This window comes from Hydrogenophaga sp. GW823-FHT04C09 (assembly GCF_058796355.1).
Genome location: NZ_JBXAIO010000004.1, coordinates 31,508 through 254,851 on the forward strand (window position 1 = coordinate 31,508; position 223,344 = coordinate 254,851).

General features: G+C 68.8%; 205 protein-coding genes, 1 other RNA gene and 2 pseudogenes (1 of these 208 running past the window's edge). 132 read left to right on the forward strand and 76 right to left on the reverse strand.

Annotated features, from left to right (window positions below; genetic code table 11):
* Nucleotides 1-193: 193 nt before the first annotated feature.
* Nucleotides 194-1,699, reverse strand: coding sequence for an AMP nucleosidase (locus AC1Q9M_RS12455; protein WP_382154071.1), 1,506 nt, complete (start codon nt 1,697-1,699; stop codon nt 194-196).
* 61 nt (nt 1,700-1,760) lie between these two features.
* Here AC1Q9M_RS12455 and AC1Q9M_RS12460 point away from each other — a divergent pair, with 61 nt between their 5' ends.
* Nucleotides 1,761-3,041 carry an MgtC/SapB family protein gene (locus AC1Q9M_RS12460; protein ID WP_382321974.1) on the forward strand — a complete coding sequence of 427 codons (1,281 nt, stop codon included), beginning with the start codon at nt 1,761-1,763 and terminating at the stop codon, nt 3,039-3,041.
* A gap of 6 nt (nt 3,042-3,047) precedes the next feature.
* Here the strand turns inward: AC1Q9M_RS12460 and gorA are convergent, their stop codons facing one another.
* Together gorA and AC1Q9M_RS12470 are read right to left on the reverse strand one after the other, a co-directional pair.
* A complete protein-coding gene (gene gorA, locus AC1Q9M_RS12465) occupies nt 3,048-4,448 on the reverse strand; it encodes a glutathione-disulfide reductase (RefSeq protein WP_382321972.1) in 1,401 nt (466 codons plus the stop codon).
* Nucleotides 4,445-5,350 (reverse strand): LysR family transcriptional regulator, encoded by a 906-nt coding sequence (locus tag AC1Q9M_RS12470; RefSeq protein WP_382321970.1) that lies wholly within the window; start codon nt 5,348-5,350, stop codon nt 4,445-4,447. The genes gorA and AC1Q9M_RS12470 overlap by 4 nt, the downstream gene beginning before the upstream one ends.
* Before the next feature lie 103 nt (nt 5,351-5,453).
* On the opposite strand from AC1Q9M_RS12470, the gene AC1Q9M_RS12475 reads away from it, so the two are divergent.
* The gene (locus AC1Q9M_RS12475; protein ID WP_382321968.1) at nt 5,454-6,077 is read left to right on the forward strand and encodes a glutathione S-transferase family protein; all 624 of its coding nucleotides are present in this window, start codon (nt 5,454-5,456) and stop codon (nt 6,075-6,077) included.
* Nucleotides 6,074-6,961, forward strand: coding sequence for a pyridoxamine 5'-phosphate oxidase family protein (locus tag AC1Q9M_RS12480; RefSeq protein ID WP_382321966.1), 888 nt, complete (start codon nt 6,074-6,076; stop codon nt 6,959-6,961). The genes AC1Q9M_RS12475 and AC1Q9M_RS12480 overlap by 4 nt, the downstream gene beginning before the upstream one ends.
* Here AC1Q9M_RS12480 and AC1Q9M_RS12485 read toward each other — a convergent pair.
* Nucleotides 6,955-7,806, reverse strand: coding sequence for a 3-hydroxybutyryl-CoA dehydrogenase (locus AC1Q9M_RS12485; RefSeq protein WP_382328200.1), 852 nt, complete (start codon nt 7,804-7,806; stop codon nt 6,955-6,957). The two genes, AC1Q9M_RS12480 and AC1Q9M_RS12485, sit on opposite strands and share 7 nt — an antisense overlap.
* Before the next feature lie 155 nt (nt 7,807-7,961).
* Here AC1Q9M_RS12485 and AC1Q9M_RS12490 point away from each other — a divergent pair, with 155 nt between their 5' ends.
* A complete protein-coding gene (locus tag AC1Q9M_RS12490) occupies nt 7,962-9,680 on the forward strand; it encodes a GMC family oxidoreductase (RefSeq protein ID WP_382321964.1) in 1,719 nt (572 codons plus the stop codon).
* Between the two features lie 133 nt (nt 9,681-9,813).
* Nucleotides 9,814-10,113 (forward strand): antibiotic biosynthesis monooxygenase family protein, encoded by a 300-nt coding sequence (locus tag AC1Q9M_RS12495; protein WP_382321962.1) that lies wholly within the window; start codon nt 9,814-9,816, stop codon nt 10,111-10,113.
* A 49-nt stretch (nt 10,114-10,162) separates the two neighbouring features.
* On the opposite strand, the gene rocF is transcribed toward AC1Q9M_RS12495, so the two are convergent.
* Nucleotides 10,163-11,080: an arginase gene (rocF, locus tag AC1Q9M_RS12500; RefSeq protein WP_382154090.1), complete on the reverse strand. Its 918-nt coding sequence runs from the start codon at nt 11,078-11,080 to the stop codon at nt 10,163-10,165.
* A 502-nt stretch (nt 11,081-11,582) separates the two neighbouring features.
* Nucleotides 11,583-11,738: a hypothetical protein gene (locus AC1Q9M_RS12505; protein ID WP_492434068.1), complete on the reverse strand. Its 156-nt coding sequence runs from the start codon at nt 11,736-11,738 to the stop codon at nt 11,583-11,585.
* 41 nt (nt 11,739-11,779) lie between these two features.
* Between AC1Q9M_RS12505 and AC1Q9M_RS12510 the strand changes: the two genes are divergently transcribed.
* The 4 genes from AC1Q9M_RS12510 (at nt 11,780) to AC1Q9M_RS12525 (ending at nt 17,372) form a co-directional block, all read left to right on the forward strand.
* Entirely contained in the window at nt 11,780-12,859 is a 1,080-nt protein-coding gene (locus AC1Q9M_RS12510; protein WP_492434070.1) for a right-handed parallel beta-helix repeat-containing protein, read from the forward strand.
* 86 nt (nt 12,860-12,945) lie between these two features.
* Complete coding sequence (locus tag AC1Q9M_RS12515; protein ID WP_492434072.1) at nt 12,946-14,544, forward strand: right-handed parallel beta-helix repeat-containing protein; 1,599 nt, start codon at nt 12,946-12,948, stop codon at nt 14,542-14,544.
* A 325-nt stretch (nt 14,545-14,869) separates the two neighbouring features.
* Complete coding sequence (locus tag AC1Q9M_RS12520) at nt 14,870-16,189, forward strand: right-handed parallel beta-helix repeat-containing protein (protein ID WP_492434074.1); 1,320 nt, start codon at nt 14,870-14,872, stop codon at nt 16,187-16,189.
* Nucleotides 16,190-16,286: 97 nt separating this feature from the next.
* Nucleotides 16,287-17,372, forward strand: a complete 1,086-nt coding sequence (locus AC1Q9M_RS12525) for a DUF6352 family protein (RefSeq protein WP_382321957.1) — start codon at nt 16,287-16,289, stop codon at nt 17,370-17,372.
* A 24-nt stretch (nt 17,373-17,396) separates the two neighbouring features.
* Here AC1Q9M_RS12525 and icmF read toward each other — a convergent pair whose 3' ends face one another.
* The 5 genes from icmF to AC1Q9M_RS12550 all read right to left on the reverse strand — a co-directional run bounded on the left by icmF (nt 17,397) and on the right by AC1Q9M_RS12550 (nt 25,533).
* The gene (icmF, locus tag AC1Q9M_RS12530) at nt 17,397-20,690 is read right to left on the reverse strand and encodes a fused isobutyryl-CoA mutase/GTPase IcmF (protein WP_444687438.1); all 3,294 of its coding nucleotides are present in this window, start codon (nt 20,688-20,690) and stop codon (nt 17,397-17,399) included.
* A 34-nt stretch (nt 20,691-20,724) separates the two neighbouring features.
* A complete protein-coding gene (locus tag AC1Q9M_RS12535) occupies nt 20,725-21,615 on the reverse strand; it encodes a PPK2 family polyphosphate kinase (protein ID WP_382321953.1) in 891 nt (296 codons plus the stop codon).
* 140 nt (nt 21,616-21,755) lie between these two features.
* Nucleotides 21,756-23,720, reverse strand: a complete 1,965-nt coding sequence (locus AC1Q9M_RS12540) for a TRAP transporter large permease (RefSeq protein ID WP_492434077.1) — start codon at nt 23,718-23,720, stop codon at nt 21,756-21,758.
* Nucleotides 23,717-24,337, reverse strand: a complete 621-nt coding sequence (locus AC1Q9M_RS12545; RefSeq protein ID WP_382321951.1) for a TRAP transporter small permease subunit — start codon at nt 24,335-24,337, stop codon at nt 23,717-23,719. Before AC1Q9M_RS12545 ends, AC1Q9M_RS12540 begins: the two co-directional genes overlap by 4 nt.
* An 86-nt stretch (nt 24,338-24,423) precedes the next feature.
* The gene (locus AC1Q9M_RS12550; protein ID WP_492434079.1) at nt 24,424-25,533 is read right to left on the reverse strand and encodes a TRAP transporter substrate-binding protein; all 1,110 of its coding nucleotides are present in this window, start codon (nt 25,531-25,533) and stop codon (nt 24,424-24,426) included.
* A gap of 226 nt (nt 25,534-25,759) precedes the next feature.
* Here AC1Q9M_RS12550 and AC1Q9M_RS12555 point away from each other — a divergent pair.
* The 3 genes and pseudogenes from AC1Q9M_RS12555 to cqsA all read left to right on the forward strand — a co-directional run.
* Nucleotides 25,760-26,440 (forward strand): annotated as a pseudogene (locus AC1Q9M_RS12555) (MBL fold metallo-hydrolase); the annotation flags it as partial.
* A gap of 24 nt (nt 26,441-26,464) precedes the next feature.
* Entirely contained in the window at nt 26,465-26,884 is a 420-nt protein-coding gene (locus AC1Q9M_RS12560; protein ID WP_492434453.1) for a rhodanese-like domain-containing protein, read from the forward strand.
* 163 nt (nt 26,885-27,047) lie between these two features.
* Nucleotides 27,048-28,310, forward strand: coding sequence for an alpha-hydroxyketone-type quorum-sensing autoinducer synthase (cqsA, locus tag AC1Q9M_RS12565; RefSeq protein WP_291111070.1), 1,263 nt, complete (start codon nt 27,048-27,050; stop codon nt 28,308-28,310).
* A gap of 12 nt (nt 28,311-28,322) precedes the next feature.
* Here cqsA and AC1Q9M_RS12570 read toward each other — a convergent pair whose 3' ends face one another.
* Complete coding sequence (locus tag AC1Q9M_RS12570) at nt 28,323-29,309, reverse strand: response regulator (RefSeq protein ID WP_291111072.1); 987 nt, start codon at nt 29,307-29,309, stop codon at nt 28,323-28,325.
* A gap of 5 nt (nt 29,310-29,314) precedes the next feature.
* Nucleotides 29,315-30,547: a sensor histidine kinase gene (locus AC1Q9M_RS12575; RefSeq protein WP_382154119.1), complete on the reverse strand. Its 1,233-nt coding sequence runs from the start codon at nt 30,545-30,547 to the stop codon at nt 29,315-29,317.
* A 183-nt stretch (nt 30,548-30,730) separates the two neighbouring features.
* Here AC1Q9M_RS12575 and AC1Q9M_RS12580 point away from each other — a divergent pair, with 183 nt between their 5' ends.
* A complete protein-coding gene (locus AC1Q9M_RS12580) occupies nt 30,731-31,399 on the forward strand; it encodes a helix-turn-helix transcriptional regulator (RefSeq protein WP_291111076.1) in 669 nt (222 codons plus the stop codon).
* Nucleotides 31,400-31,466: 67 nt separating this feature from the next.
* Nucleotides 31,467-32,237 carry a type III pantothenate kinase gene (locus AC1Q9M_RS12585; RefSeq protein ID WP_382154122.1) on the forward strand — a complete coding sequence of 257 codons (771 nt, stop codon included), beginning with the start codon at nt 31,467-31,469 and terminating at the stop codon, nt 32,235-32,237.
* Between the two features lies 1 nt (nt 32,238).
* On the opposite strand, the gene AC1Q9M_RS12590 is transcribed toward AC1Q9M_RS12585, so the two are convergent.
* Nucleotides 32,239-33,672 carry a wax ester/triacylglycerol synthase family O-acyltransferase gene (locus AC1Q9M_RS12590; protein WP_382325735.1) on the reverse strand — a complete coding sequence of 478 codons (1,434 nt, stop codon included), beginning with the start codon at nt 33,670-33,672 and terminating at the stop codon, nt 32,239-32,241.
* A 304-nt stretch (nt 33,673-33,976) separates the two neighbouring features.
* Between AC1Q9M_RS12590 and AC1Q9M_RS12595 the strand changes: the two genes are divergently transcribed.
* Entirely contained in the window at nt 33,977-34,231 is a 255-nt protein-coding gene (locus tag AC1Q9M_RS12595; protein ID WP_382154125.1) for an acyl-CoA-binding protein, read from the forward strand.
* Nucleotides 34,232-34,331: 100 nt separating this feature from the next.
* Here the strand turns inward: AC1Q9M_RS12595 and AC1Q9M_RS12600 are convergent, their stop codons facing one another.
* From AC1Q9M_RS12600 to AC1Q9M_RS12610, 3 genes are read right to left on the reverse strand one after another with little or no spacing between them, the layout of a single operon-like run.
* Nucleotides 34,332-34,667 (reverse strand): polyhydroxyalkanoic acid system family protein, encoded by a 336-nt coding sequence (locus AC1Q9M_RS12600; protein ID WP_382154128.1) that lies wholly within the window; start codon nt 34,665-34,667, stop codon nt 34,332-34,334.
* Nucleotides 34,668-34,703: 36 nt separating this feature from the next.
* A complete protein-coding gene (locus tag AC1Q9M_RS12605) occupies nt 34,704-35,792 on the reverse strand; it encodes an aminopeptidase (RefSeq protein ID WP_382321945.1) in 1,089 nt (362 codons plus the stop codon).
* The gene (locus AC1Q9M_RS12610; RefSeq protein WP_444687433.1) at nt 35,792-37,858 is read right to left on the reverse strand and encodes a molybdopterin-containing oxidoreductase family protein; all 2,067 of its coding nucleotides are present in this window, start codon (nt 37,856-37,858) and stop codon (nt 35,792-35,794) included. Before AC1Q9M_RS12610 ends, AC1Q9M_RS12605 begins: the two co-directional genes overlap by 1 nt.
* Before the next feature lie 197 nt (nt 37,859-38,055).
* On the opposite strand from AC1Q9M_RS12610, the gene AC1Q9M_RS12615 reads away from it, so the two are divergent.
* The 3 genes from AC1Q9M_RS12615 (at nt 38,056) to AC1Q9M_RS12625 (ending at nt 41,628) form a co-directional block, all read left to right on the forward strand.
* The gene (locus AC1Q9M_RS12615) at nt 38,056-39,192 is read left to right on the forward strand and encodes an ABC transporter substrate-binding protein (RefSeq protein ID WP_492434085.1); all 1,137 of its coding nucleotides are present in this window, start codon (nt 38,056-38,058) and stop codon (nt 39,190-39,192) included.
* A 121-nt stretch (nt 39,193-39,313) separates the two neighbouring features.
* Complete coding sequence (locus tag AC1Q9M_RS12620; protein WP_382321943.1) at nt 39,314-40,531, forward strand: M20 aminoacylase family protein; 1,218 nt, start codon at nt 39,314-39,316, stop codon at nt 40,529-40,531.
* A complete protein-coding gene (locus AC1Q9M_RS12625) occupies nt 40,528-41,628 on the forward strand; it encodes a M14 family metallopeptidase (RefSeq protein ID WP_492434087.1) in 1,101 nt (366 codons plus the stop codon). Before AC1Q9M_RS12620 ends, AC1Q9M_RS12625 begins: the two co-directional genes overlap by 4 nt.
* On the opposite strand, the gene AC1Q9M_RS12630 is transcribed toward AC1Q9M_RS12625, so the two are convergent.
* The 4 genes from AC1Q9M_RS12630 to AC1Q9M_RS12645 all read right to left on the reverse strand — a co-directional run bounded on the left by AC1Q9M_RS12630 (nt 41,629) and on the right by AC1Q9M_RS12645 (nt 44,992).
* On the reverse strand, nt 41,629-42,402 hold the full coding sequence (locus AC1Q9M_RS12630) for a tetratricopeptide repeat protein (protein WP_492434089.1): 774 nt from the start codon (nt 42,400-42,402) through the stop codon (nt 41,629-41,631). It abuts the gene before it with no gap.
* Between the two features lie 22 nt (nt 42,403-42,424).
* Nucleotides 42,425-43,084, reverse strand: a complete 660-nt coding sequence (locus AC1Q9M_RS12635) for a TetR/AcrR family transcriptional regulator (protein ID WP_291111097.1) — start codon at nt 43,082-43,084, stop codon at nt 42,425-42,427.
* 12 nt (nt 43,085-43,096) lie between these two features.
* Nucleotides 43,097-44,344 (reverse strand): patatin-like phospholipase family protein, encoded by a 1,248-nt coding sequence (locus tag AC1Q9M_RS12640; RefSeq protein ID WP_444687430.1) that lies wholly within the window; start codon nt 44,342-44,344, stop codon nt 43,097-43,099.
* A 120-nt stretch (nt 44,345-44,464) separates the two neighbouring features.
* Nucleotides 44,465-44,992, reverse strand: a complete 528-nt coding sequence (locus tag AC1Q9M_RS12645; protein ID WP_382154151.1) for a phasin family protein — start codon at nt 44,990-44,992, stop codon at nt 44,465-44,467.
* 213 nt (nt 44,993-45,205) lie between these two features.
* Between AC1Q9M_RS12645 and AC1Q9M_RS12650 the strand changes: the two genes are divergently transcribed.
* The 9 genes from AC1Q9M_RS12650 (at nt 45,206) to AC1Q9M_RS12690 (ending at nt 56,876) form a co-directional block, all read left to right on the forward strand.
* Nucleotides 45,206-47,191 (forward strand): SDR family oxidoreductase, encoded by a 1,986-nt coding sequence (locus AC1Q9M_RS12650; RefSeq protein WP_444687429.1) that lies wholly within the window; start codon nt 45,206-45,208, stop codon nt 47,189-47,191.
* Nucleotides 47,192-47,345: 154 nt separating this feature from the next.
* A complete protein-coding gene (gene argB / locus AC1Q9M_RS12655) occupies nt 47,346-48,245 on the forward strand; it encodes an acetylglutamate kinase (protein WP_382321935.1) in 900 nt (299 codons plus the stop codon).
* Nucleotides 48,246-48,361: 116 nt separating this feature from the next.
* On the forward strand, nt 48,362-49,057 hold the full coding sequence (gene slmA, locus AC1Q9M_RS12660) for a nucleoid occlusion factor SlmA (RefSeq protein WP_382321933.1): 696 nt from the start codon (nt 48,362-48,364) through the stop codon (nt 49,055-49,057).
* 154 nt (nt 49,058-49,211) lie between these two features.
* Complete coding sequence (locus tag AC1Q9M_RS12665; protein WP_444687428.1) at nt 49,212-49,919, forward strand: TetR/AcrR family transcriptional regulator; 708 nt, start codon at nt 49,212-49,214, stop codon at nt 49,917-49,919.
* A 40-nt stretch (nt 49,920-49,959) separates the two neighbouring features.
* Entirely contained in the window at nt 49,960-51,756 is a 1,797-nt protein-coding gene (locus AC1Q9M_RS12670; RefSeq protein WP_492434092.1) for an acyl-CoA dehydrogenase C-terminal domain-containing protein, read from the forward strand.
* A gap of 38 nt (nt 51,757-51,794) precedes the next feature.
* Nucleotides 51,795-52,232, forward strand: coding sequence for a DUF2147 domain-containing protein (locus tag AC1Q9M_RS12675; RefSeq protein ID WP_492434094.1), 438 nt, complete (start codon nt 51,795-51,797; stop codon nt 52,230-52,232).
* 34 nt (nt 52,233-52,266) lie between these two features.
* Nucleotides 52,267-54,666: a 3-hydroxyacyl-CoA dehydrogenase/enoyl-CoA hydratase family protein gene (locus tag AC1Q9M_RS12680; protein WP_492434096.1), complete on the forward strand. Its 2,400-nt coding sequence runs from the start codon at nt 52,267-52,269 to the stop codon at nt 54,664-54,666.
* A gap of 9 nt (nt 54,667-54,675) precedes the next feature.
* On the forward strand, nt 54,676-55,884 hold the full coding sequence (locus AC1Q9M_RS12685; protein WP_382321929.1) for an acetyl-CoA C-acyltransferase: 1,209 nt from the start codon (nt 54,676-54,678) through the stop codon (nt 55,882-55,884).
* Nucleotides 55,885-56,054: 170 nt separating this feature from the next.
* Entirely contained in the window at nt 56,055-56,876 is an 822-nt protein-coding gene (locus AC1Q9M_RS12690; RefSeq protein ID WP_492434098.1) for an acyl-CoA thioesterase, read from the forward strand.
* Between the two features lie 7 nt (nt 56,877-56,883).
* On the opposite strand, the gene AC1Q9M_RS12695 is transcribed toward AC1Q9M_RS12690, so the two are convergent.
* On the reverse strand, nt 56,884-59,157 hold the full coding sequence (locus tag AC1Q9M_RS12695) for a patatin-like phospholipase family protein (protein WP_492434100.1): 2,274 nt from the start codon (nt 59,155-59,157) through the stop codon (nt 56,884-56,886).
* A gap of 189 nt (nt 59,158-59,346) precedes the next feature.
* On the opposite strand from AC1Q9M_RS12695, the gene AC1Q9M_RS12700 reads away from it, so the two are divergent.
* Nucleotides 59,347-60,111: an enoyl-CoA hydratase gene (locus AC1Q9M_RS12700; protein WP_492434102.1), complete on the forward strand. Its 765-nt coding sequence runs from the start codon at nt 59,347-59,349 to the stop codon at nt 60,109-60,111.
* A gap of 61 nt (nt 60,112-60,172) precedes the next feature.
* Here the strand turns inward: AC1Q9M_RS12700 and AC1Q9M_RS12705 are convergent, their stop codons facing one another.
* Nucleotides 60,173-61,924: a tannase/feruloyl esterase family alpha/beta hydrolase gene (locus tag AC1Q9M_RS12705; protein WP_382154182.1), complete on the reverse strand. Its 1,752-nt coding sequence runs from the start codon at nt 61,922-61,924 to the stop codon at nt 60,173-60,175.
* Nucleotides 61,925-62,087: 163 nt separating this feature from the next.
* Between AC1Q9M_RS12705 and AC1Q9M_RS12710 the strand changes: the two genes are divergently transcribed.
* The gene (locus AC1Q9M_RS12710) at nt 62,088-62,690 is read left to right on the forward strand and encodes a MarR family winged helix-turn-helix transcriptional regulator (protein WP_492434104.1); all 603 of its coding nucleotides are present in this window, start codon (nt 62,088-62,090) and stop codon (nt 62,688-62,690) included.
* 22 nt (nt 62,691-62,712) lie between these two features.
* Here the strand turns inward: AC1Q9M_RS12710 and AC1Q9M_RS12715 are convergent, their stop codons facing one another.
* Nucleotides 62,713-63,087, reverse strand: a complete 375-nt coding sequence (locus AC1Q9M_RS12715) for a VOC family protein (protein ID WP_382154187.1) — start codon at nt 63,085-63,087, stop codon at nt 62,713-62,715.
* Nucleotides 63,088-63,187: 100 nt separating this feature from the next.
* On the opposite strand from AC1Q9M_RS12715, the gene AC1Q9M_RS12720 reads away from it, so the two are divergent.
* Both AC1Q9M_RS12720 and AC1Q9M_RS12725 read left to right on the forward strand, forming a co-directional pair.
* On the forward strand, nt 63,188-64,474 hold the full coding sequence (locus AC1Q9M_RS12720; RefSeq protein WP_492434455.1) for a putative DNA modification/repair radical SAM protein: 1,287 nt from the start codon (nt 63,188-63,190) through the stop codon (nt 64,472-64,474).
* A 7-nt stretch (nt 64,475-64,481) separates the two neighbouring features.
* Nucleotides 64,482-66,020 (forward strand): UdgX family uracil-DNA binding protein, encoded by a 1,539-nt coding sequence (locus AC1Q9M_RS12725; protein WP_492434106.1) that lies wholly within the window; start codon nt 64,482-64,484, stop codon nt 66,018-66,020.
* On the opposite strand, the gene AC1Q9M_RS12730 is transcribed toward AC1Q9M_RS12725, so the two are convergent.
* Genes AC1Q9M_RS12730 through AC1Q9M_RS12750 form a run of 5 tightly spaced genes read right to left on the reverse strand, consistent with a single transcriptional unit; the run spans nt 65,921 to nt 71,315 of the window.
* The gene (locus AC1Q9M_RS12730) at nt 65,921-67,486 is read right to left on the reverse strand and encodes a bifunctional 3-(3-hydroxy-phenyl)propionate/3-hydroxycinnamic acid hydroxylase (protein ID WP_492434108.1); all 1,566 of its coding nucleotides are present in this window, start codon (nt 67,484-67,486) and stop codon (nt 65,921-65,923) included. The genes AC1Q9M_RS12725 and AC1Q9M_RS12730 overlap by 100 nt on opposite strands.
* A gap of 2 nt (nt 67,487-67,488) precedes the next feature.
* Nucleotides 67,489-68,355, reverse strand: a complete 867-nt coding sequence (locus AC1Q9M_RS12735; protein ID WP_492434110.1) for a fumarylacetoacetate hydrolase family protein — start codon at nt 68,353-68,355, stop codon at nt 67,489-67,491.
* A gap of 31 nt (nt 68,356-68,386) precedes the next feature.
* Complete coding sequence (locus tag AC1Q9M_RS12740) at nt 68,387-69,292, reverse strand: VOC family protein (RefSeq protein ID WP_492434112.1); 906 nt, start codon at nt 69,290-69,292, stop codon at nt 68,387-68,389.
* Complete coding sequence (locus AC1Q9M_RS12745; RefSeq protein WP_382328219.1) at nt 69,289-70,338, reverse strand: amidohydrolase family protein; 1,050 nt, start codon at nt 70,336-70,338, stop codon at nt 69,289-69,291. The genes AC1Q9M_RS12740 and AC1Q9M_RS12745 overlap by 4 nt, the downstream gene beginning before the upstream one ends.
* Before the next feature lie 5 nt (nt 70,339-70,343).
* Nucleotides 70,344-71,315: a Bug family tripartite tricarboxylate transporter substrate binding protein gene (locus AC1Q9M_RS12750; RefSeq protein WP_492434114.1), complete on the reverse strand. Its 972-nt coding sequence runs from the start codon at nt 71,313-71,315 to the stop codon at nt 70,344-70,346.
* Nucleotides 71,316-71,436: 121 nt separating this feature from the next.
* Between AC1Q9M_RS12750 and AC1Q9M_RS12755 the strand changes: the two genes are divergently transcribed.
* Entirely contained in the window at nt 71,437-72,363 is a 927-nt protein-coding gene (locus AC1Q9M_RS12755; protein ID WP_492434116.1) for a LysR family transcriptional regulator, read from the forward strand.
* Here AC1Q9M_RS12755 and AC1Q9M_RS12760 read toward each other — a convergent pair.
* From AC1Q9M_RS12760 to AC1Q9M_RS12790, 7 genes are all read right to left on the reverse strand, one after another.
* On the reverse strand, nt 72,360-73,133 hold the full coding sequence (locus AC1Q9M_RS12760; RefSeq protein WP_492434118.1) for an enoyl-CoA hydratase-related protein: 774 nt from the start codon (nt 73,131-73,133) through the stop codon (nt 72,360-72,362). The genes AC1Q9M_RS12755 and AC1Q9M_RS12760 overlap by 4 nt on opposite strands.
* Nucleotides 73,130-73,939 (reverse strand): crotonase/enoyl-CoA hydratase family protein, encoded by an 810-nt coding sequence (locus tag AC1Q9M_RS12765; protein ID WP_492434120.1) that lies wholly within the window; start codon nt 73,937-73,939, stop codon nt 73,130-73,132. Before AC1Q9M_RS12765 ends, AC1Q9M_RS12760 begins: the two co-directional genes overlap by 4 nt.
* Nucleotides 73,936-75,150, reverse strand: a complete 1,215-nt coding sequence (gene pcaF / locus AC1Q9M_RS12770) for a 3-oxoadipyl-CoA thiolase (protein ID WP_444687414.1) — start codon at nt 75,148-75,150, stop codon at nt 73,936-73,938. Before pcaF ends, AC1Q9M_RS12765 begins: the two co-directional genes overlap by 4 nt.
* Nucleotides 75,151-75,152: 2 nt before the next feature.
* Complete coding sequence (locus AC1Q9M_RS12775) at nt 75,153-75,995, reverse strand: amidohydrolase family protein (RefSeq protein ID WP_444687413.1); 843 nt, start codon at nt 75,993-75,995, stop codon at nt 75,153-75,155.
* 22 nt (nt 75,996-76,017) lie between these two features.
* Nucleotides 76,018-77,682 (reverse strand): (2,3-dihydroxybenzoyl)adenylate synthase, encoded by a 1,665-nt coding sequence (locus AC1Q9M_RS12780; protein WP_492434123.1) that lies wholly within the window; start codon nt 77,680-77,682, stop codon nt 76,018-76,020.
* A gap of 23 nt (nt 77,683-77,705) precedes the next feature.
* Nucleotides 77,706-78,479 (reverse strand): SDR family NAD(P)-dependent oxidoreductase, encoded by a 774-nt coding sequence (locus tag AC1Q9M_RS12785; protein WP_382321911.1) that lies wholly within the window; start codon nt 78,477-78,479, stop codon nt 77,706-77,708.
* 82 nt (nt 78,480-78,561) lie between these two features.
* Nucleotides 78,562-79,536 (reverse strand): Bug family tripartite tricarboxylate transporter substrate binding protein, encoded by a 975-nt coding sequence (locus AC1Q9M_RS12790; RefSeq protein ID WP_492434125.1) that lies wholly within the window; start codon nt 79,534-79,536, stop codon nt 78,562-78,564.
* Between the two features lie 141 nt (nt 79,537-79,677).
* Here AC1Q9M_RS12790 and AC1Q9M_RS12795 point away from each other — a divergent pair, with 141 nt between their 5' ends.
* Nucleotides 79,678-80,571: a LysR family transcriptional regulator gene (locus AC1Q9M_RS12795; RefSeq protein WP_382154232.1), complete on the forward strand. Its 894-nt coding sequence runs from the start codon at nt 79,678-79,680 to the stop codon at nt 80,569-80,571.
* A 1-nt stretch (nt 80,572) separates the two neighbouring features.
* On the opposite strand, the gene AC1Q9M_RS12800 is transcribed toward AC1Q9M_RS12795, so the two are convergent.
* From AC1Q9M_RS12800 to AC1Q9M_RS12810, 3 genes are read right to left on the reverse strand one after another with little or no spacing between them, the layout of a single operon-like run.
* Nucleotides 80,573-80,995, reverse strand: a complete 423-nt coding sequence (locus AC1Q9M_RS12800) for a GlcG/HbpS family heme-binding protein (protein WP_382154235.1) — start codon at nt 80,993-80,995, stop codon at nt 80,573-80,575.
* Nucleotides 80,996-81,047: 52 nt separating this feature from the next.
* Entirely contained in the window at nt 81,048-82,034 is a 987-nt protein-coding gene (locus AC1Q9M_RS12805; protein ID WP_382321907.1) for a Bug family tripartite tricarboxylate transporter substrate binding protein, read from the reverse strand.
* A 40-nt stretch (nt 82,035-82,074) separates the two neighbouring features.
* On the reverse strand, nt 82,075-83,859 hold the full coding sequence (locus AC1Q9M_RS12810) for a thiamine pyrophosphate-binding protein (RefSeq protein WP_492434128.1): 1,785 nt from the start codon (nt 83,857-83,859) through the stop codon (nt 82,075-82,077).
* 95 nt (nt 83,860-83,954) lie between these two features.
* Between AC1Q9M_RS12810 and AC1Q9M_RS12815 the strand changes: the two genes are divergently transcribed.
* The gene (locus AC1Q9M_RS12815) at nt 83,955-84,845 is read left to right on the forward strand and encodes an AraC family transcriptional regulator (protein ID WP_382321905.1); all 891 of its coding nucleotides are present in this window, start codon (nt 83,955-83,957) and stop codon (nt 84,843-84,845) included.
* Nucleotides 84,846-84,864: 19 nt separating this feature from the next.
* On the opposite strand, the gene AC1Q9M_RS12820 is transcribed toward AC1Q9M_RS12815, so the two are convergent.
* From AC1Q9M_RS12820 to AC1Q9M_RS12830, 3 genes are all read right to left on the reverse strand, one after another.
* On the reverse strand, nt 84,865-85,824 hold the full coding sequence (locus AC1Q9M_RS12820) for a M14 family metallopeptidase (protein WP_444687408.1): 960 nt from the start codon (nt 85,822-85,824) through the stop codon (nt 84,865-84,867).
* Between the two features lie 8 nt (nt 85,825-85,832).
* Entirely contained in the window at nt 85,833-86,813 is a 981-nt protein-coding gene (locus tag AC1Q9M_RS12825) for a Bug family tripartite tricarboxylate transporter substrate binding protein (RefSeq protein ID WP_382321903.1), read from the reverse strand.
* A gap of 89 nt (nt 86,814-86,902) precedes the next feature.
* Nucleotides 86,903-87,796 carry a LysR family transcriptional regulator gene (locus tag AC1Q9M_RS12830; protein WP_492434131.1) on the reverse strand — a complete coding sequence of 298 codons (894 nt, stop codon included), beginning with the start codon at nt 87,794-87,796 and terminating at the stop codon, nt 86,903-86,905.
* Between the two features lie 169 nt (nt 87,797-87,965).
* Here AC1Q9M_RS12830 and AC1Q9M_RS12835 point away from each other — a divergent pair, with 169 nt between their 5' ends.
* The 3 genes from AC1Q9M_RS12835 (at nt 87,966) to AC1Q9M_RS12845 (ending at nt 90,790) form a co-directional block, all read left to right on the forward strand.
* Nucleotides 87,966-89,192, forward strand: coding sequence for an ABC transporter substrate-binding protein (locus tag AC1Q9M_RS12835; RefSeq protein WP_382321899.1), 1,227 nt, complete (start codon nt 87,966-87,968; stop codon nt 89,190-89,192).
* Between the two features lie 112 nt (nt 89,193-89,304).
* A complete protein-coding gene (locus tag AC1Q9M_RS12840; RefSeq protein WP_492434133.1) occupies nt 89,305-90,093 on the forward strand; it encodes an ABC transporter ATP-binding protein in 789 nt (262 codons plus the stop codon).
* On the forward strand, nt 90,086-90,790 hold the full coding sequence (locus tag AC1Q9M_RS12845; protein ID WP_492434135.1) for an ABC transporter ATP-binding protein: 705 nt from the start codon (nt 90,086-90,088) through the stop codon (nt 90,788-90,790). Before AC1Q9M_RS12840 ends, AC1Q9M_RS12845 begins: the two co-directional genes overlap by 8 nt.
* On the opposite strand, the gene AC1Q9M_RS12850 is transcribed toward AC1Q9M_RS12845, so the two are convergent.
* Nucleotides 90,787-91,623: a helix-turn-helix transcriptional regulator gene (locus AC1Q9M_RS12850; protein ID WP_492434137.1), complete on the reverse strand. Its 837-nt coding sequence runs from the start codon at nt 91,621-91,623 to the stop codon at nt 90,787-90,789. The genes AC1Q9M_RS12845 and AC1Q9M_RS12850 overlap by 4 nt on opposite strands.
* Before the next feature lie 35 nt (nt 91,624-91,658).
* Between AC1Q9M_RS12850 and AC1Q9M_RS12855 the strand changes: the two genes are divergently transcribed.
* The 7 genes from AC1Q9M_RS12855 (at nt 91,659) to AC1Q9M_RS12885 (ending at nt 97,991) form a co-directional block, all read left to right on the forward strand.
* Nucleotides 91,659-92,552 carry a branched-chain amino acid ABC transporter permease gene (locus AC1Q9M_RS12855; RefSeq protein ID WP_382321896.1) on the forward strand — a complete coding sequence of 298 codons (894 nt, stop codon included), beginning with the start codon at nt 91,659-91,661 and terminating at the stop codon, nt 92,550-92,552.
* Nucleotides 92,549-93,505: a branched-chain amino acid ABC transporter permease gene (locus AC1Q9M_RS12860; RefSeq protein ID WP_382321895.1), complete on the forward strand. Its 957-nt coding sequence runs from the start codon at nt 92,549-92,551 to the stop codon at nt 93,503-93,505. Before AC1Q9M_RS12855 ends, AC1Q9M_RS12860 begins: the two co-directional genes overlap by 4 nt.
* A 48-nt stretch (nt 93,506-93,553) precedes the next feature.
* Nucleotides 93,554-94,384, forward strand: a complete 831-nt coding sequence (locus AC1Q9M_RS12865; protein WP_382328231.1) for a phosphoenolpyruvate hydrolase family protein — start codon at nt 93,554-93,556, stop codon at nt 94,382-94,384.
* Nucleotides 94,385-94,410: 26 nt separating this feature from the next.
* Nucleotides 94,411-94,854 (forward strand): SRPBCC family protein, encoded by a 444-nt coding sequence (locus AC1Q9M_RS12870; protein ID WP_382154270.1) that lies wholly within the window; start codon nt 94,411-94,413, stop codon nt 94,852-94,854.
* On the forward strand, nt 94,851-96,068 hold the full coding sequence (locus AC1Q9M_RS12875; protein WP_382321894.1) for a Tm-1-like ATP-binding domain-containing protein: 1,218 nt from the start codon (nt 94,851-94,853) through the stop codon (nt 96,066-96,068). Before AC1Q9M_RS12870 ends, AC1Q9M_RS12875 begins: the two co-directional genes overlap by 4 nt.
* 9 nt (nt 96,069-96,077) lie before the next feature.
* Nucleotides 96,078-97,295 (forward strand): tetratricopeptide repeat protein, encoded by a 1,218-nt coding sequence (locus AC1Q9M_RS12880; protein WP_492434141.1) that lies wholly within the window; start codon nt 96,078-96,080, stop codon nt 97,293-97,295.
* Nucleotides 97,296-97,388: 93 nt separating this feature from the next.
* Nucleotides 97,389-97,991, forward strand: a complete 603-nt coding sequence (locus AC1Q9M_RS12885) for a 2-hydroxychromene-2-carboxylate isomerase (RefSeq protein ID WP_492434143.1) — start codon at nt 97,389-97,391, stop codon at nt 97,989-97,991.
* 67 nt (nt 97,992-98,058) lie between these two features.
* On the opposite strand, the gene AC1Q9M_RS12890 is transcribed toward AC1Q9M_RS12885, so the two are convergent.
* Together AC1Q9M_RS12890 and AC1Q9M_RS12895 are read right to left on the reverse strand one after the other, a co-directional pair.
* Entirely contained in the window at nt 98,059-99,294 is a 1,236-nt protein-coding gene (locus AC1Q9M_RS12890; RefSeq protein ID WP_492434145.1) for a CaiB/BaiF CoA transferase family protein, read from the reverse strand.
* Between the two features lie 89 nt (nt 99,295-99,383).
* The gene (locus tag AC1Q9M_RS12895; protein WP_444687398.1) at nt 99,384-100,334 is read right to left on the reverse strand and encodes a LysR substrate-binding domain-containing protein; all 951 of its coding nucleotides are present in this window, start codon (nt 100,332-100,334) and stop codon (nt 99,384-99,386) included.
* A gap of 107 nt (nt 100,335-100,441) precedes the next feature.
* Between AC1Q9M_RS12895 and AC1Q9M_RS12900 the strand changes: the two genes are divergently transcribed.
* Genes AC1Q9M_RS12900 through AC1Q9M_RS12910 form a run of 3 tightly spaced genes read left to right on the forward strand, consistent with a single transcriptional unit; the run spans nt 100,442 to nt 103,446 of the window.
* Nucleotides 100,442-101,158: a glutathione S-transferase N-terminal domain-containing protein gene (locus AC1Q9M_RS12900; RefSeq protein WP_382328236.1), complete on the forward strand. Its 717-nt coding sequence runs from the start codon at nt 100,442-100,444 to the stop codon at nt 101,156-101,158.
* On the forward strand, nt 101,155-102,432 hold the full coding sequence (locus tag AC1Q9M_RS12905; protein WP_382321888.1) for a CaiB/BaiF CoA transferase family protein: 1,278 nt from the start codon (nt 101,155-101,157) through the stop codon (nt 102,430-102,432). The genes AC1Q9M_RS12900 and AC1Q9M_RS12905 overlap by 4 nt, the downstream gene beginning before the upstream one ends.
* Nucleotides 102,433-102,477: 45 nt before the next feature.
* On the forward strand, nt 102,478-103,446 hold the full coding sequence (locus AC1Q9M_RS12910) for a tripartite tricarboxylate transporter substrate-binding protein (protein ID WP_382154293.1): 969 nt from the start codon (nt 102,478-102,480) through the stop codon (nt 103,444-103,446).
* Nucleotides 103,447-103,456: 10 nt separating this feature from the next.
* Here AC1Q9M_RS12910 and AC1Q9M_RS12915 read toward each other — a convergent pair whose 3' ends face one another.
* Complete coding sequence (locus AC1Q9M_RS12915) at nt 103,457-103,738, reverse strand: cupin domain-containing protein (RefSeq protein ID WP_382154296.1); 282 nt, start codon at nt 103,736-103,738, stop codon at nt 103,457-103,459.
* Between the two features lie 79 nt (nt 103,739-103,817).
* Between AC1Q9M_RS12915 and AC1Q9M_RS12920 the strand changes: the two genes are divergently transcribed.
* The 6 genes from AC1Q9M_RS12920 (at nt 103,818) to AC1Q9M_RS12945 (ending at nt 107,512) form a co-directional block, all read left to right on the forward strand.
* Nucleotides 103,818-104,183: a YciI family protein gene (locus AC1Q9M_RS12920; protein ID WP_291111210.1), complete on the forward strand. Its 366-nt coding sequence runs from the start codon at nt 103,818-103,820 to the stop codon at nt 104,181-104,183.
* Between the two features lie 108 nt (nt 104,184-104,291).
* A complete protein-coding gene (locus tag AC1Q9M_RS12925) occupies nt 104,292-104,774 on the forward strand; it encodes a VOC family protein (RefSeq protein WP_382154299.1) in 483 nt (160 codons plus the stop codon).
* Between the two features lie 22 nt (nt 104,775-104,796).
* Nucleotides 104,797-105,228 carry a YciI family protein gene (locus AC1Q9M_RS12930; RefSeq protein ID WP_492434149.1) on the forward strand — a complete coding sequence of 144 codons (432 nt, stop codon included), beginning with the start codon at nt 104,797-104,799 and terminating at the stop codon, nt 105,226-105,228.
* A gap of 12 nt (nt 105,229-105,240) precedes the next feature.
* Entirely contained in the window at nt 105,241-105,780 is a 540-nt protein-coding gene (locus tag AC1Q9M_RS12935) for an SRPBCC family protein (protein ID WP_382321887.1), read from the forward strand.
* 37 nt (nt 105,781-105,817) lie between these two features.
* Nucleotides 105,818-106,228 carry a VOC family protein gene (locus tag AC1Q9M_RS12940; RefSeq protein ID WP_382154305.1) on the forward strand — a complete coding sequence of 137 codons (411 nt, stop codon included), beginning with the start codon at nt 105,818-105,820 and terminating at the stop codon, nt 106,226-106,228.
* Nucleotides 106,229-106,237: 9 nt separating this feature from the next.
* Entirely contained in the window at nt 106,238-107,512 is a 1,275-nt protein-coding gene (locus AC1Q9M_RS12945; RefSeq protein WP_492434152.1) for an RNA polymerase sigma factor, read from the forward strand.
* Here AC1Q9M_RS12945 and AC1Q9M_RS12950 read toward each other — a convergent pair.
* Entirely contained in the window at nt 107,509-108,429 is a 921-nt protein-coding gene (locus tag AC1Q9M_RS12950; RefSeq protein WP_382154311.1) for a LysR substrate-binding domain-containing protein, read from the reverse strand. The two genes, AC1Q9M_RS12945 and AC1Q9M_RS12950, sit on opposite strands and share 4 nt — an antisense overlap.
* A gap of 88 nt (nt 108,430-108,517) precedes the next feature.
* Here AC1Q9M_RS12950 and AC1Q9M_RS12955 point away from each other — a divergent pair, with 88 nt between their 5' ends.
* The 8 genes from AC1Q9M_RS12955 (at nt 108,518) to AC1Q9M_RS12990 (ending at nt 114,774) form a co-directional block, all read left to right on the forward strand.
* On the forward strand, nt 108,518-109,726 hold the full coding sequence (locus AC1Q9M_RS12955; RefSeq protein WP_382321885.1) for a CaiB/BaiF CoA transferase family protein: 1,209 nt from the start codon (nt 108,518-108,520) through the stop codon (nt 109,724-109,726).
* Between the two features lie 21 nt (nt 109,727-109,747).
* On the forward strand, nt 109,748-110,743 hold the full coding sequence (locus AC1Q9M_RS12960) for an acrylyl-CoA reductase family protein (protein WP_492434155.1): 996 nt from the start codon (nt 109,748-109,750) through the stop codon (nt 110,741-110,743).
* Between the two features lie 26 nt (nt 110,744-110,769).
* Nucleotides 110,770-111,744, forward strand: a complete 975-nt coding sequence (locus AC1Q9M_RS12965) for a Bug family tripartite tricarboxylate transporter substrate binding protein (RefSeq protein WP_492434157.1) — start codon at nt 110,770-110,772, stop codon at nt 111,742-111,744.
* The gene (locus AC1Q9M_RS12970) at nt 111,737-112,183 is read left to right on the forward strand and encodes a MaoC family dehydratase (protein WP_382154323.1); all 447 of its coding nucleotides are present in this window, start codon (nt 111,737-111,739) and stop codon (nt 112,181-112,183) included. The genes AC1Q9M_RS12965 and AC1Q9M_RS12970 overlap by 8 nt, the downstream gene beginning before the upstream one ends.
* Nucleotides 112,184-112,285: 102 nt before the next feature.
* Nucleotides 112,286-113,512, forward strand: a complete 1,227-nt coding sequence (locus AC1Q9M_RS12975) for a flavin-containing monooxygenase (protein WP_382321883.1) — start codon at nt 112,286-112,288, stop codon at nt 113,510-113,512.
* Nucleotides 113,505-113,984, forward strand: a complete 480-nt coding sequence (locus tag AC1Q9M_RS12980) for a hypothetical protein (protein WP_382321882.1) — start codon at nt 113,505-113,507, stop codon at nt 113,982-113,984. Before AC1Q9M_RS12975 ends, AC1Q9M_RS12980 begins: the two co-directional genes overlap by 8 nt.
* A 14-nt stretch (nt 113,985-113,998) precedes the next feature.
* A complete protein-coding gene (locus tag AC1Q9M_RS12985; RefSeq protein ID WP_444687392.1) occupies nt 113,999-114,388 on the forward strand; it encodes a nuclear transport factor 2 family protein in 390 nt (129 codons plus the stop codon).
* Entirely contained in the window at nt 114,385-114,774 is a 390-nt protein-coding gene (locus AC1Q9M_RS12990) for a YciI family protein (protein ID WP_291111225.1), read from the forward strand. The genes AC1Q9M_RS12985 and AC1Q9M_RS12990 overlap by 4 nt, the downstream gene beginning before the upstream one ends.
* Here AC1Q9M_RS12990 and AC1Q9M_RS12995 read toward each other — a convergent pair.
* Nucleotides 114,771-115,751 carry a Bug family tripartite tricarboxylate transporter substrate binding protein gene (locus AC1Q9M_RS12995; RefSeq protein ID WP_382321881.1) on the reverse strand — a complete coding sequence of 327 codons (981 nt, stop codon included), beginning with the start codon at nt 115,749-115,751 and terminating at the stop codon, nt 114,771-114,773. The genes AC1Q9M_RS12990 and AC1Q9M_RS12995 overlap by 4 nt on opposite strands.
* Before the next feature lie 108 nt (nt 115,752-115,859).
* Here AC1Q9M_RS12995 and AC1Q9M_RS13000 point away from each other — a divergent pair, with 108 nt between their 5' ends.
* Nucleotides 115,860-116,333, forward strand: a complete 474-nt coding sequence (locus tag AC1Q9M_RS13000) for a MarR family winged helix-turn-helix transcriptional regulator (protein ID WP_382321880.1) — start codon at nt 115,860-115,862, stop codon at nt 116,331-116,333.
* Here the strand turns inward: AC1Q9M_RS13000 and AC1Q9M_RS13005 are convergent.
* Nucleotides 116,330-117,265 (reverse strand): LysR family transcriptional regulator, encoded by a 936-nt coding sequence (locus AC1Q9M_RS13005; protein ID WP_382321879.1) that lies wholly within the window; start codon nt 117,263-117,265, stop codon nt 116,330-116,332. The genes AC1Q9M_RS13000 and AC1Q9M_RS13005 overlap by 4 nt on opposite strands.
* 99 nt (nt 117,266-117,364) lie before the next feature.
* Between AC1Q9M_RS13005 and AC1Q9M_RS13010 the strand changes: the two genes are divergently transcribed.
* The 11 genes from AC1Q9M_RS13010 to AC1Q9M_RS13060 all read left to right on the forward strand — a co-directional run bounded on the left by AC1Q9M_RS13010 (nt 117,365) and on the right by AC1Q9M_RS13060 (nt 128,873).
* Nucleotides 117,365-118,150, forward strand: a complete 786-nt coding sequence (locus AC1Q9M_RS13010) for a dioxygenase family protein (protein WP_382321878.1) — start codon at nt 117,365-117,367, stop codon at nt 118,148-118,150.
* Complete coding sequence (gene ypfH / locus AC1Q9M_RS13015; protein WP_382321877.1) at nt 118,147-118,776, forward strand: esterase; 630 nt, start codon at nt 118,147-118,149, stop codon at nt 118,774-118,776. Before AC1Q9M_RS13010 ends, ypfH begins: the two co-directional genes overlap by 4 nt.
* A 25-nt stretch (nt 118,777-118,801) precedes the next feature.
* Nucleotides 118,802-119,962 (forward strand): glycosyltransferase, encoded by a 1,161-nt coding sequence (locus tag AC1Q9M_RS13020; protein WP_444687389.1) that lies wholly within the window; start codon nt 118,802-118,804, stop codon nt 119,960-119,962.
* A gap of 66 nt (nt 119,963-120,028) precedes the next feature.
* Nucleotides 120,029-120,715, forward strand: coding sequence for a TetR/AcrR family transcriptional regulator (locus AC1Q9M_RS13025; RefSeq protein WP_444687503.1), 687 nt, complete (start codon nt 120,029-120,031; stop codon nt 120,713-120,715).
* On the forward strand, nt 120,712-121,608 hold the full coding sequence (locus AC1Q9M_RS13030) for an SDR family oxidoreductase (RefSeq protein WP_444687388.1): 897 nt from the start codon (nt 120,712-120,714) through the stop codon (nt 121,606-121,608). Before AC1Q9M_RS13025 ends, AC1Q9M_RS13030 begins: the two co-directional genes overlap by 4 nt.
* A gap of 82 nt (nt 121,609-121,690) precedes the next feature.
* On the forward strand, nt 121,691-123,298 hold the full coding sequence (locus tag AC1Q9M_RS13035; protein ID WP_444687387.1) for an acyl-CoA carboxylase subunit beta: 1,608 nt from the start codon (nt 121,691-121,693) through the stop codon (nt 123,296-123,298).
* Between the two features lie 41 nt (nt 123,299-123,339).
* Nucleotides 123,340-124,512, forward strand: coding sequence for an acyl-CoA dehydrogenase family protein (locus AC1Q9M_RS13040; protein WP_444687386.1), 1,173 nt, complete (start codon nt 123,340-123,342; stop codon nt 124,510-124,512).
* Nucleotides 124,509-125,309 (forward strand): enoyl-CoA hydratase/isomerase family protein, encoded by an 801-nt coding sequence (locus AC1Q9M_RS13045; protein ID WP_382154397.1) that lies wholly within the window; start codon nt 124,509-124,511, stop codon nt 125,307-125,309. Before AC1Q9M_RS13040 ends, AC1Q9M_RS13045 begins: the two co-directional genes overlap by 4 nt.
* A complete protein-coding gene (locus tag AC1Q9M_RS13050) occupies nt 125,306-127,225 on the forward strand; it encodes an acetyl/propionyl/methylcrotonyl-CoA carboxylase subunit alpha (protein WP_492434164.1) in 1,920 nt (639 codons plus the stop codon). The genes AC1Q9M_RS13045 and AC1Q9M_RS13050 overlap by 4 nt, the downstream gene beginning before the upstream one ends.
* Nucleotides 127,222-128,382, forward strand: a complete 1,161-nt coding sequence (locus AC1Q9M_RS13055) for an acyl-CoA dehydrogenase family protein (protein WP_492434166.1) — start codon at nt 127,222-127,224, stop codon at nt 128,380-128,382. The genes AC1Q9M_RS13050 and AC1Q9M_RS13055 overlap by 4 nt, the downstream gene beginning before the upstream one ends.
* Nucleotides 128,379-128,873, forward strand: a complete 495-nt coding sequence (locus tag AC1Q9M_RS13060; protein WP_382154405.1) for a thioesterase family protein — start codon at nt 128,379-128,381, stop codon at nt 128,871-128,873. The genes AC1Q9M_RS13055 and AC1Q9M_RS13060 overlap by 4 nt, the downstream gene beginning before the upstream one ends.
* Nucleotides 128,874-128,893: 20 nt before the next feature.
* Here AC1Q9M_RS13060 and AC1Q9M_RS13065 read toward each other — a convergent pair whose 3' ends face one another.
* The gene (locus AC1Q9M_RS13065) at nt 128,894-129,628 is read right to left on the reverse strand and encodes a hypothetical protein (RefSeq protein ID WP_444687383.1); all 735 of its coding nucleotides are present in this window, start codon (nt 129,626-129,628) and stop codon (nt 128,894-128,896) included.
* Nucleotides 129,629-129,918: 290 nt separating this feature from the next.
* On the opposite strand from AC1Q9M_RS13065, the gene AC1Q9M_RS13070 reads away from it, so the two are divergent.
* Genes AC1Q9M_RS13070 through AC1Q9M_RS13085 form a run of 4 tightly spaced genes read left to right on the forward strand, consistent with a single transcriptional unit; the run spans nt 129,919 to nt 138,837 of the window.
* Nucleotides 129,919-131,157, forward strand: a complete 1,239-nt coding sequence (locus AC1Q9M_RS13070) for an efflux RND transporter periplasmic adaptor subunit (RefSeq protein WP_492434169.1) — start codon at nt 129,919-129,921, stop codon at nt 131,155-131,157.
* A 15-nt stretch (nt 131,158-131,172) separates the two neighbouring features.
* Nucleotides 131,173-134,301 (forward strand): efflux RND transporter permease subunit, encoded by a 3,129-nt coding sequence (locus AC1Q9M_RS13075; RefSeq protein ID WP_492434171.1) that lies wholly within the window; start codon nt 131,173-131,175, stop codon nt 134,299-134,301.
* Complete coding sequence (locus AC1Q9M_RS13080; RefSeq protein WP_492434173.1) at nt 134,298-137,429, forward strand: efflux RND transporter permease subunit; 3,132 nt, start codon at nt 134,298-134,300, stop codon at nt 137,427-137,429. The genes AC1Q9M_RS13075 and AC1Q9M_RS13080 overlap by 4 nt, the downstream gene beginning before the upstream one ends.
* 4 nt (nt 137,430-137,433) lie before the next feature.
* Nucleotides 137,434-138,837: an efflux transporter outer membrane subunit gene (locus AC1Q9M_RS13085; RefSeq protein ID WP_492434175.1), complete on the forward strand. Its 1,404-nt coding sequence runs from the start codon at nt 137,434-137,436 to the stop codon at nt 138,835-138,837.
* Between the two features lie 5 nt (nt 138,838-138,842).
* Here AC1Q9M_RS13085 and AC1Q9M_RS13090 read toward each other — a convergent pair whose 3' ends face one another.
* Nucleotides 138,843-139,097, reverse strand: a complete 255-nt coding sequence (locus AC1Q9M_RS13090) for a hypothetical protein (protein WP_492434177.1) — start codon at nt 139,095-139,097, stop codon at nt 138,843-138,845.
* Between the two features lie 47 nt (nt 139,098-139,144).
* Between AC1Q9M_RS13090 and AC1Q9M_RS13095 the strand changes: the two are divergent.
* Nucleotides 139,145-139,231: pseudogene (locus AC1Q9M_RS13095) on the forward strand (EscU/YscU/HrcU family type III secretion system export apparatus switch protein); the annotation flags it as partial.
* A gap of 32 nt (nt 139,232-139,263) precedes the next feature.
* Nucleotides 139,264-139,545 (forward strand): EscU/YscU/HrcU family type III secretion system export apparatus switch protein, encoded by a 282-nt coding sequence (locus AC1Q9M_RS13100; RefSeq protein ID WP_492434179.1) that lies wholly within the window; start codon nt 139,264-139,266, stop codon nt 139,543-139,545.
* A gap of 16 nt (nt 139,546-139,561) precedes the next feature.
* Here the strand turns inward: AC1Q9M_RS13100 and AC1Q9M_RS13105 are convergent, their stop codons facing one another.
* The 8 genes from AC1Q9M_RS13105 to AC1Q9M_RS13140 all read right to left on the reverse strand — a co-directional run bounded on the left by AC1Q9M_RS13105 (nt 139,562) and on the right by AC1Q9M_RS13140 (nt 147,933).
* Nucleotides 139,562-139,975, reverse strand: coding sequence for a DUF2784 domain-containing protein (locus AC1Q9M_RS13105; protein ID WP_492434181.1), 414 nt, complete (start codon nt 139,973-139,975; stop codon nt 139,562-139,564).
* 108 nt (nt 139,976-140,083) lie between these two features.
* A complete protein-coding gene (locus AC1Q9M_RS13110; protein WP_382154448.1) occupies nt 140,084-141,250 on the reverse strand; it encodes an ABC transporter substrate-binding protein in 1,167 nt (388 codons plus the stop codon).
* Nucleotides 141,251-141,294: 44 nt separating this feature from the next.
* Complete coding sequence (locus AC1Q9M_RS13115; protein WP_382321835.1) at nt 141,295-142,461, reverse strand: ABC transporter substrate-binding protein; 1,167 nt, start codon at nt 142,459-142,461, stop codon at nt 141,295-141,297.
* A gap of 38 nt (nt 142,462-142,499) precedes the next feature.
* Complete coding sequence (locus AC1Q9M_RS13120; RefSeq protein ID WP_382321832.1) at nt 142,500-144,356, reverse strand: AMP-dependent synthetase/ligase; 1,857 nt, start codon at nt 144,354-144,356, stop codon at nt 142,500-142,502.
* A 3-nt stretch (nt 144,357-144,359) separates the two neighbouring features.
* Entirely contained in the window at nt 144,360-145,148 is a 789-nt protein-coding gene (locus AC1Q9M_RS13125; protein WP_297401548.1) for an ABC transporter ATP-binding protein, read from the reverse strand.
* Nucleotides 145,145-145,972 (reverse strand): ABC transporter ATP-binding protein, encoded by an 828-nt coding sequence (locus AC1Q9M_RS13130; RefSeq protein WP_382321829.1) that lies wholly within the window; start codon nt 145,970-145,972, stop codon nt 145,145-145,147. Before AC1Q9M_RS13130 ends, AC1Q9M_RS13125 begins: the two co-directional genes overlap by 4 nt.
* Nucleotides 145,969-147,045 carry a branched-chain amino acid ABC transporter permease gene (locus tag AC1Q9M_RS13135; protein WP_444687364.1) on the reverse strand — a complete coding sequence of 359 codons (1,077 nt, stop codon included), beginning with the start codon at nt 147,043-147,045 and terminating at the stop codon, nt 145,969-145,971. Before AC1Q9M_RS13135 ends, AC1Q9M_RS13130 begins: the two co-directional genes overlap by 4 nt.
* Before the next feature lie 12 nt (nt 147,046-147,057).
* Entirely contained in the window at nt 147,058-147,933 is an 876-nt protein-coding gene (locus AC1Q9M_RS13140; protein ID WP_291117951.1) for a branched-chain amino acid ABC transporter permease, read from the reverse strand.
* A 299-nt stretch (nt 147,934-148,232) separates the two neighbouring features.
* On the opposite strand from AC1Q9M_RS13140, the gene AC1Q9M_RS13145 reads away from it, so the two are divergent.
* The 4 genes from AC1Q9M_RS13145 (at nt 148,233) to AC1Q9M_RS13160 (ending at nt 151,910) form a co-directional block, all read left to right on the forward strand.
* Nucleotides 148,233-149,717 carry an acyclic terpene utilization AtuA family protein gene (locus AC1Q9M_RS13145; RefSeq protein WP_492434185.1) on the forward strand — a complete coding sequence of 495 codons (1,485 nt, stop codon included), beginning with the start codon at nt 148,233-148,235 and terminating at the stop codon, nt 149,715-149,717.
* Nucleotides 149,714-150,088, forward strand: coding sequence for an AtuA-related protein (locus AC1Q9M_RS13150; RefSeq protein WP_382154466.1), 375 nt, complete (start codon nt 149,714-149,716; stop codon nt 150,086-150,088). The genes AC1Q9M_RS13145 and AC1Q9M_RS13150 overlap by 4 nt, the downstream gene beginning before the upstream one ends.
* The gene (locus AC1Q9M_RS13155; protein WP_444687361.1) at nt 150,085-150,876 is read left to right on the forward strand and encodes a crotonase/enoyl-CoA hydratase family protein; all 792 of its coding nucleotides are present in this window, start codon (nt 150,085-150,087) and stop codon (nt 150,874-150,876) included. The genes AC1Q9M_RS13150 and AC1Q9M_RS13155 overlap by 4 nt, the downstream gene beginning before the upstream one ends.
* A 71-nt stretch (nt 150,877-150,947) precedes the next feature.
* Nucleotides 150,948-151,910 (forward strand): alpha/beta hydrolase fold domain-containing protein, encoded by a 963-nt coding sequence (locus tag AC1Q9M_RS13160; protein ID WP_382328254.1) that lies wholly within the window; start codon nt 150,948-150,950, stop codon nt 151,908-151,910.
* 29 nt (nt 151,911-151,939) lie between these two features.
* Here the strand turns inward: AC1Q9M_RS13160 and AC1Q9M_RS13165 are convergent, their stop codons facing one another.
* The gene (locus AC1Q9M_RS13165; RefSeq protein WP_444687360.1) at nt 151,940-152,791 is read right to left on the reverse strand and encodes a helix-turn-helix domain-containing protein; all 852 of its coding nucleotides are present in this window, start codon (nt 152,789-152,791) and stop codon (nt 151,940-151,942) included.
* A gap of 219 nt (nt 152,792-153,010) precedes the next feature.
* Here AC1Q9M_RS13165 and AC1Q9M_RS13170 point away from each other — a divergent pair, with 219 nt between their 5' ends.
* The gene (locus AC1Q9M_RS13170; RefSeq protein WP_444691547.1) at nt 153,011-154,804 is read left to right on the forward strand and encodes a tannase/feruloyl esterase family alpha/beta hydrolase; all 1,794 of its coding nucleotides are present in this window, start codon (nt 153,011-153,013) and stop codon (nt 154,802-154,804) included.
* A gap of 29 nt (nt 154,805-154,833) precedes the next feature.
* A complete protein-coding gene (locus AC1Q9M_RS13175) occupies nt 154,834-155,835 on the forward strand; it encodes a Bug family tripartite tricarboxylate transporter substrate binding protein (RefSeq protein ID WP_492434189.1) in 1,002 nt (333 codons plus the stop codon).
* Nucleotides 155,836-155,845: 10 nt separating this feature from the next.
* On the opposite strand, the gene AC1Q9M_RS13180 is transcribed toward AC1Q9M_RS13175, so the two are convergent.
* Complete coding sequence (locus AC1Q9M_RS13180) at nt 155,846-156,355, reverse strand: pyridoxamine 5'-phosphate oxidase family protein (protein ID WP_382321814.1); 510 nt, start codon at nt 156,353-156,355, stop codon at nt 155,846-155,848.
* 129 nt (nt 156,356-156,484) lie between these two features.
* On the opposite strand from AC1Q9M_RS13180, the gene AC1Q9M_RS13185 reads away from it, so the two are divergent.
* A complete protein-coding gene (locus AC1Q9M_RS13185; protein ID WP_492434192.1) occupies nt 156,485-157,225 on the forward strand; it encodes a type 1 glutamine amidotransferase in 741 nt (246 codons plus the stop codon).
* 7 nt (nt 157,226-157,232) lie between these two features.
* Here the strand turns inward: AC1Q9M_RS13185 and AC1Q9M_RS13190 are convergent, their stop codons facing one another.
* A complete protein-coding gene (locus AC1Q9M_RS13190) occupies nt 157,233-157,673 on the reverse strand; it encodes an acyl-CoA thioesterase (protein ID WP_382154480.1) in 441 nt (146 codons plus the stop codon).
* Between the two features lie 37 nt (nt 157,674-157,710).
* Between AC1Q9M_RS13190 and AC1Q9M_RS13195 the strand changes: the two genes are divergently transcribed.
* The 11 genes from AC1Q9M_RS13195 (at nt 157,711) to htpX (ending at nt 169,236) form a co-directional block, all read left to right on the forward strand.
* The gene (locus AC1Q9M_RS13195) at nt 157,711-159,558 is read left to right on the forward strand and encodes an ABCB family ABC transporter ATP-binding protein/permease (protein WP_382321805.1); all 1,848 of its coding nucleotides are present in this window, start codon (nt 157,711-157,713) and stop codon (nt 159,556-159,558) included.
* 68 nt (nt 159,559-159,626) lie between these two features.
* Nucleotides 159,627-160,544: a LysR substrate-binding domain-containing protein gene (locus AC1Q9M_RS13200; protein ID WP_291117924.1), complete on the forward strand. Its 918-nt coding sequence runs from the start codon at nt 159,627-159,629 to the stop codon at nt 160,542-160,544.
* Nucleotides 160,545-160,823: 279 nt separating this feature from the next.
* Nucleotides 160,824-161,723 (forward strand): transporter substrate-binding domain-containing protein, encoded by a 900-nt coding sequence (locus AC1Q9M_RS13205; RefSeq protein WP_382154483.1) that lies wholly within the window; start codon nt 160,824-160,826, stop codon nt 161,721-161,723.
* Between the two features lie 114 nt (nt 161,724-161,837).
* Nucleotides 161,838-162,593 carry an amino acid ABC transporter permease gene (locus AC1Q9M_RS13210; RefSeq protein ID WP_382154486.1) on the forward strand — a complete coding sequence of 252 codons (756 nt, stop codon included), beginning with the start codon at nt 161,838-161,840 and terminating at the stop codon, nt 162,591-162,593.
* 1 nt (nt 162,594) lies between these two features.
* Nucleotides 162,595-163,266, forward strand: coding sequence for an amino acid ABC transporter permease (locus AC1Q9M_RS13215; protein ID WP_444687356.1), 672 nt, complete (start codon nt 162,595-162,597; stop codon nt 163,264-163,266).
* A 24-nt stretch (nt 163,267-163,290) separates the two neighbouring features.
* Entirely contained in the window at nt 163,291-164,028 is a 738-nt protein-coding gene (locus tag AC1Q9M_RS13220; protein ID WP_291117914.1) for an amino acid ABC transporter ATP-binding protein, read from the forward strand.
* Between the two features lie 171 nt (nt 164,029-164,199).
* Entirely contained in the window at nt 164,200-165,036 is an 837-nt protein-coding gene (locus AC1Q9M_RS13225) for an amino acid ABC transporter substrate-binding protein (protein WP_492434195.1), read from the forward strand.
* Between the two features lie 30 nt (nt 165,037-165,066).
* On the forward strand, nt 165,067-166,116 hold the full coding sequence (gene pyrC / locus AC1Q9M_RS13230) for a dihydroorotase (RefSeq protein WP_382321799.1): 1,050 nt from the start codon (nt 165,067-165,069) through the stop codon (nt 166,114-166,116).
* Nucleotides 166,117-166,121: 5 nt separating this feature from the next.
* Nucleotides 166,122-166,877: a DUF3025 domain-containing protein gene (locus AC1Q9M_RS13235; RefSeq protein ID WP_492434197.1), complete on the forward strand. Its 756-nt coding sequence runs from the start codon at nt 166,122-166,124 to the stop codon at nt 166,875-166,877.
* Nucleotides 166,874-168,259 (forward strand): glutamine synthetase family protein, encoded by a 1,386-nt coding sequence (locus AC1Q9M_RS13240; RefSeq protein ID WP_492434199.1) that lies wholly within the window; start codon nt 166,874-166,876, stop codon nt 168,257-168,259. The genes AC1Q9M_RS13235 and AC1Q9M_RS13240 overlap by 4 nt, the downstream gene beginning before the upstream one ends.
* Nucleotides 168,260-168,357: 98 nt before the next feature.
* Nucleotides 168,358-169,236 carry a protease HtpX gene (gene htpX, locus AC1Q9M_RS13245; RefSeq protein WP_492434201.1) on the forward strand — a complete coding sequence of 293 codons (879 nt, stop codon included), beginning with the start codon at nt 168,358-168,360 and terminating at the stop codon, nt 169,234-169,236.
* 57 nt (nt 169,237-169,293) lie between these two features.
* Here htpX and AC1Q9M_RS13250 read toward each other — a convergent pair whose 3' ends face one another.
* Both AC1Q9M_RS13250 and AC1Q9M_RS13255 read right to left on the reverse strand, forming a co-directional pair.
* Nucleotides 169,294-169,977: a glycine zipper 2TM domain-containing protein gene (locus AC1Q9M_RS13250; protein WP_492434203.1), complete on the reverse strand. Its 684-nt coding sequence runs from the start codon at nt 169,975-169,977 to the stop codon at nt 169,294-169,296.
* Nucleotides 169,978-170,060: 83 nt separating this feature from the next.
* Entirely contained in the window at nt 170,061-171,155 is a 1,095-nt protein-coding gene (locus tag AC1Q9M_RS13255; protein ID WP_382321788.1) for a GlxA family transcriptional regulator, read from the reverse strand.
* Nucleotides 171,156-171,253: 98 nt separating this feature from the next.
* Between AC1Q9M_RS13255 and AC1Q9M_RS13260 the strand changes: the two genes are divergently transcribed.
* The gene (locus AC1Q9M_RS13260; protein WP_444687351.1) at nt 171,254-172,600 is read left to right on the forward strand and encodes an amidohydrolase; all 1,347 of its coding nucleotides are present in this window, start codon (nt 171,254-171,256) and stop codon (nt 172,598-172,600) included.
* On the opposite strand, the gene AC1Q9M_RS13265 is transcribed toward AC1Q9M_RS13260, so the two are convergent.
* Nucleotides 172,587-174,437: an NAD(P)/FAD-dependent oxidoreductase gene (locus AC1Q9M_RS13265; protein WP_492434206.1), complete on the reverse strand. Its 1,851-nt coding sequence runs from the start codon at nt 174,435-174,437 to the stop codon at nt 172,587-172,589. The genes AC1Q9M_RS13260 and AC1Q9M_RS13265 overlap by 14 nt on opposite strands.
* A 113-nt stretch (nt 174,438-174,550) precedes the next feature.
* On the opposite strand from AC1Q9M_RS13265, the gene AC1Q9M_RS13270 reads away from it, so the two are divergent.
* The 3 genes from AC1Q9M_RS13270 to rnpB all read left to right on the forward strand — a co-directional run bounded on the left by AC1Q9M_RS13270 (nt 174,551) and on the right by rnpB (nt 176,899).
* Entirely contained in the window at nt 174,551-175,141 is a 591-nt protein-coding gene (locus tag AC1Q9M_RS13270; protein WP_492434208.1) for a DUF2239 family protein, read from the forward strand.
* Nucleotides 175,142-175,173: 32 nt separating this feature from the next.
* The gene (locus AC1Q9M_RS13275) at nt 175,174-176,529 is read left to right on the forward strand and encodes an MATE family efflux transporter (RefSeq protein ID WP_382321780.1); all 1,356 of its coding nucleotides are present in this window, start codon (nt 175,174-175,176) and stop codon (nt 176,527-176,529) included.
* Between the two features lie 20 nt (nt 176,530-176,549).
* An RNA gene (gene rnpB, locus AC1Q9M_RS13280) (RNase P RNA component class A) lies at nt 176,550-176,899 on the forward strand.
* Here the strand turns inward: rnpB and AC1Q9M_RS13285 are convergent.
* Nucleotides 176,894-177,931, reverse strand: coding sequence for a LysR family transcriptional regulator (locus AC1Q9M_RS13285; protein WP_492434211.1), 1,038 nt, complete (start codon nt 177,929-177,931; stop codon nt 176,894-176,896). The genes rnpB and AC1Q9M_RS13285 overlap by 6 nt on opposite strands.
* Before the next feature lie 116 nt (nt 177,932-178,047).
* Here AC1Q9M_RS13285 and AC1Q9M_RS13290 point away from each other — a divergent pair, with 116 nt between their 5' ends.
* A complete protein-coding gene (locus AC1Q9M_RS13290; RefSeq protein ID WP_382321774.1) occupies nt 178,048-179,100 on the forward strand; it encodes an aromatic ring-hydroxylating dioxygenase subunit alpha in 1,053 nt (350 codons plus the stop codon).
* 39 nt (nt 179,101-179,139) lie between these two features.
* Nucleotides 179,140-180,276 (forward strand): ABC transporter substrate-binding protein, encoded by a 1,137-nt coding sequence (locus AC1Q9M_RS13295; RefSeq protein WP_382321771.1) that lies wholly within the window; start codon nt 179,140-179,142, stop codon nt 180,274-180,276.
* A 12-nt stretch (nt 180,277-180,288) separates the two neighbouring features.
* Here the strand turns inward: AC1Q9M_RS13295 and AC1Q9M_RS13300 are convergent, their stop codons facing one another.
* A complete protein-coding gene (locus AC1Q9M_RS13300; protein WP_444687346.1) occupies nt 180,289-180,702 on the reverse strand; it encodes a low affinity iron permease family protein in 414 nt (137 codons plus the stop codon).
* Nucleotides 180,703-180,719: 17 nt separating this feature from the next.
* Nucleotides 180,720-182,441, reverse strand: a complete 1,722-nt coding sequence (locus tag AC1Q9M_RS13305) for an MBL fold metallo-hydrolase (RefSeq protein WP_492434214.1) — start codon at nt 182,439-182,441, stop codon at nt 180,720-180,722.
* Between the two features lie 70 nt (nt 182,442-182,511).
* Here AC1Q9M_RS13305 and dapF point away from each other — a divergent pair, with 70 nt between their 5' ends.
* The 26 genes from dapF (at nt 182,512) to AC1Q9M_RS13435 (ending at nt 211,925) form a co-directional block, all read left to right on the forward strand.
* Nucleotides 182,512-183,387 carry a diaminopimelate epimerase gene (dapF, locus tag AC1Q9M_RS13310; protein ID WP_492434216.1) on the forward strand — a complete coding sequence of 292 codons (876 nt, stop codon included), beginning with the start codon at nt 182,512-182,514 and terminating at the stop codon, nt 183,385-183,387.
* Nucleotides 183,388-183,411: 24 nt separating this feature from the next.
* The gene (locus AC1Q9M_RS13315) at nt 183,412-184,098 is read left to right on the forward strand and encodes a DUF484 family protein (RefSeq protein ID WP_492434218.1); all 687 of its coding nucleotides are present in this window, start codon (nt 183,412-183,414) and stop codon (nt 184,096-184,098) included.
* Between the two features lie 11 nt (nt 184,099-184,109).
* Nucleotides 184,110-185,138, forward strand: a complete 1,029-nt coding sequence (locus AC1Q9M_RS13320) for a tyrosine recombinase XerC (protein ID WP_492434220.1) — start codon at nt 184,110-184,112, stop codon at nt 185,136-185,138.
* A gap of 94 nt (nt 185,139-185,232) precedes the next feature.
* Nucleotides 185,233-185,679: a DsrE family protein gene (locus tag AC1Q9M_RS13325; RefSeq protein WP_492434222.1), complete on the forward strand. Its 447-nt coding sequence runs from the start codon at nt 185,233-185,235 to the stop codon at nt 185,677-185,679.
* A 358-nt stretch (nt 185,680-186,037) separates the two neighbouring features.
* Nucleotides 186,038-187,129, forward strand: coding sequence for a CobW family GTP-binding protein (locus AC1Q9M_RS13330; protein WP_492434224.1), 1,092 nt, complete (start codon nt 186,038-186,040; stop codon nt 187,127-187,129).
* A 314-nt stretch (nt 187,130-187,443) separates the two neighbouring features.
* Nucleotides 187,444-188,604 (forward strand): RNA polymerase-binding protein DksA, encoded by a 1,161-nt coding sequence (gene dksA, locus AC1Q9M_RS13335; protein ID WP_444687339.1) that lies wholly within the window; start codon nt 187,444-187,446, stop codon nt 188,602-188,604.
* A gap of 56 nt (nt 188,605-188,660) precedes the next feature.
* On the forward strand, nt 188,661-190,547 hold the full coding sequence (locus AC1Q9M_RS13340; RefSeq protein ID WP_444687338.1) for an STAS domain-containing protein: 1,887 nt from the start codon (nt 188,661-188,663) through the stop codon (nt 190,545-190,547).
* Nucleotides 190,548-190,640: 93 nt separating this feature from the next.
* Entirely contained in the window at nt 190,641-191,186 is a 546-nt protein-coding gene (gene hslV / locus AC1Q9M_RS13345; RefSeq protein ID WP_291118076.1) for an ATP-dependent protease subunit HslV, read from the forward strand.
* Nucleotides 191,186-192,520 carry an ATP-dependent protease ATPase subunit HslU gene (gene hslU / locus AC1Q9M_RS13350; RefSeq protein ID WP_444687337.1) on the forward strand — a complete coding sequence of 445 codons (1,335 nt, stop codon included), beginning with the start codon at nt 191,186-191,188 and terminating at the stop codon, nt 192,518-192,520. The genes hslV and hslU overlap by 1 nt, the downstream gene beginning before the upstream one ends.
* A gap of 326 nt (nt 192,521-192,846) precedes the next feature.
* A complete protein-coding gene (gene mraZ, locus AC1Q9M_RS13355; protein WP_291118081.1) occupies nt 192,847-193,263 on the forward strand; it encodes a division/cell wall cluster transcriptional repressor MraZ in 417 nt (138 codons plus the stop codon).
* Nucleotides 193,264-193,268: 5 nt separating this feature from the next.
* The gene (gene rsmH / locus AC1Q9M_RS13360; RefSeq protein WP_382154556.1) at nt 193,269-194,195 is read left to right on the forward strand and encodes a 16S rRNA (cytosine(1402)-N(4))-methyltransferase RsmH; all 927 of its coding nucleotides are present in this window, start codon (nt 193,269-193,271) and stop codon (nt 194,193-194,195) included.
* The gene (ftsL, locus tag AC1Q9M_RS13365; protein ID WP_291118087.1) at nt 194,192-194,497 is read left to right on the forward strand and encodes a cell division protein FtsL; all 306 of its coding nucleotides are present in this window, start codon (nt 194,192-194,194) and stop codon (nt 194,495-194,497) included. The genes rsmH and ftsL overlap by 4 nt, the downstream gene beginning before the upstream one ends.
* A gap of 2 nt (nt 194,498-194,499) precedes the next feature.
* Nucleotides 194,500-196,233: a peptidoglycan D,D-transpeptidase FtsI family protein gene (locus AC1Q9M_RS13370; protein ID WP_382154559.1), complete on the forward strand. Its 1,734-nt coding sequence runs from the start codon at nt 194,500-194,502 to the stop codon at nt 196,231-196,233.
* Complete coding sequence (locus AC1Q9M_RS13375; protein ID WP_492434228.1) at nt 196,233-197,777, forward strand: UDP-N-acetylmuramoyl-L-alanyl-D-glutamate--2,6-diaminopimelate ligase; 1,545 nt, start codon at nt 196,233-196,235, stop codon at nt 197,775-197,777. The genes AC1Q9M_RS13370 and AC1Q9M_RS13375 overlap by 1 nt, the downstream gene beginning before the upstream one ends.
* On the forward strand, nt 197,774-199,192 hold the full coding sequence (locus tag AC1Q9M_RS13380) for a UDP-N-acetylmuramoyl-tripeptide--D-alanyl-D-alanine ligase (RefSeq protein WP_382321743.1): 1,419 nt from the start codon (nt 197,774-197,776) through the stop codon (nt 199,190-199,192). Before AC1Q9M_RS13375 ends, AC1Q9M_RS13380 begins: the two co-directional genes overlap by 4 nt.
* A complete protein-coding gene (gene mraY / locus AC1Q9M_RS13385) occupies nt 199,182-200,360 on the forward strand; it encodes a phospho-N-acetylmuramoyl-pentapeptide-transferase (RefSeq protein WP_382154568.1) in 1,179 nt (392 codons plus the stop codon). The genes AC1Q9M_RS13380 and mraY overlap by 11 nt, the downstream gene beginning before the upstream one ends.
* Nucleotides 200,357-202,156, forward strand: coding sequence for a UDP-N-acetylmuramoyl-L-alanine--D-glutamate ligase (gene murD, locus AC1Q9M_RS13390; protein ID WP_492434231.1), 1,800 nt, complete (start codon nt 200,357-200,359; stop codon nt 202,154-202,156). Before mraY ends, murD begins: the two co-directional genes overlap by 4 nt.
* Nucleotides 202,157-202,221: 65 nt before the next feature.
* Nucleotides 202,222-203,487 carry a putative lipid II flippase FtsW gene (gene ftsW / locus AC1Q9M_RS13395; RefSeq protein ID WP_382325722.1) on the forward strand — a complete coding sequence of 422 codons (1,266 nt, stop codon included), beginning with the start codon at nt 202,222-202,224 and terminating at the stop codon, nt 203,485-203,487.
* Entirely contained in the window at nt 203,484-204,560 is a 1,077-nt protein-coding gene (gene murG / locus AC1Q9M_RS13400; RefSeq protein ID WP_444687334.1) for an undecaprenyldiphospho-muramoylpentapeptide beta-N-acetylglucosaminyltransferase, read from the forward strand. The genes ftsW and murG overlap by 4 nt, the downstream gene beginning before the upstream one ends.
* The gene (murC, locus tag AC1Q9M_RS13405; protein WP_444687333.1) at nt 204,557-205,966 is read left to right on the forward strand and encodes a UDP-N-acetylmuramate--L-alanine ligase; all 1,410 of its coding nucleotides are present in this window, start codon (nt 204,557-204,559) and stop codon (nt 205,964-205,966) included. Before murG ends, murC begins: the two co-directional genes overlap by 4 nt.
* Nucleotides 205,963-206,928 (forward strand): D-alanine--D-alanine ligase, encoded by a 966-nt coding sequence (locus AC1Q9M_RS13410; protein ID WP_444687332.1) that lies wholly within the window; start codon nt 205,963-205,965, stop codon nt 206,926-206,928. The genes murC and AC1Q9M_RS13410 overlap by 4 nt, the downstream gene beginning before the upstream one ends.
* Nucleotides 206,929-206,944: 16 nt before the next feature.
* Nucleotides 206,945-207,739: a cell division protein FtsQ/DivIB gene (locus AC1Q9M_RS13415; RefSeq protein WP_382321732.1), complete on the forward strand. Its 795-nt coding sequence runs from the start codon at nt 206,945-206,947 to the stop codon at nt 207,737-207,739.
* Between the two features lie 13 nt (nt 207,740-207,752).
* Nucleotides 207,753-208,982, forward strand: coding sequence for a cell division protein FtsA (ftsA, locus tag AC1Q9M_RS13420; protein ID WP_291118114.1), 1,230 nt, complete (start codon nt 207,753-207,755; stop codon nt 208,980-208,982).
* A 201-nt stretch (nt 208,983-209,183) separates the two neighbouring features.
* The gene (ftsZ, locus tag AC1Q9M_RS13425; RefSeq protein ID WP_444687330.1) at nt 209,184-210,392 is read left to right on the forward strand and encodes a cell division protein FtsZ; all 1,209 of its coding nucleotides are present in this window, start codon (nt 209,184-209,186) and stop codon (nt 210,390-210,392) included.
* Between the two features lie 411 nt (nt 210,393-210,803).
* The gene (gene lpxC, locus AC1Q9M_RS13430) at nt 210,804-211,727 is read left to right on the forward strand and encodes a UDP-3-O-acyl-N-acetylglucosamine deacetylase (protein ID WP_382321729.1); all 924 of its coding nucleotides are present in this window, start codon (nt 210,804-210,806) and stop codon (nt 211,725-211,727) included.
* Nucleotides 211,728-211,748: 21 nt separating this feature from the next.
* Nucleotides 211,749-211,925, forward strand: a complete 177-nt coding sequence (locus tag AC1Q9M_RS13435; RefSeq protein ID WP_291119276.1) for a hypothetical protein — start codon at nt 211,749-211,751, stop codon at nt 211,923-211,925.
* A gap of 16 nt (nt 211,926-211,941) precedes the next feature.
* On the opposite strand, the gene AC1Q9M_RS13440 is transcribed toward AC1Q9M_RS13435, so the two are convergent.
* The 8 genes from AC1Q9M_RS13440 to AC1Q9M_RS13475 form a co-directional block, all read right to left on the reverse strand.
* On the reverse strand, nt 211,942-213,513 hold the full coding sequence (locus AC1Q9M_RS13440) for a PAS domain-containing protein (protein WP_444687329.1): 1,572 nt from the start codon (nt 213,511-213,513) through the stop codon (nt 211,942-211,944).
* A 5-nt stretch (nt 213,514-213,518) separates the two neighbouring features.
* Complete coding sequence (ruvC, locus tag AC1Q9M_RS13445) at nt 213,519-214,067, reverse strand: crossover junction endodeoxyribonuclease RuvC (protein ID WP_291119282.1); 549 nt, start codon at nt 214,065-214,067, stop codon at nt 213,519-213,521.
* An 11-nt stretch (nt 214,068-214,078) separates the two neighbouring features.
* Complete coding sequence (locus AC1Q9M_RS13450) at nt 214,079-215,071, reverse strand: phosphatidate cytidylyltransferase (RefSeq protein ID WP_492434237.1); 993 nt, start codon at nt 215,069-215,071, stop codon at nt 214,079-214,081.
* A 90-nt stretch (nt 215,072-215,161) separates the two neighbouring features.
* Nucleotides 215,162-215,779, reverse strand: coding sequence for a lysophospholipid acyltransferase family protein (locus AC1Q9M_RS13455; protein WP_382321718.1), 618 nt, complete (start codon nt 215,777-215,779; stop codon nt 215,162-215,164).
* Nucleotides 215,776-216,522 (reverse strand): monofunctional biosynthetic peptidoglycan transglycosylase, encoded by a 747-nt coding sequence (gene mtgA, locus AC1Q9M_RS13460; protein WP_492434239.1) that lies wholly within the window; start codon nt 216,520-216,522, stop codon nt 215,776-215,778. The genes AC1Q9M_RS13455 and mtgA overlap by 4 nt, the downstream gene beginning before the upstream one ends.
* Before the next feature lie 276 nt (nt 216,523-216,798).
* The gene (locus AC1Q9M_RS13465; RefSeq protein ID WP_492434241.1) at nt 216,799-217,668 is read right to left on the reverse strand and encodes an energy transducer TonB; all 870 of its coding nucleotides are present in this window, start codon (nt 217,666-217,668) and stop codon (nt 216,799-216,801) included.
* A gap of 34 nt (nt 217,669-217,702) precedes the next feature.
* Nucleotides 217,703-219,778 (reverse strand): ribonuclease catalytic domain-containing protein, encoded by a 2,076-nt coding sequence (locus AC1Q9M_RS13470; RefSeq protein WP_492434243.1) that lies wholly within the window; start codon nt 219,776-219,778, stop codon nt 217,703-217,705.
* A gap of 24 nt (nt 219,779-219,802) precedes the next feature.
* On the reverse strand, nt 219,803-220,414 hold the full coding sequence (locus AC1Q9M_RS13475) for a YqiA/YcfP family alpha/beta fold hydrolase (RefSeq protein WP_492434245.1): 612 nt from the start codon (nt 220,412-220,414) through the stop codon (nt 219,803-219,805).
* A 25-nt stretch (nt 220,415-220,439) separates the two neighbouring features.
* Between AC1Q9M_RS13475 and rodA the strand changes: the two genes are divergently transcribed.
* From rodA to AC1Q9M_RS13490, 3 genes are all read left to right on the forward strand, one after another.
* The gene (rodA, locus tag AC1Q9M_RS13480; protein WP_444687326.1) at nt 220,440-221,597 is read left to right on the forward strand and encodes a rod shape-determining protein RodA; all 1,158 of its coding nucleotides are present in this window, start codon (nt 220,440-220,442) and stop codon (nt 221,595-221,597) included.
* Between the two features lie 60 nt (nt 221,598-221,657).
* Nucleotides 221,658-223,118, forward strand: coding sequence for a metalloprotease TldD (tldD, locus tag AC1Q9M_RS13485; RefSeq protein ID WP_291119303.1), 1,461 nt, complete (start codon nt 221,658-221,660; stop codon nt 223,116-223,118).
* Nucleotides 223,119-223,335: 217 nt separating this feature from the next.
* Nucleotides 223,336-223,344: the 5' end (the start) of a 3-deoxy-7-phosphoheptulonate synthase gene (locus tag AC1Q9M_RS13490; RefSeq protein ID WP_492434248.1), read on the forward strand. Its footprint extends 1,125 nt past the window's final position; only the first 9 of its 1,134 coding nucleotides appear in the window; the start codon lies at nt 223,336-223,338; the stop codon falls past the right edge of the window.

Genomic DNA, 223,344 nt, shown 5'->3' on the forward strand with positions numbered 1-223,344 from the left:
AGGATGTCGATGGCGCGGATGCCGATGCGCAGGTGCTGGTCCACGCGCTCGCGGTAGAAGTGGTTGGCCATGCCGGGATTCGCCGGACCTGATGCGGGTCGTGCGCTTCACGCTGGAGCGGTTGGGCAGCACCGACCGCAAGGAAACCGTGGAGCTGGTGCGCGCCGGCCGGGGCTGAGGCCGGCGCCCCGGCTCACTGGAACGCGACTTCCGCGAAGCTGCGCAGCTTGCGGCTGTGCAGCTGGTCCGTGCCGCCGGCGCGCAGGATGTCGATGGCGCGGATGCCGATGCGCAGGTGCTGGTCCACGCGCTCGCGGTAGAAGTGGTTGGCCATGCCGGGCAGCTTGATCTCGCCGTGCAGCGGCTTGTCGCTCACGCACAGCAGGGTGCCGTAGGGCACGCGGAAGCGGAAGCCATTGGCCGCGATGGTGGCGCTCTCCATGTCCAGCGCCACCGCGCGCGACTGCGAGAAGCGGCGTTGCGGCATGTTGTCGGGCAGCAGCTCCCAGTTGCGGTTGTCGGTGCTGGCCACGGTGCCGGTGCGCATGATGCGCTTGAGCTCGGCCGGCGGCACGCCGGTCACGTCGGCCACGGCGGCTTCGAGCGCGAGCTGGATCTCCGCCAGCGCGGGGATCGGCACCCACAGCGGGAGCTCTTCGTCCAGCACGTGGTCTTCGCGCACGTAGGCGTGGGCCAGCACGTAGTCGCCCAGCTGCTGGCTGGTGCGCAGGCCGGCGCAGTGGCCGAGCATGAGCCAGGCATGCGGGCGCAGCACGGCGATGTGGTCGGTGATGGTCTTGGCGTTGGCCGGGCCCACGCCGATGTTGACCATGGTGATGCCGCTGCGGTCTTCGCGCAGCAGGTGGTAGCCCGGCATCTGCGGCAGGCGCGGCGGTGCGCTGCCGAGTTCGTCGCCGTTCTCGGCGGCCAGGCCGGTGCGGCGCATCACCACGTTGCCCGGTTCGACGAAGGCCACGTACTCGCTGTCGGGGTCGGCCATCTCGGCGCGGCCGAGCTTGATGAACTCGTCGATGTAGAACTGGTAGTTGGTGAACATCACGAAGTTCTGGAACCACTCGGGCGCGGTGCCGGTGTAGTGGCGCAGGCGCTGCAGCGAATAGTCCACCCGGGGCGCGGTGAACAGCGAGAGCGGGTGCGCCTCGCCTGCGCGGGGCTCGTGCGTGCCGTTGGCGATGCCGTCGTCCATGGCGGTGAGGTCGGGCAGGTCGAACACGTCGCGCATGAGCGCGCGGCGCATCACGTCCATGCTGCCTTCCACGTGGTCGTGTTCGGCGAACGAGAAGTGGATGGGGATGGGCTGCGTGCTGGTACCCACCTCCAGCTCACCGCCGTGGTTGGCCAGCAGCAGGCGGAACTGCTCCAGGTAGTAGTCGCTGTACAGGTCGGGCCGGGTCAGGGTGGTTTCGTAGCGCCCGGGGCCGGCCACGAAGCCATAGCTCAGGCGGCTCAGCGGCTGGCCGATGGTGCTGTCCTGGCGCAGCACGCTGTGGGTGTGCAAGCGCACGTAGGGGTAACACGCCCGCACATGGGTCTGCGTGAAATCGCCGCCGGCGACGAAATCGCGCATGGCCTGGCGCAGGAATTCCACGTTGTCCTGGTAGATGCGCTGCACCTGGGCCAGCGCCTCGGCCGGGTCCTTGAAAACGAGCGGTGCGGTGTAGGCAGGTGTTTTTTGCATGCGCTATTGTGGCGCGCCGTTGCTTGGCACCGCAGGACGGCCGAAACTGGAGGAAAACCGCATGTTGCCCATCACCCTGCCCGAATGGACCACCGCCGCCGCCCCGCTGGCGGCCGCGCTGGGCTGCGGGTTGCTGATCGGTGTCGAGCGCGAGCGCCGCAAGGGCGAGGGCCCGGCGCGGGCCTTTGCCGGCCTGCGCACTTTCGCGCTGGTGTGTGTGAGCGGCGCGCTGGCCGCGCTCCTGGGGCACACGGGTCTGGTGCTGATCGGCGCGGCGTTCGTGGCGGCGCTGGGTGTGGTGGCCTATGCGCGCGACCGGTCCGAGGACCCGGGTGCGACCACCGAAGTGGCGCTGCTGCTGACCTACCTGATCGGCGTGGTGTGCGTCTGGCAACTGCCGCTGGCGGCCGCCATGGCCGCCGGGCTGACGGCGCTGCTGGCCGCGCGCGAGCGGCTGCACCATTTCGTGACCGAGTGGCTGCGCCCGGCGGAGATTCGCGACGGCATCGTGCTGGCCGCGCTGGTGCTCGTGGCGCTGCCGCTGATGCCGAACCGGCCCTTGTGGGGGCCGGTGCTCAATCCGGCCACCATCGTGCAGTTGTTGGCGCTGCTGCTGGCGGTCCAGTCGCTGGCCCACCTGTGCCGGAGGCTGCTGCAGGCGCGGCAGGCGGTGGCGTTCTCGGCCTTCGCCTCCGGCTTTGTCTCCAGCACGGCGACCATCGCCACGCTGGGCATGGGCGTGCGCCAGCAGGGCGGCGAGGCCCGTCTGATGGCCGGTGGGGGCTTGTTGTCGTGTGTGCCCACCTTGCTGCAGATGTTGCTGGTGGCGGTGGCGGTCCGCCCGACCTGGCTCCCGGGTTTGTGGTTGCCGGCGTTGGCGGGCGCGCTGCTGGCCGCCTTGTGGGGCGGGTGGCTGGTGCGCGGGGCGCCCATGGAAATGGGCGGCGCGATGGGGTCGTCGCCGCACACCGAGGGCCTGGGAGGGCCGCAGGGCGATCGGATGTTCAGCCTTTGGGGCGCCATGGCCATTGCGGCCTTGCTCGCGGGCATCCAGGTCCTGGTGCATGCGCTGGACCTCTGGCTGGGCGAGGCCGGCGTGTTGGCCGGGACCTTGCTCGCCTCGCTCGTCGACCTGCACTCGGCGCTGGCGGCGGTCTTCGCGTCCGGCGGGCCGCCTGCGGAGGGCGTGCCGTGGGCGGTGATGCTGGCACTGGGCGTGCACGCCCTGAGCAAGAGCGTCACCGCCGTCCTGAGCGGCGGGGCTCGCTACGCGGCGTGGCTGGTGCCCGGGTTGCTGGCGCACACCGCCGTGTGCATGGCCTTGCTGGCCGTGCTTCGCTGAGCCTGTTCAGGCCTTGACGGGTTCGCGCATGGTCACGAACTCTTCCGCCGCCGTCGGGTGAATGCCGATGGTGCTGTCGAACACCGCCTTGGTGGCGCCGGCCTTGAGCGCCACCGCAAAACCCTGCACGATCTCGCCCGCTTCGGCGCCCACCATGTGCAGGCCCACCACGCGGTCGCTTTTCGTGTCCACCACCAGCTTCATGAGCGTGCGCTCGCTGCTGCCCGAGAGCGTGTGCTTGAGCGCCTTGAACTCGCTGCGAAAGATGGTCACGTCGCCATGCCGCTTGCGCGCGTCCGCCTCGCTCAGGCCCACGGTGCCGATGCTGGGGTGGGTGAAGACGGCGGTGGGAACGAAGTCGTAGGCCATGCTGCGCGGCGGCTTGCCCGCGGCGGGGCCGAAGAGCTGGTCCACCACCACCATGGCCTCGCCCAGCGCCACGGGGGTGAGCTGGAGGCGGCTGGTGACGTCGCCCACGGCGAAGATGGAGGGCACGTTGGTGCGGTACTGCTCGTCGACGATGACCTCGCCGCCCTTGCCCTGGGCCACGCCCACCGCGTCCAGGCCCAGGCCCCCTACCGTGGGCACGCGGCCGGTGGCGTACAGCACGGCATCGGCCATCACCTCGCCGCCGCCCTGGAGCTTCACCTGCAGGCCGTCGGGGGTCTTCACGATGGCGGCCACGTCCGCGCCCAGCCGCAGGTCCACGCCCGACTTGATCATCTCGTTGGCCACGAAGTGGCGGATCTCGTCGTCGAAGCCGCGCAGGATCTGCTCGCCCCGGTAGAGCTGGGTCACCTTCGCGCCCAGGCCGTTGAAGATGGAGGCGAACTCGCTGGCGATGTAGCCACCGCCCACGATCAGCAGGCGCTGGGGAAAGGGCTCGAGGTCGAAGATGGCGTTGGAGTCGATGACGTGCTCGCGGCCTTCGATGTCGGGCACGCTGGGTTTGCCGCCCGTGGCGATGAGGATGTGCTTCGCCGTCACGCGTTTTTCGCCGGCCTCGCCATGGAGCTTGAGCACCACGGCCTGTGGGCCGTCGATGCGCGCGAAGGCATCGAACACGGTCACGCCCGAGCCGGTCAGCAGGTTGCCGTAGATGCCGTTGAGGCGGCTGATCTCTTTGGCGCGGTTGGCCTTGAGCGTGGCCCAGTTGAAACGGGGCTTGTCCAGCTCCCAGCCGAAGCCGTGCGATTCCTCGAAGGCTTCGGCATAGTGCGCCGCGTAGCTGTAGAGCTTCTTGGGGATGCAGCCCACGTTCACGCAGGTGCCGCCCAGGCCGTCGGTGCCCAGCATTTCGGCCAGCGCCACGCGCGCGCCGCGCTGCGCGGCCATGCGGGCGGCGCGCACGCCGCCGCTGCCGCCGCCGATCACGAAGAGGTCAAAGTCGAAAGAGGAAGTGCTCATGGTGGGGGGTGTCCGGGCTCGAAGCCTTTGAGTTCCTGTCGGATGAAATCGATGAAAGCCCGCGTGCGCGTGGGCAACAGGCGGGCATGGGGGTAGACGACGTGGATCGGGCGCGGCGCGTCCGCGAAGTCGTCCAGCACGGTTTCCAGCGCGCCGGATTGCAGCAAGGGCGCCACCTGGTAGGAGAGGAACTGGCCGAAACCCGCGCCGTCCGCGCAGGCCTGCACCGCCGGGGCAATGTGATTGAACTCCAGGTTGCCACCGACGGTGAGTTTGAAGGTCTTGCTGCCTTCCTGGAAACGCCCCCAATGGGGTGCGTAGCCCACCAGGCGCACGCAGTTGGCCTTGAGCAGGTCGTTGGGGTGCTGCGGGCGGCCGTGTTCCCGCAGGAAAGCGGGGCTGGCCACGATCACGCGGCGGATCTCGCCCAGCGGCAGGGCGACCAGGCTGGAGTCTTCCAGGTGCGCGATGCGGATGCCGACGTCGACCCCTTCTTCCAGCAGGTTCACCACCCGGTCCATCAGCATCACGCGGCAATGCACCTGAGGGTGGCGCCGCACGAAACGCGTGACGACGGGGGCCACGTGCATCTGGCCGAACAGCACCGGGGCGGTGATGGTGAGCTGGCCGGTGGGTTCGGTGGCATCGTCCTTCAGCGCGGCCTCGGCGTCGTCCACCGCCGCCAGGAGCTGGCGGCAGCTCTCAAGGTGGCGCCGGCCTTCTTCGGTGAGCGAGATGCGGCGCGTGGTGCGGTTGAACAGGCGCACCCCCAGCTCGGCCTCGTAGGCCGCGAGCGAGCGCACCACGGCCGGCAGCGAGGCGCCCAGCGCCCAGGCCGCCGCGGTGAGGCTGCCGGCGTCGGCGATCTGCACGAAGGTGACCATGGCGCGGAACTTGTCCATGCGCCATTAAACCGATTTGTGGAGCAGTCTTGTGCGTGCAGGGGTATTTGTGAATGCGCTTGCAAGAAAGAAGATGGCGCCTTTCCTCTTTCAGGAGCGATCCATGGCACCTTCCATCCAGCTGCACCGAAGCGCCATCTCCGGCCACTGCCACCGCGTCGAGTTGTTTCTCTCGCTGCTCGGCTTGCCGTTCGAGACGGTCGAGATCGACCTGCCGCAGAAGCAGCAGAAGTCCGCCGCCTTCCTGGCGCTGAACCCCCTGGGTCAGGTGCCGGTGCTGCGCGACGGCGACCTCATCCTGAGCGACTCGAACGCCATCCTGGTGTACCTCGAAGCCCGTTACGCGCCGGGCCAGTGGCTGCCGCGCGATCCGGTGGGCGCGGCCCGCGTGCAGCGCTGGCTCTCGTTGGCCGCCGGCCCGCTGGCGTCCGGACCGGCCGCCGCGCGCGTGGTGCAGCTCTTCGGGCTGCCCACCGACCCGGCGGAGGCGATCGCTCGTGCGCAAGCCCTGTTCGAGTTCATGGAAGGCGCACTGGGGCGCACGCCGTTTCTGGTCGGCGAGCGCGCCACGCTGGCCGACCTGGCGCACTACGCCTACGTGGCCCGGGCGCCCGAAGGCCTGGTGTCGCTGCAGCCGTATCCGGCCATCCGCGCCTGGCTGGCGCGCATCGAGGCCCTGCCGGGCTTCGTGCCGATGGTGACCTCGCCAGTGGGGTTGGCGGCATGAGCGCCGCCTTTCACACCGGTGAACAGGCGATGCAGGCGCGCGCCGGTGTGCAGGCGCAGATGGCGCAGATCGGCCCGCGCGTGTTGCGCGATCACATGCCCGACCAGCACCGCGAGTTCTTCGGCCTGTTGCCCTTCGTGCTGGTGGGCAGCGTAGACCCGTCGGGCCAGCCCTGGGCCAGCGTGCTCGCGGGCGCGCCGGGCTTCATGCAATCGCCCGACCCCACGCACCTGCACATCGGTGCGCGGCCCCTGCCGCACGACCCGCTGAACACCACGCTGCGCGATGGCGCTGCCCTGGGTCTGCTCGGCATTCAACCGCACACGCGCCGGCGCAACCGCATGAACGGCACGGCGCGGCTGCAGGACGGCGGTGTCACGGTCGAGGTCGGTCAGAGCTTTGGCAATTGCCCGAAGTACATCCAGGCGCGGGAGCCGGTGTGGGTACCCGGCGCACCTGCGGGGCAGATCGCTTTCGAAGGCCCGGGCCTGGACGAGGCGTCGCGCGGGCTGATCCGCGCCGCCGACACCTTCTTCATCGCCACCGCCCACCCCCAGGCGTCTGCGGGCGGCGAGCGCAGCCATGGGGTCGACGTGTCGCACCGGGGCGGCCCGCCGGGGTTCGTGAACGTGGCCGGCGAGGTGCTGACCGTGCCCGACTACCTGGGCAACCACTTCTTCAACACGCTGGGCAACATCGCCCTGCACCCGGCGGCGGGCCTGCTGTTCGTGGACTTCGAGCGGGGCGACCTGCTGTATCTCGCGGTGCAGGCGAAGGTGGTGTGGGACGGCAGCCTGCGCCTGCTGCGCATGCAGGTGACCCACGCGCGGCGGGTGCAGGGGGCCTTGCCGCTGCGCTGGGCGGCCCCCGGCGACGCTCAGTAGGTGTAGACGCCGCGCCCGGTCTTGCGGCCCAGGTAGCCGGCGGCCACCATTTCCTTGAGCAGCGGGGCGGGGCGGTACTTGCCGTCGTTGAACTCGGCCATGTAGACGTTCATCACGGCCAGGCACACGTCCAGGCCGATCATGTCGGCCAGGGCCAGCGGGCCGATGGGCTGGTTGGTGCCCAGCTTCATGCCGGCGTCGATGTCCTCCGCCGTGGCGATGCCTTCGGCCAGCACGAAGAAGGCCTCGTTGATCATGGGCACGAGGATGCGGTTGACCACGAAGCCGGGCGCGTTCTTCACCGTGATGGGCGACTTGCCCAGGGCCTCGGCCAGCGCCTTCACCGCGTCGTGCGTGGCGTCGCTGGTTTGCAGGCCGCGGATGATCTCCACCAGCGCCATCATGGGCACCGGGTTGAAGAAGTGCATGCCGATGAAGCGGTCGGGCCGCTGGGTGGCGGCGGCCAGCTTGGTGATGCTGATCGAGCTGGTGTTGGTGGCCACGATCACCTCGGGCGCGAGCAGGCCGTCGAGCTGCTGCAGGATCTTGACCTTCAGGCCTTCGTTCTCGGTGGCGGCCTCGATCACGAGCTGCGCGCCCTTGAGGTCTTCGTAGTTCGTCGAACCCTTGATCAGGGCGAGCGCCTGGTCCTTGTCGGCAGCGGTGATCTTCTCTTTCTTGATCAGCCGGTCCAGGCTGCCAGCCACCGTGGCCAGGCCCTTGTCGACCGCGGCCTGCGCGATGTCGACCATGACCACGCGGATGCCGCGCGTGGCGCAGGCCTGTGCGATGCCGTTGCCCATGGTGCCCGAGCCGATGATGCCGACCGTGTTGATGCTGTTCATGAAGACGCTGCTCCTGTTCAAAAATCCGTGAAAACCCGGCGTCGCCGGCGTGTCTTTCCTAGGCGGTGCTGCCTAACCGGGCGCGAGGCCCTGTGCTACCTTGGCCTTTGATTGTCGCGCACGCCTTGCATGGCGCTGACCACCACGGAGACACCATGTTCGACTACATCATCGTTGGCGGCGGATCGGCCGGCTGCGTGCTGGCCTCCCGCCTCAGCGAAGACCCCGGCACCCGGGTGGCCCTGCTGGAGGCCGGCCCGCCCGACAGCAGCGTGCTCATCCACTGCCCGGCGGGCCTGGCGCTGCTGGCGAAGAACGGCCAGGCCAACTGGGGCCTGCAGACCGTGCCCCAGCCCGGTCTGAACGGCCGGCGTGGTTACCAGCCGCGCGGCAAGGTGCTGGGAGGCTCGAGCTCGGTCAACGCCATGATCTACGCGCGCGGCCACGCCAGCGACTACGACGGCTGGGCCGCGCTGGGCAACCCGGGCTGGTCGTTCCAGGAGGTCCTGCCGTACTTCAAGCGCGCCGAGCACAACGAGCGCGGTGCCGACGCCTGGCACGGCCAGGGTGGGCCGCTCAATGTGATGGATCTGCGCAGCCCCAATGCCTTTCTGCCCGCTTTCGTCGAAGCCGGCGCGCAGGCGGGCTATCCGCTCAACACCGACTTCAACGGCCCCGAGCAGGAGGGCATCGGCGCCTACCAGGTCACGCACAAGAACGGCGAGCGTCACAGCGCGGCCAAGGCCTACCTCACGCCGCACCTGGCGCGGCCCAACCTGCAGGTGATCACGAACGCGCTCACCACCCGCGTGGTGACCGACACCGAAGACGGTGGCACGGTGCGCGCGGCGGGCGTGGAGTACCGGGGCAACGGCGGGCGCGGTCCGCTGCAGATCCTGCGGCTCAAGGACGGCGGCGAGGTGGTGCTGAGCTCGGGCGCCTTCGGCTCGCCGCAGTTGCTCATGCTCTCGGGCATCGGCCCGGCCGCGCATTTGCGCGAACACGGCATCACCCCGGTGCACGACCTACCGGGCGTGGGCCAGAACCTGCACGACCACGTGGACGTGGTGATGGTGGTCAACGCGCCGAAGGTCAAGGACCTGTTCGGCCTCTCGCTCACCGGCGTGGCGCGCGCGGTGCGCGGCATCTTCGAATGGCGGCGCCAGCGCAGCGGCATGCTGACCACCAACTTCGCCGAAGCGGGCGGCTTCATCAAGAGCGCGCCCGAAGAGCCCATTCCCGACCTGCAGCTGCACTTCGTGGTCGGCAAGCTGGTGGACCATGGCCGCAAGACGGTGTTCGGCCACGGTTACTCGTGCCACGTGTGCCTGCTGCGCCCCAAGAGCCGCGGCAGCCTGCGCCTGGCCAGCGCCGACCCGCAGGCCGCGCCGCTGATCGACCCCGCCTTTCTGCAGGACAGCGACGACACCGCGCGCCTGGTGCGGGGCTTCAAGCGCATGCGCGCGCTGCTGCAGCAACCCGCACTCACGCGCCATGGTGGCACCGAGTCGGCCTCGTCGGCCCAGGCGCAGAGCGACACGCAGATCGAACAATTCATCCGCGGTCATGCCGACACCATCTACCACCCCGTGGGCACCTGCCGCATGGGGCCGGATGGCGCGCCGGGGGGCTTGGACGTGGTGGATGCGCGCCTGCGCGTGCACGGCGTGGCGGGCCTGCGCGTGGTGGACGCGTCGGTGATGCCCAGCGTGGTGGGGGGCAACACCAATGCCCCGGTGATCATGATGGCGGAGAAGGCGGTCGATATGATGAGAGCCGATCGTCCCCCCCGCGCCGCGCCTGACGGCGCGTCACCCCCCGAAAGGGCAACCGCAGTGGCCCGGCAAAGCCGGTTCCACGCGGTTCCCGGTTAACCTTGCTTCTCCGATCCACCACTCTCCTCCGGCGCGCACGCACGTCATCCAGGATGCCGCGGAACTGGCTTTGCCAGGCCGCAGGCATCGCCCCCTGGGGGGTGACGCGAGGCGGCGCGGGGGACTCCACAAGATGATTCTCGAGCACGCCGACATCCGCATCGACCCCCTGAAGAGCGCAGCCTTTGAAGAGGCCATTCTTCGTGGGGTGAGCACCGTCATCGCCCATTCGAAGGGCTTCAAGGGCTACCAGGTCCAGCGCAGCATCGAGACCCCCGGGCGCTACCTGTTGCTGATCCAGTGGGAGACGCTGGAAGACCACACCGTGGCCTTCCGGGGCTCCGATGCCTTCCCGCAGTGGCGCGCCATCGTCGGGCCGTTTTTCGCCCAGCCTCCGGTCGTCGAGCACTTCGAAGTGGTTGGCAAGAGCTGATGGCTGCTTGCCCTCGCGGGCAGCCTTTGGTTGTAATTGAGTTACAACTTTAGTTTTTGCGCATCAGGGTGGACTTGCCGAACAGGCTTTCGATCAGGTCCACCGCCAGCTCGGCGGTGCGGTTGCGCACATCGAGCGCGGGGTTGAGCTCCATCACGTCGAGCGAGCACAGCCGGCCGGTGTCCGCGATCATCTCCATGCACAGCTGCGCCTCGCGGTAGGTCGGGCCGCCGAGCACGGTGGTGCCCACGCCGGGCGCGATCTCCGGGTCGAGAAAGTCCACGTCGAAGCTCACGTGCAGGTGGGTCTGCTCGTCCACGCCCATCAGCGCCTGCTCCATGGTGTGGCGCATGCCCATCTCGTCGATGTAGCGCATGTCGAACACCTCCAGGCCGGCTTGGTGCACCAGGCGCTTCTCGCCCGCGTCCACGCTGCGGATGCCGATCTGCCGCACCACGCCGGCGTCGATGGCCGGCGTGGTGCCGCCGATGCCCGTGAGTTCGGGCGGGCCCATGCCGCAGAGCAGCGCCACCGGCATGCCGTGGATGTTGCCGCTGGGCGTGAGCGCGGCGGTGTTGAAGTCGGCGTGGGCGTCGAGCCAGAGCACGCGCAACTTCTTGCGCGCCTCGCGGCAGTGGCGCGCCACCGCGCTGATCGAGCCCAGGCCCAGACAGTGGTCACCGCCGAGCACGATGGGCAGGCGGCCCAGCGCAAGTTCGGCGTGCACGGCCTCATGAAGGCTCTGGTTCCAGGCCACCACTTCACCCAGGTGGCGGTAGCCGTCGGTGGGCGGCAACCAGGGATTGGCCGGACCGCCGAGGTTGCCGCGGTCGGCGACGCTCAGGCCCTGGCCTTCGAGCACCGTGGCCAGGCCCGCGACGCGCAAGGCCTCGGGGCCCATGGAGGCACCGCGGGCACCGGCGCCGATGTCGGTCGGCACCCCGATGAGGCTGAGGTTTTTTTGCATGGCGGTATTGTGAGTCGGTGAATCCCGAGTGTGACGGCCTTCGGGCTGGTTTCAAAACGTATGGCGTGTTACCAGCCACCGGTCGGCGGGCGGACATTGCACACACGCCCTCCACCGGGCACCTCTTTTCGGGCGGGGAATTTTGTTACCAACCCACACCTTTCGTGCCGGACTCCAAGCCGTTGGGAAGCTGATACTCCGTTCGCGCTGAGCGGGTCTCCGCCCATCGTGGTGATTTATCTCACGTTCCTGGCCTGTCCGACACTGCAGCGCAGTGTGACCTGGAACCCTTTCCCGATCGCCCCTGCCGCCGCCCTCGTGTGAGCGTCAAGGTGTTTTTGTGCCGCCGATATGAACCCGACTCCGATTCCGACCCCGACGCCCTGGATGGAGGGCCCTTCGACCCGCAGGTCGCTGCCCTTGCTGGCCGCGCTGTTCGCGGCCACGCTCACCGCCTGCGGTGGTGGGGGCGGCGGAGGGGCGGCCACGGGTGGTGGCACGGTCAACGAACCGGTGGCCGGGGCACCAGCGCCGAGCCCGGCTCCTTCGCCAGCACCTCGCCCTTCGCCAGCGCCAAGCCCTGCTCCTGCTCCTGCTCCTGCGCCAGCTCCTGCGCCAGCTCCTGCGCCAGCTCCAGCCCCCGCACCGGCACCGGCACCGGCCCCCTCGGCCACCGCCTGCGATGCCGCCACCGGCCGCGTGTTGCAGGTCGGACCGGGCAAGGCCTACGCCATGCCCAGCGCCGCGGCGGCTGCGGCGCAGTCGGGTGACGTGATCAAGATCACCGCCGGCGACTACCGGGGCGACGTCGCTTCCTGGACCGTCAACAACCTGACCATCTGCGGCGTGGGTGGCAAGGCCCGCCTGTTCGCCAACGGCAACAACGCCCGTGGCAAGGGCCTGTGGGTGGTCACCGGCTCGAACATCACCATCGACAGCGTCGAGTTCCGCGACACCACGGTGCCCGATCAGAACGGTGCCGGCATCCGCGCCGAACACGGGGGCGACCTGCGCATCATCAACAGCGGCTTCTACGACAACCAGAACGGCATCCTGGCCAACGCGGGTTCGTCGACCATCACCATCGAAGGCTCCGAGTTCGCGCGCAACGGCCTGGGCGATGGCTACACGCACAACATCTACGTCAACCAGATCAACCGGCTGACGGTGAGCCGCAGCTACTTCCATGAAGCCAAGGTGGGCCACAACCTCAAGAGCCGGGCCCGGGAGACGGTGATCGAGAACAGCTACTTCATGGACGGCCCCACGGGCACGTCGAGCTACCTCGCCGACTTCCCGAACGGCGGCCGCGTCTACCTGCGCGGCAACCTGTTCCACAAGGGGCCGCAGGCGAGCAACCCGAATGCCATTTCCTACGGTGCGGAGGGCCTGTCGAACCCGACCAACACCTTCGAGGCCGTGCACAACACCGTGGCCATCACCCGCTCGGGCGGCGCCTTCCTGGCCATCGCCAGCGGCACCTCGTCGGTCACGCTCGCGGCCAACCTGTTTGCCGGCACGGGCAGTCCGTCGCTGATCACGGGCGGCTACGCCGCCGGCAACGCGGCGCAGTCGAACAACGTGACCTCCGTGGCCAGCAACATCCCGGGCGCCAGCAGCATCGCCAGCCCGAACTTCTGGCCCAACGCGGCGCTGCAGGCCCTGATCGGCCTGTCGGTGGTGCCGGACTCGAATTACACGCGCGATGCGCCCACGCCCTATGCCTCGCGGGCGATCTCGGGCAGCCGCAAGGCGGGCGCACTGCAGTCATCCCCATAAACCGCCGGACCGCCAGGCAGGAGGGCACGGAAGACCCGTGTTCAGGAGGCGGCCGTTCTTTCTTCAGCTCTCAGGTGATTCTTCCCATGTCCCAACTCGATTCCCTCTCCCGTCCGGCTTCGCACGCCGGTGTGTTGGCCGCCTGTGCGGTCATGTTCTCGATGGTGGCCGCCACAGCCCCGGCCCAGGCTCAGACGGCCTCCGCGACCTGGACCAAGGTCGCCAACGAAGGCAAGATTTTCTGGTTCTCCGGCACGAAGAACGTGCGTTATGGCACCGGCACCCGCTGGGCCTACAAGACGGTCCGCACGGCCGGCATGTGCACCGCCAGCTATTTCGGCAGCGATCCCGCCAAGGGCGCGACCAAGACTTGTGAAGTGATGGCCGCTGCCGCGCCAGCCCCGGCGCCTGCACCCGCGCCGGCTCCCGCCCCGGCGCCTTCACCCGCACCAGCCCCCGCTCCTGCGCCGGCCCCTGCTCCCGCACCGGCACCCGCGCCAGCCCCTGCGCCGGCTCCCGCGCCTGCACCGGCGCCAGCCCCTGCTCCCGCACCCGCGCCGGCACCCGCTCCCTCGGGCACGGCCTGCGACACGGCCACCGGCCGCGTGCTGCAGGTGGGCCCGGGCAAGACCTACAGCGTGCCGAGCGCCGCCGCCGCCGTGGCGCAGGCCGGTGACGTGATCAAGATCACCGCCGGCGACTACCGCGGTGACGCGGCGACCTGGAAGGCCAGCAACCTCACCATCTGCGGCGTGGGCGGCAAGGCCCGCCTGTTCGCCGATGGGAAAAACGTGCAGGGCAAGGGCCTGTGGGTGGTCTCCAGCCCCAACATCACGATCGACAACATCGAGTTCCGCAACGCCACCGTGCCCGACCAGAACGGCGCCGGCATCCGCGTGGAACCCGGCGTCAACCTGACGGTGCGCAACAGCGGCTTCTTCGACAACGAGAACGGCATCCTGGCCGCGGCCGGCGCGACCACGATCACGATCGACCGCTCCGAGTTCGGCCGCAACGGCCGGGGCGATGGCTACACGCACAACATCTACGTGAACCAGATCAACCGCATCGCGGTGACCTCCAGCTACTTCCACGAAGCCAAGATCGGCCACAACTTCAAGAGCCGGGCGAAGGAGTCGGTGATCGAGAACAGCTACTTCATGGACGGCGCCACCGGCACGTCGAGCTACCTGGCCGACTTCCCCAACGGCGGCAAGGTGGTGCTGAAGGGCAACATGTTCCACAAGGGCCCGAACGCGGACAACCCCAACGCCATCTCCTACGGCGCCGAGGGCCTGTCCAACCCGAGCAACACCTTCGAGGCCGTGCACAACACGGTGGTCATCACCCGCTCGGGCGGCGCCTTCCTGGCTATCGCCAACGGCACCAGCTCGGTCAAGCTCACGGCCAACCTGTTCGCCGGCACGGGCAGCCCCGCACTGATCACCGGCGGGTACGCCGCCGGCAGCGCGGTGCAGTCGAACAACGTGACCTCGGTGGCCAGCAACATCCCGGGCGCGTCCAACGTCGCCACCCCGAACTTCTGGCCCAACGCGACGCTGCAGTCCCTGATTGCCCTGTCCGTGGTGCCCGACGCCAGCTACACCCGCGACGCGCCCGCGCCCTACGTACTGCGCGCGATCTCGGGCAGCCGCAAGGCCGGCGCGCTGCAGTCCGCGCCCTGAGCCCGGTCCGCGCACCGCTTCCCAGGCCCGCCTCGCGCGGGCCTTTTTCATGCATCAAAGCGTATGAGCTGTTACGGCCGAAGCCGCGCCCAGCGGGGCTGCGGGGCAGGGCGGCGAATCTCGGTTACATAAAAACACGTTCTGTGGCAGGCGATCCGGTGCCAGCGGCCACACTGGCGACCATTTCCCGGTCCTGGCGCGGGGCAGGGCGCTGAGCGGCGATACTCCACCCCGCACCCTTGTCTTCGATGGATCCGGACCCCTTCATCAGAACGCGGACGATTGGCCTGCCTGGCCGGTGTCTGTTTTTCTTCCGTTGCCTATCTTGAACATCCAACCCACTCCGCACCTGAGCGCCCCTGCTCGCCGCCTGTCCTCTTCCCTCGTTGTTCCCGGCTTCGCGCTGTTGCTGGCCGCCACCTTGAGCGCCTGTGGTGGCGGTGGTGGCGGAGGGGGCGGCGGCGGTAGTGGCGACAGCCCGTCGGGCGGTGGTGGCGGAGGGGGCGGCAGCGCCACGCCATCGCCGGCGCCCCCCGTGTCGGCCGGCGCGTCTTGCGACACCGCACCGGGCCGCGTGCTTCAGGTGGGCCCTGGCAAGACCTACGCCATGCCCAGCGCGGCGGCCGCGGTGGCGCAGGCCGGCGATGTGATCAAGATCGCGGGCGGCGACTACCGGGGCGACGTCGCTTCCTGGACCGCCAACAACCTCACCATCTGCGGCGTGGGCAGCCGCGCGCGCCTGTTCGCCAACGGCAACAACGCCCGGGGCAAGGGCCTGTGGGTGGTGTCGGGCGCGAACATCACCATCGACAACATCGAGTTCCGCGACACCACGGTGCCCGACCAGAACGGCGCCGGCATCCGCGCCGAGCACACGGGCGACCTGCGCATCCTCAACAGCGGCTTCTACGACAACCAGAACGGCATCCTCGCCAACGCCGGTTCGGCCACCATCACCATTGAAAGTTCGGAGTTCGCGCGCAACGGCCTGGGCGATGGCTACACGCACAACATCTACGTCAACCAGATCGACCGGCTGACGGTGAACTCCAGCTATTTCCACGAGGCCAAGGTCGGCCACAACCTCAAGAGCCGGGCGCGCGAGTCCATCATCCAGAACAGCTACTTCATGGACGGGCCCAGCGGCAATTCCAGCTACCTGGCCGATTTCCCCAACGGCGGCCGCGTGGTCCTGAAGGGCAACTTGTTCCAGAAGGGCCCGAACGCGCAGAACAACAACGCGATCGCCTATGGCATGGAGGGCCTGTCGAACCCCAACACCTCGCTGGAGATGGTGCACAACACCGTCGCCATCACCCGTTCGGGCGGCGCCTACCTGTCCGTGGCCGGCGGCGCCTCGGTCGCGCTCACGGCCAACCTGTTCGTGGGGACCGGCAACCAGTCCTTGTTCGCCAGCAGCTTCTCCAACTTGACGCAGTCGAACAACGTGAACTCGGTGGCCACCAACATCCCGGGCGCAAGCAACATCAGCAGCCCCAACTTCTGGCCGAATGCCACGCTGCAGGCTCTGATCGGCCTGGCGGGCGTGCCGGATGCGACCTACACGCGCGATGCGCCCGCGCCCTACGCCTCGCGGGCGATCACGGGCAGCCGCAAAGCCGGCGCCTTGCAGGCCGCACCCTGAACCCGCGGCGCCCCGGCGCCGCCGCAGGTGAACGACAATGCGTTCACCCCTCGACTCCCAACCCGCCACGCGCCCCCGCGCGCAGCGGGTTTTCTTCATGTCCGACGCCTCTTCACTCCCCATCTGGTCGTCCTGCGGCCACGAACTGCTCAACCGCGATGCGCGCGGCTGGCTGAGCCCCACCGACGGCTACTGGCGGCTCTGGCTCCAGCGCCCGGAACTCGCGCTGGTTGAGGAATCCTGTGCAGCCGAGCGCGCGCTGCACGCTGCCTTGATGGCCGCGCCCACGCGCGCCGTGACGGCAGCCGAGCTGGACGCCTTCGAGGACGACGACGCGCGCGCCAACCACCGCCTGTTCCTGGACTTCCGGGACGCGGTGATCGCCGCCGGCTCGCTCGAAGCCGCCTACGCCGGCTTCTTCCAGGCCGGCGCCATCCAGATCCCGCCGCTGTTCCTGGACCTGGTGGTGCAGGCCCTGGTGTGCCGCCTGCTGGAGGACGAGCCCGACGCCTGGGCCTGGCGCGCGGCCGAGATGCTGTTTCGCCGCCAGCGCGTGAGCGTGCAGGACGGCCGCGTGCTCAGCGGCGACAGCGAGGTGCTGGACCTGCTCAATGAAACCGGTGGCCTGGGCGAGCTGGGGCGCCTGCTGGTGCAGGGCGGCGCGGCCCTGCCGGCCACGCAGATCGAGGTGCTGGGCGACGACAACGCGCCGCGTTACCTGCGCAGCCGGGAGGGGGCTGGGCGCTTCAACTTCGTGCTCGACCTCACGCACGAAATCCAGAACGAATTGCCGCATGGGCTCACGCTCACCATGGCACGCTCCCGCTCGGGTCTGAAGGCGCTGGCCTCGGTGCTGGAGAAGTGGGTGCGCCATTTCCACGGCGTGGCCGTGAAGATCCAGCCCGAGTCACGGGTGGAAGACCCGTCCTGGCGCTGGCATGTGGGGCTGGATGTGGCCTCGACCGCGCTGCTCAACGACCTCTACCTGGGCAACGAGGTGGACCCCGAGCGCCAGCGCCGGCTGATCAGCCTGTTCCGGCTGAGCTTCGCCGACCCGCAGGACATGCGTGCCGACGTGCGCGGCAAGCCGGTCTACCTGGGCCTGGCCATGGGGCCCGATGGCCTGCTCAAGCTCAAGCCGCAGAACCTGCTGCTCAACCTGCCGCTGGCGAACCCGATGTGAACCTGGGGCCGCGAGGCCCGAGGCTCACATGTTGCGGCGGTACTGCCCACCCACCTCGAACAGCGCGCTGGTAATCTGGCCGAGCGAGCACACGCGAACCGCGTCCATCAGCACCTCGAACACGTTGCCGTTCTCGATCACGGCCTGGCGCAGGCGCTGCAGCATGGCGGGCGACTCGTGGGCATGGCGCGCGTGGAAGTCGGCCAGGCGCTTGAGCTGGTTCTGCTTCTCGTCGTCGGTCGAGCGCGCGAGCTCCAGCGTCTCGGGCGTGAGGTCGCCGTGCGGGTTGCGGAAGGTGTTCACGCCCACGATCGGGTACTCGCCGGTGTGCTTGAGCATCTCGTAGTGCATGGACTCGTCCTGGATCTTGCCGCGCTGGTAGCCGGTCTCCATCGCGCCCAGCACGCCGCCGCGTTCGGCGATCTTCTCGAACTCCTGCAGCACGGCCTCTTCCACCAGCTCGGTGAGCTCGTCGATGATGAAGGCGCCCTGGTTGGGGTTTTCGTTCTTGGCCAGGCCCCACTCGCGGTTGATGATGAGCTGGATCGCCATCGCGCGGCGCACCGAGTCTTCGGTGGGGGTGGTGATGGCCTCGTCGAAGGCGTTGGTGTGCAGGCTGTTGCAGTTGTCGTAGATCGCGATCAGCGCCTGCAGCGTGGTGCGGATGTCGTTGAACTGGATCTCCTGCGCGTGCAGGGAGCGGCCGCTGGTCTGCACGTGGTACTTCAGCTTCTGGCTGCGCTCGTTCGCGCCGTAGCGGTCGCGCATCGAGGTGGCCCAGATGCGGCGCGCCACGCGGCCGAGCACGGTGTACTCCGGGTCCATGCCGTTGCTGAAGAAGAAGCTCAGGTTGGGCGCGAAGTCGTCGATGTGCATGCCGCGCGCCAGGTAGGCCTCCACGAAGGTGAAGCCGTTGGAGAGCGTGAAGGCGAGCTGGCTGATGGGGTTGGCGCCGGCCTCGGCGATGTGGTACCCGCTGATGGACACCGAGTAGAAGTTGCGCACGTCGTGGTGCACGAAGTACTCGGCGATGTCGCCCATCACCTTGAGCGAGAACTCGGTCGAGAAGATGCAGGTGTTCTGGCCCTGGTCTTCTTTCAGGATGTCGGCCTGCACCGTGCCGCGCACGTTGGCCAGCACCCATTCACGGATCTTGGCGGCCTCGGTGGCGGTGGGCTGGCGCCCGTTCTCGGTTTCGAACTTCTCCAGGTTCTGGTCGATTGCGGTGTTCATGAACATCGCCAGGATGCTGGGCGCCGGGCCGTTGATGGTCATGGAGACCGAGGTGGCCGGGTGGCAGAGGTCGAAGCCGCCGTAGAGCACCTTCATGTCCTCGAGCGTGGCGATGCTCACGCCGGAGTTGCCCACCTTGCCGTAGATGTCGGGGCGCGGGTCGGGGTCGTTGCCGTAGAGCGTGACCGAGTCGAAGGCGGTGGACAGGCGCTTGGCGGCCATGCCTTCGGAGAGCAGCTTGAAGCGGCGGTTGGTGCGGAAGGCGTCGCCTTCGCCGGCGAACATGCGCGTGGGGTCCTCGCCCTCGCGCTTGAAGGCGAAGGTGCCGGCGGTGTAGGGGAAGCTGCCGGGCACGTTGTCCAACATCAGCCACTTCAGGATCTCGCCGTGGTCCTCGTACTTGGGCAGCGCGACCTTGCGGATGGTGGTGCCCGACAGGCTCTTGGTGGTGAGCGCGGTGCGGATCTCCTTGTCGCGGATCTTCACCACGTACTCATCGCCCGCGTAGGCCTTCTGCATGTCGGGCCACTGGGCGAGCAGCTTGCGCGCGGCCGGATCCTGGTCGAGTTCGCGCAATTGAGCGAGGTCGATCACCGCCTCGGCGGCGCGCGCGCGTTCGGGCTTGTCCTTGCGCAGCATGGCCGCGCTGGCGTTGAGCTGCTGGATCTCGCGCGCCAGGCGCGACTGCTCGATCGCCTTCTTCTTGTAGCCGCGCACCGTGTCGCTGATTTCGGCCAGGTAACGCGTGCGCGCGGGCGGCACGATGGGCGTCTGGTTGGTGCTGTGTCGCACCTTCACGGGGGGCAGCCGGCCCTCCTGCAACGGAAGGCCGAGGTCGCCCAGACGGACTTTCAGGGCCTGGTACAGCGCGGTCACCCCGTCGTCGTTGAAGCGCGCGGCCATGGTGCCGAACACCGGCATCTGGTCGGGCGGCGTGCTCCAGGCTTCCTGGTTGCGTTGCACCTGCTTGGCCACGTCGCGCAGGGCATCGAGCGCACCCTTGCGGTCGAACTTGTTGATGGCCACGAAGGCGGCGAAGTCCAGCATGTCGATTTTCTCGAGCTGGCTGGCCGCGCCGAACTCGGGCGTCATCACGTACATGGGCAGGTCCACGTGCGGCACGATGGCCGCGTCGCCCTGGCCGATGCCGGAGGTCTCGACCACGATCAGGTCGAAGCCCGCGCACTTGCAGGCCGCGATCACGTCGGGCAGGGCGGCGCTGATCTCGCTGCCGAAGTCGCGCGTGGCCAGCGAGCGCATGTAGACGCGCGGGCCCTGGCCCCAGGGGTTGATGGCGTTCATGCGGATGCGGTCGCCCAGCAGCGCGCCGCCGCTCTTGCGGCGCGAGGGGTCGATGGAGATCACGGCCACGCGCAGGCGGTCGTCCTGGTCCAGCCGCAGGCGGCGGATGAGTTCGTCGGTCAGCGAGGACTTGCCCGCGCCGCCCGTGCCGGTGATGCCGAGCACCGGCACCTTCCTGGTCTGGGCCTGCTCGCGCAGGGCGGAGACGATGGCCGCGTCCGCGCTGCCGTTCTCCAGCACCGTGATGAGCTGGGCCAGCACGCGCCAGTTCATCTCGCCCTGGCCCTCGATGGCTGCCAGCGCCTTGGGCGCGTAGGGGCTGAGGTCGCGGTCGCAGCGCATCACCATCTCGCCGATCATCCCGGCCAGGCCCATCTTCTGGCCGTCTTCGGGGCTGTAGATGCGCGTCACACCGTAGTCCTGCAGCTCGCGGATCTCGGCCGGCACGATCACGCCGCCGCCGCCGCCGAACACCTGGATGTGCTCGCCGCCCCGGCTCTTGAGCAGGTCCACCATGTACTTGAAGTACTCCACATGGCCGCCCTGGTAGGAGCTGATGGCGATGCCTTGCGCGTCTTCCTGCAGCGCGGCGGTGACCACCTCGTCCACCGAGCGGTTGTGGCCCAGGTGGATCACCTCGGCGCCCATGCCCTGCAGGATGCGCCGCATGATGTTGATGGCGGCGTCGTGCCCGTCGAACAGGCTGGCGGCGGTGACGAAACGCACCTTGTGCGTGGGGCGGTAGTTGGCCAGTGCCTGGTACTCGGCGGCGAGGTTGCTCATGGTGTCTCTCTCTGGGGGCGGATGGCGGAAAGCCTCATTCGATGCGCAGGCCGGCCAAGGCGGGCTTGGGCGGCGGGTAACGCAGGTCGAGGGCCTTGAGGGTGTCGCGCACGATGGTCGCGATCATCAGGTTGCGGTGGGTCTTGGAGTTGGCGGGGACCACGTTCCAGGGTGCCCAGGGGGTGCTGGTGCGGGCCAGCAGCGCCTCGTAGGCGCGCTGGTAGTCGGCCCACTGCTTGCGCACGTCGATGTCGCCTTCGCTGAACTTCCAGTGTTTGGTCGGGTCGTCCACGCGCTCCTGCAGGCGTTGGCGCTGCTCGTCGCTGCCGATGTGCAACATGAACTTCAGGATCACGGTGCCAGTCTCGGCGAGCAGGCGCTCGAAGTGATTGATCTGCGCGTAGCGCTGAGCGGTCTGGGCGGGCGTGATCCAGCGGTTGACCACGGGCACCAGCACGTCTTCGTAGTGGCTGCGGTTGAAGACCATGGTCTCGCCGGCGCCGGGCACCTGCTGGTGGATGCGCCAGAGGTAGTCGTGGTCGCGCTCGACCTCGGTCGGGGCTTTCCAGCCCACGGTGTGCACGCCCAGCGGGCTGGTGCGTGCGAACACGCCTCGCACGGTGCCGTCCTTGCCGGCGGTGTCGGTGCCCTGCAGCACCACGAGCAGCTTGAAGCGGCGGTCGGCGTAGAACAGGTCCTGCAAGCCGTCGAGTTCTTCGGCGATGGCCTGCACGCTGGCTTGGTCGGCCGCCTTGTCGCCGCTGGAAAAGGGCTTGGCGTCCGGCTTGAGCTTCTTGAGAGAGACCTTGGTGGCCGGCGCGCCCTCGGCCACAGGCTCGATCTGCCAGCCGCGCCACGCGCCGTTCTTGCCCGCACGCAGGGCCGCACGCGGAAAGGGCAGGGAGGCGTCGTTCGGGCGGGGCATGCGGTCTCCAGCTAGGGGGGCTCGGACACGATTCTTCGCGCATCCGGTCAATTGACGTTTACGTAAACGTAATATAACCCGTTTCCCCCAAAAAAGAAGGGGCGCCGAAGCGCCCCCTGGGGTGGATCGAACCCGTCAGATCATTTGTAGAGCAGCTGCGGCAGCCACAGGCCGATGCCGGGGAACATGTACAGCAGCACGATGGCCAGGATCTGGATGCCCATGAACGGCAGCATGCCCAGGAAGATCTGGTTCAGCGTGACGTGCGGCGGGGCCACGCCCTTCAGGTAGAAGGCGGCCATGGCCACCGGCGGGCTGAGGAAGGCGGTCTGCAGGTTCAGCGCCACCAGCAGGCCGAAGAACAGCGGGTCCACGTCGAAATGGGCCAGCAGGGGAATGAAGATCGGCATGAAGATCACGATGATCTCGGTCCATTCCAGCGGCCAGCCCAGCAGGAAGATGATGATCTGGGTCATCACCAGGAACTCGATCTTGGTGAGTTCCATGCTGAGCACCCACTGCTCCACCAGCGCCTGCCCGCCCAACAGCGCGAACGCCGCGGAGAAGATCGCCGAGCCCACGAACAGCCAGCACACCATGGCCGAGGTCTTGGCGGTCAGGTAGACCGATTCCTTGAGCACGGCCATGTTGAGCCGCCGGTAGGCGGCTGCCAGCAGCATGCCGCCCAGCGCCCCCATGGCCGCCGCCTCCGTCGGCGTCGCCAGGCCCAGCACGATCGAACCCAGCACGCTCAGGATCAGCAGCACCAGCGGGAAGAACGAGGCCAGCAGCATCTTGAAGATTTCAAGCCGGGCGAAGCTGAGGAACAGGTAGAACAGGGTGACGAGCGCGCCCATGACCGCAAACACCACCCACCACCAGGTGGGGGCGGGCTGGGTCGTTGCGATTTCTTCGTCCACCTCGACCCCTTCGACCGCTGCTTGCGCCGCAGCGGCGGGTTCGGCCGCGGCGGCGTCGGCACCGGGAGGGGGTTGCAGGGCGCCAGCGGCCTCGGGCACATCGGGGTCCGCCGGAGGTTCGGCCAGACCGCCCGATTCGGATGGCGGTTCGGCCAGGCCCCCTTCGGCCGGGGGCTCGGCCAGGCCACCGCCTTCGGAGGCGCTGGAGCGGCTGGCGCCGATTTCCTCGATCTCGTACACCGCCTCGGCTCTCACCGTGGTAACCGCCTGGTAGCTCGGGATCATCACCGCAGCGAAGATCAGCGCGGGCAGCGCGGCCATGCCGATCTGCTTGAGCAGGTGCGACAGGGGCACATCGGCATTGCGCCGGCCCTTGAGCAAGCCCAGCAACGCGTGGGCGGTCGGGTCGGTGGTCAGGCGCTGGGTCAACGTGGGCAGGTGGACCTGGCGCTCTTCGGCGCTCAGCGGCGGTGCCCATTGCGGCTTGAGCTTGGCCACGATGATCACGTACACGATGTACAGGGAAGCCAGCATCAGCCCGGGGAAAAACGCGCCAGCGTACAACTGGACCACAGACACGCCGGCCGTGGCACCGTAGACGATCAGCAGCACCGAAGGCGGGATCAGGATGCCCAGGCAGCCCCCCGCCGTGATGGCGCCAGCCGCCAGCGGCACGCTGTAGCCGGCGCGCAGCATGGCCGGCAAGGCCAGCAGGCCCATCAGCGTCACCACCGCGCCGACGATGCCGGTGGCCGTGGCGAAGATGGTGCAGGTCACCAGCGTGGCCACTGCCAGCGCGCCGGGCAGCCGGGCCATGGCCAGGTGCATGCTCTTGAAGAGCGACTCGATCAGGTTCGCGCGCTCCACGAGGTAGCCCATGAAGACGAACAGCGGGATGGCGATGAGCACATCGTTGGCCATGGTCTTGTAGGCCGATTGCACCATCAGGTCCAGCGTGTGCGTGACGTCCCTGTCGTAGGCCAGCCAGGTGAACAGCATGCCCATGCCCATGAGCGTGAACGCGGTGGGAAAGCCCAGCATGATCGCCACGACCACCAGCGAGAGCATCAGCAGGCCCAGGTGACCCTGGGTGATGGTTTCGGCGCGCAGCAGCACCACGGCCGCCAGGACCACGATGAGGGCCATGAAGCTGAGGCCGAACCAGAGTTCCTTGCGCAACTTCATTGTTTTTTCTCCTGGGCGACGACCACGGCGTCGAGTGCGGCGATGTCTTCGTCTTTCACGTTGACCATTTCCTTGAGTTTTTCGACGTCAACTTCCTGCACGTCGTCTTCACGCGCCGGCCAGGCGCCGGTCTGGATGCATTGGACGCAGCGCACGATCTCCACCAGGCCCTGCAGCAGCAGCGTGATGCCCGCCAGCGGAATCACATACTTGAAGGGGTACAGCGGCAGGGGGTCGGCCGAGAAGGTCTGTTCGCGGATCGCGAGCGATTCGCCGGCGTAGATCCAGCCGGCCCAGGTCAGCGCGACGATGCCGGGCAGGAAGAACACGATGTAGAGCACCAGGTCCACGGTGGCCTGGGTTCGCGGCTGAAAGAAACCATAGAGCACGTCCCCCCGGACGTGCCCGTTCTTGGACAGGGTGTAGGCGCCGGCCGTCATGAACATGGTGCCGTACAACATGATCTGGGCGTCGAGCACCCAGGCGTGGGGTTCGTTCAGCACATAGCGCGAAAACACCTCCCAGCTGATCAGCAGCGTCAGCAGGAGGGCGCACCAGGCAAAGACCTTGCCGATCAGCGTGGACAGCCGATCGATGGTCCACAAGATGGATTGCATCGTGATTCCTCAGCCGGCGCGGTGAAACGGGCAAAAAAAGAGGGGCATCGCGCCGGCGCCATGCCCCTCGTTCCCCTGTGCCGGGATCAGCTCTTCTTGGCGAAGTAGTGGTTGAAGGCCATCTTGAAGTCGACCGTGTAGTCGTTCTGCCATTGGCCGGCGCGCTGCGCGAAGGCCTTCTGCGAGTCGAGCACCTTCTTGAACAAGGGGTTCTCGGCCGCCTTCTTGGCAATGGTCTTGTCCCACGAAGCCAGCTGCGCGCGCAGGATCGGATCGGGCGTCTTGTAGAACTTCACGCCACCCTTCTTCAGCGCTTCATAGTCCTGCGAGTTGCGGTCGATGGCCTTCCAGCTCATGTCGGCGCTGGAGGCTTCCGACGCGTACTCGATGATGGACTTGAGTTCGGCAGGCAGGGCGTTGAGCTTGGTCTTGTTGAACAGGATCTCGAACTGCTCGCCGGACTGGTGGAAGCTCTGCAGCATGCAGTTCTTGGCCACGTCGGGGAAGCCCAGCACGCGGTCGCTGGAGGCGTTGTTGAATTCGGCCGCGTCGATCAGGCCGCGGTCCAGCGCCGGCACGATCTCGCCGCCGGGCAGCGGGTTGACGGCGGTGCCCATGTCGGTGAACACGTCCACCGCCAGGCCCACGGTGCGGAACTTCAGGCCCTTCATGTCCGTGACCTTGGACACCGGCTTCTTGAACCAGCCCAGCGGCTGGGTGGGCATGGGGCCGGACAGGTAAGAGACCACGTCGAGGTTCAGGCTCTTGTAGATTTCTTCCATCAGGGCCTTGCCGCCGCCGTACTTGTGCCAAGCCAGCACCATGTTGGCGTCCATGCCGTAGCCGGGGCCGGAACCCCACAGGGCCAGGGCGGAGTTCTTGCCGTACCAGTAGGCCACCACGCCGTGGCCGCCGTCCAGCGTGCCCTTGGCGACCGCGTCCAGCAACTGGAAGGCCGGCACCACCGAACCTGCCGGCAGCACTTCGATCTTCAGGCGGTTGCCGGCCATGTCATTGACCTTCTTGGCAAAGTCGCCGGCGTATTCGTGGAAGATGTCCTTGGCCGGCCAGGTGCTCTGGAAGCGCAGCGTGGTGGTCTGCGCGGTGGCAATCATCGGCACGGACATGGCGCCGGCCGCGACGGCGGCGCCTTTGAGCATGCCTCGGCGCGAAGTGACGGTCTTCTTGTCAGTCATCTGTTGTCTCCAGTCGGGTTGATGAGCCGCCGATGATGCGCCCAAGGTGCCACCGCGGAGCGCAGGGTTTTCACCGACCAGTGAATAGCGCACGGCCGCAAGCCCTTGTTTTTGGGTACTTGGGCACCAAAAAAGAGCGTGAAAATATCTTCATCCGATATTGAAAATCCATGACGCCCAGCCTCGGGCATGATGGTCGGCTCCCGAGTTCCACTTGTGCTTTCAGATGAAACCGATCCAGCTGTTCGACCCCGCCTCCAGCACCTACACCTACGTGCTGTTCGACCAACTCAGCCGCGACGCGCTGCTCATCGATCCGGTGGACGAGCAGATCGAGCGCGATCTCGCGACCCTGCGGGAGTACGGCTTGAAACTGGTCTGGACCGTGGAGACCCACGCCCACGCCGACCACATCACCAGCGCGGGCCGGCTGGCCGAGCTGGCTGGCGCCAAGACCGCCGCGCCCCTGGGGTGTGGCATCGGCACCGCGGGCGTGCAGCTCCAGGATGGCGACACCCTGAAGTTCGGTGGGGAGGTGCTCAAGGCCCTGCACACCCCGGGCCACACCGCCGGCAGCATGAGCTTTCTCTGGCGCAACCACGTGTTCACCGGCGACACCCTGCTGATCAATGGGTGCGGCCGCACCGATTTCCAGTCGGGCAGTGCCGAGGCCCTGTACCGCAGCCTGACCCAGGTGCTGTTCGCGCTGCCGGACGACACCATCGTCTGGCCCGGCCACGACTACCAGGGCCGTTCGTGTTCCAGCATCGGCCGCGAGAAAACCACCAACACGCGGGTGGCGGGCAAGACCGAGGCCGAGTTCGTGGCCCTGATGAACTCGCTGAACCTGCCGCGCCCCCGGCGCATCGACGAGGCCGTGCCGGCCAACCTCACGTCCGGCCTGCGCCACGACGCCGACGGCGCGCTGCAGATGCAGCCCCTGCCGCCCTCGGGCACCCACCAGGGCACCTACGCCGGTGACGTATCGCCCGAACTGGCCTGGCGCTGGGTCCAGAGCGGCGAGGCGGTGATGGTGGACGTGCGCACCGACGCGGAGCGGGAGTGGGTGGGCTTTGTGCCAGGCGCGGTGCCCGTCGCCTGGAAACAGTGGCCCGGCATGGCGCTGAACCCGACCTTCGATCAGCAGGTGCGGGACGCGGCCGGCGGCAAGAAGCTGGTGCTGCTGTGCCGCAGCGGCGTGCGCTCCATTGCCGCCGCCAAGCGGGCCACCGAGCTCGGGCTGGAGGCCTACAACATCCTCGAAGGCTTCGAAGGCGACCCCGATGCCGACGCCCACCGGGGGCGCAAAGGGGGGTGGCGGTTCCGCGAATTGCCCTGGCGCCAGAACTGAGCCAGCCATTCAAGGGTTGTTACGCCGCGTAACCGCCTGTCGGCAGAACGAGCCGAAACTTGAGAAGAAAGCCTCATAACCCCTGTCAAACCTGACAGGGGTCGTGTGATTTTTCACGGATTTCTTTTTTTAATGGGGTTTTCTATCCGCTAAGGGGAATCCCATGGAAACGCTGGAACGCGCTCAAGACGCCGTTTACAAGAACCCACCGCTGGCCGCCACCCTGGTTCAGCGGATGGAACGTGATTTCAAACCCCGCTGGGAAGGCAACTGGGGCGGCAAGTTCGTGCTGCACGGTTCTTCGCCCGGCCCCAATGCGGTGCGCCTGGACGGCAACGACTACCTGAGCGTGACGGGCCACCCGAGCATCGTCGCGGCCCAGGTCGAGGCCATCACCAAGTCCAGCGAGTTCGTGGTGCAGTCGGGTGTGTTCCTCCTCCAGCAGCACCCCACGCGCGCGCTCGAAATGGCCCTGGCGGGCTGGGTCGGCAAGGAAGACGCCTTCGTCTGCCAGTCCGGCTACTCGGCCAACGTCGGCCTGTTGCAGTCCATCGCCGACGCCAACACCCCGGTGTACCTGGACACCCAGGCGCACGCTTCCTTGTGGGAAGGGGCCCATGCCGCGCGCGCGCCGGCTTTTGCCTTCCGCCACAACGACGCCGCCCACCTGGACAAGATCATGGCCAAGAACGGCCCGGGCGTGGTGGTGGTGGACTCGGTCTACAGCACCACCGGTTCCGTGTGCCCGCTGGAAGCCATGATCGAGGTGGTGGAAAAGCACGGCAGCATGATCCTGGTCGACGAGTCGCATTCCCTGGGCACGCACGGCCCGGGCGGCGCGGGTTTGTGCGCCGAACTCGGTCTGACGGACCGCGTGCACTTCATTTCCGCCAGCCTGGCCAAGTCGGTCGCGGGGCGCGCCGGCTTCTTCACCGCACCGGCCAGCATGCGTTACTACATCCTGAGCTCGAGCTTCCCCAACATCTTCAGCTCCTGCCTGCTGCCCCATGAGATCGCCGGCCTGCGGGCCACGGTCGAGGTGCTGCAGAAGGCCGACGACGAGCGGGCCCGCCTCAAGGCCATCACCCGCCGAGTGCGCGACACCCTGGGCGGCCTGGGCTACTGGATCCACCAGGGCACCGAGCAGATCATTTCGCTGGAAGCCGGCACCGAGCCGGACACCATGCGCCTGCGCGACGAGCTGGAAAAGCGCGGCGTGTTCGGCGCCATCTTCTGCGCCCCAGCCACCAGCAGCAAGCGCGCCCTGGTGCGACTCACGCTCAACGCGGCGCTGACCGAGGCCGAACTCGATCACCTGGAGGCGGTGGCGCGCGAGATCGCGCCGATCGTCAAACCCTGGGATTGGCCTTGTGCCCGGCGCGCCCGCGTGCAGGCCGGCGCCCAGGAGGAGGCCCTGGCGGCATAGGGTTGACAGGCCCTAAGTGTCGTGAACCTCGCGCCCGCCCTGGGCTTCCAGAAAGTGCCGGTAGGCATAGATGGGCTGGGGCAGGTCGGCGCGGTCCAGGCTGAACAGGGCGCCGGAGAGCACGCCGTCGTCCCCGACCGGGAAGGCCTGCGCGGTCCGCACCGGGCCCCGCAGGCCCATTTGCTGGTGCAGTTCCACGGCAGCCAGCCGTTGCCCGGCCTGCACGGCGCGCACGGCATCGAAGCCCAGCCCGGCCGAGCCCGCGAGCTCGGCCAGATCGGGCAGGCTGGCCGTGGGTTCGAGCTGCAGCCAGTGGCAGTTGCCCATGGAGTCCAGGCCGACCAGGCCGAAGGGCTCGCCGAGCACCACGTACTCCACCCAGTGCTGCTCGGTGTACGCGCGCAGCGCCTGCGCCACCGACGGGATCTGCAGCATGGACTGCTGCGCCGGCCGCAGGGCGGCGCGCCACAGGGTGTTGAGCCGGGGGTGCGGCGTCTGGGACAGCTTGCGCAGCACACCGAGCAGGTGGCGCGTGATGTCCGTGGTCTGTTTGGGCACGAACTGGTCGATCAGGCCGTTGTTGAAGGCCTGGATGGCGATCTGCTCGTCCGCCTGGCCCGTCAACAGCACGCGCGAGCCTGGCCAGTCGAGCAGGGTGTTGAGCACCCGCAGGCCGTCGGTGCCGGGCATGGCGTAGTCCACCACGCAGATCTGGGCCAACTCGTAGCGCGAGGCGCTCACGGCCCAGTACCGCAACACCTGCGGCAGCAGCGGCTGGCCCTGCCGCCAGCGCTCGATCATCTGCAGCTGGGCCATGGCGTCGGCCTCCCAGCGAGCGGGCTCGTTCTGCATGCGGGCGGCGAAGCCCGAGGGGCGTGAATAGAGCTCGACCTGCCAGTGCGAGGGGATGACCATGCCCAGCATTTCCAGGTAGTCGGTGTCGTCATCCAGGAAGAGGACGCTGCCAGGGCGGTGAAAGAGTGAGATCGTCAGTGCCATCGTGGTCAGCCTGAGACGGCCAAGGTCTGGGCCGCAGATGTGTTGAGGGGGAGGTCGATCATGAAGACCGCGCCCAGCCCAGGTTGGGAGTGCACGCTGAGGCGGCCATGGGCGGCCTCGACCACGTTCTTGCAGAAGGTCAGGCCCAGGCCGTTGCCGGCCCCGCTCTGGGTCGAGAAGAAGGGTTCGAAAATGCGCTGCTGCTGCTCGTGCGTGATGCCGATGCCGTCGTCCGACACGGCGATGCGGCCCTTGCCGTGGTGCAGGCCCACGTCCACCCGCAGGTCGCCCGGGCTGGGTGCCGTGCTGGCCGCGGCCAGCGCGTGCAGCGCGTTCTTGATCAGGTTGGTGAGCACCTGGGCGAACAGCGGGCGGGAAGCCGAAAAGCAGAAGTCGCTCTGGATGTGCACCTGAACGCAGTCGCGCTCCCGCGAGGAGCGGTAGGGGTACTGGTTCACCACCTCCTGCACCAGCTCGGCCGCCATGATCAGGGACTGCTCGCGCGGCAGGCGCATGAGCTGCGCGTTGGAAATCTGGGTGTCGATCTGGCGGTTCATGCTGCGCACCAGGTTCTGCAGCCGCGTGGCCAGTTCCTCCAGCTTCTTGCGTTTGGGGTCCGGGATGTCGTGTTGCACCAGGTTGCGCAGCACGTCGCCCATGAGATTCACCGTGGCCAGCGGCGTGCGCAGCTCGTGCGCCATCACGCCCATGGTGCTCAGCGTGTTGAGCAGGCGGGCGCGGCGCAGGTTGGCGCTGGAGAAACCCAGCATCAGGCCCATGAGCCAGGAGAAGGTGATCACCACCACGTTCGCCAGCGGCTCCTCGAACGGGCGGGTGCTGCCGCCATAGAACTCCGCCGTGGCCCAGCCCGCGATGCCGCCGGTGATCAGGCCGAGCGTGGCCAGGCGCCAGTCGGTCGCGTGGTAATAAATGAGGATCATGGCGGCGACGCTGCCCAGCCAGGCGGCATTGCCTCCGTTCATCCAGTACATCCAGGTGAAGAACCAGGGCAGCTGGATCCAGGTGGCCAGGCTGAAGAGGCGCCCACTTTCCGTGGACGACGGGTCGCGCGAAATCCGGGGCAACACATAAATGAGTGCCAGGAAGGCCATCACCAGGCGGGCCCACACATTTTCATAGGGCTGGGGCACCAGATGGCCCCAAATGCCATAGATGACCAGGTGGCCGACGAACGTGAATGCCCCGATCCACAGCAGCCGGTACCGCGATGGGTGCAAAATAGGCTCCACAGGCGCGTGGACAACCTCGTCCAGCACCCACCGCCACATGCGGGCTTTGGCGCTGAGCATCCACAACCGGTCAAAAGACAATATGCACTCCTTCGATCGCCAAACACCTGTGGCGCGTGACTCCCATCCTGATTCATCAGGCATTGTGTATGCAACAGGGTGTTATCAACCATGACCCTGCCTGTCAACTTTGACAGTGTCGGGCTGGACGGTATTCTGGCCGACTGGGTGTGCGCGCTGCGCGATCAAGGGGTGGACGCCGTGCTGGTTCTTGGTCCGAACCCCCTGGGTGGGCGGGATCAGCGCGAGGTGCTGGCGGTGCATCCCCCCCGGCTGGTGGGGGCCGCGGAGGCCTTGGCCGAAAGCCGGGACTTCGGCGCGGGCTGGCGCGACAGCGATGCGCCGCTGGTGGCCTGGCAGGACATTTCCAAATCCTCGTTCGAACAGTCGAGCCGTTGGCGCCGCTTGTGGCTGGCGCACGGCTACCAGACACTGGTGCGCGTGGCCTTCAGCCTGCCGGCGGGCCGTGCCTTCGAGTGTTTCATGTTCAGCCCACGGGCCTTTGCCGACCGCTCCGAGGCTGCGGTGCTGGCCTGGTCGGCCTTCAACGTGTGGCCCATGTTGCGACGCACCATCGCCGAGCAGCGCGTGGGCCTGAGCCCGCGCGAACTCGAAAGCCTCAACCTGGCCTTCGAAGGTCTGACCGCGCGCGAGACCGCGTTGCGCATGGACTGCTCCGAGCGCACGGTGAATTACCACCTCGCCAACGCGATGTCCAAGTTGCAGACCGACAACAAGCTGGCCGCCGTGCAGCGCGCCTGCTGGATCGGACTGATCTGAACCCGCCCACCGCGCCCCATGCTGCACTGCGGCAATCCGGGCACGGTGGCTTGGTCATAATCCGCGCATGACTTTTCTGGCCCTGGACGTAGGGAACACCCGCCTCAAGTGGGCCCTTTACGACGCGCCACGCGTGGGGGCCACGCTGTTGGCCAGCGGTGCGCAGTTTCTGGAAAACATCGAAACCCTGGAAGACGGCGACTGGCGCCACCTGCCCGCCCCGCAATGGGTGCTGGGTTGTGTGGTCGCTGGCGACGCGGTCAAGCGGCGGGTCGGCGAGCAGCTCGAGCTGTGGGACGTGACGCCGCACTGGGTCGTGTCCAGCAGCGCCGAAGCGGGGTTGGTCAACGGCTACGACCACCCGGCCCGGCTGGGGTCGGACCGTTGGGTGGCCATGATCGGTGCGCGCCAGCGGCTGCTCGCCCGGGGCCCTGCGAAGCCCTGCGTGGTGGTGATGGTGGGCACGGCCGTCACGGTCGAGGCCATCGACACCGAGGGGCGCTTCCTGGGCGGCATCATCCTGCCCGGCCACGGCATCATGCTGCGCGCGCTGGAGTCGGGCACGGCGGGTCTGCACGTGCCCACCGGCGAGGTCTGCGACTTTCCCACCAACACCAGCGACGCGCTCACCAGCGGCGGCACCTTCGCCATAGCCGGTGCGGTGCAGCGCATGGTGGAAAACTTGCGGCGCCATTGCGGCGAGCAGCCGGTCTGCATCATGACCGGGGGCGCGGGCTGGAAGATGGCGCCCAGCATGTCCACCGAGGTGGAGCTGGTGGAAAGCCTGATCTTCGACGGCCTGCTCGAAATCGCCGACCGACGCCTGGCCTTGGTCTGAACTAGCCCTTGGCCTCGCCCCAGGGCAGCATCAGCGTCAGTGTCAGCAGCCGGGCGAACTCCGGCTCGAAGCGGTCGATGATCTGCTGCGGGTCCGGGCACAGCTGGGTGTCGGCGATCACGCCGAACTGCACGCCCCCGCCATAGCTCAGGATCGACACGCCCAGGCCCACGGTGCCGGTCTGCGGCACCCAGAACATGGTCTGCTCCAGCGTGGCGCCGCACACCTTGAGCTTGGCTGCTGGCCCCGGCACGTTGGTCATCACCGCCGTGGTCTTGCGGCCGAACAGGCTGAGCATGGCGTCCTGCGCCGGCTTGATCAGCAGCCCCGCCACCGAGAGCAGGCCGAAGGTCAGCAGCGGCTGCAGGCTGCCCTTGAGGTTGTTCATGCGCGCGCGCACCGCGAACACGCGCTCGATCGGGTTGTCCAGGCCGATGGGCAGCACCAGGGGCACGAGGCCGAAGCGGTTGCCCAGTTTCCAGGCGTCTTCCATCGGGCGCAGGTTGATCGGCACCATGGCGCGGATTTCCTTGCCACCGGTGTCGTCGCCCAGACCGCGCAGGTAGGCGCCGATGGCGCCGGCCACGCAGCCCAGCAGCACGTCGTTGACCGAGCAGTTCATGGCCTTGCCGATGGCCTTGACCTCGTCCAGCGGGATGGGCTCGCACCAGGCCACGCGCTTGGTGCGGCCGGGCTGGCCCTTGAGCCGGGTCGGCGAGTCGTCGGGCATCAGCGCCAGCGAGGCCAGGTCGCTGGCGAGCTGGCCGCCCATGCGCGCGAGGTCCACCGCCTGGCCCAGCGTGTCGCTCAGGCTCTGCTGCGGAGCGGCAAGCATGGAGAGCGATTTCGCCGCGCCACCGCCAGCGGCTTCCAATGCCTTGGCCGTGATGTCGCCAAAGGGCCGGATCAGCGTGTCGGCCAGCCAGTCCTCGGCGCCGTCCAGGCCGATCTTCGGGGGCTTGCGGCGCTGGCGCTCGGGGGGCGCGCCGCCGCCATCGACCAGGCTCATCATCACGCTGATGAGCGCGATGCCGTCGGCGATGCAGTGGTGGATGCGCGCGATCAGGGCCGAACCACCGTCGTAGCGCTCGATCAGTTCGAAGCGCCAGAGCGGGTGCTCGGGGTCCAGCGCCTGCATGGCGAGGTCGCCCACGCGGTCCTGCAGCGCGTCCTGCTCGGTCTGGCCGGGCCGGCGTTTGAGCTTGTGCGTGACGATGTGCCGATCGATCTGGAAATCCGGGTCCTTGGACCAGTGCGCGCCGGCGGCGTCCTCGCGCGCGATCTGCACGAAGCGCGGGTAGGGCAGCAGGCGTTCGCGCACGCGTTCCTTCAAGGCGTCCGGCGTGAGGCCGGGGCGCAGGATCCAGACGCCCACGATCATCATCAGGTTCGACGGCGAGTCCATGCGCAGCCAGGCGGTGTCCACCTTGCTCATGCGCTCGCCTTCCATGCCCAGGGTGCTCGCCAGCGCCTGCTGGACCGAGGCGCTCGCGCCCCGCACGAGGGCCACCGGGGATTTGGCGGTGGCGGGTGGGCGCGCTGCGGAAGGGCCGGGCCGGGCGGCGACGCGTTGAACCATGGATGCTCCTCGGGTGCGTGAACCAGGCCGCTGAAAGGCCGGTGCCGCGGGTCTTGGGGTTGTGGCTCTATTGTGCAGACAGACCAAACCGTAAGATAGCGGGACAGCCCTAAGCCCGGCCGACCCGCGCCGGGCGTTTCATTTCAAACCAGGAGCATTCATGGCCGATCTCAAGTCCCGTTTCGACGCCGCGGTGGCGAATTCCAAGAACCTGAGCGAGCGCCCCGACAACGCCACGCTGCTCAAGATCTACGCGCTGTACAAGCAGGCCACCACCGGCGACAACGCCGAGAAGAAGCCCGGTTTCGGCGACATGGTGGGCCGCGCCAAGTGGGACGCCTGGAACGGCCTCAAGGGCACGGGCAGCGAGGACGCGATGCAGCAGTACGTCGACCTCATCGAAGAATTGAGCTGACCCCCCGCGCCGCCTTCGGCGTCACCCCCCTTGCAGGGGGGCGCACCTGGCGGCCCGGCAAAGCCGGTTCCGCGGGTGCTCTGGAAGAAGTCAAGCCGGCTCAGCCGGCTTTCTTCTTTTTGGCCGCCGCCTTGGCGGCCGGCTTCCTGGCCGCCAGCAGCGTGTCGAGGTTCTTCACGATCTCGCTTTCGATGCGGTCCTTGAACGCACCGAGCAGAAAGCCCAGGCGGGCGTCGAGTTCGAAACGTTCGCCCGACACCTTGAGCGTGCCGCTGACGCCCGAGCGCGTGAACTGCACTTCGTCGCAGCCATCGCCTTCTTCGTAAGTGCAGCTCATGTCGAACTCGTTCTCGGCCTGTTCGGCCCAGCGCCAGGCCAGCTTGCGCGCGGCGGGCAGGCCCAGGGCGTGTTCGCGTTCGATGTGGATGTCTGCCATGGCTTGCCTCGTGTGTGGGTGGTGTGGTTGCCGGGGTCAGGGGTGGCGGGCCACCTGGGGCGCGCCGGCAGGTGCCAGGCGGCGCAACTGCGCTTGCCGTTCTTCCTTGGGCAGCGCGGCCAGGGTGCGAACCGCATCATAGAACCGCGCGAAGTCCCGCCCTTCGCGCTCGAACAAGGCCTCGAAGGCCGGGACCAGGCCGTCGTAGGCCGCCTGGGCCGCGAAGCTCGCGTTGTTGGCCTGGGCCACGAAGGGGTCGTAGCCGGCGAAGCCGCCCCAGCCGCGCTTGAGGTCCTGGTAGCTGCGGTGGAAGCCGGTCATGGCGGTGGCCTTGCGCCGCGCCTTCTCGGCGTCGTCGATCGTGGTGTCCCGGTAGATGTCCTGCAATTGCTGGCGCACGGAGAAGGTGAGCGAGCGGAAGGCGCGCCGGCGCTGGTCGAACACCGCGTAGTCGGCGCGCGCCTGCTCGCTCGCCTGGGTCGTGAGCCAGCGTGCACCGCCCAGCCGCTCCACGCTGGTGGCGAAAGCCTCGTTGAACTCGGTGTCGCCCCGGGCATAGGCCACCTGGTGCGCGAGTTCGTGGAAGACGATGCGGGCCAGCTCGCCTTCCGGGTAGCCGATGAAGGTGTTGAGCAAGGGGTCGCCGCCGGCCCAGTTCATCCAGCCCAGGGTGGAGTAGGCGGGCACGGGGTAGACCACGACCTCCAGGTCGGCGGGCAGGGTGCGGGCGAAGGCGCGCGCGTCGGCCTCGTCGAAGTAGCCCCGGTAGCCCACGCAGCCGGCGACCGGGAAACACCAGGTCTGCAGCGTGAGCGAGAGCGCGGGCGCGGCGACCACGTTGTAGACCGCGGCGCGGCGCTGCAGGTCGGCGTAGCGGTGGTAGCTGGCGTTGTCGGGCAGGGCGAGCTCGGTGACGGCGAAGGCGCGGATGCGCCGGGCCAGCGCCAACCGTTCCTTGAGGCGCTCCGGCGCCTGGGCGTCGGCCAGCCAGTCGTCCACCGGGCGCGCGGCCTGCATCAGCCGCAGGTGGCCGGTGACCGACTGCCAGTAATAGCCCACGCCGGTGGTGCTGGCGCAGCCTGCGCCCAGCAGGGCGAGGGCCATGAGCGCCAGGCCGCGCCGCATCAGGCGCCCTCGGGCAGGGTCGCCACTTCGACCAGGCAGTCGTAGAACACCGGGCCGCCGCCCATGTCGGTGAGGCGCTGGCTCGTGACCTCGTTGACGTTGGTGCCGAAGGGCCCGAGCTTGCGCCACCAGATGCCCAGGCCGTTGACCACGCCGGGACGGGCCCGTTTGGACACGCTGGCCTTGCAGCGGTATTCGCCGCGCTGGTTGAACACGCGCACCATCTGGCCGCTGGCGATGCCGCGCGCGGCGGCGTCGTCGGCGTGGATTTCCAGCAGAGGCTCGCCCTCGATGTCGCGCAGGCTGGTCACGTTGACGAAGCTGGAGTTGAGGAAGTTGCGCGCGGGCGGCGAGATCATGGCGAGCGGGAACTGGGTCGAGCTGCCGAAGGCCTCGAAGTTGGGCAGGTGGTCGGGCAGGCCATCCTCGCCCTTGGCCGCCAGCCGCGCGCTGTGGAACTCGCAGCGGCCCGAGGCAGTGGGGAATTGCCCATCGGCAAACGGGGCCTCGGGCAGGTTCAGCGTGGCAAAGCCCTGGTCCAGCAGCTGCTGGAAGTCCACCGCGTCGCCGAAGGCGGTGCGGCACAGCGTGAGGTCGTCGTCGGCGAAACACGGTTCGTCGAAGCCCAGGCGCGCGGCCAGCGCGCGAAAGATGTCGGTGTTGGTGCGGGCCTGGCCGACCGGGGCGATGGCGGGCCGGTTGAGCAGCACGTCGGTATGGCCGTAGCTGGTGTGGATGTCCCAGTGCTCCAGCTGCGTGGTGGCCGGCAGGATGTAGTCGGCGAGGTCGGCGGTGTCGGTCTGGAAATGCTCCAGCACCACGGTGAACAGGTCTTCGCGCTCGAAGCCCTGCACCACCTTGCCGGACTCCGGCGCCACCGCCACCGGGTTGCTGTTGTAGACGATCACGGCCTCGACCTTCGGGCCGAAGCCGGGCGAGGTCTCGCGCAGCAGGTCGTCGCCGATGGTGCTCATGTTGATCGTGCGCGCCGCGCGCCCGGCCAGCAGGTCGGGCCGCTGCAGGGCCGCGCGCTGCACGGGGAAGTGGCCCGAGGCCGAGAGCAGCAGGCCGCCGGCCGGGTCGCGCCAGGCGCCCACCAGGGCGGGCAGGCAGGCGATGGCGCGCACCGCGTTGCCGCCGCCGCGCACGCGCTGCATGCCGTAGTTGAGGCGGATCGCCGCCGGTTTCGTGGTGCCGTAGGCGCGCGCCAGGTCCACGATCTGCTGCACCGGCACGCCGCAGACCTCGGCGGCGCGCTCGGGCGGCCATTGCAGGGCGCGTTCGCGCAGGCCTTCCCAGCCCAGGGTGTGGCGTTCGATGTAGCCGTGGTCCAGCCAGCCGTGGGTGATGAGCTGGTGCATCAGCGCCAGCGCCAGCGCGGCGTCGGTGCCGGGGCGCAGGGCGATGTGTTCGTGGCACTTGTCGGCCGTTTCGGTGCGGCGCGGGTCGATGCAGACCAGGCGCGCGCCCTCGCGCTTGGCCTGTTGCGCCAGCCGCCAGAAGTGCAGGTTGCTGCCGATCGAGTTGCTGCCCCAGATCAGGATCAGCTTGGAGCGCGCGAAGTGCTCGACCTTCATGCCGACCTTGCCGCCCAGCGTCTGCACCAGGCCTTCGCCGCCCGCCGAGGCGCAGATCGTGCGGTCGAGCAGGGACGCGCCCAGGCGGTGGAAGAAGCGCCCGGCCATGGCCTCGCCCTGCACCAGGCCCATGGTGCCGGCGTAGCTGTAGGGCAGGATGGCCTGCGGGTCGCGCGCGGCGATGGCCTGCAGGCGTTGCGCGATGTCGTCGAGCGCTTCGTCCCAGCCCACCGGCTCGAAGCGGCCGCTGCCCTTGGGGCCGCTGCGCCTGAGCGGGGTGAGCAGGCGCTCGGGGTGGTAGCTGCGCTCGGCGTAGCGCGAGACCTTGGTGCACAGGGCGCCGTCGGTGTGGCGGTGCGCCGGGTTGCCCTGCACGCGCAGGGCCACGCCGTTCTCCACCGTGGTGACCAGGGCGCAGGTGTCGGGGCAGTCGTGCGGGCAGGCGCCGCGCACCTGTTGCGGTTCCGGGGTGGTCGTGAGGGGTGTCATGGGGCGATGGTGTGGCAGCCGTTCATGATATTCGCGCCCCCATGTCCTTGCCGGTCGCACTTGCGTGCACTCGCTCACGCGGCCCCCGTTCATCGGCGACGAAATGCAGGCCGAAAGCCTTACTTTCGCCGGGGATTTGGCCTACGCTGCGGAACACATTCACGCGGTTGGGGGAACGGATCATGCGACGCAGAGACATGCTTGGACACGCGGGCCGCCTGGCCCTCTGGCCCACCCTGGGCGGGGTGGCGTTCGCCGCCCGGGCGCAGTCGGTGGGCATCAGCGACACCCGCATCGTGCTGGGGCAGTCGGCCCCGTTCAGCGGGGCGTCCGAACAATTGGGCCTGCAGTTCTACCTGGGCGCGCAGCTGTTTTTCGAGGCCCTGAACCAGAAGGGCGGCGTGCAGGGCCGGCGCATCGAGTTGCGGCGCCTGGACGATGGCGACGATCCCGATCGCTGCGCGGCCAACACCCGGCAATTCCTGAGCGAAGGCGTGTTCGCGCTGTTCGGCTACATCGGCACGCTCACCAGCGCGGCGGCCCTGCCCCTGGCCACCGAAGCGAAGCTGCCGTTCTTCGCGCCCGCCAGCGGGGCCGAAGCCTTGCGCGTGCCCTTCAACCGCTATGCCATTCATGTGCGCGCCTCTTACCAGGACGAGACTGCGGCCATCGTGCGCCAGATCACCGGCACCGGCATCAAGAAGATCGCCGTGTTCCATCAGAACGATGCCTATGGCCAAGCTGGTCTGGAGGGCGTGGCGCGCGCGCTCCAGGCGCAGAACCTGTCGCCCGTGGCGCTGGGCACCGTCGAACGCCATTCGGTGGACGTGGTGAAAGCGGTCGACGAGATCCTGGCCCATCGGCCCGAGGCCATCGTGCAGATCGGTGTCTACAAGGCCTGTGCGGTCTTCGTCCGCCTGGCGCGCGGCCGGGGCTACACCGGCAACTTCTACAACGTCTCCGTGGTCGGCACGCAGGCCCTGCTCGATGAACTCGGCGCGATGGCCAAGGGCGTGCTGGTCAGCCAGGTCATGCCCTTTCCCTACACGCCGGTCACGCCCATTGCCAGCGAGTACCTCGCCGCGGTCAAGGGCCGGCCGGGCCTGGTGCCCAACCATTCCAGCATGGAGGGCTACGTCGCGGCCAAGGTGTTCAGCGAAGCCGCGCAGCGCGCCGGGCGCAACCTCACGCGCGAGGGCTTCATCCACGCCGTCCAGGGCTTGCGCAACCTCGATCTGGGTGGTTTTCCGGTGGATTTCGGGCCCAACAAGCACACCGGCTCGCGCTTCGTCGAGATGACCCTGCTCACCGAAGACGGCCGCATCCGGCGCTGAGCCCGCCAGGGGATCCCCCTGAACGCACTCGGTTGTCGCCCCGGGGGCCATCGTGGTCCCCTGCCTTGGGTACCATGGCCCCTTTGAACAGGTGCCCCGAGGGGTATCGAGAGGGTTCCCCATGAAGCTGATTGACTCCATCCTGACCCAGGCGGCCAGCATCGCCGCCGTGCGACGCGACATCCACGCCCACCCCGAGCTCTGTTTCCAGGAAGTGCGCACCGCCGACGTGGTGGCGCAGAAACTCACCGACTGGGGCATTCCGGTGCACCGGGGCCTGGGCACCACCGGCGTGGTGGGCATCGTGCACGGCCGCGACGGCGGCCAAAGCGGGCGCGCCATCGGCCTGCGCGCCGACATGGACGCCCTGCCCATGCAGGAGCACAACACCTTCGCGCACGCCAGCCAGCACGCCGGCAAGATGCACGCCTGCGGCCACGACGGCCACGTCGCCATGCTGCTGGCCGCGGCGCAGCATTTCGCGAAACACCGCAACTTCGACGGCACGGTCTACCTGATCTTCCAGCCGGCCGAAGAGGGCGGCGGCGGCGCGCGCGAGATGATCAAGGACGGGCTGTTCGAGCAGTTCCCGGTCGAGGCCGTGTTCGGCATGCACAACTGGCCTGGCCTGCCCGTGGGCACCTTCGCCGCGAGCGCCGGCCCGGTGATGGCGTCGAGCAACGAGTTCCACATCGTCATCCGCGGCAAGGGCTCGCACGCCGCGCTGCCGCACAACGGCATCGACCCGGTGCCCGTGGCCTGCCAGATGGTGCAGGCCTTCCAGACCATCATCACGCGCAACAAGAAGCCGGTGGACGCCGGCGTGATCTCGGTCACCATGATCCACACCGGCGAGGCCACCAACGTGGTGCCCGACAGCTGCGAGATCCAGGGCACCGTGCGCACCTTCACCTACGAGGTGCTCGACCTGATCGAGCGCCGCATGCAGGAGATCGCCGAGCACACCTGCGCGGCCTTCGGCGCCACGGTGGAGTTCAAGTTCCACCGCAACTACCCGCCCACCATCAACCACCCGGCCGAGACCGCGTTCGCGCGCGAGGTGATGGCCGAGATCGTCGGTGCGGACCACGTGCTGGAGCAGGAGCCCACCATGGGCGCGGAAGATTTCGCCTACATGCTGCAGGAAAAGCCGGGCTGCTACGCCTTCATCGCCAACGGCGACGGCGCGCACCGCGAGATGGGTCATGGCGGCGGCCCCTGCATGCTGCACAACCCGAGCTACGACTTCAACGACGACCTGATCCCGCTGGGGGCGACCTTCTGGGTGCGACTGGCCGAAAAGTGGCTGGGCCAGGCACGCACCGGAGGTGCCGCTTGATCTCGCCCCAGGACGCCTTTTCCTCTTCCTACGCCCGCGCCCGGGTGCGCTTCCTCGAAGGCGCGGCGGCCGCCGGCATGGCGATCACCAGCCACAACCACCCGCTGCCGGGCCGCGACGGCGAGACGCTCGCGATGGACGTGGCGCTCGACGGCTCGCCCGATGCAGAGCGCCTGCTGATCGTGAGCAGCGCCTGCCATGGGGTCGAGGGTTACTGCGGCTCGGGCGTGCAGGTGTTCGCCACGCACGACGCCGACTGGCGCGAACACGCGCGCTCGGCCGGTGTGGCCGTGCTCTACATCCACGCGCTCAACCCGCACGGCTTCTCGTGGGTGCGCCGCGTGACGAACGAGAACGTGGACCTCAACCGCAACTTCCAGGACTTCAGCCAGCCCCTGCCGCAGAACCCGGCCTACGCCGAGCTGCACGGCTTGCTGCTGCCCGCGCAGTGGCCGCCGACGGCGCAGAACGAGGCCGCGATCCAGGCCTGGATCGCCGAACACGGCCTCCCGCGTTTCCAGGCAGCGGTGACGCAGGGCCAGCACGCGTTCGCCGACGGCCTGTTCTTTGGCGGCACCGCCGCCACCTGGAGCAACCAGACGCTGCGCGCGGTGCTGCGCCGGCACGGCCGCCAGGCCCGGCGCCTCGGATGGATCGACCTGCACACCGGCCTGGGACCCACGGGCCTGGGCGAGCGCATCTTCGCCTGCGCCGACGATGCGGCCGCGCTCCAGCGCGCGCGGGCCTGGTGGGGGGGTGATGGCAAGACTCCCGTGACCTCGATCTACGACGGCTCGTCCACCTCGGCTCTGCTTACCGGCCTGATGTGGTGCGCAGCGTACGAAGAGTGCCCGCAGGCCGAGTACACCGGCATCGCCATGGAGTACGGCACGGTGCCCGTGACCGAGGTGATCGACGCGCTGCGCGGCGACCACTGGCAGCACCTTCATCCGGAGGCACCGGCCGAGCTGCGCGCCGCGATCAAGGCGCGCACGCTGGCGGCGTTCTACGTGGACACCGACGAGTGGAAGGCGCAGATCGTGGCGCAGGCGCGGCAGGCCCTGTTCCAGGCGGTCGACGGCCTGTCGGCCGGCTGATCAGCTGTCCAGCGCCACCCGCGCCGACGCGACGTACAGGCGCTCCATCGCGTCCTGCGGCTCGATGGCCGCCGCGCGATCGAGCAGCCGGTTCGCCTCGGGCAGCGCGTCGATGCCCTCCAGCATGACCAGACCGTTGGCGTACTCGGTCAGCGTCACGACCGAATCCGGGTTGAGCGCCATCGCCTTCTGGTACAGCGACAGGCCGGTCGCCTTGTTGGCGCCGTAGGTCATGCCGCCGACCATGCTGCCCACCTTGTCGATCACCTCGGCGTGGAACGCGGCCAGGGTGAGGTGGGCATCGGCGTGGTGCGGGCAGCGCGAGATCGTCGTCTCCAGCGCGTGGCGGATGCGCACGCCCAGGCCCTGCGTGAGCGCCTTGGCCACGCTGATGCCCTGGCTGTAACGCCCCAGCGCGTAGGCCTGCCAGTACCAGGCCCCGGTGTGGTCGGCCTGCCGGCGCTGCAGGGCTTCGGCCCGGGCCGCGGCCTCGAGCAGCAGGTCCTGGCGGACCTGCTCGCGCGCCTCCAGGTAGTTGGCGTAGATGCAGGTGGCCTTGTTGGCCACGTTCATGCCCGCGTCGCCCAAGGCCAGGCCGGCCTCGGCCGCGCGCTGGAACTCGCCGTTGTGGAACAGCACCCAGGCCTGCACCACGGCCGACTCCTCGGGCCAGGGTTCGGCATCGCCGCGGTGCAGCCGGCTCCAGAGCGCCTTGAGGCGGTCGGCGTCCAATGGGGTGTGGCCTGCGGAGGGGAAGGGTTTCCAATCGGCCATGGTGGATTCTCCCGGGAGGTGTTCAGGACTGGGGACCGTAGGCGCCGGTGAGCGTCATGAGGTGTTGCCGCTGCGTGGCTTCCAGGTAGGGCGCCAGCAGGTTGAGCACGTGGTGTGCGCCGCGCAGCAGGGCCTGCTGCGCGTTGTCGGGCTCCAGGGCGTTGCGCGGGTCGCGCACGTACTCGAAGCTCAGCCAGTAGGTGAGCACCACCACCATGCTGGTGGCGGTGGGCTCGCTCTCGCGCGCGTCAATGCTCACCGCGCCGTGGCGGCTCATGCCGTCGAGCAGGTGGCGGATCGCGCGTGACTTGTTTTTCAGCACGGTCTGGAAACGGGTTTCCAGCAGGCGGTTCTTCGAGAGCAGGTCGTTGAGGTCGCGGTAGAGAAAGCGGTACTCCCAGATGATTTCGAACAGCGAGTGCAGGAAGAACCAGGCGTCCTCCACGTTGCGCACGCCTTCGCTGGCGCTGAGCAGTTCACCGAGCGAGCGCTCGTAGCGCTCGAACAGCGAGTTGATCAGCTCGTCCTTGGCCGGGTAGTGGTAATACAGGTTGCCCGGGCTGATGCCGAGCTCGGCCGAGATCAGGGTGGTGGAGACGTTGGGTTCGCCGAAGCGGTTGAACAGCTCCAGCGTCACCTCCAGGATGCGCTCGGCGGTGCGTCGCGGGGCTTTCTTGGCCATGGCGCGGCGCTTTCAGCGGCTGTGGGCGGGCGCGGCGGGACCTTCGAGGTGCCGCTGCAGGTCATCCAGCGTGGCGTGCAGCCGCGCGGCCAGGGTGGTGCGTGCCGGTGGGGTGCGCGCGGCACCCAGCAGGCGCCGCTGCGGGTCGCGCAGCGCGGCCAGGTCCAGCGTGACACCATGGCGCGCCAGCTGCGGCCCCAGCTCGGCCTGGCGGTCCAGCAGCATGCGGCGGGTCTGCTGGTAGGCGTGCTCCGCGATCTCGCGGCGCTGGCGGTAGCTGAAGGTGTTGGCGAAGAACAGCGTGGCGTCGCGCTGGTCGGGTTCGATCAGCACGATGTCGGTGCCGGGGTAGGCGCGCTCGTAGTGCTTGAGGCCCAGCGCCAGCCGCGAATGGATCATCGAGCGGAAGGTCTGGCTCATCACCGCGGGCAGGCCGCCCTCGACCAGCGAGGGAATGCGCCGGCCGTCGTGCAGGCTGGGGTTGGTGTGGAAGGGCACCAGCGGGTTCAGGCACAGCAGCAGGTCGGTGCCTTCGTCCAGCGCCACGGTGGCGTGCAGCGTTTTCTTGAGCGCGCCGTCCACGTAGTGCTGGCCGCCGATCTCCACCGGCGGGAACAGACCGGGCAGCGCCGCACTGGCCTGGATGGCGCGCGAGATCGGCACGTGGTCCCAGCCCGGGCGGCCGAAGGGCGCGGCGTCGCCGGTGTCGAGCTGCGTGGCCACCAGGGTCAGGCGCGCGCGCAACTCGCGGAAGTCGTTGCTGCGGCCCGGCTGGCTGAACAGGCGCTGAATCTGCTGGTGGATGCCCTCGTTGTCGAGCACACCGGTGGGCAGCGCCGCGCCCACGCGTTCGAGCGCGTGGGTGAAGGGCTTGCGGTGCACGCCCCAGGCCCACAAGGCGCTGCCGATCAGGCGCGGCAGGCGCTGCAGCCGGTCACCGAACTCGCCCCAGGCGGGCTTGAGCAACCAGGACGGGTCGAAGTTGTCGTCCCCCGGCCGGTCTTCGATGAAGGCCTCGCACAGCTGGCGCGGGCGGATGCCGTTGGCCAGGCCGGCGGCGATGAACCCGCCGGCGGACACGCCGACGTAGTGCTCGCAGTCGTTGAGGTCCAGGCCCGGCAGGGTGTCGTCCAGCGCGCACAGCGCGCCGATTTCATAGATCGCCCCGAGCGGCCCGCCACCGGCCAGGGCCAGGGCGATGCGGGGACGGCGCGACTTCTGCGGGGCCGGTCGTTGGGAGGCTTTGCGGGACGTCGTCATGCGTTTGAGTGTAGACCGCGAAGCGCGGCGAAACTGCTGCGTTGCAGCATGCGGCGCGGACGCGAAAAGGGGGCGTCATGCGCCCCCTGGTTCTTCGTGCCGTGGCCGGCCCGCATCGGCTCAGGCCGCCTTGCGCGGGGCCTTGCGCGCGGCCGCCTTCTTGGCGGGAGCGGCCTTCTTGGCCGGTGCGGCCTTGCGCGCCGCGGTCTTGGCCGGGGCCTTGCCGCTCAGGCCTTGCACGTGGCGGTTGAGCGCGTCGATGCGTTCGATCAGCGCTTCCACATCGCGCGCCGAGGGCACGCCCAGCTTGTTCAGCGCCTTGGCCACGCGCTCTTCGAAGATGTTTTCCAGCTTGTCCCACTGGCCGGTGGCCTTGGACGAGATGTCGGCGGCCATGCTGCTCACGCGGTTGGTCGCTTCGGAAATGCGCTCCTCGGCCACGGCCTGCGTCTTGCGCTGGATAGACAGGCCTTCCTTCACGAGCGACTCGAAGGCCTTGCCGCCTTCTTCCTGCGCCTTGGAGAACGCACCCAGGCCGGCCAGCCAGATCTGCTGCGCGGAATCCTTGATGGCACCCGACAGCGGGGAGTTGAAGCCCGCGGCGGTGGGCTTGGCGGCGCTGCCGGCTTTCTGGATTTTCTTGACCATGGGGATGCTCCTGGAGGGGTTGGAAAAACGGGGAGGGCGAACGGGCCGCCGCAACGATGGGCCACTGTACGGCCCGCGCGCCGGGCGTGTGTAGGGGCGCAAGACTAAACCCCACACGGGTTTTTGCGGAAGGCGGGGGCCCCCGACCTGGTCAAGAATGGCGGGCACACTGCGCCCCTCTTTCTTTGATTCCAACCGCTTCAGGAGACCTTCATGCATTACTTCGTCACCGGTGCCACCGGCTTCATTGGCAAACGCCTGGTGGCCAAGCTGCTGCAGCGCAAGGGCGCGGTGGTGCATTTCCTGATCCGTCAGGAGAGCGAAGGCAAGGTGGCGGGGCTGCGCGAGTACTGGGGCGTGAGCGCATCGCGCGCGGTGCCGGTGTTCGGCGACCTCACGGCCAAGAAGCTGGGCGTGTCGGCCGACGACGTGAAGGCGCTCAAGGGCCAGGTCGACCACTTCTTCCACCTCGCCGCCGTGTACGACCTGGAAGCCGATGAGGAAAGCCAGATCGCGGTCAACGTGGATGGCACGCGCAACACGGTCGAGTTCGCCAAGGCGATCGGCGCGGGCCACTTCCACCACGTCTCGTCGATCGCGGCCGCCGGCCTGTACGAAGGCGTGTTCCGCGAGGACATGTTCGAGGAGGCCGAGAACTACGACCACCCCTACTTCATGACCAAGCACGAGAGCGAGAAGATCGTGCGCAAGGAATGCAAGGTGCCGTGGAGCGTGTACCGGCCGGCCGCCGTGGTGGGCGACTCGCGCACCGGCGAGATGGACAAGATCGACGGGCCCTACTACTTCTTCAAGCTGATCCAGCGCATGCGCCAGATCCTGCCGCCCTGGATGCCCAGCGTGGGCCTGGAGGGCGGGCGCATCAACATCGTGCCGGTCGATTTCGTGGTCGATTCGCTCGACCACATCGCCCACCAGAAGCGCGGCAGCGGCGCCTGCTTTCACCTGGTCGACCCGATGGGCTACCGCGTCGGCGACGTGCTCGACATCCTGAGCAAGGCCGCGCACGCGCCCAAGATGAACCTGTTCGTCAACGCCGCGCTGATGGGCTTCATCCCCAAGAGCGTGAAGAAGGGGCTGATGGCGCTGGCGCCGGTGCGCCGGGTCTACAAGGCTGTCATGCAGGACCTCGGCCTGCCCGAGGACATGATGACCTTCGTCAACTACCCCACGCGCTTCGACTGCCGCGAGACGCTGGCCGCGCTCAAGGGCAGCGGCATCGAATGCCCCAACCTCAAGGACTACGCCTGGCGCCTGTGGGACTACTGGGAGCGCCACCTCGACCCCGACCTGCACATCGACCGCAGCCTCAAGGGCACGGTGGCGGGCAAGGTGGTGCTGGTCACGGGCGGCAGCTCGGGCATCGGCCTGGCGGCGGCGCACAAGTTCGCCGAGGCGGGCGCCGTCACCATCATCTGCGGGCGTGACCAGGACAAGCTCGACGAGGCCTGCAAGGAGGCCAAGGACAAGGGCTACCAGTTCATCGCCTACCCGGCCGACATCGCCGACATGGCCGACGCCGACCGCTTCGTGCAGCTGCTGATCCAGAACCACGGCGGCGTGGACTTCCTGATCAACAACGCCGGCCGCTCGATCCGCCGCGCCATCGAAGGCAGCTACGACCGCTTCCACGACTTCGAGCGCACCATGCAGCTCAACTACTTCGGCTGCCTGCGCGTGACCATGGGTTTTCTGCCGGGCATGGTGGCCAAGCGCAAGGGCCACGTGGTCAACATCAGTTCCATCGGCGTGCTCACCAACGCGCCGCGTTTCTCGGCTTACGTGGCCAGCAAGTCCGCGCTGGACGCCTGGACGCGATGCGCCTCCAGCGAGTTCGCCGACCAGGGCATCACCTTCACCACCATCAACATGCCGCTGGTGCGCACGCCCATGATCGCGCCCACCAAGATCTACCAGAACGTGCCCACGCTGGCGCCCGAAGAGGCGGCCGACATGATCGCGCAGGCCTGCATCTTCAAGCCGGTGCGCATCGCCACGCGCCTGGGCGTCACCGGCCAGGTGATGCACGCGCTGGTGCCGCGCGTGGCGCAGATCGTGATGAACACCAGCTTCCGCATGTTCCCGGACTCGTCGGCGGCCAAGGGCGAGAAGGGCGCGAAGCCGCAGCTGTCACCCGAAGCGGTGGCGATGCAGCAGATGATGCGAGGAATCCATTTCTAGCCCCCGCCGCGCTGCGCGCGACCCCTTTGCAGGGGGCAATGCCCGCGGCCCGGCAAAGCCGGTTCCGCGGCATTTCTGGATTGGAGACAGGCAAGCGGGGCGTGTCATGCGCCGGCCCTAGAATTTCGCTTTTGCCCGCATAGCAGGAACCCGCATGACCGAGCCCTCCGACATCACCTCCATTGCACCGCGCGACAAGGCCGAGATCCTGGCGCAGGCGCTGCCGTACATCCGCAAGTACCACGGCAAGACCATGGTCATCAAGTACGGCGGCAATGCCATGACCGACCCGGCCCTGCAGCAGGATTTCGCCGAGGACGTGGTGCTGCTCAAGCTGGTCGGCATCAACCCGGTGGTGGTGCACGGCGGCGGCCCGCAGATCGAGACGCTGCTCAAGCGCCTGGGCAAGCAGGGCCAGTTCATCCAGGGCATGCGCGTGACCGACCCGGAAACCATGGAAGTGGTGGAGTGGGTGCTGGCCGGCGAGGTGCAGCAGGACATCGTGGGCCTGATCAACCAGGCCGGCGGCAAGGCCGTGGGCCTGACGGGGCGCGACGGCGCCATGATCCGCGCGCAGAAGCTGCGCATGACCGATCAGAAGGACCCGAACCTGGAGCACGACGTCGGCCAGGTGGGCGACATCGTCAGCATCGACCCTTCCGTGGTCAAGGCGCTGCAGGACGACCAGTTCATCCCCGTCGTCAGCCCGATCGGCTTCGGCGAGCAGAACGAGAGCTACAACATCAACGCCGACGTGGTGGCCGCCAAGCTGGCCACCGTGCTGCAGGCCGAGAAGCTGCTGATGCTCACCAACATCCGCGGCGTGCTCGACAAGGACATGCGCCTGCTCACCGAACTCACGCCGCGCCAGATCGACGACCTTGTGGAGGATGGGACCATCTCCGGCGGCATGATCCCCAAGATCGCCGGCGCGCTGGACGCGGCCAAGAGCGGTGTGAACGCGGTGCACATCATCGATGGCCGCGTGCCGCACGCCCTGCTGCTGGAGGTGCTCGGCAACGAGCCCTTCGGCACCATGATCCGCTCGCACTGAGGGCCGTTGCCGCACGATCGAGGCGGTCACTCACTGTCTGCCAACCACGCGGTTGCACTGAGAAAGAAGTCACCTCGCTGTGCGAGAATCGCCGAAACCTCACGGATCGCCCGCCCATGACATCCAACGCCCCTGAGTCCCCCACCCCGGAAGACAAAGCCGCGCGCGAAGCCGCCGAGGCCATCGAGGCGGCGGCGCATGCCGATGGGGGTGGTGGACGCAAGCGGCCCAAACCCGGCGAGCGCCGGGTGCAGATCCTCGAAGCCCTGGCGACCATGCTGCAGCAGCCCGGCGCCGAGCGCATCACCACCGCCGCCCTGGCCGCCAAGCTGGAGGTGAGCGAGGCCGCGCTGTACCGCCATTTCGCCAGCAAGGCCCAGATGTTCGAAGGCCTGATCGAGTTCATCGAGCAGTCGGTGTTCGGCCTCATCAACCAGCTGGGCGAACGCGAAGCCGACGCCAACGTGCGCTCGCGCAAGCTCGTCACCCTGCTGCTGCAGTTCGGCGAAAAGAACCCCGGCATGACGCGCGTGATGGTCGGTGACGCGCTGGTGTTCGAGAACGAGCGCCTGCAGCAGCGCATGAACCTGTTCTTCGACAAGATCGAAGCCGCGCTGCGCCAGAACCTGCGCGAAACCTCGCTGGTGGCCGGTGCCGCCACGCCCACGGTCGATGCCCAGGCCGATGCCTCGGTCATCACCGCCTTCTGCGTCGGGCGCCTGCAACGGTTCGCGCGCAGCGGCTTCAAGCGCTCGCCCAGCGAAAGCCTGGAGCACAGCCTCGCGCTGTTGCTGCCCATCGTTCGCCACTGAAACACGGCATTTAGGGCGCAGCCCCTAAACAAAGGTCACACAAAACGCCGGTGGTTTGCACCGAAGCCCGGTTTTGCGGTAAAAATAGAACGACCGTTCGTATTTATTCGGACGGTCGTTTTTTTGAGCCCTCATCCAACCAGGACCGACCCCCATGAGCGTCACACCCACTGCCCGCCGCGCGCGCGCCGACGCCCCGGCCCACAAGCCCTTGCAGAAGGGCCAGCAGACCAAGGCCGCCATCGTCGATGCCGCGCTCGGCCTGGCCACGCAGATCGGCCTGGAAGGTCTGTCCATCGGCGCGCTGGCCGAGGTCATGCAGATGAGCAAGTCCGGCGTGTTCGCCCATTTCGGCTCGCGCGAGGAACTGCAGATCTCGGTGGTGCGCGAGTACCACACGCGTTTCGAGGACGAGGTGTTCTACCCCGCCATGGTCGCGCCGCGCGGGCTGCCGCGCCTGCGCAAGCTGTTCGACAACTGGATGAAGCGCACCTCGGTCGAGATCGATTCGGGCTGCATCTACATCAGCGGCGCGGTCGAGTTCGACGACCGGCCCGGCCCGGTGCGCGACGCGCTGGCCAGCTCGGTCAACACCTGGCTCTCGGCCATGCGCCGCGCGGTCGAGATCGCGATCGAGGAAGGCCACCTGGCGGCCGACACCGACGCGTCACAGATGGCGTTTGAAATCCACGCACAGATCCTCGCGCTGCACTACGAAGCCCGCTTCCTGCGCAGCCCCGATTCGGTGCGCCGCGCGCTGCAGGCGTTCGAGGGCATCGTGGAGCGCTACAGCCACGCCCCCGGCGACGCCCCCGCGCGCGCCCGCAAATCCCCGGTGCCTGCGCGCAAGCCGCAGGGCTGATCCCTTTCGCCTTTTCACAAACCCAGCACAGGAGTTCCTCATGCCCGTTTACAACCCGCCCCTGCGAGACATGCAGTTTGTGATGCACGAAGTGCTCAAGGTCACCGACGACTTCAAGGCCATGCCCCAGCATGCCGAGGTGGACGTGGACACCATCAACGCCGTGCTCGAAGAAGCCGGCAAGTTCGCCACGCAGGTGATCTTCCCGCTCAACATCAGCGGCGACACCGAAGGCTGCACGCTGGATAAGGCCACGCACGAGGTCAAGACGCCCACCGGCTTCAAGGACGCCTACAAGACCTACGTCGAAGGTGGCTGGGCCGCGCTGTCGTGCGACCCCACGTTCGGCGGCCAGGGCCTGCCGCTGGTGGTGAACCAGTGCTTCTACGAGATGATGAACTCGGCCAACCAGGCCTGGACCATGTACCCCGGCCTCACGCACGGCGCCTACGCCGCCCTGCACACCTACGGCACCGACGATCAGAAGAAGACCTACCTGCCCAAGATGACCAGCGGCGAGTGGACCGGCACCATGTGCCTGACCGAGCCGCACTGCGGCACCGACCTGGGCCTGATGCGCACCAAGGCCGAACCCCAGGCCGACGGCACCTACAAGCTCACCGGCAACAAGATCTTCATCAGCGCCGGTGAACACGACATGGCCGACAACATCATCCACCTGGTGCTGGCCCGCCTGCCCGACGCGCCCCCCGGCATCAAGGGCGTGAGCCTGTTCATCGTGCCCAAGTTCAACGTGAAGGCCGACGGTTCGCTGGGCGAGCGCAACGGCATCTACTGCGGCGGCCTGGAGCACAAGATGGGCATCCACGGCAATGCCACCGCGCAGATCGTGATCGACGGCGCCATCGGCACTCTGGTGGGTCAGCCCAACAAGGGCATGCAGGCCATGTTCGTGATGATGAACGCGGCCCGCCTGGGCGTGGGCAACCAGTCGCTGGGCCTGACCGAGGTGGCCTACCAGAACGCGCTGGCCTACGCCAAGGACCGCATCCAGATGCGCTCGCTGACCGGCCCCAAGGCCAAGGACAAGCCGGCCGATCCCATCATCGTGCACCCCGACGTGCGCCGCATGCTGCTCACCGCCAAGGCCTACGCCGAAGGCGGCCGGGCGCTGGCCATGTTCTGCTCGGTGCTGCTGGAGAAGGCGCACAACCACCCCGACGAGAAGGTGCGCAAGGACAGCGACGAGATGCTCTCGCTGCTCACCCCCATCACCAAGGCCTTCCTGACCGACAACGGCTACAACGCCGCCACGCAGTGCCAGCAGGTGTTCGGCGGCCACGGCTACATCAAGGAATGGGGCATGGAGCAGTACGTGCGCGATGCCCGCATCAACATGATCTACGAAGGCACCAACACCATCCAGAGCCTGGACCTGCTGGGCCGCAAGGTGCTGGGCAACAACGGCGCCACGCTCAAGAAGTTCGGCAAGCTGGTCGGCGCGCTGGTGATGGAAGAGGGCGTCAACGAGAAGATGGCCGAGTTCATCAACCCGCTGGCCGTGCTGGGTGAGCAGATCACCAAGTTCACCACCGAGATCGGCTTCAAGGGCCTGCAGAACGCCGACGAAGTGGGCGCCGCCGCCGTGGACTACCTGCGCGTGGCCGGCCACCTGGTGTTCGGTTACTTCTGGGCGCGCATGGCGCAGGTCGCGCTGCGCGAGATCGCGGCCGGCAACACCGACCCGTTCTACACCGCCAAGCTGCAGACCGCGCGTTTCTACTTCGCCAAACTGTTCCCCGAGACCGCGACGCTGATGCGCACCGCGCGCGCCGGCAGCAAGGTGCTGATGGACACCGACGCGGCGCTGGCGTAAACACGCGGTTTCTTTCCCACCACCACCAGGAGACTTTCATGATCAAGACCACGCTGGCAGTTTCGCTTCTTGTGCTCACCGGCCACGCGTTCGCGCAGATGTCGCCCGTGGGTCTGTGGAAGACGATCGACGACGACTCGAAGAAAGAGAAGTCCCTGGTGCGCATCAAGGAAACCAATGGCGTCTACAGCGGCACCATCGAGAAGTTCCTCGATCCAGCCACCAAGGCAGACGCCGTGTGCGACAAGTGCACCGACGAGCGCAAGGACAAGCCCATCCTGGGCATGACCATCCTGCGCAACCTCAAGCAGAGCGCCGACGACAAGACCGTCTACGACGGTGGCGACATCGTCGACCCGAACAACGGCAAGGTCTACCGCACGCGCCTCAAGCCCGTCGAAGACGGCAAGAAGCTGGAAATGCGCGGCTACATCGGCCCGTTCTACCGCACCCAAGTGTGGATCCGTGTCGAGTGAAGCCCGCGCGTCCGACCCCTTTCATGGAAAACCAATGAACCGATTTCAAGTGAAGAAAGTCGCCGTGCTCGGCGCAGGCGTGATGGGCGCGCAGATCGCTGCGCACCTGGTCAACGTCAAGGTGCCGGTGGTGCTGTTCGATCTGCCCGCGAAGGAAGGCCCGAAGAACGGCATCGTCACCCGCGCGGTGGAAGGCCTGAAGAAGCTCAAGCCTTCGCCGCTGGGCGTCGCGGCCGACGCCGACCTCATCGGCCAGGCCAACTACGAAGAGCACATGGAGCAGCTGCGCGACTGCGACCTCATCATCGAGGCCATCGCCGAGCGCATGGACTGGAAGCTCGACCTCTACACCAGGATCGCGCCTTTCATCGCCGAGCACGCCATCGTCGCGTCCAACACCTCGGGCCTGTCGATCACCAAGCTCAGCGAAGCCCTGCCCGAGGCGATCAAACCGCGCTTCTGCGGCATCCACTTCTTCAACCCGCCGCGCTACATGACGCTGGTGGAGCTGATCGCCACGCCCACCACCGAGCCGCAGATCCTCAACGACCTGGAGACCTTCGTCACCAGCGGCCTGGGCAAGGGCGTGGTGCGCGCCAAGGACACGCCCAACTTCGTGGCCAACCGCATCGGCATCGCCGGCATGCTGGCCACCATGAAGGAGGTGGAGAACTTCGGCCTGACCTACGACGTGGTCGACGACCTCACCGGCAAGCGCCTGGGCCGCGCCAGCAGCGGCACCTTCCGCACCGCCGACGTGGTGGGCCTGGACACCATGGCCCACGTGGTCAAGACCCTGCAGGACAACCTGAGCCTGGAGACCGACCCGTTCTACGGCAGCTTCGGCACGCCGCCGGTGCTCAAGGCGCTGATCGAGGCCGGCAACCTGGGCCAGAAGGCCAAGGCCGGCTTCTACAAGAAGGTCGGTCGCGACATCCTGCGCTTCGACCTGGAGAGCGGCGAGTACGTGCCCGGCGGCGAGAAAGCCGATGAGGTCTACGGCCGCATGCTCAAGCGCCCGGCCGCCGAGCGCCTGAAACTGCTGCGAAACAGCGAAGGCCCGCAAGGCCGGTTCCTCTGGGCCATCCTGCGCAACAGCCTCCACTACGCCGCCGTGCACCTGGCGACCATCGCCGAGACCGCGCGCGACGTGGACCAGGCCATGCGCTGGGGCTTCGGCATGAAGCAGGGCCCGTTCGAGCTCTGGCAGGAAGCCGGCTGGCTCGAGGTGGCGAAGATGGTCCAGGAAGACATCGACGCCGGCAAGGCCCTGAGCAAGGCGCCGCTGCCCGACTGGGTGTTCAAGGGCCCGGTGGCCGAGGCTGGCGGCGTGCACACCGCGCAGGGTTCGTGGAACCCCACCAAGGGCACGTTCGAGGCGCGCCTGCAACTGCCGGTCTACCAGCGCCAGCACTTCCCCGAGCTGCTGCTCGGTGAAGCCGGTCCGAAGTTCGAGACCGCCGGCAGTACGTTGGAAGAGAACGATTCGATCCGCCTCTGGACGCTGGACGAACAGGTGCTCATCGCCAGCATCAAGACCAAGATGCACGCCATCAGCCCCGAGGTGTGCGAAGGCCTGATGGCCGCCGTGGACCTGGCCGAGAAGGAGTACCAGGGCCTGGTGATCTGGTCGGGTGACGAGCCCTTCAGCGCCGGTGCCGACCTGCAGGCCATGCTGCCGGCCTTCATGGCCGTGGGCGTGAGCGCCATCGAAGACGCCGAAGGCTTCATGCAGCAGACCATGCTGCGCCTGCGCTACGCCAACGTGCCGGTGGTTTCCGCCGTGCGTGGCCTGGCGCTGGGCGGCGGGTGCGAGATGGCCGTGTACAGCGCGCGCCGCGTGGTGCACATGGAAAGCTACATCGGCCTGGTGGAAGTCGGCGTGGGCCTGGTGCCCGGGGCCGGCGGCCTGACCTACATCGCCCGCCGCGCGGCGGAGAACGCCGAGACCTCGACCGGCAAGGACCTGCTGCCCTTCCTCACCGAAGGCTTCACCGCCGCCGCCATGGCCAAGGTGGGCACCAGCGCGCTGGAGTCGCGCCAGCTCGGTTACGTGCTGCACTCCGACGTGATCGTGCCGCACAAGGACGAGCTGCTGTACGTCGCCATCAACGAGGCCAAGGGCCTGTTCAACGGCGGCTACCGCGCGCCGCACAAGCGCCTGTTCCCGGTGGCCGGCCGCGACGGCAAGGCCACCATCCTGGGCAGCCTGGTCAACATGCGCGACGGCGGCTTCATCAGCCAGCACGACTTCCACATCGCCTCGCTGATCGCCAACGTGGTGACGGGCGGCGACGTCGAACCCGGCACGCTGGTGAACGAGGACTACCTGATGACGCTGGAGCGCCAGGCCTTCTGCTCGCTGATCGTGCACCCCAAGACACAAGAACGCATCCTCGGCATGCTCAACACGGGCAAGCCCGTCCGCAACTAAGGACACGACATGAGCAAACAGATTCAAGACGCCTACATCGTCGCCGCCACCCGCACCCCCATCGGCCGTTCGCACAAGGGTTCCTTCAAGCACCTGCGCCCGGACGACATGCTCGCCCTGGCGCTGCGCTCGGCGCTGGCGCAGGCCCCGGGCCTGGACCCCAAGGCCATCGAGGACGTGATCTGCGGCTGCGCCATTCCCGAAGCCCAGCAGGGCCTGAACGTGGCGCGCATCGGCGCCATCCTGGCCGGCCTGCCCAACAGCGTGGGCGGCATCACCGTCAACCGCTTCTGCGCCTCGGGCCTGTCGGCCGTGCAGATGGCGGCCGACCGCATCCGCGTGGGCGAGGCCGACGTGATGATCGCCGCCGGCACCGAGAGCATGAGCATGGTGCCCATGATGGGCAACTCGCCCAGCCTCTCGCCCACCATCTTCCGCAACACCGACGACGTGGAGAGTTACGGCATCGCCTACGGCATGGGCCTCACGGCCGAGAAGGTGGCGCAGAAGTGGAAGGTCTCGCGCGAGGCGCAGGACGCCTTCGCCCTGCAGTCGCACCAGCGCGCTGTGCTGGCCATGAAGAACGGGGAGTTCAGCGACGAGATCACGCCGGTGGAAGTGACCGAACGCAGCGTCAATCTGGAAAGCGCCGAGGTCAGCACGAGCACGCGCACCGTGAGCCTGGACGAAGGCGCGCGGCCCGACACCTCCATCGAAGGCCTGTCCAAGCTGCGCACGGTGTTCGCCGCGCGCGGCTCGGTCACCGCCGGCAACAGCTCGCAGACCAGCGACGGCGCGGGCGCGCTCATCCTGGCCAGCGAAGCGGCCATCAAGCGCTTCGGCCTCACGCCGCTGGCGCGCTTCGTGAGCTACGCCTCGCGCGGCGTGCCGCCGCACCTGATGGGCATCGGCCCGATCGAGGCGATTCCCGCCGCGCTGAAATACGCCGGCCTCACGCAGGACCAGATCGACTGGATCGAGCTCAACGAGGCCTTCGCCGCGCAGTCGCTCGCCGTCATCAACACCCTGGGCCTGGACCCGAGCAAGGTCAACCCCATGGGCGGCGCCATCGCGCTGGGCCACCCGCTGGGCGCCACCGGCGCCATCCGCTCGGCCACCGTGGTGCATGCGCTCAAGCGGCACAACAAGAAGTACGGCATGGTCACGATGTGCGTGGGCATGGGCCAAGGGGCCGCAGGTATCTTCGAAAGGGTCTGACGACCCACCCCCGCGCCGCGCCTGCGGCGCGTCACCCCCTGAAAGGGGGCGATGCCTGCGGCCCGGCAAAGCCGGTTCCGCGGCATCCCTGGATCGGCGTTGCTCTTCGCTCCGGATGGACTGTCGCGGGGTAGACGTTGAATTGTTCTGGCCTCTTGCACACTGATCGCATGACCACACACGCTCTCGACCAGGCCGTCGCGCTGCACCCCACCGGCGCCCACCAATACCGCGGCGCCACCTCGCCCGCCTACGCCAACATGGTCGGGCCGTTCGGCGGCATCACGGCCGCCACGGCCATGCAGTCGGTGATGCAGCACCCCGAGCGCCTGGGCGAGCCGATCTCGCTCACGGTGAACTACGCCGCCGCGCTGGCCGATGGTGAATTCGCCGTCACCGCGCGGCCGGTGCGCACCAACCGCTCCACGCAGCACTGGGTGATGGAGATCACCCAGCCCGATGCGAGCGGCGCGCCCGTCACCGTGCTCACGGCCACCGCCGTCACCGCCGTGCGGCGCGAGACCTGGGGCGTGGACGACGAGCCCATGCCCAACGTGCCTTCGCCCGACCGCATCGCGCGGGCCTCGATCGCGCCGCAGGTGGCCTGGCCTCAGCGCTACGCCATGCATTTTGTCACCGGCATCATCCCCGAGCGCTGGGACGGCCAGGGCGACACCAGCTTGATCCAGATGTGGGTGCGCGACGAACCGCGGCGCGGGCTCGACTTCACCAGCCTGTCCGCGCTGGCCGACGTGTTCTACCCGCGCATCTGGCTGCGCCGCGCCACGCGCGTGCCCACGGGCACGGTGTCCATGACGGTGTACTTCCACGCCGGGTCGGCCGAACACGCCGCCACCGGCAGCGGCTGGCTGCTCGCGCAGGCGCGCGCCCAGGCCTTCCGCAACGGCTTCTTCGACCAGACCGCGCAGCTCTGGAACGAGGCCGGTGTGCTGCTGGCGACCACGCACCAGATCGTCTACTACAAGGAGTGACCCGCGCTCAGGGTCTGCCGAGGAACAGGTAGAGACCGGTGTAGCCGCGCGGCGCGCTCACGATGCTCAGGTAGAGCGGGCCGATGCCGGTGTCCGCGCCCACGAACAGGCTGGAGCCCGCGCGCAGGTCGCCCAATGAGATGTCCCGGCGCGCCGTCCAGGCGTTGCCGGCCTCCAGCGAGCCGCCCACGAACAGCGCGCGCGCCACGCCCACGCTCCAGGGCAGGCGCTGGTAGTAGGTGAGGCGGCCGAACACCAGGTAGTTGCCCGCCACCTGGCCCACGCGGTAACCCGAGAGCTGCTGGAAACCGCCGAGCGAATACTCGTCGATCGCGCCCAGCGGGATCTGGCTCGTCTTCGCCAGGCGTGCGCCAAAGTTGAAGGTGTGCGGGCCCCAGCTCTTCACGGCCGTGGCCGTGCCTTCGAAGCTGGTGAAGCTGCCACTGGGCGCGCCGTCGAAGCTGCGCCGGCCGAATACCACCTCGCCCTGCGCGCGGTAGCCGTGCGAGGGGAAGTTCGCGTAGTCCAGCTGGTCGGCGATCACCGCGCCGCGCACGCCGACCTCGCGCCACTTCAGCGAGGTGGTGGCGCCGGCCGGGATGGCGGCGGCCAGCAGCTCCGGCGTCACCTTGCGCTGCGCCGCGACCAGGCCCACACGCATGTCGCCCACGTTGCCGAGCAGGCCCATGGGCCAGCCGATGTCGGCGCCCACGCGCAGGCTCTGCCGCTGCACCAGCGCCAGGGCCTCGCCCTCGGTGCCGAACAGCTCCACCTTGCGCAGGTTCGCGTCCACGTAGGCCGCCGCGAAGCGGTCGCTGCGCAGGGTCAGCGGCTGGTAGATCTCGGAATAGAGGCCCAGCGTCTCGCCCACCTGCACCCGGTTGCGCCACTCGGCGCCGGTGTCGTTGAGCCAGTGCCGGTTGTGGCTGATGCGCAGGTTGAACGCGCCCTGGCCCTGGAAGTCGGTGCGCAGGTCCAGCCCCACGCGCAGGTAGTTCGGGCCCCAGGTGTTTTCGCGCAGGTGCACCTTGAGGTCCTCGGCGCCGTCCTCGCGCCGCGTCAGGGTGTAGTCCACGGCCTCGAAGTCGCCCATGGCCGCGAGCCGCTGCAGGTCGTTCTCCAGCTTGGGCACGTCCAGCCGCTGGCCTTCCGAGGTGTCCAGCGCGGTGGCCAGGCGCTCGGCGCGGATGTCGTTCACGCCTTCGAACGTCACCGAGGCCACGGTGCCGATGCGCCCCGTGTTGGCTTTCTCCTGCGCCTCGCGCGCGGCCACCCAGCGCTCGTAGCGCGGCGCGTCCGCGGAGAACCGCGCCAGGGCGTCGCCCACCGTCTTGGCGTAGTCGTTGCCGATCTTCACCAGCTCGGGCGCCCGGCCGAAATCAGACGAGGTGAGCTGGCCCAGCGGCGGCGTCAGCAGCAGGTCGTTCGGCGTCAGCGTGGCGATGCTGGCCTGCACGTTCTGCTCGGTCAGGATGTTCACCATCTGCGTGGTGATGCCGACCACGCTGCCCAGCGTCTCGCGCCCGGCCAGCGGCGTGCCGATGTTGACCGCGATCACCACGTCCGCGCCCATGCGCCGCGCCACGGCCACCGGCAGGTTGTCCACCAGCCCGCCGTCGCCCAGGATGCGCCCGTCCACCGCCAGCGGCGAGAACACGCCCGGCACCGACATGCTCGCGCGCAGCGCGGCCGCCAGGTCGCCGCGGTCCAGCACCACGGCCTTGCCGGTCTCCATGTCGGTGGCCACCGCGCGAAACGGCGTGGGCAGGCCGTCGAAGCTGGCCAGGTGGCGCGTGGACAGCGTGTAGCGCCGCAGCAGCATTTCCAGCGAGCGGGTGGACACCGCGCCCGTGGGCAGCACGAAGGCGCCGTCGCGAAAACCCAGCATCAGCACCGGCGAGAGTTCGAAGTCCTCTTCCTTGCGGCGCTGCGACAGCAGCTGGCGCGGTTCGCGGCGGTCGAACAGGTCGCCCCAGTTCACCGCCAGGATCTCGCGCTCGAGCTCGTCCGCCGACATGCCGCTGGCGTACAGCCCGCCCACGATCGCGCCCATGGACGTGCCCACGATCAGGTCCACCGGCACGCGAGCCGCCTCCAGCGCCTTGAGCACACCCACGTGCGCGAAGCCGCGCGCCCCGCCGCCCGAGAGCACCAGGCCCACGCGCGGGCGCTCGGCCTTCGGGGCGGGTGCCTGCTGCGCCAGCGCGGGTGCGCCGGTCAGCAGCAGGGCGAGCGCGCCGGCGAGGCCATGGACGAGAAGGGCGGTGAGTCGGGCTGGCATGGAACGGCACCTGTGGACAACGGCGGCGCCATGGCGCCCGGAAGCGGCAAGTGTAGGCGGCGGCCGTGTCCCGGGCGTGGCCGGAAACACCCTGTCACGCACCGGTCAGCCCCTGGGCGGCCCGCCTCAAAAAAGCACGCCCGTTCGTGGTAATTTGCGGGTCCTTTCTTCGCACACTGAGAGACACCCATGAGCGACATCCTCGTCCACACCGAAGCCGGCGTCAGCACCCTCACGTTCAACCGCCCCGACAAGAAGAACTCCATCACCGCCGCCATGTACGGCCAGCTGGCCGACGCGCTGCAGGCCGCGCAGGACGCCGCCGCCGTGCGCTGCGTCGTGCTCCAGGGCAACGAGACCATCTTCTCGGCCGGCAACGACATCGCCGACTTCCTCAACAACCCGCCGGCCGGCACGGATTCGCCGGTGTTCCGCTTCCTGCGCGGCATCGCGCAGTTTCCCAAGCCGCTGGTGGCGGCGGTGTGTGGCCCGGCCGTGGGCGTGGGCACCACGATGCTGTTCCATTGCGACCTGGTCTACGCCGGCGACAACGCCGCCTTCTCCATGCCCTTCGTCAACCTCGGCCTGTGCCCCGAGGCCGCGTCCAGCCTGCTGGTGCCACAGATGCTGGGCTACCACCGTGCGGCCGAGGCGCTGCTGCTGGGCGAGCCCTTCATGGCCGAGGCCGCGCTGGAAGTGGGCCTGGTCAACCGCGTGCTGCCCCCGATGGAGGCGGCCGGTTATGCGCAGGCCGTGGCCCGCAAGCTCGCGGCCAAGCCCATCAGCGCGCTGATCGAGACCAAGCGCCTGATGAAGAAGCACCAGACGCCACAGGTGATGGCCGTGATGGCCGAAGAGGGCGCCAGCTTCGGCCGCATGCTGGGCGAGCCGGCCGCGCGCGAGGCGTTTGGCGCGTTCATGGAACGCAGGAAGCCGGACTTCTCGAAGGTGTGAGGCGCCAGCGAAAAAGGCCTCGCTGATCGCGAGGCCTTTTGTCTGTCGGGGACCGCCGTGCTCAGTCCGCGCAGGTGTAGGACGCCGCCAGCGCGGCGTCACCCGAAACGTACTTCGGGTGCTGCGGGTATGAGCACATGGGCAGTGCCTTGGTGCCCGCCGTCACCGTGGGGTTCTTGCTCGGGGCGCGGTTCTGCTCCACCCAGTCCACCACCATCTGCAGGCCGTTGAACGAATTGGGAATCGCGGTCGCCGGGATGGTGGCGCCATCGCCATCGACCGTGTGGTTGGTACCGGACAGACCGTGGCCGGTTTGTGGCAACACCCACAAGCGCGCGAAAGCGTCCACCACCGGCCGGGTCATCTTGTCGAGCACCGACTGGTAGTAGTCCAGCTGCGCGCCCGTGGAGGCCAGGCTGTCGTTCGAGCCGATGGTGATCAGCACCTTGCCGCCGCGCCGGTAGAACGTTGTCAGGTCCGGGTTCGTCGCATCCAGGTGCCGCGAGATCTGGACCCGGCGTGCATTGAGGGCGCCGCCTTCCACGTAGTCCAGCGGGTTCGCATTCAGGTTCTTCATGAGGAAGCCCGTCACGCCGAGGATGCCCAGGTGGGTGTGGTTGGTGGCACCCGGGTCGGCACCTTCCTGGCCCACATGGCGGGCAGGGATGAGCAAGCCCGAGCCACCTGGATCGGTCGTGGGCGCCCACATGCCGAACGACGTGACGCCATTGGCCAGCGGGGTGGCAAACTCATAAGGTGAATAGATGAAATTCAGCGTCTGGATCTGCCCATCGGTGAAGCAGGCGGTGGCCGTGCTGTCGGTCGGATTGGGGTCGACGTTGCCCGGGCAGCGCTTGCTCAGCCACGGATTGCGGCCGGGCGCGCCCGCCTTGACGTTGAAGATGTCCCGGCAAGCCTGGTAGTTGTTGATGATGCCGTCGGCCAGGCCATCGAGCTTGTCGCACTGGCGAATGAACTCCTGGCGGATCGCCGCCACCTTGACGGGGGGAACCCAGTTTGCCAGGGGCTTCTCCTGGATGCGGATCAGTTCGGGCGCCAGCAGCAAGGTGGAGAAATTGACGATGGGCACGGTGAGGGCCGCGCCGTCATAGTCAGCCGGGTAGCGCTGCATCACCGTCAGGCCCTCCCGGCCACCCTGCGAGCCGCCCTGCCAATACGTAAAGCGAGGCTTTTCGCCATACATGCGCTCGGTCAATTTGACGCCCACATCGCGCGTCTTCTTCATCTGCATGAAGCCCAGGTTCATCATGGCTTCTTCGTTCAGGGCCCAGGTCGAGTCCAGGAAGCTGTGGCCGGAGTCGCTGCCCCAGGTGGCCGCGCCCAGCGCGAGGATGGCGGCAGACGGCGCGCCCGGCGCAAAGCCGTTCATGCCACCACCGCCCGTGTGCACCGCACGCAGGCTCCAGCTCGCCGGCAGCGAAACGCGGAAGTTGATCACCGGTGCGCTGGGGTCCACGGCATAGATGGCACCCGTGAGCGAACAGTAGGCCTGATTCGATCCCGCCGCGGCCGTCCAGACGGGCGCGTTCAATGTCACCGCCGACACCGGCTCGCCAATGTCCGCGACCGCGACGCTGGTGCCCAGCTTGGCCGCCGTGCAGTCGGCCGCGGTGATGGTCTTGGCATCAGCCGCCGGCAGCAGCGAGCCGGGTGCCGGAATGGCCAGGGAAGGTGTGGTCGGTGTGGACGGGGCCGCAGCTTCCTGGCCGCCACCTCCTCCTCCTCCTCCGCATGCCGCGAGCAAAACCGCAGTGCTGGCCGTCGCGAACGCGGCCATCCTGATTTGAAGCATGACTGTCTCCTACGTTTGTTTGTGGTGTCTTGCGAATGGTTTGTGCCCATGTCGCGAAACAAGGTTAGTTCAGTTAACTAAATAAAAAGACTGGTAAATACCCTAGGAGCTGAAGCAGGCAGAATCCACCCTCTCCGGTGCATCTCGTGCTGAGGAGAACTTCATGGACAAACAGCGCAGCCTCAACACGCCACCTTCCAAGACCGTCAAGAACAGGGCGCAGTCCCGCGACGGCGCAGAACCCGCTGCCGCATCGAAGAAAGGGCTGCCGCAGAAGGTGGTGCGTGCCAGGGCCGATGAACCCAAGCTGGCGATGGAGTCAACGCCCGCCGGGCGCCTGCGCGAGGGCGCCTTGCAGCAGCTGCTCGGCTACCAGTTGGCCCAGGCCTCCATCGTCACGATCGGCCTGTTCCAGGATGTGGTCGGGAATTCGCATTCGCTGCGCACGGTGGAGTACACCCTGCTGGCCTTGATCCACGCCAACCCGCTGGTGTCGCCCGCCCAGTTGACCAAGGCGCTCGGGCTGAGCGCCCCCTACATAACCAACGGCCTCGACAAGCTGGCTGGCCGTGGTCTGATAGTTCGTGAAACAAACGAAAACGACAGACGAGGCTTTCACCTTTCCGTGACCGAGCAAGGCGAGTCGCTGGTGAAGGAACTCACCAGGCGCTTGCTCGACAACGAAAAAGCCAGTTTCAAGACCCTGACACCGGCCGAGCACCTCATGCTCGCGGAGTTGCTGCACAAGCTGGCACGCTCGCGCTGAAACGAAGCGTGGGCGGCGAGACCTACTTGCCCTCGATGTCCTGCCCGATGCGCCACAACACGCCCGCCGGGTCGTTCAGGATGAAATCGCGGATGCCCCAGGGCCGGTCTTCGGGCGGCTCGGCGCGCACACCGTAGCGCTCGCCCAACCGCTGCGCCTCGACGTGCGCCCACCACGCGTCCACGTCCTCCACCAGCAAATGCATCATGAGGTTCTCGGCGAAGTCCTTCACGTAGAACTTCGTCAGCAGAAAACTGCTCCTGCCGGCATGCAGGTAGGCCATCTGCTCCGAAGCCCAGGCCTCGGTGAAGCCCAGGTCGATGTAGAAGCGCCGGGACTGGTCGAAGTCGATCGCGGGCAGGAAGGCCTTGATCTCGATGGTGGCCAGGTTGGGCATGGGCATCTCCTCGGTGTGATCGGCGCACTGTAGGGCAAGACGGCCGCCAAGTGACAGCCGGCGAGCGCCCGGACGAGATACTGTATAAAATTACAGCATGATGTCCGTCGCCCGCAAGATCCGCATCCTCGCGGATGCCGCGAAGTACGACGCCTCCTGCGCCTCCAGCGGTGGCACGCGCCGGGATTCGAGCGACCAGCAGGGCCTGGGGTCGAACGAGGGCATCTGCCACAGCTACGCGCCCGACGGGCGCTGCATCTCGCTGCTCAAGATCCTGCTCACCAACTGGTGCGTGTACGACTGCCTCTACTGCGTCAACCGCGTCTCCAGCGACGTCGAGCGCGCCCGCTTCAGCGTAGAAGAGGTGGTGAACCTCACGCTCGATTTCTACCGCCGCAACGTCATCGAGGGCCTGTTCCTGAGCTCCGGCATCATCCGCTCGCCCGACTACACCATGGAGCAGCTCGCGGAGGTGGCCCGCCAGCTGCGCGAGGTGCACGGCTTTCGCGGCTACATCCACCTCAAAACCATCCCCGATGCCGACGAGGCCCTGCTCGCGCGCGCCGGGCGCTACGCCGACCGCCTCAGCATCAACATCGAGCTGCCCAGCCAGGACTCGCTCGACGCGCTCGCGCCGGGCAAGAGCAGCCAGCAGATCCGCCAGTCGATGGCCGGCATCCGCCTGAAGCTGGACGAAGCGCGCGAGCAGAAGACGCAGGCGCAACAGATCCGCTCCTTGCCCGGCCGGCCCGCCGCCAGCGCGCCACCGCCGCGCTTCGCGCCCGCCGGCCAGAGCACGCAGATGATCGTCGGCGCCGACGCGTCGGACGACCGCAGCATCCTGCAGGTCAGCGCCGGGCTCTACGCGGGCTACCGCCTCAAGCGCGTCTACTACTCCGCCTTCAGCCCGATCCCGCACGCCAGCGCCCGGCTGCCCGGGCAGGCCGCGCCGCTGGTGCGCGAGCACCGCCTGTACCAGGCCGACTGGCTGATGCGTTTCTACGGTTTCGACGCGAGCGAACTCGTGCTGCCCGGCGGCATGCTGTCCATGGACATGGACCCCAAGCTCGCCTGGGCCCTCGCGCACCCGGAGTGGTTCCCGGTGGATGTGAACCGCGCGCCGCGCGAGATCCTGCTGCGCGTGCCCGGGCTGGGCGCGCACTCGGTGCAGCGCCTGCTCGACGCGCGGCGCGTGCGCCAGGTGCGGCGCGCCGACATGGAGCGCCTGGGCACGGCGGGCCGCAAGGCGCTGGACTTCGTGCACCTGCCGGACCACCGGCCCGGCGCGGTGCCGCTGGCCCCCCTCGCTCGGCCACGGTCTCGCTCACCCGCCGTGGGCGAGCAACCCGATCTGTTCGGCTGGGCCGAAGCTCCCGCCGCTGCCTGAGACGCCCATGCGCTGGCAGATCGAGTACGACGCCAACGACGTGCCCGCCTCGCTGCGCGCGCTGTCGGCGCTGATCGCCTGCGGCGCCGAGCCGCGCGACGTGGTGTGGCGCGACGGCACCGAAGGGCAGGGCGATCTGCTGGGCGAGGACGCGGCTTCGCCCACCAGCGCACCGCCGCCCGAAGCCGTGCCCCTGCGCGCCCTGCGAAACCTGCCGGCCGAGGCCATGGACCTGGCCGACACGGTGGCGCAGCACGCGCACCCCGAGCGCTTCCGCCGGTTGCACGAGCTCGCGCTGGATGTGAAGGCCGACCCCCGCCGCTGGCGCGACGCCCTGGACCCCCGTCGCCTCGCGCTCGAGCGCATGGCGCGCGAGGTGCGGCGCGAGATCCACAAGATGCACGCCTTCGTGCGCTTCCGCCAGATCGAGGACGGCGATGGCGGCGACACGCGCTATGTGGCCTGGTTCGAGCCGGTGCATCACATCGTGCGCGCGGCCGCACCTTTTTTCGCGCAGCGGTTCGCCGCCATGCGCTGGGCCATCCTCACGCCGCGCCTGTGTGTGCACTGGAACCGCGAAAGCCTTGTGTTCTCGCCCGGCGTGGACCGCTCGCTCGCGCCCCCGCCCGACGCCGGCGAAGCCCTGTGGCTCGACTACTACCGCAGCATCTTCAACCCTTCGCGGCTCAAGACCGCCGCCATGCTGCGCGAGATGCCGCGCCGCTACTGGCACAACCTGCCCGAGACGCAGGCCATCACCGAACTGATCCAGACCGCGCCGCAGCGCAGCGCGCGCATGGTGGCGCAGGCCAGCGAGTCGCAGCGCCGCCTGCCCATCGGCGCGCCTCGCGCGGCGGCGCGCGCACCGCGCACACCGCAGGAGCAGTTGGACGACCTGGGTCGCCGCGCGCGCCACTGCACGGACTGCCCGGTGGCCTGCAGCGCGACCCAGGTCGTCTGGGGCGAAGGCCGCGTGGGCGCGCGCCTGATGATCGTGGGCGAGCAACCGGGCGACCAGGAAGACCTCGCGGGCCGCCCCTTCGTCGGGCCCGCGGGCGCGCTGCTGCGGCGCGCCATCACCGAGCTCGGCTGGCCGGTGGAATCGATCTACCTCACCAACGCCGTCAAGCACTTCCACTTTCTGGCGCGCGGGAAACGGCGCCTGCACAAGACGCCCGGCCAGCGCGCGGCCGAAGCGTGTGAGCAGTGGCTGGAAGCGGAGATCCGCCTCGTCCAGCCGCAGGCGGTGATCGCGCTCGGCGCCACCGCCGCGTCCAGCCTGCTCGGCGGGAGTGTGGGCGTGGCGCAGAACCTGGGGCGCTGGCAGGTGCGGGCCGATGGCCTGCCGGTCTGGGTGGTGCACCACCCGGCGGCCGTGCTGCGCCGGGCGGAGTCGGGCGCGCCGCCGTTCGAGGATTGGGTGGAGGCGCTGCGCCCGGCTTGGCCTCAGGCCGCGCAGGCCTCGGCCGCCACGCCCAGCCGCGTGGCGAGTGCCGACAACAGCGCCGCCGCCTCATCGGTCGTGCCGGCCACGCCATACACATAGTTATCCGGCCGCACCAGCGCCGCCACGCTCTGGTGGCGCTGCAGCCACGCTTCGGCCACGCCGTCGGTCTCCAGCGCACCCACCGTGCCGAGCGCGACGCAGCGCAACCACGGCAGGGCGCCCGCCCCGCCGGGCACGGCCTGGCCGGGGGCCAGCACCAGCCGCCAGCCGTTGCCGGCGATGGCATCCATGCGCTGGCGCTGCGGGCCGCTGAGCAGCCAGGGTTGGGGGAACAGGCTGCCGCGCGCGGCGTGCTCCTGCGGTGCGAGCCAGCCGGTGGTCAGTGCGGGCAGGATGTCCTGGCGCGGCGTGTCCTTCACCACGCCGCCGCATTGAGCCAGCATGGCCGCATCGCGCTCCCGGGCCTTCACCGGGTCGCGTTCGCAGATCACCGCGCCCACGTGTTTGATGCGGCTGGTGAGTTCGCGCACGTGGGCCTTGCGCTCGTCGCCGTAGCTGTCGAGCAGGGCCTCGGCGCTCGCGCCGGACACCTCGCCTCGCAGCACGGCCGCGAGTTTCCAGGCGAGGTTGCTCACGTCGCGGATGCCCTGGCACATGCCCTGGCCGAGGAAGGGCGGTTGCATGTGCGCCGCGTCGCCCGCGAGGAACACGCGGCCCCGGCGCCATTGCTGCGCCACCAGGGCGTGGAAGCGGTAGCTCGACTGGCGCCACAGCGTGCCGTCCTCGGGCGTGATCCAGCGCGAGAGCAGGCGCCAGGTTTCCTCCGGCGTGGCGGCGTGTTTCGGGTCTTCGCCCGGGTTGAGCGAGATTTCCCAGCGGCGGTGGTTCTTCGGGCCGATGACCAGGGTGCAAGGCCGTTCGGGCTCGCAGTACTGCACGCTGACCTGGGGCAGCTTGGCCAGGCCGCGCTCGTTCATGAGCACGTCCACCACCAGCCAGGGTTCGTCGAAGTCCAGGTCTTCCAGCGGCATGGCCAGCGCGGTGCGCACCGCGCTGGAACCACCGTCGCAGGCGATGGTGTATTGCGCGCGCACGGTGCGGGCGGGCTCGCCCTGCGCACCGCCGATGGCGAGGTCCACGCCCTGGTCGTGCGGCGTGAGGCCGGTCATCTCCACGCCGAGTTCCACCACCACGTTGGGCAACTGCGCCACGCGCGCGCGCAGGACCTTCTCGACCTCGGGCTGGGTGAACACCATCGAGGGCGTGTGGCCCTGCGGAAAGGGCGGCGCCACCATGGTCATGCGGCGGATCAGCTGGCCGTCCACGCCGAAGTACTCGGAGGGCGTGAAAGGTTCGCAGAACGGTGCCACCGCATCGGCCACGCCGAGCTGCTGGAACACCCGCATGATCTCGTGGTCCAGCGCGATGGCGCGCGGGATCTGGTGCACGTCGGTGAGCCGGTCGCACACGTACACGCTCAGGCCCGCCTGGCCCAGCAGGCCGGCGGCCACCACGCCCGAGGGCCCGCAGCCCACGATGGCGACATCGAAGACGCGCTGCTGCATGGTCAGGCCTGTTCGTTCACGATGGGGTTGACCAGCGTGCCGATGCGCTCGATCTCCACTTCGAAGGTGTCGCCGGCCTTCATCCAGGCGGGTGGCGTGCGCGCCTGGCCGACACCGGCGGGCGTGCCCATCACGATCACGTCGCCGGCTTCCAGCGTCAGCACCTCGGCCAGCAGCGCGAGGGTCTCGGCCACGCTGAAGATCATGTCGCTGGTGTTGGCGTCCTGCATCACCTGGCCGTTGAGTCGGCCCTGGATCTTCAGGCCGGCGGCACCGGGCGGCAGTTCGTCGGCCGTCACCAGCACCGGGCCGAAGCCGCCGGTGCCGTCGAAGTTCTTGCCGATGGTCCATTGCGGCGTGCGCTTCTGGTAGTCGCGCACGCTCATGTCGTTGAAGCAGCTGTAGCCGAACACGTATTGCAGCGCATCCGCTTGCGTGGTGTGGCGCGGCACGGTGCGGCCGATGACGACGGCGAGCTCGGCCTCGTAGTCGAACTTGCCGGAGACGCGGGGCACCACGCCAGCGTCGCCGTGCGCGATCAGCGAGGAGCTGCCGCGGTAGAAGAACCAGGGGTAGTCGGGTTTCTCGCGGCCGCCTTCCTTGGCGTGGTCGAAGTAGTTGAGGCCCAGGCACACGGTCTTGCCGGGTTCGGGCACCAGCGGCGCGAGCGCGGCACCGGCAAGCGACTGCCGCTTGAAGTGCCCGGCCAGTGCGGCCTGGGCGGCGGCGGGCAGGTCCACGCCGGCCTTCAGCGCGGCGCGCAGGTCGGCGGGCACCTGGGGCTGGGCGTCGTGCAGGTCGACGAAGTCGGCGCCGTCGACGACGGCCAGGCGTGGCGCGCCATCGCGCAGGTAGGTGGTGAATTTCATGGTGCGGTCAGGTTGCGGAGAAAAAACGGGTTCAGGGCATGGGGGCGAACAGCACGCGGCGCTGCGCTTCCTTGAGCGTGGCGCCGGGCGGCGGCGAAATGCCCCACTGGTCGACGCGGCCGGGCGGCCATTTCCATTCCGCCGGGCCCCGGGGCACGTAGCTGTCGTCCACCTGCTCGACCTCGGCCGTGTACTCGATGACGATGCCGAAGGGGTCGATGAAGTAGTTGAAGAGGTTGTTGCCGGGGCCGTGGCGGCCGGGGCCCCATTCGATGGGGTGGCCGGCGTCCTTCATGCGGCCGCCGCCGCGCATCACCGAGTCGGCGTCGGGCATCAGAAAGGCGATGTGGTTGAGCGCGTCGTTGTCGGCCACGCCCACCGCGAGCGTGTGGTGGTCGTGGTTGCAGTTCATGAAGGCAATGGCCACGGTGCGGTCGGCCAGCGTGAAGCCCAGGGCCTCGGTGAGGAAGCGCTGCGTGTCGTCCACCGCGTGGCTGTTGAGCACCACGTGCGTGAGCCGCGCGGGCTGGTCGCGTTGCGGGCTGGTGTCCTCGGCGCGCGCATCGCCGTGCACCACCTGGATCACGCGGCCGTGCGGGTCGCGCAGCGTGAGGCCGGTGCCGCCGGCCGGGTCGTCGCGCAGCGGGCCGATGGGCGAGAGCAGGGTGCCGCCCGCGCGCGGCACGGCCTCGGCCACGGCGCGCAGCGCGTCGAGGCTGCGCGCGCGCAGCGTGACCTGGCGGATCTGCGGCACCGGGCCGCCCGCGTGCAGCGCGAGCAGGTGGTGGTCGCTGCCGGTGCCGCGCAGGCAGATCGCCTGCTCGCCGCGGTGCGCCACGCTCAGGCGCCAGACCTCGGTGTAGAAGGTTTCGGCCTGCGCCAGGTCGGGCACGTTCAGGGCCACGCTGCGCACGGCCTCGATCCAGGGGGAACTCATGGGGTGCTCACTTTCTTGTGCGGCAGGCCGAGGAAACGCTCGGCGTTCTGGTGCACCAGGCGCGCGGTGGTGTCGGCATCGAAGCCAGCGGCCTCGATGCGCTGCACCGGCGTGTGGTCGTGGAAGTTGAAGGGGTGGTCGGTGCCCACCATCAGCTGCGTGTCGCCGAAGCTGGCCACCAGGTGGCGCAGCGTGGGCGTGTCGAACACCAGGGTGTCGTAGAACAGGCGGCGCGCCTGCTTGGCCGGGGCTTCGAGCACGCTGTCGCGCAGCGCCGGGAACACGCCCCAGCCCTGCTGCAGGCGCGGCAGCAGCGAAGCCAGCGTGCCGCCGCCGTGGCTGAACGCAATGCGCAGCTTCGGCCGGCGCACCAGCAGGTTGCCGGTGATCACCGAGGCGGCGGCCAGGCCCACGTCGCCGGGGTAGGCGATCACCTGCTGCAGGGGCGCGGGGCCCACCAGGCGCTCCATGCCGGCGGGGCGGATGGCGTGCACGAACACCGCCGCGCCCAGTGCCTCGCAGGCCTCGAAGAAGGGGTCGAACACCGGTGCACCGATCGGCACGCCGTTGATGTTGCTGCCCACCTCCACGCCCGCGAAGCCCAGCGTCTTCACCGCGTATTCCAGCTCGCGGATGGCGAGGTCCACGTCCTGCAGCGGCACCGCGCCCAGGCCGGCCAGCTGGCCGCCGCCGGCGTCCACCATGGCGGCGATCTGGTCGTTGAGGAAACGCAGCAGCTGCTGCGCATCGGCCGCCGGCATCCAGTACGACAGCAGCTCGGGCATGGGCGACATCACCTGCAGGGCCAGGCCCATGCCGGGCAGGTCCTGCAGGCGCTTGGGCACGTCCCAGCACTTGTCGGCGACGGTGCGGTAGTTCTTGCCCGCGATCATCACGTGGCGGTGGCAGGGCTGCGCCGGCGCCATCGACGGCCAGTCGGCCGGCATGCTGCGGCCGATGTAGGCCGGGAAGTTCTCGGGCACGACGTGCGCATGCACGTCGATGCCGCCGCAGGTGCAGGAAGCCCGTGCCGCCACGCCGCTCATTCCGTTCACTCCGCCGTGATGCCGAGGGACTTGATCACCTCGCGCCAGCGCTCGTGCTCGCCGCGCATGAAGGCCTCGAACTCGGGCACCGACATCTTCGGTTCGGCCAGCGAGCCCAGCGTCTGCAGGCGCTGCGCCACCTCGGGCTGGCGCAGCACGGTCTCCAGGTCGCGGTTCACGCGGGCCACCACGTCGGCCGGCGTGCCGGCGGGCGCGAAGAGGCCGTTCCAGCCGGTGTACTCGAAACCGGGGAAGGTTTCGGCGAGCGCCGGCACATTGGGCATGTCGGGCTGGCGCTGCGCGGTGCTGATCGCCAGCGCGCGCAATTGGCCACTCTTGATGAAGGCGGTGAGCGCCGCGTCGGGCAGGCACACCAGCTGGATGCGGCCGCCGATCAGGTCCTGGATCGCTTCCGGTCCCTTGGTGTACGACACGTGGTTGAGCTTCACACCGCCCTTGACGGCCACGCTGTCGGCCAGCATGCCGGAGAAGGTCTTGGGCCCTTCGGTGCCGATGGTGACGGCGCCCGGCTGCGCCTTGGCGGCGGCCAGGGCCTGGGCCAGGTCCTTGAACGGCGCGGCGCTGCTGGTGGCGATCACGAAGGGGCTGCGGCCCACCAGGCGCACCGGCGCGAAGTCCTTCACGGGGTCGTAGGGCAGGGCCTTGAAGGTGAAGGCGTTGGTCACCATCGCGGCCGTGGTGGCGTAGTAGAAGGTGTAGCCGTCGGCGGCCGAGCGCGCGGCGGCCTGCGCGCCGATCACGTTCTGGCCGCCCGGGCGGTTCTCCACCACCACGCCCTGGTTCCACAGGCGGGCAAGCTGCTCGCCGATGTAGCGCGCCAGGATGTCGGGGCCGGCGCCGGCCGGCTGCGACAGGATGAATTTCACCGGCCGCTGCGGCCAGGCCGGGGCCTGGGCGTGCAAGGCGCCGGCCAGCGGCAAGAGGAGCGCGGCTCCCGCGAAGTCTCTGCGTTTCATGGTCTTGTCTCCTGGGCGCCGTGCGTGCGGTGCCGATGGTGTTGGGATGAATCCGCAGCGGATGCTAGGGATCAACGCCATGGATGACCAGACGCCTCCATGGATTCATAGAATCCATGCCATGGATATTCGAACCGTGGACCTGAACCTGCTCGTGGTGTTCGACGCCATGGCCCGGCATTGCAGCGTGGGCCGCGCGGGCGAAGCCCTGGGCCTGAGCCAGCCGGCCACCAGCGCGGCGCTGGCGCGGCTGCGCACCGTGTTCGACGACGCGCTGTTCGTGCGCGCCGGCGCGCAGATGAAGCCCACGCCGCGCGCCATGGAGCTCGCGCCCGCGGTGCACCGGGTGGTGGAGGCGATCAACGCCGAGATCCTGCAGAAGGCCAGCTTCGACCCCGCGCGGGCCGAGCGCACCTTCACCATCCTCACGCCCGACATCGGCGAGGTGGCCTTCCTGCCCGGCGTGCTGCGCCGCCTGCGGCAGGAGGCGCCGCAGGTGCGCCTGCGGGCCACGGCGCGCACGCGCTTCGCCGCCGCCGAGGCGCTGGAGTCGGGCGAGGGCGACCTGGCCGTGGGCTTTTTCCCCGACCTGCACAAGGCCGGCTTCTTCCAGCAGGCGCTGTTCAAGACCTCCTACGCGTGTGTGACCTGCGCGCACGCCGGGCCGGCGGTGGAGCGCATGACGCAGCGGCAGTACCTGGCGGCGCGGCACGTGGTGGTGCGGCCCGACGGGCGCGAGCACCTGCTGGACCGTTACCTCGACGACAAGGGCTGGCAGCGCCACGTGACGCTGGAGCTGTCGCACTTCATGAGCCTGCTCTCGCTGCTGCCCGGCACCGACCTGGTGGCCACGGTGCCGGAGGACATCGCGACCGTGATGGAGCGCCACATCGCGATCCGCCGCATCGCCTTGCCCTTCGCGGTGCCGGTGATCGACGTGCAGCAGTTCTGGCACCGCCGCATGCAGCACGACCCGGCGAATCGCTGGCTGCGCGGCCTGTTCCACGAGGTGAACCGGCGCGAGGCGAACGAGGGGCTGCGGCCCTAGCGGGAAAACCGCGCGGGCCGCTTGTCCAGCCGGGCGCGCATGCCCTCGTGCTTGTCGGGGCTGGCGAAGGCGGTCTGGAAGGCGTTGCGCTCGTACTCCAGGCCGGCCGACAGCGGCGTCTCCATCGCCATCAGCACCGACTCCTTGATCAGGCGCAGCGCCACCGCCGGCAGCTCGCCCAGCTGCTGCGCCAGCGCCAGGGCGGTGGCGTCCACGGCGTCGTCGTCGAGCACCTCGGCCACCAGGCCGCCGTGCAGGGCGGCCTCCGCGCCGATCGGCTCGCCGAGCAGCAGCAGCTTCATCGCGCCGAACTTGCCCAGCGCGCGCGTCAGCCGCTGGGTGGCGCCGCCGCCGGGCATGATGCCCACCTTCACCTCGGGCTGACCGAAGCGCGCGCTGCGCCCGGCCAGGATCAGGTCGGCGTGCAGGGCCAGTTCGCAGCCGCCGCCCAGCGCGTGGCCGCGCACCGCCGCGATCACCGGTTTGCGGCAGGCGGCGATGGGGCCCCAGAGCAGGTCGTGCCGGCGCGCCAGCAGGTCCATGGGCGTGGCGTCCACGTATTCGTTGAGGTCGGCGCCCGCGCAGAAGGCGCGCGGGCCGCCGGCCAGCACCAGCACGCGCACCGAGGGGTCGGCGTCCAGCCGGCGAAAGGCCTCGGCCAGCGCGTGGCGCAAGGCCAGGTTGAGCGCGTTGAACACCTCGGGGCGGTTCAGGCGCAGCAGGGCCACGCCCTCGAAGGGCCGTTCTTCCAGCAGGATGGGCTCGCTCATGCCGCACCACCTGTGAACGTGGGCGCGCGCTTCTCGAAGAACGCGGCCACCGCCTCGGCGTGGTCGGCCGTGTGGTGGGCCAGGCCTTGCAGGCGGCCGGCGGCGATCAGCGCTTCGTCCAGCGTGCCGGTGCGGGCCTGCTGCAGCAGCTGGCGCGTCCAGCGCAGCACCTGCGGGGGGTTGGCCGCGATGCGACCGGCCAGGCGGAACGCCTCGTCGAGCAGCGCCTCGGGGGCGACCACGCGCGAGACCAGGCCGAAGCGCAGGGCCTCTTCGGCGTCGATGGTGTCGCCCGTGAGGGCCATCTCGGCCGCGCGCGCGTGACCGATCACGCGCGGCAGCAGCCAGCAGCCGCCGTCGCCGGGGATGATGCCGACCTTGACGAAGCTTTCGGCGAAGCGCGCGTTGGTCGATGCGATGCGCAGGTCGCACATGCAGGCCAGGTCGTTGCCGGCGCCGATGGCCGGGCCGTTGACCGCCGCAATGATGGGCACCTGCAGCGCCTCGAAGGCGCGCGGGATGCGCTGGATGCCCTCGCGGTAGCCCTGGGCGATCTGCTCGGGCGAGCCGGCGAACATGCCGGTGCGGTCGCGCATCTCGGCCACGTTGCCGCCCGAGCAGAAGGCCGTGCCCCCGCCGGTGAGGATGGCCACGCGCACGCCCAGGTCGGCGTTCAGTGCGGCGAAGGTCTGTTCGAACGCCGCGAACATGGCTTCGCCGCTCAGGGCGTTGCGCGTGTCCGGCCGGTCGAGGGTGAGCAGCGCGACATGGCCGCGCCGCTCGAGGCGGATGGGTCGATCGTTCATGGCGTGTCTCCCGTGCGTTCGATCGCCATGGCCACGCCCTGGCCCACGCCCACGCACATGGTGACCAGGCCGTAGCGCCCGCCGCTGCGCTGCAGCTGCCGCGCCGCGGTGAGCACCAGGCGCACACCGCTCATGCCCAGGGGGTGGCCGAAGGCGATGGCGCCGCCGTTCGGGTTCACGTGCGGTGCGTCGTCGGGCAGGCCGAGCGCGCGCGTGACGGCCAGGCCCTGGGCCGCGAAGGCCTCGTTGAGTTCGATCACGTCGAAATCGCGCATCCGCAGGCCGGTCTGCGCCAGCAGCTTGTGCACCGCGGGCACGGGGCCGAAGCCCATCACGCGCGGCGCGATGCCGGCGCTCGCGCAACCGACGATGCGCGCGAGCGGCCGCAGGCCGTGGCGCTGCGCCGCCGCTTCGTTGGCCATCAGCAGCGCGGCCGCGCCGTCGTTCACGCCCGAGGCGTTGCCGGCGGTGACGGTGCCGCCCTGGCGGAACGCGGGCTTGAGCGCGGCCAGGCTGTCGGCCGTGGTGTCGGCGCGCGGGTGCTCGTCCACGCTCACCCGCGTGGCCGCACCTTTGCGGCCGGGCACCGACACCGGCACGATCTCCTGCGCGAGCACACCCGATTGTTGTGCCGCCGCGGCGCGCTGCTGGCTGCGCAGCGCGAAGGCGTCCTGGTCGGCGCGCGAGATGCGGTGTTCCCGGGCCACGTTCTCGGCCGTCTCGCCCATGCTGTCCACGCCGTGCAGCGCCTCCATGCGCGGGTTCACGAAGCGCCAGCCGATGGTGGAGTCGTGCACCTCGGCGTGGCGCGAGAACGCGGCCGTGGGCTTGGGCATCACCAGCGGCGCGCGGCTCATGCTTTCCACGCCGCCAGCGACGGCGATCCGCGCCTGGCCCGCGTGCAGCGCGCGCGCCGCCTGCGCCACGGCTTCGAGGCCCGAGCCGCACAGCCGGTTGACCGTGACCGCCGGCACCTCCACCGGCAGGCCCGCGAGCAGCGCGCTCATGCGCGCCACGTTGCGGTTGTCTTCGCCGGCCTGGTTGACGCAACCGTAGATCAGCTCGTCGATCAGCGCCGGGTCCAGCGAAGGGTGGCGTGCCAGCAGGGCCTGCAGGGGCAGGGCACCGAGGTCGTCGGTGCGCAGGCCCGAGAGCGCGCCGCCGTAGCGGCCGATCGGCGTTCGCACGCCGTCGCAGAGGTAGGCGTCCATGCTCACAGGCCCAGCACGCGCTCGGCGTTCCCGTGCATGATTTTTTCCATCACCTCGGGCTTGTAGCCCAGCTCGTCCCACTCGCGCAGGATGCGCTCGTAGGGCAGGCTGGGGTAGTCGCTGCCGAACATGATCTTGTCCTGCAGCCGGCCCCGGATGTCCACCTTCAGGTTGCCCGGGAAATGCTTGGGCGCCCAGCCCGACATCTCCCAGTACACGTTGCCCTTGTGCAAGGCCACGGCGGTGGTCTCGTCGACCCAGGGCCAGCCGGGGTGGGCCATGATGATCTTCAGGTTCGGGAAGTCGGCGGCGAGCTGGTCGATGTGCTTGGGGTGGGCGTGGCGCACCAGCGCGCCGTTGCCGCCCGGCATGCCGGCGCCCATGCCGGTGGTGCCCACGTCGATCATCACCGCCGCGCCCATGGCGTTGATCTCCTCGAACAGCGGGTAGTAGCGCCGGTCGCTCACGGCGAAGTGCTGCATGATGGGATGGAAGTGAAAGCCGATGAAGCCCAGCTCGCGGATCGCCTTGCGGGCCTGGATCATCGCGATCTCGCCCTTGGCCGGCTCCACCGCGCCCCAGCATTGGATGACCCGCTTCGGGTGGCGCTTCCACATTCCGTGCACGTATTCGTTGGTGCAGGGCGGCGCGGCGACCGTGGTCTCCAGGTCCAGCGCGACGAGGCAGGCCTCGACGCCGGCACCGGTGAACTCGGCGATCACCTCGTCTTCGGTCTTGCCGACCCAGTCCCGTTTCCAGTAGCGGGCCAGTTCGGCGGGGTAGGGTCCCTGGGACTCGATCCAGGTCGGGGTGCCGGGGTAGCAGTGCAGGTCGATGATTCGCATGGTGGCTCTTTTCTTTCGGTGTTCAGTGGGGCACGCGGCGCGCGGCCTCTTCTTCCGCGTGCTTGTGCGCGATCAGTTCGCCCAGGGCCTTCTTGGAGACCTTGCCGAAGGTGGAGACCGGGAAATCCGGCAGCACCTCCAGGCGCTCGGGCAGCTTGAACTTGGCGATTTCCTTGGTGAGCAGGAAGCCCACGAGTTCCTTCAGGTGCAGCGACTGACCCTGTTTGAGGATCACGAAGGCGCACATCTTTTCGCCCAGGGCCGCGTCGGGCATGGGCACGCAGGCCACGTTCTGCACGGCGGGGTGCATCAGGATCAGGTTCTCCACCTCTTCGGCGCTGATCTTTTCGCCGCCCCGGTTGATCAGGTCCTTCTTGCGCCCCTCCACGATGTAGTTGCCCGAGGGGTGCTTGCGCATCAGGTCGCCCGAGCGGTAGAAGCCGTCGGGTGTGAACTGGCGCGCGTTGTACTCGGGCACGCCGAAGTAGCCGCGCAGCGTGTAGGGGCCGCGCACGGTGAATTCGCCCACCTCGCCGTCGGGCACCACGCGGCCTTCTTCGTCGAGCAGCAGCACCTCGTCGTCGTCGCACACCGGGCGGCCGCAGGTCTCGAGCTTGACCTCTTCCGGGTCGCCGGCGCGCACGAACATCAGCGTGCCTTCGGACATGCCGAAGTTCTCCTGCACGAACACACCGGGGATCAGCGCGCGCGTCTTCGCGCGCACCTCGGGCTGCATGCGCTGCCCGCCGCTCTGGATCAGCTTGAGGCTGGAGAGGTCGAAGGCCTCGGCCGCGTCGTCGTTGATCAGGCGGATCAGCAGCGCGGGCACCACCTTCAGGTGCGTCACCCGGTGCTTCTGAATCAGCGCGAACATCTCCGCCGGCCGCGTGTTGGCGTGCAGCACCACCTTGGCGCCCCGGAACAGGAAGCCCTGGATGCCTGGGCAGGCCAGCGGCAGGTTGTGCGCGATCGGCAGCACCAGCAGCAGCACCGACTCGGCGTCGATCTCCGTGACCTCGGCGGCCACCTTGGAGTTGTAGGCGTAGTCGTTGTTGGTGCGCGGGATCAGCTTGGGGATGCCGGTGGTGCCACCCGAGAGCTGGAAGATGCAGGGGTCGGTCGGGTCGATGCGGATCTCGGCCAGGCGCGAGGCCGGCAGCGTGGCGGGCTTGTTGATCAGCTCGCGCAGCGAGACCTCGCCCGGGCCGGCCTCGCCGAGCACGAGGCGGAATTTCAGCGACGGGTTTTCCGCCTGCACGCGGGCGATCACCGGGGCGAAGGCGAAGTCGCCCGCCGTGTCCGGGTAGACGCAGGTGGTCGCGCCCGAGAGCTGCACGAACTGGCTGATCTCGGCGTAGCGGTGCGTGACCAGCGCCGCGATCGGGATGCAGCCGATCTTCTGCAGCGCGAAGTACAGCAGCACGAACTCGTGCACGTTGGGCAACGTGGGCACGACGCGGTCCAACGGTTTCAGACCGAGTTCGAGCAGGTTCAGCGCCAGGTTGGTGGTGGCGCGGTCGAGCTCGGCGTAGGTGAAGCTCACGTCGCCATCGATCAGCGCCACGCGGTCCGCGTAGCGGCGGAACACGGCGTCGAACTCCTGCGCCAGCGACTGGTCGCGCCAGTAGCCCTTGGCGCGGTAGCGCGCGGCGTACTCGGGGGGGAAGGGAACGAATCCTTCAAGCATGGTGGGTCTCCTGGGTGGTTCGATCAGGTCGAGCTCGTGAAGCCGCCGTCGATGACGACGACCTCGCCGGTCACGAAGCGCATGCCCTGGATCAGGTTGAGCATCACCTCGGCCACGTCGTCGGCGGTCACACAGCGCTTGAGCGGCGTGGCCTTGGCGCGCGCGCCCATGAGGGCGTCGTACTTGTCGCCCAACATGCGCTCCATCCAGTCGCCTTCCATCCAGCCCGGGGCCACGGCGTTCACGCGGATGTCCGGGCCGAGGTTCCAGGCCAGCATCTTGGTCAGGCTCACCACGGCGGCCTTGCTCGCGGCGTAGGGCAAGGGCTGCGGGCCGGGGCGCAGGCCCACGATGCTCGCGGTGTTGACGATGCAGGGCTCGCCGCCTTGCGCCTTGCCTTGGCGCAGCAGAGGCACGGCCGCGCGGCTCACCTGGAAGTTGCCGCGCACGTTGACCGCGAAGGTGCGGTCCCATTCGTCGATCTTCAGGCTCTCCAGGTCTTTCACCTTCCAGGTCGCGGTGGTGCCGGCGTTGTTGACCAGCGCATCCAGGTGGCCGAAGGCCTCGCCCACCTGGGCCAGCATCTGGCGCACGGCGGCGTCGTCGCTCACGTCGCATTGCAGCAGCAGGGTCTTCGCGCCCAGGGCCTGGGCTTCGGCGGCCACGGCCTGCGCGGCCTTGGCGCTGGAGGCGTAGTTGATGGCGACGTCGTAACCGGCCTGGGCGAGGGCCAGCACGGCGCTGCGGCCGATGCCGGTGCCGCCGCCGGTCACGAGGGCTTTTTTGCGTGGGGTCATGGTGGGTTTCTCCAGTTGAAAGGGTGAGTTCATCCCGGACACCGGCGTGACCGGTGCCCTCGGGCGGTGGGGTTGAGGCGGCTTATTGCGGCTGCACGCCGAGTTCGGTCACCAGGTGTTTCATCGCGGCCTGCTGCTGCACGAAGAACTCGCGCGCGCCGGCCACGCTGTCCTGGCGCGGGTACACGCCCAGCTCGCCCAGGCGCGCGGTGACCTCGGGCGAGGCGGTGATGCGGTTCACGTCGGCGTTGATGCGCTCGACGATGGCGGCCGGCGTGCCGGCGGGCACGATGATCTGGAACCAGCCGATGGCCTCGTAGCCGGCGTAGGTCTCCGCGACGGCGGGGGCGTCGATGCCCGGCAGGCGCTTGGCCGAGGTGACGCCCACCGCGCGCAGGCGGCCCGACTTCACGTGCGGCAGCAGGCCCGGCACGCCGTCCACGGTGAGCAGCGCGTCGCCCGCGAGCACGGCGGCCACGGCCTCCGGCGGGGTGCGGTAGGGCACGGTGAACATGCCCATGCCGCCGGCCTTGCTGACCATCTCGCCGGCCAGGTGCGGCAGCGAGTTGAGTTGCGGCGCGGCGAAGTTCACCTTGCCGGGCTGGGCCTTGGCGTGTTTCGCGAGGTCGCTCACCGAGCGGATGTCGCTGGCGGCCGGCACCACCAGCATCAGCGGGCTGATGCCCACCGTCGCGGCCGGGGTGAGGTCGGTGTCGGGGTTGAACTGCGGGTTCTTGAACACCAGCGGCGTGATGGTGCCCATGGCCGCCGGCACGAAGCCGATGGCGTAACCATCGGGCGCCGAGCGGGCCAGCGCCGACATGCCGGGAATGCCGCCGGCGCCGGGCCGGTTGTCCACCACCACGCCCTGGCCCCAGGCGGCGGCGAGCTTGTCGCCCACGATGCGCGCGATCACGTCGGGGGCGGAGCCGGCGCCCACCGGCACGATCATGCGCACCGGTTTGTGGGGCCAGGCCTGGGCCATGGCGGTGGTGCTGCCCAGCATGAGCAGCAGGAAAGCCGCATGCAGGGCATGGCGTCTGGAAAGGCAGGTCATGTCGTGTCTCCGGATCGTTGGTCTTGGTGTCCCCGCTCGGTGGGGCTGAGGCGGACTCTAGGCAAACACGAGGATTCCAATAAGATGGCGTGATTGCGAAAGCGATACGAAAATCGCATCCCCATGGAGACACACCCGCGCATGAAACTCGATCAGCTGCAGCACCTGATGGCCATCGTCGAACACGGCAGCCTGCGCTCGGCCGCGCGGCGGCTGGACATGCCCCAGCCCGCGCTCACGCGCAGCGTGCGCGCGCTGGAGCGGGAGCTGGGGGTGAGCCTGTTCGCGCGGCAGACCACGGGCATGGTGCTGACGGCCGAAGGCGTGCGCTTTCACCGACGGGCCTGCGTGATCTCCAGCGAAGCGCGCCGCGCGCGCGAGGAGGTGCAGCACCCCGGGCCGGGCTACGAAGGCACGGTGTCGGTGGCGCTGTCCATCATGCCGCACCTGGGCATGCTGCCCGATGCCCTGTCGGTGTTCCGCAAGACCTACCCCAAGGTCAAACTCAACCTCACGGAAAGCCTGATGCCCGCGGTGGAGGGCGCATTGCGCGACGGCAGCCTGGACTTCTACCTCGGCGCGGCGCCCTGGCAGAAGACCGCGCCGGGTCTGGCCATGCAGCACCTGTGCGACAACACCCGCGTGGTGGTGTGCCGCAAGGGCCACCCGCTGGCGCGCGTGCGCAGCCTGAAGTCATTGGCCGGGGCCGACTGGGCCAGCACCACCATCGACTACAACGCCGAGGAAGACCTGGCACGCTTGTTCGCCACGCACGGCCAGCCCGCGCCGCGCGTGATGCTGAGCGCGCATTCGGCGCTGTCGGTGCAGGTGGCGCTGGTGCAGACCGACCTGCTGGCCATGCTGCCCCGGCAGTGGATGGACTTCGCGATGACGCGCGACCTGCTGGAGGTGATCCCGGTGCGCGAGCGGCTGCCGGCGCCGGCGATCGTGCTGGTGCGGCGGCCCGACCTGCCGCTCTCGCCGCCGGCCGAGTTCTTCTGCGACGTCTTGTTGCGCGGCCTGCCGAAGGCCTGAATCAGCCGGCCTGCAGCCCGGCGGCGGCCACGCCGGCCAGGCAGATCAGCTCGTCTTCATCGCCGGTGCCGCCGCTGGCGCCCACCGCGCCGAGCAGCCGGCCCTGCGGATCCTTGATCACCACGGCGCCGGTCTGCGGCAGGAACTTGCCCTCGGCCGTGGCCGCGAGCGAGACGAAGAAGTTGGGGTTGCCCTTGGCGCGCTCGCTCAGCGTGCGGCTGGACACGCCCATGCCGACCGCGCCCCAGGCTTTGGCCTGGGCGATGTCGAAGCGGAACATGCTGGCGCCGTCTTCGCTGACGAAGGCCTTGAGGTGGCCGGCGGCGTCGAGCACGGCGATGGCCATCGGCGCGTAGGCCTTCTCCTTGGAGGTGGCGAGGGCGGCGTCGAGGATCTGCCGGGCTTGATCGAGGGTGAGGCTCATGGTGGGGTGGCGGTTCGGAAAGGGAAAAAAGGGGCGCGCGATCTTGCCACGCTCAGTCTTCGGGCTTGAAGCCGGTGACCTTGACCACGTGGGCCCAGAACGCGTGGTTCTCGCGGATGGCCTTGGCCAGGCCCTCGGGCGTGACGCGCATGACCTCCAGGCCGTTCTTGTCGATCACGTCCTTCATCGCGGCCGAGGCCAGCGCGTCGTTCACGGCGGTGTTGAGCGCGGCCACCTTGGCCCGCTCCATGCCCGCCGGGCCGTACCAGCCGAGCCAGTCGACGAAGGCCACGTCCTTGTAGCCGAGCTCGGTCAGCGTGGGCGTGTCGGGCAGGGCCTTCCAGCGCGTGGGCGCCGAGACCGCGAGCGCGCGCAGGCTGCCCGCGCGGATGTGCGGCAGCACCTCGCTGACCACGTTGAAGCTGACCGGGATCTGGCCGCCGCGCAGGTCGGTGAGCAGCGGCGCGCCGCCCTTGTAGGGCACGGCCTGCATGTCCACGCCCGACTGCTTGCCCAGCATGGCGCCGGCCAGGTGCAGCGAGGAGCCGGTGGCCGGCACGCCGTAGTTGGCCTGGGCCGGGTTGGCCTTGGCCCACTTCAGGTAGTCGGCCACGCTGCGGATCTCGGCCGGCAGGCCCGGGCCGGCGGTGAAGACGGCGGTGTAGGTGCACAGCCCGGCGATGGGCGTGAAGTCGGCCAGCGTGTCGTAGGGCAGCTTCTTGAACACGTGCGGGTGCAGCGTCATGACCGAGCTCGGGCAGCCGAACAGGGTGTTGCCGTCGGGCGCCGAGCGCTTGACGAACTCGGCCGCGATGCGGCCGCCCGCGCCGGGTTTGCTGTCGTAGATGATGGGTTGCGGGTACTTGCCGCGCAGCTGGTCGATCAGCGGGCGCGCGACCTGGTCGCCCAGGCCGCCGCCGACCGGAAAGCCCGACCACAGCGTGGCGTTGGCGGCCGGGGCCTGGGCGAACGCGGGCAGGCCGGTGGTGGCCAGGCCACCGAAGGCGGCGCTGGCGCGCAGCAGGGTTCTGCGTTGCATGTCTTGTCTCCTGTTGTTGTGGAAAACGGGGCGCCCGGTGTCAGGGCGGGTCGAGCCGGGTGAGCGAGGCGAAACCGTATTTGTTCATGCCCACGAACGCGCCCACCGCCGGGTGTGGCACGAAGCGGGTGCGGCAGTCGAGCACGGCGGGCAGGCCGGAGGCGATCGCGCGCTGCAAGGCGGGGGCCACGTCGGCGGCGCGCGTGACCACCTCGCCGTGGCAGCCGAAGCCGTGCGCGATGGCCGCGTAGTCGGTGTCTTCCAGGCCGGTGGCCATCTCGAAGCCGAGCCCGGCCTTCTGGCCCATGCGGATCACGCCCCAGGCCGCGTTGTTGTGCACCACCGTGATCACCGGCAGGCGGTGGCGGCGCGCGGTGTCGAGTTCGTTGAGCGTGAAGCCGAAGGCGCCGTCGCCGGTGATGTTGAGCACCGGGCGGCCGGGGAACTGCGTCTGCAGCGCGATCGCGGCCGGCAGGCCGTAGCCCAGGTGGGACATGCCGGGTTCGTGAAAGCGCGTGCGCACCTCGTGCACCGGCGTGAGGTCGTTGCTCCAGAAGGTGGTGTGGCCGCCGTCGTAGACCGCGAGCGCGTCGGCCGGCAGCGCATCGCCCAGGGCCTTGGCCAGCGCGGCGGGGTGCATCACGGGGTCGGGGTCGGCCACCATGCGCGCGAGCTGGTCTTCGTGCCCCGCGCGCACCGCGCGCAGCTCGGCGAGCCAGGCGCCGTCGGCCGGCGCGGCGCCGTCGCCCAGGGCGGCGAGCAGGTCGCGCAGCGCCTCGCCCGCGTCGGCCTGCATGGCCACCTCGTGCAGCGCGGCCTGGCCGAGCGAAGACGGGTCGATGTTGATGTTGATGAGGCGGTGGTGGCGCCGCGCGAGCGCGCCGCGCGCGTCCCACATCCACGACGACCAGCGGCAGCCCACGCTGAGGATCACGTCCGCGCGCTCGAAGGCGTGTTTCACCGAATCGCCCGCGATGATGCCGCCGTGGCCGATGAAGTGCGGGCTGTCCGAGGGCACCACGCCCAGCGCCATCTGCGTGGGCACCACCGGCGCGTTCAGGCGCTGGGCCAGCGCGCGCAGCGCGGTGGCGGCCCCGGCGGCCACCACGCCGCCACCGCCCACGATGAGCGGGCGCTGCGCGCCGCGCAGCAGCCGCACCGCGGCCTTCACCGAGGCCTGGGCCGGGCGCGGCCCGAGCGTGGCGCGGTAGCGCCCGGGGGCCACGTCGAACTCGTCGGCCGCGAAGGCGTGCACCTCGCCCAGCACGTCCTGCGGAATGTCCAGGTGCACCGGGCCGGGCCGCCCGCCCAGGGCCTCGCGGAAGGCGCGCCGCGCGAGTTCCGGCATGCGGCGCGCGTCGTGCACGACCGCGTTCCATTTGGTCAGGGGCCGGGTCACGGCCACCGTGTCCAGGTCCATGAACACACCGCTGTGCGGATACGACGAGGCGCGGTGCTGGTTGGTGGTGACGGCCAGCAGCGGCAGGTTGTTGTTGAAGGCCACGCCCAGGCCGGCGGCGAGGTTGAGGCCGCCGGGGCCCAGCTCGCCCACGGCCACCGCGAGCCGGCCGGTGCCCGCGTGCACGGCGGCGGCCATCATCGGCCCGGCGGCTTCGTGGCGCACGCCGATGAAGCGGATGCGCGGCTCGCGGCTGAGCGCGTGGAACAGCGGCGAGAGCTTGCCGCCCACGATGCCGAACACCGTGTCCACGCCCTCGGCCAGCAGCACTTTCACCAGCGCCTGCGCCCCCGTGAGGCGCAGGGGCGGGACGGCGGTCGCGGGCGCCGGCGGCAGCGCGGCGTCGGGGTGGGGGTTGCGTGTCATGGAGGCGGATGATGCGCGAGCCGCGCCGCCGAAGCGATGGACGTTTCGGCCCGATTCAGGTACTTTTCCGGCATCGCCTGCCACCCGCCCCTGCCATGACCGCCTCCCCCTTGCTGCTCGTTCCCTTCCGGGAAGTCCGCCACGACCAGCCCGACGACTGCCTGCATTACGAGTCCGTGGCGGTGCGCGGCGCCGAAATGGACTGGACGATTCCGGCGCACCGGCACGAGGGTTTGCACCAGTTCCAGTTCCTCGCGCACGGCAGCGTGCGCGGCACCATCGACGGCCAGGACTTCGAGGCCCAGGCCCCGGTGATGCTGCTGCTCGCGCCAGGCTCGGTGCACGGCTTCACCTACACGCCCGACGCCGTGGGCCACCAGGTCACGCTGCCCACCACCACGCTGCGCCAGCTGCTGGGCGGCTCGAACCTGGTGGACGACGGGCTGGGCACCTCCTGCGTGTTGCCGCGCCTGCAGGACGGGGACGAGGCGGAATGCGCGAACCTCTTCGCGCAGGTGGCGCGCGAGTTCCGCGCCCAGCACCCGGGCCGCGTGCACGCGCTGCTGGCCAGCGCCACGCTGCTCGCCGTGCAATACCTGCGCCGCCGCGGCGAGCACTTCAAGCGCGAGCGCGGGCAGGGCGAGCGCGACGCGCTGGTCAAGCGCTACCTCGCGCTGGTCGAGCAGCACTACCGCGAGCACGAGCCGCTGAGCTTCTACGCGTTGGCCCTGGGCGTGACGCCCGACCACCTCAGCCGCACCTGCCGCCACGTGGCGCGCCAGTCGGCGCTGCAGATCCTGCACGAGCGGCTGATGCTGGAGGCGCGCCGCCTGCTGGCGTATTCGTCGCTGCCGGTGGCGCAGGTGGCGCAGCAACTGGGCTACGACGACGCGGCCTACTTCAGCAAGTTCTTCGGCCGCGCGGTGGGCAACACGCCCTCGGACTACCGCGCGCTGGTGGCCAGCGGGGTGCGCGGCGCGGCCTGACGAAACGCCGTGCGGGAGGTCAGTCGAGCGCTTCGCGGCGCGCGAACCGCACCACCGTCACACCCCGGCGGGCCTGCCGCGTCGAGGGCATCACGAGCACACAGTCGTCGTGCGGCGTCACCACCGGCTCGCCGTCGTTGTCCCCGATGACGGTGCCCGCGTGGGCAATCGTCTCCAAACCCAGGAAGCGCTCGGTGAAGAAGAAGCGGGGGCTTCTCGCCACCACCGCCCCGGTCACGTGCAGCGCCCACTGCCGGGGGGCGTCGGGCTGCCTCCACCCTGGCATCCATCGGAGCGCGCCCGCATGCGTGACCGTGCCGGCCTGAAGCAGGAAGCGCGCGCACTGATCGCGGGCGACATCGAGGCTGGTCGGGTCGCCGTGATAGCCACATTCGATGAGCAGGGAGCGCGTGTCGGGCGCGTCCTCGTCCGGCAGGCCGAACTGGCCATAGTCCCGCATGCGCACCCCGTCCTGATGACCCGTGTCCACGACCACGTGCGCTGGCGCGCCCAGCTGGCGCGCCAGCGCCAGGTTGCGCCGGTGCAACCCCACCAGCGAGAGCGGTTGTCCTGGCTCGTGCATGGAGTGCAGGTCCAGCAGCCATTGCGCGCGTTCGACAAAGGGCTCCAGGGCGGCAGCGCGTTGGCGTTCGCGGGTGTCGGCACCGCGCAGGCGCTCTGGCGTCCATTGCCGGTTCATGTCTTCGTCGATGAACCGAGATGCATCGCTGTCGGCCGGGTCGAAGCGGTCGAAGGCCGCCAGATTGCAGAACGCCAGCGTGAGCGAACCGGCCTCGGGCCGCAGGCCCGCCTCCAGGAGTTCCTTCACCGCCCAGGCACCACACAACTCGTTGCCATGCACCAGCGCGCTCAGCATGACGCGGCGGCCGGCCACGCCGGTGTCGAAGTGCCACACGCCTTCGACGCCGGTGTTGCCGACGCGCCAGCGGCCGAGATCGGGAGGGCTGAGGGAGAACATGGGATGGCTCATTCCTTGATGTTCGCGAAGTCGACGATCTTCTGGTACTTCGCCGACTCCGTGGCGAGAAACCCGTTCATCTCGACGTTGAGCGGCGCCACGGTCGACCCGCTGTCCTCCAGCTTCTTGCGGAACTCCGGTGTCTGCAGGGATTCGGCGAGCGCGTTGCGCAGGCGCACCGTGATCGCCTCGGGCAGATTGGGTGGCGCCATCAGGGCAAACCAGACACTGATGTCCATCTGGTTGAGCGAGGGGTGATCGGCCAGCGGCGCGATGTCCAGGGCGACGGCCGAGCGCTTCTTCTCGGTGATGCCCAGGGCCACCACCTTGCCACCGCGGATGTGCGGCAGCCCGCTGGAGAGCACGTACACACCGAAATCGACCGTGCCAGCGTACAGGTCTGTCGTCAGCGGGCCGACACCGCGGTAAGGAATATGCGACATGAAAAGGCCGGCCTGCTGCTTGGCCATTTCCGCCGACAGGTGCAGCGCGGTGCCCACCCCGGAGCTGCCGTAGATGTACTTGCCAGGCCTGGACTTGACCGTCTTGATGAACTGGTCCACCGTCTTGACGCCGCTCTGCGTGGAGGCCACCAGCACCATGGGCTGCGACGCCACCAGCCCGATGGGCGTGAAATCCTTGTAGCTGTATTTGACCGAAGACGAAATGAGGCGGTTGATCGCGATCTCGTTGTTGGCCCCCAGGAGAAGCGTGTAGCCGTCCGGTGCCGCCCGCGAAACCTTGTGCGCGCCAATGGCACCGCCCGCGCCGCCCACGTTTTCCACGATGACGGCGACGCCCAGCTTCTTCGCCAGCTGGTCGGCCACGGCCCGGCCGGTGAGGTCGGTGCTCCCGCCGGGTGGGTAGGCCACCACGACCGTGATCGGACGCTCTGGATAGGCGCCGGTCTGGGCCAGCGCGGCAGGCGCCAGGCCCACGGACAGCACCATCGGCAGGACGGTGGAAAGGACGCGGTGAAGGTTTCTCATGTGGGTCTCCTCTTTGAACAACCGCGATTCTTGGTGTCGGGGCCTTTCGCCAAGGTGCTGAAACGGCACCTTTCAGTGCCTTTTTGACATCAGCCCACGCAGGAGACCTCCCAGAGCCTTTCCGCCAGCGATGAGAGGCGCCGTTTGGTGCGGACCATCCGGATCTCGAAAACGACCTCCAGCGCCTTGCCGGCCAGCGGGGTGACCTTTCCTGCCTTGTGGGCCCCCACCACCAGCGACCAGGGCAGCCATGCAACGCCCAGTCCCTTGAGCACGTACTCCAGCAGGGCGTCGGCCGAATCGCATTGCAGAGTGGGCGTCAGACGCGGGGCTTGGGCATGGTTCGAGAGGTGATCGGAGACCAGCTGTCCCAGCGCCAGCGTGTTGGCGTAGGCCAGATAGGGCACGGGTTTGCTGGACGAGAAGTTGTAGAGCGGCTTTCCGCCGGCGCTGGCGCGCGACACCGGCACCAGCCGGTCGTGTGCCATGGTGTGCTGCAGGTACCGGGAGGGTTGCAGGCGCACGCTGATGGCGGGGTGGTAGTAGGTCAGCAGGAAGTCGGCATCGCCGCGCTCGAAGCGCTGCAGCGACTCGCCCATCGACCCGGTGCGCACATGGACCAGCGCCCCGGCAGTGTGGGCCCTGATTCGCCACAGCCAGTCGGCGGCCAGCGTCCGGGCCAGGGTACGGCCGGTGGCCAGCGTGAGAACGTTCTGCCCGGGGAAAGCGTGGTCCTGGATCTCGCTGCGGGCGGATGCCAGTGCATCCACCGCTTGCCGCGCATGCTGGAGCAGGGTTTCTCCGGCGGGGGTAAAGCTCACCGGCGCGCCATCCCGCGACACCAGCTCCGCGCCGGCCCATTGTTCCAGGCTGCGGATCCGCCGGCCGAACGCGGGGTGGGTGACATGGCGCCGAGCCGCGGCCCGCACGAAGCTCTGGGTCTCGGCCAGGGCAATCAGGTCTTCCAGCCATTTGATCTGCATGGGGTGGTCCTCGTTGAAGGGATGGCACATGATGCGTGGAAGTGGTCATGTGGGTTTTGAGTAGATTCCTGTGCCTTCAGACCATGGTTGAGGGGGCCCCCGTCTCCTAGCATTGGCCCGACTCGAACACCCTTGTTCGGGGCCATCACCAAAACAGGAGACAAGCAGCATGGATCTGAAACTGTGGGCCGCCGCGTCCGTTGTCGCCGCCGCCAGCGTGGGCGTGGCCCAGGCTCAAACCGCCCAGCAGGGCAAACTGTCGAACGACGTGCTGCGCATCGGCGTGTTGACCGACATCTCCGGCGTCTACGCCGACATCTCGGGCAAGGGCGCGGTCGAGGCCGTGAAGATGGCCGTGGAGGACTTCGGCGGCAAGATGTTCGGCAAGCCGATCGAGGTGGTTTTCGCCGATCACCAGAACAAGGCCGACGTGGGCGCCGCGAAGGCGCGCGAGTGGTACGACTCGGGCAACGTGGACATGATCAACGACCTCGCCAACTCCGGCGTGGCGCTGGCCGTGGCCGGCGTGGCGAAGGAGAAGAAGCGCCACGCCATCGTGAACAACGCCTCCAACGTGGGCGTGACCAACGCGCAGTGCTCGCCCTACGCGGTGCACTACACCTACGACGCGTACGCCCTGGCCAACGGCACGGGCAAGGCCATCGTGGAAGGCGGCGGCGACACCTGGTTCTTCCTGACGGTGGACTTCGCCTTCGGCATCGGCCTGGAGCAGCAGGTGGGTGACGTGGTGCGCAACGCCAAGGGCCGCGTGGTGGGCGCCGCGCGCCACCCGCTGGGCACGACGGACTTCTCGTCCTACGTGCTGCAGGCGCAGGCCTCCAAGGCCAAGATCATCGGCCTGGCCTCCACCGGCAACGACACCATCAACGCGATCAAGGCGGCCAACGAGTTCGGCCTGACCAAGAACCAGAAGCTCGCCGCGCTGCTGCTGTGGATCCAGGACGTGCACGCCCTGGGCCTGCCGACCGCGCAGGGCCTGCAGCTCACCAACGCCTGGTACTGGGACATGAACGACGAGACGCGCGCCTTCGCCAAGCGCTACCAGCAGCGCGTGGGCGGCCAGATGCCCAACATGGCGCACGCGGGCGACTACTCGTCCACCCTGCATTACCTCAAGGCCGTGCAGGCCGCCGGTTCCGACGACCCGGACGCCGTCTCGGTCAAGATGCGCGAGCTGCCCATCAACGACATGTTCGCCAAGGGCGGCAAGATCCGCGAAGACGGCCGCATGGTGCACGACATGTACCTGTGGCAGGTGAAGGCGCCGGCCGAGTCCAAGTACCCGTGGGACTACCTGAAGCTGGTGAAGACGATCCCCGGCGAGCAAGCCTTCATGCCGCTGGCGCAGAGCACCTGCTACCTGGTCAAGAAGTAAGAAGCCCCCCGTTGCTTGCTCACTGCGTGTAGCCGCATACCCCCCACCGGGGGGCGGGCCGGCCGCTTCGGAGCGGCCGTGCGCAGCGGCCCCTTGATTGCCTCTCTCCACCATGTCTTCTATCCTCGAAACGCAGGGCCTCTCGCGCAGCTTCAACGGGTTTCACGCCGTCTCGAACGTGAACCTGTCGGTGCGCGAAGGCAGCATCCACGCCCTCATCGGCCCCAACGGCGCGGGCAAGACGACCTGCTTCAACCTGCTCACCCGCTTCATCGACGCGAGCGCCGGTCGCATCCGCTTCCAGGGCCAGGACATCACGCGCACACCGGCCGACGCGGTGGCGCGCCTGGGCCTGGTGCGCTCGTTCCAGATCTCGGCCGTGTTCGGCCAGCTCAGCGTGTTCGAGAACGTGCGCCTGGCAGTGCAGCGCCGCCGCGGCCATTCGCTGGACTGGTGGCGCAGCGACCGCGCGCTGGCCCAGTACGACGGCCGCACCCGCGAGCTGCTGGACGAAGCCGGGCTCTCGGCCTGGGCCGAGCACAGCGCCGGTGAACTGCCCTACGGCCGCAAGCGCGCGCTGGAGCTGGCGACCACGCTGGCGCTGGAGCCGCGCGTGCTGCTGCTCGACGAGCCGATGGCCGGCATGGGCGCCGAGGACATCGCCCACGCGGCGGCGCTGATCCGCCAGGCCGCGCGCGGGCGCACCGTGCTCATGGTGGAACACAACCTCTCGGTGGTGGCCGACCTGTGCGACCGCATCACCGTGCTGGCGCGCGGCGAGGTGCTGGCCGAGGGCGACTACGCCAGCGTTTCGCGCGACCCGCGCGTGGTCGAGGCCTACCTGGGCCATGGTCATGGCGGCCAGCGCAAGCACCACAAGGCGGAGGCCCCGCATGGCTGAACCGCTGCTGACCCTGCGCGACGTGAGGGCCTGGTACGGGCCGAGCCAAGCCCTGCACGGCGCGAGCCTGGACGTGCGCGAAGGCGAGCTGGTCACGCTGCTCGGCCGCAATGGCGCCGGCAAGTCCACCCTGCTCAAGACCGTGATGGGCATGATGGGCCGGCGCCAGGGCTCGATCCGCTTCCAGGGCCGGGAACTCATCGGGATGGCGCCGCACCACATCGGCCGCTTGGGGCTGGCCTTCTGCCCGGACGACCGGGGCATCTACGCCTCGCTCACGGTGCGCGAGAACCTGCGCCTGCCGCCCGTGGTGGCCGAGGGCGGCATGAGCGAGCAGGCGCTGTACGAGCTGTTCCCCAACCTCGCGCAGCGCGCCGGCTCGGCCGGCACGCACCTCTCGGGCGGCGAGCAGCAGATGCTGGCGATCGCGCGCATCCTGCGCACCGGCGCGCGCGTGCTGCTGCTGGACGAACCCACCGAGGGCCTGGCCCCGGTGATCGTGGACCGCATCGGCGAGCTCATCCGCCAGCTCAAGGGCCGGGGTTACACCATCGTGCTGGTGGAGCAGAACGTGCACTTCGCGGCCGAGCTGGCCGACCGGCACTGCCTGATGGAATCGGGCCGCATCACCGACACCTTCGACGCGGCCACGCTGCTGCGCGATTTCGACGCGATCACCGCCAGGATCGGAGTCTAGAGATGGCGCATCCTGTAATCGGAAGGGCGAAATCCCGTCAACCGTTTGAACGTGTTGGAGAACGCGAACGGGTTCACGTAGCCCACGCTGCGCGCGATCGCCTCGACCTTCTCGTCGCTGGTGGCCAGCAGGTGGGCCGCGTGCGCGATGCGCAGCGTGGCGAGCTGGCGGCCGGGGCTGCGGCCCAGGTTCTTCTGGCACAGGCGGCGCAGGTGCTCCTCGCTGGTGTTGGCCAGGCTGGCCAGGTCGGCCAGGGTCCAGTCGCGCGCCAGGTCGGCCTTCACCGCGTTCCACACCGGCACCAGGCGCGGCTCGCGCTGCAGCGGTTCGAGCAGGCGGGCCACGTAGCGCTCGATCACGTCCACCCACACCACGCAGGTGCCGGGGTCGGCCGCGCCCTGCATCTCGCCGTGCAGGCCGAGGATGGCGTGCTCCAGCACCTGGCCGTCGAACGGGCTCATGGTCGGGGCCATGGCACCGTCCACCGAGCGCACCGAGTCGGGCATGAAGCGCACCCAGGCCAGCCGCCAGCGCTGGCCCGGCACGCAATGGAAGGCGTGCAGCACGTGCGCGGGCGCGAAGCTCACGCTGCCGGGCTTGTGCGGGTACCAGCGGCCGTCGAGCAGGGTCTGGCCTTCGCCGCTCAGGCAGACCTGCATGAAGGCCCCGCTCAGGTGCGTGCGCACCACCGTGTAAGGCGCGGCCGCGTCCACCACCGCCACGTGGGCGATGTGGCGCGCGGCCAGGGCATCGCAATGTTCGGCGCGCACCACCGTCTGCACGGTGGCGTCGCCCAGCACATGGGTTTCTGTGGAGATATCGGGATGTTTCATCGACATGGCCTGCGCATCATAGAGAGGAAGGCTGTATGACGGAGGTGTTCGGTTTGCCGCTGCCAGTGCTCGCGGGCCAGGTCATGCTGGGGCTGGTCAACGGCTGCTTCTACGCCGTGCTCAGCCTGGGCCTGGCCGTGATCTTCGGCCTGCTGCGCATCGTCAACTTCGCGCACGGGGCCTTCTTCATGGCCGGTGCCTTCGGCGCCTGGATGCTGCAGCGCTACGCGGGCCTGGGCTACTGGGCCGCGCTGCTGCTGGTGCCGCTGGTGGTGGGTGGCCTGGGCGGCGTGTTCGAGCGCGGCCTGCTGCGCCGCCTCTACGGTCTGGACCCGATCTACGGCCTGCTGCTCACCTTCGGCCTGGTGCTGGTGCTCGAAGGCGGTTTTCGCGTGGCCTTCGGCACCTCGGGCCAGCCCTACCCGGTGCCGTCCAACCTGCAGGGCGTGTTCAACCTGGGCTTCATGGTGCTGCCGATCTACCGCGCCTGGGTGATCTTCGCGGCGCTCGCGGCCTGCCTGCTCACCTGGTGGCTGATCGAGCGCACCCCGCTGGGCGCGCGGCTGCGCGCCGCCACCGAGAAACCGGCGCTCACGCAGTCCTTCGGGGTGAACGTGCCGCGCCTGCTCACCTTCACCTACGCCGGCGGCATCGCGCTGGCCGCCTTCACCGGCGTGCTGGCCGCGCCCATCCTGCACGTGAACTCGGGCATGGGCTCCAACCTCGTGATCATCGTGTTCGCCATCGTCGTCATCGGCGGCATGGGCTCGGTGTTCGGCTCCATCGTCACCGCGCTGGGCATCGGCGTGATCGAGGGGCTCACCAAGGTCTTCTATTCGGAGGCATCGACCACCGTGATCTTCGTCGTCATGGCCCTGGTGCTGCTGTTCCGCCCGCGCGGCCTGTTCGGCAAGGAAGGTGCAGCATGAACCGCTCGCTCGCTCCCTGGCAGAAGGCCTTCGTCGGGGTCCTGCTGCTGTTGCTGCTGCTCGCGGTGCCCTGGGTGCCGCAGGTGGTCTACCCGGTGTTCGTCATGAAGCTGCTGTGCATGGCGCTGTTCGCCTGTGCCTACAGCCTGCTGCTCGGCTTCGGCGGCATGATGTCCTTCGGCCACGCGGCCTTCTTCGGCAGCGCGGCCTACATCACCGGCCTGGTGGTGAAGATCTGGGGTCTGCCGCCCGAGCTGGGCCTGCTGGGCGGCACGCTGTTCGCGGCGCTGCTGGGCGCGGTGTTCGGCGCGCTGGCCATCCACCGCCAGGGCATCTACCTGGCCATGGTCACGCTGGCGCTGGCGCAGATGGTGTATTTCATCTTCCTGCAGCTGCCCTTCACTGGCGCGGAAGACGGTCTGCAGCAGATCCCGCGCGGCACGCTGTTCGGCTTCATCGACCTGCGCAACGACACCGCCATGTACCACCTGGTGCTGCTGCTCACCGTGGCCGGCCTCTGGCTCATCCACCGCGTGGTGCGCTCGCCGTTCGGCCACGTGGTGGTGGCGATCCGCGAGCACGAGCCGCGCGCGCGTTCGCTCGGCTACCCGGTGGAGCGCTACAAGCTCACGCTGTTCGTGCTCTCGGCCGCGCTCTCGGGCCTGGCCGGTTCCATGAAGGCCCTGGTGTTCCAGCTCGCCGCGCTGTCCGACGTGCACTGGCACCTCTCGGGCGACGTGGTGCTGATGGCCCTGCTCGGCGGCATGCACACCGTGTTCGGCCCGGCCATCGGCGCCACGCTGGTGGTGGGCCTGCAGTACTACCTCGACGCCTTCGGCGGCTGGGTGACCCTGGTCACCGGCCTGATCTTCATGGTGTGCGTGCTCTCGTTCCGCAGCGGCATCGCCGGTGCGATCGATGCGCTCAGAACCCGCCCACGCCCCGGGCCCTGAGCCCGCGGCCCCCTTCACGTTTCCGTTTTCCGTTTCAAGGAGATTTTCATGCCGCGTTTCGAACGCCAAGCCCTGATGGCGAAATTCCAGGACATGGTGCGCCAGCGCCAGCCCATCGTCGGCGGGGGCGCCGGCACCGGCATCTCCGCCAAGTGCGAAGAGGCCGCCGGCATCGACCTGATCGTGATCTACAACTCGGGCCGCTACCGCATGGCCGGACGCGCCTCCTCGGCCGGCCTGCTGGCTTACGGCAACGCGAACGACATCGTGCTCGAGATGGCCGGCGAGGTGCTGCCGGTGGCGAAGAAGACGCCGGTGATCGCGGGCGTGAACGGCACCGACCCTTTCATCGTCATGCCGGTGTTCCTCAAGAAACTCAAGGAACTCGGGTTTTCCGGCGTGCAGAACTTCCCGACCGTGGGCATCATCGACGGCAATTTCCGCCAGAGCCTGGAGGAGACCGGCATCAACTACGCGACCGAGGTCGAGATGATCGGCGAGGCACACGCCATCGACCTGCTGACCACGCCCTACGTGTTCTCCGCCGAGGAGGCCGTGGCCATGACCGAGGCCGGCGCCGACTTCATCGTGCCGCACATGGGCGTGACCACCGGTGGCACCATCGGCGCCACCACGGCCAAGTCGCTCGACGAATCGGTGAAACTCATCGACGAGTGGGGCGAGGCGGCGCGCAAGGTGCGCAAGGACGTGATCGTGATCGCGCACGGCGGCCCGATCTCCAGCCCGGAAGACGTGGCCCACGTGCTCAAGCACAGCCGACACTGCAATGGCTTCTACGGCGCCAGCAGCATGGAACGGCTGCCGACGGAGATCGCGATCAAGTCGCACGTGGAGCGCTACAAGCAAGTGACTTTCTGAATTCGAACCACCACAGGAGACAGGACATGGCCAGGGTCTACGTGAGCGCGGTGATGGACGCGACGCTGGAGGAGGCGTGGGCCTACCTGCGCGACTTCGGCGCGCTCGGCAACTACCACCCGTACTTCGAGAACTCCTACATCGAAGACGGCAAACCGGCCGACCAGGTCGGCTGCGTGCGCCACTTCACCGTGCGCGACGGCGGCGGCTTCCTGCGCGAACAGCTGCTCGCGCTGTCCGACGACACGCACCGCTGCCGCTACAGGATCCTGCACATCGACGCCGACTGGAAGAACTACGTGGCCGAGATGCACCTGCTGCCCATCACCGAAGGCAACCGCTGCTTCGGTGAGTGGTGGGCCGAGTGGGACGTGCCGGCCGACCAGGAGGCCGAGGCGGTGGAGCGCGTGAAAGGCACCTTCCGCACCTTCTTCGAGTGCGTCAACGCGCACCACGGCAAGACCCGATGACCACCGCGCCAGCCGCCGCGTGGGTGGTGGGCACCTTCGACACCAAGGCCGCCGAGCTGGACTACCTCGCCGGCCTGCTGCGCGCGGCCGGCGTGCGCGTGCTGACGGTGGACATCGGCACGCGCAGCGCGAGCGGCGTGGCCGACATCGACGCCGCCGCCGTGGCGCGGCACCACCCCAAGGGCGCGGCCGCCGTGTTCGAGCCCACCGACCGGGGCGAAGCGGTGATCGCGATGAGCGAGGCGCTGAGCGCGCTGGTGCGCGAGCGCCTGGGCGCGGGCGGGATCCAGGCCATGCTGGGCGTGGGTGGTTCGGGTGGCAGCTCCATGATCGCGCCGGCCATGCGCCTGCTGCCCATCGGCATGCCGAAGCTGCTGGTCTCCACCATGGCGGCCGGCGATGTCTCGGCCTACGTGGGCGTGGTGGACCTCACCCTGATGTACCCGGTGACCGACATCGCCGGCCTCAACCGGCTCTCGCGCACCATCCTGGCCAACGCGGCGCACGCGCTGGTGGGCATGCTGCAGCACCACGCGCCGACGGACCACGGGGCCGACAAGCCTTCCATCGGCCTGACCATGTTCGGCGTCACCACGCCCTGCGTGCAGGCTGTGCGCGGGCTGCTCGAGGCCGATTTCGACACCCAGGTGTTCCACGCCAACGGCGCGGGCGGTCGCACGCTGGAGGCCCTGGCCGCCGCCGGCATGCTGCGCGCCGTGGTCGACATCACCACCACCGAGGTGGGTCAGCACCTGGCCGGCGGCGTGTGCGACGCCGGGCCGAACCGGCTCGACGCCGCCGCGCGCCATGGCCTGCCCTGGGTGGGCTCGGTGGGCGCGCTGGACATGATCAACTGGGGCGCGCCGTCCACCATTCCCGAACGGCACCAGGGCCGCACCTTCCACGTGCACAACGCCAACGTGACGCTGATGCGCAGCAACGCCCAGGAGCTGGAGGCGGCGGCGCGGCGCATCGCCGAACAGCTCAACCGCGCCCGGGGCCCGGTGCGCCTGCTGCTGCCGCTGGGCGGCTTGTCCATGATCGACGCGCCCGGCCTGGCTTTCCACGCGCCCGAGGCCAACGCGGTGCTGTTCGACACGCTGGAGCGCCTGTTCGAGGCGAGCGACGCGCACCGGCTGATCCCGCTGCCGTTTCACATCAACGACCCGGCCTTCGCGGCGGCCGTGGCCGAACAGCTGAGGGCGGTGGTGTAAGGTTGCCGCATGAGCAACGCCACCGACCCCACCGAACAGGCCAAGGCCTTTTTCTTCGAAGGCAACGCCCTCTTCGAGGCCGACCGGCTCGACGAGGCGCAGAGCCGCTACGAGGCCGCGCTGGCCCTGGTGCCGGGGCGGCCGTCCATCCTGGCCAACCTGGGCGTCACCCAGTGCCGCCTGGGCCGCTGGCCCGAGGCCGTGGCCACGCTGGCGCAGGCCACCCAGGCCGACCCCACCCACCGCGACGCCTGGGTCGCGCTCGGCCTCTCGCACGAAGCCCTGTCGAACTGGGCCGGCGCCGCGCACGCGCTGCAGCAGGGCGTGCGGCTGGGGGCGTCCACCGCGCAGATCCACCTGTCCCTGGCGATGTGCCTGCTGCGGCTGGACCGGCCCGACGACGCGCTGGCGGCGCTGGACCGGGCGCTCGCGCTCGACCCGACCCTGGCCGAGGCCTGGAGCCAGCGCGGCAGCGTGCTGCGCGACGCCGGCCGGCACGCCGAGGCCGCGCGCTGCTTCGAGCAGGCCCTGGCCCACGGTGGCGACGAAACCCTGCACCGCTTCTACCTGGCCTCGGTGAAGGCCGGCGAGGCCACGCCACCGCAGCCGCCGCGCGCCTACGTGGAAGCGCTGTTCGACGAGTACGCCGACGATTTCCAGCACCACCTGATCCACCAGCTGAAGTACCAGGCGCATGAGACCCTGCTGGCGCCGCTGCGCGTGGGCGGCCGGCGCTACCCGCTGGTGCTGGACCTGGGTTGCGGCACCGGCCTGTGCGGCCAGCTCATCCGCCCGCACGCCGACGCGGTGGACGGCGTAGACCTGGCCCAGGCCATGGTCGAGCAGGCGCGGGCCAGCGGCGCCTACCGCCAGGTGGTGCAGGGCGAGCTGCTCGAATTCCTGCGCTCGCGGAAGGAGCCCGCCGATCTCGTGATCGCCGCCGACGTGTTCATCTACGTGGGCGCGCTCGACGGCGTCTTCGCCGCGGTGCGCGAGCGCCTCCAGCCCTCGGGCTGTTTCGCCTTCTCGGTCGAACTCGCCACCGGCGCCGAAGAACTGCAACTGCGGCCCAGCCTGCGCTACGCGCATGCCCCGGCCTATGTGGAGCGCCTGGCCCGGGCGCACGGCTTCCAGGTGCGCCAGACCTGGCAGGCGCCGCTGCGCGAGGACCAGCAGAAGCCAGTGATGGGCCTGTACGTGCTGCTGGAGCCCGCCGGCGCCCCATAACGCGGCCCTATACCCGAATCGCCATTTCGTATTGGTCAGCGCGCGGCGCGCTTCCTAGACTGTGGGGCACTCAACAGCCACCATGGAAAGCGCATGACCAAGCCACACGTCGATCTGTACTGGGACATCGGCAGCACGAACACCTACTTCGCGTTCAAGCTCCTCCAGCCCATCGTGGCGCGCCACGGCGCCGAGCTCGTGCTGCACCCCTACAACCTGGGCTACGTGTTCCGCAACAACGACTACGAACTCATGAAGGAGTCCAAGGCCAAGCTGCGCTACCGCAAGCGCGACCTGATGCGCTGGGCCGAGAAGCACCAGCTGCCGTTCCAGATCCCGCGCCAGTTCCCGATCAAGTCCAGCCGCGTGCTGCGCGGTTCGCTGGCGATGCGCCAGAAGGGGCTGGAGCTGCCCTTCGTCGAGGCGGCGCTCGAAGCCTACTGGGAACAGGGCAACGCGGGCATCGTGGAGTACGCGGGCCTGCGTCCCATCGCCGAGCGGTTTGGCGTGGACCCGGACTGGTTCGAGGCCACCAGCGCCAGCGACGAGACTGGCGCACAGCTCGCGAAGAGCACGGACGACGCGGTGGCGCGCGGCGTGTTCGGCGTGCCCATGATGTTTGTGGGTGACGAGATGTTCTGGGGCAAGGACCGGCTCGACTTCATGGAAGACGAGCTGGCGCGCGCCACGGCCTGAGCGTTTCTCCCGCCCCCTCACAAAAAAAGACGCCGGCTTCGAGCCGGCGTTTTTTGTGGGGTGGGTGTCAGACGACCCGCGCGCCGCGCAAGGCCTCGATCTGCGCCGCGTCCAGGCCGGCCAGGCGCGTGAGCACCTCGTCGCTGTGCGCGCCGGGCAGCGGGGCCGGCTGGTCGTAGCCGCCCGGGGCGGCACTGAACTTGATCGGAAATCCCGAGCCCGAGGCCACCATGGTGGAGCGGCTCAGCGGGTTCCACAGCGGCACCGCCATCTGGCGCTGGACCATCTGGTCCCAGCGCAGCACACCGTGGATGTCGCGCACCGGGCTGCAGGCCAGCTTGGCCTGCGCCAGGCGGGCCTCGACCTCCTCGGTGGTGATGGTCCGCGCCCACGACGCGACCACCTCGTCCACCTGGGCGTTGTTCGCCAGGCGCCAGGCGACCGACATCATGTCCGGGTCGTCCTGGAGGTCGCGGCGCTCCATCACCTCCAGCAGCGCGAGCCAGTCGTCGTGCGTGGCCGCGCCGAGCGTGACCCAGCCGTCGCGCGTGCGGTAGGCGTTGAAGGGCGAGAAACGCATGATGCGGTTGCCCTGCTGGGGCTGCAGGCCGAGCTGCGGGTAGCAGTCCAGCGGCTCGTCGAAGATCAGCGAGAACAGGCAGTCGGCCATGGACACGTCGATGGCCTGGCCCTCGCCGGTGCGGTCGCGGTGCAGCAGCGCGGCCACGATGCCCAGCGCCGCGAACACGCCCGAGATCGCGTCGGACACCGGCGAGCCGGCCTTGGTGGGCGCGCTGCCGGGCTGGCCGGTGATGCTCATGAGGCCCACGGCGGCCTGCACCATCAGGTCGTAGGCCTTGAGGTGGCGGTCCGGCCCGGTGGCGCCGTAGCCGGTGAGCGAGCAGTACACGATGCGCGGGTTGGCTTCCTTCAGCGCCGCGTAGCCCACGCCCAGGCGCTCGGCCACGCCGGCGCTGAAGTTGTCCACCACCACGTCCGCGTGGCGCACCATGCGCAGGAAGATCTCGCGCCCCTCGGCGCTCTTGAGGTTGAGCGTGGCCGACTTCTTGCCCCGCGCGCGCTTGAGGTAGGCAATGCCCATGTCCTCGTCGGTCTGGCGCTGGAAGCTCACGCCCTGCGGGCCCGCGAAGGGCGGCGCGAAGGCGGTCGGGTCGCCGGTTTTCGGGTCGTCGATCTTGATGACCTCCGCGCCCAGGCCGGCCAGGAACAGCGTGCCCTGGGGGCCGGAGAAAAAACGCGTGAGGTCGAGAACGACCACGCCGTCGAGGATCTTTGCAGTCATGGGCCCACCGTTGGAAATGTGCGCCGCAGTGTAGGCAGCGGGTCCGCGCGGGGGGAAATAGGTCTTTGACGTGGCGGTATCGCGCCGTCCTATGGGGGCGGCACGGGCGAGGCGCCAGGCCATTGACCAGCCTCCACCCGCCGGTGCGTGACCTCGGTGATGAGCTCGACGATGCGGTGCGCCGCGCTGCTCAGGGGCACGATGTCGAAGGTGCACAGCGACAGGCGGCGCTGCAGAGCCGGCTCGGTGATGCGCTGCACGCGCAGGCCGGCCGTGCCGCCCGGAATGGCCGCCGAGCCGATGGTGGCGCCCACGCCGCTGGCCACCACCGCGCGGATGGTGGCCAGCGAGTCGAGCTCGGCCAGCACGCGCATCTCGTGCCCGGCGGCCTGGAAGGCCGCGTCGATGATCTGGCGCGTCACGTTGGAGCGGCCGGGCAGGGCCAGCGCGCAGGGCGCGGCCTGGGCCAGCGACACCGTGTCGCCATCGCCCACGCCCTGCGCCGACATCAGGAACAGGTCCTCGATCAGCAGCGGGCGCACGTCCAGGTGGCTGGAGACCTTCTGGCGCGCCGTGCCGGTGTCCGGCGCCAGCGGCTCGAACAGCAGGCTCATCTCGATGCGGCCGTTGACCACCAGCTCTTCCAGGTGGCCGCTCAGGCTCTCGGTGATCTGCAGCTGGATGTCGGGGTACTTCGCGGCGGCCTCGGCGATCAGCGAAGGCGCGAGCAGCGTGGCCGCGCTGCTGGGCAGGCCCACCGAGACCAGGCCCTGCGGGTAGTCGCCGGCGTGCTGCACGTCGGTGCGCATGCGCTCCATCTGGCGCAGCATGGCGCGCGCGTGGCGGTAAAACACCTCGCCCGCTTCGGTGGCCGAGACGCCGCGCACGCTGCGCGAGAGCAGCTTGACCTTGAGCTCGTCCTCCAGGTTGGCCATCTGGTGGCTGAGCGCGGGCTGGGCGATGAACAGGTCGGCGGCGGCGCGCGAGACGCTGCCCAGTTCGACGATGCGCACGAAGTACTTGAGCTGGCGGATTTCCATCGGGCCATTGTCCTATCGGCCCTTGGGGGGCTCCATATCTTTTCACGATGCCCCAAGCCCGACACGGTATTGGCGCACCTTGGCCATGCGCACCATCATCACCGCCCATGATCGATCTCTACTTCTGGAGCACGCCCAACGGCTACAAGGTCTCCATCCTGCTGGAAGAGCTGGGCCTGCCTTACCGCGTCATTCCCGTGCACATCGGCAAGGGCGAGCAGTTCCGGCCCGAGTTCCTCAGGATCAGCCCGAACAACAAGATCCCCGCGCTGGTGGACCCCGAGGGCCCGGGCGGCGCGCCGATCGCGCTGTTCGAGTCGGGGGCCATCATGATGTACCTGGCCGAGAAGCAGGGCTGGGCCTTCCTGCCGCAGGACCTGCGCGCGCGCTATGACGTGGTGCAGTGGCTCATGTTCCAGATGGGGGGGGTCGGCCCCATGCTCGGGCAGGCGCACCACTTCCGCAAGTACGCGCCCGAGAAGATCGAATACGCGATCGACCGCTACACGAAAGAGGCGCGCCGGCTCTACACCGTGATCGACCGCCGCCTGGCCGAGGCCGAGTACCTCGCGGGCGACCAGTACTCGATCGCCGACATGGCGACCTACCCCTGGCTGCGCGCCCACAAGTGGCAGGGCCAGGACCTCGCCGACTTCCCTCACCTGCAGCGCTGGTACGCGGTGGTGCGCGCGCGCCCGGCGGTGCAGCGCGGCCTGGCCGTGCTGGAAGAGAAGGTCGACCGCTCCGGCGCCAAGCCCACCGGCGAGCGCTGGGACAACCTGTTCGGCGCCGGCCAGTTCTCCCCCTCGGAAAAGACCCCATGACCCAGAAGACCCCCATGCTCACCGGCTACCGCGTGCTCGACATCACGCAGATCGTGGCCGGCCCGACCTGCACCCGCATCCTGGCCGAGATGGGCGCCGAGGTGGTCAAGCTCGAACTCGCGCCCTTCGGCGACCGCACCCGCGTGGGCGGCCTGCGCTCCAACCAGCCCGAGCACAAGCGCTGCTCGCAGAGCACCTACTTCATCCAGCACAACCACTCCAAGAAAAGCCTGGCGCTGGACTTCAAGAGCGAGCGCGCGCGCGAACTCATCAAGGCCATGGTGCCGAAGTTCGACGTGCTGGTGGAGAACTTCTCGCCCGGCGTGATGGCGCGCGCGGGCCTGAGCTACGACGAGCTGAAGGCGATCAACCCGAGGCTGGTGATGTGCTCCATCTCGCTGGCCGGCCAGGCCGGCGAGCTCGCGCAGAAGCCGGGCTACGACTACGTGGCCCAGGCCTATGCCGGCATCACCGACCTGATCGGCGAGCGCGACGGCGAGCCCGCGCTGATCACCATGGCCATCGGCGACGCCTCCACCGGCGTGGCGGCGGCCATGGCGGTGGGCTTCGCGCTGCTGCACCGCGAGCGCACCGGCGAGGGCCAGTACATCGAGACCTCGCTGCTCGACACCTACTTCAACATGCACGAGGTGGCGGTGCCGCGCGTGAGCCTGCGCAAAAACCACACCCCGGTGCGCACCGGCTCGCAGCACCCCGACGGCGGGCCGACCGGCATCTTCCGCTGCGGCGACGGCAGCTACCTCACGCTGGCCACGCTGCCGCACCAGTGGGCGGCCTTCGTCGAGGCGCTGGGCCAGCCGGAGCTGCTGAAGGACGAGCGCTTCGCCACCGCCGCGCTGCGGCGCGACCACAACGAGGCGCTCAAGCACCTCCTCGAAACCTGGCTGGCCGGCTTCACCACGCGCGACGAGGCCATCGCCGCGCTGGAACGCCACCGCATTCCCTGCGCGCCTGTGCTCACCCTGCGCGAGGCCATGGCGCACCCGCACCTGCGCGAACGCGGCGTGGTGCGCGAGGTGCACGACCCCTACATCGGCCGCTTCGACATCCCGGGCCCGCCCGCGCGCTTCTCCGCGTGGCGCGTGCCGGGAGGCCTGCGCGCCGACCTGCTGGGCGAGCACAACGAGGAGATCCTCAAGTCGCTCGCCGGGCTGGACGACGACGAGATCGGGCAGCTGTACCGCGACGGCGTGCTGGTGCGCGACCCCCTGCTGAACGCGGACCGCGAATGGACCGAGAAGACGGAGGCCTGAGACCGCCGCGACCCCATCGACCGAACCACAACGAAGGAGACAAAGATGAAGAAACGGATATTCACCCTGGCCATCGCGCTGGGCCTGGGCAGCGCCGCGCTGGCCCAGGAGTTCCCCCAGCGCCCGGTGACGCTCATCGTGCCGTTCTCGGCCGGCGGGCCGACCGACGTGGTCGCGCGCCACCTGGCCCAGGCCATGGGCAAGTCGCTGGGCCAGCCGGTGGTGGTGGAGAACCGCGCCAGCTCGGGCGGCATCGTCGGCACCGAGGCCGTGGTGCGCGCCGAAGCCAACGGCTACACGCTGCTGATCCACAACATCGGCATGTCCACGCTGCCCGCGCTCTCGCGCTCGCTGCGCTTCAACCCGGCCACCGACCTGGACTTCATCGGCCAGGTGGCGGACGTGCCCATGACGCTGGTGGGCAAGCGCGACCTCGAACCGACCGGTTTCAAGGCGCTGCACCAGTACATCACGCTCAACCAGAAGAAGATCAACCTCGCCAACGCCGGCATCGGCACGGCCTCGCACCTGTGCGGCCTGATGCTGATGAGCCGGCTGAACCTGGCCATGACCACCGTGCCCTACAAGGGCGCCGCGCCCGCCATGGCCGACCTGCAGGGGGGCCAGGTAGAGCTGCTGTGCGACCAGATCACCACCACGCTGGGCCCGATCCAGGCCGCGCGCGTCAAACCCTACGGCAGCACCACGCGCGAGCGCCTGCCCTCGCTGCCCGAGCTGCCGACGCTGAGCGAGCAGGGGATCGACGGGCTGGAGGTCACGGTCTGGCATGGCGTGTACGCGCCGAAGAACCTGCCCAGGCCCGTCACCGAAAAGCTGGTGAAGGCGCTGCAGGACGGCCTGGCCGACCCGGCGTTCCGCGACAGCCTGCAGAAGCTCGGCGCCCTGCCCGTGAGCAAGGACAAGGCCACGCCCGAAGGGCTGGGCAAGCACCTGCGCCAGGAGATCGCGCGCTGGTCGCCCGTGATCCGGCAGGCCGAGGCCTATTTGGACTGAGCGTTTTCGGTCAGTCCTTGCGCCGCGCCACCCAATAGGTGGCGCCCTCGGCGCCATAGCGCTCGGCGTGCGGCACCTCGCCGTCGATCTGGAAGGTGTCGCCCGCGCGCAGCTGGCGCGTGAGGTCGCCCACCGTCAGCCACATCTCGCCGCGCGTGACCACCGCCTTGGCGGCAAAGGGGTGGGTGTGCATGTCCAGCACCGTGAAGGGCGCCCACTCGCGCTCGATCACCTCGTCGTAGCCTTCGATCAGGGCCTGAAGGCGAAAGGCCTCGAAGTTGGCAGGGTTCATGGAAAGGCATTGTGGGCCATCGGGTGGCGGGGTGAGGCGTTAGCATGGAGGGCTTGTGCACAGTGAAACGAGGCGCTCCATGTCCCACATGCTCCTGATCCTTGAACCGGCCGGCCAGCGCGGCACGCGCACCGAGGCCCAGGGCCGCGAGGCGTACGCCAGCATGCAGCGCTTCGGCGAGTCGCTGCGCTCGCGCGGCAAGCTGCTGGCGGCGGAATCGCTGGCCTCCCAGTCCCAGGGGGTGCGGGTGCACACCGGCGGCGGCAAGGCCCAGGTGGTGGACGGGCCGTTCGCCGAAGCCAAGGAAATGATCGGCGGCTTTTTCCTGCTGGACTGCGCCAGCATGGACGAGGCCGTGGCCATCGCCCAGGAGTGCCCGGCCGCCGAATGGGCCACCGTCGAGGTGCGCGCCCTGGGGCCGTGTTACGACGACAGCCGGGGCTGAATCCCGGCCTCAGGGTTTTTCCTGGGGTGTTTCTGTCGGCGCTTGTCGAAAACCGCGGGGCTGGTTCGTCGTGCCTGTTGAAGATCCCCAATTCAACAGGAGTTCTTGATGAACGCACCCGCCCGCATCCAGCCTTGCCTGTGGTTTGACACACAGGCCGAGGAGGCCGCACGGTTCTACGTGTCGGTGTTCCCGAACTCGCGCATCGGCGCGATCACCCGCTACGGCCCTGGCGCCCAACTGCCCGAGGGCACGGTGCTCACGATCGATTTCGAACTCGACGGGCAGCCGCACACCGCGCTCAACGGCGGGCCGCATTTCCGGTTCTCGCCCGCGATCTCCCTCCTGGTGCGCTGCACTTCGCAGCAGGAGGTGGACCACTACTGGCAACACCTCTCGGCCGTGCCCGAGCAGGAGCGCTGCGGCTGGCTGCAGGACCGCTACGGCCTGTCCTGGCAGGTCGTGCCCGAGCAGCTCATGGCCCAGCTGCAGCACCCCGACGCGGCGCGGCGCCAGAGCGTCACGCTGGCCATGCTCGCCATGGGCAAGCTCGACATCGCGGCCCTGCAGCACGCCTTCGACCACCCCTGAACCCCTCTCCAGGAGACCCACCATGCGATTCATGATCATCGTCAAGTCCTGCGACGAATTCGAAGCCGAGACCTCGCCCGCGCCCGACGAGGCGCTGATGGCCGAGATGGTCCGCTACCACGAGGAACTGGCCCAGGCCGGCGTGCTGCTCGACGGCTCGGGCCTGCACCCCAGCCGCAAGGGCTGGCGCATCCAGTACAGCGCCGACGGCAAGAAGCGCGTCGTCGACGGCCCGTTCGCCGAGTCCAAGGAACTCATCGCCGGCTACACCCTGATCCAGGTGCGTTCGCGCGAGGAGGCGATGGAGTGGAGCCGCCGCTTCCCCAACCCGGCGGGCGCCGGCAAGGCCGCCGTGATCGAACTGCGCCAGCTCTACGAGATGGAGGATTTCCCGCCCAGCGAGCCATTGGAAGACTTCAAGAAGCTCGACGCCATGCACAACCCCCAGCGCTGAGGAGCCGCCACCATGCTCAAGATCCTTGCTTTGCTGATCGGCGTGGCCATCGCCGCCCTGCTGCTGTACGCCGCGAGCCGGCCCGACCGCTTCCACGTCGAGCGCTCCACCACCATCCAGGCGAGCGCCGAGCGGCTGCACCCGCTCATCAACGACCTGCAGCGCTTCAACACCTGGAACCCCTACGCCCGCAAGGACCCGGCCATGCAGGGCCAGTACAGCGGGCCCACCGCCGGCACCGGCGCGGTGTACGAGTTCCAGGGCAACAAGGACGTGGGCAAGGGCCGCATCGGCATCACCGCGTCCAGCGCGCCCTCCAGCGTGACCATGCAGCTCGACATGTTCGAGCCCTTCGAGGGTCACAACGTCGTCACCTTCAGCCTGGTGCCCGAAGGCGAGGCCACCCGCGTGACCTGGGCCATGGATGGCCCCAGCCCCTTCATCGCGCGGCTCATCGGCGTCTTCATGAACATGGACCAGATGATCGGCCGCGATTTCGAGGCCGGCCTGTCTTACCTCAAGTCCCTGGCCGAGAAGCCGGCGGCGTCCTGAACCTTCTTCACCCCCTCACCCTTCGAAAGGAAACACCATGTTTCGCCAGATCTTCGTCAACCTGCCCATCAAGGACATGGCCCGCTCGCAGGCCTTCTTCAAGTCGCTGGGCCTGAACTTCAACCCGCAGTTCACCAACGAGCAGGGCGCCTGCCTGGAGGTGGGCGAGAACATCTTCGCCATGCTGCTGGTCGAGCCCTTCTTCCAGGGCTTCACCAAACTGCCGATCTCGGACGCGAAGAAGGCCACCGAGGTGCTGGTGGCGCTCTCGGTCGACCACCGCGCCCAGGTGGACGAGGTGGTGGCCAAGGCGGTGGCCGCCGGCGCCACCACGCCGAACGCGCCGATGGACCACGGCTTCATGTACCAGCACGGTTTCGCCGACCTCGACGGCCACCAATGGGAGGTGTTCTGGATGGACATGAGCGCCGCCCCCGCGCAGATGTAAATTCGGCCCATGCATTCCAGTGTCCACCAGGCCATCGCCACCGTCTGGCGCCTCGAGTCCGCGCGCATCACGGCCAGCGTGGCGCGGGTGGTGCGCGACATCGGCGTGGCCGAGGAGCTCGCGCAGGACGCGCTGGTGGCCGCGCTGGAGCACTGGCCCAGGGACGGCGTGCCCGACAACCCCGCCGCCTGGCTCATGACCACCGCCAAGCGCCGCGCGCTCGACCACCTGCGCCACCGCCAGATGGCCGACGAGAAGCACGACGGCATCGCCGCCGACCTCGAAGCCCTGGGCGCCACGCACGTGCCCGATTTCGTGGACGCGCTGGACGAGGCGCGGCAGGACGACATCGGCGACGACCTGCTGCGCCTGGTCTTCACGGCCTGCCACCCGGTGCTCTCCACCGACGCGCGCGTGGCCCTCACGCTCAAGCTGCTGGGCGGGCTCAGCACGCACGAGATCGCGCGCGCCTTCCTGGTGCCCGAGGCCACCATCGCGCAGCGCATCGTGCGCGCCAAGCGCACCATCAGCGAGGCCGGCGTGCCGTTCGAGGTGCCGCGCGGCGACGCGCTGGGCGAGCGCCTGGCCTCGGTGCTCGAGGTGGTGTACCTGGTGTTCAACGAGGGCTACACGGCCACCAGCGGCGGCGACTGGATGCGCCCCGCGCTGTGCGACGAGGCGCTGCGCCTGGGCCGCATGCTGGCCGGCATCGCGCCGCAACAGCCCGAGGTGCAGGGCCTGCTGGCGCTGATGGAGATCCAGGCCTCGCGCACCGCCGCGCGCACCGACGCCAAGGGCCGCCCGGTGCTGCTGGCCGACCAGGACCGCAGCCGCTGGGACCACCTGCTGATCCGCCGCGGCCTGGCCGCGCTGGACCGCGCCGACCTGATAGGCGCCGAGCCGGGCCCTTACCACCTGCAGGCGGCCATCGCCGCCTGCCACGCGCGCGCCGTGCGTTCCGCCGACACCGACTGGGCCCGCATCGCCGCGCTGTACGGCGAGCTCGCGCGCGTGGCGCCTTCGCCGGTGGTCGAGCTCAACCGCGCGGTGGCCATCTCCATGCACGCCGGGCCGGCCGCCGGCCTGGTGCTGGTGGACGCGCTGCTGAAGAACAAGGCGCTGCGCCAGTACCACTGGCTGCCCAGCGTGCGCGGCGACCTGCTGGCCAAGCTGGGGCGCGACGGCGAGGCGCGCGCCGAGTTCGAGCGCGCGGCCGACCTCGCGGGCAACGAGCGCGAGAAGGAATTCCTGCGCGCGCGCGCGGCCGCGCTGCCGGGCGCCTAGGCGCCGAGCTGCCGCACCAGCCCCGACAGCAGCCGCGCGACCTCGCGCACCGCCGAGGACGCGGGGCGGCGCCGGGTCACATCGATGAAGGTGGTCTGCCGGATCGCCGGGTGGGTGATGGGCATGCACTCCAGCAGGCCCCTGGCCAGTTCGTCCTGCACCGCGTGCGCGGGCAGCGTGGCATGCAGGCCGCAGCTCATCACGGCGTCCTTCATCGCGGTGGCCGAACTCACTTCCAGGGCCACGTGCATGGACAGGCGCCGCCGGCCCGCCACTTCCTCGAACAGGGCGCGCAGGCTGTTGGGCCGCATCGGCATCACCAGCGGCAGGCCGGCCAGGGCCGAGAAGCGCACCGAGGCCTTGCCGCTGTGCGGGCCCCCGGGCGCGGCGATCAGGCACAGGGGCGAGGACAGCACCGCGTCCTGGTTTTCGCGCTGCAGGGGGCGGTAGCGGTTGAAGGTGCCCACGTCGATGTGACCCTCGGCCAGCATCACCTCGATCTGCCCGCTGTAGGCCTCGACCACGCGCAGCTGGATGTCGGGGAACGCCTCGCTCACGCGGGCGTAGAGGCGGCCGGTCATGGGGCGCGACATCGACGGCAGCAGGCCCACGTTCACCACCCCGGTGGGCCGCTGCCAGTTGCCTCCGGCTTCCTCCACCAGGGCCGAGGCGTCGGCCAGCAGCGCGTGCGCGCGCGGCAGCACATGGCGACCCAGTTCGGTGAGCACCACGCCCCGGCCGGTGCGGTGCAGCAGGCGCCCACCCAGCGTGGCTTCCAGGCGCGAGAGCTGGCGGCTGAAGGCCGACTGCGCCACGCCGGCGGCCGTGGCCGCGGCCGTGAGGCTGCCGTGTTCGGCGGCCTGGACGAAGTGGCGCAGGTCTTCGATCTGCAAACCTTTGCGATCCGGAATCAGCATGTCTGAAATGCCTCCTATGCGTATTCTGTATTTTGCATCCGCTCCCTAAACTGGCATCGAAACCGACCCATCACAAGGATTTCGAGACATGAGCACCGCCGCCGCCGGGCCCCTGCAGGGGCTGCGAATCCTGGACCTCTCCACCGTGATTGCCGGCCCCTGGGCCTCGACCTTGCTGGCCGACCTGGGCGCCGATGTGCTCAAGGTCGAGATGCCCGGCGTGGGCGACCCGCTGCGCGCCCTGCCGCCCTACAAGGACGGTGTGCCGCTGTGGTGGAAGGCGGCCAACCGCAACAAGCGCGGCATCACGCTGGACCTGCGGCGCGACGAGGGGCGCGAGCTGCTGGGCCGCCTGCTGCCCGAGCACGACGTGCTCGTCGAGAACTTCCGCCCCGGCACGCTGGACAAGTGGGGCATCACCAAGGACTGGTTGCACGGCATCCACCCACGGCTGGTCATCCTGCGCCTGACCGGTTTCGGCCAGACCGGCCCGTACCGCAACCGCCCGGGCTTCGCGCGCGTGTTCGAGGCCATGACGGGTTTCACCAACCTCTGCGGCGAGGCCGACCGACCGCCCTTGCATCTGGGCTTTCCGATCGCCGATGCGGTGGGGGGCCTGTTCGGCGCCATCGGCATCCTCGCGGCGTTGCACCACCAGCGCGAGGGCGGTGAGGACCGGCCCGGCCAGGAGATCGACTGCTCGATGATGGAGTCGATGTTCCGCGTGCTCGACTTCCTGCCGATCGAGTACGACCAGCTGGGCGTGGTGCGCGGCCGTTCGGGCAACACCAGCCAGTACGCGGCGCCGGGCAATGTGTACCAGACCGCCGACGGGCGCTGGGCCTCGATCGCCGCCTCGACGCAGCGCATCTACGAACGCCTGTGCGCGGCCCTGGGCCGGCCCGATCTGGTGAGCGATCCGAGGTACGCCACCAACCGCGACCGCGTGGCCCACCGGGCCGAGCTCGACCAGGCGCTCGCGGCGGAGATCGCGAAGCACCGCATCGACGAGCTGGGGCGCATGCTGGAGGCCAACGAGGTCGGGTTCAGCCCGATCTGCGACATCGCCGACATCTTCGAAGACGCCCACTTCGCCGCGCGCCAGGCCATCGTCAGCGTGCCCGACGACGAACTCGGCACGGTGCGCATGCAGAGCGTGGTGCCCGCGTTCTCCGAGACGCCGGGCGCGGTGCGCCACGCCGGCCCTTCGCTGGGCCAGCACAACCAGGCCGTGTTCCGCGAACTCGGCCTGACCGACGCCCAGCTGGACGGCCTGCGCGCCGCCGGCGTGATCTGAACCTCAGCAAAAGGAGTGACCATGGACGACCCCATCCGGGCGTATCTGATCGAAGGCAGCGCGGACGCGGTGCAGGCCCGCTTCACCACCTTGACGCCGTCGCAGCTCGACCCGGGCGACGTGGTCGTGCGCATCCACCACGCCAGCGTCAACTACAAGGACGCGCTGGCGGCCACCGGCCGCGGGCGCATCATCCGCCGCTTTCCCTGCGTGGGCGGCATCGATGCCGTGGGCACGGTGGAGTCGTCGCAGAGCCCGCGCTTCCAGCCGGGCGACGCCGTCATCGTGCACAGCCACGGCTTCGGGGTGTCGCAGCACGGCGGCTACGCCACCCGCACCCGCGTGCCGGCCGACTGGGTGAACCCGATCCCACCCGGGCTCAGCGCGCTGGACGCGATCACCATCGGCGTGGCGGGCTACACGGCGGCCCTGGCGGTGGACCTGATGGAGCTCAATGGCCTGGCGCCCGGGCGGGGCCGGGTGCTCGTCAACGGCGCCACCGGCGGTGTGGCCAGCATCGCCATCGACATCCTGGCCCAGCGGGGCCACGAGGTGGTGGCCGTCACCGGCAAGCCCGAGCAGGCGCCTTACCTGAAAGCACTCGGCGCCAGCGAGGTGGTCGCGGCCAGCGACCTGGCGGCTGCCACCCGCCCGCTGGAGAAGGCGCTGTGGGCCGGCGCGGTGGATTCGCTCGGCGGCGAACCCCTGGCCGCGCTCACCCGCACCACGAACAAGGACGGCGTGATCGCCAGCATCGGCAACGCGGCGGGCCAGGAACTGGTGACCACCGTCATGCCCTTCATCCTGCGCGGGGTGCGGCTCATCGGCGTCAACTCCGACAACGAGCCCGCGCTGCGCGAACACGTGTGGCGCCGCCTGGCCAGCGACCTGCGCCCGCGCCACCTGGGCCGCATCGCGCAGGTCAAGCCCTTCGACGACTTGCCCCAGGTGATCAAGGACGTGGTGGAGGGCCGCAACACCGGCCGCACCGTGATCGCCGTGGCCCCCGAGCTGTAGACCCCGACAACCGACGAGGAGACAACATGAAAACCGCGCGCTGGCTTGTTTTGCTGCTGACGCTGACCCTGTTCGCCGGCCTGTCCGGCGCGCAGGGCGGCCGTTACCCGGACCGTCCCGTGAAACTGGTGGTGGGCTTTCCCGCCGGGCAGGCCACCGACATCGTGGCCCGCCTGCTGGCGGACCGGCTGTCGCAGTCCATGGGGCAGCCCTTCGTGGTCGAGAACCGGCCAGGGCAGGGCGGCAGCCTGGGCCTGGCCCACCTGGCCAAGTCGCCGCCGGACGGCTACACCATGGTGCTGGCCGCCACGGCCTCGCTGGTGACCAACCCGCACCTGTACAAGTCGGTCGGCTACGACCCGCTGACCGACTTCGCGCCCAGCGGCGTGGCGATGGAAATCCCGCTCGCGCTGGTGGCCCACCCGTCGGCGCCGTTCAACACCCTGGCCGAACTGGTGGCCTATGCCAAGGCCAACCCCGGCAAGCTGAACTACTCGTCGGTGGGCAACGGCACGCTGTCGCACCTGGCGATGGAGCGCCTCAAGCGCGAGGCCGGCATCACCATGATGCACATCCCCTACCAGGGCAGCGTGCGCTCGATCGCGGACCTCGTGGCCGGCAACGTGATGCTCAGCTTCGACACCCTCACGGTCACGGTGCCGCACATCGAATCCAGGCGGCTCAAGCTGATCGCCGTGGCCTCCGGCAAGCGCGTGCCGCAGCTGCCCGATGCACCCACCCTGATCGAGGCCGGCATGCCGGGCTTCGTCGCGAGCCCCTGGCTGGGGGTGCTGTTCCCCAAGGGCACGCCGGCGGAGATCGTGATGGCCATGAACGCGGAGATCCGCAAGGCGCTCGACGACCCGGGCATGCAGAAATCCATGTTGACCATCGGTGCCGTGGCGCGGCCCAACAGCCCCGAGGAGTTCGCCCGCCTGCTGCAGGAGGACCACGCGAAGTGGGGCCGCATCGTGCGCGAATCCGGAGCCCGCGTTGACTGAGCCGGCCGGCGGCCCCGGGGTGGCGCTGGGCGAGCGGTTCGGCCTGGCGCGCGAGCTCTCCGGCGACGACCTGGAACAGGCGGTGCGCCTGACCCAGGGCACGCACCCGGTGCACGTGAGCGACGGCGCGGCGACCCATGCGGGCCTGCGCGGCCGCATCTTCCACGGCGCGGTCACCGCCGCGATCATGGCCAGCGCCATCGGCGCGCGCTTCGCCCGCAGCCGCATCGCCCTGCTGGAGCAGCACAACCGCTACCGGCTGCCGGTCTATCCCGGCGACACGCTGCGCGCCACGTGGACGGTGCAGCGCCTGCGCGAAAGCCGGAAGGCGGGGCAGTGGGTGGTGGAGCTGGCGGGTGAGACGGTCAACCAGCAGGGGGCCGTGGTGCTGGAGGCCCATGCCCAGGTGCTGTGGCAAGGCCCGTTGGCGGAGGCTTGAAGCGAGGCATTGTGCGACAGGTTTGGCGCCTGCGTGTGGGTGAAAGCCCCATGGCGTGCGCAAAGGGTGCCGGCCAAACTGGCTGAAAATAACGGCACCGCCATGGAATACGACCCGCCCGATTTCCACACCGAGCCATTTCGCGGTTCCAACCACGCCCCCCTTGACCCCGAGACGGAAGCCGACGTGATCATCGTCGGTGCCGGCCCGGCCGGTCTGGCGGTGGCGGCCTGCCTGGTGCAGCGCGGGCACAGCCCGCTGGTGATCGACCGCGCGCAGGACATCGCCTCGTCCTGGCGCCACCATTACGAGCGCCTGCACCTGCACACCGTCAAGACCCATTCGGCCTTGCCCGGCCGGCCATTCCCCGACGACGCGCCGCGTTACGTGCCGCGCCAGGGGGTGGTGGACTACCTGGTCGCCTACGCGCGCCAGCATGGCATCGAGCCCACGCTGGGACAGAACGTGACGGCGATCGAACCCCGGCAGGGCCCGGGCGCGCCCTGGCAGGTGGCGCTGGCCAATGGGCGCCAGCTGTCGGCCAACCACGTGGTGGTGGCCACCGGCGCCAACCGCCAGCCGCGCGCCCCCCGCCTGCCGGGCGAAGACGTGTTCCAGGGCCGCCTGCTGCACAGCCGCGGCTACCGCAACGCCGCGCCCTTCAAGGGCCAGCGCGTGCTGGTGGTCGGCATGGGCAACACCGGTGCCGAGATCGCGCTGGACCTGGTGGAACACGGCGTGCGCACCGCGCTCTCGGTGCGCTCGCCGGTCAACATCGTGCGGCGCGACGTGCTCGGCCGGCCCGCGCAGCTCTCCAGCCTCATGCTCAGCCAACTGCCGCCGGTGCTGGGCGATGCGCTGGCCGTGCTGCTGCGCAACCTCACCGTGGGCGACCTGCGCCGCCACGGCCTGCCCAGCGCGAGCGTCTCGCCGTTGCGCCAGTTGCGCGAGGAGGGCAAGACGCCGGTGATCGACGTGGGCACGGTGCAGCGCATCAAGACCGGCGACATCCTGGTCTACCCCGGCATCCAGCGCCTCACGTCGGGCGGGGTGCGGTTCACCGACGGCAGCGAACACCCGTTCGACACCGTGCTGCTGGCCACCGGCTACGACGCGGCGCTGGGCGAACTCTTTCCCCGCACCGCCTTGCCGCTGGACGAACGCGGCATCCCCTTGCAACTGAGCGGCGAGGGCGCGCTCGAAGGTCTGCACTTCGTGGGCTTCGACGTGCGCCAGCCCGGCGGCCTGCTGCGCACCATCGCCCTGCAGGCGCCGCGGGTGGCGCAGCGCATCTCGGCGCGGCAGGCGAACGGAGGCCGGCATGCGTGAGGCGCGCACCCACATCGAGATCGGCAAGCAGGAGACCTTCATCGCGACCGAGCCCGTCGAAGGGGGCAGCCTGGAGTGGATGCTGGACATCGGCACCCGCGCGCTGGGCAACGGCCCGTTCAAGCACACGCCGCCCACGGCGCTGGAGATCGAGACCGCGATCGAACACGTGGAGAACGCCGTCATGCCGCTGCTGCGGCAGCTGCCGCGCGGCTCCCAGCTGGTGACGTCGGACGCCGCCGCGCACGAGCTGCGCCGCCTGGTGCACGAGCGCGAGGCCGGCGGCGCGCTGCTCCTGATCGACGACATCGAGCAGGTGTTCAACCAGATCGCGGCGGTTTCGCTCGGCCGGCCCGCCACCTCCTCGGGCCTGCCGCCGCAGCCCGAATTCGCGGCCTACGTGCTCATCCTGCGCGAGACCATGCACCACCTCGGCTTCGCATCGCTGATGCTGCGGGCCCCCAACGACTGAACCCACCCACCGCCATGCCCAACCCCGACACCCTCGAACGTTTCATCGCCCTGGTGGAGCAGAACGCGCACGACCAGGCCATCGAAGACTTCTACGCGCCGCACGCCAGCATGCAGGAAAACCAGGCGCCGCCGCGCGTGGGCCGCGACCAGCTGGTGGCCGGCGAGCGCCAGGTGATGGCGCGCGCGGCGTCCATCAAGTCGCGCTGCGTGCGCCCGGTGCTCGTCCACGGCGACCACGTGGTGATCCGCTGGCGGTTCCGCTTCGTCTGGCGGGACGAGTCGGTCACCGAGATGGAGGAACTGGCCTGGCAGCGCTGGGAGGGCGAGCGCATCGTGTCCGAGCAATTCTTCTACGACCCGGCGCAACGCACGCCGCAACCACCGGCCGGGGTGGCGATATGAGCTCGGACCTCGAACCCCGGGAGTTCCTGGTGATCTCGCGCGGCCAGTGGGACGCCGACAAGTCGCCCGAGGAGATCCAGGCCGCGATCGACCGGTTCTACGTGTGGCATGGCGAGCTGGTGGCCCGGGGGGTGATGCGCTCGGGCCAGCGGCTGGCGCGCGACGGCAAGCTGGTCACGCGCGAGCGCATCGTCGATGGCCCGTTCGCCGAGGCCAAGGAGGTGGTGGGCGGCTTCTGGTTCGTGCGCGCCACCAGCCTGGAAGAAGCCGCGCGCCTCTCGGCCGACAACCCCTGCCTGGCCTGCGGCCTGCAGTACGAGATCCGGCCGTTCGAGCCGGTGCGCGCCAGCGCGTTCGCGCTGACGAGCGAAACACCGACGCGTTAGTCGTTGGCTTTGAAACCGGTGGCCTTGACCACCTGGGCCCAGCGCGCCGTCTCGCTTGCGATGGTGGCCGCGAAGGCCTCGCCATTCTCCCGCGGCACGTCAAAGCCCTGCGCTTCCAGCCTGGCCTTGTAGTCCGCGTCGGCCTGGGCCTTCACCGTGGCGGCCTGGATCTGGTCCACCACCGCCTTGGGCGTGGCCGACGGGGCCATGAGGCCGAACCACACCGTGGCGCCCAGGTCCGGGTAACCCAGTTCGGCCAGGCTGGGCACCTGGGGCAGGAAGCGGGTGCGCTCGCGCGAGGTGACCGCGATGGCGTGGAGCTTGCCGCTTTGCACGTGCGGCAGCGCGGCCTGCAACTGAGCGAAACCCAGCCGCACCTGGCCGCCGAGCAGGTCGGTGATCTGCGGTGCGCTGCCCTTGTAGGGCACGTGCACCATGTCCAGCTTGAAGCGTTCGTTGAGCTGGAAGCCCAGGAAGTGCGACGGCGTGCCGGGGCTGAACGAGGCGTAGGTGACCTGGCCCGGGTTGGCCGCCACCCACTTCACCAGATCGGGCAGCGTCCTGGCCGGCACGGACGGGTGGGTCACCAGCACCAGCGGGTTCTCCACGCCTTTGGCGATGGGCTTGAAGTCCGACTGCTTCCAGCGCAGGGCCGGGTAGACCGAGGGGTTGATGGTGAACATGGCCTGGGTGCTGATCCACAGCGTGTGCCCGTCGGCGGCCGCGTTGCGGACCTGCTCGGCGCTGAGGTTGCCGTTGGCCCCGCCCTTGTTCTCCACCACGAAGGTGCCGCCGGTCTGTTTCGCCAACTGGTCGGCCAGCGCCCGGCCGTACACGTCCACCGCGCCGCCGGCCGGTGTGCCCACCACCAGGGTCACCGGTTTGCTCGGCCAGGTCTGCGCGAGGGCCTGGGGCGCGGCCAGGCCGGCCGCGAGGGCGAGCAAGAGGACGCGCACAGGGGAATGGGGGGATGGCATGGGAGTCTCCTGGATGATGTTCGGGTGCCTTTTTCGAATCTATGCCCTCCTGGATTGGTTGATCAATACAACTATGCTCAGGGTATTCACTGGTGGAGTCGATGTGTGATGGGTGAACTCTTTCTCTACCGGCTGACCCGCCTTCAGGCGGCGGCCGTCGCGCCCGTGGGGCGGCTGTGCCAGGCCCGCTATGGCGTGTCGCGCCGCGAGTGGCGGCTGATCGTGGTGCTGGCCCGGCACGGCCCGGTGCTGTCGTCGGAGCTGGCGGACTTGGCGCAACTGGACCGCGCGCGCACCTCGCGCATCGTCACGACCCTGGTCGACCTCGAACTCGCCGCTCGCGAGGTCATTCCCAGCGACCGCCGGCAGGCGAAGGTGTCCCTGACGGACAAGGGCCGCGCGCTGCACGAGGAGTTTCTGCCCGTGGTGGTGGAGCTCAACCGGCAGCTGCTGCTGGCGCTGGAACCGGAGGAGGTCGCGCAACTCGACGGGCTGATGGACCGCCTGGCCGAGCGCGCCAAGGCCAACCTCGCGGCGCTGGACCTGCCCAAGCAGCGGCGCTCGCGCCCCGTGCGGCGCTAGCGCTCGCCGCGGCTGCGCCCTTTGGCGCGTTTCTGCGTCGGCCAGGCCTGCATGCGGAAGGCCTCGACCAGAAAGTCGATCAGCAGGCGCACCTTGGGCGAGACGAACTTGCGCGAGGGGTAGACCACGTACACGCCCAGCTCGATGGAGCGGAACTCGGGCATCAGCTCGACCAGGGTGCCGGCCTGCAGGTCCGGGCCCACGAGGAAGGAAGGCTGCAGCACGATGCCCTGGTGGCGCAGGGCCGCGAGGCGGCAGGTGTCGCCGTTGTTGCAGCGCAGCCGGGGCGAGACCTTCACCGAGACCGGCCCCTGCGGCCCGGTGAAGCTCCAGTGGTCGCCCATGGAGAACAGGCTGTAGGCGGCGACCTGGTGCTGCGCCAGCTCGGCGGGGTGGCGGGGCGTGCCGTGCTGGCGCAGGTAGCCGGGCGAGGCGCACAGCACCAGGCGTGTGCTCGCGATCTGGCGGCTCACCAGGCTGGAGTCGGGCAGGCGCGCGATGCGCACCGCCATGTCGAAACCTTCCTCCACCAGATCGACCACGCGGTCCGACAGTGTCACGTCCAGCGTGAGCTTGGGATGGCTGGCCATGAAGGCCACCCACAGCGGCGCCAGGTGCAGCAGGCCGAAGGTGAAGGGCGCGTTCACGCGCAGCAGCCCGGTGGCCTCGCCGCTGCGCGAGGTGATCTCGGCCTCGGCCTCGTCCACCGAGGCCAGCACCTCCTTGCAGCGCGTGTGGAACACCTCGCCTTCCGGCGTGAGCGAGAGCCGCCGCGTCGTGCGGTTGAGCAGGCGCACGCCCAGGTGCGACTCCAGCTCCGCCACGTGCCGCGACACCGCCGCCTTGGACATGGGCAGGGCGTCGGACGCCGCGACAAAGCTGCCGGCATCGACCACCGCGGCAAACACCCTCATCGCTTCCAATCGGTCCATTTGTCTCTGAATAAGGAACAGTTTGTCTAATTGAAGCATGTTTATCTCTGGATGTGGAACTTTTAAAGTCCCTCCATCGACCTGTTGAAGGAGCACTTCATGAACCGCCTGCCCACCCTGTTCGTATCCCACGGCGCCCCCACGTTCGCGCTGGAGCCCGGCCTCGCTGGCCCGAAACTGAGCGCGCTCGGGCGCACCCTGCCCACGCCGAAGGCGGTGCTCATCGTCTCGCCGCACTGGATGACGCGCGGCGCGCGCGTGGGCCTGAGCGAGCAGCCCGCCACCATCCACGACTTCGGTGGTTTTCCGCAGCCGCTGTACGAGATCGGCTACCCGGCCACTGGACACGCCGAGCTGGCCCGCCGCACGCTGGACGCGTTGAAGCGCGCAGGCTGGACCGCCCAGGGTGAAGAGCACCGCGGCCTGGACCACGGCGCCTGGGTGCCGCTGCGCTACCTGTACCCGGAGGCCGACGTGCCCGTGTTCCAGGTGTCGCTGCCGCACGGGCTGGACGCGGCCGGTGCCTGGGCTTTCGGGCAGGCGCTGGCCCCCTTGCGCGACGAGGGCGTGCTGGTGATCGGCTCCGGCAGCCTGACCCACAACCTCTACGAGTTCCGCAGCGGGCACGGTGACGACGCGGCCTACGCCACCGAGTTTGTGGCCTGGGTGCGCGAGGCCGTGCAACAAGGCGACAGCCCGCGCGTGCGCCGCACGCTGGACGACGCTCCGCACGCGCAGCGCGCCCACCCGACCACCGAGCACTTCCTGCCGCTGCTGGTGGCGGCTGGGGCGGCGGGCGAGGGCGTCCGCGCCGACGTGATCGATGGCGGCATCACGCACGGCGTGTTGTCGATGGACAGCTTCGTCTTCGGGACCGCGTCATGAGCGACGTCATCCTCATCCAGCAGCCCGCCGTGTCTTCAGGTGCGCTCATCCTGCTGTTCCATGGCGTGGGGGCGCAGCCAGGCGACCTGGTGCCCCTGGGTCAGGCGCTGGCCAAGCGGCAACCCGCGGCCTGGGTGGTCAGCGTGCGCTCGCCGGACCCGGCCGACCTGGGCCGGGGCTGGCAATGGTTCTCGGTGGTAGGCGTCACCGAAGACAACCGGCCCGCGCGCGTGGCCGAGGCCATGCCGCGCTTCGCCGACACGGTGCGGCATTGGCAGCGCCGCAGCGGTGTGGGGGCCGCGCGCACCACGCTGATCGGCTTCTCGCAGGGCGCCATCATGGCGCTGGAGTCCACGCAGCAGGCCCCCGGGCTGGCGGGTGCGGTGGTGTCCATCGCCGGCCGCTTCACGCAGCCCCCGAGGACTGCCCCGGAGGGCACGCGCATCCACCTGATGCACGGCGACGCCGACGCGGTGATGCCGGTGCGGCTGGCGCGCGATGCCGCCGACACGCTGACCCGGTGCCAGGCCGAGGTGACGCTGGACGTGTTTCCTGGGCTCGGACACGGGGTGGATGCCCGCGTGCTGGCCGCCATCGACCAGCGCCTCGCGTTGCCACATCACTGACACACGGGGCCGATCCAATCGGCCCATGCGAACCGTCGACCTGATCTATTTCAATGCCGGTGGCGGCCACCGCGCATCGGCCCTGGCCCTGGAGGCCGTGCTGCGCGAACAGCCCACGCCCTGGAGCGTGCGGCTGGTCAACCTGTTCGAGGTGCTGGACCCGAAAGCCAAGTTCCAGCAGATGACCGGCAGCGCGCCGGAGGACTGGTACAACCGGCGCCTGGCGCGTGGCTGGACCATCGGCATGGCGCAGGAGCTCAAGCTGCTGCAAGGCCTGATCCGCCTGGCGCACCCCATGCTGCTGCGCCAGCTGCAGCAGCATTGGCTGCGCACCGAGCCCGACCTCGTGGTCTCGCTGGTGCCGAACTTCAACCGCGTGATGCTCGAAAGCCTGGGCGCGTCCTTGCCGGGCGTGCCCTACGCCACCGTGCTGACCGACCTAGCCGATGTGCCGCCGAATTTCTGGATCGAGCGCGACCCGCGCCAGCACGTGGTCTGCGGCACACCGCGCGCGGTGGCGCAGGCGCTCGCCCTGGGCCACGCGCCCGAGCAGGTGCACGCCACCTCCGGCATGATCATCCGGCCCGAGTTCTACCAGCCCATGCGGCTGGACCGCGAGCAGGAGCTGAGCCAGCTCGGGCTCGATCCTTCGCGGCCCACTGGCATCGTGATGTTCGGCGGCCACGGCTCCAAGGCCATGCTGGGCATCGCCGAGCGCCTGAGCGCGAGCACGCAACTGATCCTGATCTGCGGCCACAACAAGGCCCTGGCCGCGCGGCTGCAGGCGCTGCCGCGTGGTGCGCCGCGCTGCGTGGTGGGCTTCAGCACCGAGGTGCCGCGCTACATGCGCCTGGCCGATTTCTTCATCGGCAAACCCGGGCCGGGCAGCCTGAGCGAGGCGGTGCAGCAGGGGTTGCCCGTGATCGTGGTGGACAACGCCTGGACCATGCCGCAGGAACGCTACAACGCGCATTGGGTGCGCGAGAACGGCCTGGGCCTGGTGCTGCGCAGCTTTCGCGGCATCGACGCGGCGGTGGCGCGGCTGCTGGCTGGCCTGGACGGCCACCGCGCCTGCGTGCATCGCATGGACAACCGCGCACTGTTCGAGATCCCGCAGATCCTCGAACGCGTGCTGGACGAGGCGCAGGCCGTGAGAGGGCTGCCGGTTCGTGTGTCCGGCGCGTGACAGGGCTTCTTATTTTTACAAAGCACCTGCTTGCTGAAAATCAAGCCGGCTGCTATCGTGCCGCGCATGAGCCTGGCCGACACCGATGCACCCCCCGCCGACGAGGCGCCGCGCCGCCCGCGCGGCCGCCCGCGCAAGACCGCCGATGAGCGCGACGACGGCAACCGCCGCCGCGAGTTGATCGCGGGTGCGGCCCGCCTGTTCCGCCAGCAGGGCTTTGCCGCCACCAGCACGCGCGACATCGCGGCCGCCGTGGGCATGCGCTCGGGCTCGCCCTTCTACCACTTCGAAAGCAAGGAAGCCCTGCTCGGCGCGGTGATGCTCGAAGGCATGCAGGGCGCGCTGCAGCGCCAGCAGGCCGCGCTGGCCTTGCTGCCGCCGGACGCCCCGCCACGCGAGCGCCTGCGCGTGCTCATGCGCAACCATTTCGAGGTGCTGCTCGGGCCCGACAGCGATTTCATTCCCGTGATGCTGTACGAATGGCGCTCGCTCAACACCGCGCAGCGCGGCGAGGTCAACCAGTTGAAGGACCGCTACGAGGGCGACTGGGTGCCCGAGCTGAAAGCCCTGCACGCGCAGGGCCAGCTTGGTGCCGACCCGGTGCTCGCTCGGCTCATGATCTTCGGCGCGCTCAACTGGTCGGCCCAGTGGTACGTGCCGCCCTCGGGCCGCAGCGCCAAGGCGCGCGCGCGCGTCTCGCTCGACGAACTCACCGAATCGGCCTTGAAACTTTTCCTGAAGGAGCCGGCATGAGCACCAAATCCCATTACCGCTCGGCCTTCGCGCCGGGTCTGCTGCAGGGCCGCGTGGTCGTGGTCACCGGCGGTGGCTCGGGCATCGGCCGCTGCACCGCGCACGAGCTCGCCAGCCTGGGCGCGCACGTGGTGCTGATCGGGCGCAACCTCGCCAAGCTGCAGGACACGGCCGGCGAGATCGTGAGCGACGGCGGGCGCGCCAGCTTCCACGCCTGCGACATCCGCCAGGAAGACACGGTGCGCACCGTGGTCACGGCCATCGTGGGCGCCCACGGCCGCATCGACGGCCTGGTGAACAACGCAGGCGGCCAGTACATCACGCCGCTGGAGAACATCAGCGCCAAGGGCTGGCAGGCGGTGATCGACACCAACCTCACGGGCGGTTTCCTGTTCGCGCGAGAGTGTTACGTGCAGAGCATGCAGGCGCATGGCGGCGCCATCGTCAACATCGTGGCCGACATGTGGGGCTCCATGCCCGGCATGGGCCACAGCGGCGCGGCGCGCGCGGGCATGGTGAATTTCACCGAAACCGCCGCGCTGGAATGGGCGCGCAGCGGCGTGCGGGTGAACGCCGTGGCGCCGGGCTACATCGCCTCGCACGGCATGGACCACTACCCGCCCGAGGCCGGCCCCATGCTGCGCGAGATGCGCGAGACGGTGCCGGCCGGGCGCTTCGGCAACGAGGCCGAAACCTCGGCCGCCATCGTGTTCCTGCTCAGCCCGGCGGCCAGCTTCATCAGTGGCACGGTGCTGCGCGTGGACGGCGCGCGGCCGCAGGTGCGCATGGGCTGGGGGCAAGTGGCTGCGCCGGCCGAGGTGCAGGGCCGCGACGCCGTCAAGCCCTTCGATGGTTTTCATCGTTACGTCGTGCCCAAGGTGTTCCAGTCATGAGCGCAGCGCAGGGCCGCCCCAAACAAGCTCGCGCCCCCCTCGGGGGCAGCGCCGTGCACGAAGTGACCAGCGTGGGGGTCCAATGACATTTGAGTCGTCTTTCAACCCCCAGAGCCCGTTGGCCCAACAGCGGTGCGAAGCCATGCTGGCGCGCATCGCCCAACTGCGCGCGCTCGAAGACCGCGCTGCCTTGACCTCCGCGAAATCGAAGCCCGTGTTCGACAAGCGCGGTCAGTTGCTGCCGCGCGAGCGCGTGGCCCTGTTGCTGGACCCGGGCGCGCCCTACGTGCCGCTGTGCGCGCTGGCCGGCTACCTGCAGGACACGAAAGACCCCGAGAAATCCGTGCCCGGCGGTGGCATGGTCGCGGGCATGGGCTTCATTGGCGGCGTGCGTTGCATGGTGGTGGCCAGCGATTCGGGCATCGACGCGGGCGCGATCCAGGCGCGCGGGCTGGAGAAGATCCTGCGCGTGCAGGAGATCGCGCTGGAGAACAGGCTGCCCTTCGTGCACCTGGTGGAGAGCGCGGGCGCCAACCTCACCAAGTACAAGGTGGAGGGTTTCGTGCACGGCGGCTCGCTGTTCCGCAACCTCGCGCGCCTCTCGGCGGCGGGCATTCCCGTCATCACCGTGCAGCACGGCTCGGGCACGGCGGGCGGCGCCTACATGCCGGGGCTCTCTGACATCGTGATCATGGTGCGTGGCCGTTCGCGCGCCTTTCTCGCTGGGCCGCCCCTGCTGATGGCGGCCACGGGCGAGGTGGCGACGGAAGAGGAGCTCGGTGGCGCCGAGATGCACACCGGCGTGTCGGGCTTGGGCGAGTACCTGGCCGAGGACGACCGGCAGGCCCTGGGCATCGCGAGGGACCTGCTGCAGCGCATCGGCTGGCAGGGCGTTTCGAGGCCCCAGGCCGCCGAGCCGGTGTTCCACCGCGACGAGTTGCTGGGCCTCATGCCCGCCCACCACCGCGAGCCGGTGGACATGCGCGAGGTCATGGCGCGCATCGTCGACGGCTCCGAGCTGCTCGAATTCAAGCCGCTCTACGGTGCCGCCACGCTGTGCGCGCAGGCGCGCATCGGCGGCCATGCGGTCGGCCTCATCAGCAACAACGGCCCGATCGACGTGGCGGGCGCGAACAAGGCCACGCACTTCATCCAGTGGATGTGCCAGCTCGGCCACCCCCTCATCTACCTGCAGAACACCACCGGCTACATGGTGGGCAAGGACAGCGAGCAGGGCGGCATGATCAAACACGGCAGCAAGATGATCCAGGCCGTGACGAACGCCACCGTGCCGCAGATCACCATCCAGTGCGGCGCCTCCTTCGGCGCGGGCAACTACGGCATGTGCGGGCGCGGCTATTCGCCGCGTTTCCTGTTCAGCTGGCCGCAGGCGAAAACCGCCGTGATGGGTGGCGAGCAGGCCGCGCGAACCATGCAGATCGTGGCCGAGGCCGGCATGGCCCGCAAAGGCATCACGCCCGACCCGGCGCAGATGCAGGCCCAGTTCGACCAGATCGTGAACGTGTTCGAGAGCCAGGCCGACGCCTTCCACACCAGCGGCCTGGTGCTCGACGACGGCGTGATCGACCCGCGCGACACCCGCGCCGTGCTCGCCTTCTGCCTGGACACCTGCGCCGAGGCCGCCGCGCGCGAACCCCGGCGCATGCAGTTCGGCGTGGCCCGCATGTAGCTACCCCCTTTCCCATTCGAACCACAGACGGAGACAAGACCATGCAGTTCACCCACGAACACCGCGAAGTGCAGAAGACCCTCAAGCGCTACATCGACGAGCACATCAACCCGCATGTGGACGAATGGGAAGCGGCCGAGATGATGCCGGCGCACGAGATCTTCAAGGGCCTGGGCAACCTGGGCCTGCTGGGCCTGACCAAGCCCGAGGAATATGGTGGCGCGGGGCTGGACTACAGCTACAGCATGGCCATGGCCGAGACCCTGGGCCACATCCACTGCGGCGGCGTGCCCATGGCCATCGGCGTGCAGACCGACATGGCCACGCCCGCCCTCGCGCGTTTCGGCAGCGAGGCACTCAAGCGCGAATTCCTCGCGCCGGCGATCGCGGGCGACATGGTGGGCTGCATCGGCGTGAGCGAGCCCGGCGCGGGCAGCGATGTCTCGGCCATCAAGAGCGTGGCGCGCAAGGACGGCGACGACTACCTCATCAGCGGCCAGAAGATGTGGATCACCAACAGCCTGCAGGCCGACTGGATGTGCATGCTGGTCAACACCAGCGACGGCCCGGCGCACAAGAACAAGAGCCTGGTGATGGTGCGCATGCGCGAGAACGGCAAGCTGGTCAAGGGCATCGAGGTGGCGCAGAAGATCCGGAAGATCGGCATGAACAGCAGCGACACCGGTTTGATCTATTTCGACGAGGTGCGCGTGCCGCAGAAAAACCTGATCGGCACCGAAGGCTCGGGCTTCATCTACCAGATGCAGCAGTTCCAGGAAGAGCGGCTCTGGTGCGCGGCCAGCACGCTGCAGAGCCTTTCCAACTGCATCGGCTGGACGGTGGAGTGGGCGCAGGACCGCAAGCTCTTCGGCGCCAGCCTGGCCGACCAGCAGTGGGTGCAGTTCAAGCTGGCCGAGCTCAAGACCGAGGTGGAGAGCCTGCGCGCGCTCACCTACCTGGCGGTGGAGCACTACGTGGCCGGCGAGGACGTGACCGAGTGGGCCACCATGGCCAAGCTCAAGGCCGGCCGGCTCAACCGCATCGTGCCCGACACCTGCCTGCAGTTCTGGGGCGGCATGGGCTTCACCTGGGAGAACAAGGTCTCGCGCATGTACCGCGACGGGCGCCTGGCCTCCATCGGCGGCGGTGCCGACGAGGTGATGATGGGCATCCTGAGCAAGATCATGGGCATCGCCAAGAGGCCGCAGAAGTGAGCGGCGCCGCTTTCCTGGTCGAGCGCGCGGGCGACGTGGAGCGCTGGACGCTCAACGACCCCGCCACACGCAACGCCCTGAGCGACGCCATGGTGGTGGGTCTGTACGAGGCCTGCCTGCGCGCGCAGCAGGACTCGACGTTGCGCGTGGTCATCCTCACCGGCGCGCCGGGCGCGTTCAGCGCCGGTGGCAGCCTGGGCAACTTCGCCAGCGCCATCGGCCAGCCGCTGCAACCGGGCGAGGACGACCCGCTGATCGCGCTGAACCGGGGTTTCGGCGACGTGCTGCACGCGCTCTGCGCGCTGCCGCAGCTGCTGGTGTGCGCGGTGGACGGCGCGGCCATGGGCGGCGGCTTTGGCCTGGTGTGCTGCGCGGACCACGTGATCGCCACTGAAGGCTCCAGCTTCGCCACGCCCGAGGTGACGCTGGGCCTGCCGCCCGCGCAGATCGCGCCCTTCGTCTGGCAGCGCCTGGGCGACGCGGCCGCGCGCCAGTGCCTGCTGCAAGGCCGCGCATACCGCGCGGCCGACGCGCAGGCGCTCGGCCTGGTGGACGAGGTGGTGCCCGATGGCGCGCTGGCCGCCGCGCTGCCCGAACGAGTGCAGGCGATGAAGCGCGCCGCGCCCGGCGCCGTGGCCAGCACCAAGCGCCTGCTGCAGCGCCTGCGCGGCGACACACCGGACTTGCGCGACGAAGCCGCCATCGCCTTTGCCAGCGCGCTGCGCGGCCCGGAGGCGGCCGGTGGTCTGGCCGCTTTCGCGAAGAAACAGCCCGCGCCCTGGGCCCCGAAGCCATGAAGCGCCTGCTCATCGCCAACCGCGGCGAGATCGCCCGCCGCATCATCCGCACCGCGCACGCCATGGGCATCGAGACCGTGGCCGTGTTCTCCGAACCCGACGCAGGCGCCCTGCACGTGCGCGAAGCCACCAGCGCCTACGCGCTCGGCGGCGCGGCCTCGGCCGATTCCTACCTGCGTGTGGACCGCCTGCTCGACGCCGCCGTGGCCACCGGGGCCGACGCCGTGCACCCGGGCTACGGTTTCCTGAGCGAGAACGCCGACTTCGCGCAGGCCGTGATCGACGCCCGCCTCACCTGGGTCGGCCCGCCGCCCTTGGCCATCCGCGCGCTGGGCAGCAAGTCCGCCGCCAAGGCGCTGGCTGTGCAACACGGTGTGCCCTGCCTGCCCGGTTACTTCGGCGACGACCAGCGCGAAGACACCTTCGTGGCCGAGGCGCAGCGCGTCGGTTTCCCGCTGATGGTCAAGGCCGTGGCCGGCGGTGGGGGGCGCGGCATGCGCCTGGTGCACGAGGCCGCGCAGCTGCTGCCCGCGCTCAAGGGCGCGCGCTCGGAGGCGCTGGCGGGTTTTGCCAACGGCGACCTGCTGATCGAACGCGCCCTGCTGCGCCCGAGGCACGTGGAGGTGCAGGTGTTCGCCGACGCCCACGGCCACTGCGTGCACCTGGGCGAACGGGACTGCTCGGTGCAGCGCCGGCACCAGAAGATCATCGAAGAAGCGCCGAGCCCGGCCGTCTCGCCCGAGCTGCGCGAACAGCTGGGCCGCTGCGCCGTGGCGCTGGCCCAGGCCGCTGGCTATGTGGGTGCGGGCACGGTGGAATTCCTGGTGGAGGGGAACGAGTTCTTCCTGATGGAGATGAACACCCGACTGCAGGTGGAACACCCCGTGACCGAAGCGCTCACTGGCTTGGATCTTGTGGAATGGCAGCTGCGCGTCGCGCGTGGCGAGCCGCTGCCGCTGGCGCAGGACGCCATCACCTTCCACGGCCACGCCATCGAGGTGCGCCTGTGCGCCGAAGACGAGCACCACACGCCGCACACCGGCCACGTGCGGCACTTCGCCGAGCCGCCCCTGCCGAGCGGCCTGCGCTTCGACCACGCGCTGGAAACCAGCAGCGAGATCACGCCGCACTACGACGCCATGCTCGGCAAGCTGATTGCCCACGCGCCCACCCGAAGGGAGGCAATCGACCGCCTGGCCCACGCGCTGGACCAGACCCTGGTGCTGGGCCTGCCCACCAACCGCGCCTTTCTCGCGGCCTGCCTGCGCCACCCCGTGTTCCACGAAGGCGGCGCGCTCATCCCCTTCCTGGCCGAAGAGGGCGACACCGTGCGCGCCATGCTGCTGCACCCACCCGACGCCGTGCTGGCCGGTGTGCTCGCGGCGGTGTTCGGTGCGCAGGCGCCCGCCACCGCGTTGCCATGCCCCTTCGCCCGCCCGCTGCGCTGGTTGCACGGCGACCAGGTGCTGGACCTCGCGGTGCAGGAACAAGGGCAGGGCGCGCTGAGCGTGGCCTGGGGCGAGCGCACCGTGCCCGCCCGCGTGGCCCCGGGCCGTGTGGTCATCGGCGGTGTCACCTGGCCCGTGAGCGCCGCGCCGCTGGGCGCGGGCCGCTGGCAGGTGCAGGCCGGTGCGCACACCCTGTCGCTCACCGATCTCAGCCTCGCGCCGCGCGAGCGCGCGGGCGGTGCGTCCGCCGCGCGCGAACTGCGCGCGCCCTTCAACGGCAAACTGATCGCGGTGCACGCGCAACCGGGGGCGGTCATCGCCAAGGGCGAACCGCTGCTGGTCATCGAATCCATGAAGCTCGAACACACCCTGGCCGCGCCGCGCGACGTGACCGTGGAAGCGCTCTCGGTGGCGGCGGGCCAGCAGGTCGCGCCCGGGCAATTGCTGGTCACCTTCACCGCCGCATGAACGCCACCGCCGACTTCACCACCGAAGACCGCGCCGCGCTGGTCGACACCGTGCAGCGCTTCGCCACCCAGGTCATCGCGCCGAACGTGCCCGCCTGGGAAGAGGCGGGCGAGTTGCCGCGCTCGCTGCACCGCCAGGCGGCCGAGATCGGCCTGCTGGGTCTGGGCTACCCGGAGCACCTGGGCGGCACGCCCGCGCCCTGGAGCGCGCGCAACGCCATGTCGCGAACCCTGGCGCGGTACGGCGGCAGCGGCGGCGTGATGGCCAGCCTGTTCACCCACAACATCGGCCTGCCGCCCGTGCTCGCGCACGGCACGCCCGAGCTGCAGCAGGAAGTCATTCCGCCCGTGCTGCGCGGCGAGAAGATCGCCGCCCTGGGCATCACCGAGCCCGGCGGTGGCTCCGACGTGGCCGCGCTGCGCACCACCGCGCGACTCGACGGTGACGAGTACGTCATCGACGGCGAAAAGGTGTTCATCACCTCTGGCATGCGCTGCGACTGGATCACCCTCGCGGTGCGCACCGACCCCCAGAGCCAGGGAGCGAGCGGCATCTCGATGATCGTGGTGCCCTGCGATGCCCCGGGCATCTCGCGCAGCGCGCTGCAGAAGATGGGCTGGCTGTGCTCGGACACCGCGCACCTGCGCTTCGACGGCGTGCGCGTGCCCGCGCGCCACCGCCTGGGCGCCGAAGGCGCGGGTTTTCGCATGATCATGGGCAACTTCAACGGCGAGCGCCTGGCCCTGTCCGCCATGGCGCTCGGCTTCGCCGAAGCCTGCCACGACGAAGCCCTGGCCTGGGCCCGGCAGCGCAGCACCTTCGGCGCGCCGCTCATCGAGCGCCAGGTGATCCGCCACAAGCTCATGGACATGCAGATGCGCATCCGCTCCACCGAAGCCTGGCTGGAGGCGCTGGGCGCGCGCGTGGACGCGGGCGACGACGGCGGCGACTGGGTGGCCAACGTCTGCCTGCTCAAGAACCACGCCACGCAGACCATGCAGTTCTGCGCCGATGCCGCGGTGCAGATCCTCGGCGGCATGGGCTACATGCGCGGCACCGTGAGCGAGCGCGTCTACCGCGAAGTGAAGGTGATGATGATCGGAGGCGGCGCCGAGGAAATCATGAAGGAACTGGCCGCACGACAATGGGGACTATGAGCAAACACACCGCCGCCACTTCTTCCGCGCCGACCGAGTTCGAGCCCGAGTTCATCGCCGTGCTCAAGGACCTGTTCGAGAACAAGATCGTCTTCAACAAGGTGCTGGGCCTGAAGATCGAGGACATCCGCCCCGAGCGCGTGACCGCGCGCATCGACATGAAGGCCGACCTGATCGGCCACTACCAGCACGGCCGCGTGCACGGCGGCGTGGTCAGCGCCGCGCTCGACGCCATGGGCGGCCTGGCCTGCATTGCCGCCAACGGCGCGCGCCACATGAACGAAGAGCCGATGCAGCGCCTGCAGCGCTTCGCCAAGCTCGGCACCATCGACCTGCGCATCGACTACCTGCGCCCTTGCGTGGGCGAGTACTTCAAGCTGAGCGCCGAGGTGCTGCGGCTGGGCTCGAGGGTGGCGAACACGCGCATGGCGTTCGAGGGGGCGGATGGCAAGCTGTTGTGTGTGGGGGCGGGGGCGTACATCGTTTCGTGATGCCCGGTTGCGTGCGCACACTACTTGGCTGGATCAAGGTGCGATTTCGGGGCATGGAACGCCCTGATTTCCAAGCCGTCTAGGGGAACCGTGCGTGCTCGATTGAGGTCCGTGTCGTAGTAGGCCAAATGGGTCGTGGAGGTGTCGAGTACAAGGCCTGTGCCCATGGGCACGTCGTTTTTGAAGATGTGTATGCACTTGACCTTTGCTTGCATGCATCCTTTGGAAACTTCTTTGAGATGAGATTCAAAAATTTCCTCACCGATCACCTTGCCGGTCGTCGCTGGTATGCCGATCAGCAAGAAAAGAACCAAGGTGATGGGGATCAGGAATGCCGCGATCAACATACCCACTGAAATCCAAAGACCCAAACGCCTTACCCATTGGGGCAAACGCTGGAGCTTGGAGAGCTTTGCGCCGAGATAGGTGAAAGGATCCCAAGGACTGGTCAGCAGCCTGACGTAGATCAGAAGCGTGACAACGCCGAGCACCAGCCAATGGAAGTTCGCCACCAGGGCAACGAAGAGCATCGCGAGGCCATTCCAGATGCCGTAGTAGCCGTTGAGCAGCAGCCAGTCTGTCGATTTGGGAAACTGCGTCGAGTTGACGCTCCACGCTGCCAAGTAGGTTCGGTGAACCACCATCCCAAGGAAATGGAGAAGTACCGTGGACATGCCCACTATCACGGTGGACGCCGCCAGCAGTTTTGGCCATACGCGGCGACCTGATGGGGAGTCGATGTCGGTGTTGGTCACGTTTGTGGAACTCCCTGTGGTTGGAACGGGTGCTGGCTCGCGCGAAATGCGGATTCTCGGTGAAAGCTCGCAGCCAAGTTCGGTCCGTTAAGGCACATCACGCCGTGAATTGAACCTTCCACGCCGACCACGGTCCGACCCCGTTACAAGCAGTTGCGAATGGCTATCATCTGTCGTCCGCATCCGCGCACAGTCAGCCAGCGTCGGCGCCGCCAGAGAGGCGGGCGCCTGCACAGCCAGTCCCCGGTCAGCCTCTCTGCTCCCGCCATCTTTCTTCTCTTTTGGTCTTCATGTCAGAACCTGACCTCCTTTCCGCCGCGCGTTCCCATCGTCTGTCCTGGCCGCGCCGGCTGTTGTGGCTGGGCCTGTTCCTGGGCGTCGGCTTCGCGGCCTGGTGGTTCCTGCTGCGCCCGCCGCCACAAGCCCCCGCCGCACCCAGCGCCTGGCGCGGCCCGGTGGCGGTGCGGGTGGAGCCGGCGCGCACCGAAGACTTCACGGTGCAGGCCCGCGCCGTCGGCACGGTGGCGCCGTACAACACGGTGACGGTGCGCAGCCGGGTGGACGGCCAGCTGGCTCGCGTGCTGGTGCGCGAAGGGCAGAAGGTGGTGCGCGGTCAGTTGCTGGCCGAGATCGACCCCGAGCCCTTGCGCGTGGCGCTGGCGCAGGCGCAGGGCCAGCAGCAGCAGAACCTGGCCCAGCTGCGCAACGCCGAGAGCGAACTGGCCCGCTATGAAGGTCTTTTCAAGCGCGACGCCGTGGCCCGCCAGGTGCTGGACCGCCAGGCCGCGCTGGTGCAGCAGCTGCGCGGCACGCTGAAATCTGACGAGGCGCAGGTGGACAACGCGAAGCTGCAGCTCTCCTACACGCGCATCGTGGCGCCCATCGCCGGCCGCATCGGCCTGCGCCGGGTGGACGCGGGCAACCTGCTGTCCGCGAACGACGCGAATGGCCTGTTCACGCTGACGCAGACGCAACCGGTGTCGGTGGTGTTCAGCGTGCCCGAGCCGCAGGTGGCCGAGGTGCGCGCCGCGCACGACGGCAAGAACCCGCCTCCCGCCGAGGCCTGGGACCGGGACAACCGAACCCGCCTGGCCCTGGGCCGGCTGGACACGCTGGACAACCAGATCGACGCGGCCACGGGCACGCTGCGGCTCAAGGCGCGTTTCGAGAACGCGGACGACGCGCTGTTTCCCAACCAGTTCGTGAACGTGCGCCTGGCGCTGCGCCAGCTGCCCGGCGCGGTGACGATTCCCACCGACGCGGTGCAGCACGGCTCGCGCGGCAGTTATGTGTATGTGATCGCCGAGAACAAGGCCCAGGTGCGCGATCTCACGCTCGGCCCCGCCAGCGGCGGGCGCACCGTGGTGCTCAAGGGCCTGGTCAACGGCGAGCCGGTGGTGCTCGAAGGCCTGGACCGCCTGGAGAACGGCCGCGCGGTGAACGTGGTGCAGGCGGCGGCGCTGCCCGCCAGTTCGCCGCTGGCGCCGGAACCCGATCAGCCGGCGGCGCCCGCCACCCCGGTGCGCTGACGGGGGCGCTCGCCGATGACCTCCGCCGCCGCCCCCCTCTCGCTCTCGCGCCCCTTCATCCTGCGGCCGGTGGCGACCTCGCTGCTGATGCTGGCCGTGCTCATCGCCGGCCTGCTGGCCTGGCGCCAGCTGCCGGTGTCGGCGCTGCCCCAGGTGGACTACCCGGTGATGCAGGTGTTCACCTTCCAGCCCGGTGCCAGCCCGGACGTGACGGCGCGCACCGTCACCGCGCCGCTGGAGCGCCGGCTCGGGCAGATCCCGGGCTTGTCGCAGATGTCGTCCACCAGCTCGGGCGGCGCCTCGGTGATCACCCTGAAGTTCGCCCTGGAGGTGGACCTGGGCGTGGCCGAGCAGGACGTGCAGGCCGCGCTGCAGAGCGCCAACAGCCTGTTGCCGTCGGACCTGCCCGCGCCGCCGATCTACCGCAAGGTGAACCCGGCGGATGTGCCCATCCTCACGCTGGCCATCGGCTCGGACACACTGCCGCTGCCGCGTGTGGTGGACATGGTGGACACGCGCATGGCGGGCCAGCTGTCGCGCCTGCCGGGCGTGGGCCTGGTGAGCCTGGCGGGTGGGCAGCGCCCGGCCATCCGAGTGCAGGCCAACAGCCGCGCGCTCGCCGCCAACGGCCTCACGCTGGAAGAGCTGCGCACCGCGATCGCCGCGGCCAACAACAACCAGCCCAAGGGCAGTTTCGACGGCCAGTTGCGCAGCACCATGCTGGACGCGAACGACCAGCTGCGCTCGGCGGCCGAGTACCAGCGGCTCATCGTCGCCTGGCGCGACGGCGCGCCGCTGCGCCTGGCCGACGTGGCCCAGGTGGAAGAGGGCGCGGAAGACCGTTTTCTCGCGGCCTGGGCCGGCATGGCCTGCGCCGAGGGGCAGAGCAGCGGCTGCGGCCTCGCGCCCGCGGTGCTGCTGAACATCCAGCGCCAGCCCGGCGCCAACGTGATCGCCGTGGCCGACCAGGTGCGCGCGCTGCTGCCACAGCTCACGGCCACGCTGCCGGCGAATGTGAAGGTGCAGATCGTGTCGGACCGCACCGAAAGCATCCGCGCCTCGGTGCGCGACGTGCAGAAGGAGCTGCTGTTCGCCATCGCGCTGGTGGTGCTGGTGACCTTCGTTTTTCTGCGCACGCTGCCGGCCACGCTGATTCCCAGCGTGGCGGTGCCGCTCTCGCTGGTCGGCACCTTCGCCGCCATGCTGTTGCTGGGCTATTCCCTCAACAACCTGAGCCTGATGGCGCTGACCATCGCCACCGGCTTCGTGGTGGATGACGCCATCGTGATGCTGGAGAACATCGCGCGCCACCGCGAGGAAGGCGCGGGCCCGATGGAAGCCGCGCTCAAGGGCGCGAGCGAGATCGGTTTCACGCTGGTCTCGCTCACGGTCTCGCTGGTGGCGGTGCTGATTCCGCTGCTGTTCATGGCCGACGTGGTGGGTCGCCTGTTCCACGAGTTCGCGGTCACGCTGGCGGTGGCCATCGCCATCTCGCTGGTGGTCTCTCTCACGCTCACGCCCATGATGGCCGCGCGCATGCTCAAGCAGGCGCCCGCGCACGCCGAAGGCCGGCGCGACTGGCTCAGCGGCACCATCGAGCGCTACGGGCGCGGGCTGGACTGGGTGCTGGCGCGCCAGCCGCTGGCGCTGCTGGCCATGGCCACCACGCTGGTGCTCACAGCGCTGCTCTACCTGGCCGTGCCCAAGGGCTTCTTCCCGGTGCAGGACGCGGGCGCCATCCAGGTCGTGACCGAGGCGCCGCAGAGCGTGTCCTTCGGCACCATGGCCGAGCGGCAGCAGGCATTGGCCCAGGCGCTGCTGGTCGAGGCGCCGGTGCGGAGCCTCTCGTCCTTCATCGGCGTGGACGGCAGCAACGCCACGCTCAACAGCGGGCGCATGCTGCTCACCCTGGCGCCGCACGCGCAGCGCTCGGTGTCGGCCAGCGAGCTGATCGAGCGGCTGCGTGAGCGCGCGCGCGACGTGGGCGGCATCGAGGCCTGGTTCCAGCCGGTGCAGGAACTCGGCATGGAAGACCGCATCAGCCGCACGCAGTACCAGTTCACGCTGAGCTCGCCCGACAGCGCGCTGCTGGGCGAGTGGACCGGGCGTTTGCTGGCCGCCTTGAAAGAGCGGCCCGAGCTGATCGACGTGGCCAGCAACCTGCAGCGCGAAGGCCTGCAGGCCTACCTGGAAATCGACCGCGACGCGGCGGCCCGCCTGGGCCTGCGCATGGGCGACATCGCCTCCGCGCTGCAGAGCGCGTTCGGCCAGCGGCAGGTGAGCACGCTGTTCACGCACGCCAGCCAGTACCGCGTGGTGCTGGAGAGCGACGACGCGAAACAGGGTGGCCTGCAGGCGCTGGAGGGGGTGTACGTGCAGCCCGCCGGGGGCGGAGCCGACGCGAAGCCGGTGCCGCTGTCGGCCGTGGCGCGCGCGGTGGAGCGGCGCGCGCCGCTGGCCATCGAGCACCAGGGCCAGTTCCCGGCGGTCACGCTGTCGTTCAACCTCGCGCCCGGGCATTCGCTGGGCGAGGCCGTGGCCGCCATCGAAGCCGTGCAGCGGCAGGTGGAGTTGCCCGTGGCCGTGGAACTGGCCTTCCAGGGCGCGGCCGAGGGTTTCCGCAATTCGCAGGCGAACACGCTGTGGCTGATCCTGGCCGCCGTGGTGGTGATGTACCTGGTGCTGGGCATGTTGTACGAGAGCGCGGTGCACCCGCTCACCATCCTGTCCACGTTGCCCTCGGCCACCGTGGGCGCGCTGGCCGCGCTGCTGCTGGCGGGCCGGCCGCTGGACCTGATCGCGGTGATCGGCATCGTGCTGCTGATCGGCCTGGTGAAGAAGAACGGGATCATGATGGTGGACTTCGCGCTGGACGCGCAGCGCCGCCTGGGCCTCTCACCGCGCGAGGCCATCCACCGCGCCGCGCTGCTGCGCTTCCGCCCCATTCTCATGACCACGCTGGCCGCGCTGTTCGGCGCCATCCCGCTCATGCTGGCCAGCGGTTCGGGCGCCGAACTGCGCCAGCCGCTGGGCATCGTGATGGTGGGCGGGCTGATCGTGAGCCAGGTGCTCACGCTGTTCACCACGCCCGTGGTCTACCTGGCGTTCGACCGGCTGGCGCGCCGGCGCACCGAGATGGCATGAACGCGCTGGCCCGCTTTTTCATCCGCCGCCCCATCGGCAGCGTGATGCTGGCCGTCGGCATCGTGCTGGTGGGCCTGCTGGCGTGGCGCCTGCTGCCGGTGTCGCCGCTGCCGCGCGTGGATTTTCCGGTGATCCAGGTGCGCGCCAGCCTGCCCGGCGCCAGCCCCGAGAGCATGGCCTCCACCGTGGCCGCGCCGCTGGAGCGCGCGCTGGGCAGCATCGCGGGCGTGGCGAGCATCCGGTCCAGCAGCAACCAGGGCAGCACCAGCGTCACGCTGCAGTTCAACCTGGACCGCGACATCGACGAAGCCGCGCGCGAGGTGCAGGCCGCCATCAACGCCTCGCGCGGGCAGCTGCCCTCGGGCATGACGGGCAACCCGAGCTACGTCAAGGTCAACCCCTCGCAGGCGCCCATCATGGCGCTGGCGCTCTCATCGCCCCGGCTGCCGTCGTCGGCGCTGTACGACAACGCCTCCACCGTGCTGGCGCAGAAGCTCGCGCAGATCGTGGGCGTGGGTGAGGTCACGGTGGACGGCTCGTCGCTGCCCGCCGTGCGCGTGCAGGCGAAACCCGAGGCGCTGTCGCACCGCGGGATGTCGCTGGACGACGTGCGCCAGGCCATCGCCCAGGCCAACGCCTGGCGCCCGCTCGGCCAGACCGAGCAGGGCGGCCAGCGCTGGCAGATCGCGCTGCCCGAGCCGCTGCGCTCGGCGGCGGATTTCTCCCAATTGGTGGTGCGCAACGAAGGCGGGGCGCTGGTGCGCCTGGCCGACGTGGCCGAGGTGACGGACTCGGTGGAAAACCGCTACACCGCCGGATACCACAACGACAGGCCCGCCGTGGTGCTGCTGGTGAGCCGGCGCGCGGGCGCCAACATCGTGCAGACCATCGACGCCATCCACGCCCAGATGCCGCAACTGCGCGCGCTGCTGCCGGCCGACACCGAGCTGCGCGTGGTCATGGACCGCTCACCCGGCATCCGCGCCACGCTGCGCGAGGCGCAGTTCACGCTGGTGCTGTCGTGCGTGCTGGTGATGGCGGTGGTTTGGGCCTTCCTGGGCAGCGTGCGCACCGCGCTGATTCCGGCGCTGGCCCTGCCGGTCTCGCTGATCGGCGCGTTCTCGGTGATGTGGTGGCAGGGCTTCTCGCTCAACAACCTCTCGCTCATGGCCCTGATCGTGGCCGCCGGTCTGGTGGTGGACGACGCCATCGTGGTGCTGGAGAACATCCAGCGCCACATCGAGCGGGCGCGTGCGGCGCAGGCCGCGAACGGCCAGCGCGAGGTGGGACGGCGCACGGTCTGGCGGGCGGCCTTCACCGGCGCGGGCGAGGTGGGCTTCACCTTGCTGGCGATGAACCTGGCGCTGATCGTGGTGTTCATCTCCATCCTGTTCATGGGCGGTGTGGTGGAGCGCTTGTTCCGCGAGTTCTCGATCACGCTGGTGGCGGCCATGCTGATCTCGCTGGCGGTGTCGGTCACGCTCACGCCCGCGCTGTGCGCGCACGGCCTGCCGGCCGGCCCGCCCAAGCCGCCAGGCCCGCTGGCGCGCGGCATCGCCAGCCTGCTGGCCGACGTGCAGGCGGGTTACGCGCGCAGCCTGGGGTTCGCGCTGCGCCACCGCGTGTTGACCCTGTTGTTGCTGGCCGGCACTGTGGCCCTCAACGTGTGGCTCTACGTGGCGATTCCCAAGGGCATGCTGCCGCAGCAGGACACCGGCCAGCTCGGCGGCTTCGTGCGCGGCGACGACGGTTTTTCGTTCCAGGGCATGCAGCCCAAGGTGGAGGCTTTTCGCGGCCTGCTGGTGGCCGATCCCGCCGTGGCCGACGTGACGGGCGTGAGCGGCGGGCGCACCGGCACCAGCAACTCCTGGTTCCGCATCCGCCTCAAGCCCCTGGCCGAGCGCGGCGAGCCGGCCTCGGCCGTGGTCGCGCGCCTGCGCGCCAATGCGCCCCAGATCGCCGGTGGTGTGCTGTTCGTGAACGTGGACCAGGACATCCGCCTCTCCAGCGGCGGTGGCGACAACGAGTACCTGTTCGTCATGCGCTCCGATTCGCTGCAAGACCTGCGCGGCTGGACCAAACCGGTTGGCGAAGCGCTGCGCGCGCTGCCCGAGTTGACCGACGTGGACTTCGGCGCCGGCGAGGACGCGCAGCAGGTGGTGCTGAACGTGGACCGCGAGGCCGCGCGCCGACTCGGCGTGCGCATGGACACCGTGACGACGGCCCTGAACAACGCGTTCTCGCAACGCCAGGTGGCCACGCTGTACGACCCGCTGAACCAGTACCGCGTGGTGATGGAGGCCGACCCACGCGGCAACAGCGAGCCTTCCGCGCTGAACCAGGTGCAGCTGCTCAACGACGCGGGGGAGCGCGTGCCGCTCAGCGCCATCGCCACCTGGCGCTACGGCCTCACGCGCGACCGCGTGCAGCACGACGCCCAGTTCGCCTCCGCCGGCATCAGCTACGCGCTGGCGCCCGGCGTGAGCCTGCAGCAGGCGCAGCAGGCGATCGACCGCGCCGTCAACGGCCTGCTGCTGCCCACCAGCATCTCTACCGGCGAGCGGGCAGGCGACCCCAACAGCCTGCAGGCCACGCTCAAGCGCCAGCCCTGGCTGATCCTGGCCGTGCTGGTCACGGTCTACCTGGTGCTGGGCATGCTGTACGAAAGCACGCTGCACCCGCTGACCATCCTGTCCACGCTGCCCTCGGCCGGCGTGGGCGCGCTGCTGGCGCTGCGCATCTCGGACACCGAGTTCAGCCTGATCGCGCTGCTCGGGCTGTTCCTGCTGATCGGTGTGGTCATGAAGAACGCCATCCTGATGATCGACTTCGCGCTCGCCGCGCAGCGCACGCGCGGGCTGGCGCCGCAGGCCGCCATTCACGAAGCCGCCTTGCGCCGCCTGCGCCCCATCCTCATGACCAACCTGGCCGCGCTGCTGGGCGCGGTGCCGCTGGTGCTGGGCCTGGGCGAGGGCTCGGAATTGCGCCGCCCGCTGGGCATCGCCATCATCGGCGGCCTGGCCGTGAGCCAGCTGCTCACGCTCTACACCACGCCCGTGGTCTACCTCGCGCTCGAGCGCCTGCGCCGCCGTGTGCAAGGCCCAAGCCCGGTGGCCCAGACCGCCTGAACCCATGTCTTTTTTCTTGTTTCCATCCCGCTTCGCGCTCGCCGCCCTGCCGTTGCTGCTGGCGGCGTGCGCCACCAGCACCGACTACCGCGCCCCCGAGATCGCGCTGCCCGCCAGCTTTCAGCACGCCGGCACCGAGCCGACGGCTGCCGTGATCCAGCCCGATTGGTGGGCCGTGTACGCCGACGCCGAACTCGACCGGCTGCTGCGCCGCGTGGGCGAGGCCAACGCCGAGCTGGCCCAGGCCGAGGCGCGCTGGCGCCAGGCGCTGGCGCAGGTGGATGCCGCGCGCGCGCTGGCGCTGCCGCAGATCGGCGCGGGCGCTTCCGTGACACGCAGCGGTGGCAACGCGGCCGCTGGCGCCAACGCCGGCACGCGCCAGCTGTACGCGACCGGTCTGGACCTGTCCTGGTCGCCCGACCTCTGGGGTCGAGTCGCGCTTTCGCGGCAGGCCGCCACGGCCAGCGCCGAGGCACAGGCCGCGCTGGTGGACGCCGCGCGCCTGGCGCTGCAGCTGGCGGCCGCGCAAGGCTATGTGCGGCTGCGCGCGCTGGACGCGCAGCTGGCGCTGCAGGCCCAGGCGGACGTGGCCTATGCGCGTTCGCTGCAGGTCACGCAGCTGCAATACGAAGCCGGCCTGGTGGCGCGTGCCGACGTGATCCAGGCCGAGACGCAGCTGCAGTCGCTGCGCACACAGGTGTTCACCCTGCAGCGCCAGCGCGCGCTGGAAGCCAACGCGCTGGCGCTGCTGGCGGGTTCCACGCCCAGCGACTACCCGATGGCCGCGCGCGGCGGAGGGCTGCCGGTGGTGCCCGCGATTCCCGCGGCCTTGCCCGGTGAGTTGCTGCGCCGCCGCCCCGACCTGGCCGCCGCCGAGCGCGCGCTCGCCGCCGCGCACGCGCGCCTGGGCGTGGCGCAGCGCGCCTGGCTGCCCGACCTGACGCTCTCGGCCAGCGGCACCCTGCAGGCCAGCAGCTGGTCCCGCCTGCTGGACGCGCCCGCGCGCGTGTGGTCGCTCGGCCCGCAACTCGCGGCCACGCTGTTCGATGGCGGCACGCGCCGCGCCGATGAAGCCACCTTCCTCGCCGCCTACGACGAGCAGGCCGCGGCCTGGCGCGGTGGGGTGCTCTCGGCTGTGCGCGAAACCGAGGACGCGCTGGTGCAACTGGCCACGCTGGCCGAGCAGGACCGCCAGCAACAGCAGTTGGTGACGCTGGCCAGCGAGAACGAGCGTGTGGTCGGCTACCGCTACGAGGCCGGCGAGATCAGCTTCCTGGAGGTGGCGACCGCGCAGAACCTGGCGCTGTCGGCACGCCGCGCGGCGCTCGACGTGCAGGCCGAACGGCTGGCGGCCAGCATGGCGCTGGTGGCCGCATTGGGCGGCGGCTGGCAGGCGACTGCGCGCTGAGTCGGTCAGATCGGGACGCCGGCCACCATGTGTCGGGCCGCGTCCGAAGCCTTGACGCTGCGCACCAGGGCGTTTTCGATTGCGCGCAATTGCGACTCGAGATCGGTTTCCACCAGGCCCATGGCGCTCCTCAGCACGAAGGTGCCAGGCTTGAGGCGCGAGTCCCGTTCCACCACCAGCGATTGCAGGCCGGGGGTGTCGCGCAGCAGCGCCGGGACGGCCGCGCACAGCGCATCGTGGTGGCTCGGGTGGGGGACCACGCGCGCGCGATGGCGGTGTTTCTGCCGGACCTGGGAAAGCTGGCGCGATGAGCGAGAAGACCGAGAAGCCCACCCCCAAGCGCCTGACCGATGCGCGGAAAAAGGGCGATGTGGCGCACGCCAAATCGTCCAGGGCGGTGGCGGTGGCAAGCGCAAACCCTCGCTGGTGGTCACCAACCCCACGCACCTTGCGGTTGCACTGCTCTACGAGCATGGTGAAACCCCACTGCCCCTGGTGCTGGCCAAGGGCGCGGGTCTGCACGCTCAGGCCATCGTCCGGGATGCGCGCGCAGAGGGCATTCCCATCATCCAGCACATTCCACTGGCCCGTGCGCTGGTCGCGCAGGTGGAGGTGGACGAGCCTGTGCCCGAGCATCTGTTCGAACTGGTCATCGATGTGCTGAAGGCCGTGAAAGAGGTGGCGCCCGCAGAGCGCCCTCGATCCTGAGGTCTGTGGCGGGGTCTTACGTGCGCGGCGTTGGCCTGACCCACCACCAAGCCAGGGTCACGATCATCGTGAAGGCTGTGTACGCCGCCACAAACACCCACCAAGGGGCGTCCCAGTACAGCGGCCTTGAGAGCCAGTGGTCGATGAAACTCTCACGGTAGCTGCTCTGGCCGGCGGCGCGGCGCAGGGCTTGCTCCCACACGGTCAACGGGCACAGCTGGCCCAGCCACGCCTGGGCGGCGATGAAGACCATCAGACCCAGGTGGCCGATCCGCAGGCCCGCATGGCGCACCCAGCGCCAACCGAGGGCGCCGCCCAGGAGCACCAGGGGCAGCAGGCCGACCACGAAGACCACGATGCCCGTGTGCAGCGCCAGCAGCGCGTCGGCCAGCAGGGCGGCGGTGGCGGGGCTGAGGTTCGGGTCCCACATGGTGGCGCCATGGTACGTCGCCGGCCCCACGGCAGGCGAAAAAAAACCGCCAGGGCACGAGGCTCTGGCGGCTGCGCGCATGGCCCGCCGAAGCGGGCGGCGCGGTACTCAATCCTTGGCGGACATGTAGTCGCTGAGCACTTTCCAGCGGCCGTCCGTGATCTGCGACAGGCGCGTGGCGCTGCTGCCCAGGCGCTTGGTGGGGCTGAAGGTCATCTCGGCGCTGCCGAAGATGTCTGGCGGGATCTTCATCGTGTCCATGGCCTTGATGAAGCTGTCGGTGGTCAGGCCGGGGCCGGCCTTGGTGGCGGCGCGGATGAAGGCGTCGATGGAGCCGTAGCCGTACACCGAGAACACCGTGGGTTCTTCGTTGAACTTGGTCTGGTACTTGTTGGCCCAGAAACGCAGGGGCTGCGAGGCCGAGTCCAGGTAGGGGTGTTGCACCGTCATGGCGGCGTAGAAGCCGTTCATCGCAGGACCACCGAGCTTGTGGATGAGGTCGGTGTAGGCCGCACTGGAACCCACGAAGGTGGGGTTGAAGCCCAGGCGTTTCGCGGTGGCGATGCCGCCGATGGTCTCGCGGATGATGGTGCCCATCACCACCAGGTCGCATTGGTCGGCCTGCAGCTTCTGCATCTGCGAGGCGAAGTCGGTGGCGCCCCGCTTGTAGGTGGTCTCCGCCGCGAGCGTCATGCCGGCGGCCTTCAGGCCGTCTTCGGCGCCGCGCTTGACTTCCAGGCCGAACTCGTCGTCCTGGTACATCGCACAGACCTTCTTGGCACCCTTCTCCTTGGCGAGCATGGGCGTGACGATCTTCATCTGGTCGTAGTAGGTGGCGGCGAACGAGTACTTGAGCTTGTGGAAGGGCTCGTACATCTGGCGCGCGGCCGTGATGGGGTAGAAGTTCAGCACGTTCTTCTGGAACTGCACCGGCATCGCCGCCATGTTCTGCGCGGTGCCGATGTGGCCCACCATGGCGAAGATCTTGTCCTGGTTCACGAGCTTCTGCGCGGCCAGCACCGCGTTGCGCGGGTCGTACTTGCTGTCCTCGACGAGCAGCTTGATCTTGCGGCCGTTGATGCCGCCCTGCTCGTTGATCTCGTCCACGCGCAGCAGCATGCCCATGCGCACCTGTTTGCCGAAGCCGGCGATCGGCCCCGAAAGGTCCTGGATCGAGCCGATCACGATTTCGTCCTTGCTCACGCCCTGCGTCTGGGCCAGGGCCGGCCCGGCGGCCAGTGCCAGCACGGCCGCGGCGGTCAGTGTCGTTTTCATCGCTGATGTCTCCTGTAAAGGGTGGTTGACACGGGGATGCGGGATCACTGGTTCACGTAGTCCGACGTCACCTTCCAGCGGCCGTCCTGGATCTGCGACAGGCGCATGGCCATGCTGCCGTAGCGCCGCTGCGGGCTGAAGCGCAGTTCGGGCGAACCGAAGATGTCGGTCGGCACGGTCAGGCTGTCCATGGTCTTGACGAAGCTGTCGGTGGTGAGGTTGGCGCCGGAGCGGCCCGCGGCGCGGGCGAAGATGTCGATGGCGTTGTAGCCGTAGACCGAGAAGACGTTGGGGTCTTCGTTGAACTTGGTCTTGAACTTGTTGGCCCAGAAGCGGATCGGCTGCGAGGCTTCGTCCAGGTAGGGGTGCTGGGTGGTCATGGTGGCGTACAGGCCGTTCATGGCCGGGCCGCCGAGCTTGTGGATGAGGTCGGTGTAGGCCGCCTGCGAGCCGAAGAAGGTGGGGTTGAAGTCGAGCTTGCGCGCGGTGGCGATGGTGCCGATGGTCTCGCGGATGATGGTGCCCAGCACGACGAAGTCGCAATTGGCGGACTTCATGCGAGCCACCTGCGATGAAAAATCGGTGGCGCCGCGCTTGAACGAGGTCTTCTCGACCATCTGCATGTTGACGGCCTTGAGGCCTTCTTCCGCGCCGCGCAGCACCTCCAGGCCGAACTCGTCGTCCTGGTAGATCGCGCAGACCGCCTTGGGCTTTTTCTCCTGCACCATGCGGGGCAGGAAGGTGCGCATCTGCTCGTAGTACGGGCCGATGTTGGCGAACTTGAGCTTGTGGAAGGGCTCGTACATCTCGCGCGCGGCCGTCACGGGCAGGAAGTTCACCACGTTCTTCTGGAACTGCACCGGCATGGCCGCCATGTTCTGCGCCGTGCCCAGGTGGGCGATCATGGCGAAGATCTTGTCCTGGTTGACGAGCTTCTGCGCGGCCAGCACGGCGTTGCGTGGGTCGTACTTGCTGTCCTCGACGAGCAGCTTGATCTTGCGGCCGTTGATGCCACCTTGCTCGTTGATCTCGTCGACACGAAGCACCATGCCCTGCCGCACGGATTTGCCGAAACCCGCCAGCGGGCCGGAGAGGTCCTGGATCGAACCGAGAACGATCTCGTCCTTGCTCACGCCCTGCGTCTGGGCGAAGGCGGCGCCAGCCGACAGGCACAGCGCGAGGGCGATCAGGGTGGGGCGGGCGGTCGTCACGGGCTTGTCTCCTGGGGGTTGAAAGGGGGGCGGCCGCTTCAGCGGTACATGGCTTCGATCTGCTCGGCGTATTTCTGTTGCACCAGCTTGCGCTTGAGCTTCATGGTGGGGGTGAGTTCTTCGTCTTCGGCGCTGAGCTGGGTGTCGAGCAGGAAGAATTTCTTGATCTGTTCGACGCGGGCGAACTTCTTGTTCACACGGTCAATCTCGGCCTGGATGAGCGATTGCACCTCGGGCGCGCGGGTGAGGCTGGCGTAGTTGGAAAACGGCACGTCGTTGTCCTGCGCATACTTCTCCACGTTCTCCTGGTCGATCATGATGATGACGGTGAGGTAGGGGCGCTTGTCACCGATCACCACGGCGTCGGTCACATACGGCGAGAACTTCAGCTCGTTCTCCAGTTCGCTGGGGGTGATGTTCTTGCCGCCTGCGGTGATGATGATGTCTTTCATGCGGTCGGTGATGCGGAAAAACCCTTCCTCATCGACCTGCCCCACGTCGCCCGTGTGCAGCCAGCCGTCGGCGTCGATGGTCTCGGCGGTTTTCTCGGGCAGGTTCAGGTAACCCATGAACACGTTGGGCCCGCGCACCAGGATCTCGCCGGTCTGTGGATCGAGCTTCACCTCGTTGTAGGTGGCGGCCGGCCCGATGCTGCCGGGTTTGATGCGATCGGCCGGAATGCCGGTGGACGCGCCGCAGGTTTCCGTCATGCCCCAGACCTCGAGCATGGGCACGCCCAGGGCCAGGTACCAGCGCACCAGATCGGGCGAGATGGGGGCCGCGCCGGTGACCAGGAAGCGCGCGCGGTGGATGCCGATGAGCTTGCGCACGTTGTCCAGCACGAGCACGCGCGCCAGGCGGAACTGCAGCCGCAGGCCGCCGGGCACCGGCTGCCCGGCCATCACCCGGTCGGCCACCTTCTGCCCCACGCCAATGGCCCAGGCGTAGGCGGCCTGCTGCAGCTGGCTGGCTTCCTTGAGCGTGATCATCACGCCCGAATAGAACTTCTCCCAGACGCGCGGCACGGCGGTGAACACGGTGGGGGCGATCTCGCGCACGTTCTCCGGCACGGTCTCGGGGTTCTCCACGAAATTGAGCCTGGCACCGGTGTAGAGCGAAAAATACTCGCCGCCCATGCGCTCGGCGATGTGGCACAGCGGCAGAAAGCACATGCACTCGTCGTGGTCGTCGCGCGCGATCAGCGTGTTGTAGCCGCGCACGGTGTAGACCAGGCCCTGGTGGCTGTGCATGGCGCCCTTGGGGCGGCCGGTGGTGCCGGAGGTGTAGACCAGGATGGCCAGGTCTTCGGGCTTCACCGCGGCCACGCGCGCTTCGACCAGGCCGGGGTGCTGCGCCAGGTGCGCGCGGCCCATGTCGCGCAGCGCGGCCAGGCTGATCACCTGCGGGTCGTTCAGGTCGCGCAGGCCGTCCATGTCGGCGACCACGATCTTCTTCAGGCGCGGCAACTGGGCGCGCACCTCCAGCGCCTTGTCAAGCTGTTCGTCGTCTTCCACGAACAGCACGGTGGTGGCCGAGTCGTCGCAGAGGTACTGCACCTGTTCGGCCGCGTCGGTCGGGTAGATGCCGTTGGCCACGCCGCCCGCGCTGAGCACGGCCAGGTCGCACAGCACCCATTCGACGGTGGTGTTGGAGAGGATGGACGCGGTCTCGCGCGCCTCGAAGCCCAGCGCCATCAGGCCGTGGGCGATCTCGCGCACGGCGGTGCCGGTCTGGTCCCAGGTCCAGCTGCGCCAGATGCCGAAGTCTTTCTGCCGCATCCAGATCGCCGGGCCGCGCGCCTTCACGCCGTTCCAGAAGAGGGCGGGAATGGTGTCGCCGGGCAGCACCACCTCGGTTCGCGGCTGGATGTGTGAGAGATCCCAGAGGTAACTCATGCCTTATCTCCAGTTCTTCTTCTTTTTCCAGCGCCGCTCACCCCGCGCCCCGGTTTCCTTCATGCCGAGGTAGAACTCCTTGATGTCGTCCTTCTCGCGCAGGTGGGCGCAGGTGTCTTCCATCACGATGCGGCCGTTCTCCAGCACGTAGCCGTAGTCGGACGCATTGAGCGCCATGTTGGCGTTCTGCTCGACCAGCAGGATGGTGGTGCCGCGCTCGCGGTTGATGCGCACCACGATCTCGAAGATCTCCTTGGTGAGCTTGGGCGAGAGGCCCAGGCTGGGCTCGTCGAGCAAGATGAGGTCGGGGTCGGCCATCAGCGCACGGCTGATGGCCAGCATCTGCTGCTGGCCGCCCGAGAGCAGGCCGGCGTCCTGCAACGCGCGTTCGCGCAGGATGGGGAAGTAGTTGAACACCACCTCCATGTCGCGCGCCACGCCGTCGCGGTCCTTGCGGGTGTAGGCGCCCATCAGCAGGTTGTCGCGCACCGAGAGCAGGGGGAAAACCTCGCGCCCCTCGGGCACGTGGGACAGGCCTTGCTGCACGATCAGCGCCGGGTCCTGCGCGGTGATGTTCTCGCCCTTGAATTCGATCGATCCCTTGCGGGGGTCGATGATGCCGCTGATGGTCTTGAGGATGGTGGTCTTGCCCGCGCCGTTGGAACCCAGCACGGTGGCGATCTCGCTGCGGCGCACCTGCAGGCTCACGCCGCGGATCGCCTTGATCGGGCCGTAGGCGCTCTCGACGTTGAGCAGCTTCAGCACGGGGGCGTCAGACGTTGCAACGCTCATGCCGTCACCTTGTGGTTTTCGCGGCGCAGGCTGGAGACGTCGTCCATCGAACCCAGGTAGGCCTCGATCACGCCGGGGTCACTCTGCACCTCGGCGGGTGTGCCCGAGGCCAGCTCGGTGCCCATGCTCATGGCCAGCACGCGGTCCGACACCTTGGAGACCAGGCTCATGTCGTGCTCGACCATCAGCACGGTGATGCCCAGCTCTTCCTTGATGTCGGTGATCCAGAACGCCATGTCCTCGGTCTCCTCCACGTTCAGGCCGGACGACGGCTCGTCGAGCAGCAGCAGTTGGGGTTCGGTGCACAGCGCGCGCGCGAGTTCGACCACCTTGCGCACGCCGTAGGGCAGGCCGGCCACCATGGACTCGCGATGGTGCTGCAGGTCGAGCAGGTCGATCACGCGCTCCACCTTCTCGCGCGCCTCGATCTCGGCCGCGCGCGTCTTGCCGGTGAAGAAGATCTCGCTCCACAGCCCCGTCTTGCGGTGCGTGTGGCGCCCGATCAGCAGGTTCTGCAGCACCGTGGCGTGCTCGAACAGCTCGATGTTCTGGAAGGTGCGCGCGATGCCCAGCTTGGCGATCTGGTGCGGCGCCTGGTCGGTCAGGCGCAACTCGCCATTGGGGCCGGCGTAGTCGATGGTGCCGGTGGTGGGCGTGTAGATGCGGCTGATCAGGTTGAACACCGTGGTCTTGCCCGCGCCGTTGGGGCCGATGAGCGTGAAGACTTCGCCGCGCTTCACGTCGAAGCTCACGTTGTTGACCGCCAGCACGCCGCCGAAGCGCACGCTCAGGTTCCTGGCCGAAAGAAGCACGTTTGGGTTCATTTCAGGCGATCCGATTTCTGGAACGTTTTCTGCCGCTTGAACAGGCCCTTGCGATAGAACGGGAAGAGCTGGAACCAGGTGCGCACCTTGAGCCAGCGGCCGTACAGGCCCATGGGCTCGAACAGCACGAAGGCAATCAGCACGATGCCGTACACCGCGCCCTGCAGGCCGGCGGCCTGGCCGATGGCCTCGGGCAGGTAATCCTTGCCCAGCGCGATGAGCTGGGGCATGACGATCAGGAAAATCGCGCCGAGGAAGGCGCCGTGGATCGAGCCCAGCCCGCCGATCACGACCATCAGCAGCAGGTCGATCGACTGGATGATGCTGAACTGCTCGGGCGAGAGGAACTGGATCTTGTGCGCGTACAGCGCGCCGCCGATGCCCGCGAGCGCGGCCGAGAGCGCGAAGCTCAGCGTCTTGTAGCGCGCGAGCTGGATGCCCATGCTCTGCGCCGAGATCTCCGAGTCGCGGATGGCGACGAAGGCGCGGCCGGTGGACGAGCGCATGAGGTTGACGATGCCCAGCGTGGCCAGCACGGTCACGACCAGACACAGGAAGTAGAACTCCTCGGTGGAATCCAGCGACCAGCCGAAGAGGGCGGGGTACTGCACCATCAGGCCGGCGTTGCCACCGGTCACGTGCTCCCAGCGCGCGATCACCTCCTCGACGATGAAGCCGAAAGCCAGCGTCGCCATGCCGAGGTAGATGCCCTTGACGCGCAGCGCCGGCAGACCCACCACCATGCCCACGGCCGCCGAGAGCAGGCCCGCGCAGGCCAGTGCCAGCGGAAAGGGAATGCCCGCGTTCACCATGATGGCCTGTGTGTACGCGCCCACGCCGAGAAAGGCCGCATGGCCCAGCGAGAACAGCCCGGTGAAACCCGCCAGCAGCATCAGGCCGAGGCCGACGACGGCGTAGATCAGCACGAAGGTGAGCTGCGCGAGCCAGTACTCCGGGATCGCCCAGGGCGCCACCACCAGGAACAGGCCCAGCAGGCTGTACCAGAAGGTGTGGCCACCGTGCTTGGCGAGCCGGATGTCCTGGTTGTAGTCGGTCTTGAAGAGGAATCGCATGTTCGTGGTGCCTCAGACTTTCTTGCGCAGCTTCTCGCCGAAGAGGCCGTTGGGTTTGAGCACCAGCATGAGCAGCACCACGATGTAGGGCGCCACGTCCTTGAACCCTTCGGGCAGGTAGAAGCCCGAGAACGCCTCGACGATGCCGATGATCAGGCCCCCCACGATGGCGCCGGGCAGGCTGCCGAAGCCGCCCACCACGGCGGCGGGGAAGGCCTTGAGGCCGATGAAGCCCATGTTGGCGTGCACGAAGGTGATGGGCGCGAGCAGCAGGCCGGCGACGGCGGCCACGGCCGCGGCCAGGCCCCACACCAGGCCGTTGAGCCGCTTGACCGGAATGCCCATGTAGTAGGCCGCGAGCTGGTTCTGCGACGAGGCCTGCATGGCGATGCCCAGCTTGCTGTAGCGGAACATGGCGAACAGCCCGGCGCAGAGCACGGCGGTGGAGCCGATCACCACGATCTGCTCGGCCGAGACCACCAGCGCGCCCAGGCGAAGCACCTCGTTGGCGTAGGGCACCGGCAGCGTGTGCGTGTCGGTGCCGATGTTGGGCAGCATGGTGATGAGCCCGCGCAGCGTGTAGCCCACGCCGATGGTGAGCATCACGATGGAGAAGGCCGGCTGCCCCAGAATGGGGCGGATCACCACGCGCTCGAGCACCACGCCGAACAGGCCCATGCCCACGATGGCGGCGGGCACCGACAGCCAGAACGGGAAACCCAGCATGGTCATCGCCGCCAGGCCGCCGAAGGCGCCCACCATCATCAGATCGCCCTGGGCAAAGCTCACCGTTTCGGTGGCCTTGTAGATCAGCACGAAACCCAGCGCGATCAGCCCATAGATGCAGCCCTGGGCCACACCGCTGATGAGCAGTTGCAGCAATTGCACGCGATGTCTCCTGTATGGTTCTGTCGACGCGGTGGCGGCGGGGTGGCGCTGCAATCTTTGTGGCAGTCTGCCCAGCAGGTGAGCGCAATTTATAGCTGTCTTGCATGAGACTGGCGCTAGGGGTTGTCCCCCATCCTGAGTCGCTCAGGTGCCATGAAGATGGTTGCACCCCCGCCGCGCTTTGCGCGACCCCCTCGAGGGGGCGACACCAGAGGCCCGGCAAAGCCGGTTCCTCGGTGTCTCTGATCGAGGTGGCTTCACACGGTGCGTGCTGTGCAATGACGCAATAAATCACTGAAATGAAATCCATACGAATCGGCGCCGGCCTCGGGTTCTACGGCGACAACTGGGAACCCGTGGCCGCGAGCATCGAACGCGGCGGGGTGCAATTCATCGCCAGCGACCACCTGGCCGAACTCACGCTGGCGATCCTGCAGAAAGACCGCCAGCGCGACCCCTCGCTGGGTTACGCGCGCGACGTGGTGCCCCTGCTGATGAAGCTCTGGCCGCTGATGCAAGAGCGAGGCGTGCGCTTCGTGTGCAACGCGGGCGGCCTGAACCCGCAGGGCGCCGCGCAGGCGGTGCTGGCGGCCTTCAAGACCCGCGGCTGGCAGGCCCGCGTGGCCGTGGTGAGCGGCGACGACGTGCTGCCCCGCCTGCTCGACGGCGCCACGCCCGCCAGCGCCTTCGCCCACCTCTTCACCGGCGCGCCGCTGGCCGAGGTGCGCGAGCGCCTGGTGTTCGGCAACGCCTACCTGGGGGCGCAACCCATCGTGGCCGCGCTGGACGCGGGCGCCGACATCGTGATCACCGGGCGCGTGGCCGATGCCGCGCTGTTCCTCGGGCCGCTGGTGCACGGCCTGGGCTGGACGCTGGGCGGTGCGACCCAGGCCCACGACCTCGACCGCCTCGCGCAAGGCCTCACCGTGGGCCACCTGCTCGAGTGTTCGGGGCAGGGCAGCGGCGGCAACTTCGGCAGCCAGGGCGCGTGGCAGGCCATTCCCGATCTGGCGCATATCGGCTACCCGATCGCCGAGGTGTGGGAGGACGGCAGCGCGCTCATCACCAAGGCGCCCGGCACTGGCGGGCGGGTCAACTTCGACACCGTGCGCCAGCAGCTGTTGTACGAGGTGCACAACCCCCACGCCTATTTCTCGCCCGACGTGGTGCTCGACATGGGCGGCATCCGGCTCCAGGACGAGGGCGGGGACCGCGTGCGGCTGACCGGGGCGCGCGGCACCGCGCCCACCGACACGCTCAAGGTGATGGCGGGTTTCCGGGATGGTTACAAAGCCGAGGTCACCTGGGGGTTTTCTTGGCCGGACGCCTGGGACAAGGCGCAGGCCGCGCAGGCCACCATCCGCACACTGCTCAAGGACAAGCGCATCCCGCACGACGAGCTGTATGTGGAGTACCCCGGCCTGAACTCGGCGCACGGCGCGCTCGCGCCCCTGCCCAAGCCCGACGCGCTCAACCAGTCCAACGAGATCTGGACGCGCCTGGTGCTGCGCACGCCCGACAAGGCCGCGGCCGATGGTTTCGGCCGCCTGTTCCCCTGGATGGGACTGAGCGGCCCGGCCTACACCTGCGGCTTCACCGGCCTGCACAACACCAGCGAATTGCTGGGCATCTGGCCCACGCTGATTCCCCGCGCCGAGGTGGAAGCGGGCGCGCGGATGGAGCTGCTGGGGGAAATGAGCCCCCACGCTCCGCCGCTGCGCGGGTCGCAGCCCCCCGAGGGGGCTGTTCCGGCTTGGGGCGGCCCTGCGCCGGACCGCGCATGAGCACGATCCGCATACCCCTGGTGCGAATTGCCCACGCGCGCAGCGGCGACAAGGCCGACTGGGTGGACTTCGGCCTGTTCGCCTGGAACGACGCCGGCTACCGGTTGCTGGCGCGCGAGGTGACGGCCGAGCGCGTGCAGGCCCATTTCGCGCCCTGGCTGCCCGGCGAGGTGGACGCCTGGCCGCTGCCCAACATCCTCGCGCTGAAGTTCGTGCTGCGCGGTGCGCTGCAGGGTGGCGGCGCGCGCAACCTGCGCCTGGACAACCTGGGCAAGGCCATGGCCGGCGCGCTGCTTCGCATGGAGATCGACGTGACACAGGACGAACTGGACGCGGCCTTGAACGCGCCGCGCGTGGGGGTGTGGCCATGAGCGCCGTCACCACCGAAAAGCTGGGCGAGGTGTGGGTGGTCACGCTGGCCCGCCCCGAGGTGCGCAACGCGGTGGACAGCCCCACCGCGCAGGCGCTGCACGCGGCCTTTCTCGCATTCGAAGACGACGCCGAGGCCCGCGTGGCGGTGTTCCACGGCGCGCACGGCCATTTCTGCGCCGGCTGGGACTTGCAGTACGGTGCCCGCCTGGCCGCCTCGGGCGAGACCGGCGGCCTGGACCTGGACTTCGCCGCCGCCGATGCGCGCGCGCTCGGCCCCATGGGCCCGTCGCGGCTGCAGCTCTCCAAGCCGGTGATCGCCGCCGTGAGCGGGGCGGCCGTGGCCGGTGGCATGGAGCTCGCGCTCTGGTGCGACCTGCGCGTGATGGAAGACGACGCCTACTTCGGCGTCTACTGCCGGCGCTTCGGCGTGCCGCTGATCGATGGCGGCACGGTGCGCCTGCCGCGCCTGATCGGCATGGGCCATGCGATGGACCTGATCCTCACCGGTCGCAAGGTGGAGGCGGCAGAGGCGCTGCGCATGGGCCTGGCCAACCGTGTGGTGCCGCCCGGGCAGGCGCGCGAGGCCGCCCTGGAACTGGCGCGGCAGCTCGCGGCGTTCCCGCAGGCCACGATGCGCGCCGACCGCGAGAGCGCCCAGCGCCAGTGGGACCTGCCCCTGGGCGAGGCGCTGCTGCAGGAATGGCAGCGCGGGCGCGAGCGCATTCCCGATGCGCTGGCCGGTGCGCAACGTTTCGCGGCCGGGCAGGGGCGGCACGGCAAGTTCTAGCGCCCGCGCTTGCCGGAAGCGGCGCGGCCGACTACGCTTGGCCGACCTTCCGATCTCCTCCAGGAACCGACATGCTGCGCCGTCTGTTGCTCCAGTCCCCCGTGTTGTGCATGGCGCCGGCCATCGTGCGCGCCCAGTCGCCCCGCGACGAGTTCGACCTGGGGCCCAGCGGCGTGATGTCGATCCAGGAACTGGAGCGGGAGCCGGTGCACGTGACGCTGGACCAGCCCTATGCCCTGACCACCAACCCGCGCCAGCGGCTGGACTTGTACCTGCCCCGAGAGCGGCACCGGGGCCCGCTGCCCGTCATCGTCTATGTGCACGGTGGCGGCTGGATGCACGGCGACAAGGCCGACGGCGCGGCCCGCCTCATGGATTTCGTGCGCGGTGGTTATTACGCCGGGGTGTCCGTGGGCTACCGCCTCAGTGGCGAAGCGCCGTGGCCCGCTCCCCTGCACGACGTGAAGGCTGCCGTGCGCTGGGTGCGCGGCAACGCCGATGGCCTGGGGCTGGACCCGGCGCGCATCGGCGTCTGGGGCCGGGGCGCCGGCGCGCACCTGGCGCTGATGCTCGGCACCACCGCCAACGTGCCGCGCCTGGAAGGCACGCTGGGTGAACACCGCCAGCACAGCAGCCAGGTCAGGGCCGTGGCCAACTTCTTCGGGCCGACCGACCTGTCCGTGTTGGGGCGCGGCGCGGACACGCCCGAAGGCCGCCTGCTCGGGGGCGCGGTCCGCGACAGGCTGGGGCTGGCGCGCGAGGCCTCACCGGCGGCGCACGCCAGCACCGCCACGCCCCCCGTGCTCACGGTGCACGGCACGCTGGACCGCGTCGTGCCCTTCAGCCAGGCCGCACGCCTGGACGACGCCCTGCACAAGGCGGGCACCAAGAGCTACCTGGTCACCATCGATGGTGGCGCGCACGGTGACTTCGGCAGCTCGGCCGACGACCGCCTGGGCGCGCTGTTCGACCGGGAACTGCTCGGCATGGACCGCGAGGTGTCGGTGGCGCCGGTGATCTGGGCTCAGCGTTAGGGGGTGTCTCAGTCGCCATGCCGGCGCTCCTACGACGACTTCTTGCCGGTCAGTTGCTTCTGCAGCTCACCCGGTGTGGTCCCGATGAGGTCGCGAAATGTCCGGGTCATGTGGCTCTGACTGGCGAAGCCCACATCCAATGCAATGTCGGCCAAGGAGCCGCCCGGCAAACCAAGCAGCTGCACGGCCCGATCCATGCGCTTTTGGACCACATACCGATGCGGCGACGTCCCTGTCGTGTTGCGAAACAGGCGGACAAAATGCGGTTTGCTGAGCCCCACGGCCTCGGACAAGGCACGGAGTGAAAGATCGCTGCCCAGATCGCGGTCGATCAGGTCGTTCACCCGCGCCATTTGCGCCGTGCTCAGGCGGCCCCGCTCCTTGAGGGCCGATCGGATGCCACGGGTCCTGCCGAGGTGGGCGGCGATACCGATCGAGAGCGATTCGGCGAACAGCGTCCCGTTCGGACATCCTGCCGATATCTCGCGCACCATGCTGCGCAACACGGGTGGCAGCACCGGATCCTCAAAGTGGGAGCCTGGGCGCAACACGGCACTGATCAGATCGTCGTCGAAAAGCCTGCGGCAAAGCGGGCCTCCCCAATCGAGCTCCAGAAGGATCCGGCGAGCCTGGTGGGCGCCGGCCTGGGCCACCTTGACTTCCATGTAGGGGCTGAAGAGCCCGATCGAACCCGCGCGCAGGTCGAATTCCTCGTGCCGGCCATTCACGCTCAAGCGGGTTGTCATCGTGCCCGTGTCCACCAGTGACAGGCCCATCGTTGCAGGCGTGAAACGGTGACTCCAGGCCCCTTCAGGCGTGCCGACGCAGGCCAGTGGCAGTCCCCGCCAGCGGGCAAGCTGCTCAGGGGTGAGCAGGTTCAATGGGCTGGGTGGAGGTGGCATTTGGGGCGATCGTAGCCGCACCAAGCCGCATCCGATGAGCCGTTTGTGCAATCGAGCGCCGAACGGAAAAGACACGAAAAGCGGCGGCAAGTCAAATCCTGCGATCGCGATGGCCACGTTTCTCGTGTGTGCCGCGATAGCCGTGCAGTGCGTCATCTGGCGACGCTGCGGACAACAAAGACCGACTGGAGACAACCCATGCAAACAGTGTGGCAACGCGTGGCCTGCTTGGCTGTGGCCGCAATCGCATCGATATTGATGCCCGCCTGCGGCGGCGGAGGTGAAAGCGGAGGCAGCGATTCCGCTGTGGCGCCGCTCAGCTGCGACGATTCCATGAAGACCGCCTTCAAGCCAGACGCTCAAACGACGGTCGCACTGGTGAAGGCCTTCAAGAAAGGAGATCAGATTCTCCTTTCCGGGACCGCGACCGCAACGACCCCATCGGCGGCCAACGACATCTGCCTGGTCAAGCTCCTGATCGGGCCGGGCCACGCCGGTCCTGCGGGCGCGCCTTCCACGACCCCAGGCATTGGCGTCGAACTGTGGCTCCCGACAACAGCCAACTGGAACAAGCGGCTGCACGTGTTGGGCGGCGCGGGCATGGCCGGCGGGCCTCAAGCGACACTCACCAGCGTGGCGAACGCGCCCACCGCCGCGCCCTGGGTGGTGGCCGGTGTGGAAGGCGCGGTGGCCGCCACGACCGACACAGGTCACCCGGCAGGCAACTCCAGCTTCCTGATGAAGCCGGACGGAACCATCAACACCGTGGGGTGGAGCGAGTTTTCCGAGCGCGGCATTCACGAAATGACGGTCAAGGCCAAGGCGCTGGCGCAGGCCTACTACGGCACCGCGGCCAGGTACACCTATTGGCACGGCGGCTCCACCGGTGGCCGCCAAGGTCTCAAGCAGGCACAGCTGTATCCCGACGATTTCAACGGCATCATTGCCTCGGCGCCGGCGATCAACTGGACCAAGTTCACGGCCACCCAGCTCTGGGCGCAGATCGTGATTCAGCGCGAATTGGGCGGCGTGCCCTTCACAACGGGTCAGTGGAACAACGTATCGATGGCCGCCATCAGCGCGTGCGACGTCGTGGGCGGCATGCACCTGGGTTACCTTCTCGACCCCTCGACGTGCACCTACGATCCGACGACGGACGCCGCTGTTCTGTGCACCGCGTCGGGTGGAACGAACGCCACCGCGAACTGTCTGACATCGGCGCAGGCCCACGCCGCCAACAAGATCTGGTATGGCCCGACCACCGATGGATCGACGCCATCGCCTTCGATCGACAACGGCCTGCGCACGACCCTGTCACCCAAGCAGATCTGGTTCGGTTGGCCACGCGGCGGGAGCATCGGTGCCACGTCCGTGGCCACCGGCGGGATTCAGTACGACATGGTCGCGCTGTTCCTGCAGGACCCAACGATCGCCGGATCGACCTTCCTCAACGCCAAGGCCAATGGGGCCAATGGCTGGAAGAACCTGAGCTACGCGCAACTCGCCGATGCCATCGCCCAGGGCTACGCCATGGAGGCCGCGTCGTTCGCCCACATCAGCACCGACAACCCGGACCTCAGCAAATTCCGTGACCGGGGCGGCAAGCTGATCACGGTCGTGGGAACGTCGGACAGCACGATCCCGCATGCCGGCGTCCTCAACTACTACACGCGCGTGGCGGCGCAGATGGGCGGCATTCCGGCGATCCAGAGCTTCTACAAGCTGTACACGATCCCTGGCATGGGCCACTTCCCGGCCAACGGGACGGAAAACCTGGCGGCCAATCCGCCGCTGTATCCGGAAGACGCGAACTACCGCGCGCTCACCAACTGGGTCGAGAACGGCATCGCGCCGGCCGACAGGATCGATATCCGCAGCTCCGCCACGGCCGCGAATCCGACCGTGGTCACCGGCCCGATGTGCGCCTATCCCAAGATGCCCGTGTACACCAGCGGGGACATCCGGGCAGCCGCGAGCTACACCTGTTCCTGATCCGTTCCCAACCAGACGAAAGCCTCGCCATGTTGTCTCACCCCATCCATTTGTCGCGCCGCACGGTGTTGTCAGGGGCCATGCTCGCTTGGGCGGCCCACCCGCTTGGGGCTTTCGCCCAGGAGGTCCCGTTCCCGACCAAACCCATGCGGATCATCACCCCATTCCCCGTCGGTGGCGGGCCGGACGGCGTTGCGCGGCTGGTCGCTGACAAGCTGTCGAAAAAGTGGGCGCAACCTGTGATGGTGGAGAACCGCCCGGGCGGCAACGGCTTTATCGCGATCGACGCGTGGAAGCGCGGGGCGAAGGACGGGCACGACCTGATCCAGCTCGACAACGTTCACCTGGCCGCGTATCCATCGCTGTTCAAGAAGTTGCCCTATGACCCGGTCGTCGATTTCGATCCCGTGCTGCCGTTGTTTCGCACCTACTTCTTCATCACCGTTGCCGCCACCAGTCCGTACAAGACGGTGGCCGACCTCATCGCCGATGCCAGGCGCAACCCGGGAAAACTGAACTTCGGGTCGTGGTCCATCGGCAACCCCGTGCACCTCGGTTCCGAGTTGTTCAGCTCGATGACGGGGACGAAATTCGAGCACATCGTTTTTAAGGAAACGACCCAGCTCTACACCAGTGTGGCCAACGGCGATCTTGCGTTTGCACTGGGATCCAGCGCCACGGCCGGACCGCTCCAGCGCGCGGGGAAATTGCGGTTCCTCGCGGTGGCGGCACCCAAACGCACGGCGGGCTACGACAGCGTGCCGACCGTGGCCGAGTCGGGTGGGCCGGCGGGATTCGAAGCCTCGGGCTGGAACGCGCTCGCCACACCGCGGGGGCTGGCGCCCGCCGTGACGGCCAAGATCAAGCACGATGTCGAGGCGGCTTTGGCCGAGCCGGATGTCCGTGACAAGTTCGCCAGCTTCGGCTATGAACCGTTCACGCCCACGCGCGAACAGTTCGCGCAATTCATCCAGGCGGAGTCCCAACGTCTCGGCGAGGTGATTCGCCGCGTCAATATCGCGCTTGACTAGCAGGCAGCACTCAGCGAACCTGCACTTCGACGGATTCGCCGAGTTTGGGCACACCACCTGTGATCACGGCCTTCGTCATGGCCAGCAGCTGCACCAGCTTGTTTTCCTTGACGTCCCAGTAGTGGGCGTGGGTGACGTTGACCACCACCAGCGCGAGATCGGGATCGTCCGGACCGCCGGGAAACCAGGCTTCGGCGGCCTTGTTCCACAGGGCCCGGGCCTTGTCGGGGTCGTTGACCACGCGCGCCGTGCCGGAGACGGAAACATAGGTGTCCTTGTCGGGATCGGCGTAACTCAGGTTGACGGTGGGTTCGGCCATCAGATCGGCCACGGGCCCTCCGTGGCGCGACATGAAAAACCAGAGGCTGCCGCCCTCCAGCCGGTTGTTCTGGGTGGTCATGGGCCGGGCATGCAGGTGGCCGGCGTGCGCCGCCTGATGGCTGCGCGTGGTGAACATCGCAAAGCGAATGTCCTTGATCATGTCCCACAGGTTGTCGAGGGAGGTGTCTTGGTCGCTCATTGTTTTTCCTTTGAATGGTTGAGTTGAACTGGTTGCGCGGCAAACGGCGTGCCCAAACCTTTCGTGTATGGGGTGCAGGCTCGGCTGTCCCGTGGTACGGTTTGCGGCAAGACTTGCTTCAGGATGGTTATGCCCGCCACCACCGCTTCCACCGCCGACGTCCTGGTCCTTCAGCACCTGTTCGAGGACGGCCCGGGTTTCCTCGGCGAATGGCTCGATGCCCAGGGGCTGCCCTGGCACTTGCGCTGTGCCGAGGCGGGTGAGCTCTACCCCGCGTCCGTTCGGGGCTATCGCGGCTTGGCCGTGCTGGGCGGCGCGTGGAGCGCGAACGATGAGCGCCCCACGTTGCGCCAGGCCGAGGCGCTGATCCGCGAGGCCGATGCGCTGGGCATTCCCGTCATCGGGCACTGCCTGGGTGGCCAGCTGATGGCGCGGGCCTTGGGCGGCCAGGTGGAGCGGCTGCCCCAGCCCGAGATCGGCTGGTGGCCCATCGAGCACCACGGTGGCGCTGCCGCGCGCGACTGGTTCGGCGAAGAGCGCACGCCCACCGTGTACCAGTGGCACCAGGATGGTTTCGTGGCGCTGCCGCCGGGCGCGGAGCCGCTGGCATCGTCGGCGGCCTGCGCGCACCAGGCCTTTGCGCTCGGCCCGCACCTGGCCATGCAGTTCCACATCGAGATCACGCCGGACAAGATCGACGACTGGCTCGAAAGCCCGGGCGAGGCCTACGCGGTGAATGTGCTGCTGCACCGCGACAGCGTGCAGGACCCGGCGGGCATGCACGCCGCCACGAAACGGCACCTGGCGGGCAGCCAGGCGCTGGCCGCGCGCATCTACCGCACCTGGCGGTCGCGCTGGCCTTCGCCCTGAAACGGCCTCAGGCCAGGTGCTCGGGCAGCACCAGGCCGTCGCGCGGGATGGGGCGGGGCCGGCCTTCCAGGTCGATCGCCACGTAGGTCAGGCTGGCCTCGGTCACCTTCACGTACTGGCCCTGGGCCGAGAAACGTTCGGCGAACACCTCCACCTGCACCGTGACCGAGGTGCGGCCCAGGCGCGTGATGTGCGCGAAAAAGCTCAGGATGTCGCCCACGCGCACCGGTTGCTTGAAGATGAACTGGTTTACCGCCACCGTGGCCATGCGGCCGCGCACGTAGCGCGCGGGCAGCACGGCTCCGGCCAGGTCGACCTGCGCCATGACCCAGCCGCCGAAGATGTCGCCGTTGGCGTTGCAGTCCGCGGGCATGGGAATGACCTTGAGCACCAGTTCCCGGTCGGTGGGCAGGGCGGTTTCGGATGGCGGGCTTGAATTGCTGGACATGGGCACAATCTCTGGACAACGGCCCCCATTCTCCTGCATGCGCCCCGACAACCCCGCCCGAACTTCCATCGCCCTGCCTGCCAGTCCTGGCGCCGCTGGCCACCCACCTGCCCAACGCTCCGACTGGGGCACGCTCAAGCGCCTGCTGCCCTACCTGTGGCAGTACAAGGTGCGCGTGGTGCTGGCGCTGGCTTTCATGGTGGCGGCCAAGACGGCCAACGTGGGCGTGCCGCTGCTGCTCAAGGAACTGGTCGATGCCATGACCATCCGGCCCGGCAGCGTCGAGTCGATGCTGGTGGTGCCGTTGGGCCTGTTGCTCGCCTACGGCCTGCTGCGGCTGTCCACCAGCGTGTTCACCGAGCTTCGCGAGCTGGTGTTCGCCAAGGCCACCGAGGGCGCCACGCGCAGCATCGCGCTGCAGGTGTTCGGCCACCTGCACGCCCTGAGCCTGCGCTTCCACCTGGAACGCCAGACCGGGGGCATGACGCGCGACATCGAACGCGGCACGCGCGGCGTGCAGTCGCTCATCTCCTACTCGCTCTACAGCATCTTCCCCACGCTGATCGAGGTGATCATGGTGCTGGCGCTGCTGGGCACCAAGTTCGACATGGGCTACGTGTGGATCACCTTGGTGGCGCTGGTGCTGTACGTGACCTTCACCGTGCTCGTGACCGAGTGGCGCACCCAGTTCCGGCGCAAGATGAACGAGCTCGAATCCACCAGCCAGAGCCGCGCCATCGACTCGCTGCTGAACTACGAGACCGTCAAGTACTTCAACAATGAAAGCTTCGAAGGCCGGCGCTATGACGAGGCGCTGGAGAAGCTGCGGCGCGCGCGCATCAAGAGCCAGACCACGCTGTCCATGCTCAATGCGGGGCAGCAACTGGTGATCGCCGTGGCGCTGGTGCTCATGCTCTGGCGCGCCACGCAGGGCGTGGTCAGCGGCGAGCTCACGCTGGGCGATCTGGTCATGGTCAACGCTTTCATGATCCAGCTCTACATTCCGCTGGGTTTCCTGGGCGTGCTCTACCGCGAGATCAAGCAGAGCCTGACCGACCTGGAAAAGATGTTCGCGCTGCTGGAAAAAGAGCGCGAGATCGCGGACGTGCAAGCTGCGCAGCCGCTTCAGCTGGACGGTCCCCCGGCGGTGAAATTCGAGAATGTGCGCTTTTCCTACGAGCCAGCGCGCGAAATCCTGCATGGCATCAGCTTCGAGATTCCACCGGGCAAGACGGTGGCCGTGGTCGGGCCCTCGGGTTCGGGCAAGAGCACGCTGGCGCGCCTGCTCTACCGCTTCTACGACGTGAGCAATGCCGATGACGGCGGGCGCATCACCATCGACGGGCAGGACATCAAGGCCGTCACCCAGGCCAGCGTGCGCCAGGCCATCGGCATCGTGCCGCAGGACACGGTGCTGTTCAACGACACCATCGAATACAACATTCTTTATGGCCGCCCCGATGCGGGGCACGAGGCCGCGGTGCGGGCGGCCCAGGCGGCGCACATCCACGCCTTCATCCAGCACCTGCCGCTGGGCTATGCCACCATGGTGGGCGAGCGCGGTCTCAAGCTCTCGGGGGGCGAGAAGCAGCGCGTGGCGATCGCGCGCACGCTGTTGAAGAACCCGCCCATCGTGATCTTCGACGAAGCCACCTCGGCCCTGGATTCCGCCAACGAACGCGCGATCCAGGCCGAGCTCAAGAGCGCGGCGCGCAACAAGACCACGCTGGTGATCGCGCACCGCCTCTCCACCGTGGTGGACGCGCACGAAATCCTGGTGCTGGTCAACGGCGAGATCGTGGAGCGGGGCACCCACGCCGAACTGGTCGCCCGGACCGGCGTCTATGCGGGCATGTGGGCGCTGCAGCAAAGCGGCAGCGACTGATGCCGATTTCCCTTCAGGTCGTACCTTTCCGAGGAGCCTTCCGTCCGGCCGTTCCATAATCGCCGTCCATGGAAACCAAATGGCTCGAGGATTTCGTCAGCCTCGCCGAAACCCGCAGCTTCAGCCGTTCGGCGCAGCTGCGCCACGTCACCCAGCCCGCTTTCTCCCGGCGCATCCAGTCGCTGGAAGCCTGGGCGGGCACCGATCTGGTGGATCGCTCCTCGTACCCCACGCGCCTCACCCCCGCGGGCCAGACGCTGTACGACCAGGCGCTGGAGATGCTGCAGGCGCTGCAGAGCACGCGCGCCACGCTGCGCGCCCACACCGCCGCGGCGCAGGACGTGATCGAGTTCGCCGTGCCGCACACGCTGGCCTTCACCTTCTTTCCGTCCTGGCTCTCGGGCTTGCGCGAGACCTGCGGCCCGATCAAGAGCCGGCTGATCGCCATGAACGTGCACGACGCGGTGCTGCGCCTGGTCGAGGGCAGCTGTGACCTGCTGATCGCCTACCAGCACGCGGCCCAGCCGATCCAGCTCGATGCCGGCCGCTATGAAATGCTGCACCTGGGCTCGGAGGTGCTTTCACCCTATGTGCGCCCGGACGCGCAGGGCCTGCCGCAGTACGCCCTGCCAGGGTCGCCCCAGCAGCCGCTGCCTTACCTGGCCTATGCGCCGGGTGCCTACCTCGGCAGGGCGGTGGACCAGATGCTCAAGCAGAGCAGCACACCGGTGCACCTGGACCGCATCTACGAAACCGACATGGCCGAAGGCCTGAAAGCCATGGCGCTGGAGGGCCATGGCATCGCCTTCCTGCCGGCCAGCGCGGTGCGCAAGGAAGTGCGCGCCCGCAAGCTCGTGTCCGCCGGCGGGTCGCTGGAGACCGCGCTGGACATCCGCATCTACCGCGAGCGGTCTTCCACGCGAAAGGCCAAAGGACCGGTGGAGCAGTTCTGGAACGACCTGCGCAAAAAGCTCGGCAATCCCTGATTCACCCTGTCTCATAGGCGATACAGGTGATCCTTTGCCAAGGCCATTGGGGAAAATCCGTACATGAATGGTTTGCATAATGGCCGCTGCAATCAGCATTGGATGCGAAGGATGCCGCTGGCTACAGTCGCGGGTTCCGCCTGTGACAGGGTGGGAATTCCCGGGTGGAACGGAGCTTGCGTAGGGAGCATCATGCAGATGCCCTCCGCGCGACAACGGCGCTGAGCATCCGGTCTTGATCGCTGGTTCATCATCTTTTCTACAAGCAAGGAGATCCCTATGAAGAAACACCTGCTCGCGCTGGCCGTGACCACACTGGCCGTCGGCAGCGCCTTTGCACAAGCTGGCGACACGCTGGCCAAGATCAAGGCGTCTGGCAGCGTGTCCCTGGGCGTGCGCGAGTCTTCCGGACTGGGCTACACACTGGGCAACGGCAAATACGTCGGCTTCCACACGGAAATGGGCGAAATCATTCTGGCCGACATCCAGAAGCAGCTCGGTCTGGCCAAGCTCAACGTCAACTACCAGCCCGTGACCTCGCAGAACCGCATCCCCCTGGTGCAGAACGGCACCGTGGACCTGGAGTGCGGTTCGACCACGAACAACGCCACGCGCCAGAAGGATGTGTCCTTCGCCGTGACCACCTACGTGGAAGAAGTGCGCATCGCTGTCAAGGCCAACTCCGGCATCAACGGCATCAAGGACCTCAACGGCAAGACCGTGGCCACCACCACCGGCACCACCTCGGTGCAGACCCTGCGCAAGAACGAGCGCGCCGGCGGCATCGACTTCAAGGAAGTCTATGGCAAGGACCACGCCGACAGCTTCCTCGCGCTCGAGGGCGGCCGCGCCGATGCGTTCGTGATGGACGGCTCCATCCTGGCGGCCAACATCTCCAAGTCCAAGAACCCCGCCGACTACAAGATCGTGGGTGAAGTGCTGTCGGTCGAACCGATCGCCTGCATGCTGCGCAAGGACGACCCGGCCTTCAAGAAGGCCGTGGACGACAGCATCAAGCGCCAGATTGCCGATGGTTCGCTGGCCAAGCTGTACGACAAGTGGTTCATGCAGCCGATTCCGCCTGCCAACGTGAAGATCGGCCTGCCCATGTCCGACGCCACCAAGGCGGCCTGGGCCAGCCCGAACGACAAGCCGATGGAAGACTACGCCAAGAAGTAAGCCACGCACTTACCAGACGCCCCTTCAAGTGGACCCATTTGAAGGGGCGTTTTCGTGGCGACCGCGCAAAGCGCGGTGTGATCCGGACAAGCAACAGAGAGAAAAGGGGCTCCTATGAGCTGGGATTGGCAGGTGTTCTGCGAGGACACCATTGAGCGGCAGCCGGTGGAAAGCTGCTTTGGCAAGGGGGGAGACATCACCTATCTGGACTGGATGTTGTCAGCCTGGGGTTGGACGGTGTCGGTGTCGCTGCTGGCGCTGCTGCTGGCGCTGGTGCTAGGCATCCTGATCGGTACGCTGCGCACGCTGCCCGATCGACCCATGGTGGTGCGCCTGGGCAATGCCTGGGTGGAACTGTTCCGCAACATCCCGCTGCTGGTGCAGATTTTCCTGTGGTACCACGTGGTGCCCACGATGTTCCCCGTCATGCGAGGCGTCCCCGGCTTCGTGCTGGTGGTCTTTGCCCTGGGTTTCTTCACCTCGGCGCGCATCGCCGAGCAGGTGCGCTCGGGCATCCAGGCCCTGCCGCGCGGCCAGCGCTACGCCGGCATGGCCATGGGTTTCACCACCTTCCAGTACTACCGCTATGTGCTGCTGCCCATGGCGTTCCGCATCATCATCCCGCCGCTGACCAGCGAGACCATGAACATCTTCAAGAACTCCTCGGTGGCGTTCGCGGTGTCGGTCTCTGAGCTGACCATGTTCGCGATGCAGGCGCAGGAAGAGACCTCCCGCGGCGTGGAGGTGTACCTCGCCGTGACCGGTCTCTACATCATCTCGGCCTTCGCGATCAACCGCATCATGGCCTTCATCGAGAAACGCGTGCGCATACCGGGCTTTGTCGTGGCGGGCGGAGCGGGAGGCCACTGACATGAACCTCAACCTCGACTTCTCCTTCTACAACTGGGACCTCATCAGCAACTTCGTGCTGAAGGGCCTGTACTTCAGCGTGATGCTGACCGTCGTGGCCACAGTGGGCGGCATCTTCTTCGGCACCATCCTGGCGCTCATGCGGCTGTCGGGCAAGAAGTGGCTGGACACGCCGGCCACGATCTACGTCAACGGCATGCGCAGCATTCCGCTGGTGATGGTGATCCTGTGGTTCTTCCTGCTGGTGCCGCTGCTGATCGGTCGCCCGATCGGCGCCGAGGTGTCGGCGGTGGTCACCTTCATTGCCTTCGAGGCGGCCTATTTCAGCGAGATCATGCGCGCGGGTATCCAGTCGATTCCGCGTGGCCAGGTGTTCGCCGGCCAGGCGCTGGGCATGAGCTATGGGCAGAACATGAAGCTGGTCGTGTTGCCCCAGGCCTTCCGCAACATGCTGCCGGTGCTGCTCACGCAGACCATCATCCTGTTCCAGGACACCTCGCTTGTCTACGCCATCGGCGCCTACGACATGCTCAAGGGCTTTGAGGTCGCGGGCAAGAACTTCGGCCGCCCGATCGAGGCCTACCTGGCCGCTGCCGTGGTCTATTTCGTCATGTGTTACGCGCTGTCGTGGCTCGTCAAGCGGCTGCACAAGAAAATTGCCATCATTCGTTGATGCCATCGAAACCCAGGAATTGCAATGATTGAACTCAAGAACGTCTCCAAGTGGTATGGCAGCGTCCAGGTGCTGACCGATTGCTCCACCAACATCCAGAAGGGCGAAGTCGTCGTGGTGTGCGGCCCGTCGGGCTCAGGCAAGTCGACCCTCATCAAGACCATCAACGCGCTCGAGCCCTTCCAGAAAGGCGAGATCACGGTCGATGGCATCGCGGTGCACGACCCCAAGACCGATCTGCCCAAGCTGCGCAGCCGCGTCGGCATGGTGTTCCAGCACTTCGAGCTGTTCCCGCACCTGTCGGTGACGGAGAACCTCACGATCGCTCAGATCAAGGTGCTGGGGCGCAACCCCGACGAAGCCAAGAAGCGCGGCCTCAAGATGCTCGATCGTGTGGGCCTGTCGGCGCACAAGGACAAGTTCCCGGGCCAGCTCTCGGGCGGTCAGCAGCAGCGCGTGGCGATCGCGCGAGCCCTGTCGATGGACCCCATCGTCATGCTGTTCGACGAGCCCACCTCGGCGCTCGACCCCGAGATGGTCGGCGAAGTGCTGGACGTGATGATCGGCCTGGCCCACGAAGGCATGACCATGATGTGCGTGACGCACGAAATGGGTTTCGCGCGCAAGGTCAGCAACCGCGTGATCTTCATGGACGTGGGCGGCAAGATCCTGGAGGACTGCTCCAAGGACGACTTCTTCGGCAAGCCGGAGGAGCGTCAGCCGCGCACCAAGGACTTCCTCAACAAGATCCTGGCGCACTGAGCCTCGCCGGCACGCCCGCATGTGCCCTTGACATGGGCGGATGCGGGATGGGCATTGGCTTCGCGGTGGGCCTTTCTCTATGCTCTCGGCACTCTTTTGGGGGGTGTCGTTGTGTTCTCGATCCTTACGACCTGCCTGCGCAGGATCCTCATCGCGGCGTGTCTGGCCAGCATGGCCACCGCCCAGGCCGGCCCGGTGCTGGACCGTGTGGCAAGCGATGGCGTGCTGGTGCTGGCCCACCGCGAATCCTCCGTGCCGTTCTCTTATCTGGACGGCACGGGCAAACCGGTGGGTTACGCCCTCGACATCTGCCGCCGCCTGGCGCAGGCCGTGCAACGCAAGCTGGGCCTGAGCAAGCTCGATGTGCGTTACCTCGCTGTGACGCCCTCCAACCGCCTGGACGCGGTGGAGCAGGGCCAGGCCCAGATGGAGTGCGGCTCCACCACCAACAACGCCGCGCGCCGCCAGCGGGTGGCCTTCACGATTCCCCACTTCATCACCGGTGCACGCCTCATGGTCCGGCGCGACAGCGCGGTGGATCGGCTGGATCACCCTGATCTCAAGGTGGTGGTGTCCACCCGCAACACGACGCCCCTGGATGCACTGCGCCGCATGGTGCGGGAGCGTGGGCTCCCGCTGCGCGTCGTGGAGGCGGACGACCACGAGCAGGCCGTGGGCATGGTCGAGAAGGGCGAGGCCGACGCCTTTGCCATGGACGACGTGCTGCTGTTCGGTCTGGCGGCTGCACGGCCGGACCCGACCTCCCTCAGGGTCGTGGGCCGGTTCTTCACCACCGAGCCGCTGGCGATCATGCTGCCGCGGAACGACGAGGCGTTCAAGAAGATCGTGGACGACGAGATGCGCCGGCTCATCTACAGCGGTGAGATCCAGGCGATCTACGCGACCTGGTTCACCCAGCCCATCCCGCCCAAGGGCGTGTCGCTGAACCTGCCCGTGAGCTACCTGCTGCGGGATTTCTGGAAATACCCGACCGACAAGGTGCCCTGATCGCCTTTGCAGGTTTGCGACAATCGAGGCATGAACGCCTCGACCGCCCCACAGACCCTCACGATCACCCGACCCGACGACTGGCACCTGCACGTGCGCGATGGCGAGGCGCTGCACACCGTGGTGCCGCACACCGCGGCGCAGTTCGGCCGGGCGATCATCATGCCCAACCTCAAGCCGCCGGTGACCACCGCGGCGCAGGCCATGGCCTACCGCGATCGCATCCGCGCCGCCGTGCCCGCCGGCATGGCCTTCGAGCCGCTGATGACGCTCTACCTCACCGACAACCTGCCGCCCGAGGAAATCGCGCGCGCCAAGGACGTGGGCGTGGTCGCCTTGAAGCTCTACCCCGCGGGCGCCACCACCAACAGCGATGCCGGCGTGACCGACATCCGCAAGACCTACAAGACGCTGGAAGCCATGCAGCGCGCCGGCCTGCTGTTGTTGGTGCACGGCGAAGTGACCTCGCCCGATATCGACCTGTTCGACCGCGAGGCCGTGTTCATCGATGAGCAGCTGATTCCGCTGCGGCGCGACTTTCCCGAGCTCAAGATCGTGATGGAGCACATCACCACGAAAGAGGCCGCGCAGTACGTGGGCGAGGCCGGCGCGTTCACCGCCGCCACCCTCACGGCCCACCACCTGCTCTACAACCGCAACGCCATCTTCACCGGCGGCATCCGCCCGCATTACTACTGCCTGCCGGTGCTCAAGCGAGAGACCCACCGCCAGGCCCTGGTGGCCGCCGCCACCAGCGGCAGCGACCGTTTCTTCCTCGGCACGGACAGCGCGCCGCACCCGGCCCACCTGAAGGAGCACGCCACCGGCTGCGCCGGCTGCTACACCGCGCACGCCGCGATCGAGATGTATGCCGAGGCCTTCGACTCGGTGGGCGCGCTCGACAAGCTCGAGGCTTTCGCCAGCTTCCACGGCCCGGCCTTCTACGGGCTGCCGCGCAACAGCGGCACCGTCACCCTGAAGCGCGAGAGCTGGACCACGCCCCAGAGCTTCCGCTTTGGCGAGGCCGATCTCAAGCCCCTGCGTGGCGGCGAGGCCTTGCCCTGGCGCCAGCAAGCCTGAGTCCCTTGGAACTGGCGCTCGACTGGACCGCGCCCTGGTTCGCGCCCGTGGCCGATGAGGGGCGGGCCGTGGCCACGTCCCTGGCGGGCGGCGAGCCCTGGCCGCAGGCGCTGGGTGGCGCCGCCCCGGTGCGCTTCGTGCCGCAGGCCGAATTGCCCGCCGGCACCCCTTACGAACAGTTCATCTTCGACACCGGCCGCGTGCCCACGCGCGAGAACCTGCACGACTTCTTCAACGGCCTGTGCTGGCGCCGTTTCCCGTTGACCAAACAGCGCCTGAACCAGCTGCAGGCCGCGCAGATCGCCGCCGACGGCGTGCGCGACGTGCGGGGCCCGGTGCGCGACGCACTCACCCTGTTCGACGAAAACGCCGCCCTGCTGCAGGCTCCCGCGCCGCTCTGGGAGGCCTTGGCGGCCCGCGACTGGCACCGCCTGTTCGTGACGCTGCGCCCGCTCTGGGCGCAGGCGAGGCTGGTGCTGTTCGGCCACGCCCTGTTGGAAAAACTGGTGATGCCCTACAAATCCATCACCGCCCACGTTTTTCGCGTGCCGGTGCCGGTGGCACTGGGCGACGACCTCGCCGCGTGGGACGAGTGGCTGGCGCAGGGCCTCAGCGCGCCGGTGCTGGCGGCCAAACCGTTCACGCCGCTGCCGGTGCTGGGCGTGCCGGGCTGGTGGGCGGCGAACGAAGATCCCGCTTACTATGCCGACGCCGGGGTGTTCCGCCCCAGGCGCACCGATGCCCCAACGGACACCCCATGACCCAGCCCGCCACGACCTCCTGGTCCCACCTGAACCTGGCGCAAGACGCTGACCGCGCCGAACTCGCCGCTCATTTCCGCGCCACCGGCGTGCGCGACGTGGAATGCCTGTTCGCCGACGTCACCGGCTACCCGCGCGGCAAGCTCATGCCGGCGGCCAGCTTCGCCGCGGGCGGTGAACTGCGCATCTGCCAGGCCATTCCCATGCAGTGCGTGACGGGCGAGTATTCCTACGACAAGGTCTTTCCCGACAGCGACCCCGACGTGCGCCTGGTGCCCGACCTGGCCACGCTCAAGCTCGCCCCCTGGGCCAGCGTGCCGCGCTACCTCGCGGTGCACGACTGCGTGGAACTCGACGGCAGCCTGTGCGAGTTCGCCCCGCGCTCGGTGCTCAAGAACGTGGTGGCGCGTTACCAGGCCCTGGGGCTCACGCCCGTGGTCGCGCCGGAGATCGAGTTCTACCTGACCGCCGCCATGACCGACCCGGCCCAGCCGCTGGCGCCGCCGGTGGGGCGGGGGGGGCGGCCCGAGGTCGGGCAGTCGGCCTTCAGCCTGAACGCGCTCAACGAACTGGCGCCGTTCTGGGACGCGTTCCACGCCGCCATCGACGCGCTCGGCATCCGGGCCGACACCTGGCTGCACGAGGTCGGCCCCTGCCAATACGAGATCAACCTGCTGCACGGCGACCCCGTGGCCGTGGCCGACCAGGCCTTCCTGTTCAAGACGGCGGCGCGCGAGATCGCGCTGCAGCACGGCCTCAACGCGGTGTTCATGGCCAAGCCCCTGGCGGGCGAAGCGGGCAGCTCCATGCACCTGCACCAGAGCGTGGTGGACGCCGAAGGCCGCAACATCTTCAGCCAGGCCGATGGGGCCGAAAGCGAGGCCTTCCTGCACTACATCGGCGGCCTGCAGGCCTTCACGCCCGATCTCACGCTGATCTACGCGCCCACCGTCAATTCCTACCGCCGCTACGTCGCTGGCAGCCAGGCGCCGATCAACGTGGAATGGGGCCGCGACAACCGCACCGCCGGCCTGCGCGTGCCGGTGAGCCCACCGGCCGCGCGCCGGGTGGAAAACCGCCTGGCCGGCGCCGACGCCAACCCCTACCTGGCCATGGCCGCCACGCTCGCCGCCGGCCTGGAAGGCCTGCGGACGCGCTGCCTGCCGGGCGAACCGGTGCAGGACAACGGCTACGACCTGCCCCGGGGCCTGCCGCGAACTTTTTTCACCGCCCACGAACAAATGGCCCAGAGCGCTCACGCGCCGCGCCTGCTGGGCGAGCGCTTCGTGCGCGCCTACCTCGCGGTCAAGGCGCTGGAACACGAGAGCTTCCTCAACGAGATCAGTGCCTGGGAACGGCGCTTTCTGCTGCCCCAGGTGTGAGGCCGGCGCGCGCTGAAAGGGCGGTGCCGCTTGAAGAACCGCGTGGGCGGCCCCACTTATCATCCCGCTGTCGTCGATACCTATAACCCGGAGTCCCCATGAAACGCATCCTGCTGTTTGTCCTGACCAACTTCGCCGTGATGGCGGTGCTGTTGATCACCACCCGCATCCTGGGCGTGGATCGCTTCCTCACGGCCAACGGGCTGAACATGACGGCGCTGGCCGGGTTCTCGCTCGTGATCGGCTTCGGCGGCGCCATCATCTCGCTGCTGATCAGCAAGCCCATGGCCAAGTTCAGCGCCGGCGTGCGCGTGATCAACCAGCCGCAGAACGCCGACGAAGCCTGGATCGTGGAGACCGTGCGCCGCTTTGCCGACAAGGCCAACATCGGCATGCCCGAGGTCGGCATCTTCGACGGTGCGCCCAACGCCTTCGCCACCGGCGCGTTCAAGAACTCGGCCCTGGTGGCGGTGTCCACCGGCCTGCTGCAGAACATGACCAAGGAGGAAGTCGAGGCCGTGATCGGCCACGAGGTCGCGCACGTGGCCAACGGCGACATGGTCACCATGACGCTGATCCAGGGCGTGATGAACACCTTCGTGGTGTTCCTCAGCCGCGTGATCGGCTACGCGGTGGACGCCTTCCTGCGCCGCGGCAGCGACAACAATTCCGGCCCCGGCATCGGTTACATGATCACCACCATCGTGATGGACATCGTGCTGGGTTTCCTGGCCGCCATCATCGTGGCGTGGTTCAGCCGCCAGCGCGAGTTCCGCGCCGACGCGGGTGCCGCCAGCCTGATGGGCCGCAAGCAGCCCATGATCAATGCGCTGGCCCGCCTGGGCGGCCTCACGCCGGGCGAACTGCCCAAGACCATGCAGGCGCTGGGCATCACGGGTAGCCTGGGCAAGCTGTTCTCGACCCACCCGCCGATCGAGGAGCGCATCGCTGCCCTCCAGCAACAACAGCAGGCCTGATCCGTACGGCCCAACAAAAAAAGCGACCCTCTGGTCGCTTTTTTCATGGGGCCGGGTTCAGCGGTTACGTTCCCAGCGGTCGTTGTCGCGGCGGTTGTAGTAGCCGTCGTGGCGCGGGTAAGGGTGGCCCGGGCCCCAGCGGTTGCCCGGGTAGGCGGGGTAGTAGGTGGTGCCGATCGTGATGCGGGTGGACGGCTCCACGTACTGGGTCTGGGGCTGGTAGGAGGGGTAGACCACGGGCGGCGGAGGCGGCGGCATGGCGTCGGCCGGTGTGACGTTCAGGCGCACGAAGCGGCCCGGGTCCTGCGGCATCTGCGTGCGGTACTGGCGGCCGGCGTACTCGTAGACCACGTCGTAGGCCACGGTGCGGTTTTCGTAGAAGGTCTGCGTGCCGCACTGGCGGTAGGTTTCGGTGTAGGGCTGGCTCGGGCCTTCGATGCGGTTGCCCAGCATGGCGCCGCCGATCAGGCCGATCACGGTGGCAGCGGCACGGCCACCGCCGTCGCCGATCGCATTGCCCATCGCACCACCGGCGATGCCGCCGATCAGCGCGCCGGCGCCGGATTTCTGGCCCTGGTAGGTCACCTGCTGGTCGCTGCAGACCTCGCGCGGCACGGCCACCTGCTGGATGACGGGGGTGCTGCTGATCACGCGGCCTTGTTCATCCTGAGCGTGCGCCACGCCGCTGCCGGCCAGGGCGAGCAAGCCGGTCATCACGGGAATCAGAACGGGGGTTTTCATGGAGAACTCCTTATGGGGGTAGCCTGAAGCATGCACCGCTTGTGTCAAGCCTGGATGCCCATGCTGTAAAGATTCGTGTCGTCCTACGGGGTTCCCGGCTTTTTTGCCGCCGATCGCAAGGCCGAGAGCGCGGTGTCCACGCTGGCACCGGTGTCCACCCGCCAGCGACGGCGTGGCGCGCGCAGGGCGTGCCGTTGCCGGTAGGCGGTGGGGGTGAGCCCGGTGTGGCGCGCGAAGACGCGGCGGAATGCCGCCGGGTCGGTGTAGCCGCAGGCCAGCGCCACCGTGGGCACGCTCTCCAGCGTGATCTCGAGCAGCACGCGCGCCCGGGCGCAGCGCAGGCCGTGCAGGTGGTCCAGCGGCGAATGGCCCAGCTCCTGTTGGAAGTGGCGCAGCAGGGTGCGGGCGCTGACCGCGGCGGCGGTCGCCAGCGCCGCCAGGTCGTAGGGTTGCTCCACGCGCTGCTCCATCCAGGCGAGGGCGCGCGCCAGTGTGCTGTCGCGGGTGTTCGGAATGGCGTGCGAGGCCTGCGCGGCGGCGAGTTCGCGGTCGCGATCGGGTTGCAGCACCGCCGCCAGGGCCGCGGCCGGTTCGGTGCCCAGGGCGTGCTGCGCCAGCGCGATGGCGAGCGGGCCCAGGTCGGCGGGGTAGGCGGCGCTGAGCCAGGGGCCGTCCTCGCAGAAACCTTGCCCGGCCTCGGGCGTCAGGGTGGGAAAGTCGCGGCGCAGGCCGGCGACGTAGTACCACGCGAGCGCGAGGCGGCGCCCGTCCAGCCGCCCGCTGTGCGCGGCGAACCAGGCGCCATTGCCCAGCGTGCACACCCGGCGGCCCGTGTCCACCATCAGCGCGGCCCGGCGCGCGAGCGCCGCGTGGCGCTGCACGGCCTGGCGAAGCGTGGGAATGTCGGCCAGGTGCAGGGGCGCGATGAACAGCGCTGCCGCAGGGCTGTCGCCGCCCTGGCCTTCGAGCGCGAGCGCCTGCAGCAGCCCTTCTTCGGCGCGCAGCGGCTGGCCCAGGGCATCGACGAAGCGCCAAGCCAGGCGCGGTGCCCGGGCGCCCAGGCGCAGGCCCGCCATGAGGTTGGCGGTGCGCAGCAATTCCACCAGCGCCAGGGCGTGGCCCATGGCGCTTTCAGGCAACACGGCGATCTCGACGACAAAAGGGGGCTGGGCGGGCATGGCGATATCGGCTTCCTGAATGGCGATATTAGCTTCCTACCGAGGGAAGCGCGCTCTTAGCATGGACGTCTCATTCACTTCCCCCAGGGGTACTTCTGATGCGCTTGTCCCTCTCAACGTCCTCGCTCGTGGCGGCACTCGCGGCCAGCGGTGGTTTTTGGCTGACCACGCCGGTGGCGGCCCAGGCGCTCGATGCCGCCGGTTTCAAGCAGATCGAGACGGCGGTGGACGCGCTCGCGCCCAAGATGGTGGCGTGGCGCCGCGACATCCATGAACATCCCGAGCTCTCGGGCCAGGAAGTGCGCACCGCCAAGCTGGTGGCCGAGCACCTGCGCAAGCTGGGCATGGAGGTGCAGACCGGCGTGGGCGGCACCGGCGTGGTGGGCACCTTGCGCGGTGGTCTGCCAGGCAAGGTGGTGGCGCTGCGCGCCGACATGGACGCGCTGCCGGTGGAAGAGAAGACCGGCTTGGCGTTCGCCTCGAAGCAGAAGGCCACTTACCTCGGCAAGGAAGTGTCGGTGATGCACGCCTGCGGGCACGACGCCCACGTGGCCATGCTGATGGGCGCGGCCGAGGCGCTGGCGGGCCTGCGCGCGCAGTTGCCGGGCTCGGTGAAGTTCATTTTCCAGCCGGCCGAGGAGGGCGCGCCCGTGGTGGCGGATGCCAGCGGCAAGGTGCCCAGCTTCGGCGCCAAGGCCATGATCGAAGCCGGGGCCTTGAAGGACGTGCAGGCCATCTACGGCCTGCACATCACGTCCAACCTGCCCTCGGGTGTGGTGGGCTACCGCAGCGGCCCGCTGATGGCCGGTTCGGACGCGCTGACCATCCACGTGGACGGGCGCGGCGGCCATGGGTCGTCGCCCTGGGCCGCGGTCGATCCGGTCGTGGCGTCGAGCCAGGTGGTGCTGGGTCTGCAGACCATCGTGAGCCGCCAGCTCAACATCAGCAAGGAGCCGGCGGTCATCACCATCGGCTCCATCCAGGGTGGCACGCGCTACAACATCATTCCCGACAGCGTGGAGATGATGGGCACGCTGCGCACCTTCGACGAGGAGATGCGCGAGGACGCGAAGAAGCGCATCGTGGCGACCGCCGAGTCGATCGCGGCTTCCAGCGGCGCCAAGGCGCGCGTGAGCTTCGGCCCGGTGGCCTACCCGGTCACCACCAACCCCGCCAAGCTCACCGAAGCCTCGCTGCCGGCGCTGCGCGAAGCCCTGGGTGGCAAGGTCATGCTGATCCCCAAGGTGAGCGGCTCGGAAGACTTCTCGGAGTTCCAGAAGGTGGTGCCCGGCTTCTTCTATTTCCTGGGCGCGCCGCAGAAGGGACAGGACTTCGCCAAGGCGCCGTCCAACCACTCGCCGCTGTTCGACCTCGACGAGGCCCAACTGCCGGTGGGCGCCCGTTCGCTGGCCGCGCTGGCGGTGGACTTCCTCAAGCGGCCCTGAGGGCTGCCGGGGCGGCCTCGCCGAGCAGGTCTCGCGCGAGCGCCTCGGCCACCCGCAGGCCGTCCACACCGGCCGAGAGAATGCCGCCGGCATAACCCGCGCCTTCGCCGGCCGGGTACAGGCCGCGCGTGTTCAGGCTCTGGCAGTCGTCGCCGCGCGCGAGGCGCAGCGGCGACGAGGTGCGGGTTTCGACACCGGTCAGCACGGCGTCGGGCATGTCGTAGCCGCGCATCTTGCGGCCGAACACCGGCAGCGCTTCGCGCATGGCCTCGATGGCGTAGGCGGGCAGGGCCGGGGCCAGATCGCCGAGCTTCACGCCGGGCCGGTACGAGGGCTCCACCTCGCCCAGCGCGCTCGAAGGCGTCTGCTTCAGGAAGTCGCCCACCAGCTGGCCGGGCGCTTCGTAGTTGGCCCCGCCCAATTGGTAGGCGCGGGCTTCGAGTTCGCGCTGCAGCACGATGCCGGCCAGCGGGTGCGTGCGGCCTTGCGCTGCGAGCGCGCGGGCCTGCTCGGTGTAGCGCGCGCCGTCGGTCTCGCCGAAGGCGGCGGTCCACAGCGGCAGGTCCTGCGCCAACGCCTGCGGAAAGTCGCTGGGTTCGATGCCCACCACCAGGCCCGCGTTGGCGTTGCGTTCGTTGCGCGAATACTGGCTCATGCCGTTGGTGACCACGCGCCCGGGTTCGGAGGTGGCGGCCACCACGGTGCCGCCCGGGCACATGCAGAAGCTGTAGACCGCGCGGCCGTTCTTCGCGTGGTGCACCAGCTTGTAGTCGGCTGCACCCAGCAGCGGGTGGCCGGCGTGGCGGCCCCAGCGCGCGCGGTCGATCACGCCTTGCGGGTGCTCGATGCGAAAGCCGATGGAGAACGGTTTGGCCTCCATGAACACGCCCGCATCCCACAGCAGGGCGAAGGTGTCGCGCGAACTGTGGCCCAGGGCGAGCACCACGCGCCGCACCGGCATCTCGATGGTGTCGCCGCTGTCCAGGCGCCGCACCTGCAGGCGGTCGATGCGCTGGCCTTCTTCGCCGGCCTGGGCCAGGCCGATGCCGCAGACCTGGTGTTGGAAGCGGATCTCGCCGCCCAGCGCGACGATCTTCTCGCGCATGGCCTCCACCACGCGCACCAGCTTGAAGGTGCCGATGTGCGGGTGCGCGGTGTAAAGGATTTCGGGCGGCGCGCCGGCCTCCACGAACTCGTGCATGACCTTGCGGCCGAGGAAGCGCGGGTCCTTGATCTGGCTGTAGAGCTTGCCGTCGGAAAACAGGCCGGCACCGCCCTCGCCGTACTGCACGTTGCTCTCGGGGTTGAGCACGTGCTTGCGCCACAGGCCCCAGGTGTCCTTGGTGCGCTCGCGCACCGGCTTGCCGCGCTCGAGCACGATGGGCCGCAGTCCCATCTGCGCCAGCGCCAGCGCCGTGAACAGGCCGCAGGGCCCCAGGCCCACCACCACCGGGCGCTCGCGCTCGTCGCTGGGCCAATGCGCCGGTGCGTGGCCTGGGGCGTGCCAGGCCATGTCGGGCGTGGGCTGGATGTGGGGCTTGCCCGCGTGCGCCGCGAGCAGGGCGGCTTCCTGCCCCGGGTCGGCCAGCGCCACGTCGACGATGTAGACCGCGAGCAGGTCGGCCTTGCGCGCATCGAAGCTGCGCTTGAACACGTCCAGGTGGGCGATCTGCGCGGCCTCGATGCCCAGCGCGGTGGCGGCCAGGGCGGTCAGGGCGTCGATGGGATGCGGCGGGGGCTGCCGGTCGACCTCGGTTTCGGTCGGGGCGTCGGCGGCGCGGCGGTGTTCGGCCGGCACGGCGGCCAGCGGCAGTTTGAGTTCGGAGAGGCGGATCATGTGTCGTGGGGCTTGTGTTGATCAAGCAGAAGACGAAGCCCCCATATTGTCGTCAATGCGCCGCCATCAAAATAATCCGGGTGAAATTATTAAACCCGGGTACAATGCAGCGCATGAACGACACAACCCTTCCCACCTGCACCGCCTTCATCGGCTCGAAACGGGTGGCCTTCGGCACTTACGACGAGGTGGCACGGGCCCTCGCCACGCTCGACCTCTCGGCGGGCGGCTTGCTGGTGTTCGACGACGCCACCGCGGCGCAGGTCGATCACCCCTGGCCGTCCGGCCACCCGGCACCGCCCGCCGATGACGCGCGCCGCGCGGCACCCGCCGCCGCCCCCCAGGTGGGCCGACCGCGCATGGGCGTGGTGGCGCGCGAGGTGACGCTGCTGCCACGCCACTGGGCGTGGCTGGCGCAGCAGCCCGGTGGCGCGTCGGCGGCCCTGCGGCGCCTGGTCGAGGAAGCGCGCCGCACCCACGCCGATCGCGACGGCTGGCGCCAGGCCAAGGAGCGCGCCTACCGCTTCATGAGCGCCATCGCGGGGGGCTTCGAGGGGTTCGAAGAAGCCTCGCGCGCGCTGTTTGCCCACGACGCCGAGGCCTTCGCGCGCTGCATCGCCGGCTGGCCGGCGGACGTGCAGGCGCACCTGGCCTGGCTCGCGCGCGACGCGTTCGCGCCCGAAACGGCGGCACCATCCGCCTGATCCCTTTTCAACAAGACAACAAGAAGCCCTCCATGCCCAACGCTCCCCAAGGCCCGCTCTGGCGCGTCTACCTCGTTTTCCTCGTGCCCATGGTGCTGTCCAACATCCTGCAAGGGCTGTCGGGCACGCTCAACGGCATCTTCATCGGCCAGATGCTGGGCACGCACGCGCTGGCGGCGGTCTCGGGCATGTTCCCGATCGTGTTCTTCTTCATCTCGCTGGTGATCGGCATCGGCGCGGGCGCCTCGGTGCTCATCGGCCAGGCCTGGGGCGCGCGCGAGCCGCACAAGGTCAAGGCCATCGCGGGCACGGCGCTGGTGCTGGGCGCCCTGATCGGTCTGGTCGCCGCCGTGCTGGGCGTGGTGTTCGCGCGGCCGGCGCTGCAGGCCCTGGGCACGCCGGTGGACGTGCTCGACGACGCGGTGGCCTACGCGCGGGTGATGCTGCTCATCATGCCGCTGCTGCTGGTCTTCATCCTGTTCACGCAGTTGCTGCGCGGCGTGAGCGACACGGTCTCGCCCCTGATCGCCCTGCTGCTGTCGACCGCGCTGGGCCTGCTGCTCACGCCGGCACTGATCCAGGGCTGGCTGGGGCTGCCGCGCCTGGGCATCCAGAGCGCGGCCTACGCGGGGCTGGTGTCCTACGCGGCGGCGCTGGGTTTCCTGGCGTGGCGCCTGGGCCGCAAGCACCACGTGCTGGCCGTCGATCGCGAGCTGATCGGCGCGCTGCGGCTGGACCGCGACATCCTGGCCAAGGTGATGCGCATCGGCATCCCGACCGGGCTGCAGATGGTGGTGATCTCGGTCTCCGAACTCGTGATCCTCGCGCTGGTGAACGGCCACGGCTCGCAGGCCACGGCGGCCTACGGCGCGGTCACGCAGGTGGTGAACTACGTGCAGTTCCCCGCGCTGTCCATCGCGATCACCGCATCCATCCTGGCGGCGCAGTCCATCGGCGCGGGCCGGGTCGACCGCCTGGGCGCGATCCTGCGCACCGGCCTGTGGCTCAACGCCGTGCTCACCGGCGCCCTGGTGCTGCTGGGCTACGCGCTCTCGCACAAGCTGATGGGTCTGTTCCTCACGCAGCCCGAGGTGCGCGCGCAGGCCGAGCACCTGCTGCACATCATGCTGTGGAGCATCCTGGTGTTCGGCTTCCAGGCGGTGGTGGGTGGCCTCATGCGCGCCAGCGGCGTGGTGATGGTGCCCATGGCCATCTCGGTCTTCTGCATCCTGGCGATCCAGCTGCCGGCGGCCTACGTGCTCGACGCGAAGATGGGCCTGCCCGGCGTGTGGGTCGCGTTCCCGGTGGCGTACGTGGCCATGCTGGTGATGCAGACCGCGTATTACCGGCTGGTGTGGCGGCATCGCAAGATCGAGCGCCTCGTTTGAGCAGGCGATAATCGCCGCGTGAAGCGCACCAGACCGCCGCTGGCACGACATCCCGAAAGGGTGTGCTGGAGGAACGTCCGGACTGCACAGGACAGCGTAGGAGGTAACACCTCTCCGCCGACAAGCCCATCGAGCTCGCTCGATGGGCCCTAAGGTGAGGATCAGAGCAACAGAGACGAGCCGATTCAGTTCGGGTGAAACGGGCAATCTCTACGCGCAGCAACACCAAATAGGCCAGCGTTGACGTGGTTCCGCGGAGCTGGCGGGTAGGTGGCACCGAGCCGGGGAGTGATCCCCGGCCCAGATGAATGGCGGTCACGGTGGGGGCAACCCCGCCGCACAGAATCCGGCTTATCGGTGCGCTTCACACTTTATTGGCCCCCACGCTCCGCCGCTGCGCGGGTCGCTGCCCCCCAGGGGGGCTGATCCGGCTTGGGGCGGCCCGGCGCCGGATCGTTTCTCCGCCATACATCGACTGCTCCACCGCGCGCCACTCGTCCGACTGTTCGTTGAACAGCTGCGACACCTGCGCGCGCAGCCACTGGTTGCGCGTGTCGTGGCGGTACAGGCGGTGCCAGTGCTGCTGCACGGCAAAGCGCGGCGGGTCGAAAGGCGGGCGCACCAGGCGGATCGCGCCGCTGCGCGCCACGCTCATGCCGGCGGCCAGCGGCACCGTGGCCACCAGCTCCGATTCGGCGATCACCGCCGCCAGGCTCATGTAATGCGGCGTGCGCAGCACCACGTGGCGGTGGATGCCCTTGCGTTCGATGAAGCGGTCCACCAGGTCGGTGCTGCGCGCGGGCGAGCTCACCAGCGCGTGGTCCAGCGACTCGAAGTCCTTCAGGCTCAGCCGGGTCTGCGCGAACGGGTGGTCGGCGCGCATCACGCAGGCGAAGGTGTGCATGTACAGCCGCTGGTGGAAGAACACCTGCTTGCTCAGATCCGGGAAGTAGCCCATGGCCAGGTCGGCCTCGCCCGCCTCCATCGCGGCCTCCAGCTGCGAGCTGGGCAGGGGGAAGCAGCGCACGGAGGCGTGCGGCGCATGCACCGCCAGGTGGCGGATCAGGCGGGGCAGGAACACGATCTCGGCCACGTCGGCCATGACCAGGCGGAACTCGGTCTGCGTGGTGGCCGGGTCGAACTGCGGGTCGGCCAGGATGCCGGTGCGAACCTGGCCGAGCACCGCGCGCGCCGTACCCGCCATCTCGCGGGCGCGCGGCGTCGGCTCCATGCCTTTGGAGGTGCGCACGAACAGCGTGTCCTCGAACTGCAGGCGCAGCCGGTTCAGGGCGGTGCTGAAGCCGGACTGGCTCATGCCCAGCTGCTGGGCGGCGCGGGTGACGTTGCGCGTCTCGTCCAGGCTGACCAGCACGCGCAGCAGGTTGAGGTCGAATTCCATCATCGCTCCGGCAGATAGTGGGTATCGGCATAGTGTATTGATGGTCCGGGCTGGCCGCCCTAGATTCCGTTCCCAGACCGGCAGCCCACGATGCCGCCGGCAAGCACGGAGACAAAGACATGTTTGTCAAGAATTGCTGGTACGTCGCGGCCTGGGACCACGAGGTGCTGGCCGACACGCTGCTCGAACGCGGCATCCTCAACCAGTCCATCCTGATCTACCGCTTGGCCGACGGCACGCCGGTGGCGCTGGACAACAAGTGCCCGCACCGGCACGCGCCGCTGAACCTGGGGCGGCGCGAGGGCGACGGCGTGCGCTGCATGTACCACGGCCTCAAGTTCGACGCCACGGGCCAGTGCACCGAGATCCCGGGCCAGGACCGCATCCCGCCCAAGCTGTGCGTGAAGAGCTACCCCATGGTGCAGCGCGGGCGCTGGCTGTGGATCTGGATGGGCGACCCCGAGCGGGCCGACCCGGCGCTGATCCCCGATGCGTACTCGCTCAACCACCCCGAGTGGCGCATGAAGCCGGGCTACCTGCACTACGACGCCGATTACCAGCTGATCTCCGACAACCTGCTGGACTTCTCGCACCTGTCCTACGTGCACGAGAAGACCCTGGGCGGTTCGCCCAACATCGCCGAGGTGCGCCCCGTGATCGAACGCCTGGAGCGCGGCGTGCGCGTGACGCGCGACGTGAACAACACCGTGCCGGCGCCGTACCACGCCCGCCTGGGCGGCTTCACCGGCAAGGTCAACCGGCGCTTCAGCTACGACTACCTCGTGCCCGGCATCCTGCTGATGGCCGCCAGCGTGAAGCCCGCCGACACGCCCGACGACGACATGACCGGGGCCCTGCAGTTCCACAGCTGCCAGGCGCTGACGCCGGAGACCGACACCACCACCCACTACTTCTTCATGCAGGCGCACAAGTTCCGGCTCGACGACGCGACCATCACCGAGTCGATCTACCAGAGCCTGTGCACGGCCTTCGAGGAGGACCGCCGCATCATCGAAGCGCAGCAGCGCCTGATCCGCCGCACGCCGCCCAGCCCCATGCAGCCGATCGCGGCCGACGCGGCGCTCAACCAGTTCCGCTGGCTGATCAAGCGCCTGCACGACGAAGAGGCCGCCGCCACCCCGGCCGTGATTCCACTGCAGTCCGTGGCCTGAGCGCCGATCACCGATTCACCACCCGAAGGAGACAACAAGATGAAGCCATTCCTGCGCCTGGCCGCGCTCACCACCCTGGCCCTGAGCGGCGTCGGGGCCCAGGCCGAGATCGTGATCGGCGCCAGCTTTTCCATCACCGGGCCGGCGGCGGCGCTGGGCATCGCGCCGCGCAACACGATCCAGCTGTTCCCGACCGAGATCGCGGGCGAGAAGATCCGCTACGTGGTGCTCGATGACGCCACCGACCCGACCAACGCCGCGCGCAATGCGCACCGCCTGGTTACCGAGGAAAAGGTGGACCTGATCATCGGCTCCACCGCCAGCCCGCCGGCCATCGCCATCGCCCAGGTCGCTAGCGAGTCGCAGACCGTGCAACTCGCCGCCGCCCCGATCGACCTGCCCGACGAGCGCGGCCAGTGGACCTACCGCCTGCCGCAGAGCATCTCGCTGATGGCGCAGGGCACCATCGAGCACATGAAGAAGAGCGGCGCGAAGACCTTCGGTTTCCTGGGCTACTCGGACGCGTACGGCGAATCCTGGCTGCGCGAGATGACGCGCTACGGCAACGAGGCCGGGCTCAAGCTGGTGAGCGTGGAGCGCTTCGGCCGCGCCGACGCTTCGGTGACCGCGCAGGCGCTCAAGGTGCTCTCGCCCAACCCCGACGCCATGCTGGTGGTGGCCTCGGGCAGCGGCGCGGTGATGCCGCAGAAGGCGCTGGTCGATCGCAACTATAAGGGCCGCATCTACCAGACCTTCAGCGCGGTGGCGCCCGACCTGCTGCGCATGGGCGGCAAGGACGTGGAGGGCACGTTGGGGCTGTCGGGCCCGGCCGTGGGCGCCGACCAGCTGCCCGACAGCCACCCGTCCAAGCCGGTCGCGCTCGATTTCGTGAAGCTGTACGAAGCCAAGTTCGGGGCCGGCAGCTACAACCAGTTCGCGGCCAACATCTGGGGTGCCAAGCTGCTGCTCGACAAGGCGATCCCGGTGGCGCTGAAACAGGCGAAGCCGGGCACCGTGGAGTTCCGGCAGGCCTTGAAGAAGGCCATCGAGAACACCGGCGAGGTGGTGGTGCCGCAGGGGGTGCTGAAGTACAGCGCCGCCGACCACTACGGTTACGACCACCGCGCCCGTTTCGTGCTCAAGGCGCGCAACGGCGTGTGGGTCGCGGCGGACTGAGGCCGGGCGCGCTCAGGCTTCGGGAATGTCGGTGTCCGTGCCGCCGCCCTTGAGCCGCGCCCGCGCCTGGGCGGCCAGGTCCTCGTACTTCTGGCGGAAGGCGTCGAGCTCTTCCTCTTCCAGCTCTTCGAGGTCCAGCAGGGCGGTGTGCGCGCCCTGGGTGGCGCGGATGAGTTCGTCCAGTTTGACCTGGATGGCCTCGGTGTCGCGGTTCTGCGTGTTCTGGATCAGGAACACCATCAGGAAGGTGATGATGGTGGTGCCGGTGTTGATCACCAGCTGCCAGGTGTCGCTGAAGCCGAACAGCGGTCCCGTGACCAGCCACACCACGATGAGCGCGACCGCCAGGGCGAAGACGCGCGGGCGACCGCTGAAGCGCGCGGCGGCCTTGGCGAAACGCGAGTACCGGTTGGCGGACTTCGGCATGGTGGCCTCCGGCGTCTTCAGAGGTTGAAACCGCCCAGGCTCTGGATGCGCTCCACGTGCGCCATCAGCGAGCGCTTGGCCACCGGCCACAGGCGGTCGGGCACGTCGTCGTAGGCCAGCTTCACCCAGTCGTCCATGCTGCCCTCGGGCACGGCCTGCATGGCCCGCGCCACCTTGGCCTCGCGCGCGAGGCGGTGGGCCTTGAGGTGGGCGATGGCCGCGCGCGCGCCGCCATGCAGCGGGGCGCTGGGGTTGTCGGCCGTGCGCCGCAGGTCGCCCAGCACGTAGCCGTGCGCGGGCAGCAGGAACTCGATGCCATGGCGCTCGCACAGCGCATCCAGCTTGTCCAATGAATCGAGGTAAGCGCCCATGTTGCCGTCGGGCGGGTCGATCACGGTGGTGCTGCCGTTGAGGATGTGGTCGCCGGTGAACAGCAGGCCGTCTTCCACCAGCGCCAGGCACAGGTGGTTGGCCGCGTGGCCCGGGGTGTGCACCACCTCCAGCGTGTGCGACACCGTGGCATCGCCGGCCTGGCCCAGCAGCACGAGCTGCTCGCCGTCGGCCAGCACGCGCTCGGGCGTGAAGCGGCTGTTCTCGCGCGAGGTGGGGGCGCTGGGCAGGCCGAGGATGGGCGGCTTCTCCAGGCCGGCCGCCGCGCACAGCGCCTGCAGGCGCGGCGCGCCGGGTGAGTGGTCGGGGTGCGAGTGGGTGCATACGATGGCCTGGATGCGCCCGCCCGCCGCGCGCCACAGGCGCTCGATGTGGGCCGGCTCGTCCGGGCCCGGGTCGATCACGATGTGGCCGCTGGCCGGGTCGCCCACGATGTAGCTGTTGGTGCCCGGGCCGGTCATGAAGCCGGGGTTGGGCGCGGTGAGGCGCTGCACGTTCTTCAGCAAGGACACCGGCTGTTCGTTCTGCCAGTCCAGGCTGTGCACCATCTGTCCGTCGGGACACACCATGGCGAGTTCGCCGAACGCGGACTCGTGTTCCATGTAGCGCTCTTCGGCGCCCCGCACCAGGCCGGCGCGCGGGCAACTGGTCCACAGCGGCTCGTCGTTGCGTGCGCAGGCGTCCAGCACGGCCTGCACGCTGGCGTGGGCCTGCAGGCGCTCCAGCGTGCGGATGGTCGGGAAGATGATGAAGAAACCGCCCGCCTTGTGGCGCTCCAGCGCGTCGGCCGGGCGCACCCAGCACGGCTCGAACTGCTCGGCCTCGTCGGCCACCGGCTGCTGGCCAGCAGGCATGCGGGCCACGAGGAAGGGCACGTCGAAGCGCCGCGGCAGGTCGCGGTCGGTGATCCAGTGCGCGAGCACGAACACGCCCGCGCCGTCCAGCGTCAGGCCCCGGGCCTGGCATTGCGCGGCGAACGGGGCCTTGCGGTCCAGCGTGGCGATGTCGCCGTCGTCCACCGGCGAGCCGTCGGCCCGGTGCGCGAGCAACACGCCGAGTTCCTCGTAGCTTTCGCGGATGGCGGCGATCGCCTGCGTGAGGTGCAGGTCGCTCTGCGTGGGGCGGCGCGTGGCGATGCCATGGGCCTGGGCGTCGGCCGCGTCGATGCCGCCGCCGGGGAACACGTAGGCGCCGGGGGCGAAGCTCGCCGTCATGGAGCGGCGGGTCATCAGCACCTCGATGCCGGGGCGGGCCGGGTCGGTGCTGTCGCGCAGCAGCAGCACGGTGGCGGCGGGCCTCACGGTGGCAAGGGGGCGGGGCGGGTGGAGGAGTTGGGTGGGGCGGACCATGCGGGCATTTTGCGGCAAGGCGCCGCCGCGCGCTGACGCCCGCGCGGCGCAGGGCGGATAATCGATGGCCATGCACATCCGATTCACCAAGATGCAGGGCGTCGGCAACGATTTCGTCGTGCTTGACGAGACGCGAGGCCGCCTGGGCCTGAGCGCCGCGCAGTACCGCTTTCTGGCCGACCGCCACTTTGGTGTCGGTGCCGACCAGATCCTCAGCGTGCGCGCTTCGCCCGGGCGCGGGCTGGACTTCGAGTACGTGATCCACAACGCCGATGGCGGCCAGGTGGAGCAATGCGGCAACGGCGCGCGCTGCTTCGTGCGCTACGTGCACGACAAAGGCCTGAGCACGAAGAACCCGCTGCGCGTGAAGGTGATGAACGCCGAGCTGGAACTGAAGATGCACACCGATGGCCGCGTGACGGTGGACATGAGCCCCCCGGTGTTCGCGCTCGATCGCGTGCCTTTCAACGCCGAGGGCCTCACGCCCGAGCCCATGGGCGGCTTCGAGCGCTGGCCGCTGGCGCTGCCCTATGCCGGCGATGTGCCGGTGGCCGTGCTCTCCATGGGCAACCCGCACGCGGTGCTGCTGGTGGACGACGTGCAGGCCGCCCCGGTGCCGTCCTGGGGCCCCTGGATCGAAACGCACGAACGCTTTCCCCGCCGTGTCAACGCCGGTTTCCTGCAGGTCGTCAGCCGCAGCGAGGTGCGCCTGCGCGTGCACGAGCGCGGCGCGGGCGAGACCCTGGCTTGCGGCACGGGCGCCTGCGCCGCCGTGGTGGCCGGCATCCGCCTGGGCCTGCTCGACGAGCGGGTGGACGTGCACACCCGGGGCGGCGTGCTCACCATCGAGTGGCAGGACACCCCCAGCCACGACCAGCCGGTTTTCATGACCGGCCCCGCCACCACCGTTTTCGACGGTGAGATCGACATTCCCGACCTCGCCTGACCCCGCCACCGAACCGCACACGCCATGAACGCCAACCACATCCCGCCCATCACCGAAGACGACATCGCCAACTACCTGGCGAACACACCCGACTTCTTCGAGCGCCACGCCAGCCTGCTGGCGGCGGTGCAACTGACCAGCCCACACGGCCAGCGCGCGGTGAGCCTGCAGGAGCGCCAGGCCGAGATGCTGCGCGAGAAGATCCGGGGCCTGGAGCTCAAGGGCGCGGAGATGATCCGACACGGCAACGAGAACACCGTGATTGCCGACAAGCTGCAGCGCTGGACGCGCGAACTGCTGCTGACCCGCGACGCGCGCGAGCTGCCCGAGGTCACCACGAAGGCCATCGCCGACCATTTCCTGGTGCCGCAGGTGGCCATCAAGGTCTGGGACGTGGAGCCCGCGTACGCCGAGGAAGCCTTCGCCCAGGGCGCCAGCGACGACGTGAAGGCGTTTGCCTCGTCGCTCATGCGCCCGTACTGCGGAGCCAACCCGGGGCTGGAGGCGGCGCAGTGGCTGGCCGATTCGGCCTCGGCCGCCTCGCTGGCCCTGATTCCCCTGCGCGCGGGCATCGCGCCGCAAGCCTTTGGCCTGCTGGTGCTGGCCTCGCCCGACACCCAGCGCTTCGCGCCCGACATGGGCACCGACTTCCTTGAACGCATCGGCGAGCTGACCAGCGCGGCCCTGTCGCGCCTGCGCCCCCCGTACTGATTCTGGCGTCCATGAATCTGCCCGAGCGCTCCCTGGCTGACCCGACCGGGACGGGCGACGATGCCGCGCTGGTGCAGGCCTACCTGAACCACGTCCGGGTGGAAAAGCGGCTGGCGGACCGCACCGTCATCCTGTACACGCTCGATCTGGAGCGCCTGACGGCCCATGCCCGCGAGGCCGGTGTGGCCCTCAAGGCCGTTCAGAACGCCCACATCCGCCGCTGGATCGCGCAGATGCATGGTGCCGGGCGCAGCGCGCGCGGCATCGCGCTGATCCTTTCGGGCTGGCGCGGTTTTTATGTGTGGCTGGGCCGCCAGGGCCTCGTGGATCACAACCCGGTGCAGGACGTGCGCGCGCCCAAGGCCGGCAAGCCGCTGCCCAAGGCTTTGGGGGTGGACGATGCGGTGCAGCTGGCTTCGCACCAGGAGGCGTCGGACGACCAGGCCCTGGAAGCGCGCGACGCCTGCATCACCGAGTTGCTGTACGGCTGCGGCCTGCGCATCGGCGAGCTGGTGGGGCTGGACGTGGCCGCCAGTGGCAGCGCGCGCGGCTGGATCGATGCGCAGGACGGTGAGGCCCACGTGCTGGGCAAGGGCTCCAAGCGGCGCAGCGTGCCGGTGGGGCGCCAGGCGCTGGCGGCGCTCGCGGCGTGGCTGGCGCAGCGCGCGGCCTGGGCCGGCGAAGACCCCGCCCTGTTCATCGGTTCGCGTGGCCAGCGGCTGACGCCGCAGCACATCCGTGTGCGGCTCAAGCGCCGCTCTCTGCTGGCCGGGTTGTCCACGCCGGTGCACCCGCACATGCTGCGGCACTCGTTCGCGAGCCACGTGCTGCAGTCCAGCGGCGACCTGCGGGCGGTGCAGGAGCTGTTGGGCCACGCGAGCATCAGCACCACGCAGGTGTACACCCGGCTCGATTTCCAGCATCTCGCGCAGGTGTACGACGCGGCGCATCCGCGCGCGGGCAGCCGGGCCGGCCAGGCGCCCGAGCCACTGACCGGCCAGCCTGTGGCGCCGGTGCCGCGCACCCCGCGCTCACGCTGAAGCATGCCCCCTGGTGGCCCTGGCCCGGGGCATTGCTTGTAGGATGCTGCACCGCCTTGTGCGACCGTTCCATTTCAATCTTCCGGAGACCTTCATGATCAAGTTCCTCGCCGTGCTCAAGACCCTGATGCTGGGGGCCGTGCTGGCCACGTCCTTGCAGGCGCATGCCCAAGCCCAGGCCCAGCCTGCCGTCAAGGTGGTCTACCACCTGAGCGATGGCATTCCGCAGGCCACGCGCGCGATTCAGAACATCCGCAACCACCTGGCGGCGGACCCCACGGCCAAGATCGTGGTGGTGACGCACGGCGCGGGCATCGATTTCCTGCTGGACGGCGCCAACAACACGGCCGGCCAGCCGTTCTCCGGGGCGATCGGCGACCTGTCGGCCAAGGGGGTCGGCTTCTTTGTCTGCAACAACACTTTGGTGTCGCGCAACATCGATCCGGGCAAGGTGGCCATGGAAGCCAAGATCGTGCCTTCTGGCGTGGCGGAAGTCGCCCGCCTGCAGGCGCGTGAAGGCTTTGTTTATCTGCGGCCCTGAGTTTTTCTTTCTGAGACCTCGCGTCGGGCCGGTGGCGATGCCCGACTGCTCCGGCCCTGCTCGCGGGTGACTGCCCGGGTCCATCGCAACCCCCTCGTCAACACCAGGTTGGCACGCAGCCTCTGTGGCAACCGCGAATGGGGGCCTGCGCATTCGGGCATCGCCACCGTCCCGCAAGCAGCGCAGGCACACCACCGAGGGCGCGCCAAATTTTGTAGTGGGTCGGGTGGAGCGAAACCGAGGAAAGCAACCCCATCAGGCCTGTTTTTTGCATATCCCGAAAGAGGCACAAAACGCGAGGGTGGCATACACTTCCCGGTTGCCCATTTCGCCACCCCCTCATCTGCCAGCGCCTGCCATGTCACTCATCCCCGCGACCATCCTCACCGGCTTCCTCGGCTCTGGGAAAACCACGCTGCTCAAGCGCGTGCTCAGCGAGGCACACGGCCAGAAGATCGCCGTGGTCGAAAACGAGTTCGGTGAAGAGAACATCGACAACGAAATCCTGGTGGCCGACACCACCGAAAACATCATCCAGATGAGCAACGGCTGCATCTGCTGCACCATCCGCGACGACCTGCGCGCCACGCTGCAGGACCTCGCACAGAAGAAACGCAAGGGCGAACTCGACTTCGAACGTGTGGTCATCGAGACCACCGGGCTGGCCGATCCGGGCCCCGTGGCCCAGACCTTCTTCATGGACGACGAGATAGCCGAGCAATACCTGCTGGACTCCATCCTCACGCTGGTCGACGCCAAACACGCCGCCGAGCAACTCAACGAACGCCAGGAAGCCCGCCGCCAGGTGGGCTTTGCCGACCAGATCTTCATCAGCAAGTCCGACCTCGTGAGCGAGGAAGACCTCGGCGCCCTCACGCACCGCCTCAAGCACATGAACCCGCGCGCCCCCATGCGCCCGGTGCATTTCGGCGACGTGGCGCTCAAGGAAGTGTTCGACCTGCGCGGCTTCAACCTCAACGCCAAGCTCGACATCGACCCCGACTTCCTCAAGGTCGATGACCACGATCACGCGCACGACCATGGCCACGACGACCATGCGCACGAGCACCATGACCACGAGCACGATGAGCACTGCAACCACCCCTCGCACCAGCACGACCACGGTGGCCATGGCCACCATCACCACCACGACGACGATGTGAAAAGCTTCGTCTACCGCGCCACGCGCCCGTTCAGCCCGGAAAAGCTCGAAGACTTCCTGGGCGCGATCGTGCAGGTGTATGGACCGCGCATGCTGCGCTATAAGGGCGTGCTGCACATGCAGGGCACCGACCGCAAGGTGATCTTCCAGGGTGTGCACCAGCTCATGGGCAGCGACCTCGGGCCCGTGTGGGCCGAAGGCGAGCCGCGCACCAGCAAGATGGTCTTCATCGGCATCGACCTGCCCAAGGACATCCTGGTGCAGGGCCTGGACCAGAGCCTGGTCTGATGATGGCGATGGGCCGTGACCCCTTAGCCCCCCGTTCCGATCGGAGCTGAACGTGCCGTTTGTCTCGCTTCTCCAACGACGGGCCCGGGCCCCGGTGCGGGATTCCGGGAGGAACAGGCGGGGCTCGTTACAATCGCGGCCCAAGTTGGCCGGCCGGCCGCCTTTGCGGGCACCGATCGACCAATGCCGAGAGCCGTTCGGCAATGAGGGTATAACGTCGCATCCGGCGGCCCACCGTGATGCATCTCGGGCCCAGCCCGCCGCAGCGCACCGCCCGAGATCCCGCTTCGTCAGTCACTGAGAGGAGACCCGTTGTGAAAGCCCCGGCAACCAGGACAGCGAAATCAGGCAAACCCGCCGCGTCGGGAGCCAAGGCACGCGCGTCGGCGGCGAAAAAGACCACAACGGTGGCCAAAACCCAGAAAACCGCCGCCAAGCCCGCAGCCAAACCCTCCAAACCCGTGGCCAAGGCCGCGGTCAAAACCGTTGCCAAGACCCCTCTGAAAACCCCCGCCAAGACCGACGCGAAGCCTGCCGCCAAAGCCAAGACCCCGGCCAAGCCGGTGGTGAAGGCAGCGGTCAAGGCGGTCGCCAAGGGCAAGGCGGTGGTGGCCAAGAAGTCACCCGCCCCCAAGGCCACGCCCGCCAAAACCGCCGCGCGCGCGCCGGTGAAGGCGGCCACCCCTGCGGTCAAACCGGCGGCCAAGGCCGCCCCCAAAGCAACGACCCAGTCCGCTGCCAAAGCGGCTGTATCCTCCGTGACCCCTTCGGTTCCCAAGGCCGCGCCTGCCGCAGCCCCTGCTTCCAAACCTTCCAGCGCCAAGCGCCCGGCGGCTCCCCCACCGGTCGTGGTGGAGCCCACCCCTCGCCCTCTGGGCAAGCGGGCGGCCAAAAAGGTCATGATGGAGCAGATGACGCAGGCCGCCGTGGTCCCCACCCACGCCCCAGACGCTGTCAAAGCGACTTTCTCCCATATGAATCAACGTGCCGTCATGACCCCTCCCGTGCCATCCTCCATCCAGAAAGACCCCAAGCGGGCCAACAACTGGAAGACCCTGCCGGTCGAGCAACTCACCGACCTGGACGTGCAAGCCATGCCCGACAGTGAGTACATGAGCGACCTGCAGCTGGCCTACTTCCGTCGCAAGCTGTCCCAGCTCAAGGCCGACATGCTGGCCAACGCTGGCGAAACCACCGAGCACCTGCGCGAAGACACTGTGGTCGTGCCCGATCCGGCCGACCGCGCGACGATCGAAGAAGAACACGCGCTCGAATTGCGCACCCGGGACCGGGAACGCAAACTGCTGAAGAAGATCGAACAGGCGATCGCGCGCATCGACTCCGGCGACTACGGTTACTGCGAAGAAACCGGCGAGCCCATCGGTGTCGGTCGCCTGATGGCCCGGCCCACCGCCAGCCTTTCGCTCGAAGCCCAGCAGCGCCGGGAGCTCAAGCAGAAGATGTTCGGGGACTGAGCCCAGTCCCTCGCCGTTCGTTTCAGTTTCCGTTTCATTTCCGGTACCGACTTTCCATGTCCAAGGACGACTCCAGCGGCGGCTTCCTGTCCAAGGTGGTGAAGTTCGTGCGCCATCCGACCACCAGCTGGTCGGACCTGGACACCCGGACGGCCGATCGCGAGAGCGAGTACAGCAAGGCCGCGCTCAAGGAAATGATCGAGCGCAAGCGGCGCAACGACTTCGTGCGCAAGCGCGAGTTCGACATGCTGCGCAAGATCCGCAGCCGCGAGGGCACCGGGGCCGAAGGGCCCGGCATGCGTCCTTCGTTCTTCCAGAGCAGCCTGCCGTCCAAGCCGGACGACCGGGCCGAGACCCTGAAGAAGATCGATGAGATCGAGGCCCAGATGTCGATGCAGTGGTGGAAGACCAAGGGGCCCGATTCCCTGGTCAGCACCGGCTCCGGCCTGAACACCGGCACCCACGGCCCTGGCAACCTTGCCTCCGCCAAATCCAAGCAGGTGCCCCTGGCGCCCAGCGTGCCCGAGTCCAGCGTCCGGCAGCGCAAGGCGCAGTACGACGAGACCGAACCCGGTCCCTTGCCCAATCCGACCGCCTCCGCGCCTGCGACGGTGCAGTCGCTGGACATCCCGGCGCTGAACATCCCGGCGTCCGCCTCGGCACCCGCTGCCCTGCGCAAGAGCTGGAGCCCGGCGCAGGAACGCGAGGTGGCGTCCGCCGCCCCGCCGCCGCCTCCACAGCCGCCTGCGCGCACCGGCTTGGTGGCGCCCACGGCCACGAACGAGCACCGCAGTTCGGGCCAGGAGTTCTCGGCCTCGCATTTCTACGCCCTGGATGTGCAGGAGATCGCGCAGGACCCCGAAGTGGAGGAGGCCGCGATCCGTTTTGCCAACGGCGACGACGCCGGGGCGGAGCAGGGCCTGCTGGAGGTCTTGGGTGAGGGGGGCGCCAAAGCCGACGAAAAGGAAGACTGGCTGGCCCTGTTCGACCTGTACCGCGCCACGGGACAGCTCGCCCCCTTCGAGAGCCGCGCGGTGGATTTCGTCAACCGCTTCAGCCGTTCCGCGCCCCAGTGGTACGACATGCCCGAGACCGTGGCCGGCATGACCGGCAAGGTCTATGTGCCCTCCACCGGCCACAACCGCGCGGTGTGGGTGAGCGAGCCGGAACTGGACGCGCACGCGGTGGGCACCCTGCAGAACGTGCTGTTGCGCGCGGCACAGCCCTGGGTGCTCGACTGGACGCCGCTCGAAAGCATGGATCTCAAGGCGGCGCGCGCGCTGCTGGGCATCTTCACCTTGTGGGGCGACCAGGAAGTGGAGTTGCGCTTCCAGGGGTCGTCGCCGTTCCGGGACTTGCTCAAGAGCCAGACGCCCTCGGGCCGCCGCGACGTCGAACAGCTCTGGTGGGAGTTGCGCATGGCGGTGCTGCGCGTCATGAACCGGCCGGACGAGTTCGAACTCACCGCGCTCGATTTCTGCGTGACCTACGAGGTGTCGCCACCGGGTTGGGAAAAGCCGCGCTGCTACTACTCGTCGCAGTCGGCGGACAGGCCCGGCGAGGCCGGCCAATCGGTGCTGGGCGAGTCCGTGCTGGAGCAGGTGGCGTCGGGCTTCCCGCACAGCGAATCGGTGCTTGACAGCGAAGCGGGTGACTACAGCCAACTGGGTCTGGTCGAGCTCTCGGGCGAGATCCGAGGCGATCCGCAGGTCACGCTCGAAGCGCTGGAGCGCAAGCTCAAGGGCGCCGACGTGCTCATCATTTCCTGCCGCAACCTGATCCGGGTCGACTTTTCGGCCGCGGGCACCTTGCTCAACTGGGTGTCGAACCACCATGCCGAAGGGCGGGTGGTGCAGTTCGTGGACGCGCACCGGCTGGTGTCGGCGTTCTTCCACGTGATCGGCATCACCGAATACGCCAAGGTGGTCGTCCGCATCGACTGACCGAGGCCGCTGCCGGCCCTCCTTGCATTTCTGTTGCACAAACGCGCGCGCGCCGCCGTTGCAATCGCACAGACCGTCCTCAACTGAAGCGCCATGGAATCATTTCACGGAACCACCATCGTCTGCGTGCGGCGCGAGACACCCCAGGGCGTGCAGGTCGCCATCGGCGGTGACGGCCAGGTCACGCTGGGCCACATCGTCGTCAAGGGAACGGCCCGCAAGGTGCGCAAGCTCTACCGCGACCAGGTGCTCGCGGGTTTTGCCGGCGCCACCGCCGACGCCTTCACACTGTTCGAGCGCTTCGAGGCCAAGCTTGAAAAGCACCAGGGCCACCTGGTGCGCGCGGCCATCGAACTCACGCGCGACTGGCGCACCGACCGCGTGCTGCGCCGCCTGGAGGCCATGCTCGCGGTGGCCGATCACAGCGCTTCGCTGATCATCACCGGCAACGGCGACGTGCTCGAACCCGAGCACGGCATCGTGGCCATCGGTTCCGGTGGCGCGTACGCGCAGGCCGCGGCCAAGGCCCTGATCGACCACACCGACCTCAGCGCGGAAGAAGTGGTGCGCAAGTCGCTCGCGATCGCGGGCGAGCTGTGCATCTACACGAACATGAATCACACGGTGGAGGTGCTCTGATGTCCTCCATGACGCCGCAAGAGATCGTTTCCGAACTCGACCGTTTCATCATCGGCCAGAAGGGCGCCAAGCGCGCCGTGGCCATCGCCTTGCGCAACCGCTGGCGCCGCCAGCAGGTCGATGAAAAGCTGCGACCCGAGATCACGCCCAAGAACATCCTGATGATCGGACCCACCGGTGTGGGCAAGACCGAGATCGCGCGCCGCCTGGCCCGACTGGCCGATGCGCCCTTCATCAAGGTCGAGGCCACCAAGTTCACCGAGGTGGGCTATGTGGGCAAGGACGTGGACAGCATCATCCGCGACTTGGCCGACATCGCGATCAAGCAGACGCGAGAGGTCGAGATGCGCAAGCAGCGCACCCGCGCCGAAGACGCCGCCGAGGACCGCATTCTGGATGTGCTCATTCCGCCGCCGCGCGGCGTGGCGGGCGAGCCGTCCGCCGTGGCCACGCCGGAGGGCACCGCACGCCAGAACTTCCGCAAGAAGCTGCGCGAAGGCCAGCTCGACGAGCGCGACATCGAGATCGACCTGGCCGAGGCGCGGCCGTCGATGGAGATCATGGGCCCGGCCGGCATGGAAGAGATGGCCGAGCAACTGCGCGGCATGTTCAGCCAGATGGGAGCCGGCAAGCGCCAGACGCGCAAGCTCAAGATCGCCGAGGCCATGAAGCTGCTGATCGACGAAGAGGCGGGCAAGCTGGTCAACGAGGAAGAGATCAAGACCCGCGCGCTGCACAACGCCGAGCAGAACGGCATCGTGTTCATCGACGAGATCGACAAGGTAACTTCACGCAGTGACGCGGGCGGGGCCGAGGTGTCGCGCCAGGGCGTGCAGCGCGACCTGCTGCCGCTGGTGGAGGGCACCACGGTGTCCACCAAATACGGTGTGGTCAAGACCGATCACATCCTCTTCATCGCCAGCGGTGCGTTCCACCTCGCGCGGCCGAGCGACCTGATCCCCGAACTGCAGGGCCGTTTTCCGATCCGCGTCGAGCTGCAGTCGCTGTCGGTGGAGGACTTCGAGGCCATCCTCACGCAGACCCATGCCTCGCTGGTGAAGCAGTACCAGGAGCTGCTGGCCACCGAAGGCGTGACGCTGGCCTTTGCACCCGACGGCATCCGCCGCCTCGCGCAGATCGCCTACGACGTGAACGAGCGCACCGAGAACATCGGTGCGCGCCGTCTCTCCACCGTGATGGAGCATTTGCTGGACGAGGTGAGCTTCGACGCCACGCGCCTGCAAGGCCAGACCATCACCATCGACGCGGCCTATGTGGACGCCCGCCTGGGCGAACTCAGCCGCAACGAAGACCTTTCGCGCTACATCCTCTGAAGTCTCTCAGGGCCTCGGCTTCGCGCCGAGTGCCCTTTCGGCCCGTCCGCACCCCGTGTCGCGGGCGTCGCGCCAGCCTTTTTCCTCTCACCTGATCATTCATACAGCCCTGCGTGTAACAGGGTTTTGAAGCTTCACATGCAGTGCTTGTTGTAAGTGCTTGCTTTTAATGTGTTTTTGACCGCGATAAAGCTTCTAAATGCTTCCTAAGTGGTTGATTTCATTGAAAAAATGTGTAGCTGGCCCGTTGCGCGCAGGGTATTTCCTGATAAAGTGGAAAAAAGTGCAATTAAGTGGTGAAAAGTGTCTTCCAAGGGCTAAAAGCGGTGTTCCAGGGTGCGTCTTCTCTCAGTCTCGATGTGAAGGGCCGGCTGTCCATGCCGACCCGGCACCGGGACGCCCTGGGCGCGGCACTCACCATCACCAAGCACCCCCACGGCTGCCTCATGGTATTCCCCCGCAGCGCCTGGGAGCAGTTCCGTGACCGCATCGCCTCCTTGCCCATGCAGGCGCAGTGGTGGAAGCGCATCTTTCTGGGCAATGCGATGGACGTGGACATGGACACCTCCGGTCGCGTGCTGGTCTCGCCTGAACTGCGCGCGGGCGCCGGCATCAGCAAGGACGTGGTCCTGCTGGGCATGGGCGCCTACTTCGAGCTGTGGGACGCGCAGGTCTACGCGGCGCAGGAAGCCGAAGCCATGAAGGCCGAGATGCCCGATGTCTTCAAGGACTTCTCTTTCTAAGGGCCATGGTGCAAGGCGCATGGAACCATCAAACCGTCCTGTTGAACGAGGCTGTGCAAGCCCTCGGCATCAACCCGGACGGGCACTACGTCGACGCCACTTTCGGGCGCGGCGGCCACTCCCGGCTGATCCTCGAGCAGTTGTCCCGCAAGGGGCGGCTGACCGTCTTCGACAAAGATCCTCAGGCGGTCCAGGCGGCAAAGGAACTGGCGGCCAGCGATGGCCGTTTTTCCATCCGGCACGAGGGGTTCAGCCACCTGGGCGAACTGGGCGATGCGAGCGCCGACGGCCTGCTGATGGACCTGGGCGTGAGCTCCCCGCAGATCGACGACCCCGAACGGGGTTTTTCTTTTCGCCACGACGGACCTCTGGACATGCGCATGGACACCACGCGCGGCCAGAGCGTGGCTCAGTGGCTGGAGACGGCCGAGGTCTCAACCCTGTCGGAGGTCATTCGTGACTATGGCGAAGAACGGTTTGCTCAATCGATTGCAAAGGCGATTGATCGTCGCCGACAGGAACGGGGCCCTTTTCGAACCACCAGCGAGCTGGCCGAAGTCGTGGCTGGCGCGGTCAAAACCCGCGAGCCGGGCAAGGACCCTGCAACGCGCACATTTCAGGCTTTTCGGATTTTCATCAACGCCGAGCTTGAAGAGTTGCAACAAGCGCTAGAGGCCAGCCTGCACGTGTTGCGTCCCGGAGGAAAACTGGTGGTGATCAGCTTCCATTCGCTCGAAGACCGCATGGTCAAGCAGTTCATGGCGCGCCATTCGCGCGCCGTGGTGGACCGCCGCGTGCCTTTCGCCGAACCCGCGCCCATGGCCCTGTGCGGCCTCAAGCGCGTGATGCCTTCCGACGAGGAAGTCAAGGCCAATCCGCGCTCGCGCAGCGCCGTCATGCGCGTGGCCGAGCGCACGGAGGCGCCGGCATGATCCGCCTGAACCTCGTGCTGCTGGCGGCCGTGATCGCGAGCGCCTTCTACCTTGTGCACACCCAGTACGAATCGCGCCGGCTTTACACCGCGCTGGACCGCTCGCAGGCCCAGGCGCGCAAGCTGGAGTCCGAGCACGAGCAACTGCAGGTGCAGAAACGCGCCCAGGCCACGCCGGCGCGGGTGCAGCTGCTGGCCGCGCGCCAGCTGCAGATGCGCCCGGTGACGCCGGGCATCACGCAGTACGTCACCGTGTTCGAGCCGTCGCAGCCGGCGGCAACGAACCCCACGCCGGAGCGCTGACCATGGGTCGCAGCATCAACTACTCCGCGAGCCCCCTGCTGGCCAGCCGCACCCCGGTGTGGCGCAGCAAGTTCATCGTGGCCGCGCTGGCCGTGGCTTTCGCGGGCCTGGCCGGCCGCGCCGCCTACGTGCAGGTGTTCGGCAACGACTTCTTCCAACGCCAGGGCGAAGTGCGTTTCGCGCGCACGCTGGAACTGCCGGCCAACCGCGGCCGCGTGCTCGACCGCAACGGCCTGATCCTCGCGTCCAGCGTGGTCGCGCAAAGCATCTGGGCGATTCCCGAAGACGTGGACCGCGCCGAGCCCAAGCTGCGCCAGCTCGCCAAGCTGCTCGAGATGCCGCTGGCCGACCTGCGCAAGCGCCTGGCCGATGACGACAAGACCTTTGTCTGGATCAAGCGCCAGGTGGATGATCCGGTGGCCAAGGAGATCGCGGCGCTCGGCATCAAGGGCATCTACCAGCGCCGCGAGTACAAGCGCCAGTACCCCGAGGGCGAGGCCGCCGCACACGTGGTGGGTTTCACCAACGTGGAAGACATCGGCCAGGAGGGCGTGGAACTCGCGTTCAACCAGCAGCTGGCCGGCAAGAGCGGCTCGCGCCGCGTGATCAAGGACCGGCTCGGCCGTGTGGTCGAGGACGTGCGCGACGTGGTGCCGCCGGTGGATGGCCCCGACCTGCAGCTGTCCATCGACAGCAAGGTGCAGTACTTCGCGTACCAGAAGCTCAAGGACGCGGTGCTGGCGCACAAGGCGCACGCCGGCAGCGTGATCGTGCTCGACACGGTCTCGGGCGAGGTGCTGGCCCTGGCCAACTACCCCAGCTACAACCCCAACCGGCGCCAGAACCTGACGGGCGAGCAGCTGCGCAACCGCGTGCTCACCGACAGTTTCGAACCCGGTTCGACCATGAAGCCCTTCATCGCCGCGCTGGCGCTGGAAAAGGGCCTGGTCACGCCCAACACCCCCATCCACACCGCGCCCGGCCGCATCACCATCGGCGGCTCGACGATCAGCGATTCGCACCCGAACGACGTGCTCACCGTGTCCCAGGTGATCCAGAAGTCCAGCAACGTGGGCACGGTCAAGATGGCCATGCAAATGAGCCCACGCGAGATGTGGGAAACCTACGCGCAGGCCGGCTTCGGCCAGAAGCCGCAGGTCCCGTTCCCCGGTGCGGTCACGGGCCGCCTGCGTCCCTACAAAACGTGGCGCCCGATCGAGCAGGCCACCATGAGCTACGGCTACGGCCTGTCGGCCTCGCTGTTCCAGCTCGCGCAGGCCTACACCATCTTCGCGCGCGACGGCGAGCTGATTCCCCTGACCCTGCAGAAGTCCGACACCCAGACCGCCGGCGTGCGCGTGTTCAGCGCCAAGAACTCGATCGCCGTGCGCCAGATGCTCGGCCTGGCGGCCGGCCCGGGTGGCACCGGCTCGCGCGCCCAGACCATGGGCTACTCGGTGGGCGGCAAGAGCGGCACCGCGCACAAGCAGGAAGGCAAGGGCTACGCCGAGAAGAAGTACCGCAGCTGGTTCGTGGGCCTGGCGCCGGTGGAAGCGCCGCGCATCGTGGTCGCGGTGATGATCGACGAGCCCAGCAACGGGCAGTACTTCGGCGGCCTGGTGGCCGCGCCGGTGTTCAGCGAGACCGTGCAGCAGACCTTGCGCATCCTCGGCGTGCAGCCCGACATGAACGTAAAGCCGCAGATCGTCACCCACGTGGTGGAGGAGTCGTTCTGATGCTGCGCACCATCCAGGACCCCCAGGCCGTGGCCGACTGGCTGCGCGAGCGCGGCGTGCGTGCCCTGCACTGCGACAGCCGCCGCGTGGGCGCGGGCGATGGCTTCGTGGCCTGGCCGGGTGCGGCCACCGACGGGCGCCGCTTCGTGGCGGGCGCGCTCCAGGCGGGCGCCGTCGCGGCGCTGGTGGAGCACGAGGGCGCACCAAGCTATGGCTTCGACGACGAACGCGTGCTGGCGGTGCCAGGCCTTAAGGCCTCGGCCGGCGCGATCGCCAGCGCGTTCCACGGCACGCCGAGCGCCGCCCTCGACATGGTGGCCATCACCGGCACCAACGGCAAGACCTCCACCGCCTGGTGGACGGCGCAGCTGCTGTCCTTCTGCGCCAAACCCTGCGCGGTGATCGGCACGCTGGGCATGGGGCGCCCGCCCCAGCCCGGCCAGGCGGAACGACCGCTGGTCGCCACCGGCCTGACCACGCCCGACCCCGTCATGCTGCAGGCCGAACTGCGCCGCTTCGTCGACACCGGCCTGAAGGCCTGCGCCATCGAGGCGTCGTCCATCGGCATTGTCGAAGGCCGGCTCAACGCCACGCAACTGCGCGTGGCCGTGTTCACCAATTTCACGCAGGACCACCTCGACTTCCACGGCAGCATGGAGGCCTACTGGACCGCCAAGGCCGGGCTGTTCGACTGGCCGGACCTGGCCAGCGCGGTGGTCAACATCGACGACGCCCGCGGCGCGGACCTGGCCGCCACGCTCGCCCGCCGGGGGCTGGACCTCTGGACCGTGGCCATCGAAGCCGGCCACCACGGGCGCGCGCGCCTGTTCGCGCAGGACCTGGCCTTCACCGACAGCGGCATGGCCCTGCAGATCGGCGAGCGCGACGCGCGCGGCCGCACCCTGGCCCAGCACGCGCTGAGCCTGCCGCTGGTGGGCCGCTACAACGTGTCCAACCTGCTGTGCGTGCTGGCCAGCGCGCGCGCCCTCGGCGTGCCCCTGGCCGACGCCGTGCAGGCCTGCGCCGCGCTCACGCCCGTGCCCGGCCGCATGGAGCAGGCCGCGGTCGGCCAGCCTGGTCAGCCGCTGGTGCTGGTGGACTACGCGCACACGCCCGACGCACTCGAAAAAGCCCTGCAGGCCCTGCAACCGCTGGCGCGCCAGCGCGGCGGCGCGCTCTGGGTGGTGGTGGGTTGCGGCGGCGACCGCGATGCCGGCAAGCGCCCGCTGATGGCCGCGGCCGCCGAGCGCGAGGCGCAGCGCCCGGTGCTCACCAGCGACAACCCGCGCAGCGAAGACCCGATGGCCATCCTGCGCCAGATGGTGGCCGGCCTCTCCTCGTCGGATGCCGCACTGGTCGAACCCGACCGCGCCCAGGCCATCGCCCTGGCGGTGGCGCGAGCCGAGGCGCGCGACGTGGTGCTGATCGCCGGCAAGGGCCACGAGGACTACCAGGACGTGATGGGCGTGAAGAAACCGTTTTCCGATCTGCAGCAGGCGCGCGCCGCGCTCGCGCAGCGCCACGGACAGGGGGCCCACGCATGAAGACCCTGGGCCAGCTCCTGCCGCAGCTCGACGGCGCCCGCGTGGTCGGCCAGCCCGATCTGCCGTTCACCCGCGTGCACACCGACACCCGCAGCCTGCAGCCGGGCGACCTCTTCGTGGCGCTGAAGGGCGAGCGCTTCGACGCGCACGACTTCCTGCCGCAGGCGCGAGGGCAGGGCGCGCTGGCCGCCATCGCCCACCAGGGCCTGGCCGAGGCCGGCCTGCCCGGCGTGGAAGTGCCCGACACCCGGCGAGCGCTCGGCGAGTTGGCGCGCCGCTGGCGCGGTCAGTTCGACCTGCCGCTGATCGCCGTGACCGGCAGCAACGGCAAGACCACGGTCACGCAGATGATCGCGTCCATCCTGCGCGCCGCCGCGGGCGAGGCCGCGCACGCCACGCAGGGCAACTTCAACAACGACATCGGCGTGCCGCTCACCCTGCTGCGCATCACCGCCGCGCACCGCCTCTCGGTGGTGGAGCTGGGCATGAACCACCCGGGCGAGATCGCAGAACTCGCCGCGCTGGCGCTGCCCACGGTGGCGCTGGTCAACAACGCGCAGCGCGAGCACCTGGAATTCATGGCCACGGTGGAAGCCGTGGCGCGCGAGAACGGGCAGGTCATCCAGGCGCTGGGCGCCGATGGGGTGGCCGTGTTCCCCTCCGACGACACCTACACCCCGCTGTGGCGCGAGTTCGCCGGAGCGCGGCGGATCATCACCTTCAGCGACCGCGACGAGGCCGCCGATGTGAAGGCGCTCAAGACCGAGTGGGCCGAAGGCGCGTGGGCGCTGAGCTTCGTCTCTCCGCTGGGCGAAGCCTCGGTGCGCCTGCGCATCGCCGGCCGCCACAACGTGCGCAACGCCCTGGCGGCCACCGCCTGCGCCCTGGCCGCCGGTGTGCCGCTGGACGCCGTGGTGCGCGGCCTGGACGCATTCGAACCGGTGGGCGGGCGCTCGCGCGCCCTCGCGCTGCGCGTGAACGACCGCCACGTCACCCTGATCGACGACACCTACAACGCCAACCCCGACTCGGTGCGCGCCGCCATCGACGTGCTGGCCGAGCTGCCCGCGCCGCGCCTGCTGGTGCTGGGCGACATGGGCGAGGTCGGCGAACAGGGCCTGGCGTTCCACGACGAGGTGCTGCGCCACGCCCTGGCGCGCGGCATCGAGGCCGTGCACGTCGCGGGCGACTGGATGCGCCAGGCCAGCGCGCCCCTGCCCAAAATCATTCATTGGGTCGAAGTGCCAGCCCTGGCTGGCGCCGTCTGCGCCGCCGTGACCGACGACCGGCCGGTGTACCGCAGCGTGCTCGTCAAGGGCTCGCGCTTCATGCGCATGGAACGCGTGGTGCAGGCGCTGCTGGCGCTGGACCCCGCTCAAACAAGAGACAAGAAGGACAACGCCCATGCTGCCTAGCCTGGCCCTCTGGCTGCAAGGCCTGTCGCCCGAATTCGGATCCCTGCGGGTGTTCCAGTACCTCACCTTCCGCGCCGTGATGGCGGCCATGACCGCGCTGCTGGTCGGCCTGGTCGCGGGCCCGTACTTCATCCGGCGCCTGGCCGCGCTCAAGATCGGCCAGCCGATCCGCGAGTACGCCATGCAGACCCACCTGAGCAAGGGCGGCACGCCCACCATGGGCGGTGTGCTCATCCTGTTCTCGATCGCGCTGTCCACGCTGCTGTGGTTCGACCTCACCAACCGCTTCGTGTGGATCGTGCTGCTGGTGACCCTGGGTTTCGGTGCCATCGGCTGGGTGGACGACTGGCGCAAGGTGGTCAACAAGGACCCGGAAGGCATGCGCTCGCGCGAAAAGTACTTCTGGCAGTCGGTGATCGGCCTGGTGGCCGCGTTCTACCTGGTGTTCAGCGTGTCCGAGTCCAGCAACCTGCGCGTGCTCGAACTCTTCGTCGCCTGGGTGCGTTCGGGTTTCAGCGTGGACCTGCCGCCGCAGGCCGGCCTGCTGGTGCCCTTCTTCAAGGAAATCAGCTACCCGCTGGGCGTGTTCGGTTTCGTGATCATGACCTACCTGGTCATCGTCGGTTCGAGCAACGCCGTCAACCTCACCGACGGCCTCGACGGCCTGGCCATCATGCCGGTGGTCATGGTCGGCTCGGCGCTGGGCGTGTTCGCCTACGTCACCGGCAACACGGTGTTCGCGCGCTACCTGCTGCTGCCGCACATCCCCGGCGCGGGTGAGTTGCTGATCTTCTGCGCCGCCATGGCCGGCGCGGGCCTGGCTTTCCTGTGGTTCAACACCCACCCGGCGCAGGTGTTCATGGGCGACGTGGGCGCGCTCGCGCTGGGCGGCGCGCTGGGCACCATCGCCGTCATCGTGCGCCAGGAAATCGTGCTCGCCATCATGGGCGGCATCTTCGTGGTCGAGGCGCTGTCGGTGATGCTGCAGGTGAGCTGGTTCAAGTACACCAAGCGGCGCTACGGCACGGGCCGGCGCCTGTTCCAGATGGCGCCGCTGCACCACCACTTCGAGAAAAAGGGCTGGAAGGAGACGCAGGTCGTCGTGCGCTTCTGGATCATCACCATGCTGTTGTGCCTCGTGGGGCTGTCCACGCTCAAGCTGCGATGAATCAGCAGTCCGTTCTCATCCTCGGTCTGGGCGCCTCCGGCCTGGCCATGGCGCGCTGGTGCGTCCGCCAGGGTGCGCGCGTGACCGTGGCCGACACGCGCGAGACGCCGCCCCAGCTGGCGGTGCTGCGCGCCGAGTGCCCGGACGCGAATTTCGTGGCCGGACCATTCGACGACACGCTGCTGGCGCGCGCCGAGTGGAACCTGATCGCGCGCAGCCCGGGCCTGGCGCCCGAGATGCTGCAGGGCGTGTTCGGCTGGGCAACGGAGCGCGGCGTGGCCGTGGTCGGTGAGCTCGACCTGTTCGCCCGCGCCCTGCGCGAACTCTCGCAGCGCGCGCGCCTGCCGTACAAGCCCAAGGTGCTGGGCATCACGGGCACCAATGGCAAGACCACCGTCACCTCGCTCACCGGCCTGCTGCTGCAGCGCGCCGGCCTGAACGTGGCCGTGGCCGGCAACATCGGCCCGGCCCTGCTCGACGTGCTGTCCGCCGCGCTGGACACCGAAGCCGTGGCGCAGGCGGCCGACGACGAACGCGCGGCGGCCGAAGAAGCGCAGGCGCAGGCCGAAGCGCAGGCCCAGGTGGCCACCGAGGCCCCCGTGGCCGTCGAAGCCGAGGCGGCGCCCGAGGAAGACGCCGACGCAGAGATCGACGAGGCCGATGAAGCCGTGGTCCCGGCGGATGCCGAGGCAGAAGGCGAAGGCCCGACCCAGCTCGTGCCGCCGCCCGTGGAGCCCCCGCAGCCGGCGCACCTGCCCCAGGCCTGGGTGCTGGAACTCTCCAGCTTCCAGCTCGACGGCACCGCCGGCGGCGACTGGGACGGCGTGCCCACCGCGGCCACCGTGCTCAACCTCACCGAAGACCACTTGGACTGGCACGGCAACATGGCCGCTTACGCCCTGGCCAAGAAGGCGGTGTTCGGCGCGCAGGCCCTGATGCTGCTCAACCGCGACGACCCGCTGGTCATGGGCATGCAGCCCGGCCTGGTGACCGTGAAAGTGGGCAACCGCAACCGCCAGCAGAGCGCGCGCCCCTGGGCCAGCTTCGGCCTGGACGCGCCCACCCGCGCGGGCGACTGGGGCATCGAATCGGTCAATGGCATGGCCTGGCTGGTGCGCGCCCTGGCGCTGGACGAAACGCGCAAGCGCGGCCGTGGTGCCGAAGAAGACGAAGAGATCTATTTCCAGCGCCTCATGCCCGTGGACGCGCTGCGCATCCGTGGCCGCCACAACGCGGCCAACGCCCTGGCCGCGCTCGCGCTGGCCACGTCCACCGGCGCCGCGCTCGGTCCCATGCTGCACGGCCTGCGCGAGTACCGCGGCGAGCCGCACCGCGTGGAACCCGTGGCCATCCTCGACGAGGTCGAGTACTTCGACGACAGCAAGGGCACCAATGTGGGTGCCACGCTGGCGGCCGTGCGCGGTCTGGGCGTGGACCGCCGGCTGGTCGTCATCCTGGGTGGCGATGGCAAGGGGCAGGACTTCCTGCCGCTGGCCGAGCCGCTGGCCCGCTTCGCGCGCGCCGTGGTCTACATCGGCCGCGACGCCGGCCGCATCCGCGAGGCCGTGGGCAACGCGCTGCAGGAGGCCGGGGTGCCCCAGCTCGACGCCGCCACGCTGCCCGACGCCGTTGCGCTCTGCGCGCAGCAGGCGCGCGCGGGCGATGCGGTGCTGATGTCGCCGGCCTGCGCCAGCCTGGACATGTTCGACAACTACATGCACCGCGCCCGCGTGTTCGTGGAAGCGGTGCACGCCCTGGCCGCCGAGCAGGGCCTGAGCCTGGAGGGGGGACTGTGAAGAAGAAAACCGCCGCCGCCGCCCAGGCCAACCGCGCCCCCTGGGGCGAGCGCCTGCGCGCCGGCCTGGCCGGCCTGCTGCCACGCTTCCCGGGACGCGACCTCGCGGGCGCGCTCGCCGGAGGCTCCTCGCGCGACAACCTGCCGGTGCGACTGTCCAACCGCACCTATGCCGGCACGCGCAACGTGGCGGTGCGCGAACTCGGTTTCGACCAGCCTCTGCTGTGGGTGGTGGTGGCGCTGCTCGCCTGGGGCCTGGTGATGGTGTATTCCGCCTCCATCGCGCTGCCCGACAACCCGCGCTTCCAGAACTACGCCCACACCCACTTCGTGCTGCGGCACGGCATCTCCATGGTGATCGGCGTGATCGCGGCCATGGTGGCCTTCCAGTTCCCGCTGCGCTCGTGGGAAAAGATGGCGCCCTGGCTGTTCGCGCTGGCGCTGGTGCTGCTCGCGCTGGTGCTGCTGCCCTTCATCGGCCGGGGCGTGAACGGCGCGCGCCGCTGGATCTCGCTGGGCATCATGAACTTTCAGCCTTCCGAACTGGCCAAGCTGGCCGTGTTGCTCTACGCCGCCAGCTACATGGTGCGCAAGATGGAGGTCAAGGAACGCTTCTTCCACGCCGTGGCCCCGATGGCGGTGGCCGTGGGTGTGGTCGGCATGCTGCTGCTGGCCGAGCCCGACATGGGCGCCTTCATGGTGATCGTGGTGATCGCCATGGGCATCCTGTTCCTGGGTGGCGTGAACGCGCGCATGTTCTTCCTGATGGCGCTGGTGGTGGTGGGCGCGTTCGCGCTCATGGTCATGACCAGCGAGTTCCGCCGCCAGCGCGTCTTCGCCTACCTCGACCCCTGGAGCGTGGAGCACGCCCTGGGCAAGGGCTACCAGCTCTCGCACTCGCTGATCGCCTTCGGCCGGGGCGAGATCTTCGGCGTCGGCCTGGGCGGCAGCGTGGAGAAGCTGCACTGGCTGCCCGAGGCGCACACCGACTTCCTGCTCGCCGTGATCGGCGAGGAGTTCGGCCTGCTCGGCGTCGTGGTGCTGATCGCGCTGTTCCTCTGGCTCACGCGCCGCATCATGCACATCGGCCGTCAGGCCATCGCGCTCGACCAGGTCTTCGCCGGCCTGGTGGCACAGGGCGTGGGCCTGTGGATGGGCTTCCAGGCCTTCATCAACATCGGCGTGAACCTGGGCGCGCTGCCCACCAAGGGCCTGACGCTGCCGCTGATGAGTTACGGCGGTTCGGCCATTCTGCTGAACCTGGTGGCCATCGCGCTCGTGCTTCGCGTGGACTACGAGAACCGCCAGATGATGAAGGGAGGGCGCTCGTGACGGCTCCCTGCGCCCTCATCATGGCCGGTGGCACCGGCGGCCACATCTTCCCCGGCCTGGCCGTGGCCGAAGCCTTGCGCGAGCGCGGCTGGCGCGTGCACTGGCTGGGCGCGCCCGGCAGCATGGAAAGCCGGCTCGTGCCGCCGCGCGGCTTCGCGCTGGAGACCATCGACTTCGGTGGCGTGCGCGGCAAGGGGCTGGTCACGGTCGCGCTGCTGCCGCTGCGCCTGCTGCGCGCCTTCTGGCAGTCGCTGCAGGTGGTGCGCCGCGTCAAGCCCGACGTGGTCGTGGGCCTGGGCGGCTACATCAGCTTCCCCGGCGGCATGATGGGCGTGCTCGCCGGCAAGCCGCTGGTGCTGCACGAGCAGAACTCGGTGGCCGGCATGGCCAACCGGGTGCTGGCCGGTGTGGCCGACCGCGTGTTCACCGCCTTCCCGAACGTGTTCAAGAAGGCCGAGTGGGTGGGCAACCCCCTGCGCACGCCTTTCCTGCGCCAGGCCGCGCCGGCCGAGCGCTTCGCCGGCCGCAGTGGCCCGCTGCGCCTGCTGGTGGTGGGCGGCAGCCTGGGCGCGAAGGCGCTCAACGACGTGGTGCCGCAGGCGCTGGCGCTGCTGCCCAAGGTGCAGCAGCCGCAGGTCACGCACCAGAGCGGCGAGAAGCAGATCGACGCGCTGCGCGCCAACTACATCGCCGCCGGCATCCACGCCGAGCTCACGCCCTTCATCGACGACACCGCGCAGGCCTTCGCCGACGCCGATCTCATCGTCTGCCGCAGCGGCGCCAGCACCGTGACCGAGATCGCCGCCGTCGGCGCGGCCGCGCTGTTCGTGCCGTTCCCCTCGGCGGTGGACGACCACCAGACCACCAACGCCCGCTTCCTGGTGGATGCCGGCGCCGCCTGGCTGGTGCCCCAGACCGAACTCACCCCCCAGCGGCTCGCGCAAACCCTGCAGACCGTGCAGCGCGAGCAACTGCTGGCCATGGCCACCCAGGCCAAACAGATGCAAAAGACCGAAGCCGTGGCGGCCGTGGTGTCCGCCTGCGAGCAACTCGCGAAAGTCCCGAATCCATGAAGCACGCCATCCGTCACATCCACTTCGTCGGCATCGGCGGTGCCGGCATGAGCGGCATCGCCGAGGTGTTGCTCAACCAGGGCTACCGCATCTCCGGCAGCGACCTGGGCGAGAGCACCGTCACGCGCCGGCTGGTGGCGCTGGGCGCCCAGGTGTTCGTGGGCCACGACGCCGCGAACATCGAGGGCGCCGACGCCATCGTCACCTCGACCGCGGTGAAGGAAGACAACCCCGAGGTGGTGGCCGCGCACGCGAAACTCGTGCCGGTGGTGCCGCGCGCGGTGATGCTGGCCGAGCTGATGCGCATGAAGAAGGGCGTGGCCATCGCCGGCACGCACGGCAAGACCACCACCACCAGCCTGGTGGCCAGCGTGCTGGCCGCCGCCCAGCTGGACCCGACCTTCGTGATCGGGGGCCGCCTCAACAGCGCCGGCGCGAACGCCCAGCTGGGGTCGGGCGAGTACATCGTGGTCGAGGCCGACGAGTCCGACGCCTCCTTCCTCAACCTGCTGCCGGTGCTCTCGGTCGTCACCAACATCGACGCCGACCACATGGACACCTACGGCCACGACTTCGGCAAGCTCAAGTCCGCCTTCGTGGACTTCCTGCACAAGATGCCGTTCTACGGCGCGGCCGTGGTGTGCGTGGACGACGCGGCGATCCGCGAGATCCTGCCCCAGATCGCGCGGCCCATCACCAGCTACGGCTTCGCGGAAGACGCGCAGGTGCGCGCGATCAACGTGCGCGCGGTGAACACGCAGATGCACTTCACCGTGCAGCGCCGCAACGGCGTGGAGCTGCCCGACCTGGACGTGGTGCTCAACCTGCCCGGCAACCACAACGTGCTCAACGCCCTGGCCGCCATCGGCATCGCGGTGGAGCTGAACGTGCCCGACGAGGCCGTGCAGCAGGCGCTGGCCGAGTTCAAGGGCGTGGGTCGGCGCTTCCAGCGCTACGGCGAAGCCGCGCTGCCTTCGGGCGGCAGCTGCACCGTGGTGGACGACTACGGCCACCACCCGGTGGAGATGGCCGCCACGCTGTCGGCCGCGCGCGGTGCCTACCCGGGCCGCCGGCTGGTGCTGGCCTTCCAGCCGCACCGCTACACCCGCACGCGCGACTGCTTCGAAGACTTCGTGAAAGTCATCGGCCAGGCCGATGCCGTGCTGCTGGCCGAGGTGTACGCGGCCGGCGAAGCCCCCATCGTCGCGGCCGATGGCCGCTCGCTGGCGCGCGCGTTGCGCGTGGCCGGCAAGCTCGAACCCGTGTTCGTGGACGACATCGCCGCCATGCCGCAGGCCGTGCTCGACAACGCGCGCGACGGCGATGTGGTGCTCTGCATGGGCGCGGGCACGGTGGGCGCGGTCGCCGGTCGCGTGATCGAGCTGGCGCAGGGAGCAACCGCATGAAACAGGAGAAGGCAATGACGGTGGATGCCAGGTCGCTTGGCAAGGTGGCCGTGCTGATGGGCGGGCGCTCGGCCGAGCGCGAGGTCTCGCTCATGTCGGGCAAGGGCGTGCTGGCCGCGCTGCAATCGAAGGGCGTCGACGCGCACGCCTTCGATCCGGCCGAGCGCGAGATGGGCGAACTCAAGCGCGAAGGTTTCCAGCGCTGCTTCATCGCGCTGCACGGCCGCTTCGGTGAAGACGGCACGGTGCAGGGTGCCCTGGAGCTGATGGGCATTCCCTACACCGGCCCCGGCGTGATGGCCTCCAGCGTGGCCATGGACAAGCTCATGACCAAGCGCATCTGGATCGCCGAAGGCCTGGCCACGCCGGCCTGGCGCCAGGTGCACAGCGCCGACGAGACCCTGGCCGCGTTCAAGGCGCTGGGCTCGCCCATGATCGTCAAGCCCGTGCGCGAAGGCTCCACCATCGGCCTGACCAAGGTGACCAGCGAGGCGCAATGCGCCGCCGCCTACGAACTCGCTGCCAGGCTGGACCCGCTGGTGATGTGCGAGCAGTTCATCGCGGGCGACGAGGTCACCTGCCCGGTGCTGGGCACGGGCGCCGACGCAAGAGCCCTGCCGGTGATCCGCATCGTCGCGCCCGAAGGCAACTACGACTACCAGAACAAGTACTTCACCGACGACACCAAGTACCTCGTGCCCTGCGGCCTGCCCGAAGGTGAAGAGGCCGCCATCCAGGCGCTGGTGCTCAAGGCCTACCTCACGCTGGACTGCCGTGGCTGGTCGCGCGCCGACGTGATGATCGACGCCAAGACCCGCAAGCCCTGGCTGCTCGAGATCAACACCTCGCCCGGCATGACCGGCCACTCGCTGGTGCCGATGTCGGCCAAGGCGGCCGGCCTGTCGTACGAAGACCTGTGCGTGGCGCTGCTGGCCACCGCCTCGCTGGACCACGCGGCCTGAGCCCCGGAACACCACCATGCCCAGCACCGAACTGCCCTTGGACGTCAAGCTCATGACCGTGGTCACGCACGTCCTGGTCGCGGTGTTCGCCGTGCTGAGCCTGGGCCTGTTCACCACCTGGCTGGTGCGCCACCCGATCTGGTCGGTCAAGGCCATCGCCGTGCATGGCGACGTGGCGCACCAGAACGCCGTGACCTTCCGCGCCCAACTCTCGTCGCAGATGAAGACGCGCCTGAACGGCAGCTTCCTCACCGTGGACCTGCAGCAGGTGCGCCAGCTGTTCGAGTCCGTGCCCTGGGTGCGCAAGGCCGTGGTGCAGCGCGAGTTCCCCAACCGCCTGCGCGTGACGCTGGAAGAGCACCAGGCCGTGGCCTGGTGGGGCGAGTCGGGTTCGGGCCAATTGGTCAATCGCCTGGGCGAGGTGTTCGATGCCAGCCCCGACGACAGCGATGGCCTGCCCGAACTGGCCGGCCCGGTCGAGAAGTCGGCCCAGGTGTGGTCGCTCTACCAGCTGCTGCAAACCGAACTCGGCCGCCTCGACCTGGGCCTGGAGCGGCTCGAACTCACCGAGCGCGGCACCTGGCGCGCCAAGCTCGACAGCGGCGCCCAGGTGGAGCTGGGCCGCGGCACGCCCGACGAACTGCTGGCGCGCACGCGCCGCTTCACCGGCACGCTGGCGCAGCTCACCGAACGTTACGCGGGCGCGGTTCAGTCCGTGGACCTGCGCTACCCCAATGGCTACGCGCTGCGCCTGCGCGGCGTGACCACCGTGACCGACACGCCGGCTGGCGGATCTCAAAACCGAAGGTAATCAAGAAGCAATCATGGCCAAGGAATACAAGGATTTGGTGGTCGGACTCGACATCGGCACCGCCAAGATCATGGTGGTGGTCGCCGAGGTCCAGTCCAACGGCGAACTCAAGCTCGCGGGCCTGGGCGTGTCGGCCAGCCACGGCCTCAAGCGCGGCGTGGTGGTCAACATCGACGCCACGGTGCAGAGCATCCAGCAGGCCTTGAAAGAAGCCGAGCTGATGGCCGACTGCCGCATCGCGCGCGTCTACACCGGCATCACCGGCAGCCACATCCGCGGCATCAACTCCAGCGGCATGGTGGCCATCAAGGACCGCGAGGTCAGCGCCACCGACGTGGCGCGCGTGATCGAGACCGCCAAGGCGATCAACATCTCCACCGACCAGCGCCTGCTGCTGGTGGAGCCGCAGGAGTTCGTGATCGACGGCCAGGAGGTGAAAGAGCCGATCGGCATGAGCGGCATCCGCCTGGAAGCCAAGGTGCACATCGTCACCGGCGCGCAGAGCGCGGCCGAAAACATCATCAAGTGCGTGCGCCGCTGCGGCCTGGAAGTGGACCAGCTCATGCTCAACCCGCTGGCGTCCAGCCAGGCCATCCTGACCGACGACGAGAAGGAACTCGGCGTGGCGCTGGTGGACATCGGCGCGGGCACGACCGACGTGGCGATCTTCTCGGGCGGCGCGATCCGCCACACGGCGGTCATCCCGATCGCGGGCGACCTGATCACCAGCGACATCGCCATGGCCCTGCGCACGCCGACCAAGGACGCCGAAGACATCAAGGTGGAAAGCGGCTGCGCCAAGCAGCTGCTGGCCGATCCGGACACGCAGGTGGAAGTGCCCGGCCTGGGCGATCGCGGCCCGCGCATGCTCAGCCGCCAGGCGCTGGCCGGCGTGATCGAGCCGCGCGTGGAGGAAATCTTCTCGCTGGTGCAGCAGGTGCTGCGCGACTCCGGCCATGAAGAGATGCTGTCGTCGGGCATCGTGCTCACCGGCGGCAGCGCGGTGATGCCGGGCATGGTCGAACTGGGCGAGGACATCTTCCTCAAGCCCGTGCGCCGCGGCATCCCGAACTACACCAGCGCCCTGTCCGACATGGTTGCGCAGACGCGCGCGGCCACGGTGATGGGCCTGCTCGAGGAAGCGCGCCTGGCGCGCGTGCGCGGGCACAAGGTGGCGCAGAAAGCGGGCTCGATGCAAGGCGCACTCGAGCGGGTCAAAAACTGGTTTGTGGGGACCTTCTGATGAACAACGCGAACACGCTGTCTTCGAGCCCGGCCCTCACGCCGGCCAATGCCATGAGCCTGGAACGCCACCAGCGAGGGCGGTGCACCGAATGCACCGGGCCGCCTGGATGAGCCCTCGCCATTCCCCGATTTCGCAGATTTTTTGTATTGACAGATTGCCCGGCGACACCGTTCCAAGGGCCACAAAAGGAGCTTCCAAATGAGCATCGAAATGATCGAAGTTGAAGAATTCAACCAGGGCACCCAGATCAAGGTCATCGGCGTGGGCGGCGGCGGCGGCAACGCGGTCGAGCACATGATCTCGCGCAGCGTGCAGGGCGTGGAATTCATCTGCGCCAACACCGACGCGCAATCGCTCACGCGCAGCGCCGCGCACAAGACCATCCAGCTCGGCACCAGCGGCCTGGGCGCGGGCAGCAAGCCCGAGAAGGGCCGTGACGCGGCCGAAGTCGCGGTGGACGACATCCGCGAAGCCATCGCGGGCGCGCACATGCTGTTCATCACCGCCGGCATGGGCGGCGGCACCGGCACCGGCGCGGCCCCCGTGATCGCCCGCGTGGCCAAGGAAATGGGCATCCTCACCGTCGGCGTGGTCACCAAGCCGTTCGACTGGGAAGGTGGCCGCCGCATGACCAACGCCGACAGCGGCCTGGCCGAGCTCGAAGCCAACGTGGATTCGCTGATCGTGGTGCTCAACGAGAAGCTGCTGGAAGTGCTGGGTGACGACGTCACGCAGGACGAGGCTTTCGCGCACGCCAACGACGTGCTCAAGAACGCCGTGGGCGGCATTGCCGAGATCATCAACGAGTACGGCAACGTGAACGTCGACTTCGAGGACGTGCGCACCGTGATGGGCGAACCCGGCAAGGCCATGATGGGCACGGCCGTGGCCGCCGGCCCGGACCGCGCGCGCATCGCCGCCGAGCAGGCCGTGGCCTGCCCGCTGCTGGAAGGCATCGACCTGTCGGGCGCCAAGGGCGTGCTGGTGCTGGTGACGGCGGCCAAGGGTTCGCTCAAGCTGTCGGAGTCCAAGCTGGCGATGAACACGATCCGCGCCTACGCTTCGCCGGAAGCGCACGTGATCTACGGTGCCGCTTACGACGACGCCCTGGGCGACGAGATGCGCGTGACGGTGGTGGCGACGGGCCTGTCGCGCCAGGGTGTGCGCCGCACGGCGCCTCCGCTGCAGGTGCTGCGCACCGGTACGGACAACGTGCCGTTCAATGTGCCGACCGTGAACGCCGCTGTGGGCGGCCCGGGTGCTGCGCAGCCGGACTACAACTCCATGGCGGTGCCCAGCGTCTGGCGCACCAACCGCACCCAGGCCGCGGCCAAGGTGGATGCGCTGGCTTCCGGCGGCATGGACGATTTCGAGATTCCTGCTTTCCTGCGCAAGCAGGCGGACTGAGTCTCTTCCCCGGGTTTTCTTGCCTGCACCTCGCGGGCTCGTGGACCCCGGGCGCTCTGCTCCGCGGGTGTCCCCCGGACCGGCTTCGCCGGTCCGGGGGACACCCGCGGACCGGCTTCGCCGGTCCTCCTCCTTTACCCCGCTGCGCAGAACGCCCGGGGTCCACGAGATGAAGAAGCGTTTGTTTGCCAGCGGTTCTCTTGCACGTAGGTCAGCGGTGATCGGGGTGGCCGGCGCAGCGGGGTAAAGGAGGAGCCCGTGGCGCAGCCACGGGCGGGGGACACCCGCGGAGCCGGTCACCCCGGTCGCCGCTGACCGTCTCAGCCGGAGAAAAACGGAGAAAAGCCTTCCCTATCAAGGCCATCAGCTTTCTAAACCATGTTCTGGCGCCCGGAAAACTACAATTCAAGGATGCTTGCCCAACGCACCCTCAAATCCCTGACCAAGGCCGTCGGTGTCGGCCTGCACAGCGGTCAGCGGGTGGAGCTGACACTGCGGCCGGCCGCGCCCGACACGGGCATCGTGTTCCGCCGGGTCGACCTGTCCGCGCCGGTGGAGATCCCGGTCAATGCCATGGCGGTGTCCGACACCCGCCTGGCCTCCACCATCTCCAACGGCGGCGTCAAGGTGCACACCATCGAGCACCTCATGAGCGCCTGCGCCGGCCTCGGTCTGGACAACCTCTACGTCGACATCACGGCCGAAGAAGTGCCCATCCTCGACGGTTCCTCGGCCTCCTTCGTCTACCTGCTGCAAAGCGCCGGCATCGTGATGCAGAACGCGCCCAAGCGCTTCATCCGCGTCACCAAACCGGTGGAAGTGCGCGAAGGCGACGGCCGCACGCTCAAGTGGGCGCGGCTCGACCCCTTCCACGGCTACAAGCTGGCGTTCGAGATCGAGTTCAACCACCCGGCCGTGAACTCCACCGGCCAGCGCGTGGAGTTCGACTTCGGCAGCGGCCAGTACGCGCGCGAGATCGCCCGCGCCCGCACCTTCGGTTTCACGCGCGACGTGGAAATGATGCGCTCCAACGGCTTGGCCATGGGCGGCGGGCTGGACAACGCCATCGTGATGGACGACGTGAAAGTGCTCAACGCCGACGGCCTGCGCTACCAGGACGAGTTCGTCAAGCACAAGATCCTCGACGCCATGGGCGACCTCTACATCGTGGGCAAACCGCTGCTGGCCGCCTACAGCGCCTTCCGCAGCGGCCACGCGATGAACAACCAGCTGCTGCGCGCCCTGCTGGACCAGCCCGACGCCTACGAGATCGTGAGCTTCGAACACGAGCGCGAAGCTCCGCGCGGCTTCGCCCAGCTCGCACCGGCCTGGTAGGCGCCGCCGCCACCACCCCTCATGCTGCTGTTCCGCTGGACCGTGATGTTGCTGCTGCTGGCAGCGGGCGTGTGTTTTGCCTTCTACATCGGCACCGGCCAGGCACGTTACCGCACCTGGGGCATCGTGATCCTGAAGTGGACCGTCATCGCGGCCCTGGGATTCTTCGGCGTGCTCGTGCTGGAGCGCCTGCTCTAGCCAGACCGCCGTTCAGTCAGTGCGATGGCGGCTCGGTCACCGGCCGCACGAAGGCGCTGAAGAGCTGCAGCTCGCTGGTGTGGATCAGGCCGATCTTCATCTCCACTTCCATCTCGCGACCCTGCCGGTCCACCACCGTGCGCCGCAGCAGCCGGCCCGTGAACGGGGCCTTGCCGGTGGTGTGGAAATGCGCCAGCGCCTTCACGAAAGCGATGTGGTAACGCTCGGGCAGGATGGTGTCGGCCAGCGATTCGCCGCGCACCTCCTGGCGCTTCCAGCCGAACAGGGTTTCGGCCGCGGCGTTCCAGTCGGTGATGCAACCGTCGAAATCGATGCCGATGAAGGCTTCCTGCGCGCTGTCGATCACGGTCTGCACACGCTCTTCGTTGGCGCGCAGGTCGTCCACCGTCTCGCGCAACTCGGCGGTGCGCTCGCTCACGCGCCGCTCCAGCGCGGCATGGTTCTGGCGCAGCGCCGCCTCGTTGGCCTGCAGGCCCTTCACCAGGGAGTTGAAGGCATTGCCCAGCATGGCCACCTCGCGGTAGGCCGCGGTGGTGGGCGCCTTCACCGCGTAGCCGGCCTCGATGCCGCGCGCCACGTCGGTCAGGTCGAGCAGGGGCCGGGTGATCAGGCGCGCCACCAGCCAGCCCAGCAGGGAAAACAGCAGTGCCGCCGCGATGCCGCCGAGCAGCATGCGCCGGTGCAGCTGGTTCACCGGGGCGTAGGCCTCGTCCAGCGTCTGCCGCACCAGCACGCGCCAGCCCAGGCCGGCGTAGGTGTCGAAGCCGTTGTCGCGCGTGTGGCCCACGAGGTAGGTCTGGCCATCGGGCCACGTTTCCGTCGCATGCCCCGATTCGCCGCGCCCCGCGGCTTCCACGCTCGGCACCTTCAGCACCGTGCCTTGCAGGTCCTTGGGGCCGAGCAGCACAGCGCCGGTGGTCGAGACGATCAGCAGGTCGACGCTGCGGTGGCGGCTCACGGGGGTGAAGATCGCGTCCTGGATCTCGCTGGCCCAGTTCCACGACAGGTGCACGCCCAGCACGCCCGTGGTCTGGCCGGCCGCGTCGGTGAGCGGAAAGGCGATGTCGACGAAGCGCATCGGCTCGCTGCCCGGCGTGCCCAGCAGCTGGGCGAGCAGCACGGCATCGTGCACGTCGCCCATGGGGTGGCCGTCCATGGCGTTGCGGAACCAGGGGCGCGCCGACACATCCACGCCTTCGAGCATGCCGCGCGTGGCGGTGCGCACCACGCCCGCGGTGTCGGTCACGCCGATCCAGGCGTAGTGCGGGTAGCTCTTCTGCAGGGCCTCGATCTCGCCGCGGACCGCGCCGAAGTCGGTGTGGCCGCTCAGGCGTTGGGCGATCAGGCGCACCTCGCGGTAGCGCTCGAACATGGACCGGTCCAGCCGGCTCGCGGTCTGCTGCGCCAGCTCGGTCAGGTTGGCGCCGATGGCCTCGCGCACCTGGTTGCTCGCGGCGCGGTCGCTGAACAGCGTCAGGCTCAAGGTGAGCAACAGCGACAGGACCGTGAATGCGATGGCGAGCCAGGCCCCCAGGCTGAAACGGCGCAACGGCGAAGAACCCTCCATGCCCATCAATACACCCGGCCGGCCTTGTAGGTGGCGTGGGTGCGAGCCTGTTGGGTGGAGACCTTGTTGATCGCCGCCAGGGTGCGGCTCACCTGGGCGTGGGTGATGGCCAGGCCGAGCGCGTCGGCCGCGTCCTTGCCGGGCAGGCCGGGCAGGCGCAGCAGGCGCTTGACCATTTCCTGCATCTGCGGCTTGCCGGCCCGGCCGTTGCCGGCCACGGCCTTCTTCAACTGCAGCGCGGTGTACTCGGCAACCTCCAGCTTGTTGGCCACGAGGGCCGTGAGGCAGGCGCCACGTGCCTGGCCCAGCAGCAGCGTGGCCTGGGGGTTGACGTTGACGAACACGATTTCACAGACCGACATCTGGGGCTGGTAGCGCGCCACCACCTCGGTGATGCCGTCGAACAGGATCTTGAGCCGCTCGGGCAGCAGGGCGCCGTCCTTCGGGCTGGTCTGGATGGTGCCGCTGGCCACATAGTGCAGGGCAGCGCCTTCGGTGTCGATCACGCCGAAGCCGGTGCATTGCAGGCCGGGGTCGATGCCGAGGATGCGCATGGTGGAAGGTCTCAAAGGTCGAAGGTCCAGCGCACCGAATGGAAGAACACGGGCGCGGCGAAGCACAGGGCGTCCACGCGGTCGAGCAGGCCGCTGGCACCGGTGACCGAGCGGCCCGCCAAGCCCCAGTGGGTCACGCCGCGGTCGCGCTTGATGGCCTTCATGACCAGGTGGCCGAAGCTGCCGGCCACACAGGCCACCAGGGCCATGGCCAGCGCGGGCAGGGGCTTGAAGGGCGTGAAGCCGGAGAGCACGGCGCCCAGCAGGCCGCCGGCGACCAGGCCCAGGGCCCAGCTGCGCCAGTGGAAGCTGCCGCTGATGGCGGGGGCCACCGGCCGGCGCAGGCCGCGCGCGGCCAGGTGCTGCACCAGCATGCAGGTTTGCACCACCAGCACCAGGAAGAACACCAGGAACGCGGTCTTGCCGACGAAGCCGGGGAAGCTGAGCAGCAGCAGGGCGGGCACGTGGCTCATGCCGTACACGCAGACCATGATGCCCCACTGCAGCTTGGCGTTGCGCTCGAGGAAACGCTGCGGGTCGTTGCCCAGCGCGCTCACCACGGGAATCGCGAGGAACACGTAGACCGGGATGAACACGGTGAACAGGTTGAAGCGTTCCGTCCAGACCAGCGCGTACTGCAGCGGCAGCACGATGAAGAAGGCCAGCACCAGGCTGCGGTGGTCGCCCCGGCGCGTGGGCGAGAGGCTGATGAACTCGCGCAGGATGAAGAACGAGACCAGGCCGAACAGCACGATAGCGAAGCCCTCGCCCATGACCCAGCCGACCCAGAACACCAGCATCATCATCCAGGAGCTGCGCAGCAGCGCCTGGTTGTCCTGCATGCGCAGCGCGCGTTCGCCGCTGGCGTCGTCGTCGCCTGAGCGGCGCTCGCGCAGCGACAGCAGCACGCCCACGCCGCTGGCGATGATCAGCAGGCCGAACAGCACCACGAAGACGAGGCTGACCTGCTGGTCGGGGGTGAGGCTGCGAAGGAAGGAGCCCATCAGACCGTCCGCCGGGCCGCCCCAAGGGCGGTCTGCGCCCCCTTGGGGGGCAATGAGTACATGAAATGACGAGTGTGGGGGCTCATGTTCTTAGACGTCCCGAAGGGCCATGACGGCCTCGCGGGCCCGTTTCAGGAAATCGGCGCGCGGTTCCTCGGCGCCCAGCACCAGCGGTTCGCCGAAGGTCACCGAGCACAGCACCGGCACCGGCACCACCTCGCCCTTGGGAATCACGCGCTGCACGTTGTGGATCCAGGCCGGCACCAGCACCACGCCGGGAAAGCGCTGCGCCAGGTTGTACAGGCCCGACTTGAAGGGCTGCGGGTCTTCCTCGTGGCCGCGTGTGCCCTCGGGAAAGAGGATCAGCGAGTCGCCGCTCTCCAGCGCCTGCACCAGCGGCGCCAGTGGGTCTTCGTCGCCCTTGCGCTCGCGCTCCACGTACACGGCGTTGAACACCTCGGTGGTGATCCAGCGCTTGAAGTTCGACGCGGTCCAGTAGTCCTTGGCCGCGATCGGGCGCGTGATGCTGCGCAGCTCCTGCGGCAGCGCGGCCCAGATCAGCACGAGGTCGGCGTGGCTCTGGTGGTTGGCGAAATAGATGCGCTGCTCGGCCTTGGGCGGGCAGCCGTGCCAGCGCGCCTGCGCGCCGGTGAGCAGGCGCACCAGGCCGAGCAGGAACACGCTCATGAAGGTGGCACGAAGGTTCATGGCAGCACGACCCCACCCATGCGCGCGACGATGGTGCCGGTGCGCCGCGCGAGGTAGGCCGATCCCTGCCGCGCCTCGAAGAACTTGGGCGAGGGCAGCATCACCGCCAGACGCGCCGCCTCGTGCGGGCTGAGCTTGCTGGCCGGCTTGTTGAAGTAGCGCTGCGAGGCGGCCTCGGCGCCGAAGATGCCTTCGCCCCACTCCACGCTGTTGAGGTAGATCTCCAGGATGCGGCGCTTGTCGAGCAGGGCTTCGAGCATCAGCGTAAGCACCAGCTCCTGGCCCTTGCGCAGCAGCTGGCGTTCGCCGGAGAGCAGCAGGTTTTTCGCGAGTTGCTGCGTGATGGTGGAGCCGCCGACCACCTTGGGCTCGCGCGCGGGCTGGGCGGGCTGGCGCGCGGCGCGTTTTTCGGCCAGCTGCTGGCGGCGCTCGTTCTTCTGCCAGGCGCCTTCGATCGCGCCCCAGTCCACGCCCCGGTGGTCGGTGAAGCCGGCGTCTTCGGAGGCGATCACGGCGCGCTTGAGGTGCGGGCTGATCTGGGCATCGGGCACCCAGTGGTGCGACCAGCGCCAACCCTTGTCGCTCTGCAGGCTGGCGCCCGCGATGCGCCAGGCCTCGGAGCGCATGAAGGCGGTGCTGGTGGGATCGACCGCGACCATGAGCGCGATGCGCGCCAGAAAGAACAGCTGCAGGGCCAGCCCGGCGAGGACCAGCCACAGCAACCAGCGTCCGAGGGACCTCATGCGGTGTGGAAGGGCCTGTTCACACTATTTTTCCAAGTGCGAATGGGTTGAAAACAGCGCCAATCGAGGCGCGCGACGACGGCCAGACCGGGTGTCTGGCCTAGGAGTGCAACGAAGAGTGGCGCTGTTTTCAACCCATTCCCTTCGGGTTGCGGCCAACAAGGCCATGCGCGGCGTTGCGGAGCCTTGCCGGGGGAATGCCCCGGCTGCGTTTCGCGCCTTGCGCATGGCCTTTTTGATCCGCAACGCATCTTGGAAAAATAGTGTGAACAGGCCCTATTGCCCGGAGAGCTGGGTCTGCAGCGTCTCGTCGCGCGTGAAGCGGAAGCGCGAGACGACCACGATCTGGTCGGCCTGGCGGCGCATGGCTTCGTTGAAGCGGCCGAACGAGAGGCTGCGCACGATGGCCTGGGCTCGGCGGTCGAGCTGGCTGATGCCCGAGGGCTGCACCACCTCGGTGTCGAGCACGGCGCCGTTGTGGTTGACCGTGATGGTCATGGTGAGTTCGCCGTAGAGCTTGCGGCCGCCGACTTCGGGGAAGTTGGTGGTGCCCCGGTCCTCGATCTTGCGGCGCAGCTCGTCGTAGTAGATGGCGTAGACCGCCTCGCGCGTGGCCGGGCTGATGTAGCGCTTCTTGGGCCGCGCGTTTTCTTCGTTGATGCGCTTTTCGATCTCGGCCAGGATCTTCACCAGCGCGCGGCGCTTCTGCTCGCGCTCCGACGAGGCCTGGCTGGGGTTGACCGACTCGGGGTCGGGTGGCGGCATCTTGGCGAGCTCGCGGCGCACCTGGGCCAGCAGGCGGTTCTGCTGCTCGCGCAGCATCTCGATCGTGCGCTCGTCTTCTTCGTGCGCGTCGCCGATGCGGGCCACCGTGGCGGGTGGCAGGGGCGAGGTGGCGCGGCCGCGTTCGGCCTCGCCACCGCCGGCCAGCGAGGTCTGCGCGATGGCCGTGGCCTTGTCGGGCCGCTCGTTGCCGCGCGCGTTGACGAGGATGACTTCCAGCGGCGTGTCCTGGAACACGCGGTTGAAACGCTCGGGGTCCACGAAGCGCACCGTGAGCAGCGCGGCGTGCACGGCCACCGACACCCCCAGCGCCAGTTGCAGCGTGCTCAGCTTCTTGAAAAGGGACAGGGCGGACGGCTTCACGCGGGCATTATCCGTGCTGGGTGTCGCCTGGGCCTCAATCCCCTGCCGGGCCGGGCGTTTGGGGGGGCTGGGCGGCGCTTTCGCCCTCGGTTTCGTTGACGTCGATGGCCAGGGCCAGCGGCGCGGCCAGTGCCTCCTCTTCCTCGGCGTCGTCGCCCGCGGTCTCGCCCACGTCGTCCACCGGCAGGTCCAGCCGCTCGGTGACGGTGCCGTGGATGTCGAGCGTGATGTCGTCGATCTCACCCAGCTTCACGCGCACGTGCGCGCCGCGCGGCAGGCCTTCGGCGCCCAGCACCGGCAGCACCAGGGGCAGGGTGTCGGCGCGCACCAGGTTGTCCTTGATCAGGGTGGCGGTGAGCTCGGTGATGCCTTCCTGCCGGAGGTACTGCAGCGTCCAGTAGCGCTCCATGCCGTTCTGGAAGCCGTTGTACGCGGTGTAGGCGGCGTCGAAGGCGCTGATGATGGAGAACAGGTTGGCGTCCTTGGGCTTGAACGGCGCGGCCAGCGCGGCGGTCTTGCCGTGGCGCGCGCAGGCAATGATCTGCCACTGGTTGACCAGGTCCACGTAGCGGCGCAGGGGCGAGGTGCTCCAGGCGTAGCTCTTGACGCCGATGCCCGCGTGCGGCTGTGCCTTGGTGCCCATGCGCACCTTGACGCCTGGCTGCAGGCTGGCCTGGCTGCGGTAGATGCCGGGCACGCCGCAGTCGGCCAGCCAGTTGCCCCAGGTGCTGTTGGCCAGGATCATGGCCTCGGCCACCATCAGGTCCAGCGGGGCGCCGCGTTTGCGGGTGCCGATAACCACCCGCTCGTCGCCCTGCGGTTCGTCGCCGCTCACGCCTTCGAGGCGGAAGGTGTAGTCCGGGCGGGTGAAGTTCTCGGGTTTGCCGCGCACCACCTCGCGTTGCGCCTTGAGGTGCAGGGCCAGGCGGAACAGGAAACCCAGCGAGGGTTGGAGGGCCGCGATCTCGGCGGGGACATCGGTCGCCGGCGCCTCGCCCGCGAGCCAGGCTTCGGTGATCACCGTGTCGAGCTGGTCGTGCCGCAGGTTGAGCGCGATCGGCACGCGCTCCAGCGCGGTGCGGCTGCCGGTGACGGCCAGGGTGGCTTCGTCGAAGCTGACGTACAGGGACACGGCGGGGCAATCGCGCCCGGCCATGAGCGTGTAGGCCTGCACCACCTCGTCGGGCAGCATGGTGAGCTTGTGGCCCGGCATGTAGACGGTGGACAGGCGCGTGCGCGCCACCTGGTCGATGGGGCCTTCCGGCGCCACGGCCAGGCCGGGCGCCGCGATGTGGATGCCCAGCGTGACGCTGCCGCTGCCCAGGCCTTGCAGCGAGAGCGCGTCGTCGATCTCGGTGGTCTGCGAATCGTCGATGGAGAAGGCCTGCACCGGCGCCAGGGGCAGCTCGTCGGCGATGACCGGGGCCTGCAGCGGGGGGAAGCCCGTGCCCTTGGGGAACTGGTCGAACAGGAAGCGCTGCCAGTGGAACTGGTAGGCGCTGCTGATGGCACCCGCGTTCTGCAGCAGGGTGAGCGGCGCGGTGTGGCTGGTGCGCGCGGCTTCCACCACGGCCTTGTACTCGGGCGCGTTCTTGTCCGGCCGGAACAGCAGCTTGTAGAGCTGCTGGCGCACCGGCGCCGGGCAACTGCCGCTGGCGAGCTCGGCCGCCCAGGCCTCGATCTGTGCCTGCACCTGTTTCTTCTTCTCGATCGCGGCCAGGGCCTGCGCGAGGATGTCGGCCGGCGCCTTCTTGTAGCGGCCCTTGCCGGCGCGGCGGAAGTAGTGCGGCGCGCCTTGCAGGCACAGGAGCGCGGCCACCTGTTCGGTGATGCCCGCCTTGTCGCTGAAATACTCGTGGGCGAGGTCCGCGAAACCGAACTCGTCCTCGGGCGCGAATTCGTAGGCCAGCTCCAGCTCCATGGTCTCGGCCAGGGCGGTGGCCGCGGGCATCAGCTGGCTGGGGGCGGGTTTTTCGAAGCGCAGCAGGGCATTGGCCGACTTGACCTTGACGCGTTTGCCGGATTCGAGTTCGACTTGCAGGGAACTTTCGGCCTCGGACAGGAGGCGGCCGGTCAACAGCTTGCCGGCTTCATCAAACAGGATGTGCATGGGCGCGATTGTCCCATGGGGCCGTTACAGGTCCAGGAAATGGAACAGGTCGTCGATGTGGTCGTCGAAGTCGCTGATGGCGTGGTCGCCGCCCTCCAGCAGGCGGGTCGTGCCCCCTGCGCAGAAGGCCTGCATTTCGCGCCAGTCCAGCACCTCGTCGCCTTTGGCCACGATGGCGAACTGGCGCTCCGGCGAGGCCGGGTGCAAAGGAGCCAGGCGGGCGATGTCGTCCTGCTGTTGCTGAAGCTCCCCCATGAAGGCCGCATCGACGACGAAGCGCGCCTGCGGGTCGTGCCAGGCGGTCTGTTCGCCGATGTATTTCACCAGGTCGCGCGCGGGAAACACGGCCGGATTGAGCAGCACCGTGCGGCGGCAACCGGTCTGCAGCGCCAGCCAGCGCGCGTAGAAGCCGCCCAGCGACGAGCCGACCACGCCCATGGTCTCGCGCGGCCAGTCCTGCACGCCGCGCACCACCATGTCCATGGCTTCGCGCGGGGAGGGTGGCAGTTGAGGGCACCACCAGACCACCTCCGGGTGCCGCGCCTGCATGCGCGCGGCGACCTTCTGCGCCTTCATCGATTGCGGTGACGAACGAAAACCATGCAGGTACAACAGGTGGGTGGTGGGGGATGTCATGAGCGAAGGATAATCGGGGCCCAACATGGCCGCCGTCTTCGACAAACCCACCCTGCTGCAGCGCATCGCCCCGATTTTTCAGGGCTTTGACGGCTGGCTGCTGTTCGCCATCCTGCTGATGGCCGGCGCCGGCCTGATCACCATGTATTCGGTGGGCTTCGACCACGGCACCCGCTTCGCCGCCCACAGCCGCAACATGCTGTTGGCCGTGGGGCTGATGTTCCTCGTGTCGCAGGTACCGCCGCACCGGCTGATGACGCTGGCCGTGCCGCTGTACACCCTGGGCGTGATGCTGCTGCTGGGCGTGGAGCTGTTCGGCATCATGCGCAAGGGCTCGCAGCGCTGGCTGGACATCGGTGTCACCGTCATCCAGCCCAGCGAACTCATGAAGATCGCCATGCCGCTGATGCTGGCCTGGTGGTTCCACCGCCGGGAAGGCCAGCTCAAGCCGCTGGATTTCGTGGCGGCCGGCATCCTGCTCATCATTCCGGTGGCGCTCATCCTCAAGCAGCCCGATCTGGGCACCTCGCTGCTGGTGATGTCGTCCGGCCTGGCCGTCATCTTTTTCGCCGGTCTGAGCTGGAAGCTGATCCTGCCGCCGGTGCTGCTGGGCGTGATCGGCGTGGTGACGCTGATCGCCATGGAGCCGCAGATGTGCGCGCCGGGCGTGGACTGGCAGATCCTGCACGAGTACCAGCGCCAGCGCGTGTGCACCCTGCTCGACCCCTCGAAAGACCCGCTGGGCAAGGGTTTCCACATCATCCAGGGCATGATCGCCATCGGCTCGGGTGGCATCTGGGGCAAGGGCTTCATGCAGGGCACGCAGACCCACCTGGAGTTCATCCCCGAGCGCACCACCGACTTCATCTACGCCGCCTTCTCCGAGGAATTCGGCCTCATGGGGGTGCTGGGCCTCATGTCCGGCTTCATCTTCCTCATCGTGCGCGGTCTGCTGATCGCGGTGGAGGCGCCGACCCAGTTTTCCCGGCTGGTGGCGGCTGCGGTCACGCTCAACGTGTTCGTCTATGCCTTCGTCAACATGGGCATGGTCAGCGGCATCCTGCCGGTGGTGGGGGTGCCGTTGCCCTTCGTGAGCTATGGCGGCACGGCCATGGTGACGCTGGGCGTGGGGCTGGGCATCCTGATGGCGATCGCCAAGTCCAAGCGCCTGATGCAGTCCTAGAGCGGTTGACGGCAAGACCCTGACGGCAGCGCGCGGCGCCAGGGTTCTTACAATGGGCCGATGATTTCACGCGAACCCACCCTGGCCCGTCTGGCCACCGCCCAAAGCCTGTTGCTCGAACCGTTCGGGTTGAGCCCCACGCACCTGCAGCGCGCGCTCGGCGAGATCATGTCGCACGGCGTGGACGACGCCGACCTGTATTTCCAGACCACGCGCAGCGAAGGCTGGAGCCTGGAAGAGGGCATCGTCAAGACCGGCAGCTTCAGCATCGACCAGGGGGTCGGCGTGCGTGCGGTCAGCGGTGAAAAGACGGCGTTCGCCTATTCCGACGACCTGTCCTGGGACTCGCTGATCGATGCCGCCCACACGGTGCGCTCGATTTCGGCACAGGGCCAGGGCCGCAAGGTGCGCGTGCCGGCGGTGAAGGTGCCCAAGTCGCGTTCGCTCTACCCGGGCCTGGACCCGATCGCCACGCTCGACAGCACCGCCAAGGTCGCGCTGCTGGAAAAAGTGGAGCGCATGGCCAAGGCCAAGGACCCGCGCGTGAAGCAGGTCATGGCCGGCCTGGCGAGCGAATACGACGTGGTGCTGGTGGCGCGCGCCGACGGCACTTTGGCGGCCGACGTGCGCCCGCTGATCCGCCTGTCGGTGACGGTGATCGCCGAGCAGTCGGGCCGGCGCGAAGCCGGTTCGTCCGGCGGCGGCGGCCGTTTCGGCCTGGCCTATTTCGACGATGCCATGGTGCAGTCCTACGTGGACGAGGCCGTGTCCTACGCGCTGACCAACCTCGACGCACGCCCTGCACCGGCCGGCGAGATGGTGGTGGTGCTGGGCTCGGGCTGGCCCGGCATCCTGCTGCACGAGGCGGTGGGCCACGGGCTGGAAGGCGATTTCAACCGCAAGGGCTCCAGCGCTTTCGCCGGCCGCATCGGCCAGCGCGTGGCCGCCAAGGGTGTGACCGTGCTCGACGATGGCACCATTGCCGACCGCCGGGGCTCGCTCAACGTGGACGATGAAGGCCACACCTCGCAGCGCAATGTGCTGATCGAGGACGGCATTCTGCGCGGCTACATCCAGGACGCGATGAACGCGCGCCTGATGGGCGTAAAGCCCACCGGCAATGGCCGTCGCGAGAGCTACGCCCACGTGCCCATGCCGCGCATGACCAACACCTACATGCTGGGTGGCGACAAGGCGCCCGAGGAAATCGTGGCCAGCATCAAGAAGGGCCTGTACGCCACCAACTTCGGCGGTGGCCAGGTCGACATCACCAGCGGCAAGTTCGTGTTCTCGGCCAGCCAGGCCTACTGGGTGGAGAACGGCCAGATCCAGTACCCGGTGAAGGGCGCCACGCTGGTGGGCAATGGCCCGGACGCGCTGACCCGCGTCAGCATGATCGGCAACGACATGAAGCTCGACAGCGGCGTGGGCACCTGCGGCAAGGAAGGCCAGAGCGTGCCGGTGGGCGTGGGCCAGCCGACGCTGCGCATCGATGGCCTGACGGTCGGCGGCACCGCTTGACTCGGCGTTTTCAATTGCCTGTGCTACATTTCGAACCCATGTCTTCGCGCTTCGCCTTTTTTGCCTTTTATTTTTGGTTCTCAGTCCCCGGCGGACGAGAGGCGAAGCTGTAAGCGCATCACCGAATCTCGATACAACCGCCGGAGCTCCAAGCCCGGCGGTTTTTTTTCGCCCTTTCGAACCGTTTTTTGATTCAACCCCACTCAGGAGCCCCGTGATGACCGCC

Coding starts and splice junctions, on each gene's coding strand:
- AC1Q9M_RS12455 (WP_382154071.1), bottom strand. CDS start 1,699: ATGCAAAAAACACCTGCCTACACCGCACCGCTCGTTTTCAAGGACCCG.
- AC1Q9M_RS12460 (WP_382321974.1), top strand. CDS start 1,761: ATGTTGCCCATCACCCTGCCCGAATGGACCACCGCCGCCGCCCCGCTG.
- gorA (WP_382321972.1), bottom strand. CDS start 4,448: ATGAGCACTTCCTCTTTCGACTTTGACCTCTTCGTGATCGGCGGCGGC.
- AC1Q9M_RS12470 (WP_382321970.1), bottom strand. CDS start 5,350: ATGGACAAGTTCCGCGCCATGGTCACCTTCGTGCAGATCGCCGACGCC.
- AC1Q9M_RS12475 (WP_382321968.1), top strand. CDS start 5,454: ATGGCACCTTCCATCCAGCTGCACCGAAGCGCCATCTCCGGCCACTGC.
- AC1Q9M_RS12480 (WP_382321966.1), top strand. CDS start 6,074: ATGAGCGCCGCCTTTCACACCGGTGAACAGGCGATGCAGGCGCGCGCC.
- AC1Q9M_RS12485 (WP_382328200.1), bottom strand. CDS start 7,806: ATGAACAGCATCAACACGGTCGGCATCATCGGCTCGGGCACCATGGGC.
- AC1Q9M_RS12490 (WP_382321964.1), top strand. CDS start 7,962: ATGTTCGACTACATCATCGTTGGCGGCGGATCGGCCGGCTGCGTGCTG.
- AC1Q9M_RS12495 (WP_382321962.1), top strand. CDS start 9,814: ATGATTCTCGAGCACGCCGACATCCGCATCGACCCCCTGAAGAGCGCA.
- rocF (WP_382154090.1), bottom strand. CDS start 11,080: ATGCAAAAAAACCTCAGCCTCATCGGGGTGCCGACCGACATCGGCGCC.
- AC1Q9M_RS12515 (WP_492434072.1), top strand. CDS start 12,946: ATGTCCCAACTCGATTCCCTCTCCCGTCCGGCTTCGCACGCCGGTGTG.
- AC1Q9M_RS12525 (WP_382321957.1), top strand. CDS start 16,287: ATGTCCGACGCCTCTTCACTCCCCATCTGGTCGTCCTGCGGCCACGAA.
- icmF (WP_444687438.1), bottom strand. CDS start 20,690: ATGAGCAACCTCGCCGCCGAGTACCAGGCACTGGCCAACTACCGCCCC.
- AC1Q9M_RS12535 (WP_382321953.1), bottom strand. CDS start 21,615: ATGCCCCGCCCGAACGACGCCTCCCTGCCCTTTCCGCGTGCGGCCCTG.
- AC1Q9M_RS12540 (WP_492434077.1), bottom strand. CDS start 23,720: ATGAAGTTGCGCAAGGAACTCTGGTTCGGCCTCAGCTTCATGGCCCTC.
- AC1Q9M_RS12545 (WP_382321951.1), bottom strand. CDS start 24,337: ATGCAATCCATCTTGTGGACCATCGATCGGCTGTCCACGCTGATCGGC.
- AC1Q9M_RS12550 (WP_492434079.1), bottom strand. CDS start 25,533: ATGACTGACAAGAAGACCGTCACTTCGCGCCGAGGCATGCTCAAAGGC.
- AC1Q9M_RS12560 (WP_492434453.1), top strand. CDS start 26,465: ATGCAGCCCCTGCCGCCCTCGGGCACCCACCAGGGCACCTACGCCGGT.
- cqsA (WP_291111070.1), top strand. CDS start 27,048: ATGGAAACGCTGGAACGCGCTCAAGACGCCGTTTACAAGAACCCACCG.
- AC1Q9M_RS12570 (WP_291111072.1), bottom strand. CDS start 29,309: ATGGCACTGACGATCTCACTCTTTCACCGCCCTGGCAGCGTCCTCTTC.
- AC1Q9M_RS12580 (WP_291111076.1), top strand. CDS start 30,731: ATGACCCTGCCTGTCAACTTTGACAGTGTCGGGCTGGACGGTATTCTG.
- AC1Q9M_RS12585 (WP_382154122.1), top strand. CDS start 31,467: ATGACTTTTCTGGCCCTGGACGTAGGGAACACCCGCCTCAAGTGGGCC.
- AC1Q9M_RS12590 (WP_382325735.1), bottom strand. CDS start 33,672: ATGAGCAAGGTGGACACCGCCTGGCTGCGCATGGACTCGCCGTCGAAC.
- AC1Q9M_RS12595 (WP_382154125.1), top strand. CDS start 33,977: ATGGCCGATCTCAAGTCCCGTTTCGACGCCGCGGTGGCGAATTCCAAG.
- AC1Q9M_RS12600 (WP_382154128.1), bottom strand. CDS start 34,667: ATGGCAGACATCCACATCGAACGCGAACACGCCCTGGGCCTGCCCGCC.
- AC1Q9M_RS12605 (WP_382321945.1), bottom strand. CDS start 35,792: ATGCGGCGCGGCCTGGCGCTCATGGCCCTCGCCCTGCTGGGCGCAGGC.
- AC1Q9M_RS12610 (WP_444687433.1), bottom strand. CDS start 37,858: ATGACACCCCTCACGACCACCCCGGAACCGCAACAGGTGCGCGGCGCC.
- AC1Q9M_RS12615 (WP_492434085.1), top strand. CDS start 38,056: ATGCTTGGACACGCGGGCCGCCTGGCCCTCTGGCCCACCCTGGGCGGG.
- AC1Q9M_RS12620 (WP_382321943.1), top strand. CDS start 39,314: ATGAAGCTGATTGACTCCATCCTGACCCAGGCGGCCAGCATCGCCGCC.
- AC1Q9M_RS12630 (WP_492434089.1), bottom strand. CDS start 42,402: ATGGCCGATTGGAAACCCTTCCCCTCCGCAGGCCACACCCCATTGGAC.
- AC1Q9M_RS12635 (WP_291111097.1), bottom strand. CDS start 43,084: ATGGCCAAGAAAGCCCCGCGACGCACCGCCGAGCGCATCCTGGAGGTG.
- AC1Q9M_RS12640 (WP_444687430.1), bottom strand. CDS start 44,344: ATGACGACGTCCCGCAAAGCCTCCCAACGACCGGCCCCGCAGAAGTCG.
- AC1Q9M_RS12645 (WP_382154151.1), bottom strand. CDS start 44,992: ATGGTCAAGAAAATCCAGAAAGCCGGCAGCGCCGCCAAGCCCACCGCC.
- AC1Q9M_RS12650 (WP_444687429.1), top strand. CDS start 45,206: ATGCATTACTTCGTCACCGGTGCCACCGGCTTCATTGGCAAACGCCTG.
- argB (WP_382321935.1), top strand. CDS start 47,346: ATGACCGAGCCCTCCGACATCACCTCCATTGCACCGCGCGACAAGGCC.
- slmA (WP_382321933.1), top strand. CDS start 48,362: ATGACATCCAACGCCCCTGAGTCCCCCACCCCGGAAGACAAAGCCGCG.
- AC1Q9M_RS12665 (WP_444687428.1), top strand. CDS start 49,212: ATGAGCGTCACACCCACTGCCCGCCGCGCGCGCGCCGACGCCCCGGCC.
- AC1Q9M_RS12670 (WP_492434092.1), top strand. CDS start 49,960: ATGCCCGTTTACAACCCGCCCCTGCGAGACATGCAGTTTGTGATGCAC.
- AC1Q9M_RS12675 (WP_492434094.1), top strand. CDS start 51,795: ATGATCAAGACCACGCTGGCAGTTTCGCTTCTTGTGCTCACCGGCCAC.
- AC1Q9M_RS12680 (WP_492434096.1), top strand. CDS start 52,267: ATGAACCGATTTCAAGTGAAGAAAGTCGCCGTGCTCGGCGCAGGCGTG.
- AC1Q9M_RS12685 (WP_382321929.1), top strand. CDS start 54,676: ATGAGCAAACAGATTCAAGACGCCTACATCGTCGCCGCCACCCGCACC.
- AC1Q9M_RS12690 (WP_492434098.1), top strand. CDS start 56,055: ATGACCACACACGCTCTCGACCAGGCCGTCGCGCTGCACCCCACCGGC.
- AC1Q9M_RS12695 (WP_492434100.1), bottom strand. CDS start 59,157: ATGCCAGCCCGACTCACCGCCCTTCTCGTCCATGGCCTCGCCGGCGCG.
- AC1Q9M_RS12700 (WP_492434102.1), top strand. CDS start 59,347: ATGAGCGACATCCTCGTCCACACCGAAGCCGGCGTCAGCACCCTCACG.
- AC1Q9M_RS12705 (WP_382154182.1), bottom strand. CDS start 61,924: ATGCTTCAAATCAGGATGGCCGCGTTCGCGACGGCCAGCACTGCGGTT.
- AC1Q9M_RS12710 (WP_492434104.1), top strand. CDS start 62,088: ATGGACAAACAGCGCAGCCTCAACACGCCACCTTCCAAGACCGTCAAG.
- AC1Q9M_RS12715 (WP_382154187.1), bottom strand. CDS start 63,087: ATGCCCAACCTGGCCACCATCGAGATCAAGGCCTTCCTGCCCGCGATC.
- AC1Q9M_RS12720 (WP_492434455.1), top strand. CDS start 63,188: ATGTCCGTCGCCCGCAAGATCCGCATCCTCGCGGATGCCGCGAAGTAC.
- AC1Q9M_RS12725 (WP_492434106.1), top strand. CDS start 64,482: ATGCGCTGGCAGATCGAGTACGACGCCAACGACGTGCCCGCCTCGCTG.
- AC1Q9M_RS12730 (WP_492434108.1), bottom strand. CDS start 67,486: ATGCAGCAGCGCGTCTTCGATGTCGCCATCGTGGGCTGCGGGCCCTCG.
- AC1Q9M_RS12735 (WP_492434110.1), bottom strand. CDS start 68,355: ATGAAATTCACCACCTACCTGCGCGATGGCGCGCCACGCCTGGCCGTC.
- AC1Q9M_RS12740 (WP_492434112.1), bottom strand. CDS start 69,292: ATGAGTTCCCCCTGGATCGAGGCCGTGCGCAGCGTGGCCCTGAACGTG.
- AC1Q9M_RS12745 (WP_382328219.1), bottom strand. CDS start 70,338: ATGAGCGGCGTGGCGGCACGGGCTTCCTGCACCTGCGGCGGCATCGAC.
- AC1Q9M_RS12750 (WP_492434114.1), bottom strand. CDS start 71,315: ATGAAACGCAGAGACTTCGCGGGAGCCGCGCTCCTCTTGCCGCTGGCC.
- AC1Q9M_RS12755 (WP_492434116.1), top strand. CDS start 71,437: ATGGATATTCGAACCGTGGACCTGAACCTGCTCGTGGTGTTCGACGCC.
- AC1Q9M_RS12760 (WP_492434118.1), bottom strand. CDS start 73,133: ATGAGCGAGCCCATCCTGCTGGAAGAACGGCCCTTCGAGGGCGTGGCC.
- AC1Q9M_RS12765 (WP_492434120.1), bottom strand. CDS start 73,939: ATGAACGATCGACCCATCCGCCTCGAGCGGCGCGGCCATGTCGCGCTG.
- pcaF (WP_444687414.1), bottom strand. CDS start 75,150: ATGGACGCCTACCTCTGCGACGGCGTGCGAACGCCGATCGGCCGCTAC.
- AC1Q9M_RS12775 (WP_444687413.1), bottom strand. CDS start 75,995: ATGCGAATCATCGACCTGCACTGCTACCCCGGCACCCCGACCTGGATC.
- AC1Q9M_RS12780 (WP_492434123.1), bottom strand. CDS start 77,682: ATGCTTGAAGGATTCGTTCCCTTCCCCCCCGAGTACGCCGCGCGCTAC.
- AC1Q9M_RS12785 (WP_382321911.1), bottom strand. CDS start 78,479: ATGACCCCACGCAAAAAAGCCCTCGTGACCGGCGGCGGCACCGGCATC.
- AC1Q9M_RS12790 (WP_492434125.1), bottom strand. CDS start 79,536: ATGACCTGCCTTTCCAGACGCCATGCCCTGCATGCGGCTTTCCTGCTG.
- AC1Q9M_RS12795 (WP_382154232.1), top strand. CDS start 79,678: ATGAAACTCGATCAGCTGCAGCACCTGATGGCCATCGTCGAACACGGC.
- AC1Q9M_RS12800 (WP_382154235.1), bottom strand. CDS start 80,995: ATGAGCCTCACCCTCGATCAAGCCCGGCAGATCCTCGACGCCGCCCTC.
- AC1Q9M_RS12805 (WP_382321907.1), bottom strand. CDS start 82,034: ATGCAACGCAGAACCCTGCTGCGCGCCAGCGCCGCCTTCGGTGGCCTG.
- AC1Q9M_RS12810 (WP_492434128.1), bottom strand. CDS start 83,859: ATGACACGCAACCCCCACCCCGACGCCGCGCTGCCGCCGGCGCCCGCG.
- AC1Q9M_RS12815 (WP_382321905.1), top strand. CDS start 83,955: ATGACCGCCTCCCCCTTGCTGCTCGTTCCCTTCCGGGAAGTCCGCCAC.
- AC1Q9M_RS12820 (WP_444687408.1), bottom strand. CDS start 85,824: ATGTTCTCCCTCAGCCCTCCCGATCTCGGCCGCTGGCGCGTCGGCAAC.
- AC1Q9M_RS12825 (WP_382321903.1), bottom strand. CDS start 86,813: ATGAGAAACCTTCACCGCGTCCTTTCCACCGTCCTGCCGATGGTGCTG.
- AC1Q9M_RS12830 (WP_492434131.1), bottom strand. CDS start 87,796: ATGCAGATCAAATGGCTGGAAGACCTGATTGCCCTGGCCGAGACCCAG.
- AC1Q9M_RS12835 (WP_382321899.1), top strand. CDS start 87,966: ATGGATCTGAAACTGTGGGCCGCCGCGTCCGTTGTCGCCGCCGCCAGC.
- AC1Q9M_RS12840 (WP_492434133.1), top strand. CDS start 89,305: ATGTCTTCTATCCTCGAAACGCAGGGCCTCTCGCGCAGCTTCAACGGG.
- AC1Q9M_RS12845 (WP_492434135.1), top strand. CDS start 90,086: ATGGCTGAACCGCTGCTGACCCTGCGCGACGTGAGGGCCTGGTACGGG.
- AC1Q9M_RS12850 (WP_492434137.1), bottom strand. CDS start 91,623: ATGAAACATCCCGATATCTCCACAGAAACCCATGTGCTGGGCGACGCC.
- AC1Q9M_RS12855 (WP_382321896.1), top strand. CDS start 91,659: ATGACGGAGGTGTTCGGTTTGCCGCTGCCAGTGCTCGCGGGCCAGGTC.
- AC1Q9M_RS12860 (WP_382321895.1), top strand. CDS start 92,549: ATGAACCGCTCGCTCGCTCCCTGGCAGAAGGCCTTCGTCGGGGTCCTG.
- AC1Q9M_RS12865 (WP_382328231.1), top strand. CDS start 93,554: ATGCCGCGTTTCGAACGCCAAGCCCTGATGGCGAAATTCCAGGACATG.
- AC1Q9M_RS12870 (WP_382154270.1), top strand. CDS start 94,411: ATGGCCAGGGTCTACGTGAGCGCGGTGATGGACGCGACGCTGGAGGAG.
- AC1Q9M_RS12875 (WP_382321894.1), top strand. CDS start 94,851: ATGACCACCGCGCCAGCCGCCGCGTGGGTGGTGGGCACCTTCGACACC.
- AC1Q9M_RS12880 (WP_492434141.1), top strand. CDS start 96,078: ATGAGCAACGCCACCGACCCCACCGAACAGGCCAAGGCCTTTTTCTTC.
- AC1Q9M_RS12885 (WP_492434143.1), top strand. CDS start 97,389: ATGACCAAGCCACACGTCGATCTGTACTGGGACATCGGCAGCACGAAC.
- AC1Q9M_RS12890 (WP_492434145.1), bottom strand. CDS start 99,294: ATGACTGCAAAGATCCTCGACGGCGTGGTCGTTCTCGACCTCACGCGT.
- AC1Q9M_RS12895 (WP_444687398.1), bottom strand. CDS start 100,334: ATGGAAATCCGCCAGCTCAAGTACTTCGTGCGCATCGTCGAACTGGGC.
- AC1Q9M_RS12900 (WP_382328236.1), top strand. CDS start 100,442: ATGATCGATCTCTACTTCTGGAGCACGCCCAACGGCTACAAGGTCTCC.
- AC1Q9M_RS12905 (WP_382321888.1), top strand. CDS start 101,155: ATGACCCAGAAGACCCCCATGCTCACCGGCTACCGCGTGCTCGACATC.
- AC1Q9M_RS12910 (WP_382154293.1), top strand. CDS start 102,478: ATGAAGAAACGGATATTCACCCTGGCCATCGCGCTGGGCCTGGGCAGC.
- AC1Q9M_RS12915 (WP_382154296.1), bottom strand. CDS start 103,738: ATGAACCCTGCCAACTTCGAGGCCTTTCGCCTTCAGGCCCTGATCGAA.
- AC1Q9M_RS12920 (WP_291111210.1), top strand. CDS start 103,818: ATGTCCCACATGCTCCTGATCCTTGAACCGGCCGGCCAGCGCGGCACG.
- AC1Q9M_RS12925 (WP_382154299.1), top strand. CDS start 104,292: ATGAACGCACCCGCCCGCATCCAGCCTTGCCTGTGGTTTGACACACAG.
- AC1Q9M_RS12930 (WP_492434149.1), top strand. CDS start 104,797: ATGCGATTCATGATCATCGTCAAGTCCTGCGACGAATTCGAAGCCGAG.
- AC1Q9M_RS12935 (WP_382321887.1), top strand. CDS start 105,241: ATGCTCAAGATCCTTGCTTTGCTGATCGGCGTGGCCATCGCCGCCCTG.
- AC1Q9M_RS12940 (WP_382154305.1), top strand. CDS start 105,818: ATGTTTCGCCAGATCTTCGTCAACCTGCCCATCAAGGACATGGCCCGC.
- AC1Q9M_RS12945 (WP_492434152.1), top strand. CDS start 106,238: ATGCATTCCAGTGTCCACCAGGCCATCGCCACCGTCTGGCGCCTCGAG.
- AC1Q9M_RS12950 (WP_382154311.1), bottom strand. CDS start 108,429: ATGCTGATTCCGGATCGCAAAGGTTTGCAGATCGAAGACCTGCGCCAC.
- AC1Q9M_RS12955 (WP_382321885.1), top strand. CDS start 108,518: ATGAGCACCGCCGCCGCCGGGCCCCTGCAGGGGCTGCGAATCCTGGAC.
- AC1Q9M_RS12960 (WP_492434155.1), top strand. CDS start 109,748: ATGGACGACCCCATCCGGGCGTATCTGATCGAAGGCAGCGCGGACGCG.
- AC1Q9M_RS12965 (WP_492434157.1), top strand. CDS start 110,770: ATGAAAACCGCGCGCTGGCTTGTTTTGCTGCTGACGCTGACCCTGTTC.
- AC1Q9M_RS12975 (WP_382321883.1), top strand. CDS start 112,286: ATGGAATACGACCCGCCCGATTTCCACACCGAGCCATTTCGCGGTTCC.
- AC1Q9M_RS12980 (WP_382321882.1), top strand. CDS start 113,505: ATGCGTGAGGCGCGCACCCACATCGAGATCGGCAAGCAGGAGACCTTC.
- AC1Q9M_RS12985 (WP_444687392.1), top strand. CDS start 113,999: ATGCCCAACCCCGACACCCTCGAACGTTTCATCGCCCTGGTGGAGCAG.
- AC1Q9M_RS12990 (WP_291111225.1), top strand. CDS start 114,385: ATGAGCTCGGACCTCGAACCCCGGGAGTTCCTGGTGATCTCGCGCGGC.
- AC1Q9M_RS12995 (WP_382321881.1), bottom strand. CDS start 115,751: ATGCCATCCCCCCATTCCCCTGTGCGCGTCCTCTTGCTCGCCCTCGCG.
- AC1Q9M_RS13000 (WP_382321880.1), top strand. CDS start 115,860: ATGGGTGAACTCTTTCTCTACCGGCTGACCCGCCTTCAGGCGGCGGCC.
- AC1Q9M_RS13005 (WP_382321879.1), bottom strand. CDS start 117,265: ATGGACCGATTGGAAGCGATGAGGGTGTTTGCCGCGGTGGTCGATGCC.
- AC1Q9M_RS13010 (WP_382321878.1), top strand. CDS start 117,365: ATGAACCGCCTGCCCACCCTGTTCGTATCCCACGGCGCCCCCACGTTC.
- ypfH (WP_382321877.1), top strand. CDS start 118,147: ATGAGCGACGTCATCCTCATCCAGCAGCCCGCCGTGTCTTCAGGTGCG.
- AC1Q9M_RS13020 (WP_444687389.1), top strand. CDS start 118,802: ATGCGAACCGTCGACCTGATCTATTTCAATGCCGGTGGCGGCCACCGC.
- AC1Q9M_RS13025 (WP_444687503.1), top strand. CDS start 120,029: ATGAGCCTGGCCGACACCGATGCACCCCCCGCCGACGAGGCGCCGCGC.
- AC1Q9M_RS13030 (WP_444687388.1), top strand. CDS start 120,712: ATGAGCACCAAATCCCATTACCGCTCGGCCTTCGCGCCGGGTCTGCTG.
- AC1Q9M_RS13035 (WP_444687387.1), top strand. CDS start 121,691: ATGACATTTGAGTCGTCTTTCAACCCCCAGAGCCCGTTGGCCCAACAG.
- AC1Q9M_RS13040 (WP_444687386.1), top strand. CDS start 123,340: ATGCAGTTCACCCACGAACACCGCGAAGTGCAGAAGACCCTCAAGCGC.
- AC1Q9M_RS13050 (WP_492434164.1), top strand. CDS start 125,306: ATGAAGCGCCTGCTCATCGCCAACCGCGGCGAGATCGCCCGCCGCATC.
- AC1Q9M_RS13055 (WP_492434166.1), top strand. CDS start 127,222: ATGAACGCCACCGCCGACTTCACCACCGAAGACCGCGCCGCGCTGGTC.
- AC1Q9M_RS13060 (WP_382154405.1), top strand. CDS start 128,379: ATGAGCAAACACACCGCCGCCACTTCTTCCGCGCCGACCGAGTTCGAG.
- AC1Q9M_RS13070 (WP_492434169.1), top strand. CDS start 129,919: ATGTCAGAACCTGACCTCCTTTCCGCCGCGCGTTCCCATCGTCTGTCC.
- AC1Q9M_RS13075 (WP_492434171.1), top strand. CDS start 131,173: ATGACCTCCGCCGCCGCCCCCCTCTCGCTCTCGCGCCCCTTCATCCTG.
- AC1Q9M_RS13080 (WP_492434173.1), top strand. CDS start 134,298: ATGAACGCGCTGGCCCGCTTTTTCATCCGCCGCCCCATCGGCAGCGTG.
- AC1Q9M_RS13085 (WP_492434175.1), top strand. CDS start 137,434: ATGTCTTTTTTCTTGTTTCCATCCCGCTTCGCGCTCGCCGCCCTGCCG.
- AC1Q9M_RS13105 (WP_492434181.1), bottom strand. CDS start 139,975: ATGTGGGACCCGAACCTCAGCCCCGCCACCGCCGCCCTGCTGGCCGAC.
- AC1Q9M_RS13110 (WP_382154448.1), bottom strand. CDS start 141,250: ATGAAAACGACACTGACCGCCGCGGCCGTGCTGGCACTGGCCGCCGGG.
- AC1Q9M_RS13120 (WP_382321832.1), bottom strand. CDS start 144,356: ATGAGTTACCTCTGGGATCTCTCACACATCCAGCCGCGAACCGAGGTG.
- AC1Q9M_RS13125 (WP_297401548.1), bottom strand. CDS start 145,148: ATGAGCGTTGCAACGTCTGACGCCCCCGTGCTGAAGCTGCTCAACGTC.
- AC1Q9M_RS13130 (WP_382321829.1), bottom strand. CDS start 145,972: ATGAACCCAAACGTGCTTCTTTCGGCCAGGAACCTGAGCGTGCGCTTC.
- AC1Q9M_RS13135 (WP_444687364.1), bottom strand. CDS start 147,045: ATGCGATTCCTCTTCAAGACCGACTACAACCAGGACATCCGGCTCGCC.
- AC1Q9M_RS13145 (WP_492434185.1), top strand. CDS start 148,233: ATGAAATCCATACGAATCGGCGCCGGCCTCGGGTTCTACGGCGACAAC.
- AC1Q9M_RS13150 (WP_382154466.1), top strand. CDS start 149,714: ATGAGCACGATCCGCATACCCCTGGTGCGAATTGCCCACGCGCGCAGC.
- AC1Q9M_RS13155 (WP_444687361.1), top strand. CDS start 150,085: ATGAGCGCCGTCACCACCGAAAAGCTGGGCGAGGTGTGGGTGGTCACG.
- AC1Q9M_RS13160 (WP_382328254.1), top strand. CDS start 150,948: ATGCTGCGCCGTCTGTTGCTCCAGTCCCCCGTGTTGTGCATGGCGCCG.
- AC1Q9M_RS13170 (WP_444691547.1), top strand. CDS start 153,011: ATGCAAACAGTGTGGCAACGCGTGGCCTGCTTGGCTGTGGCCGCAATC.
- AC1Q9M_RS13175 (WP_492434189.1), top strand. CDS start 154,834: ATGTTGTCTCACCCCATCCATTTGTCGCGCCGCACGGTGTTGTCAGGG.
- AC1Q9M_RS13180 (WP_382321814.1), bottom strand. CDS start 156,355: ATGAGCGACCAAGACACCTCCCTCGACAACCTGTGGGACATGATCAAG.
- AC1Q9M_RS13185 (WP_492434192.1), top strand. CDS start 156,485: ATGCCCGCCACCACCGCTTCCACCGCCGACGTCCTGGTCCTTCAGCAC.
- AC1Q9M_RS13190 (WP_382154480.1), bottom strand. CDS start 157,673: ATGTCCAGCAATTCAAGCCCGCCATCCGAAACCGCCCTGCCCACCGAC.
- AC1Q9M_RS13195 (WP_382321805.1), top strand. CDS start 157,711: ATGCGCCCCGACAACCCCGCCCGAACTTCCATCGCCCTGCCTGCCAGT.
- AC1Q9M_RS13200 (WP_291117924.1), top strand. CDS start 159,627: ATGGAAACCAAATGGCTCGAGGATTTCGTCAGCCTCGCCGAAACCCGC.
- AC1Q9M_RS13205 (WP_382154483.1), top strand. CDS start 160,824: ATGAAGAAACACCTGCTCGCGCTGGCCGTGACCACACTGGCCGTCGGC.
- AC1Q9M_RS13210 (WP_382154486.1), top strand. CDS start 161,838: ATGAGCTGGGATTGGCAGGTGTTCTGCGAGGACACCATTGAGCGGCAG.
- AC1Q9M_RS13215 (WP_444687356.1), top strand. CDS start 162,595: ATGAACCTCAACCTCGACTTCTCCTTCTACAACTGGGACCTCATCAGC.
- AC1Q9M_RS13220 (WP_291117914.1), top strand. CDS start 163,291: ATGATTGAACTCAAGAACGTCTCCAAGTGGTATGGCAGCGTCCAGGTG.
- AC1Q9M_RS13225 (WP_492434195.1), top strand. CDS start 164,200: ATGGCCACCGCCCAGGCCGGCCCGGTGCTGGACCGTGTGGCAAGCGAT.
- pyrC (WP_382321799.1), top strand. CDS start 165,067: ATGAACGCCTCGACCGCCCCACAGACCCTCACGATCACCCGACCCGAC.
- AC1Q9M_RS13240 (WP_492434199.1), top strand. CDS start 166,874: ATGACCCAGCCCGCCACGACCTCCTGGTCCCACCTGAACCTGGCGCAA.
- htpX (WP_492434201.1), top strand. CDS start 168,358: ATGAAACGCATCCTGCTGTTTGTCCTGACCAACTTCGCCGTGATGGCG.
- AC1Q9M_RS13250 (WP_492434203.1), bottom strand. CDS start 169,977: ATGAAAACCCCCGTTCTGATTCCCGTGATGACCGGCTTGCTCGCCCTG.
- AC1Q9M_RS13255 (WP_382321788.1), bottom strand. CDS start 171,155: ATGCCCGCCCAGCCCCCTTTTGTCGTCGAGATCGCCGTGTTGCCTGAA.
- AC1Q9M_RS13260 (WP_444687351.1), top strand. CDS start 171,254: ATGCGCTTGTCCCTCTCAACGTCCTCGCTCGTGGCGGCACTCGCGGCC.
- AC1Q9M_RS13265 (WP_492434206.1), bottom strand. CDS start 174,437: ATGATCCGCCTCTCCGAACTCAAACTGCCGCTGGCCGCCGTGCCGGCC.
- AC1Q9M_RS13270 (WP_492434208.1), top strand. CDS start 174,551: ATGAACGACACAACCCTTCCCACCTGCACCGCCTTCATCGGCTCGAAA.
- AC1Q9M_RS13275 (WP_382321780.1), top strand. CDS start 175,174: ATGCCCAACGCTCCCCAAGGCCCGCTCTGGCGCGTCTACCTCGTTTTC.
- AC1Q9M_RS13285 (WP_492434211.1), bottom strand. CDS start 177,931: ATGATGGAATTCGACCTCAACCTGCTGCGCGTGCTGGTCAGCCTGGAC.
- AC1Q9M_RS13290 (WP_382321774.1), top strand. CDS start 178,048: ATGTTTGTCAAGAATTGCTGGTACGTCGCGGCCTGGGACCACGAGGTG.
- AC1Q9M_RS13295 (WP_382321771.1), top strand. CDS start 179,140: ATGAAGCCATTCCTGCGCCTGGCCGCGCTCACCACCCTGGCCCTGAGC.
- AC1Q9M_RS13300 (WP_444687346.1), bottom strand. CDS start 180,702: ATGCCGAAGTCCGCCAACCGGTACTCGCGTTTCGCCAAGGCCGCCGCG.
- AC1Q9M_RS13305 (WP_492434214.1), bottom strand. CDS start 182,441: ATGGTCCGCCCCACCCAACTCCTCCACCCGCCCCGCCCCCTTGCCACC.
- dapF (WP_492434216.1), top strand. CDS start 182,512: ATGCACATCCGATTCACCAAGATGCAGGGCGTCGGCAACGATTTCGTC.
- AC1Q9M_RS13315 (WP_492434218.1), top strand. CDS start 183,412: ATGAACGCCAACCACATCCCGCCCATCACCGAAGACGACATCGCCAAC.
- AC1Q9M_RS13320 (WP_492434220.1), top strand. CDS start 184,110: ATGAATCTGCCCGAGCGCTCCCTGGCTGACCCGACCGGGACGGGCGAC.
- AC1Q9M_RS13325 (WP_492434222.1), top strand. CDS start 185,233: ATGATCAAGTTCCTCGCCGTGCTCAAGACCCTGATGCTGGGGGCCGTG.
- AC1Q9M_RS13330 (WP_492434224.1), top strand. CDS start 186,038: ATGTCACTCATCCCCGCGACCATCCTCACCGGCTTCCTCGGCTCTGGG.
- AC1Q9M_RS13340 (WP_444687338.1), top strand. CDS start 188,661: ATGTCCAAGGACGACTCCAGCGGCGGCTTCCTGTCCAAGGTGGTGAAG.
- hslV (WP_291118076.1), top strand. CDS start 190,641: ATGGAATCATTTCACGGAACCACCATCGTCTGCGTGCGGCGCGAGACA.
- hslU (WP_444687337.1), top strand. CDS start 191,186: ATGTCCTCCATGACGCCGCAAGAGATCGTTTCCGAACTCGACCGTTTC.
- rsmH (WP_382154556.1), top strand. CDS start 193,269: ATGGTGCAAGGCGCATGGAACCATCAAACCGTCCTGTTGAACGAGGCT.
- ftsL (WP_291118087.1), top strand. CDS start 194,192: ATGATCCGCCTGAACCTCGTGCTGCTGGCGGCCGTGATCGCGAGCGCC.
- AC1Q9M_RS13370 (WP_382154559.1), top strand. CDS start 194,500: ATGGGTCGCAGCATCAACTACTCCGCGAGCCCCCTGCTGGCCAGCCGC.
- AC1Q9M_RS13375 (WP_492434228.1), top strand. CDS start 196,233: ATGCTGCGCACCATCCAGGACCCCCAGGCCGTGGCCGACTGGCTGCGC.
- AC1Q9M_RS13380 (WP_382321743.1), top strand. CDS start 197,774: ATGAAGACCCTGGGCCAGCTCCTGCCGCAGCTCGACGGCGCCCGCGTG.
- mraY (WP_382154568.1), top strand. CDS start 199,182: ATGCTGCCTAGCCTGGCCCTCTGGCTGCAAGGCCTGTCGCCCGAATTC.
- murD (WP_492434231.1), top strand. CDS start 200,357: ATGAATCAGCAGTCCGTTCTCATCCTCGGTCTGGGCGCCTCCGGCCTG.
- murC (WP_444687333.1), top strand. CDS start 204,557: ATGAAGCACGCCATCCGTCACATCCACTTCGTCGGCATCGGCGGTGCC.
- AC1Q9M_RS13410 (WP_444687332.1), top strand. CDS start 205,963: ATGAAACAGGAGAAGGCAATGACGGTGGATGCCAGGTCGCTTGGCAAG.
- AC1Q9M_RS13415 (WP_382321732.1), top strand. CDS start 206,945: ATGCCCAGCACCGAACTGCCCTTGGACGTCAAGCTCATGACCGTGGTC.
- ftsA (WP_291118114.1), top strand. CDS start 207,753: ATGGCCAAGGAATACAAGGATTTGGTGGTCGGACTCGACATCGGCACC.
- ftsZ (WP_444687330.1), top strand. CDS start 209,184: ATGAGCATCGAAATGATCGAAGTTGAAGAATTCAACCAGGGCACCCAG.
- lpxC (WP_382321729.1), top strand. CDS start 210,804: ATGCTTGCCCAACGCACCCTCAAATCCCTGACCAAGGCCGTCGGTGTC.
- AC1Q9M_RS13435 (WP_291119276.1), top strand. CDS start 211,749: ATGCTGCTGTTCCGCTGGACCGTGATGTTGCTGCTGCTGGCAGCGGGC.
- AC1Q9M_RS13440 (WP_444687329.1), bottom strand. CDS start 213,513: ATGGAGGGTTCTTCGCCGTTGCGCCGTTTCAGCCTGGGGGCCTGGCTC.
- ruvC (WP_291119282.1), bottom strand. CDS start 214,067: ATGCGCATCCTCGGCATCGACCCCGGCCTGCAATGCACCGGCTTCGGC.
- AC1Q9M_RS13450 (WP_492434237.1), bottom strand. CDS start 215,071: ATGGGCTCCTTCCTTCGCAGCCTCACCCCCGACCAGCAGGTCAGCCTC.
- AC1Q9M_RS13455 (WP_382321718.1), bottom strand. CDS start 215,779: ATGAACCTTCGTGCCACCTTCATGAGCGTGTTCCTGCTCGGCCTGGTG.
- mtgA (WP_492434239.1), bottom strand. CDS start 216,522: ATGAGGTCCCTCGGACGCTGGTTGCTGTGGCTGGTCCTCGCCGGGCTG.
- AC1Q9M_RS13470 (WP_492434243.1), bottom strand. CDS start 219,778: ATGCACATCCTGTTTGATGAAGCCGGCAAGCTGTTGACCGGCCGCCTC.
- AC1Q9M_RS13475 (WP_492434245.1), bottom strand. CDS start 220,414: ATGACATCCCCCACCACCCACCTGTTGTACCTGCATGGTTTTCGTTCG.
- rodA (WP_444687326.1), top strand. CDS start 220,440: ATGGCCGCCGTCTTCGACAAACCCACCCTGCTGCAGCGCATCGCCCCG.
- tldD (WP_291119303.1), top strand. CDS start 221,658: ATGATTTCACGCGAACCCACCCTGGCCCGTCTGGCCACCGCCCAAAGC.